At 53.9% G+C, this 230686-nt stretch carries 194 protein-coding genes, 6 tRNA genes, 3 rRNA genes, 5 pseudogenes, 1 CRISPR repeat array and 1 riboswitch (2 of these 210 only partly in view); of the genes and pseudogenes, 31 read left to right on the top strand and 177 right to left on the bottom strand.

What is annotated here, in order from left to right; genetic code table 11:
* The 4 genes from ACK2JC_RS02510 to ACK2JC_RS02525 form a co-directional block, all read right to left on the bottom strand.
* On the bottom strand, positions 1-92 hold the 5' end (the start) of the coding sequence (locus tag ACK2JC_RS02510; protein ID WP_411337769.1) for an IS1182 family transposase. It extends 1273 nt beyond the left edge of the window; only the first 92 of its 1365 coding nucleotides appear in the window; the start codon lies at positions 90-92; its stop codon lies beyond the left edge, outside the window.
* Between the two features lie 28 nt (positions 93-120).
* Positions 121-2238, bottom strand: coding sequence for a diguanylate cyclase domain-containing protein (locus ACK2JC_RS02515; RefSeq protein ID WP_411338445.1), 2118 nt, complete (start codon positions 2236-2238; stop codon positions 121-123).
* 231 nt (positions 2239-2469) lie between these two features.
* The gene (locus ACK2JC_RS02520; protein WP_320936129.1) at positions 2470-4230 is read right to left on the bottom strand and encodes an ABC transporter ATP-binding protein; all 1761 of its coding nucleotides are present in this window, start codon (positions 4228-4230) and stop codon (positions 2470-2472) included.
* The gene (locus tag ACK2JC_RS02525) at positions 4220-6088 is read right to left on the bottom strand and encodes an ABC transporter ATP-binding protein (RefSeq protein ID WP_320936130.1); all 1869 of its coding nucleotides are present in this window, start codon (positions 6086-6088) and stop codon (positions 4220-4222) included. The genes ACK2JC_RS02520 and ACK2JC_RS02525 overlap by 11 nt, the downstream gene beginning before the upstream one ends.
* 126 nt (positions 6089-6214) lie before the next feature.
* Between ACK2JC_RS02525 and ACK2JC_RS02530 the strand changes: the two genes are divergently transcribed.
* The gene (locus ACK2JC_RS02530) at positions 6215-7105 is read left to right on the top strand and encodes a LysR family transcriptional regulator (RefSeq protein WP_320936131.1); all 891 of its coding nucleotides are present in this window, start codon (positions 6215-6217) and stop codon (positions 7103-7105) included.
* A gap of 14 nt (positions 7106-7119) precedes the next feature.
* Here the strand turns inward: ACK2JC_RS02530 and ACK2JC_RS02535 are convergent, their stop codons facing one another.
* The 5 genes from ACK2JC_RS02535 to ACK2JC_RS02555 all read right to left on the bottom strand — a co-directional run bounded on the left by ACK2JC_RS02535 (position 7120) and on the right by ACK2JC_RS02555 (position 13628).
* Positions 7120-7962, bottom strand: coding sequence for a YihY/virulence factor BrkB family protein (locus ACK2JC_RS02535; RefSeq protein WP_092363246.1), 843 nt, complete (start codon positions 7960-7962; stop codon positions 7120-7122).
* 76 nt (positions 7963-8038) lie between these two features.
* A complete protein-coding gene (locus ACK2JC_RS02540) occupies positions 8039-8317 on the bottom strand; it encodes an acylphosphatase (RefSeq protein ID WP_092363244.1) in 279 nt (92 codons plus the stop codon).
* Between the two features lie 30 nt (positions 8318-8347).
* Positions 8348-8971, bottom strand: a complete 624-nt coding sequence (locus ACK2JC_RS02545) for a hypothetical protein (protein WP_320936132.1) — start codon at positions 8969-8971, stop codon at positions 8348-8350.
* Between the two features lie 643 nt (positions 8972-9614).
* Positions 9615-11894 carry a GGDEF domain-containing protein gene (locus ACK2JC_RS02550; RefSeq protein WP_320937686.1) on the bottom strand — a complete coding sequence of 760 codons (2280 nt, stop codon included), beginning with the start codon at positions 11892-11894 and terminating at the stop codon, positions 9615-9617.
* Positions 11895-11942: 48 nt separating this feature from the next.
* The gene (locus ACK2JC_RS02555; RefSeq protein ID WP_368272094.1) at positions 11943-13628 is read right to left on the bottom strand and encodes a methyl-accepting chemotaxis protein; all 1686 of its coding nucleotides are present in this window, start codon (positions 13626-13628) and stop codon (positions 11943-11945) included.
* Between the two features lie 220 nt (positions 13629-13848).
* Between ACK2JC_RS02555 and ACK2JC_RS02560 the strand changes: the two genes are divergently transcribed.
* The 3 genes from ACK2JC_RS02560 (at position 13849) to ACK2JC_RS02570 (ending at position 17228) form a co-directional block, all read left to right on the top strand.
* Complete coding sequence (locus ACK2JC_RS02560) at positions 13849-15039, top strand: GGDEF domain-containing protein (protein ID WP_368272093.1); 1191 nt, start codon at positions 13849-13851, stop codon at positions 15037-15039.
* Positions 15021-16229: a GGDEF domain-containing protein gene (locus ACK2JC_RS02565; protein ID WP_320937683.1), complete on the top strand. Its 1209-nt coding sequence runs from the start codon at positions 15021-15023 to the stop codon at positions 16227-16229. The genes ACK2JC_RS02560 and ACK2JC_RS02565 overlap by 19 nt, the downstream gene beginning before the upstream one ends.
* Positions 16230-16316: 87 nt before the next feature.
* A complete protein-coding gene (locus tag ACK2JC_RS02570) occupies positions 16317-17228 on the top strand; it encodes a DUF4397 domain-containing protein (protein ID WP_107435153.1) in 912 nt (303 codons plus the stop codon).
* Between the two features lie 59 nt (positions 17229-17287).
* On the opposite strand, the gene ACK2JC_RS02575 is transcribed toward ACK2JC_RS02570, so the two are convergent.
* Entirely contained in the window at positions 17288-20074 is a 2787-nt protein-coding gene (locus ACK2JC_RS02575) for an ATP-binding protein (RefSeq protein ID WP_276851066.1), read from the bottom strand.
* Positions 20075-20311: 237 nt separating this feature from the next.
* Here ACK2JC_RS02575 and ACK2JC_RS02580 point away from each other — a divergent pair, with 237 nt between their 5' ends.
* Entirely contained in the window at positions 20312-21793 is a 1482-nt protein-coding gene (locus ACK2JC_RS02580) for a GntR family transcriptional regulator (RefSeq protein WP_276851067.1), read from the top strand.
* Here ACK2JC_RS02580 and ACK2JC_RS02585 read toward each other — a convergent pair.
* From ACK2JC_RS02585 to ACK2JC_RS02620, 8 genes and pseudogenes are all read right to left on the bottom strand, one after another.
* The gene (locus tag ACK2JC_RS02585) at positions 21755-23434 is read right to left on the bottom strand and encodes a methyl-accepting chemotaxis protein (protein ID WP_276851069.1); all 1680 of its coding nucleotides are present in this window, start codon (positions 23432-23434) and stop codon (positions 21755-21757) included. The genes ACK2JC_RS02580 and ACK2JC_RS02585 overlap by 39 nt on opposite strands.
* Before the next feature lie 289 nt (positions 23435-23723).
* Positions 23724-23933, bottom strand: a complete 210-nt coding sequence (locus tag ACK2JC_RS02590; RefSeq protein WP_276851070.1) for a PIN domain-containing protein — start codon at positions 23931-23933, stop codon at positions 23724-23726.
* Between the two features lie 236 nt (positions 23934-24169).
* Positions 24170-25087, bottom strand: a complete 918-nt coding sequence (gene metA, locus ACK2JC_RS02595) for a homoserine O-acetyltransferase MetA (RefSeq protein ID WP_276851072.1) — start codon at positions 25085-25087, stop codon at positions 24170-24172.
* Between the two features lie 83 nt (positions 25088-25170).
* The gene (gene ligA, locus ACK2JC_RS02600) at positions 25171-27135 is read right to left on the bottom strand and encodes an NAD-dependent DNA ligase LigA (protein ID WP_276851074.1); all 1965 of its coding nucleotides are present in this window, start codon (positions 27133-27135) and stop codon (positions 25171-25173) included.
* A 2-nt stretch (positions 27136-27137) separates the two neighbouring features.
* The gene (locus ACK2JC_RS02605) at positions 27138-27743 is read right to left on the bottom strand and encodes a pseudouridine synthase (RefSeq protein ID WP_320936426.1); all 606 of its coding nucleotides are present in this window, start codon (positions 27741-27743) and stop codon (positions 27138-27140) included.
* Between the two features lie 267 nt (positions 27744-28010).
* Positions 28011-28175 (bottom strand): annotated as a pseudogene (locus ACK2JC_RS02610) (S4 domain-containing protein); the annotation flags it as partial.
* Positions 28175-29239 (bottom strand): tRNA preQ1(34) S-adenosylmethionine ribosyltransferase-isomerase QueA, encoded by a 1065-nt coding sequence (gene queA, locus ACK2JC_RS02615; protein WP_118755278.1) that lies wholly within the window; start codon positions 29237-29239, stop codon positions 28175-28177. The pseudogene ACK2JC_RS02610 and the gene queA, both read right to left, overlap by 1 nt.
* 16 nt (positions 29240-29255) lie before the next feature.
* Positions 29256-30257 (bottom strand): hypothetical protein, encoded by a 1002-nt coding sequence (locus tag ACK2JC_RS02620; RefSeq protein WP_118755279.1) that lies wholly within the window; start codon positions 30255-30257, stop codon positions 29256-29258.
* Between the two features lie 201 nt (positions 30258-30458).
* Here ACK2JC_RS02620 and ACK2JC_RS02625 point away from each other — a divergent pair, with 201 nt between their 5' ends.
* Positions 30459-31382 carry a LysR family transcriptional regulator gene (locus tag ACK2JC_RS02625; protein ID WP_107435162.1) on the top strand — a complete coding sequence of 308 codons (924 nt, stop codon included), beginning with the start codon at positions 30459-30461 and terminating at the stop codon, positions 31380-31382.
* A 28-nt stretch (positions 31383-31410) separates the two neighbouring features.
* On the opposite strand, the gene ACK2JC_RS02630 is transcribed toward ACK2JC_RS02625, so the two are convergent.
* From ACK2JC_RS02630 to ACK2JC_RS02645, 4 genes are read right to left on the bottom strand one after another with little or no spacing between them, the layout of a single operon-like run.
* On the bottom strand, positions 31411-33315 hold the full coding sequence (locus ACK2JC_RS02630) for an NAD(P)/FAD-dependent oxidoreductase (protein ID WP_320936421.1): 1905 nt from the start codon (positions 33313-33315) through the stop codon (positions 31411-31413).
* Between the two features lie 30 nt (positions 33316-33345).
* Complete coding sequence (locus tag ACK2JC_RS02635; RefSeq protein ID WP_107435164.1) at positions 33346-34875, bottom strand: tripartite tricarboxylate transporter permease; 1530 nt, start codon at positions 34873-34875, stop codon at positions 33346-33348.
* 15 nt (positions 34876-34890) lie between these two features.
* Complete coding sequence (locus tag ACK2JC_RS02640) at positions 34891-35400, bottom strand: tripartite tricarboxylate transporter TctB family protein (protein WP_320936420.1); 510 nt, start codon at positions 35398-35400, stop codon at positions 34891-34893.
* 39 nt (positions 35401-35439) lie between these two features.
* Positions 35440-36411 carry a Bug family tripartite tricarboxylate transporter substrate binding protein gene (locus ACK2JC_RS02645; protein WP_107435166.1) on the bottom strand — a complete coding sequence of 324 codons (972 nt, stop codon included), beginning with the start codon at positions 36409-36411 and terminating at the stop codon, positions 35440-35442.
* 148 nt (positions 36412-36559) lie between these two features.
* Between ACK2JC_RS02645 and ACK2JC_RS02650 the strand changes: the two are divergent.
* Positions 36560-37546 (top strand): annotated as a pseudogene (locus ACK2JC_RS02650) (LysR family transcriptional regulator).
* A 36-nt stretch (positions 37547-37582) separates the two neighbouring features.
* Here the strand turns inward: ACK2JC_RS02650 and ACK2JC_RS02655 are convergent.
* The 4 genes from ACK2JC_RS02655 to ACK2JC_RS02670 all read right to left on the bottom strand — a co-directional run bounded on the left by ACK2JC_RS02655 (position 37583) and on the right by ACK2JC_RS02670 (position 40385).
* Positions 37583-37654: transfer RNA gene (locus tag ACK2JC_RS02655), tRNA-Arg, on the bottom strand.
* 82 nt (positions 37655-37736) lie between these two features.
* Entirely contained in the window at positions 37737-38189 is a 453-nt protein-coding gene (locus tag ACK2JC_RS02660; protein WP_092363207.1) for a threonine/serine exporter family protein, read from the bottom strand.
* A complete protein-coding gene (locus ACK2JC_RS02665) occupies positions 38183-38965 on the bottom strand; it encodes a threonine/serine exporter family protein (protein WP_092363205.1) in 783 nt (260 codons plus the stop codon). The genes ACK2JC_RS02660 and ACK2JC_RS02665 overlap by 7 nt, the downstream gene beginning before the upstream one ends.
* 19 nt (positions 38966-38984) lie before the next feature.
* Positions 38985-40385 (bottom strand): L,D-transpeptidase family protein, encoded by a 1401-nt coding sequence (locus ACK2JC_RS02670; protein ID WP_320936418.1) that lies wholly within the window; start codon positions 40383-40385, stop codon positions 38985-38987.
* Positions 40386-40629: 244 nt separating this feature from the next.
* Between ACK2JC_RS02670 and ACK2JC_RS02675 the strand changes: the two genes are divergently transcribed.
* Complete coding sequence (locus tag ACK2JC_RS02675) at positions 40630-41544, top strand: DUF5688 family protein (protein WP_320936417.1); 915 nt, start codon at positions 40630-40632, stop codon at positions 41542-41544.
* Here ACK2JC_RS02675 and feoB read toward each other — a convergent pair.
* From feoB to ACK2JC_RS02695, 4 genes are all read right to left on the bottom strand, one after another.
* Positions 41541-43634 (bottom strand): ferrous iron transport protein B, encoded by a 2094-nt coding sequence (gene feoB / locus ACK2JC_RS02680; protein WP_092363201.1) that lies wholly within the window; start codon positions 43632-43634, stop codon positions 41541-41543. The genes ACK2JC_RS02675 and feoB overlap by 4 nt on opposite strands.
* Positions 43631-43867 (bottom strand): ferrous iron transport protein A, encoded by a 237-nt coding sequence (locus tag ACK2JC_RS02685; protein WP_182481666.1) that lies wholly within the window; start codon positions 43865-43867, stop codon positions 43631-43633. Before ACK2JC_RS02685 ends, feoB begins: the two co-directional genes overlap by 4 nt.
* 170 nt (positions 43868-44037) lie before the next feature.
* Complete coding sequence (locus tag ACK2JC_RS02690) at positions 44038-44793, bottom strand: aspartate dehydrogenase domain-containing protein (RefSeq protein ID WP_320936416.1); 756 nt, start codon at positions 44791-44793, stop codon at positions 44038-44040.
* Between the two features lie 10 nt (positions 44794-44803).
* Positions 44804-46018 carry a pyridoxal phosphate-dependent aminotransferase gene (locus tag ACK2JC_RS02695; protein ID WP_276851092.1) on the bottom strand — a complete coding sequence of 405 codons (1215 nt, stop codon included), beginning with the start codon at positions 46016-46018 and terminating at the stop codon, positions 44804-44806.
* A gap of 214 nt (positions 46019-46232) precedes the next feature.
* On the opposite strand from ACK2JC_RS02695, the gene ACK2JC_RS02700 reads away from it, so the two are divergent.
* Positions 46233-47180 carry a LysR family transcriptional regulator gene (locus ACK2JC_RS02700; RefSeq protein WP_320936415.1) on the top strand — a complete coding sequence of 316 codons (948 nt, stop codon included), beginning with the start codon at positions 46233-46235 and terminating at the stop codon, positions 47178-47180.
* Positions 47181-47340: 160 nt separating this feature from the next.
* Here ACK2JC_RS02700 and ACK2JC_RS02705 read toward each other — a convergent pair whose 3' ends face one another.
* The 3 genes from ACK2JC_RS02705 to ACK2JC_RS02715 all read right to left on the bottom strand — a co-directional run bounded on the left by ACK2JC_RS02705 (position 47341) and on the right by ACK2JC_RS02715 (position 52318).
* Positions 47341-48396, bottom strand: coding sequence for an N-acetylmuramoyl-L-alanine amidase family protein (locus ACK2JC_RS02705; protein WP_320936414.1), 1056 nt, complete (start codon positions 48394-48396; stop codon positions 47341-47343).
* A 151-nt stretch (positions 48397-48547) separates the two neighbouring features.
* Positions 48548-50530, bottom strand: a complete 1983-nt coding sequence (gene uvrB / locus ACK2JC_RS02710; protein ID WP_092363191.1) for an excinuclease ABC subunit UvrB — start codon at positions 50528-50530, stop codon at positions 48548-48550.
* A 390-nt stretch (positions 50531-50920) separates the two neighbouring features.
* Positions 50921-52318 carry an MATE family efflux transporter gene (locus tag ACK2JC_RS02715; RefSeq protein ID WP_320936413.1) on the bottom strand — a complete coding sequence of 466 codons (1398 nt, stop codon included), beginning with the start codon at positions 52316-52318 and terminating at the stop codon, positions 50921-50923.
* 236 nt (positions 52319-52554) lie between these two features.
* On the opposite strand from ACK2JC_RS02715, the gene ACK2JC_RS02720 reads away from it, so the two are divergent.
* The 3 genes and pseudogenes from ACK2JC_RS02720 to ACK2JC_RS02730 all read left to right on the top strand — a co-directional run bounded on the left by ACK2JC_RS02720 (position 52555) and on the right by ACK2JC_RS02730 (position 54649).
* Positions 52555-53082, top strand: a complete 528-nt coding sequence (locus tag ACK2JC_RS02720; RefSeq protein WP_320936412.1) for a PadR family transcriptional regulator — start codon at positions 52555-52557, stop codon at positions 53080-53082.
* A gap of 106 nt (positions 53083-53188) precedes the next feature.
* Positions 53189-53920: pseudogene (locus ACK2JC_RS02725) on the top strand (ABC transporter ATP-binding protein).
* A pseudogene (locus tag ACK2JC_RS02730) lies at positions 53907-54649 on the top strand (ABC transporter permease). The pseudogenes ACK2JC_RS02725 and ACK2JC_RS02730 overlap by 14 nt, the downstream one beginning before the upstream one ends.
* Positions 54650-54655: 6 nt before the next feature.
* Here the strand turns inward: ACK2JC_RS02730 and ACK2JC_RS02735 are convergent.
* The 19 genes and pseudogenes from ACK2JC_RS02735 to ACK2JC_RS02825 form a co-directional block, all read right to left on the bottom strand.
* Positions 54656-55219 (bottom strand): response regulator, encoded by a 564-nt coding sequence (locus tag ACK2JC_RS02735; RefSeq protein ID WP_411338507.1) that lies wholly within the window; start codon positions 55217-55219, stop codon positions 54656-54658.
* Positions 55214-57922: pseudogene (locus ACK2JC_RS02740) on the bottom strand (ATP-binding protein); the annotation flags it as partial. The pseudogene ACK2JC_RS02740 and the gene ACK2JC_RS02735, both read right to left, overlap by 6 nt.
* Positions 57898-58098: a hypothetical protein gene (locus ACK2JC_RS02745; protein ID WP_368274760.1), complete on the bottom strand. Its 201-nt coding sequence runs from the start codon at positions 58096-58098 to the stop codon at positions 57898-57900. The pseudogene ACK2JC_RS02740 and the gene ACK2JC_RS02745, both read right to left, overlap by 25 nt.
* Positions 58099-58116: 18 nt before the next feature.
* Positions 58117-59106 carry a PAS domain S-box protein gene (locus tag ACK2JC_RS02750; RefSeq protein WP_368271212.1) on the bottom strand — a complete coding sequence of 330 codons (990 nt, stop codon included), beginning with the start codon at positions 59104-59106 and terminating at the stop codon, positions 58117-58119.
* A 176-nt stretch (positions 59107-59282) separates the two neighbouring features.
* Complete coding sequence (locus ACK2JC_RS02755) at positions 59283-60644, bottom strand: S41 family peptidase (protein WP_320936424.1); 1362 nt, start codon at positions 60642-60644, stop codon at positions 59283-59285.
* Positions 60645-60730: 86 nt separating this feature from the next.
* Positions 60731-61939 carry a murein hydrolase activator EnvC family protein gene (locus ACK2JC_RS02760; protein ID WP_092363179.1) on the bottom strand — a complete coding sequence of 403 codons (1209 nt, stop codon included), beginning with the start codon at positions 61937-61939 and terminating at the stop codon, positions 60731-60733.
* Between the two features lie 20 nt (positions 61940-61959).
* The gene (locus ACK2JC_RS02765) at positions 61960-62868 is read right to left on the bottom strand and encodes a cell division protein FtsX (RefSeq protein ID WP_320936410.1); all 909 of its coding nucleotides are present in this window, start codon (positions 62866-62868) and stop codon (positions 61960-61962) included.
* A complete protein-coding gene (gene ftsE, locus ACK2JC_RS02770; protein WP_368271211.1) occupies positions 62858-63562 on the bottom strand; it encodes a cell division ATP-binding protein FtsE in 705 nt (234 codons plus the stop codon). The genes ACK2JC_RS02765 and ftsE overlap by 11 nt, the downstream gene beginning before the upstream one ends.
* 139 nt (positions 63563-63701) lie before the next feature.
* Positions 63702-64790 (bottom strand): PucR family transcriptional regulator, encoded by a 1089-nt coding sequence (locus ACK2JC_RS02775; protein ID WP_007711042.1) that lies wholly within the window; start codon positions 64788-64790, stop codon positions 63702-63704.
* Positions 64791-64932: 142 nt separating this feature from the next.
* Complete coding sequence (locus tag ACK2JC_RS02780) at positions 64933-66045, bottom strand: ABC transporter ATP-binding protein (protein WP_092363173.1); 1113 nt, start codon at positions 66043-66045, stop codon at positions 64933-64935.
* A gap of 256 nt (positions 66046-66301) precedes the next feature.
* Positions 66302-67141, bottom strand: coding sequence for a YitT family protein (locus tag ACK2JC_RS02785; RefSeq protein WP_118755296.1), 840 nt, complete (start codon positions 67139-67141; stop codon positions 66302-66304).
* A gap of 140 nt (positions 67142-67281) precedes the next feature.
* Positions 67282-68115: a S1 RNA-binding domain-containing protein gene (locus tag ACK2JC_RS02790; protein WP_007711039.1), complete on the bottom strand. Its 834-nt coding sequence runs from the start codon at positions 68113-68115 to the stop codon at positions 67282-67284.
* 127 nt (positions 68116-68242) lie between these two features.
* A complete protein-coding gene (locus tag ACK2JC_RS02795; RefSeq protein WP_227170350.1) occupies positions 68243-68959 on the bottom strand; it encodes an acyl-[acyl-carrier-protein] thioesterase in 717 nt (238 codons plus the stop codon).
* A 309-nt stretch (positions 68960-69268) separates the two neighbouring features.
* A complete protein-coding gene (locus ACK2JC_RS02800) occupies positions 69269-70351 on the bottom strand; it encodes an NTP transferase domain-containing protein (protein WP_320936408.1) in 1083 nt (360 codons plus the stop codon).
* A 120-nt stretch (positions 70352-70471) separates the two neighbouring features.
* Entirely contained in the window at positions 70472-70900 is a 429-nt protein-coding gene (locus ACK2JC_RS02805) for an iron-sulfur cluster assembly scaffold protein (RefSeq protein WP_118755298.1), read from the bottom strand.
* 166 nt (positions 70901-71066) lie between these two features.
* Complete coding sequence (locus ACK2JC_RS02810) at positions 71067-73433, bottom strand: FAD-dependent oxidoreductase (protein WP_333683219.1); 2367 nt, start codon at positions 73431-73433, stop codon at positions 71067-71069.
* Entirely contained in the window at positions 73434-75725 is a 2292-nt protein-coding gene (locus ACK2JC_RS02815) for a xanthine dehydrogenase family protein molybdopterin-binding subunit (RefSeq protein ID WP_092363161.1), read from the bottom strand.
* The gene (locus ACK2JC_RS02820; RefSeq protein WP_007711027.1) at positions 75722-76249 is read right to left on the bottom strand and encodes a (2Fe-2S)-binding protein; all 528 of its coding nucleotides are present in this window, start codon (positions 76247-76249) and stop codon (positions 75722-75724) included. Before ACK2JC_RS02820 ends, ACK2JC_RS02815 begins: the two co-directional genes overlap by 4 nt.
* 27 nt (positions 76250-76276) lie before the next feature.
* Positions 76277-77515 (bottom strand): MFS transporter, encoded by a 1239-nt coding sequence (locus tag ACK2JC_RS02825; RefSeq protein ID WP_107435175.1) that lies wholly within the window; start codon positions 77513-77515, stop codon positions 76277-76279.
* Between the two features lie 343 nt (positions 77516-77858).
* Here ACK2JC_RS02825 and ACK2JC_RS02830 point away from each other — a divergent pair, with 343 nt between their 5' ends.
* Positions 77859-78509 (top strand): TetR/AcrR family transcriptional regulator, encoded by a 651-nt coding sequence (locus ACK2JC_RS02830; protein ID WP_092363157.1) that lies wholly within the window; start codon positions 77859-77861, stop codon positions 78507-78509.
* A 402-nt stretch (positions 78510-78911) separates the two neighbouring features.
* Here ACK2JC_RS02830 and ACK2JC_RS02835 read toward each other — a convergent pair whose 3' ends face one another.
* The 6 genes from ACK2JC_RS02835 to ACK2JC_RS02860 all read right to left on the bottom strand — a co-directional run bounded on the left by ACK2JC_RS02835 (position 78912) and on the right by ACK2JC_RS02860 (position 86538).
* Positions 78912-80180, bottom strand: coding sequence for a serine dehydratase subunit alpha family protein (locus tag ACK2JC_RS02835; RefSeq protein ID WP_320936406.1), 1269 nt, complete (start codon positions 80178-80180; stop codon positions 78912-78914).
* 154 nt (positions 80181-80334) lie between these two features.
* Entirely contained in the window at positions 80335-81309 is a 975-nt protein-coding gene (locus ACK2JC_RS02840; RefSeq protein ID WP_276851137.1) for an ABC transporter ATP-binding protein, read from the bottom strand.
* Positions 81299-82330: an ABC transporter ATP-binding protein gene (locus tag ACK2JC_RS02845; protein WP_092363114.1), complete on the bottom strand. Its 1032-nt coding sequence runs from the start codon at positions 82328-82330 to the stop codon at positions 81299-81301. The genes ACK2JC_RS02840 and ACK2JC_RS02845 overlap by 11 nt, the downstream gene beginning before the upstream one ends.
* Positions 82331-82350: 20 nt before the next feature.
* A complete protein-coding gene (locus ACK2JC_RS02850; RefSeq protein ID WP_320936405.1) occupies positions 82351-83694 on the bottom strand; it encodes an ABC transporter permease in 1344 nt (447 codons plus the stop codon).
* A gap of 17 nt (positions 83695-83711) precedes the next feature.
* The gene (locus ACK2JC_RS02855; RefSeq protein ID WP_007711001.1) at positions 83712-84629 is read right to left on the bottom strand and encodes an ABC transporter permease; all 918 of its coding nucleotides are present in this window, start codon (positions 84627-84629) and stop codon (positions 83712-83714) included.
* 130 nt (positions 84630-84759) lie between these two features.
* Positions 84760-86538, bottom strand: a complete 1779-nt coding sequence (locus ACK2JC_RS02860) for a peptide ABC transporter substrate-binding protein (RefSeq protein ID WP_092363110.1) — start codon at positions 86536-86538, stop codon at positions 84760-84762.
* Positions 86539-86682: 144 nt separating this feature from the next.
* Here ACK2JC_RS02860 and ACK2JC_RS02865 point away from each other — a divergent pair, with 144 nt between their 5' ends.
* The 5 genes from ACK2JC_RS02865 to ACK2JC_RS02885 all read left to right on the top strand — a co-directional run bounded on the left by ACK2JC_RS02865 (position 86683) and on the right by ACK2JC_RS02885 (position 91995).
* On the top strand, positions 86683-87522 hold the full coding sequence (locus tag ACK2JC_RS02865; RefSeq protein WP_320936404.1) for a M55 family metallopeptidase: 840 nt from the start codon (positions 86683-86685) through the stop codon (positions 87520-87522).
* A 105-nt stretch (positions 87523-87627) separates the two neighbouring features.
* Positions 87628-88794: a MalY/PatB family protein gene (locus ACK2JC_RS02870; protein ID WP_320936403.1), complete on the top strand. Its 1167-nt coding sequence runs from the start codon at positions 87628-87630 to the stop codon at positions 88792-88794.
* Positions 88795-88812: 18 nt separating this feature from the next.
* Positions 88813-89412 (top strand): helix-turn-helix domain-containing protein, encoded by a 600-nt coding sequence (locus ACK2JC_RS02875; RefSeq protein ID WP_024734166.1) that lies wholly within the window; start codon positions 88813-88815, stop codon positions 89410-89412.
* Between the two features lie 8 nt (positions 89413-89420).
* Positions 89421-90422 carry a dipeptidase gene (locus tag ACK2JC_RS02880; protein WP_276951269.1) on the top strand — a complete coding sequence of 334 codons (1002 nt, stop codon included), beginning with the start codon at positions 89421-89423 and terminating at the stop codon, positions 90420-90422.
* A gap of 31 nt (positions 90423-90453) precedes the next feature.
* Entirely contained in the window at positions 90454-91995 is a 1542-nt protein-coding gene (locus tag ACK2JC_RS02885) for a serine hydrolase domain-containing protein (protein ID WP_276951272.1), read from the top strand.
* Here the strand turns inward: ACK2JC_RS02885 and ACK2JC_RS02890 are convergent.
* Positions 91990-92415, bottom strand: coding sequence for a hypothetical protein (locus tag ACK2JC_RS02890; RefSeq protein ID WP_276951274.1), 426 nt, complete (start codon positions 92413-92415; stop codon positions 91990-91992). The genes ACK2JC_RS02885 and ACK2JC_RS02890 overlap by 6 nt on opposite strands.
* An 82-nt stretch (positions 92416-92497) precedes the next feature.
* On the opposite strand from ACK2JC_RS02890, the gene ACK2JC_RS02895 reads away from it, so the two are divergent.
* Positions 92498-92713: a helix-turn-helix domain-containing protein gene (locus tag ACK2JC_RS02895; RefSeq protein ID WP_007710975.1), complete on the top strand. Its 216-nt coding sequence runs from the start codon at positions 92498-92500 to the stop codon at positions 92711-92713.
* Here the strand turns inward: ACK2JC_RS02895 and ACK2JC_RS02900 are convergent.
* Complete coding sequence (locus ACK2JC_RS02900) at positions 92710-92982, bottom strand: helix-turn-helix domain-containing protein (RefSeq protein ID WP_092363098.1); 273 nt, start codon at positions 92980-92982, stop codon at positions 92710-92712. The genes ACK2JC_RS02895 and ACK2JC_RS02900 overlap by 4 nt on opposite strands.
* A gap of 83 nt (positions 92983-93065) precedes the next feature.
* Between ACK2JC_RS02900 and ACK2JC_RS02905 the strand changes: the two genes are divergently transcribed.
* Positions 93066-93467, top strand: coding sequence for a hypothetical protein (locus ACK2JC_RS02905; RefSeq protein ID WP_007710971.1), 402 nt, complete (start codon positions 93066-93068; stop codon positions 93465-93467).
* Positions 93468-93541: 74 nt separating this feature from the next.
* Here ACK2JC_RS02905 and ACK2JC_RS02910 read toward each other — a convergent pair.
* The 3 genes from ACK2JC_RS02910 to ACK2JC_RS02920 all read right to left on the bottom strand — a co-directional run bounded on the left by ACK2JC_RS02910 (position 93542) and on the right by ACK2JC_RS02920 (position 95768).
* Positions 93542-93614: transfer RNA gene (locus tag ACK2JC_RS02910), tRNA-Gln, on the bottom strand.
* Between the two features lie 92 nt (positions 93615-93706).
* Entirely contained in the window at positions 93707-95002 is a 1296-nt protein-coding gene (locus tag ACK2JC_RS02915) for a CitMHS family transporter (RefSeq protein ID WP_276851149.1), read from the bottom strand.
* Positions 95003-95021: 19 nt separating this feature from the next.
* A complete protein-coding gene (locus ACK2JC_RS02920; protein ID WP_320936400.1) occupies positions 95022-95768 on the bottom strand; it encodes an alpha/beta hydrolase in 747 nt (248 codons plus the stop codon).
* A 288-nt stretch (positions 95769-96056) separates the two neighbouring features.
* On the opposite strand from ACK2JC_RS02920, the gene ACK2JC_RS02925 reads away from it, so the two are divergent.
* The 7 genes from ACK2JC_RS02925 to citF all read left to right on the top strand — a co-directional run bounded on the left by ACK2JC_RS02925 (position 96057) and on the right by citF (position 102302).
* Entirely contained in the window at positions 96057-96413 is a 357-nt protein-coding gene (locus tag ACK2JC_RS02925) for an IS110 family transposase (protein WP_411338449.1), read from the top strand.
* The gene (locus ACK2JC_RS02930) at positions 96403-97233 is read left to right on the top strand and encodes an IS110 family transposase (protein ID WP_411338450.1); all 831 of its coding nucleotides are present in this window, start codon (positions 96403-96405) and stop codon (positions 97231-97233) included. Before ACK2JC_RS02925 ends, ACK2JC_RS02930 begins: the two co-directional genes overlap by 11 nt.
* A 310-nt stretch (positions 97234-97543) precedes the next feature.
* Positions 97544-98500, top strand: a complete 957-nt coding sequence (locus ACK2JC_RS02935) for a LysR family transcriptional regulator (RefSeq protein ID WP_320937846.1) — start codon at positions 97544-97546, stop codon at positions 98498-98500.
* Positions 98490-99431: a LysR family transcriptional regulator gene (locus ACK2JC_RS02940; RefSeq protein WP_320937847.1), complete on the top strand. Its 942-nt coding sequence runs from the start codon at positions 98490-98492 to the stop codon at positions 99429-99431. Before ACK2JC_RS02935 ends, ACK2JC_RS02940 begins: the two co-directional genes overlap by 11 nt.
* A gap of 105 nt (positions 99432-99536) precedes the next feature.
* Positions 99537-99836: a citrate lyase acyl carrier protein gene (gene citD / locus ACK2JC_RS02945; RefSeq protein ID WP_024734157.1), complete on the top strand. Its 300-nt coding sequence runs from the start codon at positions 99537-99539 to the stop codon at positions 99834-99836.
* Positions 99833-100735, top strand: a complete 903-nt coding sequence (locus ACK2JC_RS02950) for an aldolase/citrate lyase family protein (protein ID WP_320937848.1) — start codon at positions 99833-99835, stop codon at positions 100733-100735. The genes citD and ACK2JC_RS02950 overlap by 4 nt, the downstream gene beginning before the upstream one ends.
* Before the next feature lies 1 nt (position 100736).
* Positions 100737-102302, top strand: coding sequence for a citrate lyase subunit alpha (citF, locus tag ACK2JC_RS02955; protein ID WP_333685469.1), 1566 nt, complete (start codon positions 100737-100739; stop codon positions 102300-102302).
* 359 nt (positions 102303-102661) lie between these two features.
* Here citF and ACK2JC_RS02960 read toward each other — a convergent pair whose 3' ends face one another.
* From ACK2JC_RS02960 to ACK2JC_RS03310, 71 genes are all read right to left on the bottom strand, one after another.
* On the bottom strand, positions 102662-102814 hold the full coding sequence (locus tag ACK2JC_RS02960) for a hypothetical protein (protein WP_320937850.1): 153 nt from the start codon (positions 102812-102814) through the stop codon (positions 102662-102664).
* A gap of 48 nt (positions 102815-102862) precedes the next feature.
* Positions 102863-103459 (bottom strand): flavodoxin family protein, encoded by a 597-nt coding sequence (locus ACK2JC_RS02965; RefSeq protein WP_118757519.1) that lies wholly within the window; start codon positions 103457-103459, stop codon positions 102863-102865.
* 247 nt (positions 103460-103706) lie between these two features.
* Positions 103707-104372, bottom strand: coding sequence for a TetR/AcrR family transcriptional regulator (locus ACK2JC_RS02970; RefSeq protein WP_276951292.1), 666 nt, complete (start codon positions 104370-104372; stop codon positions 103707-103709).
* Between the two features lie 382 nt (positions 104373-104754).
* Entirely contained in the window at positions 104755-105912 is a 1158-nt protein-coding gene (locus ACK2JC_RS02975) for an isocitrate/isopropylmalate family dehydrogenase (protein WP_320937852.1), read from the bottom strand.
* 469 nt (positions 105913-106381) lie between these two features.
* Complete coding sequence (locus tag ACK2JC_RS02980; protein ID WP_368271874.1) at positions 106382-107830, bottom strand: LysR substrate-binding domain-containing protein; 1449 nt, start codon at positions 107828-107830, stop codon at positions 106382-106384.
* Between the two features lie 470 nt (positions 107831-108300).
* Entirely contained in the window at positions 108301-108780 is a 480-nt protein-coding gene (locus ACK2JC_RS02985) for a hypothetical protein (protein WP_320937854.1), read from the bottom strand.
* A gap of 450 nt (positions 108781-109230) precedes the next feature.
* Positions 109231-109791, bottom strand: coding sequence for a VanZ family protein (locus ACK2JC_RS02990; protein ID WP_092363074.1), 561 nt, complete (start codon positions 109789-109791; stop codon positions 109231-109233).
* 211 nt (positions 109792-110002) lie between these two features.
* A complete protein-coding gene (locus ACK2JC_RS02995) occupies positions 110003-111244 on the bottom strand; it encodes an IS256 family transposase (protein WP_092363072.1) in 1242 nt (413 codons plus the stop codon).
* 719 nt (positions 111245-111963) lie between these two features.
* Positions 111964-112338 carry a hypothetical protein gene (locus tag ACK2JC_RS03000; protein WP_092363070.1) on the bottom strand — a complete coding sequence of 125 codons (375 nt, stop codon included), beginning with the start codon at positions 112336-112338 and terminating at the stop codon, positions 111964-111966.
* Positions 112331-113818, bottom strand: coding sequence for an SIS domain-containing protein (locus ACK2JC_RS03005; protein ID WP_368271878.1), 1488 nt, complete (start codon positions 113816-113818; stop codon positions 112331-112333). The genes ACK2JC_RS03000 and ACK2JC_RS03005 overlap by 8 nt, the downstream gene beginning before the upstream one ends.
* An 82-nt stretch (positions 113819-113900) precedes the next feature.
* Positions 113901-114485: an NDP-sugar synthase gene (locus ACK2JC_RS03010; protein WP_368271880.1), complete on the bottom strand. Its 585-nt coding sequence runs from the start codon at positions 114483-114485 to the stop codon at positions 113901-113903.
* Between the two features lie 10 nt (positions 114486-114495).
* Positions 114496-115404: a hypothetical protein gene (locus ACK2JC_RS03015; protein WP_368271882.1), complete on the bottom strand. Its 909-nt coding sequence runs from the start codon at positions 115402-115404 to the stop codon at positions 114496-114498.
* A 42-nt stretch (positions 115405-115446) separates the two neighbouring features.
* Positions 115447-117048, bottom strand: a complete 1602-nt coding sequence (locus ACK2JC_RS03020; protein WP_092363068.1) for a lipopolysaccharide biosynthesis protein — start codon at positions 117046-117048, stop codon at positions 115447-115449.
* Complete coding sequence (locus ACK2JC_RS03025) at positions 117020-118249, bottom strand: hypothetical protein (protein ID WP_092363066.1); 1230 nt, start codon at positions 118247-118249, stop codon at positions 117020-117022. Before ACK2JC_RS03025 ends, ACK2JC_RS03020 begins: the two co-directional genes overlap by 29 nt.
* 163 nt (positions 118250-118412) lie before the next feature.
* Complete coding sequence (locus tag ACK2JC_RS03030) at positions 118413-119168, bottom strand: sugar-transfer associated ATP-grasp domain-containing protein (RefSeq protein ID WP_368271885.1); 756 nt, start codon at positions 119166-119168, stop codon at positions 118413-118415.
* A complete protein-coding gene (locus ACK2JC_RS03035; RefSeq protein WP_368271887.1) occupies positions 119113-119553 on the bottom strand; it encodes a hypothetical protein in 441 nt (146 codons plus the stop codon). The genes ACK2JC_RS03030 and ACK2JC_RS03035 overlap by 56 nt, the downstream gene beginning before the upstream one ends.
* A 12-nt stretch (positions 119554-119565) precedes the next feature.
* Complete coding sequence (locus ACK2JC_RS03040) at positions 119566-120717, bottom strand: glycosyltransferase family 4 protein (protein ID WP_092363060.1); 1152 nt, start codon at positions 120715-120717, stop codon at positions 119566-119568.
* Between the two features lie 16 nt (positions 120718-120733).
* A complete protein-coding gene (locus ACK2JC_RS03045) occupies positions 120734-121888 on the bottom strand; it encodes a pyridoxal phosphate-dependent aminotransferase (protein ID WP_092363059.1) in 1155 nt (384 codons plus the stop codon).
* Between the two features lie 59 nt (positions 121889-121947).
* The gene (locus ACK2JC_RS03050; protein ID WP_368272717.1) at positions 121948-122838 is read right to left on the bottom strand and encodes an ATP-grasp fold amidoligase family protein; all 891 of its coding nucleotides are present in this window, start codon (positions 122836-122838) and stop codon (positions 121948-121950) included.
* A 4-nt stretch (positions 122839-122842) separates the two neighbouring features.
* Positions 122843-123946 carry a glycosyltransferase family 4 protein gene (locus ACK2JC_RS03055; protein ID WP_242956308.1) on the bottom strand — a complete coding sequence of 368 codons (1104 nt, stop codon included), beginning with the start codon at positions 123944-123946 and terminating at the stop codon, positions 122843-122845.
* Positions 123947-123995: 49 nt separating this feature from the next.
* Positions 123996-126086 (bottom strand): glycosyltransferase family 4 protein, encoded by a 2091-nt coding sequence (locus ACK2JC_RS03060; protein ID WP_368274809.1) that lies wholly within the window; start codon positions 126084-126086, stop codon positions 123996-123998.
* Positions 126087-126223: 137 nt separating this feature from the next.
* Positions 126224-126445, bottom strand: a complete 222-nt coding sequence (locus ACK2JC_RS03065; RefSeq protein WP_368272078.1) for a hypothetical protein — start codon at positions 126443-126445, stop codon at positions 126224-126226.
* A 56-nt stretch (positions 126446-126501) separates the two neighbouring features.
* Positions 126502-127128, bottom strand: coding sequence for an ATP-grasp fold amidoligase family protein (locus ACK2JC_RS03070; protein WP_330407376.1), 627 nt, complete (start codon positions 127126-127128; stop codon positions 126502-126504).
* Positions 127098-127436 (bottom strand): hypothetical protein, encoded by a 339-nt coding sequence (locus ACK2JC_RS03075; RefSeq protein WP_242956307.1) that lies wholly within the window; start codon positions 127434-127436, stop codon positions 127098-127100. Before ACK2JC_RS03075 ends, ACK2JC_RS03070 begins: the two co-directional genes overlap by 31 nt.
* Positions 127433-127930, bottom strand: coding sequence for a glycosyltransferase (locus ACK2JC_RS03080; RefSeq protein WP_368272075.1), 498 nt, complete (start codon positions 127928-127930; stop codon positions 127433-127435). The genes ACK2JC_RS03075 and ACK2JC_RS03080 overlap by 4 nt, the downstream gene beginning before the upstream one ends.
* A gap of 69 nt (positions 127931-127999) precedes the next feature.
* A complete protein-coding gene (gene pssD, locus ACK2JC_RS03085) occupies positions 128000-128464 on the bottom strand; it encodes a PssD/Cps14F family polysaccharide biosynthesis glycosyltransferase (protein WP_411338451.1) in 465 nt (154 codons plus the stop codon).
* Positions 128465-129715 (bottom strand): nucleotide sugar dehydrogenase, encoded by a 1251-nt coding sequence (locus ACK2JC_RS03090; protein ID WP_092363047.1) that lies wholly within the window; start codon positions 129713-129715, stop codon positions 128465-128467.
* 57 nt (positions 129716-129772) lie between these two features.
* Positions 129773-130822 (bottom strand): NAD-dependent epimerase/dehydratase family protein, encoded by a 1050-nt coding sequence (locus tag ACK2JC_RS03095; RefSeq protein WP_368272080.1) that lies wholly within the window; start codon positions 130820-130822, stop codon positions 129773-129775.
* Positions 130823-131060: 238 nt separating this feature from the next.
* Complete coding sequence (locus ACK2JC_RS03100; RefSeq protein ID WP_320937260.1) at positions 131061-132494, bottom strand: sugar transferase; 1434 nt, start codon at positions 132492-132494, stop codon at positions 131061-131063.
* A 119-nt stretch (positions 132495-132613) separates the two neighbouring features.
* A complete protein-coding gene (locus ACK2JC_RS03105) occupies positions 132614-133303 on the bottom strand; it encodes a hypothetical protein (RefSeq protein ID WP_007710894.1) in 690 nt (229 codons plus the stop codon).
* A gap of 68 nt (positions 133304-133371) precedes the next feature.
* Positions 133372-134406 carry an LCP family protein gene (locus tag ACK2JC_RS03110; RefSeq protein WP_007710893.1) on the bottom strand — a complete coding sequence of 345 codons (1035 nt, stop codon included), beginning with the start codon at positions 134404-134406 and terminating at the stop codon, positions 133372-133374.
* Positions 134407-134411: 5 nt separating this feature from the next.
* Positions 134412-135146 carry a CpsD/CapB family tyrosine-protein kinase gene (locus tag ACK2JC_RS03115; RefSeq protein WP_107436369.1) on the bottom strand — a complete coding sequence of 245 codons (735 nt, stop codon included), beginning with the start codon at positions 135144-135146 and terminating at the stop codon, positions 134412-134414.
* Positions 135143-135937, bottom strand: a complete 795-nt coding sequence (locus ACK2JC_RS03120) for a YveK family protein (RefSeq protein ID WP_368272073.1) — start codon at positions 135935-135937, stop codon at positions 135143-135145. Before ACK2JC_RS03120 ends, ACK2JC_RS03115 begins: the two co-directional genes overlap by 4 nt.
* 11 nt (positions 135938-135948) lie before the next feature.
* The gene (locus ACK2JC_RS03125; RefSeq protein ID WP_320937261.1) at positions 135949-136662 is read right to left on the bottom strand and encodes a CpsB/CapC family capsule biosynthesis tyrosine phosphatase; all 714 of its coding nucleotides are present in this window, start codon (positions 136660-136662) and stop codon (positions 135949-135951) included.
* A 4-nt stretch (positions 136663-136666) separates the two neighbouring features.
* Positions 136667-137128 carry a hypothetical protein gene (locus tag ACK2JC_RS03130; protein WP_092363033.1) on the bottom strand — a complete coding sequence of 154 codons (462 nt, stop codon included), beginning with the start codon at positions 137126-137128 and terminating at the stop codon, positions 136667-136669.
* Positions 137129-137483: 355 nt separating this feature from the next.
* Complete coding sequence (locus tag ACK2JC_RS03135) at positions 137484-137960, bottom strand: hypothetical protein (protein ID WP_007710886.1); 477 nt, start codon at positions 137958-137960, stop codon at positions 137484-137486.
* Positions 137961-138175: 215 nt separating this feature from the next.
* Positions 138176-138248, bottom strand: a tRNA-Gln gene (locus ACK2JC_RS03140).
* A 153-nt stretch (positions 138249-138401) separates the two neighbouring features.
* Positions 138402-138941 (bottom strand): RNA polymerase sigma factor, encoded by a 540-nt coding sequence (locus ACK2JC_RS03145; RefSeq protein ID WP_320936050.1) that lies wholly within the window; start codon positions 138939-138941, stop codon positions 138402-138404.
* 25 nt (positions 138942-138966) lie between these two features.
* Positions 138967-140151 (bottom strand): cation diffusion facilitator family transporter, encoded by a 1185-nt coding sequence (locus ACK2JC_RS03150; RefSeq protein WP_107436372.1) that lies wholly within the window; start codon positions 140149-140151, stop codon positions 138967-138969.
* Positions 140148-140900: a tRNA pseudouridine(38-40) synthase TruA gene (gene truA / locus ACK2JC_RS03155; RefSeq protein ID WP_320936049.1), complete on the bottom strand. Its 753-nt coding sequence runs from the start codon at positions 140898-140900 to the stop codon at positions 140148-140150. Before truA ends, ACK2JC_RS03150 begins: the two co-directional genes overlap by 4 nt.
* Positions 140897-141385 carry a VanZ family protein gene (locus tag ACK2JC_RS03160; protein ID WP_320936048.1) on the bottom strand — a complete coding sequence of 163 codons (489 nt, stop codon included), beginning with the start codon at positions 141383-141385 and terminating at the stop codon, positions 140897-140899. Before ACK2JC_RS03160 ends, truA begins: the two co-directional genes overlap by 4 nt.
* A gap of 101 nt (positions 141386-141486) precedes the next feature.
* Positions 141487-142254 carry a tyrosine-type recombinase/integrase gene (locus ACK2JC_RS03165; RefSeq protein WP_276856032.1) on the bottom strand — a complete coding sequence of 256 codons (768 nt, stop codon included), beginning with the start codon at positions 142252-142254 and terminating at the stop codon, positions 141487-141489.
* Positions 142255-142737: 483 nt separating this feature from the next.
* A complete protein-coding gene (locus ACK2JC_RS03170; protein ID WP_118757375.1) occupies positions 142738-143928 on the bottom strand; it encodes an aminotransferase class I/II-fold pyridoxal phosphate-dependent enzyme in 1191 nt (396 codons plus the stop codon).
* Between the two features lie 16 nt (positions 143929-143944).
* Positions 143945-144667 (bottom strand): DUF554 domain-containing protein, encoded by a 723-nt coding sequence (locus ACK2JC_RS03175; RefSeq protein WP_320936047.1) that lies wholly within the window; start codon positions 144665-144667, stop codon positions 143945-143947.
* Between the two features lie 192 nt (positions 144668-144859).
* A tRNA-Gly gene (locus ACK2JC_RS03180) sits at positions 144860-144931 on the bottom strand.
* Positions 144932-144945: 14 nt separating this feature from the next.
* Positions 144946-145020, bottom strand: a tRNA-Pro gene (locus tag ACK2JC_RS03185).
* A 91-nt stretch (positions 145021-145111) separates the two neighbouring features.
* A 23S ribosomal RNA gene (locus ACK2JC_RS03190) occupies positions 145112-148001 on the bottom strand.
* Positions 148002-148202: 201 nt separating this feature from the next.
* Positions 148203-148275 (bottom strand) — tRNA-Ala (locus tag ACK2JC_RS03195).
* Positions 148276-148281: 6 nt separating this feature from the next.
* A 5S ribosomal RNA gene (gene rrf, locus ACK2JC_RS03200) occupies positions 148282-148399 on the bottom strand.
* A 66-nt stretch (positions 148400-148465) separates the two neighbouring features.
* A 16S ribosomal RNA gene (locus ACK2JC_RS03205) occupies positions 148466-149996 on the bottom strand.
* Together the 16S, 23S and 5S rRNA genes with 3 tRNA genes alongside form the textbook arrangement of a ribosomal RNA operon.
* Positions 149997-150469: 473 nt before the next feature.
* On the bottom strand, positions 150470-151996 hold the full coding sequence (locus tag ACK2JC_RS03210; protein WP_320937791.1) for a HAMP domain-containing sensor histidine kinase: 1527 nt from the start codon (positions 151994-151996) through the stop codon (positions 150470-150472).
* A complete protein-coding gene (locus tag ACK2JC_RS03215; RefSeq protein WP_302328069.1) occupies positions 151996-152673 on the bottom strand; it encodes a response regulator transcription factor in 678 nt (225 codons plus the stop codon). Before ACK2JC_RS03215 ends, ACK2JC_RS03210 begins: the two co-directional genes overlap by 1 nt.
* An 86-nt stretch (positions 152674-152759) precedes the next feature.
* The gene (locus ACK2JC_RS03220) at positions 152760-153767 is read right to left on the bottom strand and encodes a GGDEF domain-containing protein (RefSeq protein WP_320937792.1); all 1008 of its coding nucleotides are present in this window, start codon (positions 153765-153767) and stop codon (positions 152760-152762) included.
* A 272-nt stretch (positions 153768-154039) separates the two neighbouring features.
* Positions 154040-154897: a tyrosine-type recombinase/integrase gene (locus ACK2JC_RS03225; RefSeq protein WP_320937793.1), complete on the bottom strand. Its 858-nt coding sequence runs from the start codon at positions 154895-154897 to the stop codon at positions 154040-154042.
* A gap of 196 nt (positions 154898-155093) precedes the next feature.
* Positions 155094-156070: direct repeats of the CRISPR family, unit length 33 nt; unit sequence ATTTCAATCCACACAGCCTTCGCAGGCTGTGAC.
* A 149-nt stretch (positions 156071-156219) separates the two neighbouring features.
* Positions 156220-158121, bottom strand: a complete 1902-nt coding sequence (locus ACK2JC_RS03230; RefSeq protein WP_320937794.1) for a TIGR03986 family CRISPR-associated RAMP protein — start codon at positions 158119-158121, stop codon at positions 156220-156222.
* On the bottom strand, positions 158121-158699 hold the full coding sequence (gene csx19, locus ACK2JC_RS03235; protein ID WP_092368552.1) for a CRISPR-associated protein Csx19: 579 nt from the start codon (positions 158697-158699) through the stop codon (positions 158121-158123). Before csx19 ends, ACK2JC_RS03230 begins: the two co-directional genes overlap by 1 nt.
* On the bottom strand, positions 158656-160131 hold the full coding sequence (locus ACK2JC_RS03240; RefSeq protein ID WP_320937795.1) for an RAMP superfamily CRISPR-associated protein: 1476 nt from the start codon (positions 160129-160131) through the stop codon (positions 158656-158658). Before ACK2JC_RS03240 ends, csx19 begins: the two co-directional genes overlap by 44 nt.
* Positions 160112-160774 (bottom strand): hypothetical protein, encoded by a 663-nt coding sequence (locus ACK2JC_RS03245; RefSeq protein ID WP_368272254.1) that lies wholly within the window; start codon positions 160772-160774, stop codon positions 160112-160114. Before ACK2JC_RS03245 ends, ACK2JC_RS03240 begins: the two co-directional genes overlap by 20 nt.
* An 11-nt stretch (positions 160775-160785) precedes the next feature.
* The gene (locus ACK2JC_RS03250; protein WP_368272255.1) at positions 160786-162309 is read right to left on the bottom strand and encodes an RAMP superfamily CRISPR-associated protein; all 1524 of its coding nucleotides are present in this window, start codon (positions 162307-162309) and stop codon (positions 160786-160788) included.
* Positions 162306-163844, bottom strand: a complete 1539-nt coding sequence (locus tag ACK2JC_RS03255) for a Cas10/Cmr2 second palm domain-containing protein (protein WP_276953469.1) — start codon at positions 163842-163844, stop codon at positions 162306-162308. The genes ACK2JC_RS03250 and ACK2JC_RS03255 overlap by 4 nt, the downstream gene beginning before the upstream one ends.
* A 3-nt stretch (positions 163845-163847) precedes the next feature.
* Positions 163848-164699, bottom strand: coding sequence for a DUF6602 domain-containing protein (locus ACK2JC_RS03260; protein WP_411338508.1), 852 nt, complete (start codon positions 164697-164699; stop codon positions 163848-163850).
* Positions 164692-165963, bottom strand: a complete 1272-nt coding sequence (locus ACK2JC_RS03265) for an IS110 family transposase (protein ID WP_022512864.1) — start codon at positions 165961-165963, stop codon at positions 164692-164694. The genes ACK2JC_RS03260 and ACK2JC_RS03265 overlap by 8 nt, the downstream gene beginning before the upstream one ends.
* A gap of 218 nt (positions 165964-166181) precedes the next feature.
* Entirely contained in the window at positions 166182-166457 is a 276-nt protein-coding gene (locus tag ACK2JC_RS03270; RefSeq protein WP_368271056.1) for a hypothetical protein, read from the bottom strand.
* Positions 166454-167383, bottom strand: coding sequence for a CRISPR system precrRNA processing endoribonuclease RAMP protein Cas6 (gene cas6 / locus ACK2JC_RS03275; RefSeq protein WP_320937457.1), 930 nt, complete (start codon positions 167381-167383; stop codon positions 166454-166456). Before cas6 ends, ACK2JC_RS03270 begins: the two co-directional genes overlap by 4 nt.
* 193 nt (positions 167384-167576) lie before the next feature.
* Positions 167577-167912, bottom strand: coding sequence for a DUF1292 domain-containing protein (locus ACK2JC_RS03280; RefSeq protein ID WP_007710753.1), 336 nt, complete (start codon positions 167910-167912; stop codon positions 167577-167579).
* Positions 167913-167992: 80 nt separating this feature from the next.
* Positions 167993-168721, bottom strand: coding sequence for a cob(I)yrinic acid a,c-diamide adenosyltransferase (locus tag ACK2JC_RS03285; RefSeq protein WP_320937458.1), 729 nt, complete (start codon positions 168719-168721; stop codon positions 167993-167995).
* Entirely contained in the window at positions 168718-170547 is a 1830-nt protein-coding gene (locus tag ACK2JC_RS03290; protein WP_320937459.1) for an ATP-dependent helicase, read from the bottom strand. Before ACK2JC_RS03290 ends, ACK2JC_RS03285 begins: the two co-directional genes overlap by 4 nt.
* A 12-nt stretch (positions 170548-170559) precedes the next feature.
* Positions 170560-172008 (bottom strand): glutamate--tRNA ligase, encoded by a 1449-nt coding sequence (gene gltX, locus ACK2JC_RS03295; RefSeq protein WP_368271057.1) that lies wholly within the window; start codon positions 172006-172008, stop codon positions 170560-170562.
* A 138-nt stretch (positions 172009-172146) separates the two neighbouring features.
* The gene (locus tag ACK2JC_RS03300; protein ID WP_092368527.1) at positions 172147-174255 is read right to left on the bottom strand and encodes a polyribonucleotide nucleotidyltransferase; all 2109 of its coding nucleotides are present in this window, start codon (positions 174253-174255) and stop codon (positions 172147-172149) included.
* Positions 174256-174528: 273 nt separating this feature from the next.
* Complete coding sequence (gene rpsO, locus ACK2JC_RS03305; protein ID WP_034590048.1) at positions 174529-174795, bottom strand: 30S ribosomal protein S15; 267 nt, start codon at positions 174793-174795, stop codon at positions 174529-174531.
* Positions 174796-175125: 330 nt separating this feature from the next.
* Positions 175126-176535: an MATE family efflux transporter gene (locus tag ACK2JC_RS03310; RefSeq protein ID WP_320937385.1), complete on the bottom strand. Its 1410-nt coding sequence runs from the start codon at positions 176533-176535 to the stop codon at positions 175126-175128.
* Between the two features lie 133 nt (positions 176536-176668).
* On the opposite strand from ACK2JC_RS03310, the gene ACK2JC_RS03315 reads away from it, so the two are divergent.
* Positions 176669-177466, top strand: coding sequence for a MerR family transcriptional regulator (locus ACK2JC_RS03315; RefSeq protein ID WP_118756817.1), 798 nt, complete (start codon positions 176669-176671; stop codon positions 177464-177466).
* Between the two features lie 55 nt (positions 177467-177521).
* Here ACK2JC_RS03315 and ACK2JC_RS03320 read toward each other — a convergent pair whose 3' ends face one another.
* The 11 genes from ACK2JC_RS03320 to ACK2JC_RS03370 form a co-directional block, all read right to left on the bottom strand.
* On the bottom strand, positions 177522-178625 hold the full coding sequence (locus tag ACK2JC_RS03320; protein WP_320937386.1) for an ABC transporter ATP-binding protein: 1104 nt from the start codon (positions 178623-178625) through the stop codon (positions 177522-177524).
* A gap of 13 nt (positions 178626-178638) precedes the next feature.
* Positions 178639-179658: an iron ABC transporter permease gene (locus ACK2JC_RS03325; RefSeq protein WP_320937387.1), complete on the bottom strand. Its 1020-nt coding sequence runs from the start codon at positions 179656-179658 to the stop codon at positions 178639-178641.
* 31 nt (positions 179659-179689) lie between these two features.
* A complete protein-coding gene (locus ACK2JC_RS03330) occupies positions 179690-180988 on the bottom strand; it encodes an ABC transporter substrate-binding protein (protein ID WP_206197050.1) in 1299 nt (432 codons plus the stop codon).
* A 2-nt stretch (positions 180989-180990) separates the two neighbouring features.
* On the bottom strand, positions 180991-182022 hold the full coding sequence (locus tag ACK2JC_RS03335) for a hypothetical protein (protein WP_411338452.1): 1032 nt from the start codon (positions 182020-182022) through the stop codon (positions 180991-180993).
* A 129-nt stretch (positions 182023-182151) separates the two neighbouring features.
* Positions 182152-183198, bottom strand: coding sequence for a sirohydrochlorin cobaltochelatase (locus ACK2JC_RS03340; RefSeq protein WP_118756813.1), 1047 nt, complete (start codon positions 183196-183198; stop codon positions 182152-182154).
* A gap of 369 nt (positions 183199-183567) precedes the next feature.
* Positions 183568-183774, bottom strand: a riboswitch (cobalamin riboswitch).
* Positions 183775-183937: 163 nt separating this feature from the next.
* On the bottom strand, positions 183938-186025 hold the full coding sequence (locus tag ACK2JC_RS03345; protein WP_320937388.1) for a M56 family metallopeptidase: 2088 nt from the start codon (positions 186023-186025) through the stop codon (positions 183938-183940).
* The gene (locus ACK2JC_RS03350; RefSeq protein ID WP_092368503.1) at positions 186018-186401 is read right to left on the bottom strand and encodes a BlaI/MecI/CopY family transcriptional regulator; all 384 of its coding nucleotides are present in this window, start codon (positions 186399-186401) and stop codon (positions 186018-186020) included. The genes ACK2JC_RS03345 and ACK2JC_RS03350 overlap by 8 nt, the downstream gene beginning before the upstream one ends.
* 165 nt (positions 186402-186566) lie before the next feature.
* A complete protein-coding gene (locus ACK2JC_RS03355) occupies positions 186567-186998 on the bottom strand; it encodes a DUF1810 domain-containing protein (protein WP_320937389.1) in 432 nt (143 codons plus the stop codon).
* A gap of 23 nt (positions 186999-187021) precedes the next feature.
* A complete protein-coding gene (locus tag ACK2JC_RS03360; protein WP_007710709.1) occupies positions 187022-187582 on the bottom strand; it encodes a flavin reductase family protein in 561 nt (186 codons plus the stop codon).
* Between the two features lie 320 nt (positions 187583-187902).
* Positions 187903-189120, bottom strand: coding sequence for an MFS transporter (locus ACK2JC_RS03365; RefSeq protein ID WP_227169880.1), 1218 nt, complete (start codon positions 189118-189120; stop codon positions 187903-187905).
* Positions 189121-189226: 106 nt separating this feature from the next.
* Entirely contained in the window at positions 189227-189490 is a 264-nt protein-coding gene (locus ACK2JC_RS03370) for a hypothetical protein (RefSeq protein WP_320937390.1), read from the bottom strand.
* 153 nt (positions 189491-189643) lie between these two features.
* Between ACK2JC_RS03370 and ACK2JC_RS03375 the strand changes: the two genes are divergently transcribed.
* Entirely contained in the window at positions 189644-189799 is a 156-nt protein-coding gene (locus ACK2JC_RS03375; RefSeq protein ID WP_320937391.1) for a hypothetical protein, read from the top strand.
* Between the two features lie 59 nt (positions 189800-189858).
* On the opposite strand, the gene ACK2JC_RS03380 is transcribed toward ACK2JC_RS03375, so the two are convergent.
* The 3 genes from ACK2JC_RS03380 to speB are packed head-to-tail and all read right to left on the bottom strand — an operon-like array spanning position 189859 to position 193461.
* On the bottom strand, positions 189859-191250 hold the full coding sequence (locus ACK2JC_RS03380) for an amidohydrolase (RefSeq protein WP_320937392.1): 1392 nt from the start codon (positions 191248-191250) through the stop codon (positions 189859-189861).
* A gap of 25 nt (positions 191251-191275) precedes the next feature.
* Positions 191276-192472 (bottom strand): DUF819 domain-containing protein, encoded by a 1197-nt coding sequence (locus ACK2JC_RS03385; RefSeq protein ID WP_007710666.1) that lies wholly within the window; start codon positions 192470-192472, stop codon positions 191276-191278.
* A gap of 44 nt (positions 192473-192516) precedes the next feature.
* Positions 192517-193461, bottom strand: a complete 945-nt coding sequence (speB, locus tag ACK2JC_RS03390; protein ID WP_320937393.1) for an agmatinase — start codon at positions 193459-193461, stop codon at positions 192517-192519.
* 243 nt (positions 193462-193704) lie between these two features.
* Here speB and ACK2JC_RS03395 point away from each other — a divergent pair, with 243 nt between their 5' ends.
* Complete coding sequence (locus tag ACK2JC_RS03395) at positions 193705-195780, top strand: sigma-54 interaction domain-containing protein (protein WP_320936243.1); 2076 nt, start codon at positions 193705-193707, stop codon at positions 195778-195780.
* Here the strand turns inward: ACK2JC_RS03395 and ACK2JC_RS03400 are convergent.
* From ACK2JC_RS03400 to ACK2JC_RS03425, 6 genes are all read right to left on the bottom strand, one after another.
* Positions 195777-197063, bottom strand: a complete 1287-nt coding sequence (locus ACK2JC_RS03400; protein WP_320936244.1) for an alkyl/aryl-sulfatase — start codon at positions 197061-197063, stop codon at positions 195777-195779. The two genes, ACK2JC_RS03395 and ACK2JC_RS03400, sit on opposite strands and share 4 nt — an antisense overlap.
* Positions 197064-197171: 108 nt before the next feature.
* Positions 197172-198302, bottom strand: a complete 1131-nt coding sequence (locus ACK2JC_RS03405; RefSeq protein ID WP_368271058.1) for a hypothetical protein — start codon at positions 198300-198302, stop codon at positions 197172-197174.
* A 32-nt stretch (positions 198303-198334) separates the two neighbouring features.
* Entirely contained in the window at positions 198335-198886 is a 552-nt protein-coding gene (locus tag ACK2JC_RS03410) for an SLC13 family permease (RefSeq protein WP_368271064.1), read from the bottom strand.
* A gap of 3 nt (positions 198887-198889) precedes the next feature.
* Positions 198890-199621 (bottom strand): SLC13 family permease, encoded by a 732-nt coding sequence (locus ACK2JC_RS03415; protein ID WP_320937026.1) that lies wholly within the window; start codon positions 199619-199621, stop codon positions 198890-198892.
* A gap of 54 nt (positions 199622-199675) precedes the next feature.
* The gene (locus tag ACK2JC_RS03420) at positions 199676-199924 is read right to left on the bottom strand and encodes a hypothetical protein (protein WP_320937025.1); all 249 of its coding nucleotides are present in this window, start codon (positions 199922-199924) and stop codon (positions 199676-199678) included.
* The gene (locus ACK2JC_RS03425) at positions 199908-200735 is read right to left on the bottom strand and encodes a hypothetical protein (RefSeq protein WP_320937024.1); all 828 of its coding nucleotides are present in this window, start codon (positions 200733-200735) and stop codon (positions 199908-199910) included. Before ACK2JC_RS03425 ends, ACK2JC_RS03420 begins: the two co-directional genes overlap by 17 nt.
* Positions 200736-200881: 146 nt before the next feature.
* Between ACK2JC_RS03425 and ACK2JC_RS03430 the strand changes: the two genes are divergently transcribed.
* Positions 200882-201796 (top strand): LysR substrate-binding domain-containing protein, encoded by a 915-nt coding sequence (locus ACK2JC_RS03430; RefSeq protein WP_368271059.1) that lies wholly within the window; start codon positions 200882-200884, stop codon positions 201794-201796.
* A 97-nt stretch (positions 201797-201893) separates the two neighbouring features.
* Here ACK2JC_RS03430 and ACK2JC_RS03435 read toward each other — a convergent pair whose 3' ends face one another.
* The 23 genes from ACK2JC_RS03435 to ACK2JC_RS03545 all read right to left on the bottom strand — a co-directional run.
* Positions 201894-202385: a heme-degrading domain-containing protein gene (locus ACK2JC_RS03435; protein WP_118756805.1), complete on the bottom strand. Its 492-nt coding sequence runs from the start codon at positions 202383-202385 to the stop codon at positions 201894-201896.
* A gap of 1 nt (position 202386) precedes the next feature.
* Complete coding sequence (locus ACK2JC_RS03440) at positions 202387-203067, bottom strand: fructose-6-phosphate aldolase (protein WP_118756804.1); 681 nt, start codon at positions 203065-203067, stop codon at positions 202387-202389.
* A 9-nt stretch (positions 203068-203076) separates the two neighbouring features.
* On the bottom strand, positions 203077-203988 hold the full coding sequence (locus tag ACK2JC_RS03445; RefSeq protein WP_320937022.1) for a glycyl-radical enzyme activating protein: 912 nt from the start codon (positions 203986-203988) through the stop codon (positions 203077-203079).
* A gap of 15 nt (positions 203989-204003) precedes the next feature.
* Entirely contained in the window at positions 204004-206343 is a 2340-nt protein-coding gene (locus ACK2JC_RS03450; protein WP_411338509.1) for a glycyl radical protein, read from the bottom strand.
* Between the two features lie 34 nt (positions 206344-206377).
* Positions 206378-206704, bottom strand: coding sequence for a PTS fructose-like transporter subunit IIB (locus ACK2JC_RS03455; protein WP_092368476.1), 327 nt, complete (start codon positions 206702-206704; stop codon positions 206378-206380).
* Positions 206705-206725: 21 nt separating this feature from the next.
* Entirely contained in the window at positions 206726-207784 is a 1059-nt protein-coding gene (locus ACK2JC_RS03460) for a PTS fructose transporter subunit EIIC (RefSeq protein ID WP_118756801.1), read from the bottom strand.
* A gap of 48 nt (positions 207785-207832) precedes the next feature.
* Complete coding sequence (locus ACK2JC_RS03465) at positions 207833-208285, bottom strand: fructose PTS transporter subunit IIA (RefSeq protein ID WP_320937020.1); 453 nt, start codon at positions 208283-208285, stop codon at positions 207833-207835.
* Positions 208286-208317: 32 nt separating this feature from the next.
* On the bottom strand, positions 208318-210378 hold the full coding sequence (locus ACK2JC_RS03470) for a BglG family transcription antiterminator (RefSeq protein WP_320937019.1): 2061 nt from the start codon (positions 210376-210378) through the stop codon (positions 208318-208320).
* Positions 210371-211186: a shikimate dehydrogenase family protein gene (locus ACK2JC_RS03475; RefSeq protein ID WP_276853203.1), complete on the bottom strand. Its 816-nt coding sequence runs from the start codon at positions 211184-211186 to the stop codon at positions 210371-210373. The genes ACK2JC_RS03470 and ACK2JC_RS03475 overlap by 8 nt, the downstream gene beginning before the upstream one ends.
* Before the next feature lie 12 nt (positions 211187-211198).
* Positions 211199-211957, bottom strand: a complete 759-nt coding sequence (locus tag ACK2JC_RS03480; protein ID WP_227169872.1) for a DeoR/GlpR family DNA-binding transcription regulator — start codon at positions 211955-211957, stop codon at positions 211199-211201.
* 161 nt (positions 211958-212118) lie between these two features.
* A complete protein-coding gene (locus tag ACK2JC_RS03485; protein ID WP_320937018.1) occupies positions 212119-212535 on the bottom strand; it encodes a hypothetical protein in 417 nt (138 codons plus the stop codon).
* Complete coding sequence (locus ACK2JC_RS03490; protein WP_320937017.1) at positions 212532-213338, bottom strand: BtpA/SgcQ family protein; 807 nt, start codon at positions 213336-213338, stop codon at positions 212532-212534. Before ACK2JC_RS03490 ends, ACK2JC_RS03485 begins: the two co-directional genes overlap by 4 nt.
* Entirely contained in the window at positions 213335-214303 is a 969-nt protein-coding gene (locus ACK2JC_RS03495) for an initiation factor 2 (protein ID WP_320937016.1), read from the bottom strand. The genes ACK2JC_RS03490 and ACK2JC_RS03495 overlap by 4 nt, the downstream gene beginning before the upstream one ends.
* 2 nt (positions 214304-214305) lie before the next feature.
* Positions 214306-215049 (bottom strand): amidohydrolase family protein, encoded by a 744-nt coding sequence (locus ACK2JC_RS03500; RefSeq protein ID WP_411338453.1) that lies wholly within the window; start codon positions 215047-215049, stop codon positions 214306-214308.
* 16 nt (positions 215050-215065) lie between these two features.
* On the bottom strand, positions 215066-215887 hold the full coding sequence (locus ACK2JC_RS03505) for a PTS system mannose/fructose/sorbose family transporter subunit IID (protein ID WP_320937014.1): 822 nt from the start codon (positions 215885-215887) through the stop codon (positions 215066-215068).
* 23 nt (positions 215888-215910) lie between these two features.
* A complete protein-coding gene (locus ACK2JC_RS03510; protein ID WP_320937013.1) occupies positions 215911-216651 on the bottom strand; it encodes a PTS sugar transporter subunit IIC in 741 nt (246 codons plus the stop codon).
* Between the two features lie 12 nt (positions 216652-216663).
* Entirely contained in the window at positions 216664-217170 is a 507-nt protein-coding gene (locus ACK2JC_RS03515) for a PTS sugar transporter subunit IIB (protein WP_320937012.1), read from the bottom strand.
* 19 nt (positions 217171-217189) lie between these two features.
* On the bottom strand, positions 217190-217918 hold the full coding sequence (locus ACK2JC_RS03520; RefSeq protein ID WP_320937011.1) for an amidohydrolase family protein: 729 nt from the start codon (positions 217916-217918) through the stop codon (positions 217190-217192).
* Between the two features lie 12 nt (positions 217919-217930).
* Positions 217931-218677, bottom strand: coding sequence for a GntR family transcriptional regulator (locus ACK2JC_RS03525; RefSeq protein WP_320937010.1), 747 nt, complete (start codon positions 218675-218677; stop codon positions 217931-217933).
* 309 nt (positions 218678-218986) lie between these two features.
* Complete coding sequence (locus ACK2JC_RS03530) at positions 218987-224995, bottom strand: DUF4011 domain-containing protein (protein WP_320937009.1); 6009 nt, start codon at positions 224993-224995, stop codon at positions 218987-218989.
* A 20-nt stretch (positions 224996-225015) separates the two neighbouring features.
* Positions 225016-228315 carry a DEAD/DEAH box helicase family protein gene (locus tag ACK2JC_RS03535; protein WP_320937008.1) on the bottom strand — a complete coding sequence of 1100 codons (3300 nt, stop codon included), beginning with the start codon at positions 228313-228315 and terminating at the stop codon, positions 225016-225018.
* A gap of 63 nt (positions 228316-228378) precedes the next feature.
* On the bottom strand, positions 228379-229533 hold the full coding sequence (locus ACK2JC_RS03540) for a restriction endonuclease subunit S (protein ID WP_320937007.1): 1155 nt from the start codon (positions 229531-229533) through the stop codon (positions 228379-228381).
* Between the two features lie 73 nt (positions 229534-229606).
* Positions 229607-230686, bottom strand: the 3' portion of a protein-coding gene (locus tag ACK2JC_RS03545) for an N-6 DNA methylase (RefSeq protein WP_368271061.1). It continues 417 nt past the right edge of the window; only the last 1080 of its 1497 coding nucleotides appear in the window; its start codon lies beyond the right edge, outside the window — the gene reads right to left on this strand; the stop codon is at positions 229607-229609.

Consider the following 230686-nt stretch of genomic DNA (forward strand, 5'->3'; position numbering starts at 1 on the left):
AAGTCCAGCGTGGCTTCCAGTTTTCGCAGAAAGTGTCCCTCTGGGACCAAATCTTCTATCGTTACCATGTGCAGCTTCAGTTGCATTCCCATCCCCCTCTCCGCTCTTTTTTTCATTATATCATATTTCCGGCGCTAAGGGGACTTTGTCAACAGCCCCAACATAGGACAAATTCACGCTGACCGTAAAATCCGGGTCAAACCTGCGCCAGAGGCTGCACTGGCGGGCGGCGCTGCGAAACACCCACTCGCCCAGGCGGCCGATCAGACCGGTCTGCTCCAGAATCGGAATAAACTCCACCGGCGAGACGTCGCCGAACTCGGAGCAGTGCCAGCGCGCCAGCGCCTCCGCCCCGTAAAGGCGGCCGGAAATTGCCCGAACCTGGGGCTGGTAGCAGACGGAAAATCCTGCGAAGCCGCGGTCGATGCTCTCCCGCAAAAGCTCCGCCATCTTCAGGCGGCGCTCCTTTTCCCACAAAATGCTCCTGGAAAACACGGTGGACCGGTTCTTGCCCAGCACCTTGCTGTGTTCCAGAGAATAGTTGGCATACTTGAGCAGCTCCAGATAATTGTCCCCATCCTTGGGATAGAAGGCCAGCCCTGCGCTCACGGTGCAGAAGAATTTCCGCCCGCCGTACTCCTGCTGCCGCGCAAACTGGTACTGGATGCGGTTGTACAGATCCGAGCACTGCTCCTCGTCCCCTCCCAGCACTATGATCCCGAACTCATCGCCGTCCAGCCGGTAGATCCCGGCGTTTTCAGGCAGCACGGCGGCGATCTTCCGGCCGGTCAGGCGCAGCACCTCGTCGCCGAAGGACCGGTCATAGAGATCGTTGATATTCTTAAAGGCGTCCATGTCCAGAATCATGATTCCCAGACCCTCTACCCGCTCGTCCATCATGTACTTTTTGATATTACCCTCAAACTCAAACCGGTTGTAGAGTCCGGTCATGTGGTCGATCTGGCTGTGCTTTCCCAGGTTGGTGATCATACCCGCAAACATTTCCGGCTCGCCGTTCTCATCCCGCGTCATCCTGCCCCGGCAGCGCAGCCAGATCCAGGATCCACGCACGTTTCTGGCCCGGTACTCAATGTTGTGATACTCCTCCCGTCCGTCCGCGATCTCCTGGTTGCTCTCCAGAAAATACTGTTCGTCGTCTGGGTGGATGATATTCCCCCAGAAAGCGGCGGCATTCTCCACCACCTCCCCGGGCAGTCCAAACTCCTCCACCATGTGGGGCGAATAGCGGAAGCAGCCGGTCTTCAGGTTGCCGATAAAAAGATAATCGTCCGTCCCCGCGCTGAGGGCGTCAAACAGATGGTCCTTGTCGTACTCGAACTGTCCCGGATCCCCGGACCTGCTGCCGTTCTCCTGCAGGCGCTCCCTGGCCCTGCGGATGTGGTAATCCCGCTTGTTCAGGTACATGAGGCGGTCCGCCTGGCTGATCAGCTCATCCACCGTGCAGCGGTCCTCCGGATAGGCCTCCGCAACCCCGAAACTGAAGGAGGCCTCGTAAAATATGCCGTTCTGCTCCCGCTGGTCCGCTATGGCCTTCTGCGCCTGAGCGATCCTCTGGGCGGCGCTGTTTTTGTCCTCGCCGGAGAGAATCAGCACGAACTCGTCCCCGCTGAGCCGGAACATCAGGTCGCCCGTCCGCAGGCGTGGCTGCAGGACGGCCGAGACGTACTGCAGCAGCCGGTCCCCCTCGCTGTGGCCGTACAGGTCATTGATCCGCTTCAGCTCATTGATGTCCAGCAGCACCACCGCCATCTGCCGCTTCGCCTCCCGGGCGGCCTTAAGAGCCGTCTCCATCATGGCTTTTCCGGCGCGGCGGTTCATCATCTGGGTCAGTTCATCCAGCCCGGCCTCCTCGGTGAGTTTGCGGTATTCCGTCACATCGATGGAATTCTGGACATAGTAATCCCGCCCCTCCCACCGGATCAGACAGTCGAAGTTCTTGTAGGTCCGGCCGGTGCGGGTGTTCATCTCATCCCACACACAGCTCTGTTCCCCTCCCATAGCCTGAAGCCGGCGAATCCGGCAGAAGGGGCAGACGCCGTCCATGCCGTCCTGCAGCACCTCCCAGCAAATGCGCCCCTCCGGCTCCTCCAGCCCGAAGATGCGCTTCATGTTCTCGTTCGCATACACGATGCGGTTTGTGACCGTATCCGTAATATAGATATTCGTGTTCAACCCGTCCAACGCAGCCAACAAAAAGGCTCTGTCCAGTTCCTGCATGTTCCTTCCATCTCCCGCCCGCTTAAGGGCATGCGAAGCGTTCCGCGCCGTGCCGCAGATCCGCCTCCCCACTCTGTTTGATTCCAAAAAAATGGGCCCGGGAAACGCCGGGCCCGCTGTTACCATTATAAGTGATACAATCTCTTTTTGCAAACGGAGAATCCATCAATTTCCAAATCCCAAATCCGGCTTCCCAAACACCAGAAACCCCGGTTAAGCGCCATCTGCGCCCTACTCCCGCGCAAACTGGCTGTTGTAAATCTCCGCGTAAAAGCCGTTTTTCTCCAGCAGATCCCCATGGGTTCCCTGCTCCACAATCCGTCCGGCCTTCATCACCAGAATCCGGTCCGCCTCCCGGATCGTGGAAAGGCGGTGAGCCACAATAAAGCTGGTGCGCCCCTCCATCATGCGGGAAAATGCCTTCTGGATGCGGATCTCCGTGCGGGTGTCAATGGAGGAGGTGGCCTCGTCCAGGATCAGCATGGGCGGCAGACAGAGCATCACCCGGGCGATGCACAGCAGCTGCTTCTGTCCCTGGGAAAGGTTGCCGCCGTCCTCGCCGATCATTGTGTCGTAGCCCTGCGGCATACGCTTGATAAAGCTGTGGGCGTGGGCCTCCCTGGCCGCCTGGACAATCTCCTCCTCCGTGGCATCCGGCCTCCCGTAAGCGATGTTCTCCCGGATGGTGCCGGACTTCAGCCAGGTCTCCTGGAGCACCATTCCAAAGTTGGTGCGCAGGCTCTTGCGCGTCACGTTCCGCACGTCGTGTCCGTCCACCTGAATGGAACCGCTGTCCACGTCGTAGAACCGCATGAGCAGATTGATCACCGTGGTCTTGCCGCAGCCGGTGGGGCCCACGATGGCGATCCGCTGGCCGGGCTTCACTGAGAGGTTTAAGTCCTCGATCAGCTTCACCGACGGGTCGTAGGAGAAATTCACCTGTTTTAAATCCACCTGCCCCGCGACGTTCTGCAGCTTCACCGCATCCTCCGGCTCCTCCGGGAAGGGCTCCTGGTCGATCAGCTCGAATACCCGGGCCGCGGAGGCCAGCGCGTTCTGCAGCTCCGTCACCACGCCGGAAATCTCATTAAAGGGCTTGGTGTACTGGTTGGCGTAGCTCAAAAAGCTGGTCAGCTGGCCCACGGTGAGGATTCCGCGGATCGCGCCGTAGGAACCGGCGATTCCCACCGCAGCGTAGACCATACTGTTGACGAACCGTGTGGCCGGGTTGGTGATGGAGGAGAAAAATGTGGCCTGCATGCTGTAGCCCGCCAGGCGGCTGTTGATCTCCTCAAAGGTCTTCTGGGCCCGGTCCTGGTAACCAAAAGCCTGAACCACCTTCATATTTCCCAGCATCTCGTCGGTCAGCCCGGTCAGCTCGCCCCTGGTCTCCGACTGGTGTTTGAACATGATGTAGGTGCGTTTGGCGATAAAACTGGCCACAAACAGGGATACCGGCGTCAGGGCCACCACCACAATGGTGATCCAGGGGTTGATGGAGAGCATAAACAGCAGCGTCCCCAGAATCGTCAGCACGCCGGTGAACAGCTGGGTGAAGCCCATGAGCAGCCCTTCCGAGAACTGGTCGATATCCGCGATGATGCGGCTGATCAGATCCCCCGAGGAGTGGGAATCGATATAGCGCAGGGGTAATACCTCCAGCTGGTTAAACGCCCGGGTCCGCACATCCTTCACCACCCGGTAGGTGATCTTGTTGTTGATGTGGTTCATCAGCCACTGGAACACCGAGGTGAAGGCCACCGCGATGAGGATCACCCTCAGAATCCGAAGCAGTCCCCCAAAGTCCACATTTCCCTGTTCGACTATGCGGTCCACCGCCTGTCCGGTCAGGATGGGCACATACAGCGTCAGGGCCACGGTGGCCACGGCCATGGTCAGGGAAAATGCCACCCACAGGCGGTATTCCCGGATATAGGTCAAAATCCGGCGCAGCGTTTTTGCGCTCTTGTTTGTCTCCTGATTACTGCTCATCCCGTTCCACCTCCTCTTTCGACAGCTGGGAGAGACAGATCTCCCGGTACACGCTGCAATCCCGCAGCAGCTCCCGGTGGGTTCCCTGACCGGCGATGCGCCCGTCGTCCAGCACCAGGATCCGGTCCGCCTGCTTGATGGAGGCGGCGCGCTGGGACACGATGAACACGGTCATACTACCCGTGCCCCGCCGGATGGCCGACCGCAGTCTGGCATCCGTTGCGAAGTCCAGGGCCGATGCGCTGTCGTCCAGGATCAGGATATCCGGCTTGCGCACCAAAGCTCTGGCGATGGTCAAACGCTGGCGCTGGCCGCCGGAGAGGTTCTTGCCCTCCTGGCTGATCCACAGCTCCAGTCCCTCGCCCTTCTGGTCCACAAATTCCCGGGCCTGGGCCATATCCAGGGCCCGGTAAATGTCCTCGTCGGAGGCGTCCGCCCTGCCCCAGCGCATGTTGTCCCGCAGGGTGCCCTTAAAGAGCACGGCCCGCTGGGGCACCACGCCGATGCAGGAGCGCAGGCCGTTCTGGGTGTATTCCCGCACGTCCCGGCCGTTCACCGCCACCCTGCCCCGGGTGGCCTCGTAAAACCGCGGGATCATGTTCACCAGCGTGGATTTGCCAGAGCCGGTACCGCCGATAATTCCGATGGTCTCGCCCGGCTCCGCACGGAAGGTGATGTCCTCCAGCGCAGGTTCCTTAGCCCCGGCGTACACGAAGTCCATGTGGTCGAATTCCACCATGGGAACCCGGGAGGGCGCGGAGTCCGGCGACGCGCTGTCCCCGGCGGACCCGGTAGCCCCGGCAACCCCGGCCTCAGACGCAGCAGTCCCGGCAGCCCCGGCCTCAGACGCAACAGTCCCGGCGGCCCCAGAGACCGCCTCCCCGCCCACGCCCGCGAAGCTTCCGTCCTCGATGCTGCTCTTCACCCGGAACACGCTGTCCACCCGGTTCATGCAGGCCATGGCCTTGGAGATCAGGATGATCAGGTTGGCCATCTTGATCAGCTCCGCCAGAATCTGGGACATGTAGTTGACCAGGGCGATCACCTTACCCTGGGAGATAACCCCGGCGTCCACCTGGCGGCCGCCGGTCCAGACCACGGCCACAATGGCCAGGTTGATGATCACATAGGTTACGGGATTGAGAAGCGCCGATATCTTGCCAACGAACACCTGGATTTTTACCAGCAGGCTGTTCTCCTCCTCAAAGGCCACGGTCTCGTTCTTCTGCCGGTTGAAAGCCCGGATCACCCGCACGCCCAGCAGATTCTCCCGGGTGGTCAACAGCACCCGGTCCAGCTGGCGCTGTACCTTTTTGTACAACGGCATGCTGACGAGCAGAATGCCGAACACCACGATGCAGAGCACCGGAATCGTCACCGCAAATACCATGGCCGTCCGCACGTCCACGGTAAACGCCATGATCATGGCGCCGAACACCACAAAGGGAGATCGCAGCAGCAGGCGCAGTGTCATGTTCACCCCATTCTGCACCTGGTTGATGTCGCTGGTCATGCGGGTGATCAGCGTAGAGGTCCCCACCGTGTCGATCTCGGCGTAGGACAGGGAGCCGATGTGGGCGAACAGGTCGTTGCGCAGGCTGGTGGCCGCGCCCACGGAAGCCTTGGCGGCGAAATACTGAGCCGTCAGGGAACAGGCCAGACCGATGACGCCTAACAGCACCAGCAGGCCTCCCATCTTCATCACATAACCCACATCCCGGTTGTGGATGCCCACGTCCACCATGCGGGCCACCACCAGGGGCACGAACAGCTCGAAGCTGGCCTCCAGCATCTTAAACAGCGGCCCCAGGATGCTCTCTTTCTTGTAATCTTTCATGTAACTCAGCAAACGTTTCATTTTATCCTCCGGATTTCTGAAGATCATTGTATTTTGACGCTCTGTCTGGTATTATAGCATAGGAAAAACCATATTTAAAATATTTGTTTGATATGGATACCATATGTACTTCGTATAGGAGGCGCCATGAATTTAAAGCAGATGGAATATTTCACCGCCATTGTGGGCGAGGGCAGCATTTCCGGCGCAGCCCGCTCCCTCCATATCTCCCAACCCCCTCTGAGCGCCCAGATGCGCCAGCTGGAGGAGGAGCTGGGCGTCACGCTCTTCGACCGGGGCTCCCGCTCCATCCGGCTGACCGAGGCGGGCCGCCTGTTCTACAACCGGGCCGTCAGCATCCTGGAGATGACAAAGGCCGCCAGAAAGGAGCTGAAACAGCTGGAGGACGGGCTGTTGGGCACGCTGCGCCTGGGTATGATCTCCTCCGTGGAGACCCAGGGAATCATTACCAGTATTGCCTTGTTCCGGCGGCGTTATCCCGGGATGTCCTTTCGCATCAGCGAGGGAAACACCTACCAGCTCCTTGACAAGCTCACCACCGGGCAGATCGACGCCGCCCTGGTGCGCACCCCGTTTCCCGAGGAGTCCTTCGACTGCCGTTATCTGACGGAGGAACCCATGCTGGCCGTGGGCAGGGCGGACTTCTTCCCGGCGGACTGCGGGCCGAAGCTTCCCTTAAAGGAACTGGCCGCCCTGCCCCTGATCATCTACCGCCGCTGGGAATCCGTGCTCGGCCGGATGTTCCCCCATCCCCAGCCCGAATACCTCTGCGTCAACGACGACGCGCGGACCAGCCTGATGTGGGCCGCCTCCGGGGTGGGCGTTGCGGTGGTTCCGGCCTCCATCGTAAACGGCTGGCAGTCCGCCCCCTTCCCTATGACCGCCAAGATCATAAGCTCCTCGCCCCTCACCAGCACCATCGCCCTGGTGAAACTGAAAAATGCCGGCCTCTCCGCGGTAGGCCAGCATTTCTTCCAGTCGTTTCAGGTGCCGGAGCACGGCGAAAGCGCGGGCTGAGGCCCAGCTTTCCATCACAGCCCCTTTCCCTCCTCGCTCCGGTAGATTTCCAGGTAATAATTCAGCTCCGCGCCGAAAAACAGCACGCAGATACAGCCGTACAGCCACAGCATGAGCAGCACAATGGCGGTCAGGCTCCCGTACATATAGGAAAAGTTGTTTCCGCCGAACAGCTTAAAATACAGGGAAAACGCCATTGAGAACAAAATCCAGCCCGCGGTGGTGAACATAGCTCCCGGGAGCTGGGACTTTAGCGAAAGCTTCCGGTCCGGCACATAAGTGTAAATCCCGGCGAACACGAACATAAAAAACGCCAGCGCCAGCAGCGTGCGCAGACTTATGATGTGCTGGGTCACCCGGGCGATCAATGGGAACTGGCGCAGCACGAAATTCTGAATCGTGGTGCCGAACACCAGCAGGCCCAGGGACAGCACGCACACCAGGATAAACACAATCGTGTATCCGGCGCAGATCAGCCGTTTCACAATGTACCAGCGCTTCTCCACCTTTCCCTGCACCCGGTTCAAACCCTTTGCGATGCTCATCATACCTCTGGACGAGGACCAAAGAGCCGTGACGGCGGTGACGGAGATCATGGTGGCCGGCGACTTTAACGACAGGTCGCTGATCACGCGGAAGGCAACGGACTTATAGCCCACCGGGACCAGGGCGAGTATGAATTCCATCAGCTCCCCCTGGCTGACGCTGGGCACGATCTGCACCACCGTGAGCAGCAGCATGATAAATGGAAATGCCGCGATGATGGTAAAAAACGAGGCCTGGGCTGCATAGACCGTCATCTCATCCGCGGCGAATTTATCATAAATCTGCTTGATCCTGATTATCAATCTGACCATAAACTACCCCTTAACATTTCCTTTGATGCGAATATTATTAAGATATTAGCACAGCGCAGGAAAAATAGCAAGGCGGTTACGAATCCCAGGTTTCCCGGAATTCACGCTCCCGGATCACGGGAATCTCTTCAACCTCCATGTGTTCGATGCGGATGAAATGCCCGCTCTCAAGCCCCTGGATCAGGCGTCCGATAGCCGCAGGATCGCCCTGGACCTCCATCTCCACATCGCCGTCCCATAAATTTTTCACCCAGCCGGTCAGGCCCAGCGGTCTGGCCAGATAGCAGGCCGTGTACCGAAACCCAACGCCCTGAACCCTCCCGGAAAAGATAATATGTTTTCTGACTTTCTCCATTAACCGCCGCTCCTTTCACCGATTCCCGGATTAACGCCCCTGGTTTGCCCGCAGGTTCTCCTCCAACGCATCTGGAAGCTGCCGCAGGCGGTTGAACATCAGGATCATGCCTGAAAACAGGATCACCGCCACACAGCCCCACACGGTCAGCCGCTGCCGGTCGATCACCCGCATATCTTCCAGATATTTTTCGCTGGACACCCGGAAATTTTCATCGATCAGGTTCTGGGCGCAGAGCTTCTGCTGTTCCAACAGTTCCAGCGAGGCGGACACGGCCTGATCCCCGTCCGTCTCCCGCCACAGGCGCTCCTGGCTGCGCTGAAAACCGTCGATCTGCTGCACGTAACCGATCAAACGCTCGCTGTCCGAGGCCATGACCGCCATAGCCTGCAAATTCTGTTCCAGCCTCCCGCTCTGCTCCCGGTAAGCTTCCCCGCGCCCGGCCTGAGAGCCGCCCGCTCCGAGGGCATGCTCCATGCCCAGCAAGTTTTCATAAATGTGCGCGGCGCAAAAGTTCCGCTCCGTCATGTGTTTCAGCTGCGTTTGCTCCGACGACCTGTTCAGGACCAGCAGGACGCCGGACAGCAGAATCGCGCACAGCATGACCAGAAACAGAATCAGCAGCTCCCGCACCATCCGTTTTGTTTTAAACATTCCGATCCCCTGATTTTCATCTGCGTATTAACAAAAATTTAACGCTTATCTATGATATTATGCCATATTTTTTGAAAAACCGCCAGATGAAATTTGAAAATCCCCGGTAAAAAACTCCCCCCGCCCGGCCGGACAATCCGGTGTGCGGCAAACAGCCCCTTAACCCCCCGGAAATTTGATCATATTTCCGGCCTCTCCCGGCCCGGAATCCGGAAACCATCATCATTTTATATAGAAACTTTTTCCCATTTTTCGAAAGTTTGTGCACACTTTTTTTAACCGCTGTGCTATTATAATGATGTAACCCCCCAATACATTATATAGTTTTTGCTACACCCCATAAGAAACGAAATACCTTCTCCTTGAAGACGACCAGCTCCCCCGGCTGGTCGTTTTCGTTGAATGCAATGGGCAGTTGGCGGCAAATTTTCCGCCGGTTAGTCGTCTCTATCAATTTTGCATAAAATATATTTTCATATCTTCAAAAGTTTGTACACACTTTTTTCATACCCTGTGCTATTATAATAGACGTAACCCCCCCAATACATTATATAGTTTTTGCTACACCCCATAAGAAACGAAATACCTTCTCCTTGAAAAATGACCAGCTCCCCCGGCTGGTCATTTTTCTTTGTCCTCACGATCATTTCCCGGCCGCTTCGGCCAACAGCGCTTCAAACTCCGCCAGAGGCATGGGCCTGGCAAACACATATCCCTGCACGATATCGCAGCCCGCCCCGCGCAGAAATTCCACGCTCTCCGTCTCCTCCACGCCCTCGGCGATCACCCGGATCTTCAATTCCCGCGCCATATTGATAATATTGCGCACCACGATCCGCTCGCGGACCTTGTCCACACTCCGCTGGAAAAACAGGATGTCCAGCTTCAGCACCCGGATCGGAAGATTCTTCAACAGGTTCAGGGAAGAGTAGCCGGAGCCGAAGTCGTCCAGGGAGCAGGTGAATCCGCGCGCCTGCAATTCACAGACCAGCTGGCAGAGCAGCTCCTCGCCGCCCAGGGCCAGGCTCTCCGTGACCTCCAGCTCCATCACGCCGTCCGGGATCCCGTACTTTTCCTTAATCCGGACGTAATAATCCACAAAGTCCTCCCGCAAAAGTCCGGCGCGGGAGACATTGACCGCCAGATTGATCCGCTTCCCGCCTCCGTCCAGATACCGGCGGTACCAACTGCACGCCTGTTCAAACACATACCGGTCCAACTGCACGATGAGCCCGCTCTTCTCAAATACCGGGATAAACTGGCCCGGCGGAATCATCCCCTTTTGGGGATGGATCCAGCGGCAGAGCACCTCCGCGCCCGTCAGACAGTCGCCGTGCTGAATATCGAATTTGGGTTGGAAATAGGGCTGAAACTGGCCTTCAGACAACGCCTGCTGCCCCTGGGCCTCCATCGACGCCTCCTGCTGGAAACGCTGCCTTAAGGTTTCATTGAAGAAGGCGCAGCGGCTGCCGGACTCCCCCTTGATGGACTTCTGCGCCATGTTGGCCCGGTTGACCATCTCGTTCACCGTAAGCTGCTCCGAATCCGACGGATCGGGACAATAAAATCCCATGCACAGCTCGATATAGGAACGGCTGGCCGTCTCGCTCTCCTCCAGATGGAACTCCCTCACCACCTGGCCGAACCACTCCGTCAACTCCTCCCGCTGCTCATACCACCGCAGTCCCACGAAGTTGTCCGCCATCAGCCGGCAGAACATCCCGTCCGGCTGCTCCAATCGCTCAAACAGGCGGTACATCCGGCGCAGCATATCATCCCCCGCCGCATAACCCAGAGCGTCGTTGTAGTATTTAAACTTTTTCAGGTCACAATACCAGACCGCCAGCCGGCCGTCCTGTCTCCGGATCAGCTCCGCCTCCATCAGAAACTGATTGTAGTTCCTCCCGCCGGTCAGACTATCCTCGTAAGCCAGCCGCTCGACCACCGCCCGATTCCGGTTCATCATCCGGCGCTGCCGCCAAAGCAGCAGCGAAAACAGGCTGCATGCCGCCACGATGATCAGCATTGCGCCCACCGAGGTCACCACATACCGCTGGTTCAGGGCCGCCATGGGAATGGAACAGAGCACAAACCAATCCTCCACCCCCGACGGCTCCAACACCGCCAGCATCCCGGTGTTCCCGGCCTTATAGTTGAAATGGACGCTGGAATTTTGCTCCAGCGCTTCCTCCACGGCCGCCCGCTCCATCTCGCTCAACCCCGCCAGCCCGGCCAGCTCCTGCGGCTGTCCGCCGTCCGCCGAAGCGGTCCCTGAACTCATAATCAGCGTTCCCCGGCTGCTGTACAGATTGGTGTACCCCGAATCGTTTAACAGGGGCGCTTCGATAATCGCGCGCACCACATCCGCGCCGTTCACCGCGCAGAGCACGCCCACAATAGCCTCCTCCCCGTTTCGGATTGGCACGGCATAGTAATTGATATATTCCCCTTCGCGGTAGGGATCCGGCATCGGTTGGGAGATCGTGTCCCGCCCGGCCAGGGCCTGACGGAAAAATTCCTCCTCCGATATGTCGATGCCCGGATACCGTTTTCCGCCCAGCTCCATCAGCTCCAGTTTCCCTTTGGGGTTGGCCAGGCCCATGCGGATAAACGCATTTCCCTCGTTTACCTCCCCCACCAGGCGGATCAGCTGTTCCGGGTCCATGATATCTTTCCGGCCCACAAAAACCGCAACGCCGTGCAGGGTCTGGAAATCGCCTTCCACCTGCTTGACCAGCGCCGTCTCATGCTGGAACGCCGCGTTGTCCAGAAGCACCAGATTTTCTTTTGTGTATTGCCGTCCCATATTGGTGAGAAACAGGATGCTGCCCAGCACAAAACACAGGCACAGCCCCACTGCGGTCGCATTCCACCGCTTGTACGCCCGAATCCGTTCTCCCTCCCAAACCTTCGTATCGCCCATTCACTTTTCCCCAAATCTTTCCAGTTTTCAGCCGCCTGGCCGCTCTTCTTATGCCTCCTGCAGCAATTTAAAGCGGTTTACCAGCTGATTGAGCAGCTGTGCCTGGGAGGACAGCTCCTCGCTGGAGGCGGCGCTCTCCTCCGCAGTGGCGGAATTCGTCTGGATCACGCCGGAAATCATCTCCACGCTCTCCGTGATCTGCCGGATTGCATCCGACTGTTTCAGCGACGCCTCCGTGATGTGGTCCAAAAGCTCCGCCACATGGTCGATGCCGTCCACCACCTCGGACAGCGCCTTGGCCGTCTGATGGGCCGTCCGCGTTCCCTTCTCGACCGCTTTCAGGGAGCTCTCGATCAATGCCGCCGTATCCTTGGAAGCGGCCGCGGACTTGTTGGCCAGACTGCGGATCTCATTTGCCACCACGGAGAAACCCTTGCCTCCCGCTCCCGCCCGGGCTGCCTCCACTGCGGCGTTCAGCGAAAGAATGTTGGTCTGCAGGGCGATGTCCTCGATGCTCTTAATGATTTTCCGGATTTCACCGGAGCTCTTGCTGATATCCCCCATCGCGGTCAACATCTCGTGCATGCACTGTCCGCTGGCATCCGCGCTCGCTTTTACACGCTGTGTTTTCTCGCCTGCCGTCTGCGCGCTCTGGGCGTTCCGGTACACCTGGCCGGAAATTTCGTTGATGGTTCCGGAGAGTTCCTCGATGGAGGCCGCCTGTTCGGTGGCTCCCTGCGCCATGGACTGGGCTCCCACGGATACCTGTTCGGAACCGGCCGCCACCTCGTCGGCGGACTGGTTGATCTGAAACATCGTTCTGCTCAGGCGCCGGTTGATCTCCCGCATGGACAGCAGAATCTGCTCAAGTTCCCCCACATAGCGCTCTCTCTGGCTGGCGTGCACTGCAAAATTCCCCTGGGCCATCTCTCCCAGCACATGGGTTTCATCCGCGATCACATCCGACAGCGTGGCCGCCATGCTGCGCATATTTCCGGCCAGACTCCCCAGCTCATCCTTTGACCGGTACCGGATCTGCACCTCGGAAAACGCTCCCCGGGCGATATCGTGGGCCGCCTTCTCCAACTCCTGAACCGGCAGCGTGATCCCCCGGGTTATGTAGATGCCAAAGACCAGGCTGACCGTCAAACTCACAATCCCCAGAATCACCAGCCGGCCGATGGCTCCGGCCTGCTGGTCCCGCAAACCTCCGACCAGGGCTTCCCCCCTGGCGTTTCCGTTCTCCTGAAGGCTGTTCAACTCCATCTGCGCCTCTTTGATGACCAGAATATTGTTCTTCTCCATATAATCGGCCGCCTCGGCGTTCCGGTTCTCGGAGGCCAGGGCCAGCACGTGCTCCCTCATGGGCTTCAGTTTCGTGAAAGCGGTGTCCAAGCGGTCCACAATCTGCTGGTCGCCTAAAAAATGCTCCCGGATCACCGGCAGCTGCTTCTCTATGATAAGGGCAGACTCCTTCGCCTTTGCGATGGCCTCCGCCACAATCTCCGGATCGGAATTACAAATCGCCCTGTAAACAGACTTCTGCATCTGTTCAAAATTCGCGTTGACAATACCCGCGCTGTTGTTCACAATAAACGGCCCCCCGTAGAAGGTCTCGATCTGCCGGCCCATTCCCATCAGATCGCCAATACTCACAATGTACCCCGCTATCAGCAGTACGAAGATCAGCGCATATGAAATGAACAGCTTTTTTGCCACCTTAAAATTTTTCATGGTCACCCGAACCTCCGCTTTCGATTATTGACGTTTTTTGTAGGCATCCGCCCTTAATTATACCCGACCCCCCTTGATTTTACAAGCTTTGCCAGGGCTTTTTCCAACCTTTTACATCTATTCCCCGCGTTCCGGCCCGGGCTGTGTCAAATTACGTTGTTCTTTATCGGAAATCATGATAAAATATAAGGATCAGATGATCAAATTTAAGGAGGCAGCCATGATTTTATTTCCGATGCTTTTGTTTCTGAATGGTTTATCGGAATACCTGCTGAACCGGATGATGGCCGCCATGGGTGTCCCGGATCCGGCACACAGGGGTTATCACACGCTGTGCGCCGTCCTGCGCATTGTCTGGATCTTTTTGGGAGCCATTCTGTTGATTCCTCTGCCGGTCCTGCTGATTGGCCTGTTGTTCCTTCTGTTTCTCAACGTACTGCCTTACCCGAACCGGCGTCTGATGATGAATCATTTCACCATGGTCATTTATCTGATCTACACCTCCCTGTTGATGACCGTCATCGGAACTGCCGGGCTTTTGAAATTTGATATGGCCCGCATAGCGTCGAATACGGAGCTGCGGCTTATTGTCATGAACACGACGTTCGCGTTCTTTAATGTGGCGTGTCTGTTCCTGCTCCACTCCCACCCCGAATTTCTGTGGAAACAAGACTACGATAAATCCAAGGTAGTGATCTATACCCGCTTCCTCTTTGTCTGCTCCGCTTACCACATTCTGGATTCCATGATCCTGACCCTTTATCCGGCCGGCCGGATCTCCTACCTGCTTCTGGTCAGCGGAGACGTCCTGATCTTCTTTTTGATGTTCAACTTCCTGAATTACAACTATGTGTTTGCCAAAAGCGAGGAGCTTCGGCGGCAGTATGAAGAGAGCGAGGTTCTGATCGCCCAGCGGTATTTTGAAAAAGAATCCCTGAAAAAAACAAGCGAAGTCGATTCCCTCACAAACGCGTACAACCGGCGCGAAATCTGCTCCATCATGGCCGGTCACATCCAAAACGGACTCCGGCTGATCTGCGTTTTCATTGACTTAGACGGCCTCAAACGCGCAAATGATCTGTACGGGCACACCTTCGGGGATCTGATGCTGAAACGCTTTGCCGACACCTGCACCGGCATGATGCAGGGGGAGGGCTATCTGGCAAGGATCGGCGGCGATGAGTTTCTGCTGGTATTCCCGGGCGGGGAAATCAACCGGATTGAAACTCTGGTCCGGAATCTCCAGCTAAAGCTCCTGGAAACGGCCGATCCCAAAGACAAGATTTTCTTCAGCTACGGAATCTCCTCCAACGAAGATTCGGTCGACCGCTATATGGACGCGGCGGATCAGCGAATGTACGCAGATAAAAGCAGAAAGCAGCGTGGCAGCCTATGGACGGAAACAATCTGATTCAAGTTTTGATAACCGCGGTATCCTACTATTTTTTCAGTAATGAATTTTTCAAATTCTCTGCTGAAATCCGCAGGAAACCCATATCCGGCCGGCTTCATTTCGCCTGCTTCTTTTTCGTGTACCTGTGGTTTTTCATTGCCAGCTGCCTGGAACTTCCACTGGTGGTCAACTGGTTTATTTTTCTAATTCTTCTGGGCCTGGAAGTCCGCCTGGCATTTTCCTTCGACCTTCTTGTGTCCTATGGACTGGCGCTGTTTTGCGTGATTATGGGCCTGGCGTTAAACGTGTTCTTCCGCAGCCTTACCTCGATCCTGCTCAACATACCGGTCAGCACCTTTGACAATGCGCTGTCCTCCATAAAATCATTTCCGATTTTTCTCGGATTTACAGCCATGATTTTCCTGATGTACGGCCTGCGGCGCAGCCATTTTTCCGCCCAGCTGGAGCGGATGATGCGTTACCGGAAAAGCCTTGTGTTCTACACCTGGACCGAGGTATTCATCTATCTGTTTCTGATGATTCAGCTCCTCGCCTACTCTCAGTCGGGCAACGAGATGGGTATCAAAACTTGGGGGATCAAATCCGCTGTTTTTTCCATCTTTGTCCTGGTGATCACAATCATCTACTCCCTCCGCGTCGCCTCCCTCCACTACTATATGGAGAAGCAGCACGAAATCCGCAGCCGTCTGATCCAGGAAAAGCAGGACATCAACAAGCTTTGGAAGCTGGCCTACACCGATATGCTGACCGGCCTGAACAACCGCCAGCTCTTTGAGAAGCGCCTGGAAGAGTATGCCGGCTACGGCAGCTGCATCACCCTGTCGTTTATAGATGTGAACGGCCTAAAGACCACCAACGACCAGTTCGGGCATCTGGAGGGGGACGTTTACCTGATTGACGTTTCCCGGATTCTCTCTGAAATCAGCAGCCGGTTAAACATGGATCTGTTCCGCTACGGCGGAGACGAGTTCGTCATGATGGGGAACGGGGTGAACGAGCCGGAGCTGGCGGCTGCCCTGGAACAGGCCAATGAACAGCTCAAATCCGGGCCGGCCCGGTATCCCCGCTCCATCAGCTACGGCGTAGTCCGCGGAGACTGTACCGATTATCCGAGTCTGATCGCCGAAGCGGACGATCAGATGTACCAATACAAATTAAAATACTATGAGAAAATGGCCCGGTCTTAAAATACCGGGAAAACTCCGTTTTTTCTACACGGCAGCCTGTACCGGGGCATATATCCTTTATAAAGAGCTCAGTATGAGGCTGCCACTATGAATGAATTTGAATCCTTACCTCTGACCGCTGCCCAGATATCGGAAGAGCAGATCGACCCCGGTTTTTCCGTGCCTCCGACAGACAACAACATTGATCCGGATTTTTCCGTCATGCCCCCCTATGAACCTGTTGACCCGGATTTCTCGGTCACGCCCCCCTATGAACCCGTTGACCCGGATTTCTCGGTCACGCCTCCCTACGAACCCATTGACCCGGATTTCTCGGTCATGCCCCCCTACGAACCCATTGACCCGGACTTCTCCGTCATGCCCCCGTCCTACCCCGTCGTTCCGCCCTACGTCCCATGCCTGTTCTGCAGCAACAACCAGTGGGTCCGCGGTTCCATCCGCCTGTTAAATGCGGCGACGGGTTATAATCCGTTTTCCATATGGATCGACGGCCGGCTGGCCAGCTCAGGGCTGGGATTCCCGGAGATCACCCGCTACAACCAGATCTCCCAGGGCTACCATGTCTTTACGGTGGCAGGGACGAACGGATACACCTATCTGCGCAAATCCCTGTATGTGGGCGGCGGCATGGCGACGGTGGCGATAATCAACGCCCCAACCGGCCTGGATCTGACTGTGATCGAGGACACCACCTGTCCCTCCGGTTACAACTCCGCCTGCTTCCGGGTCTGCAACCTGGCCTATTACAGCGGTCCGGTCAACGCGGCCATCGGAAACGTCTACTTCAATTCCGTGCAATTTAAGGACGCTGCCAGCTTCAGCCCCTTTAACGCAGGCAGCTACCTGCTGTCCGTCTCAAGGTCCGCCCGGCCTGAGACAACGCTGGTCACAACGCCGGTGATCTTAAATCCCCGCCGGATCTACACGGCCTATGTGCTCAACTGGAACCCCTCGCCCGACACGATCCAGACCCTGCTGGTGGAGGACCGGAGAAACTGACCTGTCAAAAAACGCCCATCCCGGGAGAAATTCCCGGTCTGGGCGTATTTTTAATGGGTTCAGCGGACCTGTGCATACTCGCGCAGAGTGGCGAACAACCGATCGGGATCGATGGGTTTGGGCACAAAACCGTTCATGCCCGATGCCCTGGCCTCCTCCTCGTCCTCTTTGAAGGTGTTGGCGGTCATGGCGATAATGGGCACGTCTGCGTCCGGCCGTCCGCAGGAGCGGATCTCGCGGGCTGCCTCATGGCCATTTTTCACCGGCATGCGGATATCCATGAGAACGGCCTGAAATTCTCCCGGCGCTCCGGCGCAGAACCGGTCCACCGCCTCCTGACCGTCGGCCGCGCGGCACACCGTAATTCCCGCCATTGCCAATAACTCCTGGGCGATCTCGGCGTTGAGGTCGTTGTCCTCCGCCAGCAGGACCTTCATGCCCTCCAGCCCATTCTCCTGTCCGGCCGGTTCCGGCGACGGCGGCGCCATCGCTCCTTTGGGGAACCGCAGCGTCATATAAAACTCCGATCCCTTTCCAGGCTCGCTTTTCACTTCCAGGTCCCCGCCCATCAGTCTGGCGATATTGCGGCTGATGGGAAGGCCAAGCCCGGTTCCCGCGCTCTGGGATATGGAGGGCCTCAGCTGCTCAAATGAGGCGAAAATGCGCTCCTGGTCCCCGCGTGGGATGCCCACGCCGGTATCCCGCACGGAAAAACGGTATTCCACCTCATCCTCCCCGCAGGATTGCTCCTCCACCCGGAGCGTTACCGTACCTCCGGCGGGGGTGAACTTAACCGCGTTGGAGAGCAGGTTGATCAAAATCTGGCGCAGACGGACCGGATCCCCTTCCAGCCAGTCATAGCCGGCATGAAAATCCACCTGAAAATCCAGCCCCTTCTGCTCCGCCTGGATGCTCATCATACTCTGCAGTTCCTGAAGCAAAAGGGACAGCGAAAATTCCTTTTGCTCGATCTCCATCTTCCCGTTCTCGATCCGGGACATATCCAGGATATCATTGATCAGGGCCAGCAGGTATTGGGACGAGCTGTGAATCTTTTTCAGCTTTTTTTCGATCTCCGGCGGTACGTCCCGCTCCTTGCAGGTCAGATCGGTCAGGCCGATGATGGCGTTCATGGGCGTGCGGATCTCATGGCTCATCTGGGACAGGAAAACGCTCTTGGCCGTACTCTTGGCCTCCGCCGCTTCCAGCCTGCTCTGCAGAAGGGCGTTTCTCATCCTGCCTCTCACGATCATCAGGATCACGGACATAATTAAAATCAGCGCGCACGACAGAATCAAAACGCAGACCAGCGGGTTGGAGTAGAACAACTCCTGCAGGGACAGTCCGGTATAGCCGACAGAAACCAGACTCTGGTTCAGCAGCGCGTTTTTCTCTTCCGTGGGAATATTGCCGATGGCCTTGTTCAAAACCGTGAGCAGCTCCGGCCTGACCGGCCTGGGTACTGCAAAGGCCACATCCGTGCTGTCGCTCTCCTGCGTCACCGGCATTACGTTCAGATACCGGTGGTTTTGCAGTTCCTGCTCCAGCATGGCGGAGACGCCGTAGATATAATCCACTTCCCCGGTATTGACCGCGCCCAGCAATTCCGCCACTGAGTCATATCTGCGGATTTCCTCCGCCCCAAAGCTGTCAGGCAGCTTTCTCCCGGTCAGAATCCCGCAGATGAGTCCCGGCTCCGGGTAGCTGACCGATTTATGCTTAATCACGATATTGTTCAGGTCCATATACGGCTGCGACAGAGCCAGATTGCTGCGGAAGGCCTGTTCATTGCCGTCCAGGTAAGCCCCCAGGATATCCGCCTCGCCCTGCTGCACCATGCGGATGCACTCCGCGTAGTTGTCCCCGTAACGAAACGTAAACTGCAGGCCGGTAAAGGCGGTGATTTCCTTCAGCAGGTCCGGTAGGATGCCGTCATGCAGTTCCTCCATCCCTCCTATACAGTAGAAGGGATGCCAATCTGTGGGAATGGCAACGGTGACGGTTCCCTTCTCCTCAATGTAACGCAGCTCGCTGTCGTTTAACTGAATGTCCGCCAGCTTCAGGTCCGGAAAATTTGCAAAATAGACCTGATCCGCGAAGTTGGGCGTGGACTCCAGAATATACCGAAGCGCGGTGTTCAGACCTTCCAGAATTTCCGTGTTCCCGACAGTGGTGACAATGTAATAGGGTTGGGCCTGGAAGGACGCGACCATGCGGAACTCACCGCCGATCTCCAGGTCGTTTCCCAACAGCATGTCCACGTCGCCGCTGCGCAGCTTCTCATAAAGGTTGCCGTCCTTCATGTCCTCGTATGTATAATATTTAAGCCCGCATTCCAGATCGTTGCTGGTCAAAAATTCATTCAGATGCCGGATTTTATCCACGGCCCGGTCGTAGACCCCGATGGTTTTCCCGTTCAGCGTAGTCAGGTCGTATCCCAGCAGACGGCCGTCATCCCGGCGGCACAGAAGGACCGCACGGCTCCTTCCCGTATTGTAATCCGGGTAGGCGAAGTATTCCTCAAATCCCGGGGAATAAAATGTGCCGCCCATCAGATCGTACTGCCCCTCCATAAAGTTGGAGACCATATCGTCATTGGCTACGGGAACATATTCATACTCCCAGCCGGTGTATTTGGCGATCTCATCGAGGTAGTTCACAATCAGGCCTTTGTGACAGCCGTACCGGTCTGTCTCGCTGAGGCCCTCCAGCTCGGGAAACGCCACTTTTAACGGGCGCTCCCCGGAATCCTGGGCCGTCGCGGTCCCGGTATTCCACAGGCCCATCAGGCCAGCCAGCAGTCCAACCGCCAGGTATATCCCCCAGCGGCATCTCTTCTTTTTCATATGCGCTCTCCACTGATACAGGATTTTGTTTCCCGATCATCCTTACTCATATCCATATTTATTACAGTATAGCAAACCCCCGGGAAAAGGGCAACCAAAACGAATCCCGGCAACCCAAAGAATGAACTTGGCAAACGGCATCAAATGATGTTATGATACTGTTTGAAAGAAGTTACAAAGCACAATTCCACATAACCCGTATTACAATACTGAGCGATATGAAATGAGGAAAACTACGTGAAAAATGATATGGAACGGTGTCAGATCGTATACAATGTTTTAAAGACCCACATCCAATTCGGCGCCTACCGGCGCGGCTGCACCCTCCCCACCATGGAACAGTCTGCGGACAATTTTCTCGTATCCCTGGACACCGTGCGTTCCGCCTACCTCCGGCTGCAGCGGGAGGGTTACATTACGCTGTCCACCAATGTGGGCTCTGTGGTGGTCCGGGATTACAGCGAATCGGAGATCGAGGAGAACGTCCAGCGCTTTTATTCCGAGCGGAAACACGCCCTGATCGATATGAGCAAATCCCTTCACCCGCTGTTGGGACGCGCTCAGTGGGTCGGGTTCAAGAACGCTCCCCCGGCGATCTACGACCGCACGAGGCAGCAAAAAATCGAACACACCCTGACCCCCTCCAACACATTTGAATTTATGATACAGGCCTTCGATTCCCTGGGTAATGATCTCCTGCTCCGGCTCCTCTGGCAGATTTTTACATTCTATGAGGCTCCCTTTCTGAGCACACCCAAAAATCCTTGGGGGACATTCGCCGTAAATGAATACGCGCCGCGGTATCTGGAATTTTGCCTCAAAAAGGATTGGGATTCCCTCCAAAAGTCGATCTGTGATGCCCAGGAATCCCTGTCCGCGGTTCTGTGCCGGTTTTATGAGGAGCGGATCACCGCGCCTGCGCCGAAGCAGCAAATTTCCTTTGCGTGGAGTTCCTATGAAAAGGCCTCCCAGATCTGCTACACGCTGGCCATGGACCTGCTCACGCAGATCAGCCGGGGGTACTATCCCGAGCATTCACTGCTGCCGTCCTTAAATAAGCTTTCCAAGGAGCGGAATGTGTCCGTGAGCACGGTCCGCCGGGCGCTGTCCCTGTTAAACGGAATTGGAGCCGTCAAGTCTGAGAAGCGGATCGGGACACGGGTGCTCTCCTATCATGAAACGTCCAAAAACTGCGATTTCACGAACTCTGTGGTCCGTAAACGGCTGCTGGATATGGCCCGGAGCATGCAGATCCTGACGCTGTCCTGCCGGGAGGTTTCCGAACTCACCATAGCGTCGCTGGATGCCGCCGGACGGCAACAATGCGCTGCGCATTTATCCACGGTCGGGCAACGGCAGTTATACGAACTGGTCACTTATGACGCTTTGGAGATGCTGAAGCTGTCCGCTCCCTACCAGGCAATCCGCACCGTCTACGGGGAGCTGCTCCGGCAGTTCTTCTGGGGATACGCTCTGCGCAACATATGGGAAATGAACGGCGACCGGATTAACCGCTGCCGTTCCTGCTTTGAAATACTCATGAGCTCACTTGAAGCAGGGGACGCCGCCCGTTTTGCAGAGGCTCTGGAGGAGCTTATGATACACGAATTTAACTTTTCGATCCGAAACCTGGTTCAACTGGGCATCGGCGAGGCGCAGAAGCTCCTGATACCCGAACTGTTAAGCCCCGATTCGAAACTGCCCCGCCAGACCCTTTAAAATTTGAGCCTGGGCCGACAGCTCCTCACTGGCGGCTGCGCTCTCCTCCGCAGTGGCGGAATTGGCCTGCACGACTGTGGAAATCTGCTCGATTCCCTGTTCCAGCTGCCGGATCGAATCCGCCTGCTGCCTGGATGCCTCGGTAATCTGCCCAACGTTATCGATTACATGGCGGAGGCTTAGAAGCACGGTCTCCAGGGAGCGCGCGGTCTCATCTGCAATTTTTGTGCCCTTATCCACCGTATTTAAGGAGTTTTGGATCAAAACAGCCGTGTTTTTGGAGGCCTGGGCCGACCTCTCCGCCAGCTGGCGGACCTCCCCTGCCACCACCGCAAATCCTTTTCCCGCATCTCCGGCCCTGGCCGCTTCCACGGCAGCGTTGAGCGCCAGAATGTTGGTCTGAAGGGCAATATCCTCTATGGTCCTTAGAATCTTTCCGATCTCCTGGGAACTGCTGCTGATGTCCGCCATGGCCGAAACCATCTCCTTCATCCTGAGGTTGCTGTCCTCCGCCTCGGCCCCGGCGGCGTTGGCCCGCTGGTTCGCCTCCTCCGCATGTTCTGCATTCTCCTTCACCTGACTGGAAATTTCGATAATGGTGGCGGCCAGCTCCTCCATGGAAGAAGCCTGCTCCGTCGCCCCCTGGGAGAGAGCCTGGGCGCCGCAGGACACCTGCTCCGCTCCGGAAGCCACCTGGTCAGAAGAAAGGTTGATCTGTTCCAGCGCACGGCTCAGCGAGGTGTTGATCGTCCGAATGGATTCCAGCACACTGACAAAATCGCCTGTGTATTGTTCCTCCACCCCGGTTTTCACGTCAAAGTTCCCCTTCGCCATCTCGCCCAGAAGTTCCCCCTCGTCGCGGATAATTAACAGGAGGGAATTCACCACGCTGCGCATGCTGTCCGCCAGATGTCCCAGCTCATCCCGGGACGTGTAGGTAATCGCCGTGGAACTGAGCTGTCCGTGTTCCAGCTTCCCGGCGGCCTGCTCCAGCTCAGAAACCGGCACCGTGATGGCTTTTGTGATGTAAACGCAGAACACGACGCTGATAAGCAGGCTGGAAAAGCCCAGCAGCCCCAGCATGATGATGGCGTCCTTTTGGCTTCCCCGAAGGTTGTTGATCAGCTCCTCGCCCTTTATATTGCCGTTTTCAATCAGGAGATCCAGCTTCGCCTGGGCCGCATGTATGGTCGGTATGTTGTTGGCCTCCATATATTTTGCGGCTTCCTTTTTCCGGTTCTGGGAGGCCAGCGTGAGCACCTCCTGCCTCATGGGCGCCAGCTTGTCCAGCTGCTCCTCCAGACCGTTGATGATCTCCGGATCCCCCGTAAAGTGCTCCCTCACAATGGGAAGCTGCTTCTGGATGACCTTGGCGGAATCTCTGGCGTTTTCAATCGCCTCCTCCACAATCGCCGGATCCTCATTGGCGATTGTGCGGTAAACCGCCTTCTGCATTCTCTCAAAGCTGGAGTTAATAATATTGGCGCTGCCCTTTACCTGAAACGGGCCGTCGTAAAACGCTTCGATCTGCCGGCTGAAGCTCACAAGCTTGGCGATGCTGAGGGCCGTTCCCAACATCATCAAAAGGAGTATCACCACATAGGAAATCACTAGTTTTTTGCCAATCTTTATATTCTTCATTTTTCCTCCCGCTTCTGTGACCACATACAAAATAATTAATCTCAGTATAGCAAAGAGTATGGGAAATAGCAATGACTTGACACGGCGATTTTCCGGCGGGGGGGTTGAGGGATTCCGCGGCGTTTTTTAGGCGTTTTTGGGCGTTTTTTGAGGATCATCGGGAGATTTGGGAATAAAAAAGGAACTGATCTGAAAATGGTTGTTCAGAACAGTTTCCTGATGTTCAAAGAGCATGCGTACAATAAAAAACAAGATACCCGTTCTCACAAACAGATATCTTGCACAATTTTTATTCACTTAACGTCTCTAAAAACGCTTCCGGTGTGACAGGCTGCGGCTCGCTGCCCTCATAATCCTTCACATTCCTTGTGATGATATATCGGACATGGTTATGTGACGTCACCTGATGCTGAACACAGTCCTCAAAGTCCTTCCAGCCGCAGTCCAGCGCCGCCCTTATGTCGCCTCCGGTTACATCAGCCGCATCAATCAGGCTCAATTATCTGCAAGTGGCAGCGCAATCACCTCCACGTCCATATTCTCCATAGACTTCGGCACTGCAAACAGGGTTTTCAGCCTGTTGCTGTTTATGATTTCTCTTAATACTTCCGTGGATTGCGCCTCCTTTTACTGTATCGCAACCGCCCTCTTCCAACTTCATTATAGCCCAAGCCGGTTTTCAATACAACGGAAATCGCAATGTGGTCGCATTTGAGTCGCATATGGCAATCATTTTCAGGCTTCCTCATCCAACACATAAGGAGTGGTTTGATACACGTAGAAATTCAGCCAGTTGGCATACAACGTATTCGCCGTGTTGCGCCACATTAACGGCGGCACGGAGAACGGGTCGTTATTCTCGTAGTAATTGCAGGGCAGCTCTGGGTCCAGGCCCTTTTTCAAGTCCCTGTGGTACTCGTTGTTCAGGGTCATACGGTCGTACTCCGGGTGTCCCTGGATGAAAATCTGCTTCCCCTCCCGGCTCATCACCAGAAATACTCCCGCCTCGTCGGATTCGGCCAGGATTTCCAGCTCCGGGTGCCGCAGAATATCCGCCCTCCTCACCTCGGTATAGCGGGAATGAGGGGCCAGGAAATAATCGTTCATGCTGCGCACCATCGGAACCTTCCGGTTTAACACCTTGTGGTTGTAAATCCCGGAGAGCTTTTTCTCCCGCTGGTATTTGGGAATCCCGTAATGGTAATACAGCCCCGCCTGGGCTCCCCAGCAGATATGTAAGGTGGAGGTCACATGGGTTTTCGTCCACTCCATAATTGTGGACAGCTCCGACCAGTAATTGACCTCCTCAAACTCCAGGTTCTCCACTGGCGCGCCGGTGATGATCATTCCGTCGTACTTCCTGCGCTTGATATCGTTAAATTCCACGTAAAACTTATTTAAATGGCTGGCCGACGTGTTTTTGGACACGTGGCTTGCCATCATCAGAAACGTACAGTCCACCTGCAGGGGCGTGTTGGACAGGGCCCGCAACAGCTGGGTCTCCGTCTCCTCCTTCATGGGCATCAGATTCAGGATCAAAATCTCCAACGGACGGATGTCCTGGGTCATGGCCCGCCGTTCGTCCATGATAAATATATTCTCTTCTTCCAATATGGCTTTCGCCGGCAAATCACTCTGTACTTTAATCGGCATATCTCGTTTCCCCTTTCCGGCAGCGGGCATAGCCCACTACAAATCATGCTGTTTCTGCCGCCCGGGCGGCTCCGGTAAGCCCCTTATTCCAGGGGCTCCAGCATTCGGAGAAACTCCTCTTCCGTGATAATCGGAACGCCTAAATCCTTAGCCTTCTTGTTCTTGGAGGATGCGGACAGGGAATCGTTGTTGATCAGATAGCTGGTCTTGGCGGAAACGGAGCCCGCGGCCTTGCCGCCTTTGGACTCAATCAGCTCCTGCAATTCCTTCCGGTTACCAAAATGTTCCAGGGAGCCGGTGATCACAAAGGTTTTTCCCGCAAAGATCTGCTCGGTCTCCTCCACAACTTCCTTCTCGATGGTCAACTCGGCCAGCAGGTGGTCCACCGCCTCATTGTTTGCTTCGGAAGAAAAATACTCCATCCAGGCTTTGGCTAAGACGGCTCCGATGCCGTCCACAGCCACCAACTCCTCCTCATCGGCCTTTCGCATTTTCCCGAACTCATATCCGAAATGGCGGCACAATGCCTTGGCGTTGGCCAGACCGATGCCCGCGATGCCCAGACCGTAGATCACCCGGGGCAGCGTAGTGTCGGCGGCTTTGGCCACAGACGCCACCAGATTGTCGTAGGACTTCTGCCCAAAGCCCTCCATCTCCACGATAGCCTCCTGATGGCGGTCCAGGTGGAAAATATCCGCGTACTCGTGGATGAATCCGGCCCCGATGAATTTTTCCAGGGTGGCCTCGCTGAGGCCGTCGATATTCAGGGCATCCCGGCTGACCAGCAGCGTGAAGCTCTTGATTTTCTTGGCCTGGCAGTCCGGGTTAACGCAGTAGAGGCTGCGCACGTCGTTCACCTGGCGGATCTCCGTGGTCCCGCCGCAGACCGGGCACTGCTCCGGGATATGCTTTACCCCGCTGCGTGTTAAGTTGTCCGCGATCTGAGGGATGATCATGTTGGCCTTGTAGACCGTGATCCGGTCCTCCTCGCCCAGCTCCAACCCTTCCAGGATGCTGATGTTGTGGACGCTGGCCCGGCTCACCGTGGTGCCCTCCAGCTCCACCGGCTCGAACACAGCCACGGGGTTGATCAGGCCGGTGCGGGACGGGCTCCACTCGATGTAGCGCATCTTGGTCTCCCGGATCTCGTCCTGCCACTTGAAGGCGATGGAGTTCCGGGGAAATTTGGCCGTGCGGCCCAGGGACTCGCCGTAGGCGATATCGTTATAGAGCAGCACCAGGCCGTCGGAGGGAATGTCGTTGCCCTCCACCGCATCGGCAAACTCCTGAACCGCCTGAGGAAGCGTTTCCGCCGTCACCTCCCGGTAATCCACCACCTCGAAGCCCTGGCTCTTCAACCACTCAAACTGGCGCTTGCGGGAGTTCTCAAAGTCAACGCCCTCTGCCCGCACCAGGGAGAACGCCTCAAAATGCACGTTGCGCTCCGCCGTGATCTGGCTGTTCAGCTGGCGCACCGAGCCGCTGCAGAGGTTGCGGGGATTTTTGTATTTTGCATCCACGTCCTCGATCTCCTCGTTGATCCGCCGGAAATCGGAGTACAGGATCACCGCCTCGCCCCGCAGCACCACCAGGCCCTTGTGGGCGATGTTTAAGGGGATGTTGGCGAACACCCTGGCATTTGGGGTGATCACCTCGCCGATCTCGCCGTTGCCCCGGGTAACCGCCTTGACCAGGGTTCCGCCGTCGTAGGTCAGAACGATGGTCAGACCGTCCATTTTCCAGGAGAGCAGGCCCTTCTGGTCCCCCAGCCAGGCCTGCAAATCCTCCACGCTCTTGGTCTTGTCCAGAGACAGCATGGGGGACTCGTGGGTCTCCTTGGGCAGCTCGCTTAAGACCTCGTAGCCCACCCGCTGGGTGGGGCTGCCGGACAGGGTGATGCCGGTCTCCCGCTCCAGGGCGGTCAGCTCGTCGTAAAGCCGGTCGTACTCAAAGTTGCTCATAATCTCCCGGCTCTCCTGGTAATAGGCCTTCCCCGCTTTGGAGAGCAGGGATACAAGTTCCTTCATTCTCTCGATTCTATCTTCCATTCTCATTCTCCATCCGATTGATCGCGCCCCCTGGCAGCATTTTGCTGTCGGAAGGACAAACTGGTGGAATGTTCCAGAAGTTTCATAAACTCCCGGTACTCGGCGCCCTCCACCTGGCGGTATTCGCCGCTCTTTAAGTCGCCCAGGCAGATGTTCATCACCCGCACCCGCTTTAAAGAGCGCACATGACAACCGCAGGCCTCGCACATCCGGCGGATCTGGCGGTTTAAGCCCTGGGTCAGCACGATGGAAAAGCGCTTGTCCCCGGTCTTTCGCACCTTGCAGGGCAGGGTGGTCCGATCCAGCTCCTTCAACCGCACGCCCTTCTCCATCCGCGCCAGAAACTCCGCGGTCACGGGCCGGTCCACGACAACCTGGTACTCCTTCTCATGAGCATTGCCGCTGCGCATGATTTTATTCACCAGATCGCCCTGATTGGTCATTAAAACCAGGCCCTCTGAATCCTTGTCCAGACGGCCCACGTAATATACTCTGACGGGATACTGTATCATATCCACAATGTTCGGCGCCTTGTCCTTGTCCGAAGCCGTGCAGACCACGCCCTTAGGTTTGTTTACGGCGAGGAGTACGGGGCGGGGCTTTTTCATGGGGCGGGGGGAGGAGGCCGGGGCGGCAGTATTATCTCTGACGCTCTCTGCGCCCTGATCCCACTTGCCGCGCAGTGCGCCCTGCGCCGGTTTCCCAAACTCAGAGCTCCGGGCGGTTTTGCTGTTCTCAGCACTCCTGACGGACTTACCGTTCCCGCCGCCCGGCGTCAACTTCCCTCTCCCCGCTCCCGGAGCCACTTTCCTGTTCCCGGCGCCTCTCGCCACTTTCCCGCTCCCGGCCCCCGGCGCCGCCGTTTCCCCGCGTCCCACCACCTTACCGCGGCAGACAACGGTCTGGTCCAAACGTACCTTCTGTCCCATCTTGGCGGGTACGCCGTCCACCAAAACCTTCCCTGACTCGATCAGCCGGTCCGCCTCCCGCCTGGAGCAGACGCCCATGGCGCTGAGCAGTTTATTCAAACGTTCTTCCATCATGATTCCTCTGTTTTCCGCGGCAGCGCCACCGGGTCCGGCGCGATGAACATGGCGTCCCCGAAGGAGAAGAAGCGGTACCGCTCCCGGATCGCCTCCTCGTAAGCGGCCAGAATGTGCTCCCGCCCGGCCAGAGCGCTGACCAGCATCACCAGCGTGGACTCCGGCAGGTGGAAATTGGTGATCAGGGCGTCCAGAATTTTAAACCGGTAGCCCGGATAGATGAATATCTCCGTCCATCCCGTCCCAGCCTTCAGCACCCCGTCCTCCGTGGACGCGGACTCCACGGTGCGGCAGCTGGTGGTTCCCACGCAGATCACCCGCCCCCCGGCGGCTTTCGTTTCGTTGACCTTGGCCGCCTCGGACTCCTCCACCACGTAAAATTCCGAGTGCATGTGGTGATCCAGCACATTTTCCACCTTCACGGGCCGGAAGGTCCCCAGGCCCACGTGCAGCGTCACATGGGCGATCTTCACCCCCATGTCCTCAATCTCCTGCAGCAATTCATTTGTAAAATGCAGCCCCGCCGTGGGCGCGGCCGCCGATCCCTCGTGCTTGGCGTATACCGTCTGGTAACGGTTCTTGTCCTTCAGCTGATGGGTGATGTAGGGCGGCAGGGGCATCTGTCCCAGCTGGTCCAGAATTTCCTCAAAAATCCCCTCATAATGGAACTGGATCAGACGGTTTCCGTCGTCCACCGTCTCCACCACGGTTCCGGTCAGCAGTCCGTCCCCGAAGGACAGCTCCGTGCCCGGCTTGGCCTTTTTCCCAGGCTTTACCAGGGTCTCCCAGATATCGTTCTCCCGGCGCTTCAACAGCAGCACCTCGATCTTTGCCCCAGTGTCCGCCTTCACGCCCATAAGCCGGGCGGGAATCACCTTGGTGTCGTTGATCACCAGGCAGTCCCCCGGCCTCAAATACTCCACAATATCCCGGAACACCCGGTGGGTCACCGCTCCCGTATCCTTGTCCAGCACCAGCAGCCGCGAGGAGGCCCGGTCATCCAGGGGATCCTGGGCAATCAGTTCCTGCGGCAGATCAAAATTAAAATCCTTTACATCCATCTCTTTACGCCTCCGGTTATTCGCCTATTTTTACCTGGGAAGCGGAGGAACTCTCCCCTGCCCCGGTCTCATTTTGCGAAGCGGCGCTGCTGTCACCGGCGCTGTCGCTGCTTTCCTGTCCCTGTTCCTGCCCCGCGTCTCCGCCCTGGGGCGCTCCCTCCGGGGTTGTCCCGGCTGTCTCCGTCCCGTCCGCCGCGGTCGTCTCCTGGCCGCCCGGGATAATGGACACGTTGCTGTCCTTTGTCTCCTCCGGCTGGGAGGAGTCCACCACCGCGCCCTTCTGAAGCTTCTTGTAAGCCCCGGCCAGCAGCGCGTCGGATTCCAGCGCTTCCTTCAACTGCTGGTTGATCTGGGAGGCCAGAAGGCGCACGTCCTCGGACTGGTTGGCCTTGGCCACGTAGTCCGCCTCCTCGCCCACCACGTTCTCGCGAATCCGGTATTGTCCGTCCTCAGACTTCACCACATAACACCACAGAAGTCCCGGCGCCAGGGAATCCGCCCTGCGGAATTTGATCTTGTAGGTCACATAGACCACGTAGGAGTCCTCGGTCAGCCCCTGCTTGGTATAGCAGGTGATCTCCTGGTAGTCCTCAATCTCGGCGGCCTCCGCGTCCAGCTGCTTCTGCCGCTGGTCCAGATTCTCCTCGTCCGTCTTTCCAAACAGGCTGTAGAGCTTCTGCGCGTCCCGGTCCACCTTGGCCTGGAAATACTCGCTGATCAGCTGGTTCACCTCGGGAACCTCGTCCTTTTTCAGCTCATAATCCGAGAAATCCGTCTTGTACTCGCTGTTGTCCGGCTCCACGCTCATCTCCGCCGTGGTACCCGACTGCTCCACCACGATCTCCACCGTGTTGTCCGTGCCTGAAACCGTGGCATCCGTCTCCTTGGGCTTCTTGTCCATCACCAGGATAATGATCACCAGCACTACCACAACAACCAGCGGGATCGCCAGCATCCGCATGTATTTGATTTTATCTTCATCAGACCAACCTCTGCCTGTCCTTCTTCTGCGACTCATGAATTCTGTCCTCCTGTGCGGGGCGAAACGCGCCCGTTCTGCTTTAAAATGTCTCCGCTCTATTTTAGCAGACTCTATTATAAATTGCAATCTTGGATTGTGGCGGATTCTGCACCGATTCCCCCCTTCTTGACACGCCGCGCCCCCCATTGCTATACTCGCATCAGACACGCAAACATAAAAACATCCCAGGAGGCGCCCATGGTTGAAATCAAAGAACTGACCTACATCCTCGCCATTGCCCGGGAAGGCAGTATCTCCCGGGCGGCGGAAAAGCTTTATATGTCTCAGCCCAATCTGAGCCAGTTTTTAAAGAATTTCGAGGCGTCCATCGGGACCGTCCTGTTCTACCGCACCCCCTCCGGGGTCCACCCCACCTACGCCGGGGAGCTGTTTCTGGAAAAGATCAAGGAGATCGACCGTTCCTACCAGGCGGCCATGAGGGAGCTTAAGCAGATGCGGATGCTGGAGCTGGGCGTGATCCGCTTCGGCATCCCGGCGGCCAAAAGCGTGCTGTTCCTTGGAGATATCCTCAACAGCTTCCACCGGAATTTCCCCCAGATCACGGTCTCCATCACGGAAGCCAATTCCAGAGCGCTGGAGGAGATGATCATCAGCCAGCAGCTGGACGCGGCCCTGATCTCCACGCCCCTCAACAACGACTCCATTGTCCACCATCCCATCACCAGCGAGGAGCTTTTTCTGGCCGTCTCCCCCAGCCATCCGCTCTTAAAGCTGGCCCAGGGCGAAGAAGGCGGAAACGGACGCCGCTGGATCGCCCCGGAACAGCTCTCCGGCCTGGATTTCATCGTCTCGGAGCCCGGCACCAAAATCCGCAAGATCACAGACCGGCTGTTTGACGGCTACCGCATCCGAACCAGGACCCTGTACTCCGTCAGCAATGTAAACGTGGCCCTGGAAATGGTTCAGAGCGGCCTTGGCATCACCTTCGTGTCCGCTCTGCGGGTGCCCCATCCCAGCAATCTAATCTACCTCTCCCTGGGAGAATCGGGCATTTACCGGGACGTGGTCATGGTCTATTCCGCCGGGTCCTGCCACTTAAAGACCGTGGAAGCCTTCGCCAGCCAGGTCTATACCACAGTCAGGGACAGATTTCCGCTTTGAAATCTGCCCCTGATTTTAAATTGTATGACTATGCAAATTCTCTCAAAATTTCCGCCGCCGCGAAGGCCGCCTCATGGACCGCCTCGATGGCCAGCCCCGGTACGTTCACATCCCCCACCGTGTATACCCGCGTTCCCGGCAGAGCCTCCCTCACTTCCTCCAGAAGTCCCGACTCCGGCCTGCGCCCGGCGGCAATGATCACGCTGTCAAATCCGTCCATCTGCCGTTTCTCCCCCTGTCCGCCCGATACGGTCAGGCGCGGAAGGGCGATCTCCTCCACCCTCATCCCCGTGTGAATGGGAATTTCCAGCTCCTTCAGCCGTTTCAGCATAAAGATTCTCCGGCTCTCCGTCAGCTCCATGGCCACATCGTCTCTCATCTCAAAGATTTCCACCTGCCTGCCCATGGAGGCGAAATGCTCCGCAGTCTCGCAGCCGATCAGGCCGCCGCCCAGGATGGCGATGCGCTCTCCCAGCTCCATGCCGCCCTCCAGCGCCTGGTCGCCCGTGTAAATGCCCGCCCCCTCGATGCCGGGGATCGGCGGAATAAGCGGCGAGCTGCCCGTGGCCAGGATCACCGCGTCCGGCTCCTCAGCCGCGATCATCGATACGTCCGCCCGTACGTTCAGGCGGATTTCAACGCCATGGCGTTTTAATACCTCCAGCCGGTAACCGGTCAGAAATTCCATGTTGGCCTTAAAGGGCGGTATCTGGGCCAGGTTGATCTTCCCGCCCGGACGGCTCTCCTGTTCAAAAATCACCAGGTTTTTCACCCCGTGCTCCGCCAGCATGGCCGCCGCCTCCAGACCGGCCGGGCCAGCGCCCACGATCACCACCTTCTTCGCCTCAAGCGCCGGGGACGGCGGGGCGAAGGTCAGCGCCTTCTCGTTGCCGATCCGCACGTTCTGCATACAGCGGATCTTCTTGCGCACGGTGGCGGCCCGGCAGCCCTGGTTGCAGCCGATACAACGGCGCACCGGCGCAGAATCCAACCCCATGTACTTGTTCACCAGCCCGGGGTCCGCCAGCTGCGCCCTGCCGATGGCCGTCAGGTCCGCCTTACCCTGCTCCAGAATCTCCTCCGCCTGCTCCATGGTGGTGATCCGTCCCACCGTGATCACCGGAATCTTTACCTCCCGTTTCACCGCCTCGGCGGCGGCCGTATTGAACCCGTCCGGGATATCCATAGGCGCGCACATATACTCCTCGGACTCCGGCATACCGATGGATACGTGAACCGCGTCTATGCCCGCCTCCACCAGAAGTTTAATGATCTCAATGGTCTCAGGCAGCTTTCTGCCCCGCTCCACCATCTCGTCGCCGCTGATGCGGAACACCACTGGGTACTCTGGCCCGCAGAGGACCTTGATGGCCCGGACGATCTCCAGGGAATAGCGGGCGCGTCCCTTATAATCTCCACCGTACTCGTCCGTTCTCTGGTTATACCGCGGGGACATGAACTGGGCGATCTCATGGGCATGGGCGCCGTGGATCTCCACCCCGTCCACGCCGGAGAGCTGGCAGCGGCGCGCTTCCCTGGCATAGCTGTCCACCAGCTCGGCCAGAAACTCCCTGCTGTAATCCTCCACCGCCTTCACCACCTTGTCGCGGCCGGCCTGTACCGCCGCCGGGTGGAGCTGGCAGAACAGCTTCGCGCCGTAGCGGTGGGCCGTGTCCGCCATGGCCTTCCAGCCCGGCATATACCGGTCGTCGGACAGAGCCGGACGGCCCGGTCCCGGCTTTCCGTGGGGGCTGCCCGGAACCACGATGAGCCCGGCCCCGCCCTTTGCCAGGTCCTCCACAAAGTCCATCTGGTCCTCCGTGACATATCCACGTCCGTCGCAGAAGAACGTGCACATGGAGGGGAATATCACCCGGTTCTTGACGGTCACCGGTCCGATCTGAATGGGGCTTAAAATAATCTTCTCTTTCATAAATTCTATCTCCTCTATCCCGTTACATTTTTATTTTGACTGATTCTCAGATTTTCCGGCCCGGCCGTTTCCCGCACTGCGGGAGAACAGCATTTTCTTCACAACCGGATACAGCAGCACCGCCACACAGATCGCCAGCAGGGACGCCGTGATGGGCTTGGAGAGCGCCAGGATCACATCCCCCTGGGTCAGCTTCACCGCGCGCCGCAGATTGGACTCACAGATATTTCCCAGCACCAGCCCTAAAATCAGGGCCGCCGGATTGAACTTGCATTTGCTGAACACATACCCCACAAGGCCTGCTCCCAGCATGATGTAGACGTCGAACACGCTGTTCTGCACCGCGAAGCTGCCGATCACGGCGAACACCGCGATCAGGGTCCCCAAAATGGCGTAGGGCACGTTCATGATCTTGCTGAAAATCCTGGCCACCGCCACGGCCACCACGATCATCGGAATGTTGGTCACGATCATGGAGGCGTACACGCTGGAGAGAAATTCCGGCTGGGTCTTCTGCAAAATGGGGCCCAGCTGGACGCCCTGGAGCATCAGCGCCGACATCATGATGGCCGCTGCGTTTCCCCCGGGAATCCCCAGGCTCAGCAGGGGAACCATGGAGCCGCCGGTGGCCGCGTTGTTGGCCGTCTCCGAGGCGGCCACGCCCCGCAGCTCGCCTTTACCATAGCGCTCCGGCGTCTTGGAGGTCTTGACCTCCGCCACATAGCTCAAAAACGCTGCGATGGTGGAACCAGCCCCGGGCAGAATTCCCACAACAGTTCCCAGAATGGAGGAGCGGACCACGGTCCACTTGATCTCCATCATCTGGCGGAAGCTGATCATTTTTGTTTTGACCTTGCTTCCTCCGCCCACCATCTCCCCCAGGCTGATGGGTTTGATGGTCTGTTTAAATACCTCGGAAACGGCGAACATGCCGATCATGATCGGGATCATGTCAAAGCCCCCCAGAAGCTCCGTCCGGCCAAAGGTCAATCTGGCGCAGCCCACGATGGGGTCCGTGCCGATGGTGGCGATAAACAGGCCCAGCAGGCCGGAGATCAGGGTTTTGAGCATATTGTCCGGCTCCAGACAGGTCAGAACGCTCAGTCCCAGAAAGCTGACCGCAAACAGCTCCGACGGGCCGAATTTCAGCCCCAGAGAGGAGAGCTGCGGGGACAGTAAGAACATGGCGCAGGCCGAGACCACGCCGCCGATGGCCGAACAGATGATGGAGGTTCCCAGCGCCTCCCCGGCCCGGCCCTGAACGGCCAGCGGGTAACCGTCAAAGGTGGTGGGAGCGCTGGAGGGCGTCCCCGGTATCTTGAACAGAATGGCCGTGATTCCGCCGCCGGTGATGGACGAACAGTAGACCGCCACCAGAAACGCGATGGACACCACGGGCCGCATCACATAGGTGAAGGGCACGCACAGGGCGATGGCCATGGAGGCGCTGACCCCGGGCATGGAGCCGAATATCGTGCCTGCGATGATTCCCAGAAAAATAATTAAAAATGTGGCCGGCTCCAGCACAATGGAGAATCCGGTTGCAACCATATCAAACATTTACCCGCCCCCTCTCTACAGCGTCTCAAAGAACAGCGACAGATCCCGGAACATTCCGTATCCCCTGGGAAGCGGCACCTGCAAAAACCGCGAAAACAGGATGTACAGCGCGGCCGTGGACAGCGCTGCGGTCAGAAGCCGCATCTTCCAGCTGCGGTTCCCCAGCAGCGTCATATAGTAGGCAACAAACAGCGGCGTGGAACATACAAAGCCGATCTTGTCCATCAGCGTAATGTAGACGAACATCCCAAGGGCCGACCAGGCCAGCTTTTGAAGTTTCTTCCCCTCCCCCGCGCTTTCCGTCCGGGCGGCTTCCCCCGCCGCCGTCTGTCGGCGCGATGCCCTAAGCGACAGGAATATGTTGAGCGCCAGCAGCGCGATCAGCAGCACCAGCAGAAACACCGGCCAGGCCCTGGGGCCCATGGGATCGTACTCCATCACATTTCCCATGCCGAACATCAGATTAAACAGACAAAACAGGCAAAACAGTATCAGCAGTGCGCACACCGCAATATCTCCCGCCATCACACCATCCCCTCTCTCAATCCCAAATGAATCCCTCTCCTATTCCACCATAGTCTCAAAGAACGCGTACTCTTCTTCCCAAATCTTTCCAAATTCTTCGGAGTTCGCATACCCCGGCCTCTGGTCCAGCATCCCAGTCTCCACAAATTCCTTCCAGGCCGGGTCCTCCATGGCCTTTACAATGGCTTCCTCCAAGGTCTTTATGACCTCGGGGTCCGTCCCCTTTTTCACCGAAAGCCCCCGCCATGCGCCTATGGTGGCATCGATGCCCTTTTCCACGGAACAGGGCACGTCGGGAAGGCCGGGCAGCCGCTCTTCGGCCAGCACCACGATACCGGTCAGCTCGCCGTCCTCGATCAGAGGCTTGGCCGTGGCCACATCGTCGATGCTCAGGTCCACATGTCCGCCCAACAGCGCGGATTTGCACTCTCCCGTCCCCCCGAAGCTGATCAGATCCAGCTCCAGTCCGGAGGATTCCACAAACTGCTTGATGATCATGCCGTCCAAACCGGTGGCCGCCAGACCGGCGATCTTTACATCTTTGGGATTGGCCTCAGCCAGGGCCTTCATCTCATCGAAATCCTTAAACCGTCCCTGTCCGTTTCCCGTGATCAGGGTCACGTCGTGCACCAGGCGGCTGACCGGCATGAACTCCTCGGTAAACTTGATCTCGGACAGGCCGTTGATCTGGGTGATAAGCTGGGTCTGGGTGGTCAGAAACAGCGTGTAGCCGTCCGCGGGCTGCTTGTACACATATTCCAGGCCGTTGAGCCCCTGGGAGCCCTCGATATTGGTCACCACCACCGGAACCCCCAGCACCTTGGACAGCGGCTCGCTCAAGGCTCTGGCCGTGATGTCCGTGCCGGACCCGGCGCCAAAGCCCACGATGATCTCAACCTTGCGCTCCGGGTACGTTTTCCCGGCCTTGGCGGACGTCCCCCCGGAACATCCCGCTAAACACATCCCCGCCACCGTCATGGCAAGCGTCAGACTTCCCAACCGTTTCCACATAATAAATCCTCCTTCTTCTCAAAAAATAGACTGAATTCCCGTTTGGTTTATTAAATATTACCATGTAAATTGACAATTATAAAATATGCATATACAATATGTACATGAATTATATTCATACCCATTGAAGCGCACAGGAGGGATTCCGATGCTGTTAAAAGACCTGTATTACATGACGCAGATTGCCGGCTGCGGAAGCCTCTCCCGGGCGGCCAGGCAGCTGGGCATCACCCAATCAGCCTTAAGCCATGCGGTCAGCCGTCTGGAGCGGGAATTTTCCGTCCCACTGCTGGCCCGCCAAACCGGCGGGGTGACTCTGACGCCCGCCGGACAGGCTATGGTGGCGGAGGCCCAGACCATTCTCTTTCACTGCCGGACGATAAAGGAAACCCTGGCCGGTTACGCCCAGGCGGACCGCCGCAATCTGAAAATAGGGATCACCACACTCCACGAGAAGTATGTGATCCCCATGCTGGTCAAGCACTATTCCGCCAGCTATCCCCAGACCAGCATCACCTTTGTCAGCGCCCACTCGGACGAGCTGGAAGAAAAGGTTCTGGCGGGCGCTCTGGATTTCTGTATCATGCCGCTGCCCGTCCACTCCCCCAGGCTGACGGCCCGAGAGCTGTTCTCCGAGTAAATCCTGCTGGCGCTCCCCGCGTCCCACCCCTTTGCCGGCCAGTTTCCCCCAGGAGAGCTCACCGTCCGGGAGCTGGCGCTGCTGGAGAACGAGACTTTTATCATCACCCGGAAAAACGGCAAGTTCGCCAGGGTCTGCCTGGATATCTGCGGCAGCCTCTTTCCCCCGGTAAACTTGATCGAGATCAATTCCCTGGACACGCTGTACGCGCTGATCGCCAAGAACACCGGCGTGGGCTTCATCCCCGCCACTCTGGTCCGCCCCGAAGACCTGGGCAGAAAAATCGTCTGCTACCGCCTGAAGGACCTGCAGGCCCGGCAGACCTTTGTGATCGCCCGTGATCCCGAGCGGGAGCTGACCGCCGCCGCCGCGGAATTTATCGGAGTGGCCTGCGGGCTGTTCGCAGGGCAGCCCCAGACGGACGGAAGCCTCGCCGCCGGAGCCGTCTCCATTCCCTCCCCGGATACGCAAAATGCCGCAGAACCAGGAGTATAACTCCCAATTCTGCGGCATCGCCGTTGCATCAAAAAATGCGTCTGATAGGAATCGAACCTACGCACGCGGCTCCGGAGGCCACTGCTCTATCCACTGAGCTACAGACGCATCTCCTGTATAATACTACACTTGGCTCAAAAATTCAAGTCTTTTTTTCAAATTTTTCCATCTGCTCGCACAATTCCGCATCTTAGCCCTGTTTTTCCCCGCGCCGGTTCTTTCCCGCCCTCAGCATATGAAACAGGGAATCCACCAGAAATACCGCCATGGCGATGGCTCCCGCGATCTGCAGCGTCTCCGCCAGGTAGTGGGAGGACTGGGGCTGGTTGTCCTGAATCATGTAGTAAACGCTGTTGTAGATGGATGCCCCCGGCACCAGGGGCAGAATACCCGGAATCAGGAAAACCGTCACCGGAGCCTTCAAAAGCCGGGCCGCCAGGTGGCTGAACACCGCCACCGCCAGGCCGGCCGCAAAGGCGGCCAGAATCTTGGAACCGGCTCCGTCCCTGACGTTCAGATAGACCAGCCAGCACAAAGCTCCCGCGGTTCCATACCACATCAGAAAGCGCCTGGGCAGCTCCAGAATCCGCGTAAAGCTGGCCACCGCAAAGAACGCGCCAATGGTCTGAATCACCATCACCATGCCGCCCCACCTCCCGTCAAATAGCGGAACAGGGCCATGCTGGCGCCAACGCCCGCCGCCACGGCCAGGGCCACCACGGCCGCCTCCAGCATCCGCGCCGCGCCGGAGGAGTAATCCCCGTTCAGCGTGTCGCGGACCGCGGTGGTAAAGATCACACCGGGCACCAGGGGCATAATGGAGCTGACGATCACAATATCGCGGCTTGTCTGGGGCAGGGCGAAGCGGTTCAGCAGCAGCGCCGTGATCCCGCAGGCAAAGGCCCCCAGAGCGTTAACGCAGAAGCCGTTGAGCCCCAGGCGCGACGAGGCGTACACCACCGCGCCCAAAGCCGCTCCCACCAGAGCCGCCCCCAGGCAGTCCCAGGGCGTTCCCCCCAGCACGATGCCAAAAAAGAAGGCCACCCAGATATAGCTGACCCCCTTCGCCGCCAAACCGTACTGGTTGACGCGTTTGATCTCCTCCAGACGCGCCAGCGCTTCCGGCACGGCGAGCGTGCCCGCGCAGATCCGGCGCGAAACCTCATTCACCTGGCAGATCCTGTTTAAATTGGTGGCTCGGTCCGTGACCCGGCGCACCAGGGTGACCGGCTCCTCCCCCGCTTCCCGCAGGGTGACGAAAATACCGGTGCTGAACACCATGGTCTGGGCCTCCCGGTCCGCAACGCTCAAAATATAGTGGATGGTCTCCTCGATTCTGGCGATCTCCGCCCCGCTGACCAGCATAATCTCCCCGGCCAGCATGGCGGCCTTCGCCAGCTCCCTGTCCCGATTTTCCATGTTATCACCTGTAAAAACATCAGTTGTAGCAGATCACCGGCATCCCCTTTTCCACAAGGCCGTAGAGAATCTTCGCCCGGTCCGGCGGCAGGTTCACGCAGCCGTGGCTGCCCGAGGTCTGATAGATCCTTCCGCCGAAGCTGCCTCTCCAGTTGGCGTCGTGCAGCCCGATCCCTCCGTTAAAGGGCATCCAGAAATCCACATGGCTCTCGTACTCATAGCTCCCGTCCGCCTTCTTGGGCCCGCGCAGGATGCGGTCCTGCTCCTTGTAGGTCAGGGAATAGATTCCCGGAGGCGTGGTATAGTTCTTGGACACATTTCCCGTCACGCAGGGCGCGTCCCAGACCACCGCCCCGTCCTTTGTCATGTACACGTGCTGGTTGGTCAGATCGATCTCCACATAGGTGGCGCCCCACTCCGGCTCCGTCCGGCTGGCCGCCGTCTGGGCGAACACCGGCTCGCGGGTCTGGCTGTCCGTGGACTTCAGATATTCGGTCAGCGCCTGCACCTCCGCGGCCTGATCCAGCTTCCATCCGTAAGGCCCGGTGAGGGGGATGTCACGGCCGTCCGCGGTGTGGAAGGTCCGCTCTTTGCCCGCGGTATCGTACTTGGCCGCCAGAGCCTGCACGAACCCGGTCACTCCTGCGGGGTCGGCAATTACCTGTCCGTCGGTCCCCACGGACAGCCAGGAGCAGATGGTGCCGCCGTCCAGCACCTCCGACTCTTCCCCGACCTGATAGGTAACGGTCATGGCGCGGTAACGGTTCATGGTATCGCAGAGCGCTCTCAGCCCGGGGTCATCCGCGCGCACCTGGACCTGGTAATACAGCCCCGCCGCCGTCAGATCCAGCTGCCGTTCTCCGGCAGCCACCGCCTCCCGGATCGCAGCCGCGGTCCGCTCTGCATCCAGATTGTTGCCCTCCACCTCCGGGATGATGGTAAACTCTTTCCCGGCCTCGTAGTCGGAAATCCGCGCATCCGCCGTGGTCACGATCCCTGAACCGGAAAGGCAGGGAAGCGCCGCGATCCGGTCCTCCAGGGCCTGCGCATCATAAGCCGTGCTCATATCCATGGTGTGGGAGTTGTCCGCCGCAGGGCCGGAAATCCGCCCGGTGGCGTTCTGTCCGGCCAGAATCTCCTCCAGCCCCGCGGGAAGCGTCACCTTATAGCCGATCTCAGCTCCCTTAATATAATCCTTGGTGCCATTTTTCTTTTTTATCTCAAGCTGGTAGTTGCTGTCGTAAAATCCTTCCACGCTGGCCTTGGCCTGCTCCACCGTCATTCCGCCGATTCCCAGGCCGTTCACCGTGGTCCCGGGGACGAATTGAGTGGTATCGTCCGCCAGCGCAGTCATGCCAAATGCCGCGGACAACGCCGCAGCCGCCAACAGGCTTCGAACTGCTTGTCTCATTTTCATCATGTTAACTGACCTTTTCTTCCATATATTCACAGATTAAATTATGCTGCCCTCTATATATACCATATTCTGGCTGTCAACTACAATAACTTTTCTCTTAAAAATTACGATATTTTCCTACAGGACTTGACAATCCGCAATCTGTGGATTAAGCTGGATACACTTCTTTCCGGCGCGTCCGCGCCGTTCTTCTATTATGTATCTTTTGTTTCTGTAAATCTTTTATACCTGTAAGGAGGTCAAATCTATGCTCTATCACACCTTTTTATCCGCAGTCAGACAGCAGCTGGAGAAACGGCTGGGGGACGGTTATGTCCTGACCATCCACCGGATCCCCCGCAATAACGGGCTGAGCCTGGACGGGCTGAGCATCTGTGAAAAGGGTTCCCGTGTGGCGCCCACCCTCTACTTAAACTCCTGTTACCAGCGCTTCCAGAACGGAACGCCTCTGGAACAGCTTCTCGACGAACTTCTGAGCCTTTACCGCCAGAGCCTGGCAAACACTCCCTTTGACTTAAATCTCCTGGAACGTGCGGAATCGGTGCGTCCCCGGGTGGCGTACCGCCTGATCAACGCCCAGTCCAACCGGGAACTGCTTAAAACCCTGCCCCATGTCCCTGTGCTGGACCTGGCCAAGGTATTTTTCCTGGACCTGGGTGCGGACGAACGGGGCGCAATGACCGTGCGCATCACCAGCGCCCATCTGGCCCACTGGGGGATGGACCTGGAAACCCTGTCCCGTCTGGCGGATGAAAATACGCCCCGCCTGTTCCCTGCCCGAATCCTCTCCATCGGTGAGGCGCTGGGGGAACTGATGCGTTCCGGCAGGCGGGAGGCCGGTCCTCCCCTGTACATTCTCTCCAACCAGAACGGGATCTCCGGAGCCGCCTGCATGCTCTACACGGATATATTAAAGGACTTCGCGGACCGGATGAAGGCCAATCTTTTGGTCCTTCCCTCCAGCATACACGAAGTCCTGCTGCTCCCCGACCGGGGAGATCAAAATTATGAGGAGCTGTGCCTCACCGTGGCGTCCATCAACCGCACCGAGGTGGATCCGGAAGAGCGGCTGTCCAACAACGTCTATCTCTTCTCCCGTTCCACCGGACGGCTGCGGATTGCGCCGGTGGTCACCGGCCCGCTGCAGGCATGTTCCGATTAACCAAACAGCAGGCTTCCCACCTGGAACACCAGCACCGCGGCGGCCCAGGCTACCAAAAGCTGGAACAGCACCATTCCCAGAGTCCACCGCCAGGAGCCGGTCTCCCGCTTGATGGTGGCCACCGCGGCGATGCAGGGGCTGTACATCAGGCAGAAGATCATGAGCGCGTAGGCGTTAACCCCGCCAAAGCCCATGGACGTCAGCTGGGCGGACAGCTCTCCCATTCCCGCGGCCGAGTTCACGTTGCTGATTCCAAAAAGCACGCTGAAGCTGGAGACCACCACCTCCTTGGCGGACAAACCTGAGATCAGCGCCACCGCCACCTGCCACAGGCCCAGGCCCGCCGGACGCAGCACCGGCACCAGCACATGGCCGATCATGGCCGCAAAGCTGTCCTGCACATCTGACACAAAGCCCGTGGTGCCGGTGTTCAACACAAACCACAGCACGATGGAGGCGATAAAGATCGTGGTTCCGGCCTTGCTCAGATAGTCCTTCACCTTATCCCACACATAGATGGCCACGGTCCGGCCGTTGGGCGTCTTGTATTCCGGCAGCTCGATGAGCAGCGCGTTCTCCGACCGGGTCCCCCGGGAATTCTTGTGCAGGATAAAGGCCACCAGAATGGCCATCACCAGGCCGATCAGATACAGGGAGTACGCCACAAACAGCGCGTGCCTTGGGAAAAACATCTCCGCGAACAGCACGTAGATGGGCAGTCTGGCGGAGCAGGACATAAAGGGCGTGATGAGGATGGTCCGCCGACGGTCGCGCACGCTCTCCAGCGCCCGGGTAGCCATCACCGCGGGCACCGTGCAGCCGAAGCCCAGAAGCATCGGCAGAAACGCCTTGCCGGAAAGGCCCACCATTCCCATGGTCTCATTCATCACGTAGGCCACCCTGGCCATGTAACCGCTGTCCTCCAAAAAGGCCAGGGCCAGGAACAGAATGAATATATTGGGCAGGAAGGTCAGGATGCCGCCCACCCCGGCGATGATGCCGTCCACAATCAGAGACGTCAGCCAGCTGGAGGCGTGAACGCTTGCAAGCCCGGCCACCACCGCCTGGGAAAACCAGTCCAGCCCCACCTGGAAGTACCCTTTCAGGAAATCGCCCACCGTGAAGGTGAGAAAGAATACCAGAGCCATAATTCCCAGGAACACGGGAATCCCCCAGATGCGGTGGGTCAGAATCCGGTCCGCCTTGTCCGTGGTAGCTGCCTTCTCCTCCTTGTTCATCAGGCACTCCTGAATCACCTCTTCTATGTAGTCGTACTTTTCATTGATGATCTGCTTTTCATAGTTGTGGTCCAGAATCCCGCTTACGTCCAGGGGATGGTCGCTTGTGACCACCTCGTCGAATTCCAGAAACTTGATGGCGTGCCAGCGCATGTTGTCCATCTCGCCGTAATGCCTGCGCAGCTCCCCCTCGATGCGGGTGATCTTTTCCTCCACCTGGGGACTGTAGTGGATAACCACGCCCTGAGGCTCCTCCTCATAGTGGTGGACCACCGCGTGCATCAGCACGTCCAGGCCGGTGCGCTTTCTGGCGGATACCGGGACCACCGGGATTCCGCCCAGCATCTCCGGAAGGCGGTGCATGTCGATCTCCATGCCCCGCTCCTCCACGATGTCCATCATGTTGAGGGCCAGGATCACCGGCTTTTTCAGCTCGATCAGCTGCATGGTGAGGTAGAGATTGCGCTCCAGCGAGGAGGCGTCCACCACATTGATGATCACGTCCACCTCGCCGTCCTCGATGCACTTGCGGGTCACCTTCTCCTCGATGGTGTAGGAGGTCAGACTGTAGATGCCGGGCAGGTCGATCACCTTGATGGGGCGGCCCTTGTAATTGGTCTCCCCCTCCACCCGCTCCACCGTGACACCCGGCCAGTTGGCCACCTTCAGCTTGGCGCCGGTAAAGGCGTTAAACAGCGTGGTCTTTCCGCAGTTGGGATTGCCCACAAATCCCACCCGGATGGGCCGCTTGTCGATGCCGTGGCGAATCTGGCGGGGCTGAGGCTGCCGTGGCGCCGCATAGGGAACGCTGCCGTACTTTGTCCTGCCCTCCGCTCTCTCCTGCTGGCTCATAACTGCGCCACCTCCTCCACACAGATTCCCTCCGAAAGCTTTCTCCCCATAGCCAGGCGGGTTCCCCGCACCTTGACGATCACGCTTCCGCTGCCCTTTTTATTCAAAATCAGCACCGGAGTTCCTTCGTTGACGCCCAGCGCTTCCAGGCGTCTGGTGATGGCTTCATCCACCAGTACGTCCTCCACGAGGTAGCTCCTGCCGATCTCACACTCACATAATTTCATCACAATCCCATCCATTCCGTCCGGTTTACCGCCTGCGCGGCCGGAGTTTGTCTCGACAAACTCCTTAGACGTTTCCTATTTTAGATTAGTTGCGATTAATTGTCAACAGGATTCCGGTGGTTTCGGCGGCGTTTGCCCTATTATTTCCCGGACCGCGCCGGAATGGCCGGACCGGGCTACACAAACCGAAGGCCCGCGCCGTTCCCCAGCGCCCGGTCCAGGCTTCCGCAGGCCGAGTACGGGGTGTAGGCACCGGTCACGGCTCCCGCTGCATAGCTGCTGATATCCAGCGTGATGGAGATTCCATCGCCGCTCAAGGAAATGCGGTGCGCGTTGGTGGAGACCTCCGGGTCGGAAATGATCCGGGAAATGGTCCGGTCAAAGCCGATTCCGGCCAGGGCCACGGCCGCGTGGACATTTACATTTCTTGGAAAATGCACGCACGCCTCCCGGGTGGGCCCCTCATAAACCACGGACCTGCGGTTGTCCTGGCGTCCCAGACTCGATGGACTCTTAACCGTCTCAACCGTCACCTGACGCCAGACCGGCCCTCCGTCGAAAATGCCGTCCAGCCCCAGAATCGCCCCGTGGGGGATAAAAATTGTTCTTCCGTAGGTCCCGCACAGCGCTTTCGCCCGCCGCTCAAAGTCCGGATCCCCAAACGCAGTCACGGAGAACATCATCAGGTCGCAGTGGGCCAGAATCAGCTCCAGATTCTCCGACAGCACCTGGGCGGTCGCGCACTCCACGATCAGATCCGCCCCGGCAAAAGCCGCCTCGTCCGCCTTCGCGAGCACGGGGCATTGAATCCCGATATCGTTTGTAAAGCCTGGATCCTGAATAAATTCCACCGCCATGTCCTCCCGCTCGGCGATGTGGCGCACAAGGGCTCTGCCGATTTTTCCGCAGCCCAAAAATCCGATTCGTCTCATATTCTCCTCCTCACGATCTGCGGTAGCGTTCCATCACCGCTAAAAGACGGTCTACTGCGGCAAGAGCCGCCGTCTTATCCTGCGAAAAATTGATGCGGAAGCTGTCCGTAAATCCAGGGCCGAACTCCGTTCCCGGCGTCACGGTCACATCCGCCAGGCGGCGCACAATTTTTACGAATTCCCCGATGGAAACGTCCAGCGGCGGCAGCTGCACGAACAGATAGCTGCCCGCATCCGCAGGACGCACCCGCACGCCCGGCACCGCCCGGAACGTTTTCACCAGCGCATCCCGGATCGCCTGATGTTCCAGAATCCGCCGCTCCATAAAACCCTCCGGCTCCGCAAACCATACCTTAAACACTGCCTGGCAGTATCCCGCGGCCCGCAGGGAAACGATGGCCTGCAGCTTTTCCATCCGGGCGATCACAGCCTCGGACCCGAAGGCTGCGCCCAGCCGGTATCCGCTTAAGGACTCGGTCTTTGAAGGTCCGATGATCGTGACCATCTCCTCCGGCCCCTCCTCCAAAGCGCACAGATGGGTGTAGCCCCTCCCGTCGAAGAGCTGCCGGGAATACAGCTCATCCACAATCAGGGACACGCCGTAGGCCCTGGCCAGCGCTGCGATCTGCCGGATCTCCCGGTCCGAGTAAACCGCGCCGGTTGGATTGTTGGGGTTGGAGAACAAAAACAGCTTCACACCGCTGCGAAACGCCTCCTCCAGCTCCCTCAAATCCAGGCCCGACTCATGTTCCGCCTCAAAATAGCGCATCTGCACGGGGACGATGGTGCACTCAAAGAATTCCGCCAGCTTGCGGTTGGCAAAATAATCCGGCTCCACAATCGCCACCCGGTCCCCCCGGGCCGCCATGGCTCCCATGGCCAGGAACAGCGCTCCCTGGGTTCCCGGCGTCAGGATCACGTTTTTTGCCGGATCAATTTTCGCGCCGGTAAACGCGGAGAGCTTCTCCGCCACATCCACGCGGATGGAGGCGCTGCCGCGGTACTCCGTGTAAGCCTGTCTCCCGCCCTCCAGGTACCCGGCGTCAAAGGCTTCCTTGCTCCCAGGAAGCGGCTCAAAGGCATCCACATCCCCGTGGGAGAAATCCACCGGCGTCCCCGGCAGCCTGCACCCCCGCAAATCCAGCTTTGTCTCCCCCTGCAGCTTCTCCTGACCCGGGGCGCTGTCCACCCCCAGTTTCGCAAATTTCTCAGTCAACAAATCCATTTCCTGTACCTTCCTCTCCTGTTTTGTGAAGTTTTGATTCCTGCCGGCTGCCCCCCGGGTTGACGGCAAGCGGCGTATCTCCTTGATTATACGTTGTTGTCAACCGCAGGTTGTCGATAAGGGATACGTTTCCTTGATTATACCAGTCTTTTATCTTATAATAAAATACATATATAAATATAAGAGATATTTATTAAATTTATAGGAGACGCCCATGAAACAAGAAATGAGGTACATATACGAGGTTTATCAGGAGAAAAGCTTCTCCCAGGCCGCCAAAAACCTGTTCATCTCCCAGCCTGCTTTAAGCAGCTCCATCCGCAAGGCGGAGCGGGGAATCGGCTTTGAAATATTTGACCGGAACACGCTTCCCATCCGCCTGACGGAGGCCGGAAAACTGTACATCGAGGCGGTCGAAAAAATCATGGCTGTGGAACGGGAGCTGGAATGCCGCCTGAGCGAGATGGCCAGCCTGAACTCCGGGCGCGTGGTGGTGGCGGGCGCCAATTTTTTCTCCGCCTGCATGCTTCCGCCGGTGATCCACACCTTCGTTTCCTGCTATCCCGGCGTTGATCTGGAGTTAGTGGAATCGGACTCCATGGCCTTGTATGAGGAAGCTTTAAAGGACAATATCGACCTGATCTTTGACGCGGGAGTCTATGACGCCTCCCTGTTCTCCTCGGAAACGCTGTGCGAGGAACACATTCTCTTAGCCGTCCCCTCGGACAACCCGCTAAACCGCCGGTTTGCCGAAAATTCTCTGACCCGGGAAGAGGTTTTAGCCGGCCGGCACCTTTGCAGGGATTCCGGGAGCGCGGATATTTCAGCCTTTTCCGGCGAAGCCTTTCTCCTGCTGAAGCGCGGGCACGACATGCACCGCCGCAGTCTGGACATCTGCCGCCGCGCCGGTTTTGTCCCCCGCACCTCCCTGTACTTAAACCAGCTTTCCACCGTCGCCAACATGGCCTGTCAGGGGCTCGGCTGCTGCTTTCTCACCGACACCGTCATCCGCCTGCTTCTGACCGTCGGCTCCCCCTTAGTCTATTACCCCGTGCGCGATCCCTCCGCCGGGCGGGATATTTTCATCGCCCATCCCCGTAAAAAGCAGATGACAAAGGCGATGGAAATGTTTATCAGGATCGCCCGGGAAACCTTCGCTTAAGTTATGGGCCGGACAGCCAGCAATCGCCCGCAGGCTGCACAAGAGGCCCATTACATTCATTAAAAAACCAGGCTCCCCGGACCGGCCGGGAAGCCTGGAACTTCAACTGTTATTTGATTCTGCCGACGTCACGCCGCGCGGTCCATTTTTCCAAATCCAATCAATAGACTCTGGCGCCGCTGCCGTCCACATAGTAACCGTCCGGGGTTCTGGTGTTCGCGTACATCGCGCCGTCCGTTCCCAGATAATACCATCTTCCGCCAATGTACTGCCAGCCGGTCTGCATCTCTCCGCTGCCATTCATATAGTACCAGGATCCGTTAACCATCTGCCATCCGGTCGTCATCGCGCCGCTGGGAGCCAGGTAATACCACTCGCCGTCCAACCGCTTCCAACCGGAGGCCATATAACCGGAGCGCTCAAAATAATACCAGGCTCCGCCGATCTGCTTCCAGCACTCCACCGGATAACCGCCTCCGTCATAGGCATACCACCAGCCGTTCTGGTCGCTCATCCATCTGCCACTGCCGGTTCTCCAGGTGTCTTCCTCATCCACATCGTAATCCGGGGAATCCTCCGACCACTCGCCGACCCGGTTGTTGTAATCGGAAATCGCACGCACACGGAACACGTAGGTACCTTCCTTGTTGAAGTAGCCGCCAAAATTGTAGGAGGTGGCGGTTGTCTCCACCGTGGTCACTGTCTTGTCGTCGCGTACCAGGCGCACCTCATAGCTCTTCGCCCCATCCAGGGAATCCCAGTATGCGGTCGTTCCGCTCCACTCCAGATTCTCCGCTCCGCTCAGCTTGCCGCCGATCCGTTTCAGGGTGATGGTCACTTCCATATAGTTGTCGTCATATTTTTTGGCCTTGTCAAATTCGGCTCCGCTGCCGGACACATCAAAATGGCTCTTGCTTGTGTAGGCGAAACGGTATCCGTCCCTGGCCGACAGTTCTACTTTGATCGTAGGTTCATCCCCCACGCTCCAGGTATCCGCATCGTTGGTGTACTCCGCATAATCCACACGGAACTGACTGCTGTCTGTCTTTACATAGACTTTTCCGATATCATCCCCGCTCTTCGGCTCTCTGTCATAGCTGACGGACAATTTCACCTTGTCAATCTTCGTGTCCTCTGCCAGCGCCGTAAATGCAGTTCCAACCACCATTGCAGCCGCCAATGCGAATATCAGACAATTTCTTCTCTTTTGCCTCATTTTTGTTCCCTCCTCCATTTGTTGTTAATTAAGGCGAAAAATTTGCACTCTTTTTCTATATTCATTATATAAAATGAATTACAAATATACAATTTCATCCATCTTACAACAATATTAATATTTCATGACAAAGGAGGTACATTTTGTCAATTTATTCGAAATCCTGAAGCATTTTTTTAACTTCCAGCATCCGGTCACGCAATTTGGCCGCCTGCTCGAAGTTCAGCTCCACCGCCGCCTGGCGCATCTTCTTCTCCAGCTCCTTGGCCAGCTTCTTGAGCTCCTTCTCATCCATGGACTCCGGATCCTTCTTAAACCGGTCGTCGCTGTCCGTCACCGCCTTGGAAATGGCGATCAGGTCCCTGACTGCTTTCTTGATGGTGGTGGGAGTGATTCCGTGAGCTTCGTTGTACTCCTGCTGGATCTTGCGCCGCCTGTTGGTCTCCTCGATGGCGACCCGCATGGAATCGGTAATCTTGTCCGCGTACATGATCACATGGCCCTCGGAATTTCGGGCCGCCCGGCCTACCGTCTGAATCAGGGAGGTCTCAGACCGCAAAAAGCCTTCCTTATCCGCGTCCAAAATCGCCACCAGCGTGATTTCCGGGATGTCAAGGCCCTCACGCAGCAGGTTGATTCCCACCAGCACGTCGAACACGTCCATCCGCATGTCCCGGATGATCTCGGCCCGCTCCAGGGTGTCGATGTCGGAGTGCAGGTATTTCACCCGGATGCCCACATCCCGCATATAGTCCGTCAAATCCTCGGCCATACGCTTGGTCAGGGTGGTGATCAGCACCTTGTGGCGGCCTGCCACCTCCCGGTTCACCTCGGACACCAGGTCGTCGATCTGTCCCTCCACCGGGCGCACGGAAATCTCCGGGTCCAGCAGACCGGTGGGCCGGATAATCTGTTCCACCCGCAGCAGTTCGTGGTCCCGCTCATAGACATTGGGGGTGGCGGACACGAACATCATCTGGTCGATTTTGCTCTCAAATTCTGAGAAATTGAGCGGGCGGTTGTCCAGGGCTGAGGGCAGGCGGAATCCGAATTCCACCAGCGTGCTCTTGCGCGAGCGGTCGCCCGCGTACATGCCGCGGACCTGGGGCAGGGTGATGTGGGACTCGTCCACGATGATCAGAAAATCCTCCGGGAAATAGTCGATCAGCGTACACGGCGGCTCCCCCGGCGCGCTGCCGGTCAAGTGGCGGGAGTAGTTTTCGATGCCGGAGCAGAATCCGGTCTCCCGCATCATTTCCACGTCAAAATTGGTCCGCTCTGCGATGCGCTGGGCCTCCAGCAGCTTGTCCTCGCTCTTGAAAAACGCCACCCGCTCCTTCATCTCCGCCAGAATATTCTCCGTGGCCTCCATCATCTTCTCCTTCGGCACCACGTAATGGGAGGCCGGGAAGATCGCCACATGGCCTAACTGGGCCTTCACCTCCATGGTGAGGGTATCGATCGCCGCAATCCGCTCCACCTCGTCGCCGAAGAATTCTACCCGGTACGCCTCCCCGTCGGAGTAAGCCGGATAAATCTCCAGCACGTCCCCCCTCACCCGGAAGGTTCCCCGCTTGAAATCCATCTCATTGCGCTCGTACTGGATATCGATGAGCTTGTGGATCACCTCGTCCCGGTCCTTCACCATGCCGGGCCGCAGCGAAATCACCATGCTCTTATAATCGATGGGGCTTCCCAGCCCATAGATACAGGACACCGACGCCACAATAATCACGTCGCTGCGCTCCGACAACGCCGCCGTCGCCGAGTGCCGCAGCTTGTCGATCTCGTCGTTAATGGCGGAATCCTTCTCGATGTAGGTGTCGGTGGAAGGGACGTAGGCTTCGGGTTGGTAGTAGTCGTAGTAGCTGACGAAGTATTCCACGGCGTTCTCAGGGAAAAACTCTTTGAACTCGGAATAAAGCTGGGCTGCGAGCGTTTTGTTGTGAGCGATGATGAGGGTCGGCTTCTGTAATTGCTGGATGACATTGGCCATGGTGAATGTCTTACCGGAGCCGGTAACCCCCAGTAACGTCTCGAATTGGTTGCCTTCCCTGAAGCCCTTTACCAGGGCTTCGATCGCCTGCGGCTGGTCGCCGGTTGGTTGATATTCACTGTGTAATTTGAACTCCATAATGTGTTTTTACCTCCTTGATAACCCGATAAAATGGGCGTCTATTCGGCAGAAATTCGTAAAGTCTTTCAGACCATATATATTTCTTCTAGCTTTACGATTTCCTTCTTGCTAAACTTGTTTCATTTTAGAACAAGTTGTTTTCCTCTCCAATTCTCCTTCTGCAAAATATTTTCTATATGTTTTGTAATAGCCTGACTATTATTTACCCCGCGGAAATCACCATATATGTGTAATGATTTTATTCTTATATCTCCTCACCACAAAAAACATTTCGTTAATAGATCGATACCGAATCGAAAATATCTTGCTCTTAAAAATTATAACACACCCCCACCAAAAAGTATAGGCGCAAGCAAGAACAAATGTTCTTTCCTGCGCCTACCAATTTTATACTCCCCTTCCATCCCCTCCCTCACATCTCTCCCGCGCCCCGCATTTTTGCTCCTCAGCCAATTTCCACCGCAAATACGCCGCCATTCCCACTGCAATCAATGCCGCGGCCACGTCCGCCACCGGCTGGGCGTAGAGGATTCCGTTTAATCCCCAGATTCCCGGCAAAATAAGGATCACCGGCACGAAGCAGATTCCCTGCCGGCAGGCGCCCAAAAAACAGCCCTCTTTTGCTTTCCCCATTGCCAGAAACAGGAATGAGTAGACCGTATAAAACCCAAAGAGTACGAAGGACAAACCGTTGATCCGCAGCGCGGCCCGGCCCACCCGGATCATATCCAGGTCCCCCTTGGTGAACTTCGAGATCATTGGACCGGAAAATACCGCGGCCGCCAGTCCAAACACAGCGCAGAAAACCGTGGACCAGATGATGGAAATTTTCACCGCCTCACCCAAGCGGTCATATTTATTTGAACCATAGCTGTACCCGGCGATGGGCTGCAGTCCCTTCAAAAAGCCAAAAACCATCAGGCTTCCCACGGACATGATTTTTGTCACCGCCCCCATGGCCGCAAGGGCGTAATCTCCATATTCCCGGGCCCTGTCGTTGATCATTGACATGGACAGGCTGGTCAGCAGCTGAAAGGCCATCGTTGGAATCCCAATTTTTAGAATCTCAGACATAATGTTGCCGGACAGGCGGAAATCCCTGATGCTGAAACGAAACACGCTCCGTTTTCCCAGTATGTAGGCCAGATAGACCAGGGCGGAAAAGCACTGTGAAATCCCCGTGGCGATTGCCGCTCCGGCCACCCCTAAATCCAGCCCATAGATGAAAATCGGGTCCAGAACAAGGTTCAGCACAGCGCCCGCAAGCAGCACGCACATGGTGGTCTTAGCCGCCCCCTCGCTCGACACAATATTATTCATGGTGACATTGAACACGTTAAAAATGGAGCAGACGATATAGATTCCCGTGTAGCTGAGCGCGTACGGCATCACGCTGCCGCTCGCCCCCAGCCGCCCAAGAATCGGCTCCAGCCAGATCACACAGCAGAAAATGACCAGCGCTCCCACAAAAATGCTGCTGTACAGGGCGGTGCTGGCCACCCGGTTGGCATTTTCCCGGTCCCCCTGTCCCAGCAGCCGGGACAGGCAGGACGCCGCGCCGTTGCCGAACAGCAGGCCCAAACCGACTACCACCTGACCCAGAGGAAACGCCACCGTGATCGCTCCCATCTGGCTTGTGCCAAGTCCTCCCACAAAATAAGCGTCCACCAGATTGTACAGCGCATTGATCATCATTCCGACCATGGTTGGAAGGCCCAGCGCCAGCAGTGCCCTGGGCACCGGCGCGTTTCCCAGCAATTCCATTTTTTTCTCATTCTCCTTCATACCGAAACTCTCCTTTCGATTTCCAACTCCAATAATCTACTGTAATTTATAGTAGCAAAATAAATATTACTATAAATTATAGCATAAGTCAAGCGCAAAGAACCTCTCAAAACACGCGCTTTGCGGCTGCCCAGACACCCGCACTTGACATATCCCGCCAATTATACTACTATATTTTATAGTAAATACAAGTATTACCCTAATCCCATCCATTACAGACACAAAAGGAGGACCTTATGGCAACCATTGATTTAATCGTTTTGGGAATATTAAAGCAGGAACCGTTAAGCGCCTACGACATTCAAAAACTGGTCGAATACCGCAACATTTCAAGATGGGTCAAAATCAGCACCCCCTCCATCTACAAAAAAGTGCTCCAGCTGGAGGAAAAAGGTCTGATCAAAAGCACCCTGGTCCGGGAGGGGAAAATGCCTGAAAAAGCGGTATACTCGCTGACAAAGGCGGGAGAATCCCAATGGGAAAACCTCATGCTGGAAATCTCCGAAAAGCCCATTCATTTTTTCCTGGACTTTAACGCCGTGATCGTCAATCTGGCCGGCCTGACGCCGGAACACCAGGCGCGCTGTCTGGCAAATATTGAGAACAACATCAGGACCTTAAAGGCGTATTTGGAAGAAAATATCCGCCAAAAGGAGGTGGAGCCCGATATTCCCGAAACCGGCATGGCCGTGTTACGGCAGCAATACACGCTGGCTCAGGCCGTGGAAACCTGGATCGCCACCCTGAAAAAGGACTTCAGCTGAAAATCCGGCGTTCAAAAATTTTCCATCCATAGAAAACCCTCCACTTTACCACCAATGTTCCCGTTGGTGGTATTCTTTTGTTGCAAAATCACAAGGAGGTAATGAAATGCAGGAAGTAATCAAAGTAGAACAGCTTACAAAATCCTACGGCGCGCTGACGGCGGTGGATCACCTCAGCCTGTCCGTGGACCGCGGCACGGTGTTCGGGCTTTTGGGCGCCAACGGCGCGGGAAAAAGCACCGCAATCGAGTGCATCCTGGGGACCAGAAAAGCGGACGGCGGCAGCGTCTCCATTCTTGACCTAAGCCCGGAGGCGGATCGCCGGAAACTCTTCGAGCGGGTGGGCGTCCAATTTCAGGAGGCCAACTATCAGGACAAGATCACGCTGTGGGAGCTCTGCCAGGTCACGGCAGCCCTGTACCGGAAGCCAGCAGACCCCGCCGCTCTGCTGGACAAATTCGGACTGTCCGGCAAGAAACGCTGCCCGGTAACGGAACTGTCCGGCGGACAGCGGCAGCGCCTGTTTATTGTGCTGGCGCTCATCCCCAACCCGGAAGTCGTCTTTCTGGACGAGCTGACCACCGGACTGGACGCCAAGGCCAGGCGGGAGGTCTGGAACATCCTTTCAGACCTTAAAAAACAGGGTGTGACCATTTTTCTCACCTCCCATTTCATGGACGAGGTGGAAAAACTGTGCGAACGGATCTGCATTTAAAAAAAAGGCAGGGCTGTGTTTCACGGCACCGTATCGGAAGCCATAAAAAACAGTCCCTGCAATCAGCTGGAGGACGCTTATCTCTGGTATACTGAGGAGGAATCGGAACATGAGAGCATTTAAGACTATGATAAAAACAGAATTGAAATTGTCGCTGCGGGGCATGGATATGTTTATCTTCGCCATCTGCGCCCCTCTGGTGGTGCTGGTGCTGCTGGGAATTCTGTATGGGGACAAGCCCGCCTTTGAGGGCGCCGGATACACCTTCCTGGAACAGTCCTTCGGGGCGCTCACCACCATCTCCATCTGCGCGGGCGGCGTGATGGGCCTGCCGCTCGTGGTGTCGGAATACCGGAGCCGGCACATTCTGAAACGCTACCAGGTGACCCCCGTCAGCTCGGCCGTGATCCTTCTGGTCCAGGTCTCCATCTACACCCTGTACGCGGTCGTTTCCCTGGTCTCCCTGTACCTGACCGCGGCTCTGTTCTTTGGATACCGGTTTAACGGGTCGTGGACCGGCTTTCTGGGAGGCTACCTGCTGGTGCTGGTATCCATGTTCTCCATCGGCATGATGGTGGGCGGCATCGCCCCGGACGCCAAGACCGCCGGGGTCATTGCCGCCTTCTGTATTTCCCCATGCTGATCTTCTCCGGGGCCACGCTGCCCTATGAGGTCATGCCCGGCCCCCTGAGGCAGGCGGCCGGTCTCCTGCCGCTGACTCAGGGAATCAAGCTGTTAAAGGCCGCCTCTCTGGGGCTGCCCGCAGAAAGCGTGCGCCTTCCGATCCTTCTCATGGCGGCCATCGCCGGGGTGTGCGCCCTGGTTTCCCTCCGCTTCTTCAAGTGGGAATAAGGGCCGTTAATCCCGGCCCTTCCCGCTGCCGTTCAACACGTTCCGCAGGCTGCCCCGCAGTATCTCCACGTCGATGGGCTTGGCCACATGGGCGGTCATGCCCGCCTCCATAGCCGCCTTCACATCCTCCGCAAAAGCGTTGGCCGTCATGGCGATGATGGGAATAACCGCTGCGTCCGGCCGCTCCATGCTGCGGATGGCTCTGGTGGCTTCGTACCCGTTCATTTCCGGCATCTGGACGTCCATCAGGATGGCGTCGTAGGTGCCGGGAGCCGCCTCCGCAAAAGCCCGCACCGCCTGGGCTCCGTCCTGGCGCACCACAGTTTTGGCCCCATACATGGAGAGCAGCTCGCAGAGTATCTCAGCATTGATCTCGTTGTCCTCCGCCACTAAAAACAGCCGCCCGCCAAAGGTCCTGCGGTTCACCTCGTCCGCGTACTGCCGCCCGTCCGGCCCGCCTTCACGCTCCGCGCCGCCCTCTCCTCCGGGCTCCGCGATCTCGCCTTCCAGCTCCACCTGAAATACCGTGCCCTGGTGCAGCCGGCTCTCCACCGAGATCGCTCCGCCCATCAGGTTCACCAGCCCCTTGGTGATGCTGAGACCCAGGCCGGTTCCCTACACACGGGTGGTCTGCCTGCTGCGGGTAAAGGGTTCGAACACATGTTTCAAAAATTCTTCCGTCATACCCACCCCAGTGTCGCGCACCGTAAACCGGTACCGGGCGCAGCGCCCGTCCGCGGCCGGAATCTCCTCCGCCTCAAAGTCCACGCGGCCTCCCTCCGGGGTGTATTTCACCGCATTGCTCAGAATGTTGATCAGGATCTGATTGATCCGCAGCGCATCCCCGTAGAAGCAGGGGTGCGCAATCTCTCCTGCCTGGATTCGGAACTCAAGTCCCGCCGCCCTGGCCTGGGAGGACATAATCGCGGAGAGCTGCCCCAGCATCTCATGGATGGAAATCCGCATGCGGTTCAAGGTGATCTGGGAGCTCTCAATCTTGCTCATGTCCAGAATATCGTTGATCAGGCTCAACAGGTGCCTGGAGGAAATGGATATCTTCTGCAGGCAGTCCGCCACCCGCTCCTGATCCCCCAAATGGGCCATTGCCAGGGCGGTCATACCCATGATCGCGTTCATGGGAGTGCGGATATCGTGGCTCATGGTGGAGAGGAAATCACTCTTGGCACGGTTCGCATCCTCGGCCCGCGCCAGCGCATTCTCCAGCTCCCGCTTGGTCCGGCGCTCCGCCGCCAGCATGTCCGTCACATCCGCCCGCACCAGGCAGATAGTTCCGTGGTTCACATCGCCCCACATGACATTGACCTGCTTGAAACGCTCCTGCCCGTTCTCGCTGCATGAGAACAGGAAATCGTATCCGCCGGGCTTTTCTTCCAGTTTTTTCCTCATGATCTCAATCCGGAACTGACGGCGCGCTTCCTTCTGATCCGCCTCCGAGGCATGATGGTCCACAAAGCGGCCGACGGCATCGCTGTACTGCTCCACAAAATAAGGGGGCAGGTTTTCCAGCACCGTCTCCCGGGTGTAAAGTGTCAGACTTCTCTGGCTGATATTGATAAATCCCGCCAGCTCAAAGGTATACGCGATCACATGGAGCATCCCCTGCTGTTCCCGGACGGATTCCGTGATGTCCGCCCTCGCAACGCAGACCCGGGACAGACGCAGGTCCACCGCCGAGATCGTGATGTTCTTGGTGCGGATGCCGCCGTTTAAGTCCACCATGGAAAACGCCAGGGTGTAGGAGCCCTCCCGCTCCAGTCTCTTCAAAATATAGGCCGGATCCAGCGCCTGGCGCATGCGCGCCCGGTCCCGGGGCACCACCTCGTGCAGCAGCACGTCCTCCACCCGCCGGGAATAGACGCCGCCGCCGTCCCGAATTCCGCTGTCCAGCTCATCGCCGGAGAGCAGGTAATACCGGTCCTGCCTCAGATCCACGTCCGAGATAAAGTCGTAGCCCTTTGCGGATATCTGCTTCATGATCCGGTCCTCAATGGTCCGGCGGGTAATGTCCGTAACGGTCAGAATTCCGGTGACGTCTCCACTGTCCGGGGTGGCCACCAGGGACATATTGACCAGGACATACCGGCCCGTCTCCTCCTTGGGCGGACGCATAAAGCATTCCAGGCGCCGCTCCACATCCCCTCTCTGAAACGCCTCCAGCGCCGGTTTGTTCAGATAAATGTCCAGGAATTTCCGCCGTTCCTCCTCGTCCACCACCAAACTGCCCAGGCCGGTGAAAAAGTCCTCCCGCACCGACCCGAAGGTTCCCAGCAAATTGGAATCCGTATAATCGATAATCTCCAGAATCTGGTTCTGGGTGATATTGCAGTGGCCCAGCACCAGGGCGTCCGGCCCCTGAGTCTGGTAGTGCTGCATGATCAGATCCTTGTACTGCTGCCGCAGCCTGCTCTGCTCCTCGCGCTCCCTTGTCATGTCGCGGTACACGGAATAAACCCGGGCCTCGCCCGCCTCGCTCTGAATCAGGGACAGAGTGTTTTTCACCCACACGTAACCTCCGCCGCCCTTTCGCAGCCGGTAGACGATCTCGCAGTGGTTCTCGTCCCCGGCGATGTATTCCGCCATCTGCCGATTGACATACCCGCGGTCCTCCGGATGCACGCCCTCCATGGCATCCCGCCGGTACAGCTCCCAGGCCTGGTCCATGGTCATCTCCGTCATGGCGGCAAAGCCCTCGGACATGAACTCCGGCTCCATTTTCCCCTGCGCATCGCGCCGGACCACCGCAACTCCGCCGGGCAGATTTTTCAGGACCGTCTCAAAATACTGCGCCAGCCGCTCCTTCTCCCTGCGCAGCTCAACCGCCCCGGTCACATCCCGGACGATCTTCACATAGGCAGGAATCCCGTTCCAGTCCGTCTCCCGGAAGGACGTGCTGTAAAAACGCCCGGTCTCCGGCACAATCATCTCGTGTTCCTGTCCGTCCGGCTCCCGCGTCCTCAGCGAACAGTATTCACAGGGCTCATCCTTCCCGTACAGGGCCTGGTAACATTTCTGCCCCACCCCTTCCCGCCCCTCCGCAAAGAGCCGTTTAGACTCATTGACGTAGAGCAGGTCATAATTTTCTTTCTCAATCACATAGATCCCGTCCGCCAGGTCGCCTGAAAGGCTCTGAAACAGGCGGTTTTCCGCAGACAAGCCGGTAAATACGGCGTAAAACTTCGCGCGGTCCGCCAACGGCCCGATTCTCCTGCCGTTTAAGTGAATCCAAATCAGGTGGCCGTCCTTGTGGCGCATGCGGTAGGATACGTCCAGCACCTCCCCGCTGGCCAGCGCCGCCTGACCGCGGCGCTCACCCGGTCCCGGTCGTGCTCACAGACCAGATTCATGGCATCGCGCCCAGCCAGACGCCCGTACTCTTCCCTGGTATGCCCGGAAAGCTTCATCACTCCGTCGGAGAAATAGAGGAGCACAAAACGCCCGTCCTCGATCTAATAGCTGGCGATGCCCCCCGGAATGGAATTGACCAGGTGCTCCATCTCCTGCCTGGCCTCCTTCAGATCCGTGATATTGTGGAATACGCAGTGGAGCAGCGGGAAGCCGTCCTCCTCCCCGATCCACTTGACCTGCGCGCGGACCCAGACGATATGACCGTCCCGGTGCTGTTTGCGGAATTCCATAGTGTCCAGCCCCTTTGTGCGGATCACTTCCAGCGCCCGGGTAACCACCTCGGCCGTGTCCTCCCAGTAGGTCATATTCGCCGCATCGCCCTTGGCCAGCTCCCGGTACTCCTCCGGCGTATAGCCGGACAGTTCCGGCACACCATCCGAAAAGTACACGGTCTCAAATCGGTCGGAGACCTTGTAAATGGCAACGCCGCCCGGAATCGCATTGATGATGTCCTGCAGCTCCTCATTGGCTTCCGCCAGCTCCCGTTCCAGCCAGCTCAGCCCGGCTTCGCGTTCCTTCTGTCCCCCGTCTTTTCCGCTTCGGGCCACGATCAGGCTTTTAACCCGCCATTCCCCGCCGTCCAGCGCCAGCACGGCAAACACGCTCCGGTGGATAACCGCCCGGGAGTTGTACAGCGTCAGCTCCACGGTCAGACTGCACACGCCTTCCGCCAGAGTCTGCTCACAAAATTCGGAAAAAATGCAGACAAACGGCTCCTGAATATTCTGAACCGCCTCCCCAATGCGCCGGGTCATCCCCCCCACGCCGTGGACCAAACCAAAGCCGCCGGGATTCACAATCTCCACATCCCTCACCGACAGGGCCGCCGCCAGCTCCACATTCCGCTGTTCATACCAGGCGCGACAAAATGCTTTCAGCGTTTCCCTGGCCGTTCTCTGCATATCCATCTGCTCGTTCCTCCACCCGGGCGGCGCTCTCCCCGGCGCCTTCCCCAACACAGCCCAGCTTCCGGCCCCTCCGGCGCTGCCGCTGTCCCAATCGGTTTCCTTCTCTCCATATATGACTCTCATTTTATCATAGATTCCAAAATCCTACAATCTATTTAGAATTCCCCGCGCATTCCCCACACATTCCTCACACAGAAACACCTTCCAAAACGCATCAAAACAGGAGGCGCAGCCCCCGGCCTTCCGCCGTCATCTGCGCCTCCTAAATCATTCCTTGCAATGGGCCGCTGGCCCGAAACTCAACCCAGATTCCCCGCTCCGATCTCGTCCTTCACCACTTCCACCGCGCGCTGCACCTGGTTGTCCTCCTCGGGCTTCACCACCGCCTGGGTCTTTAACTCCTCGTCCAGCTCCACCACCACGTCCGGCTCAATGCCCTTTCCGTGGAGGTCAAAGCCGCTGGGGGTATAGTAGTGGCTCACCGTGATCTTGATGGCGGAACCGTCGCCCAGGGGCATCAGGCTCTGCACGATTCCCTTGCCGTAGGAGGTGGTTCCAACTACAGTCACCCAGTTGTAATCCTTGAGCGCACCGGTCAGCACCTCGGAAGCGCTGGCCGACTCGCCGTTGATCAGCACCGCGATGGGCAGGTCCACCTGGTGGCCGTCGGAAGCGGTATAGTGATCGCCCTTTCCGTTCTTGTCCGCCGTGTAAACGATCATGGTTTTCCCCTCGCCCTTGTCGTAGCGGGTCAAATTGTCGGGCAGAAGATAGTCCGCGATGTCCACAGCGCCGTTTAACACGCCGCCGGGATTGCTGCGCAGATCCAGCACCAGCCCTTTCATCCCCTGGGACTCCAGATCGTCCAGCGCATCCTTGAACTGCTGGGTGGTGACCAGGTCAAACTGCGTGATCATAATATAGCCGATCTGATCCGCCAGCATCTGATGCTCCACCGTAGGCACCTCGATGCTCCGTCTGGTCAGCGTCATCTCCACATACTCGTCCTTCTCCTGGCGGTACACGGTAATGTGGACCTGGCTGCCCTCCTGGCCCTTGATGTAGTTGTTTACCAGAATGGTCAGGCTCTCGTTGGCCACCACCTTGTCCTCCACCTTGTAGAGGATATCGCCGGGCTTCATTCCCGCCTCAAAGGCAGGCGAGTTCTCAAACACGCGCACAATGGTGCACAGGCCGGTATTCCGGTTCTGGCTCAACATAGCGCCGATGCCGGAGTAAACGCCCTCGGTGCTCTCCTGCATCTCCTTGTAATCCTCCGCCGTGTAATACTCGGAGTAGGGATCGTCCAGACCCGCAAGCATCCCCTTGTAAATGTAATCTTCCACATTCTCCATATCCTCGTCGTAGAGGAAATACCGGTCGATGATATTCTGAATCAGGGACATTTTCGTGTTGATCTGCTCATAATCCAGCTCGTTCCCAGACGTCTCCTTGCCGTCGGTGATTCCGGGCCCCGTCTGGGAGGCCTCCGGGCGGCTTCCGCCCCGCCCCATACTCCTGCTGAACAGGTAAATCCCCAAAGACATGCCCACCACGATCAGACCGGCGAATACCGTCACAAGAGCGCCCGCTAAGACGCCGTGCCAGAAACGGCTGTTTCCCTCCGGACGCCTGGGCGGCATCGGATTCTCCTGGTTCATATTCTCGTTGAAATTGTTCTGATTATCCACTTTCTGTCTCCTATCTGTCCGCTACACTTCATCTTCCCGCAGCCTGCTTTGATCCGTCAGGGACTCACATAATTTCTCGGATTCACATAAGTCCCCCCGGACCGGATTCCGAAATGCAGATGCGGGCCCGTGGAATACCCCGTCGATCCCACCTTTGCGATCACCTGGCCCTGCTTCACCTTTGCCCCCTTGCTCACCAACAGCTGGGAACAGTGCATATACACCGTGCTGACCCCGCCGCCGTGATCGATCATGATATAATTCCCGGCCGAATAGCTGTATGTAGCGATCACCACCTCGCCATCCGCGGCCGCGATAATGTCAGCTCCGGTGCTGGCGCCGATATCCATTCCCTTGTGATTGCTGGACGCCCCTTCCGTGGGCGACTCCCGGTCCCCGAAGTTCGAGGTGATCCGGCTGCTGGAAGGGCAGGGCCACTTAAAACTAATATTCCCCAAATCCTTAACCGTATACGTTTGACCGGCCTGCTGGGCTTTCTTCTTCGCCTCTTCCTCCCTGCGCTTCATCTCAGCCTCGATCTGGCGCATCTTGTCCTCCTGGGCCTTGATGTCCGCCTCGTAACCGGCGATCTGGTCCTGGGTGGAGGAAATTTTAGAATTGTAAGCGGTGAGCTCCGCCTCCTTGTCGGCCAAAAGCTGCTTGACCGAAGCCTGCTTGGCTTTTGTGGAGTCCTGAAGCGCTACAAGTTCCACATGTTCCTGTTCCAGAGCAGCCTCCCGCTCCGCCACGGCCTCCTTGGTCTCCCGGTATTTCTCCAGCATATCCCGGTCGTACTCCGTGATCTTGCTCACATACTCCGCCCGGTTTAACATCTGGGAAATGCTCTTGGACTGCAAAATCAGGTCCAGATAGCTGGTATCCCCGCGCTCGTACATGTATTTGATCCTGAGCTTCATGGAGTCGTACTGATTCGCTTCCGTCTCCCTGGCCGCCGCCAGCTCGTCCTGGGCCTGGGCGATCTCCCCTTCCTTCTGAGCGATCTGCTCCTCAAGCCTGGTAAGCTCGCCCGCCAGCTGGTTTAGGTTGCCGTCCAGCTGGCGAACGTACTTTTCCGTGTCCGCCTTCAGGCCCTCCAGCTGCTTAAGCGCCTCCTCTGTTTTCTTTTTTTCCTGTTCCAGGGTCGTCACCTGGTCCTTGGCATCCTTTAAGCCCTGGCTGGTGGCGTAAGCAGTTGGACCGGCCAGAAGGCCCGCCGCAAGCACTCCCGCCGCAGCCAGAAGCCGCATTTGTTTCCATCGGTTCATCTTCTTTCGCCCCTTTTTCGTCAAACCTTCAGATGCTTGTATATGGTAAAGAAGCTCACCAAAAAGCCGATCCCCACGCCCAGGGACATGGCGACCCCGGTCATATAGGGAAATATCTCCTGCAGCGGAAGGGGTGCGAAAATCCCCGTAATCACCTGGTAGCGCTCATTGATAAAGAGCACGGCCTTCTGGTACAAAACATACATTCCGCCCAAGGGAATCATAGCTCCGAACAGCCCCAGCAGCACGCCTTCCACCACAAAGGGGGCCCGGATCATATAGTTGGTGGCGCCGATCAGGCGCATAATTTCATTTTCCTGCCTGCGGAACGCCGCGGCCACAGAGATGGTGTTACTGATCAGGAATACAGCCACCGCCAGCAGCACGCCGATGATCACCGCGGACAGCAGGCCCACGATCTTGGCCGTGCTGGACAGTCCGGCCACCGCGCTGTTGGAGTAATTCACTTTGCGCACGCCGTCGATCAGCTGCAGCCGGGACACCACCTGATCCTGGTCCCCGATATCGTTTAAGAAAATGGTAAACGAAGCCGAACCCGCCAGGGGATTGTCGTCGGCAAACCCCTCCGCCAGATCCTCCACACCCTTAAAATACTCGGATTTAAAGGATTCCCAGGCCTCTTCGGCGGAGACATACTCCATTTCCCGTACCTCGCCCCAGGAGCGTATCTCATCCCCAATGGAAAGAATCCGTTCCTCCGGCAGATCGTCCGCGAAAAAGACGGTAATTCCCACCGTGGACTGGGCCACCTGGGTCACATTCTGCACATTGGCCACAATGGCGAAAAAAAGGCAGAATAAAAAAATACACGCAGAAATCGTCGCCATGGAAGCCAGGGAGAACAGGATATTTCTGCATATATTAATGATGCCCTGTTTCAGGCAATACCAAAATGTGCTAATTCTCATAATAGAAGCGCTGCCTTTCCGGTGTGATGTAGCTGCCCGTGTCGTCGGTGATGATCCCGCGGTCCATGGTGATAACCCGTTTCCCCATCTCCTCCACCAGCTCATGGCTGTGGGTGATCACAACCACCGTGGTTCCACGCTGGTTGATCTCGTCCAGAAGTCTCATGATCTCGTGGGCATTGAAGCTGTCCAGATTACCCGTGGGCTCATCGGCCAGCAGCACGTCCGGATCGTTGATCAGCGCTCTGGCAATCGCCACGCGCTGCTGCTCACCACCGGAGAGCTGTCTGGGATAAGCTTTATACTTAGCCGACAGTCCCACCATGCGCAGCATCTCCGGCACGGACTCCTTGATCACCCGCCCCGGAACGCCGATCACCCGCTGTGCAAACGCAACGTTCTCAAATACAGTGCGGTCTTTCAGGAGTCTGAAATCCTGAAAGACCACGCCCAATCCTCTGCGATATTTGGGGACGTACCGGCGCGGCATGCGGCCTAAGTCCATGTCGTTCACCTTGATGCGTCCCTTTGTAGGCTCCAGCTCTTTGAGCAGCAGCTTCATCAGCGTGCTCTTGCCGGAACCACTTCTCCCCACGATAAAGACAAACTCACCGTCCTCGATGGTGAGGCTGACATTTTTCAGCGCCTTGTTGCCCGTCTCATAGGTCTTGTTTACTCGATCGATCTCTATCATTCGCTGCTCCGAAATCTAATATCATGCGGGCCGCATGCCATGGCCGCGGCCCATTACATTCCGCAATCGCCCGTTCGCTTTGCGCACGGCCCATTACATTCCGCAATCGCCCGTTCGCTTTGCGCACGGCCCATTACATTCAATAATCTAAACTCTCCATGTAGCGCATGTACTTGGCTACCATCAGCGCGATCTTGAAGGTGATGGCGTCCTCGAACACCCGCAGGTCCAGGCCGGTGCTCTTCTCCAGCTTATCCAGGCGGTATACCAGGGTGTTTCTGTGGATGTAGAGCTGTCTGGAGGTCTCGGACACGTTCAGGCTGTTCTCAAAGAACTTGTTGATGGTGGTCAGGGTCTCCTCGTCGAACTCGTCGGGGGACTTGCCGTCGAACACCTCACGGATGAACATCTTGCACAGCGGGATGGGCAGCTGATAGATCAGGCGGCCGATTCCCAGGTTGTTGTAGGCGATCACGTTCTTGTTGCTGTAGAAGATCTTGCCCACGTCCAGAGCCATCTTCGCTTCCTTATAAGAACGGGAAACTTCCTTAATATCATTGATAATGGTGCCGTAAGCCACGCGGACCTTGGTCATGGCCTCGGTGTTCAGCATGTCGAGAATGGTGTTGGCTGTCTTGTCCAGCTCGCTGTAGCTCTCGCCCTGCTTCACTTCCTTCACCAGGATGATGTTCTTCTCATCCACAGCGGTGATGAAGTCCTTGGTCTTGGTTGCAAACAGGCTGCGCACGGTCTCTAACGCGTTCACGTCCTTCTCGTTGTGGGTCTCGATAATGTATACCACCCGCTTCACATCGGTGTCGATGTGCAGCTTCTTGGCGCGGTTGTAGATATCCACCAGCAGCAGGTTGTCCAACAGCAGGTTCTTGATGAAGTTGTCCTTGTCAAAACGCTCCTTGTAGGCCACCAACAGGTTCTGTACCTGGAACGCGGCCAGCTTGCCCACCATGTAGACATCGTCGCTGGCGCCCTTGGCCAACATGATGTACTCTAACTGGTGCTCGTCAAACACCTTGAAGAACTGAAATCCCTGGATCACCTGGCTGTCGGCCGGGGAATCCACAAAGGCCAGAATGGAACTCTCGGAATCTTCCGCGTCCGTGAATGTGGATGCCAACACTTTACCTTCTGTATCGCAAATGCATAAATCAATTCTGGTAATGCCCTTTAATCCATCTAATGTAGTCTGCAGTATCTGATTTGAAATCATCTTCTACTCTCCTTTTTCCAAATATAGTCGGAGTAATCTAATATCCTATTTTCCTATTTTAATGCAAAATTACAAAAAAAGCAAGGGAGTTATACACTACCTTGCTTTTTTTTACAAGTCAATGGATTTGACGTTCTATTTGTTAGTTCAGAACCACAAGCTCTGTGTCCTTATCGAAAATGTGAATCTTTTCCAGATCCAGGGCCAGTTTCACGGCGTCGCCGGGTCTTGCGGTGGTGCGCGGATTCACCTTGGCGGTAAAGCTGGTGTCGTCCACATCGAAGTACAGCAGAACCTCGGAACCCAGCATCTCGTACACACGAACGGTGGACTCGATCACGCTCTTGGGAGACATGGACAGAAAGGACTCCTCGTCATGCAGATCCTCGGGGCGGATTCCCAGGGTAACGGTCTTGCCGACATAGCCGGCTTCCTCTAACTTCTTAGCCTTCGCCTCAGGAAGTGCGATGGTGTGTCCCGCAAAGGTCAGGGTCACTTCCGCGCCGTCCTTGGCAACGGTGGCGTCGATCATGTTCATCTGCGGAGCGCCGATAAATCCGGCAACGAACTTATTGCAGGGCTTGTCGTACAGATTGCGGGGGTTGTCTACCTGCTGGATCACGCCGTCCTTCATGACAACGATTCTGGTACCAAGGGTCATAGCCTCGGTCTGGTCATGGGTAACGTAGATGATGGTGGTTTCCAGTCTCTGGTGCAGCTTGGAAATCTCCACACGCATCTGGCCTCTCAGCTTGGCATCCAGGTTGGACAGCGGCTCATCCATCAGGAACACCTTGGGATTACGCACGATGGCACGTCCCATAGCCACACGCTGTCTCTGACCGCCGGACAGAGCCTTGGGTTTGCGGTCCAGCAGATGATCCAGATCCAGGATCTTGGCGGCGTCATGCACTTTCTTGTCGATCTCGTCCTTGGGTGTCTTTCTCAGCTTCAGGCCGAAAGCCATGTTGTCGTACACGGACATATGAGGATACAGAGCGTAGTTCTGGAATACCATTGCGATGTCGCGGTCCTTGGGCTCCACATCGTTTACCAGCTTATCGTCAATGTAGAGTTCACCGGAAGAAATGTCCTCCAGACCTGCGATCATACGAAGGGTGGTAGACTTGCCGCAGCCGGACGGGCCTACGAAAATGATAAATTCCTTATCTTGAATTTCCAGGTTAAAATCCTTGACAGCTACAAATCCGTTGGGATATTTCTTGGTTACGTTTTTCAGTAATAAACTAGCCATTCTGTTCTTTCCTCCTAAAAAATGCACTTCATAATTAATGTAATAGTAACCGCCGGATCACTCAAAATTCCCGAAGTGAAACCGCTTCTGTAACTATCCCTATCATACATGAAACCATTTTCATTTACCATATTGACAATTTACAAAATCCAAATTTAGGATTTAGCTAAATTGTATACCAGGAAAAAAAAGTGCTCGAAATCACAAATTTCCGCAGAATGGGTTGTTAGAAGTTTGTTAAATATGATAAAGTCTGTCAATATTCAATAAAACCTTCACCGAAAACTTCACGAACGTCACTGACTATGACGAACGCCCGGGGATCAAAGCGGGAAACCAGCTCCCGGAGTTGTACAATTTCCTTCTTGGATACCACACAAAACAACATATTTTTCTCCGAATTGGAGTACATGCCCCGAGCCGTCATGCCGGTGACGCCCCGGCTCATTTCCTTTAAAATTGCGTCCGCGATCTCCTGATGATGATCGGAAATGATATAAGCCTGTTTGGAAAACTTCAGGCCCTCGATCAGGCCGTCGGAAATTTTCGACACGGTGAAAATGGCGATCAGCGCGTAAAGGGCCGCCCGGATGCCGAACACGGAGGCGCCCACCAGCACGATCAGTCCGTCCAGAACCTGCATAATCTGGGCAATGGTATAGTGCTTCATGCGCTTCTGGATCAGGGCCGCCAGCATATCCGTGCCGCCGGTGGTCGCCCGGGCCAGAAACACCAGGCCGATTCCAACGCCGCCGATGATTCCGCCGAACAGGGCGGAGAGGAACAGGTCGTCCTGCATAAAGGAGCCGTCCGGAATCACGTACAATGCCACGGAGAGCATGACGGTAGCGAACAATGTCCGTTTGATAAAGGTCCATCCCATAATCTTAAACGCGGCGATGAACAGCGGGATGTTGAGCAGCGTATTGCTCAGCCACAGGGGCACGTTCCAGATCTGTTTAAAGATAATGGCCGCGCCGGTCACGCCGCCCGTTACCATGTTGGCCGGATCGAAAATGTTCTTGATGCCCATGGACATCAGAACCGTTCCGATCACAATCATACCGTAATCCACCGCTACACTCTTATTTCTCATAACCTTCTCCTTTCAAAATCCGTATCCCTGCCCCTGCGGCATACCAAATGCCCGGCAACGGCCCGCAGGCAGCGCCGGCGGCCCATTACGTTCTAAAAAAGCAGCCCCGGAATCCCGGAAAGCTGCTCAGTCCCGCACTGTTAAATTCGCTCGATGGTCTTTTCGGTGATTTTCACCTTTCCCTCCTTTAGCAGGCGTCCCACCGCCCGCTTAAAGGCGTTTTTGCTCATGTTAAACTCCCGCATGATCACCTCCGGCTTCGCCTTATCGTTAAAGGGAAGCACTCCGTCGAATTCGTCAATGACCTTTAAGACCTTGTCCGCGTCCGACGACATCTGAATATAAGCCTTGTCGCGGGCGCACAGATCCAGCTTGCCGTCCTCACGCACTTTCATCACTCTGGCCTGAATCTCCTCGCCCTCGCGGAAGCTCCCAAACAGTTCCTGTTTGGGGATCAGCCCGTAATACTTGTTGTCCACCGCCACAAAGGCGCCCAGCTTCTCGCTGATTTCATAGACTGTACCCGTCACCCAGTCGTCCGCCTTGTAGGGAGACTGATTGCTCATGTGGGAATAGACCCGCATGGTGGCCGCCAGGCGGTGGCTCTTGTCCACATAAAGGGTCACCAGACACTTCTCCCCCTTTCGGACCGGGTGCGTCTGTTCCTTAAAGGGCAGCAGAAGGTCCTTCTCCAGCCCCATGTCCAAAAACGCGCCGATTTTAGCCACGTCCTTGACCTCCAGCAGGGCGGTCTCCCCCACCTGCAGCTTTGGCTTTCCCGTGGTGGCGATCAAACGGTCGGAAGAATCCTTATAAATGAACACTTCCACCTTATCCCCAACCTTGGCTCCCTGGGGAACCTGCTTTTTTGGCAAAAGCACGGAGGCCTCGTCCCCCGCCTTCTCGCCCACATAAACGCCAAACTCTTTCGTGCGCAGTATTTCCAGTTCCTGTACCTTACCTAACTCAATCATTCCCGTTGCTCCTCTTTCCCAGGTCTGCCGCCTGCGGACGGCGCCTTACTCCAACCTGCTGCTTCTCATCTGTATGGCCGGACGGCTGCTTCGGTTCCGTCCCTTCTATAAAAAATACCTGTAAACGCTACGCCTCTGCTCTCAGCCAGACAACCGCGTAGATCTCCCCCGTTTCGCTCCCCAGCACAACCGTGTAACACTTGTCCTCCCCGCAGGCCACACGGGGCACGATCACGTCGCCGAGCAGCGCCGCTTTCTTATAGTCTGCCCGGATTTCCCGGATTGTAATCCCATCCGGGACAGCTTCCCTGGCGATTTCCACATACTGGGCGTTGTTCACGTGGTGATTGGTGTCCAGATGATGGCGGGCGACCACCACCGGCTCCACCGCTTCCAGGTGTTCCGGCACCGGAATCTTGCGTGGCGCCTTGCCCAGATCCAGCCTGGGCTCCGGCTCCCCGTAGGGATCTGTGTCCGCACTGGTCACGCGGATGGGCTGTTCTTTCTCCAGATCGTATAAAAACCACACCGAAGCCGCCCGTACGCAGTCGTTGCCGCCCAAATCCCGCAGCACAAAATTCCGGTAGCCGTAAATGCCCTTAAAATCGTTATGCCAGGTTCCCACGGTCAGCCGTTCCCCCAGCCGCGGATAGCGGTCAATGACAATCTGCCAGGAGGACAACAGCCAGATTCTGCGATGTTCGCCCAGATACCCCACGCCGACGCCCACATCTTCGGAGTGGAACGTGCTGCAGTCCTGCATATAGTTAATGATCCCGGTCACCGTCAGCCTGCCCTCTTCGTCGGTCTCGCTGTAGCGCACCCTGCTGTCAAACGTATACATAGTCAACCTCTCTCTTCGCCGGTCCGGGCGCCTGTACAAAAACTCCCGGATTCCTGGACCTATTGTAGCACAAAGGACGGGGAGAATACAAGCACGTTTTCAGCCGGAAGCCTTGTCTTTGGCTGATTTTCGGACAGAACGCCGGGATATGGCAGGCCCGGACATACCTGGGCGGGGCGCGGCCTCAAAAAGAGAGTTGATGCTGCAGGCAGCCGAAGCAGAATAAGAGCACCCGCTGTGGACGGCAAGCCCAAACGGACCTCCGTTTTCCCCACAGCGGGCGCTCTCACGAATTTGTTATTCCGCCGCTCAAATGGCGATACTGTTCTCCCACACCTGAAGCGCCCGGCGCACCTGAAGGCGGCGGCGCTCAAAATGCTCCATGGCCTCACGGCTGCCCGCGCATTTGATCCGGCTCCGCTCAAAGCGTTCCTCCAGGGAGACCTCCCGCTCGCCCTGCACCAGCTTGTCAGCCAGGTATACCACTAGCGTTTCATCCGCCTTAGGTGGTATACAATCCAAATCGTGGTGCTGGCGCACGATCTCGGCCGCCAGGGGATAACCGCTTCTGCTGAGAATTTCAGCGCCCCGCCGGGCGTGATCGGGCTGGCCCTTGCCGATGTCGTGGAGCAGGGCCGCAGACCGGACCAGCTCCAGGTTCAGGCAGATTCCGGAGCGGCTGAGCCGGACGGCCATGTCCAGAGCCTTCCGGCTGACCGCCTCGCTGTGACGCCGCACCGTCTCCGGCATCCCGCTGGTCTGCAGCAGCCATTTTAAGGCCTCTCCGTCCGGATATCCCTTCCCCCGGCTGCCGTTTAACGCCAGAAGACGGCGGTACTCCTCCCGCGTGTCCGCGTCCGTAAAACTCCCCTCGTCGTAGACCACCACGTCCCTTACCAGCTCCTTTTGGCCCTTTAAAAAGCCCCGGAGCCCGTCGTCCCCCTGGTAGGCCATGGCCAGCTTCACCATCTCCCGATCCAGCTTCACCGGATGGCCATAGCGGTCCATGCTTTTGGTGCGGACGATGGGACTGTCGCACTCCATCACCCGGCGCACCGTGGCCCCGGTCACCGCGGGCACGTCCACCGGCATAACCAGAATCTGGTCGCAGAGCTCTGCGATGGCCCCGAAACCCAGACGCAGCGAATCCATCATCTCCGAGGTCTCGTAATGTTCATTGCGGATCAGTAAAACCCCGCTGTCCGCCAGCTCCCGCTCCAGCTCCTCCCCCCGGAATCCGGTCACCACGGCAATCGGGTCCGCATGTTCCGCTTTCAACATGGCAACCAGATGCCCGGCAACGCTGAACTCCCCAAAGGGAAGCAGGGGCTTGAAGGCCCCCATGCGGGAGGAAAGTCCCGCCGCTGCAATCACCGCTCCTGTCCGCTTCATTCCACACTCCTCCATTTCATGGGTTGGGGGGCGTCAAGCGCGCCCGCCTTTGCCGCCGGGCGGCCTTTGGGAACACTCTGCCCTCTGCCGCCGGGCGGCCTCCGGGAACGCCCCCGGGCTTCACCTCCGGGCAGCCGCCTCTTCCGTCACCCCGCCGCTCATCTGCGCCATCCGGTCCGCCCTGCGGACCGCATAGTCCTTTAGCGTCCGTTTGAGAGCGATCTCCGCCATCTGCGCGCAGTGGATGCTCTCCTGCTCCAGGCCCCCGAAAAACTCCGAAAGGGCGGCGGCGCTGATCAGATACGCCTCCATCACCGGCTTTCCAAGCGCCAGCTCTGCGGCCCGGGCCGCGCAGGCCTTTAAGGGCGGACAGGCGGACTCGGTGATCGTAAAACGGCACTCCGTGATGATCTCACGCCTGGTGTCCACGAACATGGCCAGCACATCCCCGCAGCCCGGCTCCCTTGCCTCGCCTCTGCCCAGAAATGTTTCCGGCTCCCCCAGGTTTTCCGTCTTTTCACTGTATAAAATGATTTTCTCGCGATCCATTGTAATCTCCCTATTCTACAGTCGGATTGGCCGGCAAACTATAACCAAACATGCGGGACGGCTGTGCACGGATTGGCCGGCAGGCTGTAATCAGGCACGCCGGACAGCCGAGACCGTGTGAACCGCCCCAGTCTCCCGGCTCCCGGTTCAGCCGTCCCGCTCTTCCTCAAAATCCCAGAAACCGCCGCACCATCACCTTAGCCATCTCGATCTTATAACCGTTCATTTCCAGCGGAATGGCGTGCCGCAGGGCGATCTCGGCCGCCTCGCGGGCAGTCTCCTCATTCAGCGCCTTGCCGCGCAGGTAGTTCTCTGCCTCGGTCATCTTCATGGGAATGGGGGCCACGGCGCCCAGCACCAGGCTGATCTCCTTCACCAGACCGTCCTCCAGGCGGTAGGTTCCGGCCACGGCCAGCACCGCGAAGTCGATGGACTTGCGGATGCGGTATTTGTCGTAAACCGCCACTGTACCCGGCTCAGGTATTGGCACCACGATCTCCAACACAATCTCCCCTGGCTTTAAGATATCCTTCACACGGGTGGAACCGGCGAAAAATACCGCTCCGTCCAGCTCCCGCAGGCTGGTCCTGACCCTGGCGCCGTAGGCGTAGAGCATATTGGCCATGTCGCTGGGGTTCACGGCCAGACAGCCGCAGTTAAAGCAGCGGCAGGCCTCACCGCGGACCGCCTCCTCTGGCAGGGATCCCATGTCCTCCTTGTCCATGCCGCGCTCTTCGACCGGCAGCAGCGGGGACTTTACCGCACTGTGGCTGTGGCGGCATCCCGGATCAAAGGAGGCCAGTTTGGCGGCCTCACGCGCTTCCTGCACCTTCTCCACCTCCAGCGGTTCCAGGCCGCAGTAGCGGTTGATGGCTACAGCGGTCTCTTTGCCCGCCGCGATGGCCTTGATCACCGTAGCCGGGCCCGTGGTCACATCGCCTCCGGCGAAGATTCCGTCCACGCTGGTGCGGTTGCCCTCCAGGGCCTTGATTCTGCCACGCTCCGTCTCCACCTCGTAAGCGCCGTTTAAGAACTCCAGGTCCGCCTTCTGGCCGATGGCCATGAGAATGATGTCCGCATCCAATGTCAGCAGCTTGTCCTCGTCGTAGACCGGGTTGAAACGGCCGGTCTCATCCAGCACCCTGGGGCAACTCTTGAACACGATGCCGCTGACCGCTCCATCCCGGCGCAGCACTTCCTTGGGTCCCCAGCCGTTTTGGATCACCACTCCCTCCTCCAGGGCGCGGGTGACCTCCTCCTCGTTGGCCGGCATGCCGTCCCGCTGCTCCAGGCAGACCATGGTCACATTGGGCGCGCCCAGGCGCTTGGCCGTGATGGCCACGTCCATTGCCACGTTTCCGCCGCCCACAACCACCACGTCGGAGCCGGGCTTCTCCAGAATATAATTGTTCACGTCCACCAGGAATTCCAGGCCAAACCGGGTCAGTTCCTCGCCCGCCAGACCGATCAGGGGGCGTTTCCAGGTGCCGGTGTCCAGCATCACGCCGTCGCTGTCCTGATAGATTTCTTCCAGCTGGATGTCGGTTCCCACCGAACAGCCGCAGCGGAAGGCGACGCCCATATGTTCCAGTGCTCCCACGAACCTGCGCACGATCTCCTTGGGCAGGCGGTAGGCCGGAATAGCGTAGGACAGGCAGCCGCCCGCTTCCTTCTGTTTCTCGTACACGGTCACACGGTAGCCGCTCTGGCGCAGGTAACAGGCCGCGGTCAGTCCTGCGGGGCCGGAACCCACGATGGAGATGTGTTTTCCATTCTCCCGCTCCGGTTTTGTGAGGAACTGATCCGCGTGCTCCAGAATATAGTCCCCAAGAAAACGCTCGATGCTGCCCACGTTCAGGCTCTCGTCGTAGGTGTTGCGGTTGCAGCCCTCCATGCAGAAGTGGGCGCAGACGCGGCTGGTGATGGCGGGCATGGGATTGACCTCCAAAAGTACCCGGGCCGCTTTCTCATACTCTCCCGCCCGAACCATTTCCATATAAGCGGAAATGTCTGTGTGAGCCGGACATTTCCCCGTACAGGGAGTCTCGCACACCTTGGCCGCCCCGAAAATGGAGTGGTACCGGTTCTCGCCCATCATAGCCGAGCACAGGTGGCCGCTCTTTCTGGCGCAGTTGATCTTACCGCCCAGAATGTCGGGATAGCGGTAATACCAGCAGCGGATATCCTGGCAGATATTTCCGGCTACCGTGGCCGTGTTGCGCAGGTTGGGGGTTGCCACGCTTTTCGCCGCGGTCTGCAGCGCGGGCCAGCGGCTTCCCACAACCGGTGAATCCGCCACGTCCCGCAGGGTGGCCGCGGCCCCGATGTGCAGGCCGTCCTCCCGCTCCTCAATGCGGTTTAAACCCGGGATGCCCTTTAAATTCACCACCTGCCTGGGGTATTCCGGCAGCAGGCCGTCCTTCAAAACGCCCAGCAGATCCGTGCCGCCGCCCATGGCAACTGTGTCCGGCTCCATCAGGAAGCCAACCGCCTCCTCCACAGACGACGGGTTCTTATATGTAAAATTTTTCATCTATTTTCCCTCCTTTTCCTTCAGCGCCTGAATCACCTTGGCAGGCGAAAACGGATACGAGTTCAGCTTGATGCCGCAGGCGTTGTAGATGGCCATGCGGATCGCCGGGCCGCCGGGGGCCAAAAGCGGTTCGCCCACGCCCACCGCGCCGAAGGGGTAGTCGTTGTCGCTGTTCTTCATGGATTCCAGCACAATGTGATCGTGCTTCACCACGTCGTTGAAGGTTCTGGTCTTGTAATCGATGTTGCTGGGATTTAACACGCGGTAGTCATTGGGATCCCAGACCGTTTCCTCCATGCAGGCGATGTCGATGCCGGCGAAGAAGGACTGGAGCTGGTTTCTCAGGGGAAGCGGGTTCACGATCACGCCCGCGTCGGAGCCGCCGAAATGGTCCACGATGCGGAAGGTTCCCATTTCCAGGTCCACCTCAACCTCCACAAACTGCAGGTGGAAAATTGTGCTGTTGTGCACGCCTTCAAAGCGTCCGCAGCCGGTCACGCTGTCCACCTTGCCCATCAGGTGGGGGAACAGCAGGTAGGTTTCCCCGGGATTGGACAGCCGGTAAACCTTGCCGCCCTTAAAGCCCAGATCGTCCTCCGGAACGCCGAATTTCTCGTGGGCCAGCTGATAGAGCTTGCGCTTCACATCCTCGCAGGCCCGCTTGGCCACGATGCCGCCGCAGTAGGTGGATCGGGAGCCGGTGGAGCCGAAGTCCGGGGGCGTCATGCCGGTGTCCGCGTCGGAAACCCGGATGCACTCTAAGGGCATATCCAGCTCCTCAGCCACGATCTTTAACATCACGTCCCTGGTTCCTGCGCCGAATTCCGCCATACAGGTGGAAAGATACACGGCGCCAAGACCGGTCAGGGTCACGTTGGCGTTGCTCGGCTTTCCGCCCGTGTCCGAGTGGCCCGCTGCGCCCACACCCACGCCTCTTGCCTTCTTTCCGTCCGGGGACACCCAGGTGGGCACGCCCCAGCCTTTAAACCGGCCGCTCCAGCCAAAGGCCTCCGCCGTTTTCACCACCAGATCGCTCCAGTCCGCGGTCTTGTTGTTCTGCCAGGGATGGGGCTCGGCCATGGCGTTGTGGTAGCGGTCGCCCTTCTTCATGGCGTTTTTCACCAGATAGTCCACCGGATCCACATCCAGTTTGATGCAGGCTTCCATAATGGCCTGGCTGACCAAGGCCGTGCTCTCCATGTATCCGTAACCCCGGAAGGAACCCGACGGCATGTGGTTGGTGACCACCACCTCGGCGTCAAACTTCTTATTGTCGGTCTTACATAGGATCGGCAGAGTGTTGGTACCCACCGCCAGCATGAACTCCTGGGTGGATGCGCAGACGCCCGCGTCCGCGTACTGGCGCATCTCCACGGCGCTGGCCAGTCCGTCTTTCTTCATTCCGAACCGGATGTGGGCGTTGGTCACCATGCGGTTCTGATGGATTGCGAAATGCTCCTCCTTGGTGTAGCAGAACATCACGGGACAGCGGGCCGCTTTCGCCATGACAGCCGCAAATACCAGGGGCTGCACGTTGCCGCTGTAGAGCTTGGAGCCGAAGCTGCCTCCCACGGCCGGAGCGGTCAAACGCACCTGCTCGTAGGGCACGTTCAGGGCCGACGCCACGTTCTGGTGGCAGTAAGCGGGAGCCGCGGCCGAGGCGATAAAGTTGTAGGTGTCGTTCTCATACCAGCAGATGGTCACCGGCGGCTCCACGGGCAGCGGGTTCTGGCCGTTCTCGATGGAGGAGTCCACCTCCACGATCACATCGGACTCCGCAAAGCCCTTTTCCAGATCTCCCACCTCAAAGTTTAAATTGTTTTTGTGGGGCGCGATATTTCCGGGGAGCTCGGGATAAAGCTGGGGCGCATCCTCCGCCAGGGCTTCCTCGATGGTGAACACGGGCTTTAACACCTGGTATTTCACCTCGATCAGCTTCATGGCTTCCAGGGCGATATCCTCCGTCTCCGCCACCACCAGGGCCACCGCGTCCCCCACAAAGCGCACGTACTCGTCCATCAGGTGATGGTGCTTTGGCGGGGTGAAGCCGTTGGTGATGAAAATATTCCGGTCCACATCCTTCCAGGTCACCACCGCGGAGACGCCGGGACAGGCTTTTGCCTTCTCCGTGTTGATCTCCACCAGCCTGGCGTAGGGATGGGGACTTCTCAGAATCTTGCCGTACTGCATTCCAGGCTTCTTGAAATCTCCCGTATACATCGCCTTTCCCGTCACAATCTGCGGGCCCAACAGGCGTTTTGTCTCTTTTCCAACATATTTCAGTTCGCTCATACCTGCTCCTCCCTCTTCTTCCGGTTCTGATCCACATAGGCCATAATGGATTCCACCGCCGTGTAATGGGTGCCGCAGCGGCAGTAATTGCCGGCCAGGGCCTCCCGCACTTCCTCCTCCGTGGGCTCCGGGTTCTCATTGAGCAGCGCTTTGGCCGTCATGATCACGCCGGGGATACAGAAGCCGCACTGGTAACCGCAGTTGTCCAAAAATGCCTGCTGTAGGCCGTCCAGCTCCCCTGTGGCCCGGTCCGCCAGGCCCTCGATGGTGGTGATGTCCGCCCCGTCGCAGTCCATGGTCAGGGTCATGCAGGAGGTCACGGCCCTGCCGTCCATAATCACGGTACAGCAGCCGCAGGCCCCCTGGTCGCAGCCGATCTTAAGCCCGGTCAGCTCCAGACGGTCCCGCAGGGTGTGGGCCAGGGTCTCGCTCTCCGGCATGTCGGTCCTGCCGTCCCCCACCGGTATCTCATACGCTCTGCCGTTGACTGTGAGCGCGATGATTTTCTGAGTAATTTCTTTCATATTGATCTATCTCCTTTCAGTTTGCAGCTACGGCTGCCGGTCGTTCTTTACAAAGAGGCAGAACACCGCCGCGATCACGGAGCAGCCCAGGAAAATGTACCATACAAACGAGTAGCTCCCGGTGAGGTCGATGGCCCGGCCCACGATGATCGGCATGATCAGGCTGGCCAGCTGAAACAGCAGATTCTGGGTGGAAGCCGCCGTGGCCGTGTACCGCTCTCCGGCCAGCATCATGGCCGAGGTGGTGTAATGGGTGGAGGGCAGATAGGAAATGGCCCCGTAAACGCAGCCCACAACGATCAGTCCCATATACCCCCTCTGCATGGAGAACAGCACCGTCATCACGCCCATGGCCGCCAGGCTCGCGATCAGGAAATTCCGGTGGGACATACGGCATTTCACCGCGATGGAACCGGACAGGCAGGAGGCGATGATTCCCGCGATGCTGTAGCAGGTGATGATCATACCTCCCTGTACCGGCGTAAAGCCCAGGCTCTGGGCATAACGGTTGGTCCAGGTGGCGAAGCCCACGGTCACGAACATGAACATAAATCCGCTGACTCCCAGCAAAAGCTGCTGCTTGTTGGTGAAAAATCCAACCAGCCCTTCCAGCAGCCCGGCCTGTCCCTTCGCTTTGGTGGCAGCCGCCTGCGCCACAGCCGGATTTCCGGCGGGAACCGCAGCTGTTTTCCGTGGGATGGGCTGTACGAACACGGCCAGCAGCGCCACGATGATCACCACGATGGCTGCCACGATCAGGAACGTATTTCTCCAGCCCACTGCCTGGTTTAAGGGCGCTCCGATGGACTGGGCCAGGGTGATGCCAAAGGGCGGCGAGGCCAGCACCACGCCCATGGCTGAGGCGCGCTTTTTCGGCTCAAAGGTGGTTGCCACCACTTTGGAGCACTGGGCCATCACGCAGCCGCTGCTGATTCCCGTGATCACGCGGATGACCAGACCCATCTCATAATTGGTGATAAACGACATGGCCGCCGTCATCACGCCGCCCAGCACCGTACAAGTAATCAGAATGTACTTGGGCTGATACCGGTCCGCCATAATTCCACCTGGAATCTGCGTCACCAGATAACCGGCGAAAAACGCCGACATGTAAAGGCCCGCCTGTGTGGCGTTGATCCCGAATTCATTGGACACGTCCGCCATCAGGGGACTCCAGATGTACCGGCTCAAAAATGTAAATGTAAACGCAAGCGTGACTGCCGCGAGGGACAGATAGGGATTTCGCTTCTTTTGTTCTGCTCCCATAACCTACTCCTTTAACTTTTCGTTATTTTTTTAACACTTTCGGTCAAAAAAATGGCTGCAGCCCATTTTTAATGCTATACAAAATGCATTCTGTATAGCACCTATATTACGGCCTTTTTCGCCATTCGTCAACACTTTTTTGTGATTTTCGCTATTTTTTCACAGCAATATCGCCTTTTCATGATCTTTTATGTCATACTACCAACAATACATATTACATTTTGTATAGCATAATTATTAACATCCCCATCAATCTTGCGCCGGAGGTATTTTCCCGGTATAATAAAACCAAGCGCGCGCCTGGCCGCGCAGCCGCGAGCAAACAGGAAATGGGGAATTGGAAATGGCAAACGAAGCAGAGAACACAAACCTGAAAGCGCAGATTCTGCAGGTAGCGGGGCGCATGTTTTTGGAGTACGGCTACAGCGGCACCACCTTTCAGAAGATCGCCGATGAGCTTAACATCACCAAAGGCAGCATCACCTACCACTTTAAAAACAAATTCCTGATCATGGAGATCTTCATCGACGACTTCTTCAATCAGCTGAAGGCCTATATCGACTCCTATCCGGACGAATACCGCAACATCTACTGGCGCTACTGCATCATGTACATTTACGCCTACCGCCGGATCATGCGCACGCCCCGGAACATCGAGCTGTTCTACCACAAGGATCAGCAGACCCAGTGGCAGACCCACAAGATCAACATGGTGTCCCACATCTACGAGCAGATCGAGCAGGATTTCCACAAATCCTACGACATGGCGGACCTGCAGATGAAGGCCTACATGGACATGGGCGCCCGCTCCCGTCTGTTTTCCGTCTACCAGGAAAACCCCGTCTCCATGACCCTGGACCAATACTGCTACTACCACATCTACCTGATCGGCGCCCTCTGCAAACTGGACGAGCAGACCATCCAGGAAAACATCCGCTCCGCCTTCCACTTCGCCGACACCCACGAGCCGGAAACCAACTCGATCTTCCAATAACCCCCAGCATCAAAAAAACTGCCGCCCCGACATCACACCCGACATCGGTACAGCAGTTTATTTTCTTTCTCTCCCCCTCAACCGTGGAACCGCCAGCAGCCGGCCCAATCCCTAGCCGGAAAAGAGCCGGGGGCGGGCAGGCTGTCTGGCGATTTTCCGAGAGGGTCGATGGCTCTTAGCCCGGAGAGGGTGCGGAGCAGGGGGTGAGGGAGGGCGCTCCACGCCCGAGCGAAAGGGAACACGGAGGGGCAGGCATCAGGCCTGCGCCGTAGTTTTCCCGATCCCCCTGCGGAGCGCCCTCTCCGGGCTTAGAGCCATCCCCCGGTTCGGACTATGAGCCAGACGGCCCTGCCCGCTCCCCGGTTCTTTTCCTCGACCCCTTCCCCCGGCTGCGTATCAATTCTACTTCTCCCTCATAATCCCCACAATCACCCCCTCCGTCTCCACCATCCCCGGCGAAGCGATCAGTCCCATATTATGCATGGTCTCTTCCGGCGTCATCCCGTTAATCCCATGCACATTATCAATAAAAATCCCCTGCATGGCAAAATCCACCGACTGGAACGCCGCGTCCACCGCCACAACGCCCTTCATGGTACATCCCTTATTTCCCCCGTCGCAGATCATCCCGGTCAGACTGCTGGCCATATTATTGATCGTCTTAGCCATCATATCCACCGTTCCGTCCTTCAAATACACCAGTCCGCAGGCCATTCCCGTGCCCGCCGCGATCCCGCACCCGCAGAACGCCGACAATTTCCCGGAATACTCCTTAATATACATACAAACCAGGTAACTGAGCGCCGTAGCCCGCAGCAGCTTCTCATCCGGCAGCCCCTTCACCTTCGCCACCGCGTACAATGGCAGCGTGGCGATAATCCCGTGGGCCCCGGACCCCGTAATACTCATAGCCGGCTTGTCAAGCCCGATCACCCGGGCCTCGATGGCCGCGTTGCACAGCAGCGACGCCGTCTTCTGCTCATCCTCCGAGAAAATCTCTCCCCCGTTCTTCTTAAGCAGATACCGGGCGTAGGTCGTCCTGGGATTTTCAAGTCCCTCCTCAAACAGCTCATAGTTCATTTGAAACGCATCCATAATAAACCGGATCTCCTCCACATCCACCGTGGAACTATACTCATAAATCTGCTCCAGGGTATAGGAGTGGATCAGCGGCTTCTCCACCGCCTCATTTCCGCGCTTTTCCTCCCCCGAGAACACCACCTCCCCATTCACCGCGATCCGGACAATGTTGGTGTGGGAATCCCGGATGGTCACCACGGCCTCCCCGCTCTCCGTCTCCACCGACGCCTCGATGAATATGCGGCTGGTGATCTCCGACATCTGTGCCTCCACCATCCCGGCGGCCACCATTTTCTCAGCAGCCTCGTTGTTGGCTTCGGTCACATCCGCCAGACTCTCCAGCCCCTTTTCGGGAACCCCGGCCACTGCCCCCAGGGCCGCCGCGTAAAGGTTGCCCACATGGCTGCTTCCCGGAATCCCGCAGGTGTACGCGTTCTTGTACATCCCGCTGTTCAGCTTCAAAAGGATCTTTTTCACGTCCCCCTTTAAATAGGAACGGGCAGTGGACACCGCAAAGGCGATGGCCCCCGGTTCCGTCACGCCCAGCGCCGGTTTCATATCGTTTTTAATCAGTTCTGTCAATTCATGCATGGTAATCTCTCTACCTCCCTGTTTTACTTAGCTGAAAAGCCGCTCTGCTTTCAGCGCGGCGGCTTTTATCATCTTACACCCGGACGGTGTTTTGTTCAATGTTTTTTCAAATCCTACGCAATCGCCCGCAGGCTGCGCCGGCGGCCCATTACATTCATATCAAATGGCATGCCGCGAAATGCCCCGGCGATACCTCCCGGAATTCCGGCCGCTCCTCCGCGCAGCGTGCGGTGGCGTGAGGACATCTGGAGGCGAACTTGCAGCCCGGCGGCGTGTTGATGGGGCTGGGGATATCGCCCTTTAACATCTGCACCTTCTTGGTCTTGCTGATGGCCGGGTCCAGCTCCGGCACGGCGGACATCAGGGCCTGGGTGTAGGGGTGCAGGGTGTGGGTGTAGAGCTCCTCGGTCTCGGCGAACTCCACCAAAGACCCCAGGTACATCACGCCCACCTTGCGGGAAATGTGGCGCACCATGGACAGGTCGTGGGCGATAAAGAGGTAGGTTAGCCCCAGCTCGGCCTGCAAATCCTCCAGCATATTCACCACCTGGGCCTGAATGGACACGTCCAGGGCGGAAATGGGCTCGTCGCAGACGATAAACTCCGGGTTCACAGCCAGCGCTCTGGCGATGCCCACTCTCTGGCGCTGGCCGCCGGAGAACTCGTGGGGATATCGGCTGGCGTGGTCCTTGCCCAGGCCCACGGTGGCCAGCAGCTCATAGATGCGCGCCTGCCGCTCCTTCCCCTCGTACAGATGGTAGATGTCCAGGGGTTCCCCGATAATGTCCGACACGGTCATGCGGGGATTTAACGAAGCGTAGGGGTCCTGGAAAATCATCTGCAGATTTTTCCGGTACGGCCACACCTCCTTGGCGCTCATGGGCGCTAAGTCCACTCCTTTGAACAGAATCTGCCCGGCCGTGGGCTTGTACAGGCGCATGATGGAGTAGCCGGTGGTGGATTTTCCGCAGCCGGACTCTCCCACCAGACCGATGGTCTCCCCCTTGTGGATCTGGAAGGAAACGTCGTCCACCGCCTTCACGTACTCAATCTGTTTTCCCAGAAGCCCTTTCCGGTTCTCGAAATACATTTTTAAATTCTTTACTTCCAGCAAAATCTCATTGGTCACGGCGGATTCCTCCCTTCTGTGCCTCATACATTGGGTTGGACGGAGCCTGAGGATGGCACATAAAACAGCTCACCCGGTGGGTTTCGCTTAAATACTGCTCCGGCACCGGCATGGAGGCGCAGGCCTTCATGGCAAACTGGCACCTGGGGTAGAACGGACATCCGGTGGGCGGATTAAGCATATCCGGCGGCGTGCCGAGAATGGGAATCAGGCGCTGCTTGGACTCCTCCCCCGTCACTTTGGGGATGGAATTCAACAGTCCCATGGTGTAAGGGTGTCTGGGCTCGTAGAAGATTTCCTCCGTGGTCCCCTCCTCCATCACTTTGCCGCCGTACATTACGATGATCTTGTCGCAGATGCTGGAGGCGCAGCCCAGGTTATGGGTGATCAGAATGGTGGCGGTCCCAAGGCGCTCGTTGAGCTCCTTCATCAGGGACAAAACCTGAGCCTGGATGGTCACGTCCAGGGCCGTGGTGGGCTCGTCCGCGATCAAAAGGTCCGGCTCGCAGGATAAAGCCATGGCGATCATGGCGCGCTGGCGCATACCGCCGGAAAACTCGTGGGGAAAGGACTCGTAGCGCTTCTCCGGGGAAGGGATTCCCACCAGCTTCAGCATCTCCACTGCCCGTTTCTTCGCCTCCGCCTTGGTCATCTTCTGATGAGTCAGAATGGCCTCGGTAATCTGGTTTCCGATGGTGAACAGGGGATTTAGGGACGTCATGGGGTCCTGGAAAATCATGGAAATCTGGTTGCCCTGAATCTTCCTCATGCGGCCCTTTTTCACCTTGGTCAGGTCCTCGCCCTTAAAGAGAATCTGGCCCCCGGTCACTCTGCCGGGATGGGCCAAAAGTCCCATGATTGACAAGCTGGTCACGCTCTTTCCGCTGCCGGACTCTCCCACAATACCCACGATCTCGTTTTTATGGACGGAAAAGCTCACGTCGCGGATGGCCTTTACTTCCCCCAGATGAGTAAAGAAAGAAGTGTGCAGCCCTTTTACTTCCAATAATTCTTCGTTCATTGTACCGCTCCTTCCTATCTTTACTTTCTCTGCTTCGGATCAAAGGCATCCCTGAGTCCGTCGCTGAACAGGTTGAATGTCAAAATGGTTACGGAAATGGCGATGGCCGGGAACACCATCTGGTACGGATACACATAGATTCCGGCCAGAGCGTCGTTGCACAGCGTGCCCCAGGAAGCCATAGGCGCCGAGATTCCAAGACCCACGAAGCTGAGGAACGCCTCGTTGAAAATGGCGCTGGGAATCTGCATTGCGATGTTTACCATGATGGGACCCATCATGTTGGGGATCAGATGCTTGGTGATGATCCGCCGGGTGTCCGCGCCGGTGACGATGGCCGCCTTGACGAACTCCTGCTGCTTTAAGGTCAGCACCTGCCCTCTGACGATCCGGGCCATCTTCACCCAGAAGGTCAGGCCCAGCGCCAGGATAATGGACACGATACCCGGCCCCACCACCACCATGATCAGAATCACGTACAGCGTCATGGGAATGGAGTCCAGCACGTCCACGATACGCATCATGATGTTGTCCGTCTGTCCGCCCGCGTACCCCGCGATGGCTCCGTAGAACACGCCCACCACAAAGTTGATGAAGGCGGCGAAAAAGCCTACTAACAGGGAGATTCGAGCGCCGTACACGATCCGGATGAACAGGTCGCGGCCCAGGCCGTCGGTGCCCAGAAGATAGGTCTGGTTCTTGACGCTCACCTGGTGGGTCAGCGGTTTCCCGTCGCAGGTCACCTGGGTGCGGGCCATCTTGTTCTCCAGAATATCCTGGGCCTCGCTCAGGCTGATCTCCTTGGTGTCCGTGCCCTCGAAATACTCCTTAAGATAATCGGCTTTTTTCACCTGGACCATGTTGTTCCCGCTCTTTTTCGCCGATTTCTCCAGCTTCTTGTACTCCTTCAGCGCGTCGGAATAAAAGCTGTAGTCGACCACAACCGCCTTGCCGTTGATGTCGAAATAATTCTTTTTCTGGGCCATGTCCTTGCGGGTGGCCTCCGCCAGCCCCTTAAGCTCGCCCTTGGGACTGACCACCATCAGCATATACTGGGGCGTCACATAGATACTGTTCTCTTCGTCAACCGGGTACACCTTCATAACCGCCGGCAGATTGGCCAGGTTTAAATCCTGCTGTTTATAGCTGTAGGGCCAGAACCAGGGGATCACGATGGCTCCCAGGGTGATGACGACAATGGCGATCATGGAAACCATGGCCACCTTGTTGGCCTTCAGCCGTCTCCAACCGTCCTGGAAGAAGGTGAGGCTGGGCCTTTCAATTTTCTCTGCATCTTTTTCCTGCTGCTGTAGAGGTTCCCAGACCTCGGCAGGAAGATTGTTCAGCTCGTTTTCATTTGTCATGCTCTGTCTCCTAACACCTATTGATACTTGATTCTCGGGTCAATCAGCACATAAAGGATATCCACAACCAGAATACAGATCACCAGGATCACGGAGAAGAACACGGTGATGCCCATGATCAGGGTGTAGTCGCGGTTTAAAATGCTGTTGGTGAACAGGTTTCCGATTCCCGGTATGCCAAACACCTTCTCCACCACAAAGGAGCCGGTGATCAGAGCCGCGAACATAGGCCCGATATAGGTGACCACGGGAAGGATGGCGTTGCGCATGGCGTGCTTTCCCAGCACCTTCCACTCCGGCAGCCCCTTGGCTCTGGCGGTGCGGATGTAATCCTGATTCAGCACGTCCAGGGTGGAGGTGCGCATGAGCCTCACCACGTAGGCCAGCGAGAACAGGGCGCTGACGATCACCGGACCGATGTAACCCTTCCAGTTGTTCACGCCATAGGAGGGCACCAGGCCCAGAATCTTGCTGAACACGAACAAAAAGCCCGTGGCAAACACAAAGCTGGGTATGGTGGCGCCCAGGGTGGACAGGAACATGAGCAGCCGGTCCACGAATTTATTTTGCCGCAGCGCGGCGATAATCCCAAAAAACACTCCCACCAGAAGCACGATGGCGGAGGCCCAGATTCCGATGGTCAGGGAGTACGGAAATCCGGAGGAAATGATGTCGTTGGTCGTGAGTCCCTTTTTCATAAAGGAAATTCCGAAATCGCCGTGGGCGTAATCGGACAGATATTTGACATACTGTTCGGACAGCGGGCGGTCCAGCCCGTATTTCGCCTTCATATTTTCAATAATCACGGGGTCCGCCATTTTTTCTGAGGAAAAGGGATCGCCCGGGATGGCTTTCATCAGGAAGAACGTGAGGGTCATGATAAACCAAATGGTGATAATCGCGGATACGACCCGCTTTAATATGTATCGAAGCATTTTCTGGCTCCTTTCGTGTACATCAGGCACGAAACAGGGCGGGGCCCGGTTCCGCACAAACGCATGCGGCGCGTGTAAAAACGGGAGGCCGGCAAAGGGTATCCCTACCGGCCTCCGTCAGTCTGTCCGCTTATTCAATCACACTGGCTGACTTGAACATAAAGGTATTGCTCGCCGTCAGCTCAACATCCTCGACCAGGTCCTCGTTGACCACCGCCGTATAGGACGGATAGTAGAGCGGGGTAACCGGCATATCCGCCATCAGAGCCTGCTCCGCCTCGATCCAGGCGTTGTCACGGTCCGCGCCCTGGGACGCAAGAGCCTTGTCAAACGCGATATCAAACGCCTCGTTGCCCGGGTTTAAGGTGGTGTCATGGGGAGCTCCGGTGTACGGTTTCCATCTCCACTGGGGAGTGTTGTTGCCGTTCTGGGAGTAGAACAGCTTGATCAGTCCGCTGGCATCGTAGGGGCTGTTGGTCCAGCCGCCGGTGGCCATCTGGTAGTCGCCCTTGTTCTTGGTGGAGGTGAACACGCTGGACTCCTCCGCGCGCAGGGTAACGGTGATTCCTAAGTTGTCCTCCAGCATCTGCTGAATGGCCTCACAGGTCTTTTTGTTGCGGTCGTTGTTGGCGTATGTAATTTCCAGAGCCGGGAAGTCCTTGCCGTCGGGATATCCGGCCTCGGCCAGTTCCTGCTTCGCAGCCTCAACATTGGCCTGTCTGGGGTTGATTCCGTACTCTTCCGCCGGATAACCGTCGCTCTCCATGGTTCTGAAGGAGCCGCCGTCGGTCTTCTGGCAGGTGGGTGCGATAAAGCCGCTGGCCGGAACGCTGCCGTCCTTTAACACCTGCTCCACGATCTGCTTGCGGTCGATGGCGTAAGCGATGGCCTTGCGCACATGCACATTGTCGGTGGGCGCTTTGTCCACGTTGAAGTTCATGAACTGAGCTCCGGTGTCGGCGCTGACGATTACGTTGGGATCTTCCGCCACGATCTGGGGGATCTGCTCGGAGGGAAGGTTGTCCATCACGTCGATCTCGCCCGCCTGGTAAGCCTGGTAAGCGGTGTTGTCGTCGGTGATGATCACGGCCTTGACTCCCGCCAGCTTCACGGAATCCGCGTCATAATAGTTGGGGTTTTTCTTGAACAGGAAATGGGAACCTACCTGATACTCTTCCAGCATGAACGGTCCGTTGCTGACGCAGGTCTCCGGCTTCTTCTCCCAGCCCTCTCCGGCCGCCTCCACAACGTCCTTCTTGATCGGAAGGTAAACGTCGTTGGCAACCAGCTGCGGGAAGTAGGGGGTCACGTTCTTTAACACGACCTCGAAGGTGTAGTCGTCAATGGCCGTAGCCTTGATGTCGTCATAGGAGCCGGTTCCGTCGAAATACTCCTGGCCGCCCACCACATAGTCGGTGATGGCCTGCAGCGCCTCGGAAGCGTAATCCGGATCGCAGATTCTTCTCCAGGAATACTCAAAATCCTTGGCGGTAACGGGATCTCCATCGGACCACTTGGCGTCGTCTCTCAAATGGAAGGTGTAGGTCTTGCCGTCCTCGGAAACGTCCCAGGACTCTGCGATCCCCGGCTTAAAGCCGTCGGACGTGGAGACGGTCAGTCCCTCAAACAGCTGTTTCACGATTGCATCCGAAATGGATTCAGAATTGTTAGTGGGGTCCCAGAGCTTGGGCTCCTTGTTCAGGCGCCAGACCAGATAGCGGTCGGAACCGGCGGAAGCCTCCTCCTCTGCCTCAGCTTCGGTCTCCTCCTCAGCGGCGGAAGTTATGTCCCCTCCCCCCTGATTCGTGGTGGCCTGGGTCTCGGCCGGCTTGGAACCGGAACCGCAGGCGCTAAGCGTCGCCGCGGCCGCAGTGGCAAGCAGCAGTGAAACTAACATTCTTTTTTTCATAGCATATCCTCCTCTGTGCTCATTTTTACCTATAGTATAATTATTTTTGTTTATTTTGTCAATATATTGACTTTATTTTCTTGTACGATTATAATATTTTTATATTTCAGGTCATTTCGACCCCAATTTTGCAGGAGGAAGCATATGAAAATTTATATTTCGGTGGACATGGAAGGCATGGCCGGAATCACCGCCCCCTTCCAGGAGAAGGAGGAGGTTCCTTCATTTCGAAGAGCGCTTCACAACCAGATCCGTTGGATCATAGACGGCATACACCAGTCGGCCGTAAACGGCTCCGTGGAGGAGATCACCATCTCCGATTCCCACGGCAGCGGCACCAACCTTTCTTATGATGAGCTCTGCGCCATGGACGAGCGGATCAGCCTGGTCAGCGGTTCCCCGCGCAAGCACTTCATGATGTCCTGTCTGGATGAAAGCTACGACGTGGTCTTTCTGGCCGGCTACCACGCGGGTCCCGGCGAGCCCCTGGCCAACATGGACCACAGCTTTTCCGGCCGCGCCGTGGGCTGCCTTAAGATCAACGGCCATTATATGAACGAATCCACCACCAACGCGGCCCTGGCCGGGGACTACGGGGTGCCGGTGGCCCTGGTGGCCGGGGATTCCGGTCTGCGCCGCCAGCTCATCGACCAGAAGCAGATGCCCTGGGTGGAGTTTGTGACCACCAAGGAGAGCCTGTCCCGCTACGCCGCCAAGTTCCCGCCGCAGAAGAAGCTGCGGGAGGACACGGCCGCGGCCGTAAAGCGGGTGCTGGAATCCGACTTAAAGGCCCTGCCCCTCTACCGCGTGAAAGCGCCCATCCGCCTGGCCATCGACTTTAAAACCACCGCCATGGCCGAGATGGTGGCCCAGCTGCCCATGGTGGAGCGGATCAGTGGCACGGAGGCCGAAGTGATCTGTCAGAATATGACCGAGGTGGAATGCGCCATCTCCGCCATCACCGGCCTGGCCGGAATCGCATAAGGGCGGCCACACGGCACTGCGCTGCCCGTCGCCGCTGCCCCGCGCCTCCCAAATTATGATCCGCATATATGCATACTGTATACAATACGAAAGGAAGAATCCATTATGAATCAGTATAATTTTGATGAAATCATTGACCGCACCGGCACCGACTGCCTGAAATGGGACGACAACGGCAGCCCGGACATCCATCCCATGTGGGTGGCTGACATGGACTTCGCGGTGGCCCCCGAGATTCAGGCCGCCATGGAGCGCCGCCTGCGCCACCCCGTGTACGGCTACACATTCCACGGCGACGGCCTGCTCTCCGCCATCACCTCCTGGGTGGGACGCCGCTATCACTGGAACATTGAGAAGGAGTGGGTGGAATTCAGCCCCGGCGTGGTTCCCGCTCTGTCCATGAGCGTGCTGGCCTTCACCAATCCCGGCGACCGGGTGATCATCATGACGCCGGTGTACCGCCCCTTCTACAACTCCGTGCGGGAGAACGGCCGGGTGATCGTAAACCACCAGCTGTCCAAGGACGAGAACGGCTACTACACCATCGATTTTGACCGCCTGGAGGCCCAGATCGACAAGCGCACCAAGATGATCATGATGTGCAATCCCCACAACCCCGCGGGCCGCGTCTGGACCCGCCAGGAGCTGACCGCCCTGGCGGACATCGCCAAACGCCACGACCTGATCGTGGTCTCCGACGAGATCCACGCGGACTTCATCTACTCCGGCCACGAGCACATTTCCATCGCCTCCCTGTCCGAGGACATGGCGAACCGCACCGTGACCGCCTACGCGCCCAGCAAGACCTTCAACCTGGCGGGGCTCTGCCAGTCCTACGTGGTGATCCCCAATCCCCGGATGCGGGACGCCTACATGGCCATCTACGACGGCTGCATGGACCTTGGGAGCAACGTGTTCGGCATGACCGCCCTGACCGCGGCCTACAACGAAGCCGAGGGCTGGCTGGACCAGCTTTTGGTCTACCTGGAGGCCAACCGGGACTACGCGGTGGACTATATCCGCAAAAACATCCCCGAAATCAAGGTCTGCGTGCCCGAGGGCACCTATCTGCTGTGGCTGGACTGCGTGGGACTTGGGCTGAAAAATGAGGAGCTGAACCAGTTTTTCCTGGAAAAGGCCAAGGTGCGCATGAACATGGGCTACCGCTTCGGCGAGCAGGCCGATACCTTTATGCGCCTCAACATCGGCTGTCCCAGAGCGCTTCTGGACGAAGGCCTGTCACGGATCGAACGGGCGGTAAAAGCGCGCTGACAAACGGGGGAAATGACTATGAATTGGAACCGCATTCGTGAAGAACGGAAGAAAAAGGGATACACGCTGGCCCAGGTGGCCCGGGAGACTGGTTACAGCATCGGATATATTTCCCAGCTGGAACGCAATCAAAAGGAACCATCCCTGGCCGCTCTGCGGAAAATCGCGGCCTGCCTCGGCTGTTCCGAGGTCTACCTGATTATGGGCCAGGAAAATGAGACCGCCGTGTCCCACTCGCCGGATCAGGACACGCCCTACGGTCCCGGTTACATACTCCGCAGGGACCAGCGGGTTCCCATGAAAATACCGGAGATCGACACGGCCTACTCGATCTTCACGCCGGACCGGCTGCCGGATAACCACAAACCCTGCATGACCGGGCTTTTCGTCACCTTAAAGCCCGGCTGCTGGGTCACGGAGACTATGATCCTGCACCAGAACATGGACGAAACCGTGCTGATCACAGAGGGACAGCTGGAGGTTCACATCGGAACCCATGTGTACGACGCCGGCACCGGGGACTGTCTCTACATTCCCCAGAATACGCTTCACAACTATCTGAACACCGGCCTGAAGGATGCCCAGTGCATCGTATTCTTCTCAGACCTGATCTATTAGGAGGACTTATGAATATTCAATACACCATTGACGGGCATTTCGACATGCTCGGGGATGTCTGCCAGCGCAGACGGAACGGGGAGCGGGAGGTGATACGCCGCTGCTTCTACCCCGCCTTCGCGGCCGGACATGTGACGGGCGTGGTCGCCTCAATCTTTGTGGACAGCTGCCGCCTGCCCTACGGCGCCTTGGAGGACGCCATGGAGCAGGTGGGCGCGCTGCACTGCGAGATCGCGGAGTCCCCGGACATTCTCATGCTATGCACCTGCGCGGCGGACTTCGAGGAGGCGGCCCGCAGCAAAAAGCTGGGCGTGCTCATGTCCTTTGAGGGGGCGGAGCCCGTCTCCTCCCTGACGCTGCTCCACAGCTTTTACGCCGCAGGGGTGCGGGGCCTTGGACTGGCCTGGAGCCGCAGAAACCAGGCTGCGGACGGCTGCGATTTCATGGGCGGACTGAAAAAAGGCGGGCTGACCCAGTTTGGCCTGGACCTGGTCCGGGAGGCGGAAAAGCTCTCCATGCTCATCGACATCAGCCACCTGAGCGACGAGGGGGTTGAGGACGTGCTGAACCATACCTCCTGCCCCATCGTCGCCACCCACAGCAACGCCCGCGCCATCGCCTCCAACAACCGCAACCTGACCGACGCCCAGATGGCTGAGATCGCCCGCAGGAGCGGGCTGGCAGGCTTAAACGGCTGCAGCATCATCGCCTCGGAGACAAAGGAGGGCGCCAGCCAGGAAAAACTCATCGAACACCTGGATCACATGATCGATGTGATGGGCGAGGACCACGTGGGCTTCGGCTTTGACTTCTGCGATCAGTTCCTGACCGGAAGCTCGGCCCAGGATCTGGCAAGGATGCCCTACGTGTCCTTTGATCTGGTGGGCGGCCACGGGGCGCTGCCGGAATTTATCGGCCGGCTGGCGGACCACGGCTACGGGGAAACGCGCCTGAAAAAGATCGCCGGAGAAAACTGGCTGGAGCTGTTTAGAAGATTAGAGGCGAAATGATGCACATTGCCGGAACCATCAGGAGGAAATCATGAATCAGAACCTTGAAGAAAATGTGAGACAGATATTATCGAGATGGACAGAGGGGCTTTGCCCGGGCGGACAGGTGTTGATCCGCAAAGGCGGGGAAACCTTCTACGAGGGCTGCTTTGGCTACGGGAACCTGGAAAACCGGATTCCCATCACGCCGGAGAGCATCTTTCACATCGCGTCCATCTCCAAGCAGTTTACCGTGCTCTCCGTTCTGCTGCTGCAGGAGGACGGCCTGCTGAGTGTGGACGACGACATCCGCCGCTATGTGGGCGACCTGATCCGCTTTGAGGAGCCGGTGACCCTGCGCCAGATGTTCAACAACGTCAGCGGCATCCGGGACCAGTGGGAGCTGCTGTTCATGCGGGGGATCAAGATCAACGACTCCATCGACATGGAGGACGTGAACGAGACCATCCGCCTGCAGAAATCGCTGAACTTCCCGCCCCAGGAGGGCTATCTCTACAGCAACACGGGCTTTCACCTCTTGTCCGTGATCGTGGAGCGTTTAAGCGGCATGAGCTTCCCCCAGTTTGTGAGGGAGCGCATCTTTAAGCCCCTGCACATGGACAGCACCCTGGTGCGGGGCAGCTACAGCCAGATCATCCCGGGGCTGGCCTACTCCTACCAGGACGACGGCACCGGAACCTACTACTACAACCCGCTTAACTACTCCCTGTACGGGCCCACCAGCGTCAACACCTGCGCCCGGGATCTGATCAAAATACTGGACGAGTACCGCAATCCCTCCCTGTTCAGCCCCGAGACGGTAAAAACCATTCTCACCGCAGCTGTGCTCAAGGACGGCAGTGAGATCGAATACTGCGGCGGCATGATGACTCATGTCTGGAACGGCCTCAAGGTCTACGAGCACGGAGGCGCGGACGCCGCTTACCGCGCCCAGCTTCTGTGGATTCCCGAGAAGGAGCTGGAGGTGGTTCTGCTCAGCAACACCACCACTTACATGGCCTCCGTGGCTGCCAAGAAGCTGGCCGCCCTGGCCCTGGGGCTGGAGCCCGATTCCAATGCCGCAGACGTGCAGAACGCCTGCCCGGCCTGCCCCGGCCTCTTCGTGACCGCGCTTCCGGACGATCCGGTTGTGATGGAGATCACGGAGCAGGACGGAGCGTTTTACATGAAGCGCGAGTACGGACCCGCGCCACTGATCCCACAGGAAAACGGCTCCTACCGGATTGGCTCCCTGGACGAATACCTGGTGTTCCACGGCGATACCCTGGAGCACCGGCTGCCCACCAGGACCGCCGCCCTGCGCCGGGCGCAGCAGACCGCTCCGGTGGACTGCCCGCTGCGTCCGGGGGATTACTACCAGGACGAGACCCTCTGCATGTTAAAGATCAGCCGGGAGGGCGAAGGTCTTGTGATCTCCCACCCGCGCTACGGGACAACGCCCCTGTACTTTACCGCGGACCAGCGAGGAATCTTCGGTTTCGGCCCGGACTTTGTGATGTATGTCACGCCCTGCCAGGGTGGAATCTCCCTGGACGGCTACCGGGCGCGGCACATGGTCTGCCGGGCCTTATAGGGCGGACAGGACGGATCCGCTGTCGTAGATGAGCGCCAGCACCAGCTCGTCCCCGTCCCGGCTGATCAGGATATCCTCCGCCATAAACAGGGCAACGCGCAGGCTGCGGCAGCTCTCTGCAATCCGCAGATCGTCCGCGCATCGAAAGGCGGCAGTGATGCTGCCGTCGCTGTCCCACTCCACCTCCAGAAGCGAAGAGCTGGCTCTGGCAAAGCCGCGCAGCGCAGGCAGAACCGCCTTCTCAAACCACTGCCGGCCCCTGGCCAGCCGATCCGCTTCGGCCCCTCGCTTCACGTCCTGAATCGACTCCCAGACCTGCATACGCTGCCCGGGTGATAAGGCCTCAAACTCCGCGTACACCGTTTCCTCCAGTTTTTCCGTTTTTCGATAATCGTACTGTTCCCTTTCCATTTCCTCCATAATTTTGCTTCATTATACCGACTATATTCAGTATATTCAAGATGAAATTTGCCACTTATAGTTAGTGATGAGGTGAAATACCATGTATGATTATAGTCCGCTGTGGCAAACGATGAGGGAAATGGGCATCACAACCTATCGGCTGATCAAGGAAGGAATTGACAAAAAAACGCTTTCAAATCTGCAGCACAATAAAAATGTTACGGTACTTACCCTGGAAAAGCTGTGTACCATATTGAATTGTTCCGTGGAGAATGTTGTCAGAATCGTGCCGGAAGAAAAAGGAGAGGAAGCTTAGTCCTCTCCTTTTTCTTCACCTTCCTTGAACTCCAGAAGATCCGAAATATCACATTTTAAAAATTCACAGAGCCTGGCCATGATGGTGAGGTCCACCCTGCTGATCTTATTTTTGCAGTAATTGTTGAGCTGCGTCCGCTGCATCAGGCATGCCTTGCAGATACTGTTCTTGCTGCAGTTATGCTCCTTCAGGTACGACTCCAGCTTTATCTCAATCCGTCCCACGCTGCACCCCCTCTTTTTCAGTACACTAATTATATGGGTAGACATGTACCAAAATAAGATGTATTATAATACAGGCTGTACATATATAACATTATGTAGCAAATCGCAACAGGAGGTATTAACTTACTATGGAAACCTATGATTACACCGAAGGCGGGGCCGGCTGCGACATCAGCTCCCAGATAGACGCCATGTCCGCCAGAGAGCTGCAAGCCGCGGCCGAAGCCATCCGGGCCATCCGTCAGACCAGCGCCCACGCGCGGCTGGACAGCAGCCGGGCCTGGTTCGACGCGGCCATTCTGCCTGCGCTGCGGGATTTCGCCGAGATGACCGCCTCCGTCCTGGTGATTGCGGACCAGGACCGCCCCATCGTCAACGCCGTCATCCGCAACTCCGAGGGGTTGGACATCACGGGCAGCTGCAAGTGCATGAAAATGGCGCTGAACCTGGCGGACCACATCTACATCGGCATGGAGGACGGCCAGCCGGCCCTCTCCCTGGTATTCGACTGCCAAAATTATATCGACTGAGCGCGGACCACAGGCCGCGCCGGCGACCCATTGCATTCAAAAAAACCTCATGGAAACTCCATGAGGCTTCTGAGCTGGGCTACTTGGATTCGAACCAAGAAAATGACGGAGTCAGAGTCCGTTGCCTTACCATTTGGCGATAGCCCAATTTTCAGTTTTAATTCTGCAGCCCTCAGTGCCGGCTGCGGAATTTATTATATCATACTGTAAAAATTAGTCAAGCATTTTTTTCTAATTTTTTAAATAATTCCCACAATAATTGCAAAAAGCATCATTACCACGCTCAGCGCCCACAGCGGCAGGAAGGAAAATTTGATGTGTTCCTTCAGATCCACCCCGGCTAAACCGATTGCCAGGAAGGTGGGCGGCACCACCGGGCTCACGGACAGGCCCACGTTCTCGCCGATCAGCATAGCGCGTCCCACGGTGTCCAGAGTGACGCCAAAGGGCTCCACGATCTGGCCGATAATCGGCATGATGCCGTAGTAGTAGGGATCCGGCCCCAGAACCATTCCCAGGGGAGCGCCCAGGGCGCCCACAATGTAGTGCAGGTAGCGCTGCAGCCCAACGGGAAGGGCGCTTATGAGCACCTTGGACATTTCCAGAACCATTCCGGTCTGGGTCATCACGCCCAGGAAAATACCCGCGCAGAGCAGGGTGACGGTCAGCATGATGCTGGAAGGCGCGTGGGCCTGGATCCGCTTCTGCTGAAGCTGGGGATCCGGATAGTTGACCGCCAGCACGATGATGGTGCCCACCATAAACACCGCGTAGGTGGGAAGCCATTTCTGCACCAGAGCGATGATCAGCACAATGGTGAAAATCAGGTTGAACCACAGCAGCTTGGGGCGCTTTAAGGAAAGATCCACGCTCTTCTCCTCGTCCGTCTCCTCGGTTTCCGCCGCCACCAGCCCCAGCTTTGCCAGGCGTTTTGTCTCCACAATACCCAGATAAACTGCGATGCCGATCAGGGAGACCAGGCCGAATATCTGCATTGGGATCATTTTGATCCACAGCTCGGTGGCGTCCACATTGGCCGTGGTGGCCGCGCGGATGGTGGGGCCGCCCCAGGGCACCAGGTTCATGATACCGGTGGCCGCGCCGCAGAGCAGAAGCAGAACCGTGGGCCGGATGTGCATCTTCTTGTAGATGGGCAGCATGGTCGGAATGGTGATCAGGTAGGTGGTGGCCGCCGCGCCGTCAATATGGCCGATCATGGCGATGATGGAGGTGAAAATCAGGATCAGAGTGATATTTTTTCCAGCCTTTTTCACCAAACCGTCCACCAGCTTGTCAAACAGGCCCGCGTCGTTCATGATTCCGAAATAGGTCACGGAAAAAATGAACAGAATCGCCGTCTGCCAGGTGGAACCCACGCCCTTTCCGATAAAATCGGAAATATCCGCCAGGCTGAAGCCGCAGATGAGCGCTCCGATGATGGGCAGCACCGCAAAGCAGAACGCCGGAAGCGCCTTGCTCCTGAAAATCAGGAGCATCATTACAATTATAATCAGAAATCCTACCAGTGCAAGCATTTTATGTCCCCCTTTTCTCTCACTGTTTTGTCACTTTTTGGATCAGGTAGTTCAGTTTTTCCACCCAGTTGTCGCGGTCCTCCACCATGATGGTGTGGCCCCCGTTTAACAGGAACACCTCGGTGTCCGCGATGCCGTCGGTAAGCATTTTCACGTGTTCCAGAGTGCGCGCCTTGTCCAGGCTGCCGTGGGCGATGACCACCGGGCAGGCGATCTTTCCCAGGTCCGGCCTGAGGTCGTGCTCCCGCAGGGTCTTGGAGGACTGGTACACCGTCTCCTTGTCCACCTGCTTTGCGTACCCGATCATTTTCTCCTTTAGCGCCGGATCGACCGGGCGGGCGAAACAGCGGGAAATGAACGGCTCAAACAGTTCCATGGAAAACCACTGCTCCTGAATCCGCTTTGGCAGATCCGGGTCCCCGTGGCCGATTGCGCAGGGGCCTGTGTTGGAAAGCAGCAGACCGGCGATGCGCTGTTCCTCATCCGCTATGGCCGCCTGCAGCGCCATCACGCCTCCGGCCGAGTAAGCGGCCAGAATCACCCGCTCCAGACCCAGTTCCCGCACCAGCTCCTCCACCCGGTTTCCCAGCTCCACAATATCCCAGGGGCCCGGCGATCTGCTCCAGTCAATCACCGCGGACTGCCAGGGAATCTCCCCCTCAATCCCGTCAAATACCGCGGGCGGAGTGGCCATCCCCCCGGGTATAAAAAGCACTGTCGGCCGCTTGGGGTCCAGCTCTCTTGTTATCTTTAAATTGCTCGCCATCTTCTATCTCGTATAATCCAATCATATTAGAAAGTGATTGGATTTTCCTTTCTCCCAGGTTCTACTGGGTTATTCAATCCTTATCTGATATATTTACTTTGGCACTGTGGATCTGTACCTATCTTTTTACAGCTTTGACTGTTCCGAGGTGACTCAGACCACAGCTTTTCGTCTATTACTGTTAATCAGTTTGTTAACGCCTGACGTTTCTATTTACGTGATTACACAGCCGAATTCCCTGTGGAAGACAACAGTGCTCAAAATATTTTTATCAGGAGGTATTACTCTATGGCCATGTACTTTGTCGGAATTGATATTTCCAAGTACAAACACGATTGCTGTATTATATCGGCAGTTGATCAAAAGATTGTTTCAAAACTTACCGTTAAAAATGATAAAGCTGGCTTTGAACAGTTGCTTACTGTTTTTAATTCCCTCTCCAATCCAGATAACATAAAAATAGGGTTTGAATCAACAGCACACTATGCCCTCAATCTTGAACTCTTCCTTGAAAATGCCCACCACAGCTTCATGGAAATTAATCCACTTCTTATCAAGGAATACAAGAAATCCACATCTCTCAGGCGTACCAAAACCGACTCTGTTGACTGCGAATCAATAGCTCGGTGGGTTAATGACTGTTGAATACAAACCCCATTCAAAAGGATTTTACCACTCTTATTCCTTAAAGTCACTAACACGTTTAAGAGATCGGCTCATTCGCCAGCGCTCTTTTTATCTTGTGAAAATCACAAATGTCTTGGATCACACATTCCCTGAATTCAAGCCGTTTTTTCATGAGCGCTTATCCAAGACTGCTCTCTATCTTCTTGAAAACTATGGTTCTGCTGAAAAAATGGTAAAAATGAATTCTGCAGCCTATGAGAAGCTACGCTCCCTGTCAAGAGGAAAATTTTCTCCCCAGCAGTTCATTCGGTTAAAGGAGCTTGCTGCCAATACGGTCGGCGTAAACAACTCCATCTTTGATGTGGAACTGAACAGCCTGCTTGCCCTATATAAGTCTCTCATAAAAGAGATTGACACACTTGAAAAGGAAATCAACCGGCTGATCGAGGAAGTGCATCCTCACTATATGTCTGTTCCCGGCATCGGGCCTATATCTGCCGCCGTCATTTATTCGGAATACGGAGATATATCAAACTTTTCAACACCGGCCCAGATGCTCGCATTTGCAGGTATTGAACCCGGTATAAACGATTCTGGAACCGAATCACACGGAGGGCGGATGGTGAAACACGGCTCGTCTCAGCTCCGGTATGTCCTTATTAATTGCTGCCTTCCTCTAATCCGTTTCGATATGACATTTGCTGCTTACTATGCCAAAAAACGAGGAGAAGGCAAGCCACACAGGGTTGCTGTCACCCATGTGGCGAAGAAGCTTGTTAGAGTCATCTATGCATTGGAGAGGCAGGGGGTAGACTTTAACGCGCTGAAGCTCAGATAGCTACTTACATAAATAACCCTTTTCCCATCTGAAATACACTGCATTCAGATGGTCTATTAAAGTTACCCATTTTTACTAAAGGAAAATTTTTTCAAAATCCTCTTGACTATTTATAGTTTGTCACCTCGTTCTCATTTCTCAACCGGACCGGCGGCCGCCTCGTCCCCTGAAGCCGTTTTAAATGTTGACTTCATCGTGGATTTATTATAATATAAAATCAATTTTTTGGATAATATCAATACTCCATACCCTCCTTTCGGATTTTCCGATGGATAAGATGCACAAGTTGAAAAGGACGTGAACCGTGAATATGGAATTAAAAGAAGTACAATACATTCTGGCCATCGCGGAGTGCGGCAGCCTCTCCAAAGCGGCCCAGCACCTCTACGTGGCGCAGTCATCCCTCAGCCAGTTCTTAAAAAACTATGAGGCCCAGTCCGGGTACACGCTGTTTATCCGTACACCCCAGGGGTTAAAACCCACCTGCGAGGGCGCGCTCTATATCCACACCGCCCGCCAGATCATGCGCATGCAGAACAACCTGAACAACCAGCTGATGGAACTGTCCGGGCTGCAGCGGGGAAAGGTGTGCTTCTCCCTCTCCTCCTTCCGGTCGCCCTACCTGCTCCCCCTGGTGCTGCCCGCCTTCCGCCGGAAATACCCCAATATCGAGGTCGCCATCACCGAGGCCCACATGGCCCGGCAGGAGCGCCTGCTGGCCGAGGGGCGGGCGGACGTGGCGTTTTTAAGCCTTCCCCTGGAAAACCAGGAGATTCCCTATCTGAAGGTCATCGAGGAGGAAATCTTTCTGGCCGCACCCGACGGCCATCCCATCACGGCCCAGGCCCGCCGCAATCCCGCAACCGGGCGCATGTGGATCGATTACCCCACCATGAACGGCCAGGACTTTCTGCTGTACAGCATCAACCACCGCCTGAGCACCTTTTCCGACCAGATCTTCACAGAGCACCACATCGCGCCCAAGATCATCCAGAACCACGACAGCTTTGAGACCTTAATCCGCCTGGCCGAGGTGGGCATGGGCCTGACCTTTATCCCGGAAACCTACATTGACAACCGCCACAGCCTCTCCTATTTTTCCATCGGGGAGACTGGGCAGTTCCGCACCCTGGTGCTGGGGTATCCGCCGGTGGGGTATCTCTCCAAGGCGACCCGTGCATTTTCCAATATGGTGATCGACATACTCCAGGAGCAGCACCGGGCTCTGGACGCAAAGCTGAAGGAGGGCTCGCACATTGGACATTAAGAACATCCGCTATCTCTTTGCCATCGATGAGCTTAAGAGCATCTCAGCGGCGGCCAAACGGCTGTACATCTCACAGCCCACCCTGAGCCAGTTTTTGAAGAAATACGAGGACGACCTGGGATACCCCATTTTCATCCGCACCAAGCAGGGGCTGAAACTGACCCGGGAGGGAACCGTCTTTCTGGACACGGCACGGGAGATTCTGCGGCTGGAACGGGATATGAGAAGCAGGCTGGCCGACGAGGCCGGCACGGTATCCGGCTCCGTGATCTTCGCCGTCTCCGCCCAGAGAGCGCCCTTCCTCATGCCCCAGGTCCTGCCGGAATTTTACCGGAAATATCCCCAGGTGACGGTGGAGATCGTGGAGGGCCGGACCAAGGATCTGGAGGAAAAGCTGCAAAAGGGGACCATCGACCTGGGCATCCTGGTGCCTCCCCTGTCGGACTCCGGAATCTGCTGCGAGGTATTTATGGATGAGGAGATTCTGCTCGCCGTGCCGAAGGGCATGGAACTGCCGGCAAACGTCCACCGCGAGCCGGGGCGTATCCCCTGGGTGGACCCGGCCGGGCTGGCGGAGTGCCCGTTTCTTCTGTACGATATCAACAACCGCCTCCACGACTTTGCCGTGGAGCTGTTCTCCCGCTATGGCTTCCGTCCCGGGAACCAGCGGACCTTCCGCAACCTGACGCTGATCGCCCGCCTGGCCTCAGCCGGACTGGGGATCACCTTCCTGCCGGAGACATTTGCCGATCCCTCCTACCGGCTGGACTACTACTCCATCGGGGAGGAGGGCTGCTTCCGCCCCCTGGCCCTGGGTTTTCCCTCCGCCAAATACCGCTCCGCCGCGGTGGCGCGATTTTCGGAGCTTCTGAAGGAAACGCTGCTGGCGGAGCAACAGGCGTTCCGGAGGGGCGGGGAACGCATGCTATAGGCATTTGCCTATACTTCTATACGCACAATCGTATTGGAAAAGGGCCGGGAAATATGGTACCCTGAATTTAACAGCAATCAAAGCATGCAAATAAGGAGGGGAACTATGCTGATTCAAAAAGCCGCAATGGCCGGCACCCTGGAATCCAGCGACGCGCAGGTCACGGTAGAGCCGGGAACGGGCGCCCTGGAGCTCTCCATTGAGAGCAATGTAATCCACCAGTTCGGGCGGCAGATCCGCCGGACCGTACTGGACACCTTAACCCGTCTGGATGTGACGGACGCCAGGATCACCGTGGTGGACAAGGGCGCCTTAGACTGCACCCTGAAGGCGCGGGTGGAATGCGCCGTGTACCGTTCTGCCGGACAGACGGAACATCTCCCGTGGGGAGGTGCAATTCAATGACTCATCCTGACAAAAAGCGTCTGAGACGCTCCATGATGTTTTTAAACTGCCAGAAACCGGGGCTGATCAAGGACCCGTACATCTACGGCGCGGACTCCATTATGCTGGATCTGGAGGACGCCGTGGCGGAGAACCAGAAGGACGCGGCCCGCTACTCCCTGTTCCACGCCCTGAGGGAAATCGACTACCGCGGCGTGGAGCGGGTGGTGCGCATCAACGGCCTGGACACGCCCCACTGGCGGGAGGACATCCGGGTCTGCGTGGCCGGAGGTGCCGACACCATCCGCATCGCCAAAACCGAGCGCGCCCAGGATGTGCGCGTGGTGGAGGAAGCCGTAACCGCGGCCGAGGAGGAATTCGGCATACCGGTTGGCAGAACCCTGCTGATGGCGGCCATCGAGTCCACCCGCGGCGTGTTAAACGCCCTGGAAATCTGCGAGTCCTCGGAGCGGCTCTTCGGAATCGCCTTAAGCGGCGGGGACTACACCAAGGATTTGCAGACCGTGATCTCCGGAACCGGCGTGGAACTGGCCGGGGCCAGGCAGCACATGATCATCGCGGCCAGGGCGGCGGGCGTCCAGTGTTTTGACACCGTGTTCACCAATCTGGACGACATGGAGGGATTTGAGCGGGAGGTGCGGATGATCAAGATGATGGGATTTGACGGCAAGAGCCTGGTCAATCCCCGGCAGATCGAGATCGTCCACCAAATCTTCACTCCCACCCGCAAGGAGATCATTTTCGCAGAGAAGGTGGTGCGGGAGATTGACGAGAAAAAGGCCCAGGGCATCGGCGTTTTCACCGTAGACGGCAAGATGATCGACATCGCATTCTACGACGGAGCCATGAGAACGCTGCGGCTGGCAAAAGCATCCGGTGTATATGAGGGGGATTTGTAAAATGATCAATCAGGTTGGACGAGAGATTCCCGACGAGCTGCTGGCACGGTACGGGAAAAAAGGATTTGAGGGGTCCTATGCAAGGGACGACGAGCAGTACCGCAAGGCGGCTCCCACCGTGCGCGCCGTGGTGGACCCAAAACAGGAGAAACAAGTCGGCTCCATCCGGGAAGCATTGGAGAAATGCGGGCTGAAGGACGGCATGGTGCTCTCCTTCCACCACCATTTCCGGGACGGAGATTATATTGTCAATATGGTAATGGAACAGGTAAATGCCATGGGCGTGAAGGATATCACCATCTGCGCCAGCTCCCTTGGAGCTGCCCATGATCCGGTGGCGGCGCTCATCGAAGAGGGCGTGGTCACGGGCATCCAGTCCTCCGGCGTGCGGGGCAAGATCGGCGAGGCCATCTCCTACGGCAAGCTGAAAACCCCGGCCATCATCCGCTCCCACGGCGGGCGGGTGCGGGCCATCGAGGAGGGCGACGTGCACATCGACATCGCATTTATCGGCGCTCCCACCTCCGACGCCTTCGGAAATGCCAGAGGCGTGGGCGGAAAGAGCGACTGCGGCGTGCTCTCCTACTCCATGGTGGACGCCAGGTACGCGGACCACGTGGTGGTGATCACCGACTGTCTGGTGCCCTTCCCCAACTTCCCGCCCAGCATCTCCATGGTGGACGTGGACTACGTGTGCGTGGTGGACGAGATCGGCAACCCGGCCAAGATTGTCAGCAACGCGGTGCGCATGACCAAGGACGTGCGGGAGCTGAAGATGGCGGAGTATTGTACCAGGCTCATTGAGCTGTCGCCGTTTTTTAAGGACGGTTTCTCCTTCCAGACCGGCGCGGGCGGGGCTTCGCTGGCGGTGAATACGATGCTGCGGCCGATTATGGAGGAGAAAGATATCCATATGAGCTTTGCCATCGGCGGCATTACCAAGCCAATGTGCGATCTTCTGGACGCGGGGCTGGTGCGCAATATTGTGGATGCGCAGGCCTTTGATCTGGGGGCGATTGAGTCCATTAAGAACAATCCGAGGCATTTTGAGATTTCTACTTCCGAGTACGCCAATCCCTTGAATAAGGGGGCCTTTGTCAATAAACTGGATTTTGTGATTCTGGGGGCGCTGGAGGCGGACGTGGATTTCAACGTCAACGTGGTGACCGGCTCCGACGGAATCGTGCGCGGGGCTCCGGGTGGGCATCCGGATACGGCCGCAGGGTCCAACTGCTCTATTATAGTGGCTCCGCTGGTCCGCGGGCGCATTCCCACTGTGTGTGACAAGGTGGTGACGGTGGTGACGCCCGGGGAGGCGGTCGATATCGTGGTGACGGATTACGGCATTGCAATTAATCCCAGGCGGACGGATCTGATCGAGGCGTATGAGGGGTGCGGGCTTCCGATTTGTAAGATTGAGGAGCTGCGGGATATCGCTTATTCCATTGTGGGAACGCCGGATGAGATTCAGTTTAAGGACCGGGTTGTGGGGATTATTGAAAGCCGGGACGGGACGATTTTGGATGTGGTGAGGGAAATTAAGGAGTATGAGTTTGTGGAGGGATGAAGGGGATGTCGTTAATTAGATTGTTTTTTGTGGGTGGGGGGATTGGAAGGGGGATTTTGAAATAGGGTTGTTAAAATGTAAGATCGTAGAATTTTAGATATTGGATATGGACTGAGGCGGCAGGACGCGGGTTTTGAGGCGGGTGCGGCTGAGGTGGGATGGGGCCGGCTCTGCGGGAAGATGAATTGCAGGGCCGGCTTCGTTTTTTGGGGTGGGGTGAGGAGGCGGGTGGGTGGGGTTTTGGGGCGGTGTTGGGTAGAGTTTTTGGGGGGCGGGTGGACTGGACTGGCCTCGTTTCGTTAGTTTAGAAGTGGGCGGAGGCTGGGCGGATGATTTTGGCAGGTAAAATGTGTGAATTTTTATGATTTTTTATCGGCGGGTGGATTTTGGCCGCTGATTCCTCGGGCGGGCATGTTTTCCTTGTTTTGAGCATTTTCCTTGTTTTGAGCATTTTCCTTGTTTTGAACATTTTCCTTGTTTTGAACATTTTCCTTGTTTTGAACTTTTTCCACATTTTGAACAGCTTGAAGCTGCTGAGATTCGTTTGGTCCGATTGAGTCCTATTTCCAATAGGATTCGATTTTGCGGCTGATCCGGTCTGGGAGCGTCGTTTTTCCCGCCGCGCCGCTGAAGGCCACCCGCCCCATCCGGCTCATACCAGCGTAATGGAAGAATTCGTCCATGGCGCGCAGCGGCCCGCGGCTCTGGCCGAACAGCCAGGAGAAGGGGGCCGGGGTGTTGCAGGCGGTCAGAAGTAGGTATCGCTGGCTCCTGGACAGGCGCGGCTGGGGCCTTGCGCTCTTCTCTCCCATGGCGGTTCCCAAGAGGCGGTCAAACATGTTTTTTACCGCAGCCGGGACATTGGCCCAGTAGGCGGGGGCGGCTAAGACTACGGCGTCGCAGGACTTTAAAAGCGCTGCTATTTCCTGGCTGTCGTCCTGGTGCGGGCAGCGGCCGGTCTCAATGCAGCCGCGGCAGCCGCGGCAGAATGCAATGTTTTTCTCGTACAGGTTGATGGTCTGTACCTGCCAGCCTGCGCGTTTAGCAGCCGATGTGGCGCAGAGGAGCATGGCGGCGGTGGAACCGCTTTTGTGGGGGCTGCCGAGGATGGCCAAGAGGGTTTTGGGGGCGCGTGAGGTGGGGTGTGGGTTGTTCATGGGAGATTCCCTTCGATTTTGGGGGGTTAGGGCGTTGGGATACGGCAGGCCGCAATACGGACCGTAATCAGCGTGATTATTGCCCGGTTTATTGGTGTCAGGGATTCTTTTACAATTTGGCCAGGCGGCTGTTTAGCCTTATCAACAAAAATTCAGTCTGTCATTCTTTTCTAAATATGGGGCATAGCGACAAACAGCGGCAGTTATATGGCTTTCGGGGCGGGCGGCTATTCAGGGTTGGGACTGATCAGCCGTCTGTTTTCGCTTCCCGTCCCGGCTCCGCCGCGATGGAGCGGTATAACAGGTCGTAGCTGTAATCCAGAAACTCCCGCCGCGACCGCTTCATCACAAACTCAATGTATTCCGACTTATCCGACGCCATTCGAATCAGGCCGGACAATCCGGCCCAGAATGCGAACACCGTGGGCAGCACCTGGAGGTCGGCACGGAATTGGCCGGTTCGGATTCCCTCCTCCAGCAGACCGGCGATATCGCGGTTGATGGCCTCGCCCACCTGGAATATCTCCTGCTCCACCGGCGGCATGTTTTGAGGGGCTCCCGCGAAATCCAGCGGAATCCGACCCAGTGCGGACTCAAAATAATAGGGATACTGCTCCTGAAAACGCTCCAGCGCCAGACAGATTCCCCGGTACTGCCTCTGCACGCCGTCCTCCCCGGCCAAAGCCTGGCGGATCGAGTCACGAAGCAGTTCCATGCTGCGCAGGACCAGCAGCCGGACGATCTCCTCCTTGTCCTGGAAATACACGTACAGGGTGGCTTTGCTGTACCCCGCCTCCCGGGCGATATCGTCCACGGTGACGGAGGTGACGCCGCGCTCGGAGAACAGGCGCTGGGCAGCAGCGGAAATGCGGGCGCGGTGGGTGTCGGGGGGTTCTTTTTTTCTTCGGGCCATGAGTTGGGGCTCCTTTATGTTAATTTTAATCCATGTGTTTAATTAAACTATGGGTTTAATTAATAATATCACCGAATTTCTTATCCGTCAAGCTTGGCGGGCCAATCTTTATCGATTCTTGGTTCATTCATCGCCTATTCTATCGGTAGCAATCTTTAATGTTTACTCTGTATCGCAAATCCGTGTTCTTTGAGGGGTGGTGGGGGCATTTTACAGCTGGGGCTTGTTTGGAAGAAAAAAGTCCCATGCCCGGCGCGCTCATCACGCAGGGCACAGGACATTTTCAGGCCGGCTTTGCCAGCGCTTAAAAACGTTTGATCAAATCTGTCGTATTTTGCATACCGTTTCGCAGAATTTCGATCTCATTTCTCATCCGATGTATTTATATTTTCTCCAAGGTTTCAATTACATAGTCCGTGAATTCTTTCGTGCTGGCATCCTCGGGCATGGTAGTCAGGACTACCCTGCGCTCCGTAATGGTGCAGATATCCAGTGCGTCGTCCAGTTTTTTCTTGCGGTCGCCGTAGCCAATGTGGGCCAGCAGCATTCCCACCGCGCGGATCAAGCTGCAGGGGTCCGCGTACTCCCCTCTGCCGTGGCTGATCAGGTAAGGCGCCGTGCCGTGGATGGCCTCGAACATGGCGTACTTGTTGCCCAGGTTCGAGGATGAAGCGGTACCGAGGCCGCCTTGATGCTCTGCCGCCACGTCGGTCACGATGTCGCCGTAGAGGTTGGGAAGTACGATCACCTCAATGCCCTTATTGAACTCCGGGTCCAGCATTTTGGCGCACATGGCGTCCACCAGGCGCTCCTGGATTTCGATTTCCGGGTACTCTTCGCCGACTTTGCGCACGGCCTTGATGAAGTTTCCGTCCGCCAGCTTTACGATGTTGGCTTTTGTCACGATGGTCACGTTCTTCTTACCGTTCTTTCTGGCGAATTCAAAGGCCGCACGGGCGATGCGCTCGCTGCCCTGCCTGGTTTGAACCTTGAAGTCCACGGCCAGGTCCTCGTTCACCTGGATGCCCTTATTTCCCCAGATGTACTCGCCCTCGATATTTTCGCGGAAAAAGGTCCAGTCGATGTTCTTCTCCGGGATACGGATGGGGCGCACGGCTGCGAACAGCTCCAGGCCGCGGCGCAGCAGACTGTTGGCGCTGACCAGGTTGGGCCAGGGATCGCCGGCCCTGGGCGTCACCATGGGGCCTTTAAGCAGCACGTCGCACTGCTTGATCTCTTCAAATACCTCGTCCGGCAGGCTTTGGAGTTTGGCGGCGCGGTTCTCAATGGTCATGCCGTTGATGGGACGAAGTACGATATGGCCAGAGGCGATTTCCTCCTCCATTAGGGCTTTCAGGACCCGGACGGCCTGATCCATGATGATCCGGCCGATGCCGTCGCCGGGAAGGATGCCCACTACGATTTGATCCATTTTGGAAAAGTCCTTGACTTCGTTATCCGCTTTCATCCGCTCGATTCGCTGATACTCTTCTGCAATCAGTTCCCCAAATTTCTGCTTTGCAAGTTCAATGCTCTCCACTTTTTACCCCTCCTGTAAGTTTACATTTTTGATGGCTTTAGTATAGCGCAGGAATTGGTATATGGAAAATACATTTTTGTCCTGTTGGGGTATAGGGGGAATGCAGATGGTTTGGGGCGGGTATTCTGGGGTGAGTTGGCGGCATATTAACGGCATGGCGGTGAAGTATTAGCTTACACTGGCGGCGGGTTGGAGGGGAATTGGTGGCGCATTGGCGGCTCATTGGTGACGCATTGGCGGCGTATTGGCGGTGAATTGGCAGCGTATTAGTCGCGTATTGGTGGCTTATTGGCGGCGTATTGGTGGCTCCTTGGCAGCTCATTGGTGGCGTATTGGCAGTGAATTGGCAGCGTATTAGTCGCGTATTGGTGGCTTATTGGCGGCGTATTGGTGGCTCCTTGGCGGCTTATTAGTGGCTCATTAGTGGCTCATTGGTGGCGTATTGGCAGCGTATTGCCAGGTGCATTCCTCATGCTCTGTGATCCGCCAGGCAGTCCCCAAGTACCCGCAAAAACTCCCGGGCGCTGCGGGACAGCCCGCCCTTTTTCGGGTAAGCGGCCACCAACTGCCAGGAGGCTCCCAGACTCTCATCCAGCTGAAAACAGGCCAGGCCCTCCATTCCGGAATACAAGGTCAAGTAGGAGCCAGGCAGAAAGGTCACCCCCAGCCCGGCTGCGGTCAGCCGCTTGGCCGTCTCCATACTCTTAGTCTCAAAGCGGATATCCGGCGTGATCCCACATGTTTCCAGAATCTGATCCGCCACCTGCCGCAATTTCTGGCCTCTGGCCACCATGATAAAAGGCGAGTTCCCGAGCAGCTGCAAGTCCTCATCCAACAGTCTTCTCCCCTCCGGGAAACCAAAACGGCCGGTCATTCCCCCCGGAATCACCAGATAAAATGGATCGTCAAAAAATGCCTCATAGGCCAGCGCTGCATTTTCCTCCTGAAAATGCATGATGCTGAAATCAGTCTTGTCTGCCAACAGCAGCCGGTCCAGCTCCGTGGAGTTGTTTTCCCGGAAACGAACCCGGATACCGGGGTACTGCGCAGAAAAAGCCGGAAGCACCATGGGCAAAAGATATGCGCCCAGATTCTGCGGCATGCCAAAGGTGATGGTTCCGCGCTTCATGTCCTGGAATTCCTCCACTGTGAGCTCCAGACGGCGGTACAGGCCGCGAATAGCATGCAGCCTGTCTAACAGTACCCTTCCTGCCTCTGTGGGCTCCACGCCCCTGCTGGTGCGTTTAAAGATCATCAGGCCAAATTCCTCCTCCACCTGCCGGAGGACCTGGCTCAGGGACGGCTGGGCAATATAGAGCTCGGCCGCCGCTCTGGAAATGGAACCGCAGTCGCGGATGGTCAGGAGGTAGCGAATCTCCTGCTCAGTTAGGTTGGATCCCGCTGGGCGGGCGGGTATTGCCCTGGTACCGGGTAATGCCTCGCTACTTGGTAATGCCTCCCTACCGGGTAATGCCTCGCTACTTGGTAATGCCTCGCTACTTGGTAATGCCTCCCTACTTGGTAATGCCTCCCTACTTGGTAATGCCTCCCTACTTGGTAATGCCTCCCTACTTGGTAATGCCTCCCTACCGGGTAATGCCTCGCTACCGGGTAATGCCTCGCTACTTGGCAACATTTCACGATCGGTTAGTGCCTTGTTGGCAGGTAGCGCCTCACCACCGGACAACACTTCGCAGCTTCTGACAATTTCCTCCATAATGCCCAGCACTGCCTCCCCCTCCGGAGTTGTCCTCAGCCCTTCCGAGGTCCGCCGGAATAAGCGGACATTGAAGTCCTGTTCCATTTTCTTCAACGTCCTGGCCATGGTGGACGCATCCTTTCCCAGAAGCGCTGCCCCGCCCCGGATGCTTCCAGTCTCTGCGATGGCTGTGATGTAGCGCAGTTGTTTCCCGTTCACTCCAATGACCTCCCTTGACTTTGATCATAAAATGTGGCGAAGGTAAATGTTTCAGCCGGATTGGCAATACAGTATTTTCGAAATGTAGGCGTTTTCGATCCGGCTGCGTTTTGCTTAATTATAGATATTATAGACGGCTTTGAGATGTTGCTCAAGCGTTTTAGGTGTTGGTTTGTGAGTTGTGTTGATATTTTGCGATATAGAAGCCTTAATTTGTTTTGGGAGCTGGGGGAAGTCAAGAATTTGATGATAATTCTCCATGATTATTTTCTGAAATTATCGTTTAAGGAAGAAAAAATCGCCTGCACGACTGCTGTTAAGCTGCCAATACAGGCAGTATATAGTTGAATACAGATCGATGATCATATGACCGACGAGGCTATAAAAATTCCTGTGTCTTTCGACCGACTGATCGGCATTTCTGCAAACGGCCGAAAATGCTTTGCGCCGCCCGATTTACTTCGCTATCACTATTTATTAAATTTGTCCTCCAATGTATACACTGCTGACCCAAAGGCCACCACATGGGACAGACTTCTCGGGCTCACCTTCTCCTCATCCACCTTCGCTTCTCTGCACAACTTTTTTAAACTCTTGTGAATCGCTACCCGATCCCAGCATTTTCCTGAACGGCTTATAAAAATAGGGCCTTCCAAAATCTTGGCGCTTTCAGCGAATCCCCCCAGCTCCTGCCTCAGCTGGTCAGGAATCACCACGATTTTCCGATGGTTTCCCCGTGGAACCGCAATGTATCCATCTCTGACCGCTTCCACCGTAACATACCGGTGTTCGCTGACATTGATCTTAGTCTGCGCCAAAACCTGCATGAGATAATACAGGCGCAAATTATCATGCCGTTTGGCAGCCCTCAACAACCGCTTGTATTCCAAAACCGTCATTTCCTTTCCGGCATCCACAACACGGCTCCGGTCCACACGGGGCGTCGCCATTTGGAGATCCCAGCCGGCAAACTTAAAAAAAAGTATTGACCGCCACGATCTTGGAGCAGGCTCCCCGTAAGGTATAATGATCCAACAAATGCTGCCGGTACGTTTCGCACAATCCTTCGTCAATCGTTTTCCCCTTCTGGTATTCACAGAATTGGGCCAGATCCCCTCTGTATTTCTGGTATGTCGCCTTAGAATAGCCAGACTTTGCAAGATAATGGTTATATTGACTTAAAAGCTCGGGAGTAATGGTATAATTCATAACGTTTTATCCACACTTTCATGGAAATAATTATATTTGTGACATAACTTGCCGCTTTTTCAACATAATATATTGTATTCCTGAAAATATGGCAGAACCGTTACAACCGTTACAGAAAGGACCTGCTATGATTATTTTTTTATTATTTTTTTTGCTGAGCCTGATTTTCCTGCTAAGCTGTGCCGCCCGGGTTAAGACTCCTTACGATCAGATCGTGGACGACCAACAGCAGCTTTTATTTTTGAGCCAATATAAAAAAGCATCCAACCGATAAACGCCCCCGCCACATTTGCCAGCACGTCATCGGTCTGGCAGTGGCCACGCTGCGCCAAAAACTGCGCCGTCTCCAAAGCAACGCTGCAGGCCAGGGTAATGGACAAGCATTTTGCCAGCGACCGCAAGGAGGACTTTCCCGGCCACAAGGAGGGAAGCAGTATGCCTAGCGGGATGGTCATGAGGATGTTTTCGATTACATACGCATGAGACTGTAGAGTCGTCCCCCAAGTGGCACCAGGGATCAGGCTGATGGTGCTGCGGGAGCCTGGTGGGCGGGAGAAGAAGGCGAATTGGAGGGTGATGTAGGCGTAGGTGAGGAGGAGGAAAACGAGGAGGGAGCGATGAGGGGATTTTGACGTGTGGGAGGGGCAAGTGGTGAGGAGACGGTGGAGGAGGGTTAGGGCTGCGGCGAAGAGTATTGCGATGGGGATGTAGGTTATGGGGGTTTTTAAGTCGGTGAAGAGGATAAGTAACATGAGAAAGAACTCCTTTTTTGTATGGTTTTTTTAGGATGTGGGGGTATAAGAGTGTATGAAAAAAAGTCTGTAAATGCTGATCTTCTATGATAATCACTGGGCTGAAAGTTCCTTTTTGGACTTTCAGCCCTTGTTTTATATATAACAGCAACTATCGTTGCATGTCAAGAGCAGGCGAATATTCCGCCTGTGAAAAATAAGACAGATTGGCTTATTCCGGCAGACGACCCTCATACATGATGCTCAGTTCACCATATACCTGTCCCCAATTCCTGATTGGCATGGTCCATTTCTTTGTAGCTTCAAACGTAGACAGGTACAAGGCTTTTAGCAGTGCGGTATCGCTTGGAAACACGCTTCTCTGACGGTTCAGCTTACGATAAGTGGCATTCAGGCTCTCAATGGCGTTGGTCGTATAAATGACCCTTCTGACCGCTGTGGAAAATTTGAAAATCGGGGAAATGGCATCCCAGTTTTGTTTCCAGCTCCTCATGGAATTCGGATATTTTTCGCTCCATTTTTCCGTCACCCGCTCCAGGGCGCCCAGGGCTTTTTCTTCCGTTGGCGCCTGATAGATTGTTTTAAGATCCGCACAGAAGGGCTTCCTGTCTTTGTCTGACACATATTTCATGGTGTTACGCACCTGATGCACGATGCAGCGTTGATATTCCGTCTTTGGATACGCTGCGGCGATTGCCTCTTTGATGCCGCTAAGTCCATCTGCGCAGAGAATCAAGATGTCTTTCACTCCCCGGTTCTTTAAGCCATTTAGTACAGACAGCCAGTATTTAGAGCTTTCGTTTTCGCCAACCTCGATGGTCAGGACTTCTTTGCGTCCATCCGGATTGATGCCAGGAATCACATAAGCCGCAAGCTTGCGAATCACCCCATTATCACGAACTGAGTAATGGATGGCGTCTATGTAGAGTACCGGATATACCTCGGAAAGCGGGCGGTTCTGCCAGTCTTCAATCTGCGGCATGATTTTATCGGTCACATCCGAAATGAACCCTTCGGATGCCTCAAAACCATAAATATCCTCCAGCGTATCAGAAATCTGCCTTGTAGTCATGCCTTTGGCATACATGGAAATGATCTTCTGGTCGATATCGGAGATATCTTTCTGGCGTTTTTTGACCACCTGCGGCTCGAACGTGGATTTACGGTCCTGGGGGACTTGAATGTCCATACTGCCATAGCTGCTATTGATGCGCTTAGGCTTATAACCATTACGGTAATCATCCGTGTCTGAACGTTCTGATTTTTCATAGCCCAGGTGCTCATCCATCTCTGCTTCCATCATTTCTTTGATTGTGCCGCCAAGCAGATCCTTGAGAGCAGCCTGAATATCCTCTGCGGACTGGATGTCATACTCCTGAAGGAGCTGCTGGATAATGTTCCTTTTCCCATCTGTCATTTGTACTTTGTGTACGGGTTTCTTTTCTCTTGCCATGATAAAAGGCCTCCTATGATTTTTATTTTACCATAGAAGACCTTATAAAACCTTAGTTACAGAAAAACTTTCACATACTCTTGGAACGGAGCCTATCACTTTCAATACCTTGTTTTTCTTTCAGAAACAGCTTTCCGTTGTTCTTCATATGAAAATTCAACTTGGACTTTCACTGATTCCATCGGCCTCTCTTTATCCATATTGACACCAGTAATCCCCTCCAACACTGAGATTATAATATCTGCCGCGACTATATTATTTCCTCGAAATTGGCAACTTATAATAAATTGCTAATCATCTTAAGCCATACAAACGTCACAACCAAGAAGCTATACATTCAAAATATCTTCATGCATATACATTTCGTAGAGTATCGTGATCTACAACTCATCGCGGACTGACAGATTTATTATATATCTCCTTACAGATGCGCCTGCTGGATAAGAGAAACGCTCGTTTTCTAAATAGTTAGACTATTGTGCCTTATCCTTAATAGACAAGGCACGCTTATCTTCGTCGAACTCAACCGCGCCAAAATACTCCGAATTAGAAACATAATATCCGAACGCCCAAACTCACCCGTTTTTTACGTCGTCTTCATCAACGAGGACTTTCTTCTTCAGGATGAATACACTTGTGCAGAACCGTCATACCTTTCTGACTTAGCTTAAGCGTATGAAGGATTGATGCGGTTGCCCTCAACTTTGTCTGGATCGTAGTCATAAAGTCTTATCCTCTACAAGATCAACTTTCACTTCTTCGTCCCGTTTTTTGTTTAAAGCAACCCCCATTCTCAGACCACTTGGTTTATCATCATTAAAAAGAATTCGTTCTCCATAAGGAGCGTTAAAAATGATATGATCATAATGAATTCCATTCTTCCGCAAAAAATCCTCTGTAATCTCTCTGCTCTCATCTGTTCTTGATGTAATAAACACAATCATATCCTTCTTAGGTAGCCTTTTTAAGAATTCCCTTGCACCAAGAAGGAAAGAATCCTGTCCATCAATCCTGTATCCATTATGCTTAACGATCGTTCCGTCTAAATCAAGAATCCATGTATGCCCAAGCGTCGATAATGTTAATTTATCCATGTTGTAATCTTGCTCCTATTGCTCCACCTGGATGATTCGGTTTGAAATTTTCTAATGTAATTCCCATCCTTTTAATTAGTTGCATTGCAAGCTGTTGAAGAATTATAAGGTAGAGTGTCGTTGAGTTATTTGGCATAATATTCCATGGATCACCTTCATGATCCAATGGAACAATCAACCTCTTATCCATACTATCAGCCAATATGCTGTGCTCGTTACAACTTAGAAGCCAAAGATTCACACCTTTCCGCTTTTTTAACAAATTTACAAGGTATACAGACTCATCGGTGCTGCCGCTCTTAGTGAGAATAATCACAAGATCTCCAGGCTTCACCATTCCCATGTCGCCATGTACAGCTGAGTTCGTGTGCAGAAATCGAGCATCCATCCCCGCCGAGATCATGGTTCCTTCAAACTTCTCGCAAATTGGCACATTCTTGCCAAGCCCAGAGGCTATGATTTTATGTCCTGATTTAAGAGTATGTTCACACTCTGAAATCAGATGGTCCATCTCCGCCATTGACACGCCTTTTAAAGCCTCTTCCAATTGTCCCATTGTCTTATCAAAGTAACCATATGCGCTCTCCATCTCTAAGGCTTCTTCTAAGTAATAGAGGCCGTTATAGAAAGCACCACAGATAGCGTCATAATCTTCCCAGGCATAAGTGGTGAGACTGAGCCATATGATTGCTAAAAGAATCTTCATCTGACGCCTAGTAACCTCTCCATCCAACAGTTCAAAGAAGTAATCCTCCATGTTCTCCCAGTTATTTGAGGCTATATCGATCTTAATTTCCTCATTTCCTATATCTAGGCTGAACCTTTTTAAATTGAACTGGTCATAGTTGCTAAACAAACTGTAATATAGCTTCCCCCAGTCATAGGCTACATCTCCAAAGAACTCAGTCTTTCCAAAGTATCCTCGTGGATCAATTAGCACTGGATTGATATCATGGCGCAACATTATATTACTAAAAGTACAGTCACCGTGGAGAAGGACAAACTTTCGCGGAGCATATTGCATCACTAGTCTTTCAACCTCATCCTGATGGTAGAAAATATTTCGACAAAGCTTACCATTCACTATCACCGTAGGATTATTGGCAAACGGGACAAGATTACGAACTTTCTTTAACCTGTCATATGTCTTACCCAAATAGGCTTCCCAGTAACTGTCTTCATCGTACGGAACACTTTCAATCCCATGGACTTCCTTCAAACAACCAACAATCTTCTCAAGTACATAACGTTTCTTTTCATCCGACAGATAGGTATACTCATAGATATTTTTACCTTCTATCAGTTCCATAGAAAGCGGTTCATAGGAATAGATTGCTGGTATTGCAGCAAAGGATTTACCTTGAAGTTTCTTGTACCAAGCAATCTCCCGAGCAGCTAACATTCGACCTTGATCATCAATTCCTTCTTTAATAATCTTATCATCTTCGACAGTAATCTTATTGAAAGGACGGCACCGCATTTTGGGAAGTTTATCCCATTCACTATAAAGACCATATTCTTTCGTTTTATATAGCGGTTGCTCTTCAAACTTTATACCGCTATCACGCAGCCAGCGGACAAATTCTCCCTCCTGCGGTATACCCCCTCCCCCAACTTATACCACATCCACCCTCCCCATCAACAGTATTCACTCCTGCCAAAACAACAGATTTTTCACTAAAAATGAAGTGACCTGCTACTCCATATTGACTACTGCGTTCTTCCCGGAATTCACCGTTTCTGTACATCCAGCGGCATGGGAAATCCTTAGAAATACCAATAACATTTCCCTCTGTTTCCGGAATCTCGTAATCATCCGGCAGTACCAAATCACACCAAATCAACATAAACCGCTCATGGTCTGGTATGTATGACAGTGCTTTCTGAAGACCCGCGCAAGTGCCTTCATGTCCTGTACCACATACCATCTGATAATTCACGTCAGCAAATTCCCGTAAATACCTTTCCAGAACATCATATTTGTAATCGCCAATTATGATAAATTTCTTATCCGGATATTTTTTAAATAAATGGAAAATCATTGGAAGGTTGTTCACGGGAACCAGAGCCTTCGGTTTATTCCTTGTAAGTATCTGCATACGTGATCCTTTGCCACCTGCTTGAACAATAATGTAATTTAATCCCATAAAGTCCTCCTTAATATGTATTCAAAATATCTATAACATTTTTAGCTGTTGCATAGTTATCTCCATAAATAATCTCACTTATAGGCGTAGCAGTTTTCCAATGTTTAAGAGAATAAGAATAAACATTGAGCGGAGTATCATAAATTGCGATTACATGTCTGCTATATGAAAGACAGTAATCAAGTAGTCCTGTTCTAATCGAGATAATTGCAAACACAGATGCAGAATGGATACAAAACTCATCAACTGTGCATGATAACGGAATACTTCCCTGTATCGGTTTTTGATCTCCAACAATATTACAATAAACGGTATATCCTAGTTTTTGTAATTTCTGAGTCAATTCTTCAAAAAATGATATGGGAATTTGAGCTGATTTAGAATATGGATTAATAATTACAGAATTATCATCATAGTTTAATTCATTAGCCCTATACTTTACTTCAACTTGTGGATAAGATAATGTCGCTTCCTGAGTTAAATCTAGCGAGGCATACCGGATAGCATCAATAAGTGAAAGAGAAGGGATTTTATAACAAATCCATGTTTTCATGAAATATGTGGCATCAAGTATTCTGATTTTATTGTTCTTAAGTAAACAAGAAAAAAAGCGACTAAGCAAAGGATTTTTAGCATATCCATAGCGTAATAATTCTAATTGCTTTTCATCGACGCCTAAATATTGACTAATTCCAAGCTTATCTAAAACAAAAGTTTGCTTTTTATTGCAAATAACCAGTACATTTTTATCACATTTATTCAAATAGTACGGTACATAAGTACAAGAAATGAGTACATCTCCCATGGCAGGCTGTCCGACTATCAATATCTCATCACATTTGTTCGTATCGAAAATATTTCTAATACACGACCTACAAATAAAATAACTTTTTAAAACCTTTCCTATTTTCTTTATCATTCAGCACCTCAGACAAAAATATTTACCATAATCAGTCAATTCCTACATGATTTTATTTATAATACTTCTAAAACGATTTGGTATAATTTTAGCAATAAATTCAACACTGCCTTTGTAGTATGAAAATTTTTTCCAAGCGAATAGATAAAAAATATTTGGAACAATTAAACAGTATGTGGCTTTAATAAATAGTCCAATATAACCATTAATATGAATACCACTTACAATCAGCAAAGAGAACGTACTAACAATAAAAGTAATTACAAAATAGAGACATACCTCGCCTAGATATTTTTTCCATAAATGACCATTATCCTCAAAATAGTATTTAAAAACTATCTTAGATAAAATAGGTACATTGATGAATGTTACACTTATAATTGTTGAAATAAGAATGCCATAAATGCCTATTAATTGAACAAGTACGACATTAAGGATTAGATTCAACAGCGATGATACTATTGGAACAAACTTACCTTCCCACCATAGTCCTAAAGCTTCTTTATACATATGAATCATGTCACCCATATGAAAAGTGTAATAGTATACTGTGAGCATTATAACAACTGGGAAAGAAAAAGTGTTCTCACTACCTTGCCAGAGAGTAATAAATGGCTGATATAAACATAAAAGACATGTGCTTGACCATCCAATTATCCAAATATAAAGGAGCCCAATGATATTAAAATTGCTGTAGTTTTTTTCTGTATTTTCCTTTACTATGCTATTACCAATAGAAGGGATCAAACTTCTTTGAACTACCGACAAAACAGCAGCCAACGCAGTAATGATATAATAATATCCATTATAAATGCCAAGTACACGTAGTCCAAAAAACGCTGAAATAACAATAGTATCAGCAGAAGTTAGAATAATATGTCCAATTTTTTGAAAAACCATTCCCCCAACCTTTTTCTTTATTGCCACTTTATCTTCTCTATTTAATTCACCGATACACCTATAATTGGGGAATTCTTTTCCCGCTAAATAATGTATTAATAAATTATTCAATAATGTTGTAACAGGAAGTGCAATGGCATAAATATAATAGTTTTTAAAGTAAACTACTCCAACAATTCTAATGATGCATTTAAGGAATTGAACAATAATAGTAATCCTCGAAATCCAATCAACTCGCTGGCTAGCAGTAAAAAGAGAGGTTTTATATGCAAACAATAAGTATCCTATAGCATCATCAACGATATATATTATAAAAAGAATACATATATTTACATTGTTTGGAACATTTCCTGCTATGAGCCTATTAATAAATAGTAACAAAGCAGTACCTATCCCCAACACGATCATTCCGATTATTCTATAGCATTTTCTATATAAATTTAGTAATGCGCAAACCTTCTCTTCATCCATTTCTGCAATTGGCTTGTACATACTAAAAACCATCGCGCTACCTATCCCAAGCTCCGCGAGATTCATCACACTTAACACGGAGTGAAACAAACTATCTAAGCCTGTGTATTCAATTCCTATCGAATAAACGACAGCCGTTCTTGTTAAAAATGGAAGTATTATTGATACAAAGCAATTAATAATCCCCCATCCAATATTACGTTTAACATTCTTAGATCTACTTTCCACGCGCTTAATCCCGCCTTTATATTCGTTGTTTTCTAACAGCAGCACCCATAATTATCATTATCATTGACAGACAGAACATCATTACAATAGATGAATAAACAGGTAATAAATAACTAGCTATAAGCCAGAATAATAGAATCTCTATAAACCTAATCAATCTATGAGCTTCATCCACTATCAGAGCGGTGCTTACTGAGAATACAGCCGTGACTAGTAAATATCCCACGCCTCCTAACATATACACAAATGAAGATGTACTGTTAATACCAAGATATTTTACATACTCATTGGCGAAATGCATAGGTATAGATCCCAGTCCTTTTCCGCTCCATCCACCATTGATAATTGCATAATTGATTGCAACTGCACGATCATCATTTGCGCGCACCATATATGCAAGATCTCTACTGTTATAAATAGCAAATTTATCTTCTATCAAATCATTTATATAATAGTTCACATAACTATTGGTTTTATATATAAGATAACCCAAAGTTGTAACTCCGATTATAATAGCAGATATCTTAACCACACGTTTCGGAGTCTTACTCACCACTATCAAATAATATAATATAAGCATAAGTGGAAGCATCAGTAAAAACGCACGTGCTGAATTCAGCATGGATATAATAATAGACAGTAATATAAATGCGCCTGTTTTCCAGTAGTCTCTTTTGCTTTTTGCCGAATTCAGATAAGTAATTATTGTAATGCAAGAAAGAGTGTTCCATCTTGTTGTACCATTTATGCCGATAAGTCCAGTTAACTGATCGAAATAAGCAGAATTATTTATGATGTTTATCGCCGTTCGATTCATAAGAAAATATGGTACTATATATTGTATCAGGATGATTACCGAATTTATCCACATATAACCTTTAAGAATATCACATGATTTTGTAATGAACCTAATGCACTTTCCATTATCATTTCTCCAAAAAGAGTAAAGATAATACATCGAAATCATTCCACCCATAATTGATTTTACATCCTGAAGGAGATAGGCTCTTGAACTCGATTTTATACTACTATAGATAAAATATACAATAACGACAAATGGTAACAATATTGACCCTACATTTTGCCGTTTCCAATTCAGATTCCTTAATACTTGGATCAACATCAGGCTAACAATAACGGTTTCTTGTATACCACGCCCAAACCAAATCCAGTGAGCGATGAGTGTATAAAAACCGACCAATACCCATATTAAGACATCAATTATCTCTGATCTTTTTATACGCATCTCTATACCTCTTCAGTAACAAAAGCCTGTATCATTTATGTACTCTCCCCTCTCTACAAAATGAAGCTATTTTCCCCTCAGTCTTATCCCCAAGCATATGTAAGTAAGCACTTCTCTTTCACCATTATTTATTAAAAACTCATCGCACATTTATTCATAATTTTCATTTTCTCATCGACCTTAATATAGCAGCAGTATTTTCTCTGAAGAACGGCTCACCGTTTGCCATCTGCGGAAACCAACACGTCTGCCCAATCGTGTTAATTTCAATGAGCACAACTTTTCCATGTTCATCTAGCGACATATCCCAAGATATTATTCTCAATTGAGTCAACCTTGCTTGCATTTGCTTTGCACATTCCAATATCTGCGGAACCTCAGGAATATAATAATTCTCAAATTTTGTTCCAGTATCTGGATGTTCTTCAAATCGTTCCTGAAACTCGCTAAATGCCCATCTCTTTAAGTGCCCATCATCCGTACAACCCACAAAGATTCCGTTAGCATGAGCATTATCTAATCGATTTCCGTTGCGTCCTACCCGTAACGTTAATGGAGTTGTATATACGCTCCCATCCCAAACATATGTTATAACTCTAAAAGTATTAACAGCATGTGGGTATAATGTCCTTAAAACTGGAGGATTAATCACGCATTCCTGAATATTCCAGTCCCTTCCATACTGCTCCAAAATAAGTTCAATAGGAAGTCCAGTTCCTTCCTGTAATCCATTCACAAACCGTATAAATCTGACATTTTTTCCCGAACCCGCGTCAACAGTTGGTTTAACCACAACCTCTCTATTCCCGATTGTCTCATTTAATTCATGAAGTAACACTTCTTTTGAAACGACTTGAAAATTCTTATTGCGGTATACCCCCCCCCCCCATATCCAAATAGCAATTTGTGTTGGAGCCATATATTTGAGCTGTCTTCATTCCAGGAATCCCCTCAGTCAAAAATGGTAACAGATTTTTATCAGCAAACACACTTCGATAGCTAATGGGGTTCCAGGATGGCTCTAGCTCTGATGTATAAAGGAACTCTGGGAAATAGTCCTTGTTGAAAACCCCAGTAAAGGACTGATAAAGGCGATGCCAATCATGCGGAACTTTCCTACCCAAGTTACTCATATAGAAATAATCAATTTCTTGCTCTTGAGCATCGGTAAGCTCTACTCGATTAATAAGCTTTACTCTTCTCGGATCCTTAATTTTCCTCTTTTCGCCGTGTAATTGCCCTACTCTATACAGAACCTCTTCAACTGCAGACATTTTATTTCTTACATTTGTCAATAAACCCATACATCCTTCTCCTCAGCTTATTCTCACTAATTTTCGGAAAACACCTACCAACTCCTCACACGATTTATTGATCGAATATATCCGTCGCACTTTTTGTGCCACTTGAACAGCATATTCTGCTGATGTTTTATAATTCTCCATTACTTCAAATAACGCATCAGACAGTTGTTTATAATTTCCAATTTCATATAATTTTGCATATTCCCCTTGATTCGTTACTTCATACGATCCCGTTGACTTAGCACAAATGACCGGAATAGCCCTCGCCATAGCTTCGCATATCGAAAGTCCAAAAGATTCAAATCTCGAACATACTACAGCTATATCCGTTTCCTGCCACAGCGTATCCATATGTTTTTGGAAGCCAATAAATTCAATTCTACTATCCAGTCCATATTCTATAACCAGTTCTTTTAATCTCGCCAGATACTCCTCATCCACAAATCGACCCGCTATTTTAATATAAAAATTTTCAACGCCTCTTCCCAATAAAACTCTTGCAGCTTCTATTAAATCCCTGTGTCCCTTAACCCTTGCACCGCCGGATAAAGTTATATGGACCACTTCGTTTTTCTTTCTCATCTTAACTTCATCCGTTGGCATAACAATACCATCATAAATCATAGTCATCTTATCTGATGGCATAAACTGTGAATAGAATTCCTTAATACATCTGGAAACACATACTATTCTATCTGACTGAGCTATCAGCTTATACGCCTCCTCTCTATTCCTAAAGAATGGTGTGTCCTCATTAATCTCCGCAAATTCTCTAAGATGCCAGACTACTGGTATGCCTAGCATATGCGCGAGTTCAGCTCCACATGGATTATAAATAACATTTAAGTGATAGACATCTGGCTTTTCTTTTTGAAGGATTTTATAAACTTTTCGATCTAAGAAAATATTTTGAATCTCTTTTATCTTCCACTTCAGTTCATTTCTTATCCCACCATGATCCTTCTTTGGCCTAAGCCAGTCATGATAGCTAACAATCTTGTATCTAACACCAATTTGTTTAAGATATTCCTCAAAATCACCACGTGAGCGGAGTATAACAAATGGTTCGATTTGGTGCTCAATACAATAGAGCAGTATCTCTTTTAAGCACATGATTGCTCCGCCGACCGTCCGACCTGTAGAAGAGAAAAACACTACCTTCATTTTCTTTCCCCCTCAATTACAGTGAATTTATGTATTTCCCCATCCTATAAATCGCCTCTCTTATCTCCTCATCATTTCTTGTTAAAGCAATTCTCACATAGCTATCTCCATCCTCACCATAAGTAATACCCGGAACAACGGCCACTTGAGCCTTATCAAGAAGATCAAAAGAAAAATCTGAAGAATTCATACCAGTTTTGCTGATATCCACAAATACATAGAATGTACCCTGTGGCTTCCTGCAAGAAAGCTTATCTATCTTATTAATCCCTTCAACAACCATATCTCTTCGTCTTTGATATCCCTTTACCATTTCATCTACAGAATCCTGGCTTCCCCTCAGCGCAGCAATCGCTGCATACTGTGAAGACTGCGGACAGCAAGAAGCCACATTCTCTTGGAACCTGGTCATTGCGCTGATAATGTTCTCATCTCCAACTGCATATCCTACGCGCCATCCAGTCATGGAGTAGCGTTTAGAAAAGCTATTTACAAGAATAGTCAGATCTCTCATTCCGGGAATATCGATAATACTTGTAAACTTAGCGTCATCAAACAAGATACAGCTATATGCTTCATCCGCCACCACAAGGAGGGTATTTTTCTTTGCAATTTTCGCTATTGCCTCAAGCGACTCCTTCGTGTAGACTTCTCCCGTCGGATTACAAGGAGTATTGATAATCATCATCCTTGTCCTTGGTGTGACTGCTTTTTCCAGAAGTTCAGTAGAAAGAGCGAATCCTTCCTTATCACTGCTGACAGCCACAGGGACACCTCCAGACATTGTGACCATCTGTCCATAGTTAATCCAATACGGAGCGGGAATAAGCACTTCATCGCCTTCGTTTATATAACTCTTAATGAGAAGGTAAAGGGCCCCCATCGCACCAACCGTGATAATTACGTTCTTTGAGGGATCATACTCGATTCCTGTCTCATTCTTTACTTTTTCCGCAACAGCAGTTCTAAGTTCGAGCAGTCCGGCATTTGCTGTATACTTCGTTTTCCCTTCCCTGATTGCCTTACAGCCTGCTTCGCATACTTCCGGCGGTGTTGGATAATCAGGATCGCCCAACGTAAGATCGATGACGTTGTCGTATTCTTTGGCCTTGTCGAACAACCTCCTTGTCAGACTTGGATGAATCTCATTCGCAATGTTAGAAACTTGCATGATTGAATTCCTTCCTCAGTAATTATATTTTATGTCTCTATTGATGAAATTTCTTTCTTCTAAAATCTTGTCAATTTTAGTTTTCCACCCAAATGCAAATCCATCTCTTTTGGATCAAACGCTATAAAGCCACTTCCTGGGCAAAGCGTCAATTCTCCAATAAATATGCGATCGCCAATCGAGTAAAAATCAACTCTCAAAAAATCCATATCTCTGGAGAGTTTTTCTGCAATAGCCTTCATATCCATCAGCCGTTTTGGCTTTGGAATATTCGCATCATAATCATTTTTAGAACTGTCGCAGAAATTTAATGGATTCCAATCAAAATCATATGGATTCAACTTGTGCTTAATGTACCGATTGAAATCAACCTCTACATAATCGGCCACACCGTTAAAGCAGAAAATCTTATAATCCTTCAGTTCCCACCCAGACTCGTCAACCATATATGACTCAGCAATAATCCTTGGCTTTATATCCTTATATGGCCACTCACGAGAATTGTTGTAATAGTTGCGGCTCATGCAATGCTCTATTTTTTTTCGAGCCACTTCCTTATTAAATTTCGCTTTGTCTGTGCAAATCGTCAGACCTCCAGAGTCATGCGTGCACTTTAAAACAAATTTATCAGGAAGTCTATCAAAATCAATATCGTCAAATCTGTCCCAAACTCCAAGCAGCGGAATCAGGTACTCTTCTCCCACCTGCTCAGCAATTATTTTCCTGACTTCATACTTATCGGCCATCTTGGTATAGATTGGTTTTCTGTCATAGACTTTTAACCATTGGAGCTTCTCATTCAGAGTTTGAGGGGCCTCCAAATGTAGGGTATCCCTTGTCTTTACCTTATAAAGCAGTTTCAAATATCTGGCATCCCACTTAGGTGTTTTAGGAAAAAACCTACCAATTATCCACACTGGGTAAAGTTTCATACGATTAAAATCCGGCATAATGTTACCTCTCGCTTATTAATTTCTCAAACAGTTCCTTCCAAACCTTATACACTTGAGCTTCGCTGAGCTGTTCTCTGATTCCCTCATTGTTCTTTGACATAATTTCCTGAAGCTCCGAATTTGACAGGATTTTCTTCATAGCCTCTGCAAGTTTCTCCTCGTCACCCAAAGGAACTACATACCCATTCTTTCCATCCTCGATAATTTCATGGGCAACACCTGATGGAAAATCAGTCGAAATAACTGGTAATCCGGATGCCATAGCCTCTGCTAATGCATTCGGGAATCCTTCGTAATCCGAAGACATTACATAAAGTGAGGCAGCCGCTTCTTCCTTTATCACATTTAGCTTTGTACCCATTAGAATTATTTTGCTCTGTAAACCAAGTTCTTGAATCAGCTTCTCTAAACTATCCTTTTCAGGTCCTTCTCCATAAATTTCTACCCTATACTCTGGAAAGCAGTTGCATATTCTATTGAATGCCCTAATCAGTAATTCGTAATTCTTCTGTGGGCTTAGTCTGCCAGCAGCAATGATTTTTTTCTTCCTGTTATAAATCGGCTCAATGTTAATGCTATTCTTATTAACAGGATTAGGGATCACAGCCGTCTCTGATGCTGGGTTTGCTTCTTTAAAATATTTTTCAATCGTTTTGCTCTGGCAAACAATGCAATCAGCCTTCGGGTAAATATGATTAACAAGTTTAATCAATACCTCGCTCCGCTCTCGTGGATCGCATCTCTCCGATATAACAACCGGTGCATACTTCCTTCCCACAATGGTAGCAATCATATTCGTATATGTAAGGAACGCTAACACCAAATCCGGCTTGTACTCCTTAAGTTGTTTCTTATAAACTGTCATGCCTTTCACAATAGATGCAAAACTTTTAACAGCACATTTAAGTGATGACAATTCCATCTTTGCGTATGCCCCGACAATTTCAACTCTTGGATCAAGTTCATAAGCACACTTAGGTGCTTTCATCGTCAGAATACGCACCTCATCGCCATTTTGAGTGAACTGATTAGCTAATGTTGACATGACCCGTTCTGCGCCACCCATCGGCATACCCGTGATAAAAAACAAGTATCTTCTTTTCATTCTAAACAGAATCTCCTACTGTAATTGCTTCTTCATAGATCGCTTTCTATCACAAACGATACGCCTGTTTCTTTATCAGCCTTAAATACAACTCCTGATAATGTTTACTCATCTGACTAGCTGACAATTCTTCCTTAGCAGCTCTGCTTGCAATTGCGCCCATCTTATACAAGTCTCTATCTAAAAGCGAATCAAACTGTCCTATAAAATCACGCTGATCATCCTGTTTGTAGCTAAATCCATAACCTTTCTGAATTTCCAGCACCTCTAAATGTTGAGGAATATCACTTAGGAGCACCGGCAACCCCGATGCCATAGCCTCAAGAACTCCGTTAGGCATCCCTTCACTCTTACTGGCGGAAACATACAAATCACCTGCCTGAAGGTACTCATTTACATTAGTAATGTTACCTGTGAACATAACTCGTTTGTCATCAGCATACTTCTCACGAAGTCCGGCCAGATTCGGTCCATCTCCCATAAGAATCATGCAGATATCATCAGCATGGCTTGATTTCAAAATGCCTTCAATTGCAAATCCTTGATTCTTTCTATCAATGAACTGCCCTGTATACAAGATAATGTATTTATTACAAGATAGACCAAGTTGTTCCTTCATCGTTGCCTTTTTATCTGCATTGGCATACTCATACTTATCAATATCGATGCCATTACGGATAAACGCAAACTTCATCCCATATTTTTCAGAGTAAATCTTGGATAAACTTTTAGAGCAGGTCACAAAGGCTTCGCCCCTGTTAATCTGCTTTTGAATCAAAGTCATATCCTTGTAAGCAAGCAACGTTCCCAGTTGTTTACCATACTTGTCTGGATAATCCTGATAGCAGTAATTCCTCAAAGTAACTAAATGAACCGCCTCCTTATATCCAAGGCTCATGGTATATGGTGGCATACCCAGTCCATGAATCAGATCAGGCTTAATGATCTCCAGAAAAGCTGCCAGCTTCTTTTTACCTGTCACAATCGAATCAATCTTGCTCATGTTAAGGCAATAGAATTCAGGCACTACATCTAGGTACCTCTGTACCACTGAATTACCGAGGTCTTCCTGGAACAGTGTAACCACAATTGGCTGGAACATTGTCCGCTCCAGATTCTTGATTATATTTAATGTCTGATTCATCGGTCCGCTATTCTTGCACTGAGTAATCACGTAGGCCACCTTGTATTTCCCCTTAACCACCTCTGGTTTTGGAGCTGGTACCGGCGGAACATCCTTCTTCTTTACTGGAATCACATATAATCCACGTTTTCCTTCATGCACTGAATCAATGCAAACCTTATTTCCTTCCCGATTCCATCTGGGATGTAAATCACACCTGCAATCATTATCGTACTTGAACGGAGAGAATATTTTTGCAATCCTGACTGGTTGTTCCTGCTCCTCGGTACAAACATATACGAAAGCCATTCTCTTTCGATTCGGATATGAGTCTGTAATAACCATGCTACGATCTGGCGAGTAACTGCAATGCCCATCAGTCCTTAATCTTGGCCACAAGAGTCTAAATTCCTTTGTTTTATCCTTCATCAGGTAATAGTGGTCTCCAGTTTCCTTCTTCCGAAGGAACGACAGAATCTCCTGATCATTCTTCCAGAAGCAGTGTGACACGAAAACATCGTCAGAGAGGTTGTACATCTCAGTCCTATCAACGTTTACAGTCACCAGTCTAGTATGCTTTCTCCCCTTATCAAACCATCGGTGAAGTACCATAAACCGCTTACCGTTTGGACTAATCATAAGATGGTTAACCTTATGTTCTGCTCTGTTCATTGTTTCATCCGGCTCGAATGCTGCGAAATCGGTGTATTTAAAAAGTTCTACGACTTTGCCTGTATTTATTTCCATCTTCCATATGCAGCATTCGTCTGGGCATAGAATTCCCTTTGTCCTATCCTGTTGGTTCGCGTAACCATATCCCGGGCGCATTCGATGCAGTCGGTTGAAGTCCAAAGACAATGCAAAAGATCCATCACGTGCAACATCATATATTGGAAGGGGAAGGACCTTCTCCTCCACCATCTTCTCAACATCAAATACTACAGAACAGTACTTTCCATCACGAAAATCGTTGTAGATGAGATGGCTCATAAAATCTGGACCCATCCACTGTGCCATACAACTCTGCTGAACATTCCAAGAATGGGTTGAACCGACCTCGATGAGCTTGTTATTTTCTTCTGTATCAATCAGACATACAGTCCCTGGTACCTGCGGTGCAACGGATTTATATGTCTGCCTAACCCGAATGCAAATCATGTAACGGTCTGTCGCATCCCAAGGAGATTTATCGTAATAACCATAGAAATACTCATAACCATCATCCAAAGAGACACAGGTAATATCTCCCTCTGTCCTTGCCTTATCCCTGCTTGTGGTTCACTTACCACCTGATATACACGCTTTATTGCATGCTTCAAACCTGGAAATCGTTCTAATACTCTTTTGCCTGCCGCCTCAAATTCAATAAAACCCATCTGTCAAACCTCTTTCACAATGATTCAATGGTCCAGAGGTTCTTGCTATATTGGAATTAGGTCGTTCCCGCTGCGGGTAGTTTCAACCACTCACCAAAAATCTTATCCCATTTATCAGGCTGAAATGGCATAAAACCGCTAAAGTGATAAAAGGTCAGTTCCCCAAAATACACTTTTCCGTTAACCTCATATAAATCAACCCTGACATGTGCGAACCCCTTTGAAAGCTTCCTTGATAATTCAATCATCTCGTCAAATGTATTGGGCTTTTTTATCTGAGTAGATGCATTCGGATATTTCTGTTTGATACCCAGATGATTGAAATCCAAATCGAAAAAATCAAACTTCACATCATCAATACTCCTGTCGGAAGCTATATACAACGCCTTGGGCTCTCCATCAAAACAGAAGAACTTATAGTCTCGAAGTTCCCCCGTCTCGTCATCAATCAGATATGGCTCTGCAATTATCCGCGGTTTAATATTCTTATATGGCCATTCTCTTCCTATATAATAGAAATTCTGGCGTAAAGCTGCTGTGATTTTCTCTTTAGCAGCAGCTTTGTCCATCAGACTTTTGTCCTTTACAAGCACTATGCCCTCTGAATCATGTGTACATTTCAACACAAACTGATCCGGTAAAGAATCAAAATTTATATCATCAAAGCTGTCCCAAACACCAATGGTAGGTACGCAATACCCCCCCCCCCAATCAAATCATCACACACACCAAATTTCCAATCTTTATTTTCCTGTAATGAGCCAATCATTTTGTCAACATAAGCTTTTACCTCAAATTTATCCACAATCTTTCCATATTCGGGATTGCGATCATGAAGTTTCAGCCAGTTGAGCTTCTCATTATAGGTCGTGGGATTCTCCAAATTCGCAAACTTATAAAAATGTCCAAAGTAATTCAATTGAATATAAGCCCTATCCGGCAGCCATCGAAGTGCATACCGTAGTTTCTTAGCTATTCTATTACTGCTCATTTCCAATTCTCCTGAATAAATTTATCTATCATCTTAACTATCGCCAGTGGATTCTGATTCTTCCACGGTCTCAAACCATCTCTGCCTTCGTAAATCTTTTTGAAGCATTCACCGAGATCTTCTAATTCCAAATCCGTCATCAACACATAACCGTTAAGGCTAAACGCCTCATTATTCTGAATCTGGTGGTCATTAATATGTTCGTTATATCTCTCAAGCCTCGTAACCGTTATAACCTTCTTGCCAGCATTCAAGGCTTTCATAATAGAACCAGAGGCACCGTGGCTTACCACAATGTTCGCTTCATCAATTTTCTGTCCGAATTCTTCCGGTGTAATAAAATTCTTGTACTTATAATGCTGCGGTTTATAACTGCTCGCTCCTATCTGAGCAAATATTGGCTCAATCAGGGTTCCATCCTCATACAATTCATCCAACTTCTTAAACAATCGATCGAATTGATAATTTCTCGATCCCACGGTTATGAATATCACACATTTCCTCCCTACGGTTGCCTTTTAGTTCCTAAATCTCCATCTTCCACAAAATACACCATAGTCAAGTCAATACAAACAACCACCGTATATGGCTTTCTTATAATGTTTCACCTGTGTTTCCCACTGAACGATAAAGAGGTCAGAATGCTTCTCCATCATCTTTCCTGCTGTGGTAGCCATGTTGGCACGTCCGAAAGTCTCAATAAACACAAACTTCTTATTAAACAACACTGCCATCAGATAGAACGGATAAGCTACCATCGTGCCTGTGGTAATTACAAAATCCGGGCGTTCCTTAAACCATATTCTCATGGCTCTTACTCCGTTCACAATCATCTTCGGAAGCATTAGCTTGTCCTTTAGATCTGTTTGGATCATAAAGTACTTAGAATTCTCCGGAAACTGAGTCTTTTCAGTCACATAAAAACCATCATACTTATCTATCAAAGGTTGAAGTTTCTGCAACTGCTCCCAATGACCACCGGAAGAAGATACTAAACATAGCCTTGGTGCTCTATCGTATTTTGACATTTAATCTCTCCTAAACAAATCTCTCGTATAAACCTTATCCTCAACATCTCGCAGTACCTCATCAAAGCGGTTGGCTACAATCACGTCGCTTTGGCGCTTAAACTCCTCCATATTATTGACTACTAGGCTACCAAAAAACTTATCCCCATCTTTCAGCGTAGGCTCATACACAATAACAGTAGCGCCTTTTGCCTTGATACGCTTCATAACACCTTGGATACTACTTTGGCGGAAGTTGTCGCTGTTACTCTTCATAGTCAAACGGTACACACCAACAATGACTTCTTTTTCCTTTTCGCTGCTCCATTCCTCACTTGCCTCATAAGCACCTGCGATTTCCAGCACACGTTCAGCAATAAAATCTTTTCTCGTCTTGTTACTCTCAACGATTGCCTCAATCAAGTTCTCTGGCACATCCACATAGTTCGCCAGCAACTGCTTCGTGTCTTTCGGCAAACAGTAACCGCCATAACCAAAAGAGGGATTGTTATAGTGTTTACCAATGCGAGGATCAAGGCAAACACCATTAATGATCTGTTGTGTGTTCAGCCCTTTCATCTCTGCATAGGTATCCAGCTCATTAAAATAAGAAATTCTTAATGCTAGGTATGTATTCGCAAACAACTTAACCGCCTCTGCCTCGGTAAAGCCCATAAAAAGAGTATCTATATTTTTTTTGATTGCCCCTTCCTGTAAAAGCTGTGCGAAAGTACTCGCAGCCTTTACCAACCGTGCATTCTCCAGATCAGTTCCCACAATTATCCTGCTCGGAAACAAGTTATCATAAAGCGCCTTAGATTCACGCAAAAACTCCGGACTGAAAATGATATTATCACAATGGAATTTTTCCCTGACACTCGCCGTATATCCGACCGGAATGGTGCTCTTGATAACCATAATGGCCTCCGGATTATACTGGATGACCAGCTTAATAACAGCTTCGACCGCACTTGTGTCAAAAAAATTCTTCTTGCTGTCGTAATTCGTAGGTACAGCTATAACCACGAAATCAGCTTCCCTATATGCTGTCTCTGCATCCAGTGTGGCAGCCAGGTTTAGCTCCTTTTCAACTAGATATTTCTCGATATATTCATCCTGAACCGGGGACTTTTTGTTGTTTATCAATTCCACTTTTTCAGGTACGATATCTACTGCTGTTACCTCATGGTGTAAACTGAACAATACGCACAGGCTAAGACCTACATAGCCTGTACCAGCCACAGCAACCTTTAAATCCTTAAAATCTCTCATAGTCCTTTGCTCCTTCCCACACTGTGGGTATTCACCTACTACAAAACAATTCGGGAATTACATATAAAACGCTTTATACCATTCAGCGAACTTTCGCAATCCAATTCTCAGACTTGTACTCGGCTTAAATCCAAAATCGCGCTCAAATCCTGAAGTATCTGCATAAGTCACCGGCACATCACCAGGCTGCATCGGAACAAGTTCCTTGTGTGCATCAAAGTCGTAATCCTCCGGCAACACGCCTGCCCTTACCAGTTCTTCGCTCAAAATTTGCACAAAATCCAATAGGTTCTCCGGATTGTTATTTCCAATGTTGTAAACAGCATATGGCGGCAACGGTAAACCATCATCTCCAGTCACTTTATCCGGTGCCTTTTGCATCACACGGACAACACCTGCAACGATATCATCGACATATGTAAAATCACGCTTGCAGTTACCATAATTGAAAATCTGTATAGCCTTACCTTCCCGCAGCTTATTTGTAAAACCAAAATATGCCATATCTGGACGGCCAGCGGGACCATAAACGGTGAAGAATCGTAAACCGGTTGACGGAATATTATACAGTTTGGAATAGGCATGTGCCAGAAGCTCATTACTCTTCTTTGTTGCCGCATAAAGACTTACTGGATTGTCCACTTTGTCATCTGTACTGTACGGAACCTTCTTATTGGAACCGTAGACACTCGAAGAGCTTGCATAAATAAAATGCTCCACACCGGTCATTCGATCATCGTAAGAATGACGGCACGCTTCCAAAATATTATAGAAACCGATCACGTTGCTTTCCATATATGCATCCGGGTTTGTGATGCTATACCTCACACCCGCTTGTGCTGCCAGATTAACAACTACCTGTGGCTTATACTCTTCAAAGATTTCAGTAATGGTTGTCTTATCAGCAATATTCCCTTTCATAAAAATAGAAGACGGATAAGTCGACATTTCTTCAAGTCGTGTCTCCTTCAGTCGAATATCATAATATTCATTCATATTATCAATGCCAATAACGGTCACGCCCTCCACATTATCGCACAAACGTTTCACCAAATTGCTACCGATAAACCCGGCAGCACCAGTGACCAATATTGTCTTGCCTTTCAATTCCACACAACCCATAATCAGCTGCTCCAATCTTTTAATTTCTTATATTTATAAAAGCCATGATTATCACAAGATATCCACAGCAACCGAAACATGCACTGAATGATGTCCTAGTTGACACGAGTTGCTTTCTATGCCGCCTTCGTGACTCAGAATTTTCTTGCAAGTATTCGTCCATAAATATAACCAACAAAAAAATCTCAAAGTTTCAATCCATCCGAAGCAAATTCCACCCCCATCACATCGCCCCTCTCCTCAACAAAACCACCCCCACCGTCTTCACCAAAATCCTCACATCCAATCCAATCGACCACCCCACAATATACTCCCGATCCAACCTCACCACTTCCTCAAAGTCCGTAATATCGCTCCTCCCGCTCACCTGCCACATCCCGGTGATCCCCGGCTTCGTCGCCAGCCTCACCCTATGCCGTAAATCATATTTCTCCCACTCATCCACCGTCGGCGGCCTGGTCCCCACCAGGCTCATATCTCCTTTCAGCACATTCCAAAACTGCGGGAACTCATCAATGGAGTATTTCCGTATAATCCCCCCAATTCCCTTCTCTCCCCCAATAATCCTGGGATCATTGTCAATCTTGAACATCATCCCGCCCTTCACGCGGTTCTGTTCCATCAGTTCCTTCTTCCGCTTCTCCGCATCCATATACATGCTGCGGAATTTATACAATTTAAACTTCTTCCCGTTCTTCCCCACCCGCACCTGCGAAAAAAATATCGGTCCGGGGGATTTTATGTAAATACAGGGGGCCACCACGACGTACAGGAGTCCTGTGATCAGACATCCCACCACGCCGCCCGCAATATCCATGGTCCGCTTCAAAAACGCCTGCTTCCAGCTTGCCATATTAATACTGCTGGTCAGCACCGTATAAGTGCCGATCCGCTCCACATGGTGTTTTTTCCCGCTTAACTTGGCAACTTCCACCAGCTTTAAATGAACCGTCACGCCCATCTCAATAAAGTCGTTGAGCAGCTCCTGGGGCAGCGGTATCTCCTCCGGCAGGTTGACAAATATCTCGTCCACCCACTCCCGGCAGACGTATTCGGCCACCGTTTCACCGTTGGCAACCACCGCCACTCCCCTGTAAGTCTTTTCATTATTTTTGTCATCGTCAATCAGGGCCACCCCTACAACCTGGAAGCCCTCGTAATTGTTGGCGAGTATATTTTGTACCACGGTGTCCACCATGGTTCTGGAGGTCAGAATCAAAAGGGACCATTTTCCCCTCGCTCCCACTCCCCTGGCTTTCAGCCAGCGTTTCCACCCGATTCTGGCGGCGTAGGTGAACGCCAGATAGATCACGCCGGTCAGCACCAGCGTCAGGCGCGAATAGTTCTCCCCCTTCTGCGTGGCAAACAGATAAAATGCCCCGATGAGAATTACCAGACACACATGTTTGACTGCACTCGAAAATTCGCGGTAATACCCCCGCTTCAACACATTTTTAAAGCTCTCGCCAAAAAACGTCACAAATATCTGGATCAGCACAAAAACAAAGGCCATATTGCAGTAGAGCTGGTGCACATAGGGCCAGCCAAATCCATGGCGCAGCCAATAGGCCGCGACGTAGGCCGCCTGCAGACAAAATCCGTCAAGCAGGGTGAAGTCCCAGTGCTTCAGCCAGCCACGATCCGCTTTTCTATACATTTTTCATCACTACCCTTTTTCTCTCCCGTAAAACGCTCCCACATACCGAGAAACCAAAGGGAGACCTCAAGGCCCCCTCTGGCCCTCTGCGCATCTGCGCTGATGTCAAATTCTTGTAATTACTTCTTGTAAACCACAGAAAGTGTACCGGAACCGGGGATGTTCACCGCCACGGTCTTGGTAACCGGATCTACTTTCAGTGCGGGAAGCAGAGTCCACTGTCCCGTAACGTTGTTGTAGAACAGAACTTCCACATTGGTCAGTCCCTCTACCAGGTTCGGCACATACAGAGATACCTCTGCCGCTGTGTCCTTGACCGCTCCGGTGGCCGCATCCTTGGTCACGATTGCATGGGTGCCGGTCAGCGCATTGTAACCGCTCACGTCCACGCCCTGAATGACCTCGCTTAAGGCCTTTCCGGCGTTGATATCGTTGATCGCAGCTACAACGTTCTCCGGAAGTCCCGCGGTAGCGGATCCCGGATCCTTTGCGAATCCGATGGCGATATCGCCTACAACCGCCTCGCCCTTGGAGTTAACCGTTACCGGTACTCCGGTTGTGGTTACGGTGTCCACGGCCACGCCGATGGTGCTTCCGTTGGGTGCGGCACTGGTGGTCGCTCCGGTGGTCTTGACGCCGGTGGAAGACACCGTAACGGTGCTCTCGGACTTGGTGCTGCTTGTGGTTGTGGTGGTGGTCGCTGAGCTTCCGCCGTCATCACTGGATGAACTGCTGGATGCGAATACACACATCGGCTGGGAAGCCAGAGCCGCCGCCAGGATTAAAGCAGCAACGCTTTTCTTTTTCATAGCTTTTCCTCTCCTTTCTACTATGATTATTTATCCAATAAACAGCATAAATGCTGGTTATTGCCTCATCACTCGATCTCCCGGTAAAATAAATCCAGGATCACGGGGATCATGGCCTCCTGATCCACATAGAACTCGTCGTAGCGGGCGGTGGTCACGCCGCTGCCGGGCAGGGTATAGAAATCGCCGGAACCCAGCTGCTGGGTGTTCAACACGTCCAGGGCCGCCTTCAGGTACTGGTCTTTTTGCATATCCGTCACCATGTGATCCTGAATGCTGTCCAGCAGGCGGATCAGAATACTGTCGTCCTCCGCTGCTTTTGTCTTGAGGGCGGCGAAAAAGCCCTCCATATATTGCTGGTGCCGGTCCATCCGAAACAGGGCCGTGTTATCCTGGTGAATGTCCCGGTAGCGCACAAAGGTTTCCGCCTGCTTCCCCTTCAGGGTTACGGTCTCCCCCAGCTTAAGCTCCGGATCGCGTGTGGCAAGCCCCGGCTCCTCAATGGTCACCGTGACCCCTCCCACGCCGTCGTTGAGCACGGAAATGCTGTCGGTGTCCACCGCCATATAGTGGTCAATGGTTAAGCCGCCCAAAAGCTCGGATACGGCCTCCACCGTGTACTCACAGCTGAGTTCCCGCCCATCTCCGTAGGCGTAGGCTAATGTGAGGTGCTGTACGTCCTTGCCCAGCACATTTCCGCTCAGATCCGTCAGCGTGATGCGCGTCATGGTATCCCGGGGAATCATCAGGATTTTCACCGTATTTCTGGCGGTATCCTGGGCCAGCAGAAACAGCCCGTCCGACTGCCCGCCGAAGCCGGTGGTCGTCTTCTCCCCCAGCCCGGAGCGGTCCACCCCGATGCACAGGATAGCTTTCACATAGGAGTTGCGCCGGTATTTTTTGCCGCCGTATTCGATTACATTTTCTGCCAGAAACTGTTCCGGCTCCTCAAGGCTGTGCTGCCGGGCGGCGATCTCCGCCTCCTGGGCTTTGCGCTGGCGGTACAGGTGAACCGTGACCCCCGCGGCCCCCGCCAAAAGGACCACGCCCAATACCGCGGCGGCAGCCTTAAACCGTTTCCATTTTCGACCGCGGTCATTCATGCCGGTCACCCTTCCGTAATCTCGCTCTTATCGTATTTTGCGTATTTCTCGTAGCGGGAGTATTTCCCGTATTTGCCGTAGCGCGTGTAATAGCCGTAGCTGTTATACTCCGGATCGATCTTGTTGAGCACCACGCCCAGAATCCGGCAGCCGCTCTTCTCCAGCTGGTTTTTGACCCGCTGCTCCAGGCGGTAGCTGACCGCTCCGCTCTCCACCACCATCACCGCCCCGTCGCACTGGCGGCCCACGATGGCGCCGTCAATCAGGTTCCCCATAGGGGGCGTGTCGATAATCAGATAATCGTACTCCTGACGCATCTGCCGGATCAGCGCGCCAAACAGCTCCTCCTCCAACAGCTCCGCCGGGTTGGGCGAATAAGGGCCGGAGAAGATCATGTGGAGATTCTCAACGCTGGTGGCATAGCGGATCTCCTCCAGGGGCTTCTGTCCGCTCAGATACTGGGACAGGCCGCAGACCTCATCCTCCAGCTGATACCGGGATACGAGCACGGACTTTCGGATATCCGCGTCGATTAGCAGCACCCGCTTGCCGATCTGGGCCAGGGAGGAGGCCAGGGCAAACGCCATATCACTCTTTCCCTCGTCGGGCAGAGCGCTGGTCATCATAATCACCCGGATGCCGCTCCCGCAGAACTGGATATTGGTTCTCAGCGTCTTGATCGCTTCATTATAATGGTAGTCATCCTTCATGCTCCGGTTCAGAGCAACCGTCTGTCTCATCGGACTTTTTCCTCCCTTTTCTTCTTCCTGGATCTTCCGGAAGGGGTCTGAGTCTTTTTGCGGGACTTGGAGGACACCATAGCTTCCTTGTCCTCCGGAGTCTCCCCCTTACGCGCAGGCACAGAGGCCAGAACGGTCAGGCCCAGGTACCGGGTCACATCCTCCTCCGTCCGGACGGTGTCGTTTAACACCACCCGCGCCGTGACAAAACCGCACACCAGCAGCACGCCCAAGAACCCTCCGATCAGGGCGTTCTTCGTGTTGCTGGGGCTCGTCTTTAAGAGGGGCACCTCGCCGTCCTCAATCAGCTTGGGCGGCACCATCTCCATGATATCTCCCACGTAATCCGAGGCGGTGGCGGCAACCTTATCCGCAATGGCCTTTGCCATCTGCGGGTCCGGGTCCATCACGCTGATGGACAGAATCCGGTTGTCCGCCGGGTTGTCGATGGTGATCTTTTTCTTCAAATCTTTATAGGTAGTGTTCAGCTCCAGCCCCTCGATCACATCCTCCAACACAGGGCGGCTGGTCACAATGATCTTGTAATCCTTTGTCAGCTGGCTTCCGATCTGCAGGTCGGCCAGGGACGTCAGCGTGGTCTCTTTGGAGAGAATGTACACCATCGCGGTGGACGTGTACTGCGGTGTCAGCACAAACGCGCTGAACGCGCCCGCAGCTCCGGCGCACAAAACCGCCACCCCAAGGATGACCCATATTTTTCGTTTCAGTTCCATGAACAGCTCGAAAAGGTCAATCTCAATCTCTTCATTGTCATTCATATACGTTTCCATCTCTTATGTACCTACCCCATTCTCTCATTTTTCATAATCGCAAGTGGGTTGTCCCACACCATGGCCCGCAGCCGGCGCTCCCCCACATGCTTTTGCAGCCATGCCATGGGCTTTTCCAGATCGGGCTTGCGGTAGTCCACCCGGTGCATATCCGTGGCCAACAGATGGATACAGCCGCCCTCCACCTTTTTCCTGCACCACCTCACGCCGGGATCCCAAAACGGACCTGCAAGGCTGTCATAATTCATCTGCATACGGCAGTCGCACTGGACCAGCTCCCGGAAGTTACCTTCATCCCGCAGGCACAGATAGCGCTCCACATGGGCCAGCACCGGCACATACCGGGCCATAATCAGCTTGCGGACTCCTTGGTAGAGCTGCCGGTAGGACACGCCCGGGTCGAATTCAACCAGCACATACCGGCTGCCCGCCAGCGTCAGCGCCTGGCCACTCTTCAAGGCCTCTGCCAAACCCTCATAATAATAGGTCTCATGACCCGGCAGTATTTCAAAATCTCCGTAAATCGCCTGGGCCCTGGCGTTCAGCCGGTCCGCCAGCTCTGCCAGCCCCCCGCTCCCTCTTCTTCTGGAATAATGGGGCGTGGCGATGATTCGGCGGATCCCCTGGCGGTATGCCATGGACAGCATTGTCTCAGACTCTTCCATGCCGCGGGATCCGTCGTCCACGCCCGGAAGGATATGTGCATGGATATCAATCAATTCCATTTGGTTACTCCTTTAACTTCTGACCGGAGTATCTTCGGTACAGGTTGTCAAGATAAGGAATCATATTCCTCGCCCACGGATATTCCGGCATATAGGTCCCGGAATATGCGTTCAGAAACGCAGGCTGCTCCCTTATGAATTCATAAAAATCGCAGATAAACCGGTCGGTGTCAACCGCATAGCTGCCCCGCCTTTTGATGACAATATCCGCGATCTCATATTCTACCAGCGTCCTGTGAAGCCTGTGGTACACAACCCGCAACGTATTTCTGGCACGGGTTTCCTCCGAATTTTCATAGAGCAGATACGCCATCTGTGCCAGAGAAACGCTGCTGCCCTTTTTCTCCACCAGCACCGCCAGCATCTCTTTTGCTTTGCCACTCGGGAAGTAAACAATCCTGCCATCCACGTATACATCAAAGCCGTCAAAGGTCTTGACATACACCCGTCTTTCCCCTCTATTCATCTCTACACCTCATTATGTGTAAATAATTGTGGCCTTTCGTGTAACGGTATATCATGACGTTGGATACAGAAACGTTATATTTTAGTTACAAACGCAGCCGGTTTCACCCATAAATTGTATTTCTTTTAATATTTGTACTTTTTTGTAAAAAATACGTTTTTTTGCATGAAAAAAAGAAGATGCGTCTTTAAAAAGGTCACAATACTTTGATTTGGTATCCGCCTGCCATTATATCTGAAATCCGAACAGAACATTCTCCCCCCGGCCCCGCCTGCGGCTGATTGCATCAAAAAAAGACATAACCACAATTCCTGACTGTGGTTATGTCTTCCCATCGTTCCCCTGTTTGCTCCGGCTACGAGTCCCCCTCGTGGTCCGGCAGCTGGTTTTCATCGTAATATTTTCTCAGCAGATTGGACAGCGTCACCTCCGCCCAACTGTACTCCGGCATATACTCGCCGAGAAAAAAATTGCTGCTCCCCTCTGTGCGCGCTTCCATCTCATAACTGTCACACAGAATCCGGCTGCAGTCGACCGCGTAAATCCCTCTTCCTCTTTTTAAAATATCCTCGATCTCATAACTCTTAAGCGTTTTGGTCAGGCGGTTAAACGCCGTGTGAACCAAACGTTTGGCCTTTCGGATATCCTTTTCATTCTCGAACAGATTTTCCGCTAACTGACTCAGGGGCACAAACCTGCCTTTCCGATCCACCAGAAATGCAAGCAGTTCTTTGGCCTTTGCGCTGGAAAAATAGACCATCTTTCCATCTTTATACAGATCAAATCCATCGAACGTCTTGATATACACTTTTCCTGAAACATTTTTATACATCCACAAACACACCCCTGTCAACATACTCGTTCTGTCAACACTCTACTGTCATGTATTGATTATACCATATAATATACGCTTTGGGGATGACACCCCCCCCCCCTCATGATCTTCCAAAAACCGTTGTCAAACGCCCGCAGAAACGCAAATAACCCATTACACACAAAAAAGACCCGGCACCTTTCACCTGAGTGAAAAACACCGGGTCCATATAGCTGGGCTACTTGGATTCGAACCAAGAAAATGACGGAGTCAGAGTCCGTTGCCTTACCATTTGGCGATAGCCCATCAACACAACGAAATGTATTATACAATAGTTTTTCATTTATTGCAAGGGGATTTTTAATTTTTTTAAATTTTTTTGCCACCGTTTTCCGCTTCCCGGCCCCGCCCCAAAACCAGCGCCTCTGCGGCCCGTTCCAGACCGTCGGATCGGCCGCCTCAACCCCCGGTCCGCCGCACCGTCAAAAGCTGCTGAAGGCGTTTCATCGAGCGGGAGTAGCGGGACAATTCCGTGGCCAGCGGCAGTCCCAGGGCCTTTGCCACCTCCCGATGTTTCATCCCCGCGGCCGCGTACAGGAGCACGATCTGGCGGTCCTGCTCCTTCAGCTCGTCCAGGGCCCGCAGCAGTACCTGGCGGTCCGCCGCCTGGTCGATCTGCTCGCAGTTTTTTCCCTCCTCGCAGTCCTCCAGCTCCGACCGTCCAAACTCCGCCCATCTGCGCTGCTCCCGAAACCGCATGTAGCACAAATTCCTGGCAATGGTGAACACCCAGGCCAGCGGTTTCCCCTGAGGCCGGTATTCTGTAGCGTCGGTCCAGATCTTCAGATAGGTTTCCTGCAGCACGTCCTCCGCCTCATGGCTGTTTCGGGTCAGCGACAGGATGTAGCTGTGCACCGGCCGGACTGTGCAGAGATAAAACTGTCTGAACGCCTCCTCATTTCCGGCTGCAATCTCCTTTAACAGCGCTTCCTCCGTCATGTGGATCCCCTTTCAGGGATTAGCCTTATTTCTGCGCCTCCGCCAGATAGCTGTTCTCAACCGTGATCACACAGGCGCAGCGTGGGTCGCGTTTGCGGACCGCTGCGCTAATCCTCGCTTTTAAGTTGTCCTGAACCGCCGCTTTATATTCCCTGGGAACCACTAAATCGAAAATTAAATTGATGTGCTCCACCCCATCCACCATGCGGAAGTCGTGAAAGCTCAACCGGCTGTCAAGCTCCGTCAGAACCTCGCCAAGCATATCCCGAAATTCCCGGATCCGGCCGTCATGGGTCTCCACCGGATCCATATGGATCACCAAAAGCAGACCGAACCGCCTTGCCGCTTCGTGTTCAATCTGGTCAATCACCTCATGGGAGCGCTCCACATTCACGTCGTTTGGCACCTCGGCGTGGATGGACGCCATGCTCTTGGAAGGCCCGTAGTTGTGCACAATCAGGTCATGGGTTCCCAAAATGCCCTCAAAGCTCTCCACAAAATTGCTGATCTGTTCGTACAGCTGGGGATCGATGGCCTCGCCGATCAGCGGCGCCAGCGTATCCTTGGCGATATTCACGCCCGCGATCATAACTACCACCGACACGGCAATGCCCACGATGCCGTCGATGTTCACGCCAAAGATGCCAAACACCGCGATGGACAGCATGGTGGCCGAGGTCGTGACCACATCCCCCATGGCGTCCGCCGCAGTCGCCAGCATCACCTTGGAATTGATCCGTTTCCCCAGCGTCCTGTTGAACAGCGAGAGCCAGAGCTTCACCGCCACGCTGAGGGACAGGATCACAATGGAAATCCATTTAAAGGACATGCTCTCCGGATTCAAAATCTTGTTCAGCGACGTTTTAAACAGAGAAAATCCCACCTGAATGACAATAAACGCCACGATAAAGGCCGCGATATACTCGATGCGCCCGTGTCCAAAGGGATGGTCGTCGTCCGCCGGTTTTTCCGCCATCTTGACCCCAATAAACCCGATAATGGAGGAGGCCGCATCCGAAAGGTTGTTAAACGCATCCGCCATCACGGAAATACTGTTGATCAGCAGCCCGATCAGCAGCTTTGCGCCAAACAGCAGCACGTTGCAGAAAATCCCCACCATACTGGAGAGCGTGCCATAGGCAGTGCGAACCTGCACTGCCTCCGTCTGCTGGTAATCTTTTACAAATCGTTTTACTAAAAATTCCGTCATTTCTCTTCCTCATACTGTACATTCATCAGGCACAGCCCCTCCGGCGGCGCTGTGAATCCCGCTGCACTTCTTTCCTTTAATTCCAACACGGCTTCCAGGCTGTCCGCCTCCCGCTTTCCCAAACCCACCTCGATCAGGGTCCCCGCCAGGATCCGCACCATCTGCTGTAAAAAGCCGTTGCCCGTAACATCCACCGCCAGCGCCTTTCCATCGCACAGACGGATCAAACGGATCGCCGTTATGGTGCGGACCGTGGACTTCTTCATCTTTTTGTTACCGCAGAAGCTTTTAAAATCATGGGTTCCCAGAAGCGTCCCGGCCGCCCGCTCCATCTGCCCGATGTCCAGCTGCTTTCCCAGGCCGTAGAAATAATCCCGCTGAAACACGTCCGTCTTGCCGTCCATCCAAATCTGGTACCGGTAAGTCTTCCGGCAGGCGTTTAAGCGGCTGTGAAAACGTTCCGGGGCGGCCGTCAGCTCCAGAACGCAGATGTCCTCCGGCAGATACCGGTTCAGGTACGCGCGGATTTCTTCCGGCTCCCGCGCCTGTTTCAGATGAAAATTCGCCACCTGCCCTCTGGCGTGGACGCCGCCGTCAGTCCGGCCGGAACCGTGTACCTCCACCGTCTCCTCCGCCAGCCGCCCCAGCACGGCCTCCAGCTTCCCCTGTATGGTCTGGTCCGTGTTGCCCTGCCTCTGCCAACCGTCGTAGCGCGTGCCGTCGTACTGCAAAATCATTTTATAATTCATCTCAGCCGCCTCCTGTTTCCATGTAACCTCGCGCGCCCCAAAAGGCACATCAGGCCCAGACCGGTCCACATACCGGCCAGGTCCAGCCAGACGTCGCTGATCTGCCCGGACCGCCCCCGCACGAACAGCTGGATGGTCTCGTCCACAAACGGCAGCCATATGGCCGCCGCAATCACCGAACGCAGCGGAATCCGCCGCTGCCGCGCCATAACCTGGACATTTCTGCACAACAGAACGCCCATCCCCATATATTCCATAAAATGCGCTGTCTTGCGAACCATATGCTCCGTGGGCATCTGTCCCGGTAAATGGAGCCCGTCCCAAATTTTGGCAATTATTTGCAGCACCGCGCCGCTCTCCCGGGAGGACAACTCCGCCGGAACCATGGAATGGCCGTAGACGAACAGCACATAGAGAATCAATGCCGCCTGCCAGAATAACTCGTTATGCCAAACTCCCCTCACCTGTCTCATTCTTACCGCCATATTCACCTCTGCTTAAGACGCTTATTTTGCCCATTATAGTACAGTTTTTCAAATATGGCAAGAGCCGGCAGAGTAAAATGCCACCTGCCGGCTCCGATCCATTAATGTTCTTCTTTATCCCGCGCCCCGTTTATATGTTTCACTCTCTCGTCCAGCTTATAGACCGCCGCCCCGAATGCAACCACATGGGTAAGGTTTCTGGCCGTGACCTTTTCCGGATCGATTTTCGTCCCCCGGCACAGCCGTTTCAGGCTCTTGTGAATCGCCGCCCGATCCCAGGGCTTCCCGGTCCGGCTGCTGAAAATCGGCCCCTCTTTTAGTTTCATGGACTCCACAAACGCGGCCAGCTCTTTGCGCAGCGCGTTGGGCAATACCACCACCTTGCTGCTGTTTCCCCGGGGAATCAGGAAAAATCCCTGCTCCACTGCCTCAGGCGTAATATACTGGTGCTCGCTGACGCTGATCTTGGTCAGCGCCAATATCTGGATCAGATAATACAGGCGCGGGTTGCGCTGAGACTTTGCCGCGTTTAGCAGGCTCCTGTATTCCGAGGTAGTCAGCTCCATGCCTGCGTTGGAAACCGTGCTCCTGTTGATCTTAGGCACGTCCATGCGCACTTTCCAATCCGCAAAGCGGAAGAAGGTGTTGACTGCCACAATCTTGGAACACGCCCCCCGGGGCGTATAATGCTCCATCAAATAGCGCTGATATGCCCGGCAGGTCTCCTCATCCACCGTTTCACTGCCCTGATAGTTGTAAAACTGCTGCAAATCTCCCTTGTATTTTTGACAGGTTGCCTTTGAATAGCCGTTCGCTCCAAGATAATGATCGTACCGGAGCAAAAGATCCTGGGTCATCACATAGCACATAACTTAATACCGTCCCTCTCGTCCGAAGTCTGTCCATAACGGACATCCCCGGTCTTCTTTTGTGTTCAACATACGAGTGACATTTCTCCCGTCCTGCTCTGCCTGTATCCAGAACATTCCTCAAATCAGAAACTTCATATAATAGATATTATAGCGTGTTTCTGCATTTTCTGTCAAGAAAAATGCTATTATAATGCACTGCGAGTCCCTTGGGGGGATTGATAATATTCGTAGTAGCTTGTGCTAAAAAAGTTCAATTTGATCATGATTTGGAAAAAGTCAAAAATTATTTGAACGAAATGTGATCATTTAACTTTCTATAATATCTATTACTGGAAGCAATGAACGATATTTTGTTATTTACATAAAGTCATTTATATAGACAATTTCATCCGATGACGGACATAAAAAAAAGAGGCGTCTCCAACGTCATCTCTCAACTTTGGAAACACCTGCTCATCATTTCATCAATTTCTATCCGGCTTAACGTCCAACCTTCGATTTCCCACCTGACAAAATCCCGCTGGCAGCCACCAGATCCACCGCCTGACGGATCGCATCCTCGTCCTGCACCAGCGCCAGGCGCACATAACCCTCGCCGGAGGGGCCAAAGGCGCTGCCCGGCGTCACAATCAGCCCGGCCTTCTCCACCAGATCCATGGCAAATGCCTCGGAGGTCTCATACCCGGACGGAATGGCAGCCCACACGAACATTGTGGCCGCAGGGCGCTCCATGGGCCAGCCGATGGCGGTAAAGCCGTCGCAGAGACAGTTGCGGCGGCGGACATACGCTTCCCTGGTGCTCTCCACACAGGACTGGTCCCCGGTAATGGCCGCGATGGCCGCCTGCTGGATGGGCAGAAACATACCGTAGTCCATGTTGGACTTAAGCCGCTTTAATTGGGCCACCACCTCCCGGTTGCCCAAACAGAAGCCGATGCGCGCCCCGGCCAGGCCATAGGTCTTGGACAGGGAGTTGAACTCTACGCCCACCTCCCGCGCGCCCGGGAAGCTCAAAAAGCTGCCGCAGCTCTTCCCGTCAAATACCAGCTCGCTGTAAGCGTTATCGTGCAGCACAATGATCTGATACTTCTTGGCAAATGCCACCAGCTCCTCGTAAAAGCTGTCCGGAGCCAGGGCCGCCGTGGGGTTGTTGGGGTAGGACACGATCATGAATTTGGCCCTGCGGGCCACCTCCCCAGGAATATCGTCCAGACGGATCACATAACCGTTTTCCTTTTTCTGGGGCATATAATAGAGCGTTGCCCCAGCAATCCGCGGCCCATCCCCGAACACCGGATAGCAGGGGTCCGGCACCAGCACAGTGTCCCCCTCGTCCACGATGGAGAGCGCGATGTGAGCCAGCCCTTCCTGGGACCCCAGCAGGGAACAAATCTCGGTCTGCGGGTCCAGCTTCACTCCGTAGCGCCGGTCATACCATGCGGCCACCGCGTCCAAAAGAGCGGTCTGGTCGTTGATCGCGTAAATATAGTTCTTCTCCTCCGCAGCGGCCCTGCAGAGAGCCTCCCGGATATGAGCGGCCGGCGGAATGTTGGGCGCGCCTATACTCATGTCGATCACCGTCTCCCCGGCAGACACCTTGCGCCTGCGCACTTCCGAAAGCTTTGAAAAGATTCCCTCGCCAAAGAGGTCCATCCGTTTTGCAAATTCCATGTCCTCATCCTCCTCGTCAATATCCCAACAGACACACGATCACCGGCAGAAAGACCGCGGGCAGCATGTTGCCGATTTTCAGCTTGCTGTTTAAAACCAAATTCAGTCCCAGGGCGAAAATCAGGATCGATCCGATGAAGGAGATCCGCCCAATCATCAGCTCGGTCAGATACGGCCGCACCACGCCGGCCAGCAGGGTGATGGATCCCTGGTAGATGGCTACCGGGAAAATGGAAAACGCCGTGCCGATGCCTAAGGCTGCGGTGAAAATGATGGAGAGAACGCCGTCCATCACCGCTTTGGTAAACAGCGTGCTGTAGTTATGGGTCAGTCCATCCTCCAGCGCGCCCACAATGGCCATGGCCCCCACGCAGAACAGCAGGGAACTGCTCACAAATGCCTCCACAAAGGTGCCCGAGGCCTTCCCCGCCGGTATTTTCGACTTGCACCAGATTCCCAGCTGCTCCAACCGGTCCTCGATGTCGATCCACTCGCTCAGAGCGGACCCGATCACCATGCAGAGCACCATCACCAGGGTGTCCCGGGTATCCAGTCCTCCGGCCGTGACGGTCATCATTCCTTTCAGCGCCCCGGAGATCCCCACAAAGATCACGCACAGCCCCACCGCGCTGGTAATCGTGTCCTCCAGGTGCTTCGGAAGTCCTCCCTTCACCAAAAGCCCAATGACACAGCCTCCCAGAATCGCCGCCACATTCACAATCGTTCCCAAACCGCTCATACTCTGATCTCGCCCTTCTTATATTATATCTTTACCTACCCTTACAGCTCATTTCGCCCATTATAGTACAAATTTCAAAATCTGACAAGCGCTTAAACGAAACGCAAACTGTCTACAGCTGTCTACCGTTTTAGCACCATCCAAAAAATAGCGGAAACCTTGATTTTACAAGTTTTCCGCTGCAAATATAAAAGCGCGAGACGGGATTCGAACCCGCGGCCCCCACCTTGGCAAGGTGGTGCTCCACCCCTGAGCCACTCGCGCATATTTTGTATTCGTCGGGGTGACAGGATTCGAACCTGCGACCTCCTGGTCCCAAACCAGGCGCTCTAGCCAAGCTGAGCCACACCCCGTCATCACCGCTTACGAATAAATTATGAAATTATCAATTTAAACGTACCCTCAAAACCACATATTGAATGATGTTTTAAAACCTATACCGTTTTGGTTAAGCCCTCGACCGATTAGTATTAGTCAGCTCCATACATTACTGCACTTCCACCTCTAACCTATCTACCTCGTCGTCTTCAAGGGGTCTTACTCGCTTTTGCGATGGAATATCTCATCTTGAGGGGGGCTTCACGCTTAGATGCCTTCAGCGTTTATCCCGTCCAGACTTGGCTACTCTGCCATGGGCTTGGTACCCAACAGATACACCAGCGGTCCGTCCATCCCGGTCCTCTCGTACTAAGGACAGCTCCTCTCAAATATCCTACGCCCGCGCCGGATAGGGACCGAACTGTCTCACGACGTTCTGAACCCAGCTCGCGTACCGCTTTAATGGGCGAACAGCCCAACCCTTGGGACCTGCTACAGCCCCAGGATGCGATGAGCCGACATCGAGGTGCCAAACCACTCCGTCGATGTGAACTCTTGGGAGTGATAAGCCTGTTATCCCCAGGGTAGCTTTTATCCGTTGAGCGATGGCAATCCCACTTTCTACCACCGGATCACTAAGTCCTACTTTCGTACCTGCTCGACCCGTCGGTCTCGCAGTCAAGCTCCCTTATGCCTTTGCACTCTGCGAATGGTTTCCAACCATTCTGAGGGAACCTTTGAGCGCCTCCGATACCCTTTCGGAGGCGACCGCCCCAGTCAAACTCCCCACCTGACATTGTCCCCCAGCCGGGTCACGGCTGCAGGTTAGAAACCCAATATCGCAAGGGTGGTATCCCAACATTGGCTCCACAAAGACTGGCGTCCTTGCTTCAAAGCCTCCCACCTATCCTGTACATGCAATACCGAATCCCAGTATCAAGCTGGAGTAAAGCTCCATGGGGTCTTTCCGTCCTGGCGCAGGTAACCAGCATCTTCACTGGTATTTCAATTTCACCGGGTGCATTGTTGAGACAGCGCTCAAATCATTACGCCTTTCGTGCGGGTCGGAACTTACCCGACAAGGAATTTCGCTACCTTAGGACCGTTATAGTTACGGCCGCCGTTTACTGGGGCTTAAATTCAAAGCTTCGCTTGCGCTAACCTCTCCTCTTAACCTTCCAGCACCGGGCAGGCGTCAGCCCATATACCTCACCTTTCGGTTTTGCATAGACCTGTGTTTTTGCTAAACAGTTGCTTGAGCCTATTCTCTGCGGCCAGATCTCTCTGGCACCCTTTATCCCGAAGTTACAGGGTCATTTTGCCGAGTTCCTTAACAATGCTTCTCCCGCCGGCCTTAGGATTCTCTCCTCATCTACCTGTGTCGGTTTACGGTACGGGCACGTATTACACAATAGCGGCTTTTCTTGGCAGCCGGAATCACACACTTCGCTACTTATAGTTCGCTACGCGTCACGTCTTCGGATTGTACGGCGGATTTGCCAACCGTACTCCTACCTCGCTTGCCCCGGTCTTCCCATTCCCGGGTTGTGTTGTCCTTCTGCGTCCCCACAGTTCTGATAATACGCGGTACAGGAATTTCAACCTGTTGTCCATCGACTACGCTTTTCAGCCTCGCCTTAGGCCCCGACTTACCCAGAGCAGATCAGCTTTACTCTGGAAACCTTGGATATTCGGCCTGGAGGATTCTCACCTCCATCTCGCTACTCATTCCGGCATTCTCTCTTCTTAAAAGTCCACAGCTCCTTGTCGGTACTGCTTCGTTCCTTTAAGAATGCTCCTCTACCAATGTCTTACGACATTCCTAAGCTTCGGTGTTGTGTTTTAGCCCCGGACATTTTCGGCGCAGGACCTCTCGACTAGTGAGCTATTACGCACTCTTTGAATGTGTGGCTGCTTCTAAGCCAACATCCTAGTTGTCTCTGAAATCCCACATCCTTTTCCACTTAACACACACTTTGGGACCTTAGCTGTAGGTCTGGGCTCTTTCCCTTTTGACTACCCAACTTATCTCGTGCAGTCTGACTCCCATACATCATCTATACGGCATTCGGAGTTTGATATCCCTTGGTAAGCTTTGACGCCCCCTTAGGAATTCAGTGCTCTACCTCCGCTAGACTAATATGAGGCTAGCCCTAAAGCTATTTCGAGGAGAACCAGCTATCTCCGGGTTCGATTGGAATTTCTCCCCTATCCACACCTCATTCCCACCCTTTTCAACGGATGTGGATCCGGTCCTCCACGGAATTTTACTTCCGCTTCAACCTGGACATGGATAGGTCACCCGGTTTCGGGTCTGCCTGTACTGACTTTACGCCCATTTGAGACTTGGTTTCCCTTCGGCTCCGTGGCTTAACCACTTAACCTTGCCAGTACCGGCAACTCGCCGGACCGTTCTACAAAAAGTACGCGGTCGCACCTTAACGTGCTTCCACAGCTTGTAAACACAGGGTTTCAGGTTCTTTTTCACTCCCCTCCCGGGGTCCTTTTCACCTTTCCTTCACAGTACTATGCGCTATCGGTCACTAAGGAGTATTTAGCCTTGGAGGGTGGTCCCTCCGACTTCCCACAAGGTTTCACGTGTCTCGTGGTACTCTGGATCCTGCCGCTGCCTATCGTTTTCGTGTACGAGACTTTCACTCTCTTTGGTCTGACTTCCCAGACAGTTCCACTAACGAATCAGCTAGCTTTCCGCAGTCCATAACCCCAGCGTGCACGCACGCTGGTTTGGGCTCTTCCCATTTCGCTCGCCGCTACTTTGGGAATCGATTTTTCTTTCTCTTCCTCCGGCTACTTAGATGTTTCAGTTCACCGGGTTCCCAGCGTATGGCTATGTATTCACCATACGTCGACTGAGGGTTGCTCAGCCAGGTTTCCCCATTCAGATATCTCCGGATCAAAGGATATTTGCTCCTCCCCGAAGCTTTTCGCAGCTTATCACGTCTTTCATCGGCTCTTAGTGCCAAGGCATCCACCCTGCGCTCTTTATAGCTTAACCAAAATGACTTCCACCTGCGGGTGCGGGCTTCTGTCGACAATCCATAGCGTTGGATCGTTTGGTCTTAGGTTTGTTACATTTGATACATCTTTCGATGTATCCCTCGGATGTCTTAATTATTCTATAGAATATTCAATTCATTTTCATTCAATATGCGGTTTTCAAGGTACGTCTTTGGAATCATTGTTAAACGATTCCGAATGGAGATGGAGAGATTCGAACTCTTGACCCCCTGCTTGCAAGGCAGGTGCTCTCCCAACTGAGCTACACCCCCAAAAGGATCTGGCACTCACCTGCTCTCCCATGCCGCCACCAGCATAGTACCATCGGCCGCTTGAGTCTTAACCATCGTGTTCGGGATGGGAACGGGTGTTTCCCCCAAGCGCATCAGCACCAGAAATTTGGAACCTTAGTGTAAATCTAAGATTCAACAGTATATAAAACCCTTACTTCTTCTTCCTTAGAAAGGAGGTGATCCAGCCGCACCTTCCGATACGGCTACCTTGTTACGACTTCACCCCAGTTACCTGCCCCGCCTTCGGCAGCTCCCTCCTTTCGGTTGGGTCACTGACTTCGGGCGTTGCTGACTCCCATGGTGTGACGGGCGGTGTGTACAAGACCCGGGAACGTATTCACCGCGACATTCTGATTCGCGATTACTAGCGATTCCAGCTTCGTGTAGTCGGGTTGCAGACTACAGTCCGAACTGGGACGTTATTTTTGAGATTTGCTCACCTTCGCAGGGTCGCTTCCCTTTGTTTACGCCATTGTAGCACGTGTGTAGCCCAAATCATAAGGGGCATGATGATTTGACGTCATCCCCACCTTCCTCCAGGTTGTCCCTGGCAGTCTCCCTAGAGTGCCCATCTCACTGCTGGCTACTAAGGATAAGGGTTGCGCTCGTTGCGGGACTTAACCCAACATCTCACGACACGAGCTGACGACAACCATGCACCACCTGTCTCTCTTGTCCCGAAGGAAAGGCGCCGTTACACGCCGGTCAAGAGGATGTCAAGACTTGGTAAGGTTCTTCGCGTTGCTTCGAATTAAACCACATGCTCCACCGCTTGTGCGGGTCCCCGTCAATTCCTTTGAGTTTCATTCTTGCGAACGTACTCCCCAGGTGGAGTGCTTATTGCGTTTGCGACGGCACCGAAGGGCTTTGCCCCCCCAACACCTAGCACTCATCGTTTACGGCGTGGACTACCAGGGTATCTAATCCTGTTTGCTCCCCACGCTTTCGAGCCTCAACGTCAGTTACAGTCCAGTAAGCCGCCTTCGCCACTGGTGTTCCTCCTAATATCTACGCATTTCACCGCTACACTAGGAATTCCACTTACCTCTCCTGCACTCTAGCTTGACAGTTTCCAAAGCAGTCCCAGGGTTGAGCCCTGGGTTTTCACTTCAGACTTGCCATGCCGTCTACGCTCCCTTTACACCCAGTAAATCCGGATAACGCTTGCCCCCTACGTATTACCGCGGCTGCTGGCACGTAGTTAGCCGGGGCTTCTTAGTCAGGTACCGTCATTATCTTCCCTGCTGATAGAGCTTTACATACCGAAATACTTCTTCACTCACGCGGCGTCGCTGCATCAGGCTTTCGCCCATTGTGCAATATTCCCCACTGCTGCCTCCCGTAGGAGTTTGGGCCGTGTCTCAGTCCCAATGTGGCCGGTCACCCTCTCAGGTCGGCTACTGATCGTCGCTTTGGTGGGCCGTTACCCCGCCAACTGGCTAATCAGACGCGGATCCATCTCACACCACCGGAGTTTTTCACACTGTACCATGCGGTACTGTGCGCTTATGCGGTATTAGCAGTCATTTCTAACTGTTGTCCCCCAGTGTGAGGCAGGTTATCCACGTGTTACTCACCCGTCCGCCACTCAGTCATCTCAGAATCCGTCCGAAAACTTCATCTGAAATGCTTCGTTCGACTTGCATGTGTTAGGCACGCCGCCAGCGTTCATCCTGAGCCAGGATCAAACTCTCAAATTAAAAGTTGATTCTTGGTTTTAGACTACTTAGCTTGGCTAGTTATCTTTAACCTTCATTACTTGGTTTTGTTCTGAATTTTCTCAAATCCAAAGGTCTAAACCAGACCTTTTTCTTTAGAATTTTCAGGGTTTTACATACTGTTCAATCTTTGATTTTCAAGGTTCTCTGTTGTTGTTCTTCGTTAGCGGCAACTTTTATATCTTAGCACACTCGCCAGCATTTGTCAACAACTTTTTTAAAAGTTTTTTTGCTGTGTTGTTGTTTCTTGTCGACAGCTTTGATATTTTATCATGCTGTTTTCAGTTTGTCAACAACTTTTTTATTTTTTTCTCTTGCGCCTGCCGTTCTCAGCGGCGCAAGAGATATAATACCAAACCCCTCGTCAAAAGTCAACACTATTTTTCAATTTTTTTAAATTATTTCTTTAGTTCGTATTTTTTCGACAATACAGCAGATTTCAGCAGGTTACCGGCTCAATGGGAACTGCCGTCCACTGTGAACCAGAATGAGACTCCATCCGGCCTGTTTTCCACGCCGCACTCCTTGTTGTGAGAGTCCATGATGGCTTTGACGATGGACAAACCGATTCCGCTTCCACCGTAGGAACGGGTGTGCGCCTTATCGACTTTATAGAACTTTGTCCAGAGCTTGTCCAGTTCGTCCTCGGGTATGGGAGTTCCCGTATTAAACACCGATACCTTCACTTCCTGCCCCAAATTCTCCAGACGGATCTCAATGCGGCGCTCTCCGCCCAGGTGATTCAGCGCGTTGTTCAGGTAATTGGTGATCACTTCTTCTATTTTAAATTCATCCGCCCACACCAGAACCGGAGTCTCCTGATCAAACACCACGGTGGCCTCCTTCTGCTGGAGCAGGATCCCGGCGGAGGAGAGAATCCCGCGAATCAGCGCCGTGATATCGAACTGCTCCATCACCGGCAGATCATTTCCAAACTCCAGAGCGGTCAGATTCAAAAGCTGTTTGACCATCTTATTCATCTTGTTGGCCTCGTCCATGATGACCTCGCAGTAATAATCCCGGCTGTCCGGGTCCTCGGCCATTCCTTCGGTCAGCCCCTCGGCGTAACCCTGGATCAACGCGATGGGGGTTTTCAGTTCATGGGACACATTTGCAATAAAATCCTTGCGCGTCTCGTCGATGCGGATCTTCTCCTCAATATCCCGCTGTAGCTCATTGTTGGCGGTTTTCAACTCCCCGATGGTCTCCTTGAGCTTTTCGGACAAAGTGTTCATGCTGCGGCCCAGCACGCCGATCTCATCCTCAGACCGTCCTTCGTAGCGCGCCTCGAAGTCCAGCTCCGACATACGCGCCGACAGGGACGCCAGGGACATGATGGGGGATGTTACCTTTTTGGTGGTAAAATACATCAGCGCGCTGCCTGCCACCAGGGCGGCCAGACCCACATAGGCCAGAAATTTGTTGGAGACCGCCACGCTGTCGTGGATGCTGGCAATGGGCATGGACATGATGAAAATGGTCCGGTTGTCCTCGAAAAATCCCCAGCTTTCCAGATAATAGGCCTGGGAATGGCGGTCGTAGCTCTTCTGGATTTTATAATTATCCTGATTAACCAACACCTCGGTACCGGGATTGTTACGCCCCAGTATGTACTGGTGTACCCGGTCCGCCAAAAAACGGGCGTCCCTGGCGGAGGGCATGGCGTCGTCGTTCATACTGTCCACGATGGCGATGTTGGTGTTGTATTTCTCGCTCATCAGCCGGAGCAGGCGGCTGAGTTCCGTCTGCTCCCCGTCGGCTGAGTACAGGCTCTGAAGGTCCTCGGTCAGGGATTCCCCGTTGTCGGCCTTCTCCACCACCAGCTGGTTGATCAGACCGTAGGCGCGCTCCAGGATTTTCAGCTTCTGGCGGGTGTAAAATCCCTCTAAAAAGAAACTGTTCACCGCCCAGGTGGTGAACAGCACCGCGGCCATCAGGCCTACGAATATCATCGTAAAACGTCCGCGTATGGAATGTTTCATCAATCGCTCACCTCGAATTTATAGCCCATTCCCCAGATGGTCTTGATGTACTCGCCCTTGTCCCCCATTTTGCTGCGCAGCTTCTTGACATGGGTGTCGATGGTCCGGGCGTCCCCGAAGTAGTCGTAATTCCATACATTATTTAAAATCTTTTCGCGGGACAGAGCCAGGCCCTGATTCTCCACAAAGTAGGTGAGCAGCTCAAATTCCTTGTAGCTCAGCTCAATTTCACTGCCGTCAATGGTCACCTGGTGGGCCGCCTTGTCAATGCAGATTCCGCCCACGTTCAGGGTATCGGTGGAGACCATATTGCTCCGCCGCAGAATCGCGTCCACCCGGGCCACCAGAATCTTGGGGCTGAAGGGTTTGGAAATGTACTCGTCCACCCCCAGGGAAAAACCCTGGAGTTCGTCCCGCTCCTCGCTGCGGGCGGTGAGCATAATCACCGGAACCTGGGAGTATTTGCGGATTGTCTTTAACACCTCCCAGCCGTCCATTTTCGGCATCATCACGTCCAGAAGCACCAGAGCGATGTCCTTGTCCGCAAAGAAAATGTCCACGGCCTCTTCCCCGTCTCCTGCTTCTATTACCTGAAATCCTTTATTGGTCAAAAAATCCTTTACCAGCTTCCGCATTCTGGCTTCGTCGTCCACCACCAGTATCTTCAATGATTCCATGCACAATGCCTCCTTGCACTCATTCTTACCTGTTTAATAACATTTTAGCAAAAAGACATGCACATTTCTACCATTTCACAGAGATTTCACAGGTCCTCCTGCGGGCTGCGGCCGTCCGCGACGGCGATAGCGGATTTTCCGCTGCGCTTGGAAATGTAGAGGGCCTTATCAGCGTTCTGCCACAGGCTCTCATAGTTATCTCCGTGTTGTGGATACAGGGCAATTCCCATACAGATGCTGATACGGCGGCTCAGACCCAGACGTTTCTGCCGGCAGTCCCAGTCCCTGCAAAACGCCCGCGCCATTTCCAGAAAATCTTCCATCTCCGGCTCATCCCCTCCGGTGTAGACCAGAAATTCGTCCCCGCCGATCCGGCCGCTGAGGCAGCCGGTAAAGGAAGCTTTGAGGCTCTCGGCCAGCAGACTCAGCACCTGATCTCCAAAGGGATGGCCGTTCCGGTCGTTTACCTGTTTAAAATCATCCACATCCATCATCATCATGGCTCCGTATGGTTTTTTCTTCATCAGGGCCTGGACCTCCGATTCCAGAAACGGACGGTTCATCAGATCGGTGAGATAATCGTATCGGGCGTAGTAAAGGGCCTCCCGGTTGGCATTTTCCAGTTCCTGTCTGCGGATTTCCAGCAGTTCCTCCAGCTTCCGGTTGCTCTGCTGAATCAGGATACGCGGGTAAGGCTCCCCCTTCATCTGCTCCGGATCGGGTACGGAGCGGTGTATGTGGACCAGCTGCCAGCCCTCCGGCGCGCGGCGCACCACCATGGAAAAGCGGAACCCGGCATTGTACGCCAACGGCTGGGATGATATCTGGCGGAGGGTCAGTTCACCGATGACCAGAAATGTTTCCTCCCCAAGGGGCGTAGTCTGGTACCACTGGCTGGTGATGGAAAAATGCCCGTCCCAAAGCGGCTCTTCCTCCGTCAGCTTACGCAAGGCCTGTTCCCGGTTCCGGCAGAGTTCATGGGCGCCCGTTCCAATCACGGACAGATCCGGAGCCAACAGGTTCTCCAGTGCCTGGTAATCCTTTTTCTCCAGATATATGTGCCAAACGAAACGGCAAAACTCCTGCGCTTCCATAAATGATCCCACCCTTTCCCTGCTCCGCGGACAGGGATTACAACAAAATTTCCCTTTTGTTGTAAATCAGGCGGCGTTTCCACCGCCTCCCGTCCGGACAATCCACTAATAACACAAACAGAGACCGGTTTGCTGCTGGCAAAACCACCGGTCTTGTCTTTGCGCCCTCCCGTCCCACCTGCGTCTGTTTTGGTTGTAAAATGACTTTTGGTGTAGTATACTGGGTATGTAATTTTGTTCGAACGCGTATCCGGATTACAACAAAAGGGAAATTATGTGATCACAAGTCCCATGCGCTCCATCTGGCGTGCGTGGACTGTTCCGCTCTCCGCAGTGTAGATCCGCGTGGTTGAGACATTGGTATGCCCCAGAATATCGGCCAGGCGGGATAAGTCTTTTTCCAACATATAGTAAGTGCGCGCGAACAGGTGGCGCAGATTGTGTGGGAATACCTTGCCCGGTTCAACCCCGGCGCGCTCACACAGCGCTTTCATGTCCCGCCAGATATTGCTCCGGTCAAGTGGCCGTCCGCTGCGGGTTATAAATACCGCTCCGGCGGTCTTTTTTTGTTTCTTTATATAGATTCCAATCAGACGGCGCAGCTTTTCCGGCAGGAAAACGGTGCGCCGTTTGCCTTTGCAGTCCACCTGCGCATATCCCTTTTCCACTGCCTCCGCGGTGATAAAGCGCAGTTCGGATACCCGGATTCCGGTGGCACAGATGGTCTGAAGCACCAGGGATAAACGGCGGTTCCCGCTGCGGTCGGCTGCGTTTACCAGGCGGCCGTACTCGGACCGTGTCAACTCCCGCTCGGGGCGGATGAACAGCTCGCGCTGAATTTTCAGGGGCTTTACTTTGAATTGCGGACAGCCCGAAAATTCAGCAAAGCCGTTGACCGCGGCCAGCATGGCGTTGACGGTGTTGGGGGCATAGCGGCAAGTTAAGGTTTCCTTCCAGCGGATCGCAGTTTCTTTGGTGTATGGACGGCCGTCTAAAAAGGCTGCGAATGCCTTGAGGCTGCGCAGGTACGATTGGATTGTGGGGTGGGATTTTTCCTGTTCGTAGAGGTGTTGTTGGTATTGGGATAGGGTTTGGAGATCGATTGTGCAATGGTTGTTTGAGTCTTTCATTTTCTGTTCCTCCTTTTCCGGTCTAGTGTTTATTGTACCGGATTTTGGGAGGAAGTATCCTGATGAGGGGAAATTTTTGGTGAAATGTTGGGGGTGTTTGGGGGTGAGGGGAGGGTTTTGGGTAGAAGGTGGATGGAGGGGGAGTAAAGGCGGAGGCTGTGAGTCATCGGCTAATAAATTAGCCGACCGCCTGTGGATTCCAATCTACACAGCCTTCGCAGGCTGTGACTACAGTGACTTGGAGAAGTCGATCTTACAGAAGTATTTCAATCCACACAGCCTTCGCAGGCTGTGACGCCTACCAGGAATCTACATTGAGTGCAAGAGAGCCATTTCAATCCACACAGCCTTCGCAGGCTGTGACCGGTACACAACAACCGGGAATTTGATTTAAGGTTATTTCAATCCACACAGCCTTCGCAGGCTGTGACTACTTGAATGAGCAGTACAAGAAAAAGGTTATCATTTCAATCCACACAGCCTTCGCAGGCTGTGACTCAACAAAATTAAGGAGGCCGTGAATGGCAGATATTTCAATCCACACAGCCTTCGCAGGCTGTGACTCAGTTTCCCCGCTTTCCGGCCCATATGGAAGGGCCATTTCAATCCACACAGCCTTCGCAGGCTGTGACGTGATATAACCATAACGGCTGATGATCTTCTGACATTTCAATCCACACAGCCTTCGCAGGCTGTGACTGAAATCCCTAGTAATGACTCCACGATCTTTCACTATTTCAATCCACACAGCCTTCGCAGGCTGTGACCTCAATGCTGGTTGTGGCATAGGCATCCTTGCCGAATTTCAATCCACACAGCCTTCGCAGGCTGTGACCCGGAAGCTGCTCGACGAGTACCGGGATATGAGGAATTTCAATCCACACAGCCTTCGCAGGCTGTGACCCAGCGTCATGATACCGGCCCTGATCCTCAAACCGTATTTCAATCCACACAGCCTTCGCAGGCTGTGACATTACTGGTATCCACCACGGCACCGATTGAGAATGATTTCAATCCACACAGCCTTCGCAGGCTGTGACCACAGCCTTGGTAAGCGTAGACATGCCAGCGTCATTTCAATCCACACAGCCTTCGCAGGCTGTGACGTAAAGCCACCAGTCGCAAGCATTGGTATGTTTGATTTCAATCCACACAGCCTTCGCAGGCTGTGACAGCAAATCTCACCAATTTTTCCTCACAAATCTCGATACTCTTATCTCATATTCTACACATTCCCTCCAACAAATCAACCCCTCTTCACACTTTCTCCTCTTTTTCCGCCTCTTTCTCCTCCTAATCTCGGTGCGAATGTCCTGGGGTTTTTATGTGCGCTTGGGGTTCGCACGGTGGTATGCTTTTGGGGTTGCCTTTTTCGTATCCAGACGCTTTCCAGAACTATTATTTGTATCCAGTTCCTCCTCTGGCTTTGGAAGTATTTTTGAGAATGCTGGTTGCTGATTTTTTGAGTCTTCATTTTTTTTGTTATTGTTAAACCAAATAAATGACTCCTTTTCGTCTCCCTCCACCTGCGGATAACTGACATCGTGGCGGAGAGGTTCTGCATAGGCCATTATTTTCAATGTTTTTACCGGCTCGCATTCCGTCGCTATATCCATCCCCAAATCTTGATAAGTTTTTCTCACCAGTTTCACCGTTCCTGTATCTCCGTCAACCTCACGAATTTCCAAATCGCGGATTTTTATCCGCACGCTGCCCAGGCCATAAGGCTTTCCCCTTCCGATCTTATGGGCGCAGACTTCATCCATAAAATCCAACGACCACCGCAACTGTCCCAGTTCTTTCTGATTTAGCTTATCAAAATACACCCGAAAATGAAATGTTCGCTTCCTTCCTGTCTCCTTCCCCGGAAGAAGAGGACGTATCCGCTGCTTAAGCTGGTTGTCCAACAGTTCATCTTTATCCAGTTTTTTCCATCCATCATGGTGCCAATAGAATTTACGCCCCCTCAATTTAGGTAGTGATGGCGGAAGCAATCTAAGGTATTCATTTGGGTCCATTTTGACACGTATATGGTCATATGTCCAGTATCCTTCTGTTTTCCAGTATTTCTTTTCATTATCCTCGTAGGGCGATTCCGTATAGAACTCGACTGTATCTGGATGCGGCGCCCCAACCTCGGGCAGTATCATGTAATCACCATAATAGTTTACATTATCTTCTTTCCCCATATCTTCATCTAGCCGGGCATCCGAAAAACGCACTCTGGTACTGACTGAGCCTGTATTTCCCGCCTCTCGGGAAACCATCCCAAACACCTTGCAAGACGGACATATCTGCATAGCAGAGACACAGGGTTGAAAACCTCCGTTCTCTTTCAGGATCGCTTCTAATGTTTTCTGATAACAGTTTCGTTCCAGAAAGGCCGGAGACAGGTATCTGGGTTTATTCTTTTCCTCGGCATAATAGACTGGAATACAGCTATTGCTTTTTGAAAATCCAGGCTGCGCAGCTTCATCCCGGCAGCTCTTGACGACCTGCTCAAATACCTCATATTCTTCTCTCTGAATCAGCTCTTTCGCCTTTTCATCCGCGCAATAAAATACATACTTATATGGATATTTTTTACCAGACGATTTCTTATTGTGAATCCACCCCCGATAATAATCAGAAGGTTTGTTTCTTCCATCCGGCATCTGATAATCCTTCACACTCATATAAAAAAATGATGTGCCATTCTGATCGTGATACGATTTTTCCAGTTTGACCCAGATTTCCTGCCCCTCTCTAAAATACCGCCTCTCATTAAACGTTGCACGTTTACATGGTATGAAGCAGCATTTGTTTTCTGCTTCTCTCACCAAAACCCCCGGATATGTTTTCTTAGGAACCTCCTGTCCCACAACGGTATCCACCCGCATCGTAGACGCACATCCCCCAAACGCCGCCTCATACACGCTCCGCACCGCCCCCCTGATTTCGCTCCCGGGGATCACCGGGTCTTTGGGGCCGGTCTTTCCCGGCTGGATGTTCCCGGAGAGGTCTTCGTAGGAACAGAACTCGTATCCGGTATATTTTTTATTCCGCTCCTCCTCGCTGCACAGGGCATATTTGTTGGAGGTGTTGGGAATGAACAGCGGGGTCAGAAGCTCCAGCTCGCATTCAAAGTAGCCGGTCATGCACTCCTGGGGCCCCAGGTTCAGCGGCTCCCGCTGGCAGGTTCCCGTAAACGGCACAAAATTGTATGGATTTGTAAAATATTCCACTATACACACCCCCTGTTATCCGGCCACGGGCAGAAGCCTAACAGCCGTTCGTCTATCTGCGACACCAGACCGCGTTTTTCCGTTGCATCCGGGAATTCAAAGTATTTGCGGACCCGCAGGCCCATCGCTCCGCCGTCTCTTCCCAGCACTTCCGGTACCCAGATCGAAGCGCCCCGGCTTGACTTAAGCATGCTCCACGCCTCGTCGGCCCTCTGCCCTTCTCCCCACATTTTCTGTTCCTCGTCCATCACATACACCGGGCTGCCGCAGGCCTCGTCGCGGCGCAGCCTTCCGCAAAAATGCAGACCGCGGCGAACCAGCCTGAGCTCCTGTTCCTCGTCGAATATGATCATTTTCTGCACATTTTCCCACGGAAAAGCGTTCTGAATCCCCTGGCCGTCTGTGCGGACCTGCCAGGTTCCCCGGTCATACCGGCCCAGAAGGACCTGATCGTCCATTTCCAGGTAAAGCCTGGCTTCCCCCGGAAATTCCTCCCTCACGATTTCCTCAATCTGCTCCTGTGTCAATTCCGCCTCATCGCGCACGCATGTGGACGTGATCTGCCGTATTTTGCCCATCCTGTACCTCCTTCTGCCGTCTGCACCAGCGAGCCGCCGCCTGCAAATATGCTTCCTCTTTCTCCACAGGCTCTCCGTCCAGAAGCACGCTCTTTGCCGCTTCAAATATCCCTCTGCCAACTCCGCTTTCTCCGCCTACAGTCAACAGACCGCTGCCAAGCCCCTGAGCCGCCCACAAAAGCATGCCGGGCAGCGCCTTCTTTTCCAGTTCGTCCAATCCCTGCTCCTGCCAGCGGATGGTGAGCCGCACGTTCCCCCCGGCCCACAGCGTTTCACCGAACAGCGCTCCCCTGGCGGCCCCTCCGGTGAAACGGTCCACTGCGGTTCTGTACACCGGCAGACTGTGGCCCCCGGAAATCTTCGTCTCCTCGAACACGAGACGGGAGGCGCGCAGCGCATTGCGGGTCCTGCCTGTGCTCCAGGTTCCCCAGAATGGTTCCAGCGCCTTTTGCGCATCTTCCCAGCTTCCAAAGCCTCCGATCTGCCTCGCCAAATCCGCAATGTAGCTGCGGACCGCGCCGGCCCAGGTGCTCCCCGGAATCACGGCGGCGCCGTCTTTGAGCGTAAGCTGCCCGCAATCCGCGCTCATGTCCCGGTCCGGTTCTGAACCGGATTCTTTGCCCCACCTGGGGCTTGCATAGCTGCGGATCAGAAGGGTGCCGCTGAGGGTGAGGGGAATCTGCATGCAGTGCTCTCCCTCCGGCCTTTCCACCAGAAGCGCTTCTGCGTCCCACTCCTCACTGCCGTCAAAGGCGTCCGCCTGGTCCCAGCTCCAGTCCAGCCACGCCTGGAAATCATCGCGGTTCTCCATCCTGAATGTCCGGTAATGCACCCCGCGCACCTCCAACTTTCCAAATCCTCTGTTTTTCCTGGCTCCCAAACGCAGACTTCCACGTTTTAAACCGCTGACGCAGTATTTCACTCTGGCCAGATCCTGGTCGATGGCAGCGTCCAGAGTGTCCGTCACCTGACTTTCCCTTATAATGATTTCCAACCGGATTCGGCAGTCAGCCCCCGTTTCCACGGCCTGCATGTCAAACTTCATATTCTCATCGGAGGTTTTTCCCTCGTTCAGCCGGACGCCATCCCGCCGGGCCGGATCGCTGTTCTCCAAACATGTATCGTATATCAGAATCCGGCTCTGAAATTCAAGGGTTTTGCCGTCCTTGTCCCGATTCTCACCGGGGCGCTGCGCCCAGCCCAGGGTTCCGAACAGCACTTCCGCCTCGCGCAGCCCTGCCGCCTGTTCCAGATAGGACCTGAGCACTCCGGCCATGGAGCTTCCCGGTATAAATGGAATCCCGTCCGCAGTCAGCAGCTGGTCTATATCCGCCTTCTCGTCTTCGCCGGAAGCGACCAGCAGAGGAGCGTCCAGGTATCCGTCGATGTCAACCATAATCCGCGCGCGGATTCTATTTTCCTTGTTTTCCATTACCTGCCGCCTCCCTTCTCGCGCTCCATTTGCTGTTCAGCAAATAGAAATAAATAAACTCGTGCGCCTTTCCCTCACAGGGCCGCAAAAATTCCTGCGCCCTGTTCTTTTTTTGCTCATCCCGTATATGATCGATTTGTTCTTTAAGCTCCGTGTAGGAATAGTCCTCATGTTCCTCCATCAGCGCAATCAGCTGCTCGATTGTCACCGCACTGGGCAGCGCTGCCTGGGTGCTCATTGCCTCCCGGCGCTGCATCTCCCGCTCTTTTTCCCGCTCCTGGTATGCTTCCAGCTCCAAAACCAATATGCCAGAGGCCGCCGGATCGCCCTTCTCCACAGCGCTCGTACCGTCCGCTGCCGCCTTTTGGCAGTTCTTCATGGAATTTGTGACATCGTCCCAGGACAATGCCTTTACCTGACCGTTGCCTCTGCCGGTCATATCTCCCCAGAATTCGGATTCCAGCTGGGCGGCGCAGAGGTTTTGCTCCACCTCGATACAAATGACGGAACCGGGCGCCAGCGCCGTATATTGGGGCAGGGGGAGGTTCCATTTGCCGTTGTAGCCGCCGATTCTGGTGTATTTTAAAATTGCATCTGTGATCTCCACCGGACAGCTCAGACGGTTTTCCAGCTGCTTTTTCAAATGCTTTTCTTCTAATGTCCGTCCCTGACCGCTATTATCGGAGCATACGTTGTATTTATCTTGTTCTGACGCCTCTTTCTGACCGCTCTCACCGACGAAAACCATGGGAGACAACAGCCACAGCGCCACTGGCCGGACCTGGCCTCCTGCTGTCCGCTCTCTGCCGGGAACAGGCGTATTCTGGCGTTTCCATACTCCGCGGTGCGGGAGCGGCCCAGCCTCAGGGTCCAGCTGCGTTTCTCCAGGCAGGCGGCAAGGGCCTGCAAATCTCCGGCATTTCCCCGGATCACACCGGAGAAACGCTGTCCCCCGGAAATGCACATGTAGGAGAAGAATTGTCCCATGTCCACCGCACCGGCCTGGATGAGGTCGTTGACCGCGTGCCCGATGCCCCTGTTCTTTGGACGCTGGTGGTGCAGCCTGACCTCCTTTTCCACATCGGCCAGATAAACCTTACTGTCTTCCCAGTCAAATGCCGTCTGGCCGGAGAGTTCTTTTCTCCGCTTTTTCTCATCGTCCCCGTTCAGGCGGTTGATCAGCCGGCCCTCCCCCCGCTTTTCCAACGCCAGGAAGGCCGGAGCCGGGTAAAAGGTTCTGTCCTGTCCGCCCACGACGGCTTTCAGGAAACCATTTCCGAAGCACACTCCATCCCGGAGGAAGATTCTGGAAAATACCTCGTCCCGGTGGGCGTCCGCGCCCAGCCCATGGTCGGCTATGTACATGGCGGCCAGCGCGCCCATAATCGCGGAGCCAGGAATATAGTCGCAGCAATCCTCATACAGCCCTCTGCTGCCGGAAAACAGCACCGGATTCTGCAGCTCGATCTCGTATTCCATAGCATTTTCGCCTGGAAAATCCTTGGGAATCCTACTGTTCTTCGCAGCGTCCTGCTCATGCGGTACGTACTCTGCGAGGGTGCAGGACACCTCCCCATAGCCTCTCGTGATGCCCAGTCCCACATGGCGCAGCGCCTTTACGCACCATTTCAGCAGCTGCGGCGGCGTCTGGCCCTGGGCGTCCGAAAGCTCCAACAAGCTGCGGAATACGATCCCTCGCGGGACGACCTGCATGGTTCGCAGGGTAGTTTTCTGCGCAGTTTTTAGCACCTTGTCAATGGCGGTGCGGGTCCGCAGCCTGGTGAGGAGCCGCTCCGCAAAATCTTCACCGAGTTCTGGATGGCGGATCAGCTCCCTCAGCTCTTTCTCGTAGTTCTCGAGCACCACGTCGCCGTCCGCACGCTCCTTCCCCAACAGGAAACCGGGAATGCGGTAAATATGCGCATCTCCGATATGGAGACGGGCGGGATGGGAGGCACCGGGGCGGCCGAACAGGTCGGCCAGTTCGCTCTGCGCTGCAAAGCCGTTTGAAACGATTTCCTTTCCTTCATTTAACAGACAGCCCTTCAGCCGCTTGGCGGGGATGATGGGCAGGCCGTGTTCCAGCGCCGTTTTCATATTTGTGACTGCCTGCTCGCTGTCCCCTGTCGCCGCGCACAGATCGCTTTTCAATGTAATTTCAAGCCACCAGCATTTCATAGAGCGTCCTCCTTATCAACTGCTTCCCAAAAGCCGCGCCAAATGTTCCCGTCGTAAAAGTCCAGCGTTTCCAGCGCGTCAAAGATGCCGCCGTCCTTCCGGCCGGTGACCCCTGTACGCTCTCCTGTCAGCTGCGAGACAGTGTAACCCCGGGAGGCGTATTCTTTTTTCAGCAAATCCACATGATCCTGGCCCAGACGGTACGCCTGATACAGACGGCGCAGCCTGGTCATGGGCCACTGCCCCTGTATCCCGCCGTCGGGTGCCATCCGCCCCAGGGTCTGGCGCAGACGGTCGATGGAATCCTCGGACCGCAGGTCCACTTTTTCCGCAACGCGGAATGGGCGGACTCTAAGTGTTTCCAGCTGCGCTTCGTCTTTGAGTCCCTTGACAAATGCGCCCTGAACCACCTGAAAATCCAGGTATGCCGTTTTGTCGTCTTTCTCCTGGTACCAGCGGTTTTTCGCCCTGGAACAGCATGCCTCCGCAGCATCGTAGGCGATGCTGAAGGGGAAATGATTGTGGACAAATGCGATGCCGGCGCAGGCCGAGAGCGGCAGCTTCTGATCCGAGAGCTGAAGCAGCCTTCGCAGACAGGCAACCGCGGCACCGATTCCGGCCTTGCAGCAGCAGAGAAATGTCATGTCGTCCCCGTCCATGATCAGCGGGCGCAGGGGGAGCGTTTCCCTGTCAAATATGGATGCAAAGGCCGTTTCCATGGCCTCGCTGGCCTGGCGGTTCCGCTGTGCGATTCCGGCGGAAAGCTGCCGCATGGCCGGAACTGCCGTCTCGTAGGTGGGGTTTTGATCCATGAGTTTTTGAACCAGCTCCCCCATGTTGTTGCCGTCGATGTGAATCACCGCGATATAGCTGTTTTCTCCTTTTTGTTCCGCCAAATCTTCCATCTCCAGGGCGTACCGCCCGGGCTGGGTCTTTGCGCCGTTGGACAGGCTGTCTCTGCGCTTTTCATACCGCAATTCGGATAGTTTTGTGCTTGCTTCCCCACGGATTTCCAGGTGAGTGACCGGGCTGCCGTCGAATCCGTCCTGTTCCACAACCGCATAGGAGGACAAGGGCTGGGGATGGCGCAGACGGCGCTTTATTTGGGCCATTTCCTGGTTTAAGCGCTTCAAGTCGCCGGGGAAATTGTCCGGGTTTGCTTCCACATGGGCGGAAAGCACGGTCACGCCCTGGCATTGTTCCATCATTTTCATGGCGAACAGTCTGCTTACCTGATTGTAGGCAGTTTCTTCGCGGTAAACGACGAAGGCGTTTCCGCCACCGATGTATAAAATTTCTGCCTGAAGCTCCTTGGTTTGGGGCAGGGAAAATTCCCAGTTTTTAGGGTTGTCCCAGTTGGTCCTCACGGTATCCGGGCTGGCGGCTGCCCACTCCGTCAGTACGTCGGGGAGGGTTTCCTTCAGAATCCGCCCGACGTTTTGGGATGCGCCCACATTTTCCCGCAGCTGCCTTGAGGCGAAAATGTAGCTCTGAATTCCACTCACATCGTATTTTGCAAGAATATATTGACTCACGGTTTAATCCTCCTGTATTTTTCCGCCCAGGTTTTTCGTAAACATCCTTGCGTAGGCTCTGTGCGGGAACAGCATGGGGTTGTTGAGGAACATTAGAAGCTGGTTGAGCTGGAAGGTGAGGGACAGGATGGTTTTCTCCTCTTCTTGATGGTTTGTGACGCGGAGTTGGGTGAGGTTGCGCCTCTTTAGGGACTCTATGGAGTTTAACGCATCCTTCTTCCTTCCCATCATATATTCCGCTTCTTCTTTCTCCCGGTCACTGTGCATAGAATGGTTCAGCTCATCATTCCACTGGATAAAATTCTTCTCCTCACCAGGAATCTGTTTTACCAGCCTTGCCTTTTTCTTTCCGTCTTTGCCAGTGCCGATGTCCTCCACGAACAAAAGTATGTCAAATTCGTTCAGCAATTTCGTCCGCATTGATCTGCCCATTTCCGTCGCGCACAATATCGTGATTGGGCGTGTTGATGTCTGGGTAAGAATTTTGCTGTGCAGGCTTCGGTCATAATTGTCTACCAAATCCGTAATGTTCCTTGTAACAGAGTCCATTGAAGTCTTTAGCGCTTTAACTGTATTGACCCACTCTATCACATTTTCCGTAGTTGCCGTATCATTAACCCCGCTCTTACACTGCACCACCACCGCCACCGCCTCGATGGGAATAAACTTGATCTCCCCATAATTAAAGATGTAAGGCGTATACATTTCATCATACACCGCCAGGTCCACCTCACGTGAGATATTCCCATAGGAGTCAAGAGTGAAAAATAAAGTGGATTTTGGGGCGCACTTATATAAGGGTTCATAAAACCCCTGATTTTGCGATTGTTTGACAATAGAATAAAGATTAGTTATCGTTGCGCTTCACTAACTTAGAACTATCGTAACCAAGACTTTCAAGATAGGCAAAAACATTGTTTTCATTCAGAACAACACGCTCTACATGGTTTTGAGGCTTCATCAATTCCTCATAGTCAGCAGGGGTAAAAGGTTTCTTTTCCGAGACCATATGGTAAATACAGACCATCATCATTCTTGCGATGGCAATGATTGCTTTCTTATGGCCACGACGCTTTTTGATTCGCCCATATTTGATTGCAAAATAAGGCTGCTTTTTGTTTTTGATTGCGGCAAGGGCACACTGTACCATCATCGGTTTCAAGTAAGCGCCTGCTTTGGCAATTCGGACAGATTTTTTCTTACCTGCGGATTCATTGTTGGAAGGAGAAAGTCCACACCAGGAACAGAGGTGTTTGGCATCATCAAAAATGTTCATGTCAACGCCTGTTTCTGCGAGAACAATGGTGGAACTTAACTCTGTCATGCCGGGCATGGTGCTGACAAATTCCACAAACTCATAATAAGGTTTGATACGGACATAGAGTTCCACTTCGGTCTGGGTAATCATACCGTCAAGATATTCCAGATGGCCAAGGGCCAGTTCCAGTTTTTTTGCCTGGTCTGTTTCAATGTTGCAGCCTCTGATTGCTTCGATGATTTCATCAGACTTGGCTTTGGCCCCTTTTTTTATCAGTTTTCGGACAGCCTTTTCGTCAATGGAATCAGCGGTATGCTCCAGCAGATAAGACATGATTTCGGTTGCTGTTTTGCCGAAAGGGTCAGAAAGCACGCTGGCAATGCCGACATTGGAAACGGTCATACAGTTCTGGATGCGGTTCTTCTCAGAGGATTTCATGCAGACCAGCTTAAAGCGGTATCTGGCAAGTTCCCGGAGCTGGCGGAAATCCTTGGGAGGGATAAAGGAACATCTGACAAGGTCAAATTTGTAGAGGTCGGCAATCCATTTTGAATCCTTTTTGTCCGTTTTCTTGCCTTTGATAGCTTTGACATATTTGGGATGTGTAAGGCAGACCTCTATGTCCTTTTCGAGATAATTAAAAATAGGAATCCAATACTTTCCTGTGGATTCCATACAAACGTGATAACAATTATTCTCGATAAGCCAGTTGTGAAACTTTTGAATATCCGAGTTGATGGTTGAAAAGGATTTTTGCCTGTATTCGGATACTCCGTCCCTGTTAGTGATTACGATGGTTGCAACGATAACATTTTTGTGGACGTCAAGCCCACAGCAGATGGGGTATTTTAACTTCATCATAAGTATCACCACCTTATAAAAAGGAATAGCAACAGTGACTGTCATCCTGTGACTGAATAAACATGGTTTATTACCAATGATAAGAGTCCGGGCTCAAAGTCCCACTTGTTTGTGCTTGAAAGGATGACGGCACATATAATGATACGGGGTCGGAATAAATTCGCCACTCCTCCTTCCGTGCTCTGTAGTGTATTGCTATTCCCTACAGGGATTATAAATCAAATAGTGGAGAGGTACAACATTTTTTCATAACTTGTTTGTGCCTTGAGCGAAGCGAAAGGAATGACAAAAATGATGAAAACACTCTGCTCAATACAATACTTTTTCGGGATGATCATCTCGAAAAGGCTTTTCCAGACCCGCTCCCTGTATGTACCAACCGTCAACTGGTGGTTCGGCACCTGCAGCCGGAGCTGATTCACCAGGGACTGCTCCAGCTGGTTATAATTCTCTGCAAGTTTTTCAATCGCCTGATTCATCGTTTGTTCCGTCATACCGTAAACCCTCCGTCATAATACAGTTCATACCTACCAAACCCAATCGTAGTATTTTTCCCCACGTGCAGATAACGCCCTGCCTCCAGATAAGGCACAAATGCCCCCAGATCGCCCTCGTACAGCGCCCAGCCGGTCCGGGCGGGCAGTTCCAGCTTTCCACTGGGGCTGTTGATGGAATACCGGGAAAAATCCAGATAATTCCAATGCTCGGCCACGGTCTTAATCTGCCCGGCCTGCCTGAGCATCTCCTCCTGATCCCACTCCATCACGTAATCAGTGTACGCCTGGGTCATCTGCGCAAAGCGCCCCATCAGGAAACGCACCAGTTCCTGGAAGGGCAGGCTGGTAAACAGCGTTTTCCCCGCCACGATCCGCACCGGCGTCTGGAAGGAGACCATGATGCTTCTGGCGTTTACAGGCCTGATCTCCATGGCGTGGGGCGCGAGATTGCGCACATATGGTCTGCCCGCTCCGTAGATCAGCCTGCCCGTCTCCCAGTCCACCACCCGATTCAGGGCGAAGGGGATCTTGGCCGCTCCCCATCCCCGCCTCTCCATTGCCAGCAGAGCGTCCATGTAGATTCCCGGGCTCTCCGCCGCAGTACCGAACAACGTCAGGCGGAACCTGCACTCGTCACCCGGCTTCCACTCCGTCTTTCCCTGGGTGCAGGACAAAAGCACATAGGGGTTGATCGCGCCTCCCTGACCGCCGGTGTTGGCAAAATTGCGCACATAGGGACAACCGGACTGCTTTTCGCAGGCAAAACACTTGGTGGCCCGCATATCGCAGACAAAATCCCGGAAGCAGTGCCCCAATATTCCGCGTATGGTAGATCCCAGATACTCCGGCAGCCGCCCGGCCCCCCTTGCGGTAAATACTGCCTCCAGGGTTGTTACCTTCAAATATTCAAACAAAAATCCCACCTTCTTCCATATTCCTATAGTTTACCACATAACGTCCAGGAAATCACCCCCATCCCCGACCAGATTCGACATATTGTACACATTTTCTCCCAGACCTCCATCCATTTATCCTCTCCCAAGCGCAAAAAAATCCCCCGCAGCCATCCGGCCACAGGGGAAATAGGATTCATCGATTCATTTGTCCTGCAACAGTTTACTCTTCTTCCTCCAGCTCATCCTCGCCTACCAGCTCGTCGTACTCCTGCTCGTCCAGCAGCTCGTCGAATGCCTCGGCCACGATCTCGTACTCGTCGTCGTCCTCGATGTTGTCCAGGGTAGGCGCGCCGTCCTCGCTCTCACTGTAACGGTAGAGATAAACCTCCCCTTCCTCCGAATCTGCGCCTTCCATGGGAAGCAGTGCGATGTACTCGCGCTCGCCAGCCTTAAAGATGGTCAGGACTACACACTCTACCTCCGTATCGTCGTCCAGGGTGAGGGTGACGGTCATCTCCTGATCTTCCTCTTCATTCAGATTCTTCTCATCTGCCATGTTTCAATACCTCTCTTAAATTGTAATATTTTACAGGTTCTTCTGTTTACACTCTATCAGACTATAGCCAAAAATGCAAGTTAATATTCTACGCCTTTTCTGGCTCCCACTCCTTTTTCGTAAGGGTGCTTCACCGCCCGCATCTCCGTCACATAGTCGGCCCGGGAGAGCAGCTCCTCAGACGGTCCGCGGCCGGTCAGCACCACCTCCAGGCCGTCCGGCCGGTGATCCAGAGCCGCTAAAAGGCGCTCGTTTGCCACAAATCCGCTGTTTACCGCGGCCATAATCTCGTCCAGCACCAGCAGCGCCCGGATTTCACAGGGCGGGGAGGTAAGGGGTGCGGAGGCGGGGGACCCAGAAACAGGGGCGCCAGAGACAGGGGATTCAGAAATGGAGGCCCCGGTATCACAAACACCGGTATCCCGTCGACTGGAACCATCTGACACAGAATCACTTCCCCAGTTTTCCCCAGCCATGCAGCCATCCGCCTTGCCGGCCCCCTCCACATCCTCTCGCGCCGTCTTACACCCCATCTCCCACGCGCGTTCAAATAACCCGGTGAAATACTCCCCAGCTTCCGCCTTCTGCTCCTCGCTCATAGTCCAGGTGAACCCAAACTGGCGCTCGCAGTGGAACAAATACACGCCGGGTACATTTTCCAGAATTCCCACTTCCCCGGACCCGTCATTTTTTAAAAAACGGGCGATCACCACCGGGACGCCGTTGCCCGCTGCCCGCAGGGCCAGTCCCAGGGCCGCGGTGGTCTTTCCCTTGCCGTCGCCACAGTAAATATGCACCAAACCGTTCAAATAATCTGCGCCTCCTCCACAAAACGCGATACCGCCTGTTTCTTGTGGTACCGCTCTTTCACATAATAGACATGAAGCCGGTCCTTCGCCCTGGTCATGGCCACGTAGAACATCCGGCGTTCTTCCTCCAGGTCGGCGGCCAGCGCCGCCTTGTGATGGGGCGTCACGCCCTCGTTGGCGTCCAAAATGAACACCACCCGGAATTCCAGCCCCTTGGAGCTGTGCATGGTCATGAGATGCACGCCCTCCTGCCGGAGCTGCCGGGAAGCCGCCTGCTCCTCCAGTTTCCGCCTGTAATTCTCCATGTACGCCTCCCACTCCTCCAAAGAGGCGTGGGGCATGGCGCTCTCCTGGAGCTGGTCCAGCACCTCCCGCAGCTCCTCGGGGTCCAGCTGGCGTTCCCCCGCGTATTCCCGCAGGTAATCGTCGTAGCCCACCGCCTTGCGGATATAGTTCACTGCCTTGCCGGGGGGCAGACTGCGGATGTTTTTCAGGTCGTACTCCAGCTGCTCCACCCGCTCCACCATCCACTCCCGGTCCTGGTAAAAGGATTTCACCGCTTCCAGGGAGATGGTCTTTCCGTCCAGGGCGTCACGGCTGATATACCTTATGGGCCGGTTGATGATCCGCAGCAGGTTTGCCCGGCTCATGTCCCCTGCCGCAGCCCGCAGATAGGCCAGAATATCCCTGGCGATCCAGTGTTCGTAGAGATTCGGCAATTTGTCCCGCATGTGGAAGGGAATATTGTACTCCATCAATACCTCCACCAGGCGGCGGGGGCCGATGTTGGTCCGGTACAGCACGGCGATGTCCTCGTAGGGCACGCCCAGGCGCATGTAGTCCCGCAGCTGAGCGGCGATGGCCCTGGCCTCCGCCCCCGGATCGACGAACTCCTTTGCCACCACGGAGTGTCCCGGCCCGCGGACCGCCGTGATATCCTTGGAAAAACGGGTTTTGTTGTGGCCAATCAGCTGTCCGGCCGCTCCGATGATCTGCGCGGTGGAGCGGTAATTCTGATCCAGAAGAATCTTCTCGGTTCCCGGGTAATCCTTCTCAAATCCCAGCATGATCTCCGGCCTGGCTCCCCGGAACCGGTATATGGACTGGTCGTCGTCGCCCACGATAAACAGGTTGTTCTCCGGCAGGGCCATCATGCGGATCACCTCATACTGGATGCGGTTGATATCCTGGAATTCATCGATTAGTATGTACCGGTATTTCCTCTGCCATGCCTGCAAAATGTCCGCCCGCTGTTCAAACAGTTCCCGGCACATCACCAGCATGTCGTCGAAATCCAGAAGGCCCGCTCCCCGAAGGGCCAAATCATAACCCTTGTACAGCCGCCGGAACACGTCGGCGGAGCAGCTCTTGGCGTAATAGTGCTCCACGCCGATCATCTCCCCCTTGACCATGCTGATCTCGCTGAGCACGCCGGAGATAAACTCGCTCTCGTCCTCCGTCTCGATCTCGTGCCGTTTTAACAGTTCCCGCAGAAATTCCACCCGCTGCTCCTCCCGCACAATACTGTTCGCATCGTAGCGGTAGGCCAGTTTGAGTATCATAAAAAAGACAGAATGGAAGGTCCCGAAGGCGGGCTTTGCACATCCTGTCTGCGTCATCTGTTCATAGCGTTTCTGCATCTCCGTGGCCGCGGCCCGGGTAAAGGTGATCACCAGAATGGAGGAGGGGTTCACGCCCTCCTCCTCAGTCAGAAAACGGATGCGGTTGGTAATCACCGTGGTTTTTCCGGAACCGGGGCCGGCCAGAATCAGGGCCGGGCCGTCCCCATGCCGGATCGCTTGTAACTGGGCTTCATTAAACGCCATTCTGATCCCGCCTTATGATAATTTCTCGATTCCTTTGCGGATTCTGGCCAGGGATTCCTCCTTGCCCAGCACCTCCATAATCTCCGTGGCGCCCGCCGGGGTCATCTGCTTGCCGGAAACGGCGGTGCGGATGGGCCACATTACAAAACCGGTCTTGACGCCGGTGTCCGCCACGTACTTGGAGATAACCTCGTAGAGGCCGTCGTTGGTGAACTCCTCCTGGGCTTCCAGGATGGGCAGCACGTCGGTGAGCACCTTTAAGGAGGTCTCGCTGTTGGTCTTCATCTTCTTGTGGGTGTACATGGCGGCGTCGTACTCGGGCAGCTTCTGGAAGAAATCGATGTGTCCGGCAATGTCCGGGAACACCTCGATACGGGTTTTCACCATGGAGGCGATCTTCCTTAAGTCCAGATCCTTGTGAATCACTTCCTTAATATAAGGAAGGGCCATCTCAAAGAAACGGTCAAAGTCCATGGACTTCATATACTCGCTGTTCATCCAGCGCAGCTTGGTCATATCAAATACGGCCGGTGACTTGCTCATGCGGCGGTAGTCGAATTCCTTCACCATCTCCTCCAGGGAGAAGATTTCCCGGTTGTCCTCCGGTGACCAGCCGAGAAGGGCCACGTAGTTCACCACGGCCTCAGCCAGAAAGCCCTGCTCCAACAGGTCCTCAAAGGAGGAATGTCCGCTGCGCTTGCTCAGCTTGTGGTGGTTCTCGTCGGTGATCAGCGGGCAGTGTACGTACACCGGCACTTCCCAGCCAAATGCCTCGTAGAGGCGGTTGTACTTGGGCGAGGAGGACAGATACTCGTTGCCCCGCACCACGTGGGAGATGGACATCAGATGGTCGTCCACCACGTTGGCAAAATTGTAGGTGGGGTAGCCGTCGGACTTGATTAACACCATGTCGTCCAGCTCAGAGTTGTCCACCGTGATATCCCCGTAAATCTCGTCGTTGAAGGTGGTGGTCCCGGTGGTGGGGTTGTTCTGGCGGATCACAAAGGGTTTTCCGGCCTTTAAGTTGGCCTCCACCTCTTCTTTCGACAGGCTCAGGCAGTGCTTGTCATAGCTCATGATCTCCTCGCCGTTCACCGTGCGGCGCAGGCTCTCCAGGCGCTCCGGGGTGCAGAAGCAGTAGTAGGCCTCGCCCTTCTCCACCAGCATCTTCGCATACTCCATGTAGATTCCGGCTTTGTGGCGCTCGCTCTGAACGTAGGGACCGCAGCCGCCGTCCTTGTCCGGGCCCTCGTCGTGGATCAGACCCGTGTCCTTTAAGGTCTGGTAGATGATCTCCACCGCGCCCTCCACGTAGCGCTCCTGGTCTGTATCTTCAATGCGGAGCAGGAAGTCTCCGCCTTCATGTTTTGCAATCAGATATGCGTACAGCGCCGTTCTCAGATTTCCCACATGCATCCGGCCCGTGGGGCTCGGTGCATACCTTGTCCTAACTCTGTTCATCTCACGATCTCCTATCGTTTTGTTCTGTTTCCATTAACACATTATATAACGCTCCACGAAAAAAGACAATGCCTGATTTTCACCGGCATTGTCTTTTCCGTCACGTTATTTCGGACTGTATTTCAGAGCGGTTCCCGCTTACTTGGACTCTTTTTTGGGAGCAAGATCGCTGGGTTTCATGCTCAGATTGATTCTGCCCATCTTGTCGACCTCGATTACCTTAACCGTAACCTCGTCGCCGATGTTGACCACGTCCTCGACCGTGTTCACGCGCTTCTCGGACAGCTTGGAAATGTGGATCATGCCGTCCTTACCCGGAGCCAGCTCCACAAACGCGCCGAAGTTCATCAGACGCACGACTTTGCCGGTAAAGATCATGCCGGGCTCGATCTCGGTCACAATGCTCTTGATAATCTGAACCGCGCGGTTGATCATCGCCTCGTCGGTGCCGCAGACATTCACGGAACCGTCGTCGTTGATATCGATCTTCACGCCGGTCTCCTCGATGATCTTGTTGATCACCTTACCCTGCTTGCCGACCACGTCGCCGATCTTCTGGGGATCAATGTTGATCTGCACGATCTTGGGAGCGTAGGGGCTTAAGTGCTTTCTGGGCTCGGAGATCACCGGGCGCATCACGTCGTCCAGGATGTGGATTCTGGCCTCTCTGGTTCTGGTAATCGCCTCCTCGATGATCGGGCGGGTCAGACCGTGGATCTTGATATCCATCTGAATGGCGGTGATACCCTTCTTGGTACCTGCCACCTTGAAGTCCATGTCGCCGAAGAAATCTTCCAGGCCCTGGATATCGGTCAGAACCAGGTAATCGTCGTCGGTCTCGCCGGTCACCAGACCGCAGGAGATTCCGGCCACCATATCCTTGATCGGCACACCGGCGGCCATCAGGGACAGAGTGGAGGCGCAGATGCTGGCCTGGGAGGTGGAGCCGTTGGACTCCATGGTCTCAGACACGGTGCGGATGGCGTAGGGGAACTCTTCCTCGGAGGGAAGCACCGGCACCAGCGCGCGCTCCGCTAAAGCGCCATGGCCGATCTCGCGGCGGCCCGGTCCTCTGCTGGGCTTGGTCTCGCCTACGGAGAAGGACGGGAAATTGTAGTGGTGCATATAGCGCTTGCTGGTCTCGTTCTCATCCAGTCCGTCCAGGCGCTGTGCCTCGGACAGGGGAGCCAGGGTGCAGGCGTTTAAGATCTGAGTCTGTCCGCGGGTGAACATACCGGAGCCGTGGACTCTGGGCAGCAGGTCCACTTCCGCGGCCAGGTGGCGGATCTCGGTGATCGCGCGGCCGTCGGGACGCTTGTGGTCCTTTAAGATCATCTTGCGGACGGTCTTTTTCTGGTACTGGTAAACCGCCTCGTCGATCAGGCCCAGCCACTCCTCGTTCTCGGCAAACGCCTCCTCAAGGCGCTCGTTGATGGCGCGGATGTTGCCCTCGCGGGTCTGCTTGTCGTCGGTAAATACCGCTTCCTCCATCTCTGCCGGGGGAACCAGCTCCTTGATGGCTGCGAACAGCTCTTCCGGAATTGCGCAGCTCTCGTAGGTGTGCTTTTCCTTGCCGCACTCGGCCACGATGGTGTCGATAAATGCGATGATCTCCTTGTTGACCTGGTCAGCCTTGAAAATGGCCTCGATCATCTTGTCCTCCGGCACCTCATTGGCGCCGGCTTCGATCATAATCACCTTTTCCCGGGTGGAAGCCACGGTCAGGGCCAGATCGCTCACGTGCTTCTGGTCAGCGGTGGGGTTAATGATGAACTCGCCGTCGATCATGCCCACCTGGGTGGTTGCGCAGGGACCGGCGAAGGGGATATCGGAAATGGACGTTGCGATGGCGGAACCCAGCATAGCGGTCAGCTCAGGGCTGCAGTTGGGGTCCACGGACATCACGATGTTGTCCAGCGTCACGTCGTTGCGGTAATCCTTGGGGAACAGGGGACGCATGGGGCGGTCGATCACGCGGGCGGTCAGCACTGCGTTCTCAGAAGCCTTTCCCTCTCTCTTGTTGAAGCCGCCGGGAATCTTACCCACGGCGTAAAGCTTCTCCTCGAACTCCACGCTCAGGGGGAAGAAATCGATGCCCTCTCTGGGTTTGGTGGATGCGGTTGCGGTGGACAGCACCACTGTGTCGCCATAATGCATGAAAACGGCGCCGTTCGCCTGGGCAGCCACTCTGCCTACCTCTACGGTCAGCTTGCGCCCTGCCAGGTCCATACTGTAACTTTTGAACATATGGTTATCTCCTTTTCTTTGAAATCATATCTTACACTGGCAGAAGACGCCGAAACTACTGATCTGTCCGCAAATCGCCGTTTTACGGCCACATCAGCGGTCTCGGGGTAATTCCTCTGCCAGAGAGAATGCAAAACTAAATCGTCCCTTGTCCGTATCCGCCGGGCTTTGCCGCCGCCTGAGCGCTCCGCAAATGCCGCCGCACGGGGACGAAGGGAACAGTAACTGCAAATATAGGGTGGAGCTCTGAAAACTCCACCCTAACGTTTGAAATTACTTTCTGATGCCTAATTTCTCAATTAAAGCACGGTAGCCTTCCAGGTCGGTCTTCTTTAAATAGTCCAGAAGTCCTCTTCTCTGTCCAACCATCATCAGAAGTCCTCTTCTGGAGTGATGATCTTTCTTGTTGTCCTGTAAGTGCTGGGTCAGCTCGGCAATTCTGGCGGTCAGGATCGCGATCTGTACCTCAGGTGAACCGGTATCTCCGGGCTTGCGGCCATACTCCGCAATGATCTGTGCTTTCTTTTCCTTAGAAATCATGATGTTTCCTCCTAAATTAAAATTAGTCTTACCGTAAACCAGGCCGTCGGCTGGAGTCACCGGACAACCGGGCATCGGCGTCATTTCATACCGATTCAGTATATCACACTCCGGTTCGGTTGTAAACCGGATTTTTGAGTAATTGAAAAACTTTGAAAAACATTAATAGGATTTCCATTTTTGAGTTTCTTATACCACTGTGTCCAACTTTTCCCCACATCACTTCCCATCTGATTTGAACCTTTACAATAACCGCGATTATGTTGTATTGTTCTCTATTATCGATAACGAGGGGGCAATTAATTTTTCCCCGCATCTGCGTAATATTTTTCAGCCGGGTAGCGTCCGTTCTGCTGTTCCGCCGGTACTGCCGGCCTCAGGGCTCGCCGGTCTGGCGAGAATCCCGCCTTCGGTCCGCTCCCGCTCCTCCCGCCCCGCCATGCGCCGCACAAGCAGCAGGGTGATTCCCAGGCAGACCGCTTCGGACACTGTGGGCGCCCACCAGATGCCCTCGCCTCCGAACAGGGCGATGCAGCTGGCCAGGGCTGCAAACAGAATCACCACGCCGCGTCCCAGGGAGATGACCAGGGATTCCTTTGGCCGCTCAACCGCCGTAAAATATCCAGATCCCACCACGTTAAAGCCCACGATCAGGAAGGAGACGCTGAAGATCCGAAACACCGACGCGGAATAGACCCGCAATCCGGTCAGCTCCTTTGAAATAAAGACATTGACCAACAGCTGCGCCCCGCCCATGCAGGCAAGAAACGCGGCCCCGGCCAGGCCCACGGTGGCGGCCAGGGAGTAGCGCAGCAGCTTTTTGCAGACCTTATGGTCCTGTTTCCCGTAGTAGAAGCTGATGAGCGGCTGGATGCCCTGGCTGATGCCCGCCATGGACATGACCACGATCATATTGACATAGGCGATGATGGTATAGCTCACCACGCCCTGCTCCCCGATGTAGCGCAGAATGGCGTGGTTGAACATGAGCACCGTGATTCCCGCCGACAGCTCGGTGAGGCCGGAGGACAGTCCGATCTTCACCACCCGGCCCAGCTGCCCGAAATCCCAGCGCGGTTTTGCAAACCGGATGACGGCCTTTGGCCCGAGGAAATGCTTCAGGTATAAAAAGACCGGGATCATCTGGGAAATGCCCGTGGCCACCCCGGCGCCGGCCACTCCCCAGTGGAACACCATGACGAACAGGTAGTCCAGAATGCAGTTGATCACAGCGCCCAGGGAGACCACGATGGTGGCGAACCTGGGGTAGCCGTCGGTTTTTACCAGCGTCTCAAAGGTGTAGGAGAGGATGAAACACCAGGCAAAGGGAAGGATGGACAGGATGTAATGGCGCGCATACTCCATGGTGGCCTCCGTGGCCCCCAGAAACCGGACCGCGGGGTTCACTCCCAGCCACATCACCACGGTGATCAACAGGGACACCGCCGCAGAAACAATCAGGTTCTGGGTGTTGGCCTGGTTGGCCTCCAGGTGTTTTCCCTGTCCCAGGTAGATGGCCACAATGGTGGACGTGCCCACTGCGAAGAGAATGGACACAGAAAACAAAAAGTTCACAAAGGGCGAGACAATGTTCACCGCTGCCAACGCCGACTCGGACACGCCCCTCGCCACAAACATGCCGTCCACCATGGTATACAGCGCAAAGATCCACTGGGCCACCACCGACGGCCAGACAAATCTCCAGAAATTTTTCTTCAGTGAAATACCTTCGAAATTCATAAAATTCCCCCTTTTATTTCAACACGGCCAGCGCGGATGACTCCGTTTTGACAACCACCGTTGCAATTCCAGTATAAACCTTGGTATAATACCAAGGTATACAGCAAAATTTGCCAGATTTAGGGGGAATTCCATGTCTACATATTATAAAATCGGTGAGATCGCGGCCTTATACGGCATCAGCACGGATATTCTGCGCTATTACGAGGAGCTTGGCATCCTGGTGCCCCGGCGGGCGCCAAACGGATACCGGATCTACCGCACCGAGGATCTGTGGTGTCTGAATGTGATCCGCGACCTGAGGGATTTGGGATTTTCCATGGACCAGATCCGGTCCTATATTGAGAACAGAAGCGTGGGCTCCACCCTGGAGCTGTTTCAGCAGGAGCTGTGCCTGATCGACCAGCAGATCGCCCGGCTTCAGGAGCTGCGGGACAACATTATCACCCGCCGCGAGACCATCGCCCAGGCAGTCCGGCTGCCACTGGGGACGATTTCGTTAAAAACGCTGCCCGGACGGCCCTGCCACCGGATCATGCAGAGCTATGAGACGGACGAGGAGATGGATGTCCTCATCAAGCAGCTGGTGGCGTTTGAGCCGGACCGCCAGTATATTATCGGCAACAACCAGATGGGCTCCTTCCTGAACCTGTCCGACGCGCTGGACGGGCGCTGCCAGCAGTATGAGGCGGTGTTCCTCCTCCACCCGGAGGGAGAGCATTCCATCGAGGCGGGGACCTATCTGTCCGTCTGTTACAGCGGCAGTTTCCGGCAGACCCGCCGGTTCGTGCCCCAGCTCCTGCAGTATGCCCGGGACCACGGCATGGCGGCCTGCGAGCCCCTGCTGGAGCTGCTCTGGATCGACAACCACACCACCAAACATGTGGAGGAGCAGGTGACGGAGCTTCAGTTGAAGGTTGAACTGGCTTAGAGAGGCAGGGCGCGCCTAGAGTTTTCTCGGATTGCACAGATATGCACCGGTCCGCTCAGATATCCTCCACCCCGCACAGCCGGTCCGCCCCAAGCTCCGCCAAAATACGGTTTTTTTCATTCATTGCTCCAAAATGGTCCGGGCAGCAGATCACCCGGCCGCAGGCTTGCAGCACTTCGGCCGCACGGGCAAACGCCTCCTCTCCGATGGGTTCGAAGGCGCGCTCTCCGATCAGGCGGGAGGCCAGGGCCTTTGCCACCGGATAATCGATGTCATTTTCATGGAGCACTCCGGCTGCAAAGGGAATTCCCCTGCGCTGGAGCCTGCGGTAAACGGGGATTCCGCTGCCGTTTCCCCCGATGACAAAAACCTGGGGGGACCCCTGTGCCGGTTCCATTTCCAGGCAGCCCAGCTCCGCCTGGTAGCTGCCCTTGGTAATTCCGTAGAGCCTGGTAATGTATGTGGAGGTGAAGATTTCCTCCGGGACGCCGCAGCGCTCGATGGAGTTTCCGTTGACGCAGACAATGTAATCGGAAATCTTCTGCGCCAGGTCCAGCTCGTGGAGGGACATCAGCACCGCAACCCGTTTCCGGTGTACCAAATCCTTCAGAATGGTGAGTAATTCCAGCTTGTGCCGGATGTCCAGAAACGACGTGGGCTCGTCCAACACAATGGCCTCCGGCTCCTGGCAGACGGCGCGGGCCAGGAGCACGCGCTGCTTCTGGCCATCGCTGACCTCCGTGAAAAACCGCCCGGCCAGCTCGCCCGCGTGCACCAGCTCCAGGGCCTCCCGCACCTTTCTCCGGTCCCCGGCGCCAAGAATCCCCATCCGGCCCGTGTAGGGATAGCGGCCCGTGCCCACCACGTCCTCGCAGGTCATTAGCTCCGGGTGGATCCGCTCCGTCATCAGGATCGCCATGCGCCTGGCGATCTCCTTCTCCGGCATGTCGGACATCCGGGCACCGTCCAGATAGACCGCGCCGCCCAACAGGTTTAACTGCCGGATCACGCTCTTTAAAATCGTGGATTTTCCCGCTCCGTTTGGCCCGATGAGAGTCACGATCTCCCCCGGCTTGACATGGAGTTCAATCTGCCGGATGAGGGGAACGCTCCCGTAGCCCACGTCCATCTGTTCCGTGTAAATGTAATCGCCCGTCATGTATTCCGCCTCCTCACTGCATGTTCCTTCTGCCGCGCACCATCATATAAATGACGATGGGCGCGCCAAACACCGCTGTGACCGAGCTGATCCCAAGCTCTGTTGGGGCGAACACCGTCCTCGCGATCAGATCGCAGAACAGGCAGAACACCGCCCCGCCCAGAAAACAGCCCGGGATCAAAAGCAGCGGTTTTGCGGTCCCGAACAGGCCTTTCACCAGATGGGGAACCGCGATGCCCACAAAGGAAATGGGACCGGCAAAGGCGGTCACGCAGGCCGAGAGCAGGCTGGAGAGTAAGATCAGCTCCACTCGAAACCGCAGGATGTTCACGCCCATGTTTTGGGCGTAGACCTCCCCCATCTGATAAGCCCCGATGGGCTTGGCCAGCAGAAATACCAGAACGAGGGAAAGAAACGTCACCGCTGCCATTACCCGGATGTTCTCCCAGGACATTCCCGAAAAACTGCCCATGGACCAGTTGTGCAGGTTCACAATGTTGGCGTCGTCCGCAAAGGTGACTACAAAATCCGTGACCGCGGAGCAGATGTAGCCGATCATCACACCGCAGATCACCAGCATGGACATCTTCTTCACCTTTCCGGAGATCAGCAGCACGAACCCCATGGAGATCATGGCCCCCGCAAAGGCCGCCAGGATCATTCCCCCGGAGCCCATGGGCAGGCCGCGGCTTAAAAACGCGATCATCACCAGCGAGACTACCAGCTTTGCGCCCGAGGAGATGCCCAGCACAAAGGGACCGGCAATGGGGTTGGCGAAAAAGGTCTGCAGCAGAAAGCCGGACACCGACAGGCCGCCGCCCAGGATCGCCGCCGCCAGAATCCGCGGAAAACGGATGTCCCAGACAATGCGTTGGGCGGTCTCTTCCCCGGCCCGCCGGAACAGAACCCGGCCAATCTCCCTTACGGACAGGGACACGCTTCCGGAATTGAGATTCCAGATCATTAACATACACATCAAAGCTGCCAGCACGGCAAATGAGAGGCCGTGCCTCAGGCAGGATCGTTTTGTCATAAAGATAACTCCTATCAATTCGCGCTCTGCATCAGCGCAGAGGGTAGATGTAGGTCATTTCCGACGGATCCGGGTCCTCCTCCGTGAGCATCCGGTGGATGTCCAGGATCATTGTTCCCAGCCCCATACTTTCCTGAAACAGATTTTTTTCCGTGCACCACACATGGCCTTCCTTTACCGCTTTAAAATCGGCCAGAAGGCTGCTCTTGGCCAGCAGCGCATCCAGGGATTTCAACTCCCCGTCGATGGTGCTGTTGTAAATGATGTAGTCCGCGTCCCTGGCCGCGGCATAGAAAGCTTCCATCTGCATGTTCATGGTGGACAGGGCGTTTTCCGGTTCCGCAGAATTCTGGGGCGCGTAGGTTCCACCGGCCAGCTCGATCATTTTTGCCACGTAGTCGCCGGGTTTTCTCACATTGACGTACCCGTTGGAGCTGACATAGAAAAATGCCACGGTTTTGCCCGTCGGCTCCTGTCCCATCACGGCGTTCAGCGCGCTCATCTGCCGGTCAAACAGCTCCCCTGCCATTTCCTCCCGGCCAAGCAGCACCGCGTACAGCTTCAGCCATTCCATCCGTCCCAGGGGATGGCTTTCGTAGCTGGACCGCTCCACCAGCACGGGGATGCCCAGCGTTTCCAGCTGCTCCTTCACCTCCGGGGAGTGATAGATCATGGTGGACTCCACGGCCAGATCGCAGGATTTGGAAAGGATCAGCTCGTAGTCCGGGGCGTTGTATTTACCCGCGTAGGACATGGCTCCGCTCTCAATGGCCTGACGGGCTTCCCGGATGTACCAGCCGGAGGCATCCGTGCCGGACAGGGTGATCCGGTCCACAGCGTCCAGACTGCAAAACAGGTCCATGGCCGAGGTTGCCACCAGGTAAATGTTGTTCAACGGGCGGCGGATCACGGTCACACCGTCCGGGAGGCCGCCCGGAACCGTCTCCCCCTCCGGAACTACAAGATAACGGTTGTCGTCCGCGATTGTAATCATGGCAAAGCCGTTGTCGTAGTAATCCACGGAAAACTGGTCGGCGTAGAGGAGCTCCATGCTGTGGTCGATCCGCATGTCGGACCAGTTTTGGGGCGTGGAGGGGACAGGGGAGGCGACTTTACCGGAAGCCGCTGCACCGCCGGATGATGGGGGCGCGGCAGCGCCAGGTATGGGGGCGATGGCTGAGGCATCGGAGCCGGTTCCCGCTAAGCCGCTCTCCCGTTCCGATACCGGGCGCTCCGGGCCTGCGTTTTTCCCCGCTTGGCCGGAGCAGCCGCTGGCCGCGGCGGCAAACAGCGCGGCGGCGATTATGATTGTAAATATTTTACGTTTCATCGTCAATCCACCCGCTTCAGTGTGGCGGAGTCAAAGGTCAGCGTGTATTCGATCTCGTGGGGCTGGCTCATGGCGATGGTGTCCGCGATCACCGGCATTCTCCAGTCAAACCCGGTCACCGGAATTTCAAACGTGGAATTACCCTCGGTGGCGGCCAGGCCGTATTTCTCTCCGTCCACTTTCATGTAATCATAGTTTGCACTGCCCCAGACAATGGTGGCGGTAACATTTTTATTCTCCACCCGCAGCGTGGCGGGCGACTCCACCGCTGCCCGCCCGGAACCGCCGCATAGCCTGACCTCACATGTGTAAACGCCGTCCTCCAGTTTCAGGCTCTCCGCAGTGGCGATTTTCCCATCCGCAAATGCTTCGGCCGGCAGGGAGTCCGCCCGGAATACCAGCTCCCGGTCATACCATTTCTCTTTCTTCTTGCTGAAGGCGCTGCAATCGATTCCCATGTCCAGCGCTTCCACCGGAACCGCGTAGGTGTAAGCGCCGTCCGCCGTCTCCACATATGGAATGCAGTCCGCTTCGGAAGCCTGCGCCGCCTCCTCTCCGGTCCCCATGAACAGCTTTAAATATCCGGTCCCGCTGGTAGCCATGACCGCGCTCATGACGCCGTCCTTCACCGTCAGCTGGCAGGACGTGATTCGGAACATGCTGGAGCTGGAATCCACTTTTATAGGGTAAACGCCGTCCTTTATTTCCGTTCCATAAACCGGCACCATTCCCGCTTCCACTACATTTTTAGGGCTGACCGTCTCATTTTCCGATGCCACCTGTCCACCGGGGGCAGCGCTTGTGTTCTGTCCGCCGGGGGCAGCGCTTGTGTTCTGTCCGCCGGGGGCAGCGCTTGTGCTCTGCGCGCCCGGGGTCTCCGAATGATCCGGCACTCCGGCTGTGGTCCCTGCCACCTCTGCCGTCTCCGTGGATGCGGTCGTCCCGGCCGTTCCCGCGGCTTTGCCGCCACAGCCGCCTGCCATCAGAACAGCGGCAAGAATGGCAGCGGATAAACATATTTTATGTATGCGCATTTTTATTTTACCTTCAAAAGGGCGATCAGCACATTTCCCCGACCGCCCCATCTTTCTTTTTTATTTACTTCGCCGGAACTTAAGCCCCGCCGAGGGCGTATTCCGGCCAATCAACTGCCGGGAAATATGCTACTTTGCCAGACTGTCCACAGCCGCCCTGGCGTGCTCCACAAAGATCTGCTGAATTCCCTCCATCTCGCCCAGACCGCGGACCAGACAAGTCACCTCATATCCGGCGTTCTCAAAGGTTGTTTTCCAGGAGTCCTCCTCGTCGCCTGCCATGTCGTTGTTGGCGTGATCGCCCGCAACAATCATGAGCGGCTCCAGAACCACTCGCTTGTAATCGCCAGCCTGAACCATGGCCAGCACGTCGTCCAGACTGGGGGCCGCCTCAACGGTTCCCACATAATAATTTTTATAACCGGCCTCGGTCAGCATTTCCTGCATTTTGGAGTACACCTGGTTGGACTCCGCCTCCGTGCCGTGACCCATAAAGCAGATCGCGGTCTCGCCGTCGTCGTACTGGGCGGTGGCTTCTGTAATCACCTTGATCACCGCCTTAAAGTCGTCCTCAGAGGTCAATAGCGGCTGGCCCACAGCCACCTGGTCAAAGGCGTCGGAATACTCCGCCACCTCGTTCACAAGGTCCGTGTACTCCAGACCGTTCATCAGATGGGTCGGCTGGATTACCAGATTCTTAACTCCATTTTTTTCCGCCCGCGCAAGGGCCTCCCCCACATTGTCGATGGCGATGTTGTCCCGCGTTTTCACGTGGTCGATGATAATCTGGCTGGTGAAACCTCTCCTCACGGAGTAATCCGGAAACGCTTTCTCAATGGCCTCCTCGATGGCTCCGATGGTCAGCCGCCGGTTATCATTGTAGCTGGTGCCGAAACTGACGACCATCAGCTCATTCTCACCAATATCATCCTGATTTCTCACATTGTCCCTGGATGCATCTCCCGTATCGTAGTTCTCCTCGTCCATTTCCTCCGCTGCCGCAGTTGTCTCCGCCATGGTTGTCTCCTCTGCTGTAGTCTCCGCCTCTGTGGTTTTTGCAGAAGTCTCCGCCTCGGACTCTGCCGCGCTCTCCTTCTGTCCGCCGGAGCAGCCCGCCACCATCACCGCCGACAGCGCTGCTGCCGCAAATACGACCGCCAGTTTGTTCAGTCTCATCTTCTTTTCCTCCTTTTTTAGACACCATATCGCTGCGTAAAAGGTAGGGGAATATGCCATCTGTCTGCATTGGAGGATGTGTCTCAAACTGGCGGGGGCGCTGGACAGCGCCGTAAAGCGGTTGCGCTATGCCATGGGCCGCCGCGAAATGCCGCAGAGCTGCCGCACAGTGCCATGGGCTACCGCGAAATGCCACGGAGCTGCCGCGCTATGCCACGGAGCTGCCGCGCAACGCCATGGGCCGCCGTGCAGCGCCCGTCTCTCAGGGACGCACTGTCCCCGGAGCTAAATCCGTCACCGTTTGAGTCAGAGACCTGCGGCGGTAAACCGCAGACCGGCACAACCAATTACTCGTGATTTGGAACTTCTATTCCCGTACCAACAGCCGGCAGGTTTCCTGACTTGCAGATCCGCGCGCAATGACCGCCTTCCCAATTCCGTTGGAATCAGTGACTGTCCATGACAATGGCCATGCACTCCCTGCTTACAGTGACGAGATCGTACAGGATTTTCACCTGTTTCCCTTTTACCCGCGTCCGCAAAGCGGACCTCGGCACCAGCTGCTCTTTACCCGATATGTTCTATATCCTATCACTGAATGGCGGAAAATGCAATAAATTCCATCTGGTGTCCCTGTATTTCCCCGCATAACGGCACGACTTGCAAAAACAGCCGCGGGAGACAACATAGCTGCCGTTCCCGCGACTGTTCTTCCGAGTAAAACCCCAACCAGAGTTCCTTATTTTTCCAAATAATATCCCGACACGCTCCAGCCGTTCTCCTCCCGCACCAGCTCAACGCCAAGATAGCTGTAAGAGTCCTCGCCCGCCACCCGGTACTCGCACTGGACCTCCAGCTGGTCCCGGTTTTCTGCGCCGCTCAAATCTCCTTTGATCTGAAACGCGTCCAGCCGGTCCCAGAGCTGCTCTCCGGCTCCCGCAATCTTCTTGGCCGCATTTCCGGTCATGACCCGGGCCATGGCCGCGGGGTCGTCCTGGAAATACGCCTGAGCAAATTCCCCGACCACTGCCTTGACCGCCTCTGCCTCCGAATCCTCAGTCCCGTTTTCCGCACGCTCCGCCTTCGCTTCCGATAATTCCGCCTCCGCACTCTCCGCTTCTCCCGACGCCGGCGTCACCCCCTCGTTCCCTTCATTCGCCCCGTCAACTTGTGCATTATCCGCCGCTTCCACCGCGCCGCTCCACCCGGTGGGCACCCAGATTCCGTCAGCGCCAAAGGGGCGCTCCATCCGGATCACAACGCCGCTTCCGTCCCGGAACTCATATGTAACCGAGGACTGATCCCCAACCGTTTCGGCGGCGGCGCTCCCGCCCTCCAGATTCAGCAAATAGGGGCCTGCCGTCTCCGGCGCAGCTAAAAACGCCATAACCGGATCGCCTTTTACATTCTCATTGAGGGCAGCTCCCATGCCGTTGGTCCGGTAATCCAAGGGCGTCCCTTCAATCCCCTGCCCGTAGGCAGCCTCAAATTCCGTCAGGCCGGAAACCGCGTCAAAAATCGAAAGGGCTTCCCGTTCCACATAGTAAATCCCATCGGACTTCTCCCATTCCAGGGTTTCCTTCCACACCCAAAGGTGGGGCTCCGACGTCATAGCGTAGTAAGTAATCTGAGCTCGCGTGCCCTCCACCTGAATGTCGTACCGCCCGTCCATGGGCCAGGGGCTGGACCAGCCGAAGCCCAGGTAGTTCCCGCTCTCATCCGTACTCACCGGCTCCATCTCATAAAAACCGGCCTGGCGTTCCGGGCTGTACAGACCGGCCAGGGCCCGCCCGTCCCGGCTGCAGAAATACTCCGCCCACAGCCCGGTCCGCTTCTGCACACCCTGGGCGGCTCTGCCGGTATAGGTGCAGGCGATCAACGCCGCGGAGACCGCCAGAATCAAAGCGGCTGTGAGCGCTGTCGTCCTGGGGCGTGCCGCCAGCAACGTGATGCGCTCCTTCATGGTCTTGCGGCCAAACACGAAATCCGCGGAAATGCAGAACAAGTCGGAGAACGCCTGTTTTCCGGCCGTCAGGGCGATCAGCGTCCGGCCGTAGTCAAACCTCTCTTCTTCTCCCAGCCGCTTCACCGCCGCCTCGTCGCAGGCCAGCTCGCAGTCGCGCTTGGACAGATAGGCGGCCAGAAGCACAAAGGGATTGATCCAGTACGCGCAGACCAGCATGCAGCGCAGCGCTCCCCACACTGGATCCAGGTGGCGGGCATGGCACGTCTCATGGATCAGAATATGTTTCATCTGCTCCGGTTCCGCCTCCAGATCTTCGGGCAGATAAATGGACTGCTCGCCCAAAAACATCACCAGACACGGCGACCGTAGATCCGGCGCGCGGTAGACCGGCAGATGGGTAACTCCGTAGACTGCGCCCCGGCAGCGCACCCTGGTCCGCCGCAGTCTGGCCGCAAAATGAAAATTCACCCACAAAATCCACACCAGCAGCACTGCGCTCCCGGTCAGCCAAACCGCCAGAAACACCAACTGCCAGTCCACCCCCACCAGCTTCTGGGGCAGCGTACTGGGATTGACGTATCCCCTGACCCGGCCGGTGAGAATATTGTCCACAAGCGGCTCCATTTCCGTGCCTGCAATCACCTGATCGTGCAAGCGGTCCACCGCGTTCATCACGCTGAAGGAGCTTCTCAGCGTTTTCAGCCACCGGTCCGCGGGGTAAAACAGCGGCATCAAAAGGCGCAGCGCCGGCAGTCCCCACATGGCGTACATAATCCTGGGGCTAATCCGCCCGCTAAACAGCAGGCGGCAAGCGCAGATTCCCGCAATCAACGCGGATGATGTAATCAGAGTTTCAACCATTCCGCCCCTCCTCCGCCTTTTTCAGAATCTCCTTCAGTTCCTCAATCTCCCGGTCCGAGAGCGACCGGCTGTTCACCATGGCGTCCACCATCAGTCCCAGGCTGCCGTTGTACACCCGGTTCAAAAATCCCCGGGTCTCCTCCAGCGCCGTATCCTCCCGTGAAACCGCGGGGTAAAACTGTTTGGCCCGCTCCCCCTCCTCGTGGCGCACCGCCCCTTTGGCTTCCAGACGCTTCAGCATGGTGATAATCACGTTCTTTCCCCACCCGGTGTCCTCCTCCAGCGCCTTGGTGAGCTGTGTGATGGTTTTGGGCGGTTCCTCCCAAAGCGCATCCATTAATTTCCACTCCGTCTCCGACAAACCGATTTTTTTCATGGCGTTTTCTCCCGTTCAAACTTCCGAATTAGTATACATTTGTATACCTCTATTATAGGACAGCTAAAACGGTCTGTCAACCAATTCCGCAGCAATGGCCATTGCAGCAGCCAAAAAGACGCGGGGCCTCAATCGACCTCACGTCTCTTTGTTCTGACTATTTACTTAATTAAAACCGTCCGCCTGCCGCGATATTGCCTGCACCGTATACGCGTCCTCTTCTCCCCTGAAATACTTCTCAAGCACCTGCCGGAATACGGGCTCACGGCTCACCAGGCTGAACAGCGTCATCGAGGACTTCAGCTTTAAGTCGTCCGGCCAGCCCATGACCGCTGTGGCGTCGGAGGACTCCAGCTTCAACAGTTCTGAGGATATCTCTAACAGGCGTTTCCCCAGAACCGGGTGAGCCAGGTACGCCTCCGCCTCCGCGCGGTCTCTGATCGCGTAATACCGGGCGGTCTGGCTGTGCCCCAACCCGCTCAGCTGTGGAAAAATATACCACATCCAATGGCTTGTCTTGCGGCCGCTCTTGATCTCCCGCAAGGCGCGGGCATAACTGTCCGCCTGGGCCTGCACAAAACGCTCCAATCCGTCCAAATTTTTATCCTCCCGCAAGCTGCCTATTTCAGCTGGCTGCCGTCCTTAAACGCATTGCCGACCTTTTCGCCAAGCTTCAGGTAGGCGTTGTTGAAGGGGTCAAAGGTGATAGGACAAAGCTTTTCGGGATCGACCTTTCCCGCCTCGTTCAGAATCCGCTCGTCCGCGCTGACGTTGACAATCTCGCCAAACAGATGGCCTGTGGCGGGATCATAACTCAAAAGCCTGCACTCCAGGGACAGGGGCAGCTCGTCGATCAGTGGGGCGTCCACCAGCTCGCTTTTGGTGGTGTGGAATCCGGCTCTGGCCAGCTTATCCGGCACGTCGTTGGCCGACACCAGTCCCAGGTAATCGCACTCCGTCACATGGGCCTCGTCCGCCATGCTGACCGTGAACGCGCCCCGGGCCAGAATATTTTTCACCGTCTTGTGACCCTTGCTCAGGCACATGCCGATCTCCGTGGTGTCGCTGATCCCGCCCCAGGCCGCGTTCATGGCGTCCGGGGTTCCGTCCTCGCCGTAGGTGGCTACAATGAGCACCGGCTGCGGGTACAGGTAGGGTTTTGCTCCGAAGTTCTTTCTCATTTTCAATACCTCCTCGTGTTGTTCAACTTTACTTTTTACAATTCAGGTAATATGATACTTTGTCACCAGCCGCCAGGCTTACTCCTGACGTTTCGCTCTGTTTTATCTGTGACAATTTCTTTCTCAAGCGGATATCGCGGATCCGGCCGGGCAGGAGACGCGCAGTCTCTGAGGGTGTTTTTTGAAGAAAAAATGATAAATTCATAGATCATATTTTAGCCCAAATCAGCTTGATTTGCAAGTTTTAGCATATATATTAGCTTATTTTTCCGTACTTTATTTTACAACGTTTTCTTTTTCAAACACAAGCGCTAATGCCTTCATCCATCGCATTCCCGCACCGCCGGTACCCCAACGCACAAAAACGCCGCCACCAGCACCAGCGCGCCCGCAATCAGAAACCACTTCTCAACCCCATACCGCTCCGCAAACGCGCCGGAGACCACCAGTCCCAATGGCCCGCTGAGCAGCCGGATGCTGGAGGACAGGGACAACACCCGGCCAAGGTAGCGGTCCTCGAAGTTGCTCTGAAGGAGCGGCGTGTACATTCCCCAGTAAAATGGACCGGACACGCCCATGAGCCAGGAACAGGCGGCGAACAGCCAGAAACCGCCGGGCGGCAGCATGCCGGAGATAAATAAGCTGAAGCTCATGAGAAGGAACGAACCAACAATGGTGTAGACCCTGTTTTTCGTCCCTCCCCACCTGGACAGCACCAGGGAACCGAACAGCAGGCCAACGGAGAATACCACCTCCACGATGCTGGCGTTTGTGCTGGTGCCGTTGAAATAGGACATGCTCATCAGGGGAAACAGGGCGCTGGTGGGCATCAGCGCCAGGGTGTACAGGCTGCCGATCATCACCAGCCCCAGCATCCCCTTGTTGGTCTGAAGAATCCGAAATCCCTCCATCGCCTCCCGCAGCACCCGCACGCTGCCGCTGTTCTCATCCCGCCGCAATTCAGGTATCACGGCGATTCCAAGGGTAAACACCGCGATCAGCGCGCCGATGACGTCCAGAAAAACGATTCCACTTAAGCTCCAGGAGCTGTAGAGCACAGCCGCCACCGCCGGGCTTAAAATCTGGGACACGGACTCCAGGGCCTGGGAGTAGCCGGAACACCTGGTCAGCTGGTCCGGTGGAACGATCTGGGGCGTGACCGCCTGCAGGCACGGCGTGTGGAAGGCGGCGCCCACAGAGCGGAGCAGCAGCACGACTAGAATCAGCTCCGTGGACAGCGCGCCCATCCATCCGGCCGCCACCATGGCAAAGCTGGCCGCGGAGATCAGCAGGTCCGAGATGATCATGATCCTCTTTCGGCTGTACCGGTCGATGAACACGCCGATAAACGGCCCCAGCACGCCCTGGGGCAGAAAGCCCATCATCATGGCGATGGTCAGCACCATGGCAGAGCCGGTTTGGTCCGTCAGATACCACACGATGGCAAACTGGAGGACAGAGCTTGAGAACTGTGAAAAAGCCTGGCCGGTCCAGATGGTGAAGAAATTTTGTTTCCAGTTAGTTGATGCGGTGTTCATTTTGGTCCTCCCATGGTGTCCTCGCGTTTCATCCTTTTACTTTTCGCGTATCTTCGCATAGTATACCATAAAAATTCGGAGGGTACCACAACGCTATCTCACGCCTCTATCCCAAAAACGATTGAACCTTATCCTCCGGCATAGATCCAAGCCGCCTGTCCAGCAGATCCAAAAAGCGTCGAATGGCGGTAAGCTTTTTATTCCCAGAGTGCTCCAAAAACACATAGAGCGAGATTTGTTCGTCAAAATGGTCTGCATGCCAGGCTTTGAATTCCTTGTTCCATGCCACGTAAATTTCCTTCTCTTCTTTCATGCAGCCCGTGGTAATGAACCCGTTTTCATTTGGCAGCTCCCGGTAAGTGGCCACCACAAAGGCTTCTGCGTAGGCCGGGCGAATCTGGGTTCTGGCGGGAAGAGGCTGGGTGTAATCCTGTAATGTGATAAATGCCAGGTCGTAAATTTCCCCGCTCCATATACTGGTAGGCGTCCTCGAAAAAGGCGGGGACAGCTGGGCGGGGCCCCCGTGGAGATCGGTGCGTATGATCTGGGCAGTGACGTTTTCAGTTACTACATGAATGCAACCGGCACCCCCGGAGCGTATTTCTTCCTGCTGTCCGGGTATGAGGGTGGTGAACGATTATTTGAACCAGTAGAGAACAAAGAAAACCGCACGGCATAGGTGAATCACCTTGCCGCGCGGTCTTTTAGAAACTTATATTGCTATCACATACTTTTGGCTCAATCACAGTTCCCCGGCGCCCTCATCCCTTCCGGCAACGGACACCGATAAGGCTTTCCCTTTGTTGCCTTCCTAAATTCCTGCCTCGCCTTTTCCATAAGTTCCGGTACTGTAAGCAGTTCAAGGGCAGATTTTGCCAGTATTTTTGCCCCATACAGCATCCCCTTCCAGCCAATGCTGTTGGCGGAGCAGGCGGTGACCTGCCAGCTGTGCCCCGGCGCACCAATATTGCTGCACGCCGTAGTAAAAAAGGCGGTGGGGACGATATGCGCCACATCTCCGATGTCCGAGGAACTACAATCGCCATATGTGAGCATGGGAAGGACTCCCTCATGGATCTCCATGTTATCCGGCAGATCGTACCGGCCCAGCACCGCCGCCCGGTTCGCTTCGTTGAAGCGGTTCAGTTCAGACGCGTACGCGATCTCCTCCCCGGTCCAGGGTTCCTGCTGGATCTCCAGCATGGCCCGGTGAACCACCTCCTCCAGCACGCTGTTGTTTAATGTATCGTAACACCCGCCCAAATACTCTACCTCCAGTTTAGTGCCGGTCATAAGGGCCGCCCCTCTCGCCACGTCCACCAGCCGCTCATACACCGCCTCCACGTCCTCCCGCTTCGCCGCTCTCACAAAATACCAAACGCACGCCCGGTCCGGAACAATATTGGGAACTGTCCCACCTTCTGTGATCGCATAGTGGATTCTGGCGTCAGGTTTGATATGTTCCCTGAGATAATTGGCTCCGATGTCCATCAGTTCAACCGCGTCCAACGCCGAGCGGCCATTGTAGGGATCCGCGGAGGCATGGGCGGAAATTCCCTTAAAATGGAACTTTGCCATATCCGCGGCGGTCATGTTTCCACAGGTCGTCATATTGCTCTCCATAGGATGGAACGCCAGGGCCGCATCCAACCCGTCAAACAGACCTGCACGCGCCATAAAGGGCTTTCCTGTGAGAACCTCTTCCGCCGGACAGCCGTAGAATACGATTGTTCCTGGTATGTGATCCCGCTCCATCTGCGCTTTCAGGGCAATGACAGCGCCCACATTTGCGCCGCAGATCAGGTTGTGACCGCAGCCGTGGCCGTATTTCTGTCCGGGAACCGGCTCGGGCGCGCTGCTCCTTGTCTGGCTCAGTCCCGGGAGCGCGTCATATTCGCCCAGAAAACCGATGACCGGGCGTCCCGTTCCAAAGCAAGCTTTGACAGCGGTCTTAATCCCTCCGGCCTCCCGCTCCACCTCAAACCCATGTTTCTCCAAAAGATCTGCGGTCCAGGCGCTGGCCTTGAACTCCTCATAGGGCCCTTCCGGGTTCTCCCACAAAGCGAGACTCAGTTTGATTATTTCTTCCCTATTTCGTTCAATTTCTGAACAGATAAATTCTGCGTCCATCACAACCTCCTCCACACATCCCTGATCACAGGAAAATGTTTCCAGCCAGTATTCCCAGGGCATTACCGATGATATACCCGTACACGCCAATCAGCACAGCCGGTATCATCAGCCTCTGCCACTTTTTACTCCCCACATAGGCGCAGGCTGTGGCCGGACCGCCGTAACTGGAGTTGATTGAGATCAGGGCTTCTTCCAGATTCATTTTAAAGATTTTGGCAATGCCCAACGTGATCGTCATGATAAAGAAAATGATGATGATTTCAGCTACAACAATCATCGGGGCGATCTGAATGATTTCGATAATGCTGGCTCCCGTGCCCATCACCGTCATAAACAACAACAGCATGAAGGAGCCGATCTCCTGCCCAAACCGCATGGATTCTGCGAACCGCGGAAATGTGGTGACGATCACCAGGGTTAGGACGGACGTGACCAGATAAATATTGCTGAACAGCATGTCAAAAACGGTGGGTAATCCCAGCGAGCCCATGAAATTACAGATCAGCGTGGACACTCCCAACACGCCGAAGGAGAAGGCCATCAGCTTCGCAAATCCAAGCACCGTATATCCAAGCGCCTCCCCAGCCGCCGCTGTCTCCACCTGCTGGGCAGGGCATACTTCCTGGGCTTCCAGCTCGTCCATATAAGGGTGTCTGAAATTCTTTTTGAAAAATTTCAAGTTGGGGATCATCCCGATGATAACCAGGAAGGACACCGCCACCAGATTGCTTCCCACCGCGGCCGCTCCCACCACGTCGTGGCTTACGTTAAAGGTTTTCGCCATTGCCGCCTGGTTGACCGTACCTCCGGTACACACTCCCACCTCCATGGCCACATACCCGGCGATATCTTTTGCGAAGTAGGCGTTATTCCGAAACAGAAATCCTACCGCAATACCGCCGATCACAGCGCCCGCACAGGCCACGTTCATCAGAATAAACGAATGACCGCTCTCTTTTATGATTCGTTTGATGTTCGCCTCCAGCAGCACCATGGGGATTGCAAGAGGCATTATATAATCGTAGACAACGTCATATGCGCCAGATGCAGTTGGCAGCACATGACAGGTGACAAGCGCAACGGCCGTGAATATGCTGACGCCCATACCAGATAAAATACCGGCCCAGCGCCATTTTTTCTCGGCATACATCCCAAAGGCCGTGACTCCAATGATGATTGCAAAGATTAACAGGGTATCATTGATTAACACTCCATCCATATGTATTCCTCCGCTTTCGTAACGGTTCAAGGTCTGCCGGTTCTCTATCTCTCTTTTGATTTTAAAATATAACCCATAAATTCAATCATTATTCTGGCCGCGAAGATCCCCGTATACCCGGATGGATCATACTGGGGAGCAACCTCCACCAGGTCAAATCCCACAACCTCCCCTTTCTTTGTGATTCCATAGAGAAGATCATTGATTTCATAGTAGTCAAGCCCGCCGGCAGAGGGTGTTCCCGTTCCCGTGACCAGAGCCGGGTCCGTTCCGTCGATATCGTATGTGATATAGTAACGCCCGGCCGGTGGAATCTGACTGAGCGCGTAATCAATTCCCTTCTTTTTCACATCTCTGGCAGAAATGATCACGCTTCCATAGGCCCGGGCTGCCTCAAAGTCAGACTTCATACTGCTGCCAAGGCCCCTGATTCCCACCTGGGCCATGCCGCTCACATGGTTCATCTCGGAAAGCCTGCGCATAGGACTTCCCTGCCCCAATCTCTGTCCAGCCCGCTCATCGCACCAGTCCAGATGAGCGTCGATCTGGACCACACAGACCGGTCCCAGGCTGTCCAACGCCCTGACGACCGGTATTGTAATGGAATGGTCTCCCCCCATCACCACGGGCATAGCGCCTTTTGCAACAATCTTGCGCACCGATTCCTCGATGTTCCGAAAGCTCTGCTCCAGGTCGCCGTGGACGATATCGGCGTCGCCGCAGTCCACGATGCGCCAGCGGCTGTCCAGAAACATCTCATCTCGATCCGGATCATAGACCCCGTCGTCATTGGTAAACGCCGTCAGTTTGGAGCCGGCCCGGATGCATTCCGGCCCCTGATTGGTGCCGGAACGGTATTGAATTCCCATGTCATAAGGCACGCCCAGAACCGCCACATCGGCCTCTAACTGGTCCAAGTCCGTGCAGATTTCCTTTTTCATAAACGAGCATATGCCTGTCATCGGCAGATTTAATCGCTTTCCATCCATATCATAACCTCCATAAGAAACTTGGTTGAATCGTTCCGCTTCAGGGCCCTTCAGCTTTGTCCTTCATCTTATATGCATGTCCGGGGCCGGTCAACGGCAAAAATAATTCAATTTTGAATTATAATGTTGAATTGCCCGTTCACGTTTTATGATATAATCAAGGAAACGCATCACTGGTCATCAGCCTGGCGGCAGATGACAAGGATCAATAAAGTAACGCAGGAAACAAACAAGGGGGGAATTATGGACGCAAAATACGTTGATAGTGTTCCAATTTTTTACTTTAACCAGAGTATCCGGGATTTGCTCCACTATCTGCTGCAAAATGAGATCGAAAAGGATCACATCATTTTGTGTGACGCCAGGAGAAAACCCTGCGGAATCATTCACACCGGCAAGCTCTATAAGGAAATTGCCTTCGGCCTGCAATTCGATCATGTATTAGAGTCCATCTGCGACAGCAGCTATGTAACGGTCTCACAGAACTGCCGCTTCATCAACCCGGAACTGGTCGCGGGCAAAACCATTGTAGTAACTGATGAGGAAGGCCGCTGTGTCGGGATCGCCAATCAAACAGCCCTCCTGCTGGATCAGATTGAATCCGACGATACCTACCGGAAAAAGATCAGCAAATCCTTCCTGGCCGATCTCAATTTCGGTTTCATTTTCTCGGATATTCACGGAAATGTTCTGAGCATGAATACGGCCGCCAACCGTCTGCTCTACAAAACCGGCCTGTCCAGCATTGGGCGGATCGACGATATCCTCCCCCGATTCAATTACTCCAATCTCAAGCAGACCTATCAGGCCGTATACAGTGACATCAGCCTGGAAATTCAATCTTATCCCTATTACGAGGAGGGCGAACCAGTCAAAATCGCCCTGTTTCTGTTCAATCTGTCGGAACTGCATGCCAGCAAAAAATCTTTAGCCGAGGTAAAGGCGAAGTACAAGGAGCTGTTAGAGATCGCCAACCACTCTTACGACGAGATATACGTCACGGACAACACCTGTATGTGTGTGTTTGTAAATAAGGCATGTGAGCGGATTTACGGTCTGAAACGGGAAGAGATGCTGGGAAAAACAAGCGCGCAGATGAAGGCGGGCGGGTTCATTTCCTCTGATCTCAGTGAAAAAGTCATCAAAACGAAGCGCCGGCTCCAGGAAGTTCAGACGACTAAAATCGGGCAGAAAATTCTGGTCATCGCAAGCCCTATATTGGACAAAAACGGGGATGTGCGCAGAGTTGTGATCAACTCCAGAGAAATTTCCGATATGATCGACGTCAGAGTCTCGGCAGACAATTTGAGCCGCCAGAACTGCTCCAATATTACGGACAAACTCATGGATCTGACCCTGACGTCCAATAAGATTGTGGCCGAATCCGGGACCATGCGCAAGGTGATCAAACAGGTGACCCGTATCTCCCAGACAGACGCCCACGTTCTGATCTCAGGAGAGACCGGCGTGGGCAAGGACGTGATCGCCACTCTGATCCACGAAATCAGCAGCCGGCGCGGCCACAATCTGGTCCGGCTGGACTGCGGGGCTCTTTCCGGCGAACTCATAGAATCGGAACTGTTCGGCAGTGAAACGACGGCTGCCATTGCCGGACGTAACGTGGGAAGACCCGGCTTGTTGGCGCTTGCGGACAAAAGCACTCTGTTTTTGGACAAAATTGACGAGTTTCCCTATGACCTCCAGGGGAAGCTTTTGCACGCAATCGACGACAAATGCTATACGCCCATGGGCAGCAGCCGGTCCGTCAACAGCGATTTCCGGCTCATTGCCGCCACAAGCAAAAATCTTCCCGAGCTGGTCCGGGAAGGACGGTTTCGGGAAGATTTATACTACAGACTAAATGTGATGTCGGTGGTGATTCCCCCTCTCAGGGAACGCCGGGAAGATATTCCGTTTCTGATACAAAGTTTTTTGAGCAGCATCAATAAAGCGGCGGGAACCCAGAAGCGCATCAGCCCGGAGACGATTGAACACCTGAAGCGGTATCGATGGGGCGGAAATCTGCGGGAGCTGAAAAATATGTTGGAGCAGCTCTGCATACTTTCCGACGAGGACCTAATTACAGAAAAGGATCTGTCTCTTTTGCCGGAATTTGCAGCCACTGAGACGGATCCTGCCGACGATTACATCTCCCTGATCGGACAGCGGGAGCTGCCCGCCATACTGGATCTGTTTGAGGAAAAGCTGCTCAGGAGTTCCGTCAAGCGGTGCGATTCCACTTACAGCCTCGGGAGACTGTTGGGGATCAGCCAGGCTACGGCTGTGCGGAAATTACAGAAATACGGGCTGAAATTTTAATTCCCGCCGTTTTCCCCCTCCTCCAACTCATACGCGCTCACCAGATAATAATGCCTCCCATTCGCGCTGGTCTCCATCTTAGCAAGCTTCCTCATCGCCGCCGCCTTCCACCTGCGGGCCTCCTGAATCATTTCCCCGGCATTTAACAACAGGTCGCAAAGCTCCAGCGCCCACTGGTATTCCTTCTCCTCCACCGCGGCTTGAACCGCGCGCAGGACCGCCTGCGGGCCGCCCATCAGGGCGACGGCCTTTTCGCCCCGTTTCCCGGGGGCCAGGGGGTGCAGATGGGTGGGGTTGCCGTCGAACCAGCCCGCGTAGGCCGTGAAGATCGCCCGGACCGTCCACTCTACCGTACCGTAATACTCCCCGAGGTAGGGCAGGTCTGCATATTTCTCCGGCAGGGCGATCTCCGCGGCCAGCGTATCCATGTCCTTGCCCTCGTTCATGCCGCGGAGGGTCTCTTCCAGCACATAGGCGATGGCGTTGCGGAAATTGGCCAGCACCTCCGCCACCTGTTCCCGGCCGCAGACGGGCTTCGTATGCCCGGGCAGCAGGTATTCGGCCTCATAGGAGCGGATCTTGTCAAGGCTTCTGACCCAGGCGGCGATATCCCGGTACTGGCCGCCCCGGATGGCGTAGAGATTGGGCCAGCAGCCATAGTAATTGTCGCCGCAGCAGAGCACCTTTTTCTCGGGAAGCCAGACCAAAATCTGGTCGTCGGTCTCCCCTTGAATCCGCGCCATCTCCACGGTGACGCCGTCGATTTCCCGGATCACCTGATCCTGGTCGTAGACGACGGTCGGCCTGCGGAAGGCCCTGGCCTCCCCGTACGCCGCGCCGGTGCGGATTCCGATTCCCTGGGAAATGTTCTCCTCGTCGCTTAAGCTAAAGCCGAACTGGCGCGCGCCCCGTTTGTTCAGGATATCCTGCACCATGCCGCTGTGTTCCAGCACCGGGACGCAGGGCGAAAAAGCGATGGCCTCCGGATTCGAGAGATCGAAGGCACCGGCGCCGCCCCTGTGGTCCACGTGGCTGTGGGTGTAGATCATGGTCCCCACCTCTTTCCCGGTTGCAGCCTGGATGATCTCCCGGAGGCGCTCTCCCCGCTTGCCGGTGTCCAGGGTGTCAACCAGGATGACGGAGGTATTTCCTTCGATAAAGATTGCGTTGCTGTGGCCGATGCTTAAAGCAATCCAGACGCCCGGAACGATCTCCTTCACTGATTCCTGGAAGGTATTTTCTGTATAATTCCTTAAATCCTGTTCTCCGTTTTGTTTCAACATTTTGATTTCCCTCTGTTTCATGCTTATTAGCTTTATATTAGCCAATATTCCAGGGATTGTAAAGCAGAGATCCGGAATATACACAGAAATCGCAATCTGGCCGGCAGGTTATCTGCATAAATATACATGAGCGCCCATGCAGGTATAGCAGGCGCTGATTTTCTCCTTAAACGTGCGCTCTTCCATCTTTGAATCCAGGTAAGAAAATTCCCCCTGCTCGATCTTATATATCGTAATATCAGCAGCCATGCCCTCTTTAAGTTCCAGCGCTTTATCTGAAATATGAAGAAGCTTTACCGGTTCTACCACCGCCTTTTTCAGAATCCAATGCCATGGTTTGTTTGTCAATCCACGGATCTTGGTAAGAACAACCCCCAAATTAAATACAGGACCATTGATATTGCCACCATGAAGATCACTTGAAATCGTATCGACGAAAAAACCTGCTTTCCAGGCAGTCTCGGCAGTCTCATAACGATAGGCGTTGGTGCCGTGGGATAAATCTAAAATAACTCCACGCTCACGCGCCTCCAGCACCGACTGTCTGATGCTTCCGTCCTCATTTAAGACTTCCATCACTTCACTATTGCCTGCAAGAGCGTGACACAGCACGTCGCCCGCTTTCAGATACGCCAAAAGGGTGTCAATACCAATACGGCTTCTGGGAGCATGAACAGCAATCGGCATATCAAGCTCATCTCCCAAGATACGGAGCTCGTTCATAACATAGTTTGGATCAAAGCAGAATTTGTCATCAATTCTGGCCTTCAAGCCTATGAGTTCATTGCGGTACTGCCCGGCAACCCGCTTTACGTTCTCCGGTACAATATCCTGAGGTCCCTCAAAATCCATTCTCGGTCCGCCAGCCCCCCTGCTTCCGATATAGAGGAAGGATTTGAAGGGCAGATTCGTCTTATATAAAAGCTTTTCCCGATATGCAGCATAATCATCCGGTCCAAGCGTTCCCATATCCACAGCGTAGGTAATCCCCTGGCAAAGCAGATCCCGTTCCACATCAATGCTAACTTTGTCACCTATTCTTGCAAAATGGCAGTGTGCGTCCAACCAGCCAACTGATACATACATCCCACTGGCATCGATCATTTCTGCGGAAGGCTCTTCAATATGCTCTGCAATTTTTGTGATTATTCCATCTTCTACTAATATATCCGCCTTCTCTTCACTTCCATCCATAATGGAAACCAGAATTCCATTTTTAATGATATACGCATTTAACATAATAACCCTTCCTCATAAACAGCCATGTGTTTTTAGAATGCCGGCATAGCAAGACTTACAAACCCAACATATCCAACGCAGAGAATCACCGCAAATAGCCACCCCATCTTAAACAATGCTTTTACATCGTAACCGCCCGCACTCATGCACATCGGAACTGCGGCCGTTGCGGAAGGAGTCATATAAGCTGTAAGCGAACCTGCGGAGATCAATACAAGACATCCTCTCGGATCAGCGCCAATAGCAGAACAGGTAATCAAAGCAATCGGCGCAAACACGTTCATAACGCTCTGATTCTGCATAAACTGTGTAATCAGGAACGGAACGACAAAAAATACCGCATGCAGTACAATCGTATTGGTTGCATTTCCTACTGCCTGTGAGATGATAGAGCCAATATATTCCGCCGTACCGGTCGCAACCAATGCAGTAGCCATCGTGTTTGCACCGATGAAAAGCATGCAAATATCAACAGGTATCGCTTTAATCGCCTCATTTTTGGTCAGAGTGCCACAAATAATCATCGCCATCACGCCAAAAAATGCAATGTACCATGTAGGCATCCCCATCTGTTTGTTGAATATGAATCACAGGATTACAAGAGTAAAAATACAGACACCTGTTATATCAGCAAAGCTGCCGAGAGGCTTTGAGGCTGTTTTCTTCGCTTCCAATGCGGCAATGGGGGCCACAGGTTTCTCCAGTGTTATCTTGGGAGCGATAAAATACGCCCAAACCAAAACAATAAAAATAAACGGCCATCTTCCCTGAAAAAAATCCAGGGCTGTAAAACCTTGTGTAAAACCATAAGTCTGCATATATCCATCGTATACAGCCGCCTGACTAATGCTTCCGCCCAGAGGAAGGATCGCGCAGCATGCAAGGCAGACTACAAGCAGCGGGAATTGGGCCTTGGAACGGCTTACCCCAAACTCATCACAGACGGAATCCATAATCGGAAATGCGATTGCGTATGCAGCCATCGGGCTGGTGAGCATACTGGTGAGCGCAAGGGCAATTAGTAAAACTCCTAAGTAGGCCAGCTTATAATTACCGCCCGTAATTTTGCGGATTCCTGACGTAAGTTTTGCCGGAAAGGATGTCCGCCCCAGACCAACTGCCAGTATAATCATACAAGCGATGGTGACAGCATTGGCGCTTCCAATCCCCTTTAGGATCGTGTCCGGCTCGGTACAATTTGTCAAAACAAGTAATGCGGCGACAGTGCCTGCGGTGACCCCCAGTGGCAGCTTCGCGATCAGAAAGCTGATCAGCATAGCTATAAACAAAAGAATACAGATTATCATTTGTGTGTTCATTGAATTGACCTCCTGTTATTTAATATAAACTACATTTCCGTTTCTGTCTGTTTATTAATCCACCCTGGTTTCCAGCCAGTTATGGATCAAGCCGGCAATCTCCCTGTTATTTTTCTCCAGCATCATCATATGCCCATTCCCATAGATTCCCTTTTGTTCCAGACGCACAAAGTCGTGGGAAACGCCTGCCTGGGTCAAAAATGCAGAGGTTAAATGATCAAACTGTGCATGGTAGGAGGCTTCCGAAACCAAAAGGAGAATTGGCTTCCCTTTAAAATGAGGCAGTTTATGGATTTCCCTCATAATCCAGCCATCCGACAGCCCTTTTTTCCGGCGCAGGAAGCAATTCCAGCTTGAAATCCTCCGGCTTTTCGATCTCAGGTAAAAAATGCAGCGGTAATTCGGAAATCCCGTAATTTAAAGCGACCGGTTTTGACAGGTTGTTAGAAAATGGCGGACCCGATGGCTCCAGTGCCACAATCCCTTTTACCAGTTCGGGATAACGGTCAAGCGTATTCCACCCAAAAGGTCCTGCCTGGGAATGTGTAAGGAGTATCGCAGAACCCGTAATAGACAGCAATTCCTCCATACACGCCAATACCAGCTCCTGGGATCGCTTATTGTCTGGAAGATATTCTACCTGGCTTCTGGCAAACTGTTCAAAAATCGCCTTTTCATCCTCCTCCCCATATCCAGGCCATTGATCATGTTTCGCTGCCTGAAGCCACGAACCCTGATCTGAGGTAAAACGCTCCCTAAGGTCGTCGAGGTCATGATAAATCAGGGGATTATCCGGGGTGTAATGATAAGCGGAACGCCCTCTGGACGGCTGTTCTGCTAAGTAAACCGTATATCCCTGTTCCACAAAGTAATCTGCCCACCCTTTTCTTCCATCTGGGGTAATGAGCCAATTAATATTGGTCTGCCCTGCCCCATGAAAAAAGATAATCGGATATGGTTGGCGTATTTTTTCGGGAAGATATACCTCCACAAACATCTGACCATCCATATATTGCTTTCCTAATTCGCCTTTTCTTGTCCCGCCCACATAGAAAAAACTTCTTGTGCCAAAAGCTTTCTGGTAAATATAACCAGGCATTTGGCTCGGCTTCATAATTTTCACCATCCTTTCATTTATAATTCTAATTTTATTGTAAGGTTTGACAATGCCATTGTAAAATATTATTATATAATTATAATAATAGGAAAAAGTTATTTCCAGATGGAACGATATCGAAACGATAATAGGAGAAAATCATAATGGCTTTACGGGAATACGAATATTTTCTGGCAATCGCAGAAGAAAATAACATCACAAAAGCTGCACAGAAGCTGCATGTGTCCCAACCGTCTCTCACACAACAGCTAAAACGCACCGAGCATGAGCTGGACTGTAAACTTTTGATCCGAACCAATAACGGCGTCCAGCTGACGGAAGCCGGAGAGACGTACCTGCAGTTATCCAGACAGATACTACAGCTATATGAAAATTTTCAATATGAGATTGGACAGTTAAAAAAGCTGGCATGTGGTAAACTCCGCATAGGCGCCAGCTGGTATCTATCCACCACGTTTGTGTCCCCGTTAGTCAGCGAATATACCCGGCTTTACCCAGGCATTCAGATTGATTGTATCGAGAATCGAACCAGTTTGCTTTTGGAGCAGCTTCACAGCGGACAGATTGATATCGCTTTTGTGTCCCGCTTTCCTCATGAAAACGCCCAAAACCAGAAACGCCTGACTTATGTCCCTTTATATCGGGACAAAATGTGTGTGGTTGCCCACACAGGGTATCAAATGAATAAAACAAAGGATTGCCCCTGGATCGATTTGACAGCTCTGGACGAACAGCCATTTATCATGTTTCGCCCAAATCAGCGAATCCGGCAGATCACGGATCGAATTTTCGCCCAGGCAGGTATCCGCCCCCAGATACGTCTTACCACCTACGGTTTTCCTACAGCGATCGCCCAGGCCGCAGCCGGTATCGGGATAACAATTTTGCCGGAAGGCTATGTAGAAACCGTCAGAGAACAATATGACATTCAGGTATACTCCCTGGCGCCGGAATACTGCGCCTACTGGGATATCGGGGCCTATTATCCCTATTACGATATTATGCCATTTGCGCTGAAAGCTTTTGTGGATAAAATCCAAGGCCATTTTGAGCAGTAGTCCATATGCAAATACCCCCTCCCAATGAAAAGCAAAAAACGGAAACAGCCCCGCGGATATCTCCGCGCAACCGTTCCCGTTTTCATTTCCATTTCTATCACTCGCGCCCCCCGGCCGTCTCCTCCGCGATCATCTCCCGCAGAACCGACACCACCAGCGCGTGGTCCTCATGCTCGGCCAGGCCGGATACCGTCACCGTGCCCACAATTCCGGCGCCCTTCACGCACACCGGAACCGCACCTCCGGCGGCCGCGTATAGCCCGTCCTCCAGGCCGTACCGCGGCCCGATGGAATCCCCCTTCAGCTTCATATACAGGGACATTTCATAGGAGCTCTTGAAAAACTTGTATACCGTATTTTCTTTCCGCCTGATCCACTCGTCGTTGATGGGGGTAGTCCCCGCCATGGCGCAGGCAAAGAGCCGCCTGCGGTTCAGCGTCACGGAAATGGCAACCGCGTACCCCTTCTCCAGGGCGGTCTGCCGAAGGCGTTTTCCCGTCTCCCAGGCCGTCTCTTCGTCAAAGGCGGCGAACACCAGCTCCTCCTGCTCCCGCCTGATTCTCTCTATCTCTTTTTGCAGTTCTTCCATATCACTTGCTGGTCTCCATGGTAACCCCTTTGCCGCACAGGCCCTCGAAGTCCTTCACAAAGGCCTCCACCGCCATGGTTACGGAATCATTTTTGATCAACGCCTCAATGACGTCCGGGGAAATGGTGGCGGCTCCGATGCCGTACTCACACAGCTCCTGCACCTGCTGGGAGTTCTTGAAGCTGGCCGCCAGCACCTGGCAGTTCAGGCCGTTCTTCCTGAAGATGTCGTGAATGTCCTGGGCCGTTTTCACGCCGTCGCCGCCCAGATTGTCGATGCGGTTCACGTAGGGCGCAGCGTAGTCCGCTCCCGCCTTGGCCGCGAGAAACGCCTGCATCCGGGTGTAGATGGCCGTGGCCGTGACCCGGATTCCCTCCCCGTGAAGCATTTTCATGGCTCTCAGGCCCTCTTTGGTGGTGGGCACCTTGACGTAGGTGTTTTTCCCAAGCACCTCCACGATCCGGTGTCCGTCCCGCACCATACCCTCGGCGTCCGGCGCGATCACCTGCACGTGCAACTCCGCATCCGGCCCGATGAATTCCCGGATTTCCGTGAGCACCTCGTAGGGCTGACGGCCGCTTTTAGCCAGGATGGACGGGTTGGTCGTCACCCCGTCCACGGCAAAGGTGTTGTAAATATCCTTGATTTTTGCAATATCCGCGTCATCGATTATAAATTTCATATTCTGTACCTATCCTTCCACAATCACATTTCTGACTCCATTTTCCCGCGCTGTCCGGGCAAATGCTTCCATTTCCTCCGCCGTGTAGCGCCCGGGGTTCTCTTTGAAACAGAACTCCCGGTCCACCAGATGATATTTGGCTTCCGCCAGCGGATTGTAATTGAGCAGCTCCCAGGTGACGTCCGGGTAGATGCCCGACAATAGCCTGGCGATTCCGGCGATATTTTCCTGGTACGCCGTGTATTCGGGGATCAGGGGCGTCCTGATGACGGCCCGGTCCCGCTTTTCGGATGTGAGCAGCAGCTCCAGATTGTCCAGAATCTGCTCATTGGAGGCCCCCACGTACCGTCTGTGGCGTTCCCTGTCGCAAATCTTCACGTCCGCGTAGATCAGATCCAGGTACGGCAGCACCATACGCAGCGCCTCCGAACCGGCGTAAAGGGAGGTCTCCATGGCCGTGTGCACGCCTTCCTCCTGCATCCGCTTCAGTACCGCGGCCGCGAATTCCGGCTGGAGAAGCGGCTCCCCGCCCGATAAGGTGATCCCGCCCCCGTATTTGAAAAATGCCCGGTCCTTCAAGAGCTCCTCCACGGCCTGGCCGACGGTCACCGTCCTGGAATCCCAGGACAGGGCCCCGGCCGGACAGGCGTCCACCAGGGTAGGCCAGTCCTCCTGACGATCCGGGTGAATCCGCACGCCGTCCGCCTCCCAGGTCATTCCGCCCTGCTCTGCCAGGCGGCAGCAGATGCCGCAGCCCATGCATTTGGTCGGAAAATGCAGGGGCCGGGGCTTCACGGAGATTCCCTCCGGGTTGTGGCACCAGACGCAGGACAGGGGGCAGCCCTTCATGAACATGGTGGTTCTGATCCCGCCCCCGTCGTGGGTGGAAAATCGTCTGACATCAAAGATGGTTCCCGTCATTGGCCGGCCTCCCTATCAGATATCCGTATAGCTGGTTCTGGCTATGATTTCCTGCTGCAGCTCATCCGCCAGCTCCGTAAAGTAGGCGGTGTATCCGGCCACGCGGATGGTCAGGCCCCGGTACTGCTCAGGGTTCTCCCTGGCGGCGATCAGGTCCTCCCGGCGCACCACGTTGAACTGAATGTGGGGGATTTCCAGGTCCACGAAGGTTCTGAGAAATGCGGCGAACTTGTCGATTCCCGTCTCCGTCCTGAAAAACTCCGGCAGAAATTTCATGTTCAGAAGACCGCCGTTGCTGGTCAGGTTCCGGTCCAGCCGGGCCACCGAGTTCAGCACGGCCGTGGGGCCGGAAATATCTCTGCCGTACACCGGCGACATCCCGCCGTCGGCTAGCGGCGTCCCGGCCAGTCTCCCGTCCGGCCCGGCTCCCACGTTCTCCCCCATGGGCACATGGGCCGAAACCGTGTACATGCCGGTGTGGTAGCGGCCGCCCCTGTAATTGGTATAATGGGACAGCCTTTCCTTGAAATATTCCGCCCACTTGGCGCCCAGCCGGTCCACCCACTCCACGTCGTTGCCGTATTTGGGCGCTTTGTTGAGCAGGGTGGCGCGCAGGACCTCATCTCCCTCGAAATTGTGCTCCAGGGCCCGCAGCAGCTCCTCCCTGCCAATGCGCTTCTCGTCAAATACCAGCTTTTTTAGGGCCGCCAGGCTGTCCGCCAGGTTCGCCACCTGGATCATCTGGATGCCGGACAGGTTGTACCGGGCTCCGCCCGCGGTCACGTCCATTCCCTTCTCCATACAGTCGTCGATCACCGCGGAGAGGAAGGGCGAGGGAAGAAGCTCCATGTGGGCCTTTTCCACCACCTCGCAGGCTTTCACCATCCGGTCCATGTACTCGTCCAGATACCGCTTCAGCACGGCCTCCAGCTCCTCGTAGGTGTCATAGGTGGTCAGGTCGCCGTAGTCCGGGCCCAGTTTAGCGCCGGTCAGAAGGCATTTCCCGCCGGTGAGGGTCAGCTCCAGGGCCTTGTTCAGATTGAACATGGCGGCGTCGCTCCACCCCAGGTTGTTCCCCTGGGTGGTCAGCTCCACGCAGCCCACCACGGCGTAGTCCCGGGCGTCCTTTTCGTCGATTCCCAGCTCCTCCAGAGCCGGTATCACCGCATTGTCGTTGAAGAACTGGGGCATCCCGCTGCCCTTTGCCACCACCCGGATGGCCGCCTTCAAAAACTCCTCCCCGGTCCCCGGGTGGAGACGGACGGAGAGATTGGGCTGGGGCAGGCCCAGATGCTCCTGGGCTTTCAAAAACAGGAAGGACAGGTCGTTGACAAAATCATTTCCCTTCTCATCCTGGCCGCCGGTGACGATGTTGAAGCCGATGGGAAAACCCGCGAAGAATTTGGCGCTGTTGGCATTTCTCAGGTAGACGATCTGGTTGAATTTCAGCCACAGGCACTCGATGATCTCAAGCGCTTTTTCCTGATCCAGCGTCCCGGCCTCAATATCTCTATTATAATACGGCTCCAGGTAACTGTCCATCCGGCCCGGTGAAAAGGACGAGGCGTTGGACTCCATGTGCAGGATCACGAACAGAAACCAGATGGACTGTACGGCCTCGTGGAAGGTCTCTGCGGGGCGCTTAGACAGGTTCAGGCAGTTTTCCGCCACGGTTCTCATGCTCTCCTGAAGTTTCAGGTCCTGTTCCTGACCGGCCAGCTCCTCCATCAGATCGTGGTAGCGGCCCATGAACGTGGCAGCGCCCTCCATCACCAGCGCCACGCTCCTGTAGAAATCCGCCTCCTGGCCGTCCGCGTTCTCAAGGCGCTCATGGGCCTCCTCCCGCAGCGCCGCCGGGCCCATTTTCAGCCATCGGGCGCAGTCCGGGCAGATGTGGCCCTGGGCGTGGTCCTTCTGGTTGATCTTCACCACTTTGGCGATCTGATCCAGCTCTTCGCCGTAGCGCGCCCGCAGCACGTCCTCCAGGGATTTCCCCTCCCAGTAGGGCTTTATCTCCTCCCGGAAGCAGCGGATATCCTCCTCCCGCACCTGGAATCGGTCCTGGGGGCGGGTGGGGAGCGTTTCAAACTCCCTGTCCACCCAGGAACTTCCGCTCTCGGGAAATACCATCCCGTAGCGGACTCCCGCCGTCCGGTTGCCCACGATCAGCTCCTCCGGCTCCACCCGAATCTCCATCTGCTCCAGCGCGGCTTTCAGCGCCAGCGCCCTCTGGATGATCCTGGGCTTCTCCTCATTGGCCTGGTAGGTCTTTGTGATAATCTTTGCCTGTTCAATGGACGCGTACCGCGGTTCGGACAGCATCCGCTCCTTCAGCCGCCCGATCCGGGCGGTCATCTTTAATTCCTCCACCGGCGCACACCTCCCGCGGTCAAGCATTCTGATTCTTCTCGTTCAACAGTTTTTCAATCTTTCCGATAATGGCGTCCGCCTTCTTGATAGCGTCCCCGATCCACACTCTCACGATAGGAATATCCTTAAAGCGGTCCTCGCCCAGAATCGACATATCCTTTGTCAGGATAATGGCTTCGGCCGCGGCCACGTCCTCGGCCGTAATCTCATTTTCCACTCCGATGGAGCCCTGAGTCTCCACCTTCATCTGGATTCCGCGCTTCTCGGCCGCCTTCTGCAGTGCCTCGGCCGCCATATAGGTATGGGCAACGCCCGATGGACAGGATGTAATTGCCAGTAATTTCATAATCTATGTTCTCCTTTCATTCTACTCAAAGCTGATATCGATATCGTCCCCGGAATCTTCCACCGTCTTTTCAGCAGCCGGTTTTTTCACCAGGTTCACCAGGATCGCCGTCACCGCGGCTCCCACCAGCACGGAGATGATCCAGCCGATCCGGTTGCTGATGGCCGGAAGTACGATGAATCCGCCCCACGCAACGGTACAGGTGGTGTTGAGGGTAAAAGCCAGGGCGCTGCCCACGGCGTCGCCGATCATCAGACAGGGGATAACGCGCAGTGGGTCGTTGGCCGCAAAGGGGATGGCACCCTCCGTGATTCCCACGCAGCCCATGGCCAGCGCGGCCTTTCCGGCTTCCTTCTCCTCAGAGGTGTACTTCTTGGGTGCTAAAAATGTAGCCAGCGCCATGCCCAGCGGAGGGATACAGACGGCGGCTGCGGAGGGTCCTGCGTAGGTGTAGATTCCCGCGCTGACCGTTCCAACACAGAATGCATAAGAAACCTTGTTTACCGGGCCGCCCATGTCGAAGGCCGTCATCAGGCCGCAGATCACGCCCAGAAGAATCTTGTTGCCCTGGGACATTCCGGTCAGCCATGCGGTCAGCGCTTCCATCAGGCCCGCGATGGGGGCTCCGATTACCCAGTACATGATGCCGGCGGATACCGTCACGCCCACAACCGGGATAATGATAATGGACTTCAGCGAACTAAGCGATTTCGGCAGTTTGATTTTCTTCAGATAGAAGCATGTCACACCGGCGATAAAGCCTCCTGCGATGCCGCCCAAAAATCCAGCTCCGATGCTGTTGGCGATGAAACCAGCGGCCATGCCGGGGGCCAGACCGGGACGGTCGGCGATGGAAAATGCGATAAATCCGGCCAAAATCGGTACCATGAAGCCCATGGCGGCGGCGCCCAGCGCCCACAGGTCAGCCGCGAATCCGGTATCGGGAACCGCGCCCTCCCCGTTGATGATGACCGCAGCGGCAAACAGCACGCCGCCTGCAACCACGAAGGGGATCATGTGCGACACGCCCTTCATCAAATGTTTCCTTGCATCCTTTAAAATCCCTAATAAATCATTCATATTCCCTAAACCCTCCTAATTATTTTTCATCTATTGTAATGATACAGGCTACTGAACCCCGATCTGGTCCCCGATCAATGCCAGAATCTCCTCCGCGCTGGCTGCGGCCGCGATCTCATCCCTGAACTCGTCGTAGATCAGCTTCCGCGAAAGGGCCGCCAAAATCTGAAGGTGAAGGTCTCCCGCCCCCGTGCAGGGCACAGCCAGCTGGAAAATCATGGTGACGTCGTCCTCGTCGTCCCAGTGGATCGCCTTTTTCAGGCGGGCGAAGGCCACGCTGGCCGTCTTCACCGCGTCCGTCTTGGCATGGGGTGTGGCCACGGAGAATCCCACTCCCGTGGCGTAAGTTTCCTCCCGTTTGAAAACCTCCGCGATGTACTCGTCCTTGTCGTTCAGCCTTCCGGCCTTGTCAAGCTTCTCCGCCAGCAGGCGGATGACGTCCTCCTTGGACTCTGCCTCCACATCCAGGCAGATCAAATCTGTTGTAATGACCTGTTCCATATAAATCTCCCCTCTTTGAAATTGTTTTTAAATTAAACGCAGTGCTCCGATATCACCCGGATCAGTTCCCCCGGGCTTGTCACGCCCCGCAAAAGCTCCACAATCTTCACTTCGCAGGTCAGGTGATAAAAGCCGTTGAAAAATGCCCTGGTACTCTCGATATCTTTAAAGTTCAGCGCCAGCATGAAGATCAGACTGACCGGCTCCCCCGCCCAGTCCATACTCTCCTCCAGGCGCACCACGCTGACCGCAGGCCGGTTGACGTACCCGGACACGCCGTGGGGAATCGCCACGCCAAATCCCAGAGCCGTGCTCCCCCGGCTCTCTCTGGCCATGACGTCCTCCAGAAACTGTTCCGTCACATACCCTTTCCGCTCCAGCCCCTCCGCCATGAAGCGCAGCACCTGATCCTTGTCTCTCCCCTGGTAATCCAGAACGATCAGGTCCTCGTCCAGGAGACCGGCCAGGCCGTTCCTGCAGCTCTCGGCCTTGGTGTACACCTCGGCGCAGGCCCGGTTTAAAAGCTTTAAATCCCGCTCTCCCAGCACCGGCGAGATAAGCACCGACGGGCATGAGGTCTGAATCCCGCTCACCGTGGTGATCACCAGCTGGGGGCGCAGCCTTGCGGCCTCCCTGACCTGCTCCGAGCCGAAGATTCCCAGAATCATCAGCTGGGGCAGCCGGTCTCCCAGCTTCCTTGCCAGAATCTGGGAGGTTCCCACGCCTCCGTTGCAGATCACCACGGCGCTGATCTTTTTCTCCGACCGGACAATGGCGCCTCCGATCAGGAGGGAAAGGTAGGACACCTCGTTTTCCGAGAGCTCCTCGCCCGTCACCTTAGGGTAGATCACGCTGCCCGCCGCAAAGCAGGCCGAGAATACCGCGGGGTAGGTCTTTTTCACATCCTCCAAAAACGGATTCTCCAGCTCGATGCCGTACCGGCACCGCAGCGCGGCGGACCGGTGATACCAGTTTAAGGTCTGCCGCAACAGCGTGTCGCCCGCGAAGTCCAGGCCGATAACGCCGGAGACGTAGCGGATCAGGTCGTCGGTCAGGAGTTCGGCCTCGGTTTTCGCGGGCTTGCCGGCGATTCCGGCTCCCCCGGACCCGGCGGCGTTTTCCCCTGCCCTGGCTTTGTCTCCCCAGACCTCCGGCGGCTCCCCCGCCCCGGTCTCCACCTGTCCCTGATACTCCATGCAGTCTAAAAGCAGCTGCACGTAAGCCCGCTCCTCCTTCGGCAGCTCCAGTGCCTTTGCCAGAAATGCGGCCTGCTTCGCGGCTCCCTCGCAGATTTCCCGCTCGCCGGCCCTGAAGTCCTTCTGGATCACATGGCCGTTCTTTGCCCTGAGGCAGGTGACGATCAGATATTCCGTCAGCGCTTCCAGGGCCCTGTCAGACAGCTTTCTCCCCCAGCTGTCCTCCATTTTCCGAATCAGCTCCACGCAGGTCTTCACACGGCAGCCGCGGTAGCAGGTCTCCAGTCTGACCAGGGTCTCTGTCTTCATCCGGCAGTCCCCGGTATCCCGTTCCGTCTGCTTCCCAGCCCCTTTTTCATCCGGGCCGGCCATGCGGTTGACCCTGACCATGGCCCGTCTGAGCTTGGGCTCCGGTCCCCGGACATAGATACCGGCTCCCGTCTTCTTCACCACCTCCAGACCCATCCGGTTCAGCTGCTCCTCCGCCCGCTTTAAATCCTGGGAGACCGTGTTCTTCGACACCTTTAAGTCCTCTGCGAAGAGCGCCGTGGTGTAGCTGTTCCAGTTGTTTAGGAGAACCCGCACCATATAGCGGACCCGGGAATCCGAGGAATCCGCCCGGCCGATCTGTCCCGAGAGAAGCCTCGTAAGCTCCTCCTCCCTTCCGGGACAGCTGACTGAGATTCCCACGCCGGTCTTGTTGCTCACGCGGATGTTCTCTTCCCGGCAGAAGTCGTAGACCTCTTTCAAATATGTATTGACACTGCGCTCCGAAATCCCCAGCGCACCGGCGATTTTCCCGGCCGTCATGGTTCTGTTTCCATGCCGGATCAATAATAACAGTATCCTTGCAGCCTTTTCCGACAGCATATGATCCCCCACCGTTCTGTCAGCCAATGCCTCCGAACTTCTCGATCAGCGCCTGTTCCATCACCTCGTAGTCCGGCCGGATTCCCAGATACAGCTCATCCTGGGCAATGGCCTGAAGTATCAGCATTTTCGTTCCCCTTACCACCCGGCAGCCGGCCTTTAAAGCCTCCGCCGCAAAGGTGGTGTGTATGGGGTTGAACACCACGTCCAGCACCACGATTCCCGGCGGAAATTCCTCCGCCCTCAACAGCGTCTCGCTGGACTGATTCCCCACCGGCGTGGCGTTGATCAGCACATCCCACCCGGCATTTTTGTCAAACGCCTCAGGCAGGCCGCCGAACTGCGCGCCCATCTCCCGGCACAAAGCCTCAGCCTGCTCGGGAATCACATTGTACACGGTCACCCTGGCCCCTTCCTTTAAGAGTCCGTAGAGAATGGCCCTTCCCACTCCCCCGGAGCCAAACAGCGCCACCTTCTTGTCCCGCAGCTCCGTCTCCTCCAGAAGCCCGTCGATGGCCCCACGGTAGTCCGTGTTGTACCCGGTCAGCTTTCCCTGGTCGTTGACAATGGTGTTCACCGCCCCTATGGCGGCCGCCGTCTCGTCAATCTCGTCCAGATACTCCATGACCTCCGTCTTGTAAGGCATTGTGACGCCCATTCCGCGGATTCCCAGATTTCTCATGGCCTCCACCGCTTCCTTTGCCCCTGTGGGCTCAAAGGATACATAGACTGCCTCGAGCCCCGCCTTCTGGTAGGCTCTGTTGTGCATCACAACGCCCAGTCCCCCGATCTTCCCCGCGATGGAACCGCAGAGTATGGGTCTTGATCCCGGCATATCTTTCCCTCCTTATTCCAGCAATACGCCCGCTTTTCGGGCCTTCTCCCCGATCTCCCGATCCGGTTCCCGGTCCAGAATCACCGCTTCAAACTGGGTCAGCCTGGCAAATTCAAAATTGCCGTCCTTGTGAAACTTCTCCTGCTCCGCCACCAGAAACGCCCTTCTGCACGACCGGATCGCGGCGCTCTTCACGCTGCCGTCCTCCAGATCGTAGGTGAACGCCCCGCCGGTATCCATATCCATGCCGACGGTCCCGAAGAAGCCCTTGTCAAAGCGGAAGCTTTCAATGAACCGGATCGCGCCCGAGCCCCAGAAACCGTCGCCGGTTCTGTTGAGCTCCCCGCCGGTGCAAAACAGCTGGATTCCGCCCGATGCGGCCAGCGGAATCAAGTCCACCATATTGGTCACCACCTTGACCTCCAGACTGTTTCGCACAATCTCCTTCATCAGCTCCAGGTTGGAGGTGGAAATATCCAGATAGATCGTATCCCCTCTGGACAGATGGGCGAACGCCTTTTTGGCGATCATCTGCTTCCCCTCAATATCCTCCGACTTCCGGTCGCTGACATGAAATTTATGCGGATTGCTGCGAAGCTCCATGGCCCCGCCGTAGGTTCTCTTCAAAAATCCCTGATTCTCCAGAAACGCCAGGTCCTTGCGGATACAGTCTTCCGTCACGGCGAACCGCTCGCTCAAGTCCTTCACCAGCACCGTTCCATCCTGGTGCAGCACCTGAAGAATCACGTCCCTACGCTCCTGTGCAAACATCCTCTCACCTCCTGTTGTCAATCCTGTTCTGTAACTTTACTTTACTATTATTATTTATCATTGTCAATCGTTTAGAATTGTTTTCACTTGTTTGTTATCCTTCTTTTTCGGTATGATACTGCAAAAGGGGAACCCTGATTTCAGGATTCCCCGCATTCGTCTCACGATCTCAATTTGTTTACATCAATCACTTTCATCCCGTTGCGCGCAGCGTCTATCACGCCGGGCAGCTCCCGGGCCAAATCTGCTTCCCCGGACGCCATCACCGCCAGCTGGAGCAAAACCGCCAGGTTGGTACCAGTGGCTGCGGTAACACGTTCATTTTCAAACGCGATTTTCACGGATATCTTAAATGGTGTTCCACCCTCCACATCCGTCAACAGCAGAATGGATGGACAGTTCTGCATACGCCCGATCTCGCTCAGAACCGCCTCCTCCAGCGCCTCCTCCGACATCCCCACGGGGTATTCCACCCCGGCAAAATTCTCAGGAATCCCGGCCAGCATGTTTAAAGGGCTGAACATCCCCTCGGCATACCTTCCGTGCCCGATCAGAATCACTCCCGTTCCTGCGCTCAATGTCCTTCCCCCTTCTCCCTCGCCGCCTTCGCCGCCAGGATTTCCGACAGAAACAGCTGGGCGCGGTCCTTATCGATGGGATTTCTCATATTTCCGTTCTTGATCCAGGTAGCCACGCTGACTCCGTCGTAATAGGTCATCAGCTCCCGGATATTCTCCCCCGTGGCCCCGCCGCCCAAAAATACCGGCACGCCGGGAAGCAGCGCCTTGATCTCCTTGACGTATTGCAGGCTTTCCGCCGTATTGCTCCCACTGACAAATACTCCATCCGCAAAAGCGCCCCGCACCACATCCACCGCTGCCTGAGCCTTGGGCTTAGGCGCAAGATAGGTGCTGTTGACCTCCTGAACGTCAGCAAATACGGGAATCCCGCTTCCCAGGCGTTTTCTCATGTTGCAGATCGCCTCGCACTGTCCGAACATGAATCCGGTGTTGCCCACGCTCACACCCGTATACAGATGTTCCACCCGCACGAAGTCCGCCTCCACCGCCTCGGCCACCGCAAGCGATGCCAGCCCGTCCCAGTTCACAAGCACGCCCAGCACCAGCTCCGGGAAATGTCTTCTCAGCTCCACCCCCAGCCGCGTCATAAACGCAATGGTCTCCGGCCTCGCGGTCTGTCCAATCGGGCCGTCATGCATATTCTGAAGGATGAATCCGTCAAACCCCATATCTGCAATCATCTGCGCCTCGGCCAGCACCGTCTCCAGAATCTGGTTCAGCGTTTTACCGCCTCCCAGGTAGCTGCCCGGCATCGCGTCCGGTTGGATCATCACCAGGGACAGCGGATATTCTTTTCTCACCTTCGACTCCTCCCCTCATTGACTCTTCTGTCATACGCCGCAGCCGTATGGAACATGGCTGTGGCCGGTATGATACCTTCTTCCGTCACAAAGGCAGTGACCAGCTTGGGCCCAACAGCCACCAGCTCAATGGAGTGAAAGTCAACCGCCTCCCTCAAATCCTGTTCCCATCCAGCCCCCAGCCGGCCGGCCAGGTCGGCGGAAATCACCTGTTTTAAAGTTCCTGCTGCGGCGCGCATGTCCACCTTCAGCAGCGGCGTCAGCACATAGTACGGCACATGGTAAAGCCCGCACACCTCCGCCAGGAGATCCGACCCGGCTGTATTAAACGCCGTCCCGTCCGGGTAGAACGTCTCCGCGCCGATAAATACCCCGTCCACATCCCGCAGTACCGTCAGCATGGCCGCATCGGCTATGAAGCGTACCTTGTGGCCGGCCCGCACAAAGGGGCCCACGAAGGGGCGTCCTCCGTCGATCACCCGGCTCTCAGGCACATACACGGTCACCGGCTGCTCCAGCGCGCAGAGGCATTTTTCCACCGTGCTGGAATAGTCGAACACCATCAACGTCTTCATGTGCCGGTTTTCCACCAGCCGGGTGAAATATTCCACGATTTTCCCCGTGGCTTTGGCGGAATCCGCAAAAAACGCCTCCACGGAGTCCCGGATCAGCTGCGCGCTCTCCGGCCCCGGTTCACAATCTGCGAAACCGCCCGTCATCAAATTCACGGCACTGATAATGGCATAGCTGGATTTGCCGCGCGTCTCCTTAAAATACTCCCCCAGGGCGGTACACCTGGAAATCATCTCCCCGGAAGGAATATCCAATCCGGCGATGGCCAGCATCATATTTCCGATCATTCGGATATGCGTCCCGGCTCCCAATACCCTGCCCTGGATAATGTCGTCAAACTGCCTGGCCGCTTCTTTGGGAAGCAGTTCTCTGATTTTTTCTGCTGCCTGCACCTTTACACCATCCTGTCCTGTAAATTTAGTAGCTTCTTCGCGTTTTGACAGAACATTTTCTCCCGCTCTTCTTCACTGAAATGGAGCAGGTCAAATGTATCCACGGACCATCTTGTCGCCTGTGTGGGGTAATTGGAACCAAACAAAAATTTCTCCATAGGCAGCTGCCTGAACGCCTCGTGCAGCACCTGCATCTCCGTCTGCTCAGACGTCTCGAACAGCAGGTTGTCATAACTGCCCACAAACGGAATACTGCCATAGCCAAAATCAATGCCGCCGATGTGGAGCACCACAAAGGTCACATCAGGATGGCGCTTTATGTATTTCTCCCACTGCTGAGGCATGGTTCTGGGCCCCCACCCTGCAAACAGCTTCACAACCAGACCGTATTTTGCCGCGATATCGAAAATCGGGTCCAGATGATACTCATATTTTTCGGGCAGGAAGCCATGCTCCCAGGAATTGAACTCCAAGGCCCGTATTTCAGGCATCTGCGCCACCCGCTCCGCTTCCTCCACACAGTCGTCCTCTTTGGGATTTATGACCGCGCAGCCCAGCAGCCGGTTCGGATACTGCCTGACGAAGCCTGCGATGGCATCATTTTGATCCTTTATGCATTTCCCTTCAAGTGTGGAAATCATCCAAAGATCGATGGAATTCTCATCCATATCCTTCAGAATCCCTTCTATATCATATACTTTTGTAATGGGATCGCGTTCCACATGGGCGTGAAAATCAATGATCATGTTATTCCCCTCCTTATCAGGCCAGAATCCCCGCGTAAACGCACACAATCCCAAGCACCATAGTGCCGACCATCAGAAGAATGGGGGATACCTTCTTCTTCATCAGCAGATAATACATGAGCAGCGTGTACAGCAGCGGGATCACATTGGGCATAATGCCGTCCAATGTCTCCTGCAGGCCGATGGTCGCCTCCTGGGACTCATAGATAATGGGCGTACTGCAGTAAACTAGCGATGAGATGAATCCGCCGCAGACGATGAACGCCGCGATGGCCGCGTACTGGGTCAGCTTGTCCAGCATACCGCCCTCCTGCATGCCCGCCACCAGCTTCAGACCGCCGTGATATCCCTGGAAAATGCCGAAGTAGCGCATCACCATCACGGTTGCAAACATTACCAGCAGAAATATGGCCGGTCCCGCAATGCTGGTATATCCGCTCGCCACCACCATCGAACAGGCGATGCCAGCCATAATCGGGCGCAGGGTGCCGTGCAGAAGGGAATCCCCGATTCCGGCCAGCGGCCCCATGAGCGCCACTTTGACCGCATTGATGGACTCAGGATCAATATCCTTCTCCAGCGCCAGCCGTTCCTCCATAGCGGCTGAAACACCCACGCAGAAGGCCGCCACCCTTCCCTCAGTCAGGAACAGCTGCGTATGGCGCGTATACGCCTCCGCCTTATCTTCCTTATTATCATAAACCTTCTCCACCACCGGAATCATGGACTGGCAGTAGCCGGGTGCTTCCTGTTTGGTCACGCTGCAGCCGCTTTCAATAGCCAGAGAATACCACAAGGTCTTCCACAGGTCCTTTTTTGTCAAACGTTTCTCTTCCATATGTTTCATTCTCCTTTCCCCGCCTAAACCGCTTTCTCCTTATCCCCATAGTATTTCAGCGCCACACAGACAGCCGCCACAACGGCCACACCAATCATATTCACTCCCAGGTAGGAAGCGAAGAAAAATCCAACCAGGAAATAGGGCCAGGATTGTTTACTTTTGATCGTGCTCAACAGCAGGGCCACGCCCACTGCGCCGATCAGTCCTCCGCCTGCCGCGATTCCCGCGATCATCTTCTCAGGAATAAAGTCGATCAGGTTCTGTACATAATCCGCTCCAAAATAGACCGCGATAAAGGTGGGCAGGCCGAACAGCACATACTCCACAAAGCTGGGAATAATGGTCGTCCATAAGATAATTCCCCGGGTGTCGCCCCTTGCAGCCGCGCTCTCCACTTTCCTCTGGGTCACCTCATAGATGGTGGTATTTCTGGTCTGGCGGAAAATCTGTCCGATGACAGCCACAGGCAGCGCTGTGGCAATCCCCAGCTGGGTGCTGCCTGCCAGACATGCAAACGCGGTGGCAATGGCAGAGCTTAAAACCTCGTCCGGCGGAATCGCCACGCCCACGAATACTACCGCAAGAAACATCAGTTCAACCGCCACGCCTACTTCCAGGCCGATGGAGACATTCCCCATCACCAGCCCCACTAACGGACCGATACAGATCGGCCGGTATATGAACGAATGCAGAAACGCCTTATCCAAAAACCCCAGCCAAGCAATCAACGAAACCAACAATGCCTGTACAAATAAACTCATACCTTCTCCTTTCTAAACGCCTAACCCGCCTAAATACTTCTTAACCATCTCCACCCCGTCATGTGAACGCTCGGTTGGTATCGCCCGGACATCCAGCGCCACCCCTCTGGCGGCCAGTGCCTGAAGCGCCTGAGCATCCTGCTCTTCAAGGTAGATATAGTCCATCATTTTCTTCCTGCCTGTGACCGACTTGGAATTACTGATATTTCCCACGTTAATCTTCCCAATCTCAAATCCCATGTCAAAAAATGCATTGGCCTCCGCGGGATTGCGCATCAGCAGCAGTACATTTTCTTTCGTAGTGTCCTCCCGGAGCCGTTTGAGTCCGTCCGCCTTGGTGAGTATCTCCAGCTTCACACCGCTGGGCACCGCCAGTTTCAACAGCATCTGCTGCATGGCGTCCCCCGCGGCCTTGTCGTCTACCACCAGTATCCGTTTTGCCTCCGCATAATCAATCCATCTTGTCACAATCTGTCCATGGATCAGACGGTCATCGATCCGCATCACCGTAACCTGCATACTCCCCCCTCCTTACCTGCTATACGGACCAGAGATATTCCGCATTCCTGTAGTAAACATCCTCCAGCTCCTGGTCGTTAAATCCCAGATCCATCAGCTTCTCAATCTCCACATTGGTGGGTTTATATGGCCAGTCGGTGCCGAATACAATCCGCTTTGATCCCAGCTCCGCAGCAGCCTTCTTCAGGTTCTCATACTGCATCTGGCAGGATGTCTCTACCCAGATATTCGGAACCTCCCTCACCGCCTCAATGGTGCTGTAGCCAAACTCCCGGCAGCCCATGTGGGTAAACAGAACCCTAAGCTTAGGATGGGCTTTGGCGTAATCAATCCATGGAAACGGCGTGCACAGCGGCGATGTCCCCACATGCACCTGGATATGAACGCCATACCGCTCAATGGCGGTCAGAACTCCATCGATCTGACGGCAGTTGTCACTGTAGTAACCATGCTTCCATGGATGGAATTTCACCCCGTTCATCCGGTAATCGCCCAGACAACGGTCGATCTCGTCATAGACGTCCGGCGCTTTGGGATTGATAAACGCATATCCCATTACAAAATCCGGGAATTCCATCATGGCGCTGTGTACCAGGTCGTTCTGTTCCCTGGTGCACGTCCCCGACAGACTGCTGATCCCCACCTTGGAGATGCCGAATTCCTGCAGCTCCCTCACCAACAGTCCTGCGCTGTTCTCCTCGCCTGAGCTTGTCTTGCCCAGGTGAGAGTGTACATCATACATTTTCATTCGCAGCCACACCTACCCTTTCTTCTTTCGTTCCATGTGAATACAATACTTCTGCTGATCGGGCTTATCATAGTTCCTGGAGAATTCCACGGGCGTCCCGTCATCCAGGTAAGAGATGCGCTCGCGGTACAGCAGCGCTTTTGATTCCTTCATAAACAGCTCCGTGCGGACCTGGCTGGAAGGCTCCTTCACCTCAATGGTCTCGTCCGCATATCCAAGCTCCACACCATGCTTTTCATAGAATTCGTACAGAGATGTGTTGGCGTCGAAATCCTCCGGCAGAATATGGAAACCAAACCTGAGGCTGATAAATGTCTCGTGCAGCGCCATAATCCGGCCGTCCATCAACCGGATTCTCTTTAAATAGCCAATCTGTTCTCCCGGCCTGACCTCGAGCATCTCACTGATCTTCCCGTCTGCCTCTATCTCCCCGCAGTCCAGAATGATCGAGCTGGGCGTCTTTCCCTTCATTCTGACCTCCTCCGAAAAGCTGCTGAACGAGAAATACTCCTTGTTCTTCTTCTGGGCCAGCACATAAGTGCCCACCCCCTTTTTCTTCTTCACGTACCCGTACTTCTCCAGGTCCGATATAGCCCTCCTCACGGTGATTCTGCTGATCCCATACTGGCTTTGAAGCTCCGCCTCTGAGGGCATGATAGATCCCGCCGGATAATCACCGTCCTGGATTTTCTTCTCCAGAATCAGATACAGTTGATGATGAATAGGGATATCGGAATCCTTGTCAATCTCACTGTACATTCTATTCCCTCCTCGCCCTGGTTCTGCCTGTTATAATAAGTATACTATCATGTTATCATATGTCTGTCAACAATTTTGTGCATTTCGTTTAATATTTCCTTTAAATATTGTATTTTCAATACTTAATAACCATTTTTTATATTGATCTCACTTCTGCGCGGATACAATCGCCCCTTCCTGTTATAATATGTTGTTTAGTAGATCAAGCAATATCGTCTGGCTGCAAAAGCAAACAGGAACCGGACGCCCAGTGATGGGCTGTCCGACTCCTGTTTGAGGCAGATATTCTTTTGTGATTGTTTTTAATGATCAGTTTCCCAGAACAAACCTCTTCTCCTCATCCTGCACGATCTCCCCGGTCTTCTTTCCGTACTTCAATCCCTTCTCAGCGGCAGCTACAAGCGCAGGACTGCTACGAGCATAGCCCATGATTCGGATTGCGTTTTTCACAAGACTCTCCTTATCCTGAGCCCCCTTTTCCTTCAGCGCGATACAGACAGCATTTTTCAGTTCCTGCTGGCAGATTTCGTCCGCTGATCGCTTATCACCGGAACTCGTTTCCGTTCTGCAAATTCTGTATTGATCCGGGTCCTGTTCCCTGCGCCAGTAGAATTTACATCCGGCCTGCTTATTCATCCGCGCTGAAACCTTCTTTAACGCCTTGTCGGTCGCTTCCAATGTCTGCGGGCTTGATCTTGCAATGTGAAATGCCCGCAGCGTTTTCTTCACCAGCCGGTCATATATGATCGGAGCCTCAGCATCGATAATCCGCTGCATGCGATCCACAATCAGCGCCAGATTTTCCTTTTTAATGTAATCAGCAGTGGACAAATCCGTCACTTCAATATCCGCAGATCTATATTCTGCCACACGGTAATCCAATTCCTCAGGCTCAATCTGTGTAATGGCTCCCGTTGTTTCGCTCTTACCCGAAGCCACTTTCATATCTTCTACGGCAGGAACTGGATTCTGGGCCACAAAATGCCCCCTGGTAACAGGTTCCGATTTCTGCTCCGAAATCACCTCTTCTGCCGTTTCTCCCTCAGAGCCTTCTTCCTGGTCAGTCTTCACTTGCGGCTTTACTTCCTCTGCGGCGGCGTTGCAGACCGTTTCCTTCGGTGCTTCTGCCTCCTCCGCCAAATCACTATCCTGCTGCTGATAAGCCCGGCGTGCCGCTTCCTTCTTTTCACTAAGGAGCTGCATCAACTTCATAAGCTCTTTATCCCGGTTGTCCCACCAATCCATGGTCCAGATTCGGTGCAGTTCCCATCCCAATCCATTCAGCACACTGATCTGGGCCACTTCCCGATCCTTGGTATTCGTGGATTGCCGGTAGGATTCTCCGTCCAGCATGATTCCCAGCAGATATGCTTCTGGATTGTATGGATTGATTACAGCGATATCCACCTTGAACTTCGAATGGCCCACTGCCCGTTGATACTCATATCCGCCATCCGCAATCGCCCGGCAGATATGTTCCATAATCCCCTGTTCCTTCTGCACTCTGGTTTCTATATATTCCCCCTGCAATCTGCCCTTCTGGGCAAATTCCAGGAAATCCCTGAGCGCTTCGACACCCTTGGACTTTGTCCGTTTGAGATTGATCATATCGGAAGTCATCGTCGTAAATACCACCATCTCGGATCGCGCGCGTGACACTGCTACATTCAGCCGCTTCCATCCACCCGCTTTATTCAGCGGGCCGAAATTCATGGACAGCTTGCCTTCTGCATCCGGACCGAAGGCAATGGAGAACAGGATGACATCCCGCTCGTCCCCCTGGACATTTTCCAGGTTCTTGACAAACAACGGCTCCTCCCCTGCATTGGCCCACTGGTCAAATGCAGCGTCCTTCTGGTATTCCACCTGCAGCAGGTCCTCGATCAAGGTCTGCTGACTGATATTGAACGTAACCACCCCGACGGTCTGATCCTTTCGCATAAGGTCTTCATATCGTTTGCGGATCTCCTCAACAATCGCATTTGCTTCTCCTTCATTTACACGGCCTTTCCCGCGGTCAAAGAATCCTTCTGTTTTAACCAGGCTCACGCGTCTCTCCCTGTCGTTTACCGACGGAAACGTAAACATCGAATTCTCATAGAATTCCTGATTGCTGAAGGCGATCAGACTCTCATGGCGGCTGCGGTAATGCCAGTGCAGATATGCGGACGGCATCCCCAGTGCCAGACAGTCATCCAGAATACTGTCCAAATCCTCAATGTCCAGGTTATCCTCGTCCACTGTATTCCCTGCAAAGAAGCTGGTCGGCGGCATCTGGTTCGGATCGCCTACAATGACGGCATTTTTTCCTCTGGCCAACACGCCCACCGCCTTGCAGGTCGGAAGCTGCGAAGCCTCATCGAAAATGACGATGTCAAACAGATCGTTCTCCGCCTTCAGGTACTGAGCCGCTGAAATCGGGCTCATCAGCATGCAGGGGCAGAGTCTTGTCAGAATCTGCGGAATCTGCTCAAACAGGGCCCTGATGGACAGCCCTCTGCCGTTGCTGCTAATTGCTCGTCTCAATATGTTCAATTCCTTGCTGATTTCCACACTGTCGTAAGAAGTGGGCAGCTGATGAGTCAGCTTATAGAACATCTCATCTTTTGTCAGATCCATAAATTCCTGATCCAGCTTTTTAAACTGTGCGATTTTTTCATTGAATCCGATTCCGGTGAATCCATTCAGTACCGGTTCATGTTCAATCACCGACAAAATAATTGTCCTGTAAACCGAGCGCAGATATACGATCATAACCTCGTCGTGGGGCAGACCGGCCTCATACGCATCACAGATCGGACCCAGCCCCTTTTGCCTGCACTCCACGGCAAATTGCCGATATATAATCCAATCCTTGATAGAAGAAGCGTGTTCGAGAATGCATGCACACAGTCTCAACCTGCTCTCCAGAAAATTCTCATCAGCATAATCAAACGACAGATCCAAAAGTTCCGTTGCCCTGGCCTCGGTCTGCTGCACGGTATCCAGATCCGCGGTCAGTGATTTCGCCATCTGAATGCAGGACTTTAGGTTTCCCTCGGCTTCCAGCTTCCGTATCTGATCCGAGAATTGAGACAAAATCTGCCGTTGCCTCTTGACTTCGTTTTTATAAGCCTGCAATGCTTCTGCCGTAAAATGAGCATCTAAAACCTGCTTCCAGTCATATGACAGTTCCGCCTCAGCCTCCGCCATTTCCCGTGATTCCTGCTGATAAAAGATAATATCTGCCAGATAAACCGGAATCCGCTCCGTCTCTACCTCAAACGCCGCAAATGCCTGCAGCTCTGCTGTCAGAGCAGCCAGTGCCTTCCCTTTGCCAAAGAATTTCTTGTTCGCTTGGTCATATTTTTCCCGATAGAAATTCATATCCATGCGGAGGAAATTTTCGTTCCATTTTGAGAGGACAGCCGCCTGCTTCAAAGAAAAGGCCTGTTTCTTTTTCAGAAATGCCTCCGGCGCCGCAAATTCCCGGTCCGCGTTGTCTGTCTGGCGCAAAAATGCCGGTATCTCTTCCGCCGCAATTACGCTGTCCGCATAATGACAGATGGTTCGATACTGGTCCTCGCTAACAGGAGCCTGAAGCTCCATCATCGTCACAAAGCCCGTCACATCTGCCTGAAATTTCGTCAACGCATCCGTATATGCGCGGATAATCGATTCCAGATCGAATTTCAGGCGCTGGCTGTACTCTGTCTTGTGAACGGCCATCAGCGGATGATTATGCGGATGGCCAATTCCCTTTCCCGCCGCAACCAGGCGTTCCAGGCTGTAAGCCTGATGGTCCAGATCACTTTCAGTAAGGGCTCCGGCATAAGCGTGGTCAAAATGAACGCTTTTATTCAGCTCAGGAATCATTTCATAGATATCCATCAGCTGACGAAGGCTCTTTCCAAATGGCCGCTTTACGTGCAGAGCTCTCGCATATCCGTCCAGCTCCCCACGCATCTTACGAATATCCTGAATCTTTTTATCGTAGTCTGTCTTCATTCCCTGAAGGCCGATCTCAAGTCCACGCCTCAGTTGATCCAGCACCGCCTTCTTCGTCGCTTTATTGGAATGCAGCTCCAGGCAAAAATCCTGAATCCCCAGGGCAGTCAGTCTCTTCTGAACCACTTCCAGAGCCGCCATCTTCTCCGCCACAAAAAGCACAGTCTTCCCCTTCGTGAGGGCGTTGGCCACCATTGCCGTGATGGTCTGTGATTTTCCGGTTCCGGGTGGCCCATGAAGAACAAAGCTGACGTCTGCCGCCGCCATATTAATGGCACGGAGCTGGGACGAATCTACGGTAACCGGCAAATAAGTCTCGTCCGTGTCCACACTTTCCGGGATCGCACAATCCCAGTCCACCGCCCCCGCCATCAGACTGTGTACAATTTTATTGTTTTCAAGAAATGAGCTGTTGCTGTGAATATCATTCCACATGACAAACTGTAAGAAAGAGAAATTCCCGATGAACCCGGCTTCTACCACATCCCACATCGGCAGATTCATCACGGCATGGCGGATAATTGCAAATACCTTAGGCATATCCAGCCCATGCATATCCACAGGCGGTGGATTCAGCCCATATATCTCAGTATCAAACTTCTGTTTCAGAAATTCCAAAAGCGTAATATTGATCTGCGCATCCTCATCCCGCATGCGCATCGCATATCCTTTGCTGGCGGATTTTCGGACAATATCAATTGGAACCAGCACAATCGGAGCATATCTGGCAGTCGTACTGTTTTTAGTTTCAAACCACCGCAGTAACCCCAGCGCCAGATATAAGGTACTTGCGCCGTTCTCTTCCATGGATGTTTTGGCAGAACGATACATTTTAGTCAGACAGCTGTTCAGCTCCTTCTCCATATAGAGGGAATGCAGCCTCTTGTGCTTACTTTCCAAGGCGATAAAATCCGCAAACGGACCCAGATCGCCCAGCGCCTCAACCGGAACGCCGCCATCCCCGGCAATTGCCATTTCCGCCGGCCGCGGCATAACCTGAAACTCTTCGCCGTCAGACAGCGCATCTTCAAGAATACTCACATCAGAAGACAACAGCGGGACCACCGCCTTCGTCATCCGCATATTGATCAGCATATTTCGCAGACTCAAATCCAGCAGCTTGCGTTCCCACTGCGTCAGTTTTGTGACCGGTTCCTTCCTTACCGCATCCGAAATGTCAAATATTTCAACTGTATTTCTGGAAGCCTCTGTAACGTCCGTTTCATTTCTGTCCTCATGCTGTATTTCAAATCCTTCAGCCGTCTTTACACGAACCGGCAGCGGACGGATTCCCATGCTTCTGGCACGTTTTACGTCAATCACGAAAGCAAAACGGCCATAGTCCGAGACGTTATGTTCTGCCAGAGCCACCGCTTCATCAAAGCTAGTGCTTTTTCCGGCACACATGGCGGTGCACTCCACCACAACCATCTCATGGATGCCCCTTGACATACGCTTTTCCAGCTGAGAAGGATCATCCATAATCATGTCCGAAAAAGATCCATCGATCAGCCAGACGCCGGCGAAGATATGCCCCTTCATCATGACCATGATGGGGTTCAGCCCCATTGCCTCCAGGCATGCCACATACAACAGCGTCATATCCAAACAGGTTCCCAAATGCTGATCCAAAACGGCGTCCGCCAAACGGACTCTCTGGCCGAACGTCTCAAAGCTGGACGGCGGCTCTGCATATGTAATATTTTTCTGTTGAATCGCCGCATAAGCAGAAGCAGCCATACTTTTAACCCGGTTCGGATCTTCAAACTGATACCCCGCCAGGGACGGATCTCCTGTCCATTTCTCCAGATATCCGGCCGCAAGCTGAATCATACCGGTCACCACAGGATGATTCGGCATAGCAAATGCGGCCAACAGCTCCGGCGTGTACTGCAGGCCCGGCCACTGATCAAATGCCAGCGCCGTCACATTTGTTGTCTCCGAGACCAACAGATGATCCCCGGAATATATACCTACCTTCAGCCGGAAGGAACTGCGTTCCGTAAGGGCGGCCAGATACTCTGCATTGACCGGCACATTCAAATTCTTAAAGTGAAGTTCCTCACCGGCCTTTATCTTCTCAATCCCCAGCTTGAACTCCTCCGTAAGCTCATTACTGGAACTGATCCGAATCAACAAATGGTCCAGATCGGTCTCAGATACATTCTTTAGACATATATCCCTGACAATATGCGCGCCATTATGGATGTTCGCATAGGTAAGCATATCATCAACACTGCAGGTCAGCTGCAGACCACTTTCCGCGGTGTTCACAACAGCCGTATTCTCTTCCTCTGCCGGAACCGTCTCTGTCTTCTCACTCCATTCCATCTTTGAACCCCCGATTTTTCTTATGCCACCGCATTGGTGTTAATCTGCTCGATCACGTTCCGTATGCCCAGCCAGACATTCATATCCGTAAATATCTCCGCCACACTGCCCCTGTCCGTGAAGGGTGGTTCCTGCAGCACAGACAAATCTTTCATCATTCCGTTGTGAACAATATATTCCACAATCTGATTGACAAAATAAATCTGTCTGCTATCCAAATTAGTCTCGTCCAAATATCCTGCGAAAGCCTCTTTGGCTGCATTCATGTCTAACCCAACAATTTCACGTACGAACTCACCCAGCGGTTTTTCTCCATATTCCTTCTTATAATCTTCTTTTGTTCCCAGTTCGCTCCACAGTATTTCCTGCAATGTTTTCACATCTGTTTCGGTAAAGGGACGATTCGTCTTAAGCTTAGCGATTGCAAGTGTATCCTGATGCTGGCGGACATAGTATTCGGCTTTTGCCTTATAATTCGCCAATTCATCATTATCCAGGTCCGAATCATTCCAGGTCATATTTAAAATATCATCCGTAAAATCTGTCACATATTTCACCGATTCTTTTTCTGGAATATATTTCATCAAGCTGCGCAATTCTTCCCTTATATATTCAAACTCCTCAATCCCGGCTTTTTCCAAATAATCAGTGTGAAGGACTTTTTGAATCAATTCTGTTTTCGCCTGTATTTCAGGAATATTGGCCACACCGGCAACTGCTCTGATCTTCCCGAGCATATCCTTACGCGCCTTGGTATACCTCTGCCCAAGCAGACAGGCCAATTCAATCCCGTACAGCAATGCGTCAAAGCGCACCGCGCTGGCGTCGTCTTGATCCGGTAAAATCAGCGGAACTATCTCATCTCTGACAGTCAATGTAGACTCATATGTCAATCCGTTATAGTTCTCTGCATTTGCGTAAAAATCCACATATTTTAAATGCTGACGCACCGCAAAGCTTTCCCGGCTCAGTTTCGAGACCTTACCCGCCATCAATTCTACAAGTTTTTTCCGATATTCAATCAATCGCTTCGTCTGGCGCTCGATATCCTGCAGCTTATAAGCAATCTGAAATTCCAGGTTAAATACTGCCCCCTGAAGCGCCACCATATTTGCGGTCGGTTTACCTGTGCTCACACGAAAGAACTCGAAATTCCCACAAAAATCAAAAATATAAAACTTGTTCTTATCATTTCCATCCAGCAATCCCGGGCAGAGTCTGGTACCTCTTCCGATCATCTGCCAGAATTTTGCCTTACTCATCACTTTTTTAAAAAACACAAGATTCAGTATTTCTGGGACGTCGATACCAGTATCCAGCATATCAACAGAGATTGCAATCTGTGGGAGTTTCCTGGGATCGGAAAACTCATCAATGGCACTTTGGGCATATTTGATTCGATTATCGATGACCTTCGCATAATCATTGGGCAGATGCGGATATTCCTTATGAAATATTTCATAAATTTTCTCTGCGTGGTCATGGTTCTTTGCAAAAATAATGGTCTTACCAAGCTGTTCTCCATAGTTGATGCGGATTCCTTCCGTCATCAGTATATGAAGCACTTTCCGTATGGTATCTTCATTGAAAATCCATGTGTTCAGAGCGGAGGAACTAATCGCTTCCGGTATCTCTCCCTTTTCGTTTTCAAACGTAATCTCATACAGCTCTTTATCTTCTTCCGAAAGTTCATCATACACAATCCCGTGATCAACGAATTTCAGCGTGGTTTCCACTGATTGAAAATCCACCAGATATCCATCCTTCACCGCCTGTGCAAGTTCATAGCCGTAAGTGGGGACCCCGCTTTCCAGTTCAAAAACAGAATATGTGTTTTTATCGATCTCGTCCTTCGGCGTAGCCGTAAGTCCAACCAGTGGCGCATCAAAATAGTTGAAAATATCCAGATATTTATTATAAATAGACCTGTGTGCCTCATCGCAGATTACTAAATCGAAATGACCGCAGGAAAACACCTTTCCGCTCTCGTCCTTTGCCTCATCAATCACATTGATCATAGTCTGATATGTTGAAAATACGCAATGGGCGTTATAGTTATCTTTATCCTCGCATAAATTGGTGCAGGACAGATCCGGCAGCAGATTCACAAAGTTTCTCTTTGCCTGCGTGACAAGCGAATTCCGGTCTGCAAGAAACAGAATATTCTTAATCCATCCCGCATTCAGAAGCACATGGCAAAGCTCAATCACGGTTCTGGTTTTACCAGATCCTGTAGCCATCACCAGCAATGCCTTGCGCTTATTCTTCACATCGAAGCCATCACAGACAGCCTTAATTGCCGCTTCCTGATAATAGCGCCCTGCAATACGTTTATCAATTGTGATATTGCGAAGACCGGTTCTCATTGCAAGCAGATTAAACCATTTTTCCAAATCCCGCTTGGAATATATGGCCGCACATTTCCGCTCTGGATACTGTCCGTCGATAATTCGCGTTTCAAAGCCATTTGTCAGGAATATCACCGGCCTACGCTTGTACTGTTTTTCCAACAAATCAGCATATAATTTTGCCTGCTGCCTGCCCTTGGAGACATCCTCGCAGGTGCGCTTCGCTTCAATCAAAGCCAGGGGTCTGTGAGAATCATCATAAAGCACATAGTCTGCAAATCCCACGCCGGATTTGTTGGGCATGCCGGAAAGCTCCACCTCATTCAGCCAATCCCGCCCCTCTGTCCATCCAGCATCCATCAGCATGGAATCAATATAAATCTTGCGTGTTTTGTATTCGGATAGCGCAAGCGGTTTTGGCACATATTCCGGCGCCTGCACCTCACGCCTGGCTGTCAGCTCTTCTTTTAACGCAGCATTTTCCGCTATCAAGGCCTTTAAATCTATCTCAGCGAATTGTTCCGTTTCCGGCTTACCACCCTGCTTTTCCGTCTCGAGGAGCGAAGCGTCATAATGGTGCTCGTCATAATGTTCCGCATAACAATATGCGATAAAATCCAGGAAAATGAACAAATCCTGCAGGCACAATTCCGCCTGATCGAAGGATGCCTTTTTGCTTCCATGGGCCGCATTATTCCCCATTCGCCTGATAAAATCAAGCCTCTTCCAAAGGTCTTCGTCAACAATATCCCGGAATTCCTCCGTATGCATCAGACTGCACAAATTATCCTGATAAGGCCGGACCAGCGATTGATCGACCGAATACATCCACTTAATGGCAAATTCCATTGCCCTGCGGCAGTTGATAATACACGCCTCCGGGTCAATATGTATGATTCGCTCCGCAGATATGGCGACATCCGCGAAGGTCTCGAACTGGGACTCTGATTTTAAATAGTCGAAGTTGGTCATGGATTGGCACCTCCTTGGTGAGGGATCGATTGTTTCACGCTTTCAATCAGTAGAATCGGAATATTATGCAAAATACTCCTGCATCAGGCTATCAAAGAGTATTTGTGTTTCATCCAGTGACATTTGGATGGCGGCTTTTGATTTGTCAACTTGGGCGACGAAGGTGGTAAACGCTTCTTGTAACTTTATAGGCGGCACCATCAGCTTCAAGGTATTAATAGAGTTGAAATTTAGCCCCGCTTTTACAGCGCTTTGGTTTTTAGACTGAAACTGGCTTTTTCCAGCATCGCTCTCCATATAATATGCAACATACAAAGGACATACTTCGTTTTTGTTTAACCTGATGCATGTTAAATGTTGATTGATAAATCCACCATAATCAGCAACTTCCTTTGGGACGACAGCTGTTCTGCCCAGATCTGCCGTAATACTAATAAGTAAATCTCCTTCCTGGACTTTGGTACGCTTAGCCTCTGCATTATCAGGCGGCACAATATGCTGTACATCATCAAGTGTTAAACGGCAATTTTTCACGTTTTTGATCGTAATAAAATATTCTCCCTCACCCGAAAAGTACTTTGCCCATCCACGTGATCCCGATGTTAGAAACTCAATGTATTCTGACAATTCACAAACAGGCCACTCCATAGGATTCATTATAGGATTCCCAAACATCTCGACAAATCGTGCCTTTACCAAGGTGTCTAACTTTTCAAGTTGTTTCCTCCGATTTGAAATAATATTACTGCATAAATTCAATACTTGAACGATATTATCTTGTGTTTTTCTATCCAGTACTGGTACCGGATATTCTGAAACTCTTTTAGGTTGGGCTCTTGTCAGTGAACCACCAATCCCTGTCACCTCACTTGTCATGAGCTGTTGAAATCGAGGCGTTCGTAAATACCAGGCCAAAAATTGAGGATTATATTGCTTATTTCGAATTACTATCCACTCAGATGAGGCAATATTTTGTTTATTTGATTCATCTGCAACTACCCACACTCTATTAATGCGTGGATTAATTTTACAAAGGAGAATATCATCCTTTTCAACTAATAATTTTGAAGAAGCAATCTCATCGCCCCTTAAATACTCCGGATGCCCAGTTTCGAATCTTGGTACACTATACACCTCAAAAACACGATCTGGCTCATTCATTGGGTTTATGATCTGACTTCGATATTCATTTATATTTTCAAGTTTTGTGTATTCCATCCTCTATCTCCACAATACGAATTATCTCCGCATTAACATGCAAAAACAACCCCATTTTCCTTTCCGGCCCAATCTACAGCATCACCTTCAGTTCCTGTAATTCCCTGGCAATCTGCGAATCTAATTCCAATATTTGATCCATAGTCTCCGAAGTAGGCGGATATTCTACCGCCACATACTCGACCTTTTTATACTTATTGATGGAAAGGTCATACCCATTATCCACAATTTCCTGTTTCGGAACGAAGAATGATTTTTCCGTACGTTCCCGCCCCACTTCATGGGAGCGGTCGGCAAACCGCTTTATAACATCCGGGATATCATTATCTGATACCGGCGAGCGTTTATCATCCAGACTGAATCCATCCGCTTGCATATCATAGAACCACACTTGATCGGTCCCACCATGCCCTGTCTTTGTAAAAATCAAGATTCCCGTTGACACACCTGCATACGGCTTAAATACCCCTGATGGCATGGAAATGATTGCCTCCAGTCTTTGGTTTTCGACTAATTCCTTTCGAATCGCCTTGTGTGCAGTAGAAGAGCCAAACAACACCCCATCTGGAACGATACAAGCACATCTTCCGCCTGTTTTAAGCATCTTGACAAATAATTCCACAAAGAGCAGTTCTGTTTTCTTCGTTTTGCATTCCTTTAGCAAATCTGCGGACACAATATCATAATCCAGGCTGCCCTTAAACGGCGGATTTGCTAAAATAAGGGAATATTTCTCCCTGTCTGTATTCTGATCCGATAAGCTGTCCCGATATTCAATAAATGGATTATTGATCCCATGCGTCATCATGTTCATCGCGCCGATGCGAAGCATTGTCCGGTCCATATCGAATCCGTGAAACATGTGATTCATATAGTGGTCTTTTTTAATTTTGTTAAAGAATATCTCTTCCTTATGGTACTCTTTTAAATATTCTCCCGCTGCCACCAGAAATCCCGATGTGCCGCAGGCCGGATCACATATAATATCATCTGCAGACGGCTGCATCAGTTCCACCATCATTCTGATAATATGACGGGGCGTTCTAAACTGACCATTGACCCCTGAGTTCGCCAGTTTTGAAAGCAGGTACTCGTATACATCCCCTCGCACATCCGTATCTTTTAAGCCTGACATCTGACGATATAAATCATC

This window comes from Enterocloster lavalensis (assembly GCF_046603895.1).
In the GTDB taxonomy this organism is placed as follows: domain Bacteria; phylum Bacillota; class Clostridia; order Lachnospirales; family Lachnospiraceae; genus Enterocloster; species Enterocloster lavalensis.

Excerpts from the sequence above, each read along its gene's own strand:
- ACK2JC_RS02995 (WP_092363072.1), bottom strand. The coding sequence starts at position 111,244 with ATGGCAAGAGAAAAGAAACCCGTACACAAAGTACAAATGACAGATGGG.
- citD (WP_024734157.1), top strand. The coding sequence starts at position 99,537 with ATGCTGATTCAAAAAGCCGCAATGGCCGGCACCCTGGAATCCAGCGAC.
- ACK2JC_RS03115 (WP_107436369.1), bottom strand. The coding sequence starts at position 135,146 with ATGAGACAGACGGTTGCTCTGAACCGGAGCATGAAGGATGACTACCAT.
- ACK2JC_RS03520 (WP_320937011.1), bottom strand. The coding sequence starts at position 217,918 with ATGAAAATGTATGATGTACACTCTCACCTGGGCAAGACAAGCTCAGGC.
- ACK2JC_RS02830 (WP_092363157.1), top strand. The coding sequence starts at position 77,859 with ATGGCAAACGAAGCAGAGAACACAAACCTGAAAGCGCAGATTCTGCAG.
- ACK2JC_RS03055 (WP_242956308.1), bottom strand. The coding sequence starts at position 123,946 with ATGAAAAGAAGATACTTGTTTTTTATCACGGGTATGCCGATGGGTGGC.
- ACK2JC_RS02780 (WP_092363173.1), bottom strand. The coding sequence starts at position 66,045 with ATGGCTAGTTTATTACTGAAAAACGTAACCAAGAAATATCCCAACGGA.
- ACK2JC_RS02525 (WP_320936130.1), bottom strand. The coding sequence starts at position 6,088 with ATGAAACGTTTGCTGAGTTACATGAAAGATTACAAGAAAGAGAGCATC.
- ACK2JC_RS03025 (WP_092363066.1), bottom strand. The coding sequence starts at position 118,249 with ATGCGTATAAAAAGATCAGAGATAATTGATGTCTTAATATGGGTATTG.
- ACK2JC_RS02575 (WP_276851066.1), bottom strand. The coding sequence starts at position 20,074 with ATGAAAAAGAAGAGATGCCGCTGGGGGATATACCTGGCGGTTGGACTG.
- ACK2JC_RS02875 (WP_024734166.1), top strand. The coding sequence starts at position 88,813 with ATGAATTGGAACCGCATTCGTGAAGAACGGAAGAAAAAGGGATACACG.
- ACK2JC_RS02700 (WP_320936415.1), top strand. The coding sequence starts at position 46,233 with ATGAAACAAGAAATGAGGTACATATACGAGGTTTATCAGGAGAAAAGC.
- ACK2JC_RS03010 (WP_368271880.1), bottom strand. The coding sequence starts at position 114,485 with ATGGGATTAAATTACATTATTGTTCAAGCAGGTGGCAAAGGATCACGT.
- ACK2JC_RS03225 (WP_320937793.1), bottom strand. The coding sequence starts at position 154,897 with ATGAAAGACTCAAACAACCATTGCACAATCGATCTCCAAACCCTATCC.
- ACK2JC_RS03060 (WP_368274809.1), bottom strand. The coding sequence starts at position 126,086 with ATGGCACAGTGGATGGGTCCAGATTTTATGAGCCATCTCATCTACAAC.
- ACK2JC_RS03015 (WP_368271882.1), bottom strand. The coding sequence starts at position 115,404 with ATGATAAAGAAAATAGGAAAGGTTTTAAAAAGTTATTTTATTTGTAGG.
- ACK2JC_RS02605 (WP_320936426.1), bottom strand. The coding sequence starts at position 27,743 with ATGAAAAAGCCCCGCCCCGTACTCCTCGCCGTAAACAAACCTAAGGGC.
- ACK2JC_RS03300 (WP_092368527.1), bottom strand. The coding sequence starts at position 174,255 with ATGTTCAAAAGTTACAGTATGGACCTGGCAGGGCGCAAGCTGACCGTA.
- ACK2JC_RS02895 (WP_007710975.1), top strand. The coding sequence starts at position 92,498 with ATGTATGATTATAGTCCGCTGTGGCAAACGATGAGGGAAATGGGCATC.
- ACK2JC_RS02815 (WP_092363161.1), bottom strand. The coding sequence starts at position 75,725 with ATGAGCGAACTGAAATATGTTGGAAAAGAGACAAAACGCCTGTTGGGC.
- ACK2JC_RS03530 (WP_320937009.1), bottom strand. The coding sequence starts at position 224,995 with ATGGAATGGAGTGAGAAGACAGAGACGGTTCCGGCAGAGGAAGAGAAT.
- ACK2JC_RS03240 (WP_320937795.1), bottom strand. The coding sequence starts at position 160,131 with ATGGAAAACAAGGAAAATAGAATCCGCGCGCGGATTATGGTTGACATC.
- ACK2JC_RS02630 (WP_320936421.1), bottom strand. The coding sequence starts at position 33,315 with ATGAAAGAGAAGATTATTTTAAGCCCCATTCAGATCGGACCGGTGACC.
- ACK2JC_RS03460 (WP_118756801.1), bottom strand. The coding sequence starts at position 207,784 with ATGAATGATTTATTAGGGATTTTAAAGGATGCAAGGAAACATTTGATG.
- ACK2JC_RS03005 (WP_368271878.1), bottom strand. The coding sequence starts at position 113,818 with ATGCGGTGCCGTCCTTTCAATAAGATTACTGTCGAAGATGATAAGATT.
- metA (WP_276851072.1), bottom strand. The coding sequence starts at position 25,087 with ATGCCGATTAAAGTACAGAGTGATTTGCCGGCGAAAGCCATATTGGAA.
- ACK2JC_RS02520 (WP_320936129.1), bottom strand. The coding sequence starts at position 4,230 with ATGAGCAGTAATCAGGAGACAAACAAGAGCGCAAAAACGCTGCGCCGG.
- ACK2JC_RS02690 (WP_320936416.1), bottom strand. The coding sequence starts at position 44,793 with ATGAGACGAATCGGATTTTTGGGCTGCGGAAAAATCGGCAGAGCCCTT.
- ACK2JC_RS02890 (WP_276951274.1), bottom strand. The coding sequence starts at position 92,415 with ATGGAGGAAATGGAAAGGGAACAGTACGATTATCGAAAAACGGAAAAA.
- ACK2JC_RS03250 (WP_368272255.1), bottom strand. The coding sequence starts at position 162,309 with ATGAAATGCTGGTGGCTTGAAATTACATTGAAAAGCGATCTGTGCGCG.
- ACK2JC_RS03465 (WP_320937020.1), bottom strand. The coding sequence starts at position 208,285 with ATGGAACAGGTCATTACAACAGATTTGATCTGCCTGGATGTGGAGGCA.
- ACK2JC_RS03480 (WP_227169872.1), bottom strand. The coding sequence starts at position 211,957 with ATGTTTGCACAGGAGCGTAGGGACGTGATTCTTCAGGTGCTGCACCAG.
- ACK2JC_RS02750 (WP_368271212.1), bottom strand. The coding sequence starts at position 59,106 with ATGAGAGTCATATATGGAGAGAAGGAAACCGATTGGGACAGCGGCAGC.
- ACK2JC_RS03330 (WP_206197050.1), bottom strand. The coding sequence starts at position 180,988 with ATGAAACGTAAAATATTTACAATCATAATCGCCGCCGCGCTGTTTGCC.
- ACK2JC_RS02660 (WP_092363207.1), bottom strand. The coding sequence starts at position 38,189 with ATGGTGATGGTGATTCAGACCATTGGCGCGTTCTTTGCGGTGGCCAGC.
- ACK2JC_RS03540 (WP_320937007.1), bottom strand. The coding sequence starts at position 229,533 with ATGGAATACACAAAACTTGAAAATATAAATGAATATCGAAGTCAGATC.
- ACK2JC_RS03110 (WP_007710893.1), bottom strand. The coding sequence starts at position 134,406 with ATGAATGACCGCGGTCGAAAATGGAAACGGTTTAAGGCTGCCGCCGCG.
- ACK2JC_RS03270 (WP_368271056.1), bottom strand. The coding sequence starts at position 166,457 with ATGACGGAACAAACGATGAATCAGGCGATTGAAAAACTTGCAGAGAAT.
- ACK2JC_RS03045 (WP_092363059.1), bottom strand. The coding sequence starts at position 121,888 with ATGCAAGTTTCTAACATTGCGAATGAGATTCATCCAAGTCTGACAAGG.
- ACK2JC_RS02785 (WP_118755296.1), bottom strand. The coding sequence starts at position 67,141 with ATGAGAAATAAGAGTGTAGCGGTGGATTACGGTATGATTGTGATCGGA.
- ACK2JC_RS03415 (WP_320937026.1), bottom strand. The coding sequence starts at position 199,621 with ATGAACACACAAATGATAATCTGTATTCTTTTGTTTATAGCTATGCTG.
- ACK2JC_RS02720 (WP_320936412.1), top strand. The coding sequence starts at position 52,555 with ATGGCAACCATTGATTTAATCGTTTTGGGAATATTAAAGCAGGAACCG.
- ACK2JC_RS02515 (WP_411338445.1), bottom strand. The coding sequence starts at position 2,238 with ATGCAGGAACTGGACAGAGCCTTTTTGTTGGCTGCGTTGGACGGGTTG.
- ACK2JC_RS02555 (WP_368272094.1), bottom strand. The coding sequence starts at position 13,628 with ATGAAAAATTTTAAGGTGGCAAAAAAGCTGTTCATTTCATATGCGCTG.
- ACK2JC_RS02665 (WP_092363205.1), bottom strand. The coding sequence starts at position 38,965 with ATGGAAAATCGGGACAGGGAGCTGGCGAAGGCCGCCATGCTGGCCGGG.
- ACK2JC_RS02760 (WP_092363179.1), bottom strand. The coding sequence starts at position 61,939 with ATGAACCGATGGAAACAAATGCGGCTTCTGGCTGCGGCGGGAGTGCTT.
- ACK2JC_RS02970 (WP_276951292.1), bottom strand. The coding sequence starts at position 104,372 with ATGGCCCGAAGAAAAAAAGAACCCCCCGACACCCACCGCGCCCGCATT.
- ACK2JC_RS03130 (WP_092363033.1), bottom strand. The coding sequence starts at position 137,128 with ATGAATAGAGGGGAAAGACGGGTGTATGTCAAGACCTTTGACGGCTTT.
- ACK2JC_RS02820 (WP_007711027.1), bottom strand. The coding sequence starts at position 76,249 with ATGAAAGAAATTACTCAGAAAATCATCGCGCTCACAGTCAACGGCAGA.
- ACK2JC_RS02715 (WP_320936413.1), bottom strand. The coding sequence starts at position 52,318 with ATGAAGGAGAATGAGAAAAAAATGGAATTGCTGGGAAACGCGCCGGTG.
- rpsO (WP_034590048.1), bottom strand. The coding sequence starts at position 174,795 with ATGATTTCTAAGGAAAAGAAAGCACAGATCATTGCGGAGTATGGCCGC.
- ACK2JC_RS03395 (WP_320936243.1), top strand. The coding sequence starts at position 193,705 with ATGGACGCAAAATACGTTGATAGTGTTCCAATTTTTTACTTTAACCAG.
- ACK2JC_RS02765 (WP_320936410.1), bottom strand. The coding sequence starts at position 62,868 with ATGAGAATTAGCACATTTTGGTATTGCCTGAAACAGGGCATCATTAAT.
- ACK2JC_RS02855 (WP_007711001.1), bottom strand. The coding sequence starts at position 84,629 with ATGCTTCGATACATATTAAAGCGGGTCGTATCCGCGATTATCACCATT.
- ACK2JC_RS03510 (WP_320937013.1), bottom strand. The coding sequence starts at position 216,651 with ATGAGTTTATTTGTACAGGCATTGTTGGTTTCGTTGATTGCTTGGCTG.
- gltX (WP_368271057.1), bottom strand. The coding sequence starts at position 172,008 with ATGAACAGAGTTAGGACAAGGTATGCACCGAGCCCCACGGGCCGGATG.
- ACK2JC_RS03210 (WP_320937791.1), bottom strand. The coding sequence starts at position 151,996 with ATGAAACATTCCATACGCGGACGTTTTACGATGATATTCGTAGGCCTG.
- ACK2JC_RS02835 (WP_320936406.1), bottom strand. The coding sequence starts at position 80,180 with ATGCATGAATTGACAGAACTGATTAAAAACGATATGAAACCGGCGCTG.
- ACK2JC_RS02540 (WP_092363244.1), bottom strand. The coding sequence starts at position 8,317 with ATGGAGAAAGTCAGAAAACATATTATCTTTTCCGGGAGGGTTCAGGGC.
- ACK2JC_RS02870 (WP_320936403.1), top strand. The coding sequence starts at position 87,628 with ATGAATCAGTATAATTTTGATGAAATCATTGACCGCACCGGCACCGAC.
- ACK2JC_RS02550 (WP_320937686.1), bottom strand. The coding sequence starts at position 11,894 with ATGGGCGATACGAAGGTTTGGGAGGGAGAACGGATTCGGGCGTACAAG.
- ACK2JC_RS02920 (WP_320936400.1), bottom strand. The coding sequence starts at position 95,768 with ATGGCGAGCAATTTAAAGATAACAAGAGAGCTGGACCCCAAGCGGCCG.
- queA (WP_118755278.1), bottom strand. The coding sequence starts at position 29,239 with ATGGATGTAAAGGATTTTAATTTTGATCTGCCGCAGGAACTGATTGCC.
- ACK2JC_RS03175 (WP_320936047.1), bottom strand. The coding sequence starts at position 144,667 with ATGAGCGGTTTGGGAACGATTGTGAATGTGGCGGCGATTCTGGGAGGC.
- ACK2JC_RS03325 (WP_320937387.1), bottom strand. The coding sequence starts at position 179,658 with ATGACAAAACGATCCTGCCTGAGGCACGGCCTCTCATTTGCCGTGCTG.
- ACK2JC_RS03050 (WP_368272717.1), bottom strand. The coding sequence starts at position 122,838 with ATGCCGGATTTTAATCGTATGAAACTTTACCCAGTGTGGATAATTGGT.
- ACK2JC_RS02900 (WP_092363098.1), bottom strand. The coding sequence starts at position 92,982 with ATGTCTACCCATATAATTAGTGTACTGAAAAAGAGGGGGTGCAGCGTG.
- uvrB (WP_092363191.1), bottom strand. The coding sequence starts at position 50,530 with ATGGAGTTCAAATTACACAGTGAATATCAACCAACCGGCGACCAGCCG.
- ACK2JC_RS02795 (WP_227170350.1), bottom strand. The coding sequence starts at position 68,959 with ATGTATACGTTTGACAGCAGGGTGCGCTACAGCGAGACCGACGAAGAG.
- ACK2JC_RS03515 (WP_320937012.1), bottom strand. The coding sequence starts at position 217,170 with ATGCAGGTTACGGTGATGCGGATCGATGACCGTCTGATCCATGGACAG.
- ACK2JC_RS03345 (WP_320937388.1), bottom strand. The coding sequence starts at position 186,025 with ATGGTTGAAACTCTGATTACATCATCCGCGTTGATTGCGGGAATCTGC.
- ACK2JC_RS02885 (WP_276951272.1), top strand. The coding sequence starts at position 90,454 with ATGAATCAGAACCTTGAAGAAAATGTGAGACAGATATTATCGAGATGG.
- ACK2JC_RS03125 (WP_320937261.1), bottom strand. The coding sequence starts at position 136,662 with ATGGAATTGATTGATATCCATGCACATATCCTTCCGGGCGTGGACGAC.
- ACK2JC_RS03265 (WP_022512864.1), bottom strand. The coding sequence starts at position 165,963 with ATGATGAAGTTAAAATACCCCATCTGCTGTGGGCTTGACGTCCACAAA.
- ACK2JC_RS02535 (WP_092363246.1), bottom strand. The coding sequence starts at position 7,962 with ATGGTCAGATTGATAATCAGGATCAAGCAGATTTATGATAAATTCGCC.
- ACK2JC_RS02930 (WP_411338450.1), top strand. The coding sequence starts at position 96,403 with ATGACTGTTGAATACAAACCCCATTCAAAAGGATTTTACCACTCTTAT.
- ACK2JC_RS03150 (WP_107436372.1), bottom strand. The coding sequence starts at position 140,151 with ATGACGGAATTTTTAGTAAAACGATTTGTAAAAGATTACCAGCAGACG.
- ACK2JC_RS02800 (WP_320936408.1), bottom strand. The coding sequence starts at position 70,351 with ATGAAGCGGACAGGAGCGGTGATTGCAGCGGCGGGACTTTCCTCCCGC.
- csx19 (WP_092368552.1), bottom strand. The coding sequence starts at position 158,699 with ATGGGCAAAATACGGCAGATCACGTCCACATGCGTGCGCGATGAGGCG.
- ACK2JC_RS03535 (WP_320937008.1), bottom strand. The coding sequence starts at position 228,315 with ATGACCAACTTCGACTATTTAAAATCAGAGTCCCAGTTCGAGACCTTC.
- ACK2JC_RS03350 (WP_092368503.1), bottom strand. The coding sequence starts at position 186,401 with ATGAAAAAAATCGGTTTGTCGGAGACGGAGTGGAAATTAATGGATGCG.
- ACK2JC_RS02865 (WP_320936404.1), top strand. The coding sequence starts at position 86,683 with ATGAAAATTTATATTTCGGTGGACATGGAAGGCATGGCCGGAATCACC.
- ACK2JC_RS02845 (WP_092363114.1), bottom strand. The coding sequence starts at position 82,330 with ATGAACGAAGAATTATTGGAAGTAAAAGGGCTGCACACTTCTTTCTTT.
- ACK2JC_RS02860 (WP_092363110.1), bottom strand. The coding sequence starts at position 86,538 with ATGAAAAAAAGAATGTTAGTTTCACTGCTGCTTGCCACTGCGGCCGCG.
- ACK2JC_RS03475 (WP_276853203.1), bottom strand. The coding sequence starts at position 211,186 with ATGCCGGGATCAAGACCCATACTCTGCGGTTCCATCGCGGGGAAGATC.
- ACK2JC_RS03405 (WP_368271058.1), bottom strand. The coding sequence starts at position 198,302 with ATGTTAAATGCGTATATCATTAAAAATGGAATTCTGGTTTCCATTATG.
- ACK2JC_RS02635 (WP_107435164.1), bottom strand. The coding sequence starts at position 34,875 with ATGTTTGATATGGTTGCAACCGGATTCTCCATTGTGCTGGAGCCGGCC.
- ACK2JC_RS03435 (WP_118756805.1), bottom strand. The coding sequence starts at position 202,385 with ATGGAAGAACTGCAAAAAGAGATAGAGAGAATCAGGCGGGAGCAGGAG.
- ACK2JC_RS03340 (WP_118756813.1), bottom strand. The coding sequence starts at position 183,198 with ATGAGACTGAACAAACTGGCGGTCGTATTTGCGGCAGCAGCGCTGTCG.
- ligA (WP_276851074.1), bottom strand. The coding sequence starts at position 27,135 with ATGGAAGATAGAATCGAGAGAATGAAGGAACTTGTATCCCTGCTCTCC.
- ACK2JC_RS02625 (WP_107435162.1), top strand. The coding sequence starts at position 30,459 with ATGGTTGAAATCAAAGAACTGACCTACATCCTCGCCATTGCCCGGGAA.
- ACK2JC_RS03135 (WP_007710886.1), bottom strand. The coding sequence starts at position 137,960 with ATGTATAAAAATGTTTCAGGAAAAGTGTATATCAAGACGTTCGATGGA.
- ACK2JC_RS03030 (WP_368271885.1), bottom strand. The coding sequence starts at position 119,168 with ATGGCTCCAACACAAATTGCTATTTGGATATGGGGGGGGGGGGTATAC.
- ACK2JC_RS02695 (WP_276851092.1), bottom strand. The coding sequence starts at position 46,018 with ATGGATTTGTTGACTGAGAAATTTGCGAAACTGGGGGTGGACAGCGCC.
- ACK2JC_RS03165 (WP_276856032.1), bottom strand. The coding sequence starts at position 142,254 with ATGTGCTATGTGATGACCCAGGATCTTTTGCTCCGGTACGATCATTAT.
- pssD (WP_411338451.1), bottom strand. The coding sequence starts at position 128,464 with ATGTCAAAATACGATAGAGCACCAAGGCTATGTTTAGTATCTTCTTCC.
- ACK2JC_RS03425 (WP_320937024.1), bottom strand. The coding sequence starts at position 200,735 with ATGAAGCCGAGCCAAATGCCTGGTTATATTTACCAGAAAGCTTTTGGC.
- ACK2JC_RS03420 (WP_320937025.1), bottom strand. The coding sequence starts at position 199,924 with ATGAGGGAAATCCATAAACTGCCTCATTTTAAAGGGAAGCCAATTCTC.
- ACK2JC_RS03380 (WP_320937392.1), bottom strand. The coding sequence starts at position 191,250 with ATGGACGCAGAATTTATCTGTTCAGAAATTGAACGAAATAGGGAAGAA.
- ACK2JC_RS02810 (WP_333683219.1), bottom strand. The coding sequence starts at position 73,433 with ATGAAAAATTTTACATATAAGAACCCGTCGTCTGTGGAGGAGGCGGTT.
- ACK2JC_RS03105 (WP_007710894.1), bottom strand. The coding sequence starts at position 133,303 with ATGAAAAAGAAAAGCGTTGCTGCTTTAATCCTGGCGGCGGCTCTGGCT.
- ACK2JC_RS03170 (WP_118757375.1), bottom strand. The coding sequence starts at position 143,928 with ATGGAATTTGCAAAACGGATGGACCTCTTTGGCGAGGGAATCTTTTCA.
- ACK2JC_RS03090 (WP_092363047.1), bottom strand. The coding sequence starts at position 129,715 with ATGAGAGATTTTAAGGATTTAAAGGTTGCTGTGGCTGGTACAGGCTAT.
- ACK2JC_RS02570 (WP_107435153.1), top strand. The coding sequence starts at position 16,317 with ATGAATGAATTTGAATCCTTACCTCTGACCGCTGCCCAGATATCGGAA.
- ACK2JC_RS03100 (WP_320937260.1), bottom strand. The coding sequence starts at position 132,494 with ATGTATAGAAAAGCGGATCGTGGCTGGCTGAAGCACTGGGACTTCACC.
- ACK2JC_RS02620 (WP_118755279.1), bottom strand. The coding sequence starts at position 30,257 with ATGAGTCGCAGAAGAAGGACAGGCAGAGGTTGGTCTGATGAAGATAAA.
- ACK2JC_RS03365 (WP_227169880.1), bottom strand. The coding sequence starts at position 189,120 with ATGAACACCGCATCAACTAACTGGAAACAAAATTTCTTCACCATCTGG.
- ACK2JC_RS03445 (WP_320937022.1), bottom strand. The coding sequence starts at position 203,988 with ATGACGGGAACCATCTTTGATGTCAGACGATTTTCCACCCACGACGGG.
- ACK2JC_RS02670 (WP_320936418.1), bottom strand. The coding sequence starts at position 40,385 with ATGATGAAAATGAGACAAGCAGTTCGAAGCCTGTTGGCGGCTGCGGCG.
- ACK2JC_RS02645 (WP_107435166.1), bottom strand. The coding sequence starts at position 36,411 with ATGTGGAAACGGTTGGGAAGTCTGACGCTTGCCATGACGGTGGCGGGG.
- ACK2JC_RS03145 (WP_320936050.1), bottom strand. The coding sequence starts at position 138,941 with ATGACGGAGGAAGCGCTGTTAAAGGAGATTGCAGCCGGAAATGAGGAG.
- ACK2JC_RS03220 (WP_320937792.1), bottom strand. The coding sequence starts at position 153,767 with ATGGAAGCGCAGGAGTTTTGCCGTTTCGTTTGGCACATATATCTGGAG.
- ACK2JC_RS03040 (WP_092363060.1), bottom strand. The coding sequence starts at position 120,717 with ATGAAGGTAGTGTTTTTCTCTTCTACAGGTCGGACGGTCGGCGGAGCA.
- ACK2JC_RS03000 (WP_092363070.1), bottom strand. The coding sequence starts at position 112,338 with ATGGATAAATTAACATTATCGACGCTTGGGCATACATGGATTCTTGAT.
- ACK2JC_RS02965 (WP_118757519.1), bottom strand. The coding sequence starts at position 103,459 with ATGAACAACCCACACCCCACCTCACGCGCCCCCAAAACCCTCTTGGCC.
- ACK2JC_RS03290 (WP_320937459.1), bottom strand. The coding sequence starts at position 170,547 with ATGGCGTTTAATGAAGCCCAGTTACAAGCGATCCGGCATGGGGACGGC.
- ACK2JC_RS02825 (WP_107435175.1), bottom strand. The coding sequence starts at position 77,515 with ATGGGAGCAGAACAAAAGAAGCGAAATCCCTATCTGTCCCTCGCGGCA.
- ACK2JC_RS02880 (WP_276951269.1), top strand. The coding sequence starts at position 89,421 with ATGAATATTCAATACACCATTGACGGGCATTTCGACATGCTCGGGGAT.
- truA (WP_320936049.1), bottom strand. The coding sequence starts at position 140,900 with ATGAATTATAAAATGATTTTGCAGTACGACGGCACGCGCTACGACGGT.
- ACK2JC_RS03075 (WP_242956307.1), bottom strand. The coding sequence starts at position 127,436 with ATGAGCAGTAATAGAATAGCTAAGAAACTACGGTATGCACTTCGATGG.
- ACK2JC_RS02990 (WP_092363074.1), bottom strand. The coding sequence starts at position 109,791 with ATGTTACTTATCCTCTTCACCGACTTAAAAACCCCCATAACCTACATC.
- ACK2JC_RS02915 (WP_276851149.1), bottom strand. The coding sequence starts at position 95,002 with ATGCTTGCACTGGTAGGATTTCTGATTATAATTGTAATGATGCTCCTG.
- ACK2JC_RS03400 (WP_320936244.1), bottom strand. The coding sequence starts at position 197,063 with ATGTTGAAACAAAACGGAGAACAGGATTTAAGGAATTATACAGAAAAT.
- ftsE (WP_368271211.1), bottom strand. The coding sequence starts at position 63,562 with ATGATAGAGATCGATCGAGTAAACAAGACCTATGAGACGGGCAACAAG.
- ACK2JC_RS03440 (WP_118756804.1), bottom strand. The coding sequence starts at position 203,067 with ATGAAATTTATAATCGATGACGCGGATATTGCAAAAATCAAGGATATT.
- ACK2JC_RS02935 (WP_320937846.1), top strand. The coding sequence starts at position 97,544 with ATGGAATTAAAAGAAGTACAATACATTCTGGCCATCGCGGAGTGCGGC.
- ACK2JC_RS03455 (WP_092368476.1), bottom strand. The coding sequence starts at position 206,704 with ATGAAATTACTGGCAATTACATCCTGTCCATCGGGCGTTGCCCATACC.
- ACK2JC_RS02640 (WP_320936420.1), bottom strand. The coding sequence starts at position 35,400 with ATGGCGGGAGATATTGCGGTGTGCGCACTGCTGATACTGTTTTGCCTG.
- feoB (WP_092363201.1), bottom strand. The coding sequence starts at position 43,634 with ATGAGCCAGCAGGAGAGAGCGGAGGGCAGGACAAAGTACGGCAGCGTT.
- ACK2JC_RS03120 (WP_368272073.1), bottom strand. The coding sequence starts at position 135,937 with ATGGAAACGTATATGAATGACAATGAAGAGATTGAGATTGACCTTTTC.
- ACK2JC_RS03035 (WP_368271887.1), bottom strand. The coding sequence starts at position 119,553 with ATGGGTTTATTGACAAATGTAAGAAATAAAATGTCTGCAGTTGAAGAG.
- ACK2JC_RS03280 (WP_007710753.1), bottom strand. The coding sequence starts at position 167,912 with ATGGCAGATGAGAAGAATCTGAATGAAGAGGAAGATCAGGAGATGACC.
- ACK2JC_RS02560 (WP_368272093.1), top strand. The coding sequence starts at position 13,849 with ATGATTTTATTTCCGATGCTTTTGTTTCTGAATGGTTTATCGGAATAC.
- ACK2JC_RS03385 (WP_007710666.1), bottom strand. The coding sequence starts at position 192,472 with ATGGATGGAGTGTTAATCAATGATACCCTGTTAATCTTTGCAATCATC.
- ACK2JC_RS02755 (WP_320936424.1), bottom strand. The coding sequence starts at position 60,644 with ATGAACCAGGAGAATCCGATGCCGCCCAGGCGTCCGGAGGGAAACAGC.
- speB (WP_320937393.1), bottom strand. The coding sequence starts at position 193,461 with ATGGATGGAAAGCGATTAAATCTGCCGATGACAGGCATATGCTCGTTT.
- ACK2JC_RS02790 (WP_007711039.1), bottom strand. The coding sequence starts at position 68,115 with ATGATTGAGTTAGGTAAGGTACAGGAACTGGAAATACTGCGCACGAAA.
- ACK2JC_RS03160 (WP_320936048.1), bottom strand. The coding sequence starts at position 141,385 with ATGGCGGTAAGAATGAGACAGGTGAGGGGAGTTTGGCATAACGAGTTA.
- ACK2JC_RS03450 (WP_411338509.1), bottom strand. The coding sequence starts at position 206,343 with ATGACCGCCCGGATCGGGCGGCTGAAGGAGCGGATGCTGTCCGAACCG.
- ACK2JC_RS02530 (WP_320936131.1), top strand. The coding sequence starts at position 6,215 with ATGAATTTAAAGCAGATGGAATATTTCACCGCCATTGTGGGCGAGGGC.
- ACK2JC_RS03215 (WP_302328069.1), bottom strand. The coding sequence starts at position 152,673 with ATGGAATCATTGAAGATACTGGTGGTGGACGACGAAGCCAGAATGCGG.
- ACK2JC_RS02950 (WP_320937848.1), top strand. The coding sequence starts at position 99,833 with ATGACTCATCCTGACAAAAAGCGTCTGAGACGCTCCATGATGTTTTTA.
- ACK2JC_RS03315 (WP_118756817.1), top strand. The coding sequence starts at position 176,669 with ATGTCTACATATTATAAAATCGGTGAGATCGCGGCCTTATACGGCATC.
- ACK2JC_RS02585 (WP_276851069.1), bottom strand. The coding sequence starts at position 23,434 with ATGAAGAATATAAAGATTGGCAAAAAACTAGTGATTTCCTATGTGGTG.
- ACK2JC_RS02675 (WP_320936417.1), top strand. The coding sequence starts at position 40,630 with ATGCTCTATCACACCTTTTTATCCGCAGTCAGACAGCAGCTGGAGAAA.
- ACK2JC_RS02985 (WP_320937854.1), bottom strand. The coding sequence starts at position 108,780 with ATGGCGACGCCCCGTGTGGACCGGAGCCGTGTTGTGGATGCCGGAAAG.
- ACK2JC_RS03430 (WP_368271059.1), top strand. The coding sequence starts at position 200,882 with ATGGCTTTACGGGAATACGAATATTTTCTGGCAATCGCAGAAGAAAAT.
- ACK2JC_RS03360 (WP_007710709.1), bottom strand. The coding sequence starts at position 187,582 with ATGAGAAAGAACTTCGGAGCAAAACCCTACCTGTACCCGCAGCCGGTG.
- ACK2JC_RS03505 (WP_320937014.1), bottom strand. The coding sequence starts at position 215,887 with ATGGAAGAGAAACGTTTGACAAAAAAGGACCTGTGGAAGACCTTGTGG.
- ACK2JC_RS02925 (WP_411338449.1), top strand. The coding sequence starts at position 96,057 with ATGGCCATGTACTTTGTCGGAATTGATATTTCCAAGTACAAACACGAT.
- ACK2JC_RS02565 (WP_320937683.1), top strand. The coding sequence starts at position 15,021 with ATGGACGGAAACAATCTGATTCAAGTTTTGATAACCGCGGTATCCTAC.
- ACK2JC_RS02705 (WP_320936414.1), bottom strand. The coding sequence starts at position 48,396 with ATGAGGCAAAAGAGAAGAAATTGTCTGATATTCGCATTGGCGGCTGCA.
- ACK2JC_RS03335 (WP_411338452.1), bottom strand. The coding sequence starts at position 182,022 with ATGCGCATACATAAAATATGTTTATCCGCTGCCATTCTTGCCGCTGTT.
- ACK2JC_RS03065 (WP_368272078.1), bottom strand. The coding sequence starts at position 126,445 with ATGGGTTTTATTGAATTTGAGGCGGCAGGCAAAAGAGTATTAGAACGA.
- ACK2JC_RS02905 (WP_007710971.1), top strand. The coding sequence starts at position 93,066 with ATGGAAACCTATGATTACACCGAAGGCGGGGCCGGCTGCGACATCAGC.
- ACK2JC_RS02735 (WP_411338507.1), bottom strand. The coding sequence starts at position 55,219 with ATGGGCGGAGCGATCTCGGTGGAGAGCCGGCTGCACCAGGGCACGGTA.
- ACK2JC_RS02850 (WP_320936405.1), bottom strand. The coding sequence starts at position 83,694 with ATGACAAATGAAAACGAGCTGAACAATCTTCCTGCCGAGGTCTGGGAA.
- citF (WP_333685469.1), top strand. The coding sequence starts at position 100,737 with ATGATCAATCAGGTTGGACGAGAGATTCCCGACGAGCTGCTGGCACGG.
- ACK2JC_RS02545 (WP_320936132.1), bottom strand. The coding sequence starts at position 8,971 with ATGTTTAAAACAAAACGGATGGTGCGGGAGCTGCTGATTCTGTTTCTG.
- ACK2JC_RS03310 (WP_320937385.1), bottom strand. The coding sequence starts at position 176,535 with ATGAATTTCGAAGGTATTTCACTGAAGAAAAATTTCTGGAGATTTGTC.
- ACK2JC_RS02775 (WP_007711042.1), bottom strand. The coding sequence starts at position 64,790 with ATGATTTCAAATCAGATACTGCAGACTACATTAGATGGATTAAAGGGC.
- ACK2JC_RS03320 (WP_320937386.1), bottom strand. The coding sequence starts at position 178,625 with ATGACGGGCGATTACATTTACACGGAACAGATGGACGTGGGCTACGGG.
- ACK2JC_RS02805 (WP_118755298.1), bottom strand. The coding sequence starts at position 70,900 with ATGGATCGCGAGAAAATCATTTTATACAGTGAAAAGACGGAAAACCTG.
- ACK2JC_RS03525 (WP_320937010.1), bottom strand. The coding sequence starts at position 218,677 with ATGTACAGTGAGATTGACAAGGATTCCGATATCCCTATTCATCATCAA.
- ACK2JC_RS03500 (WP_411338453.1), bottom strand. The coding sequence starts at position 215,049 with ATGATCATTGATTTTCACGCCCATGTGGAACGCGATCCCATTACAAAA.